Origin of the sequence: Klebsiella sp. I138 (genome assembly GCF_051131765.1) — a bacterium.
Classification (GTDB): Bacteria; Pseudomonadota; Gammaproteobacteria; order Enterobacterales; family Enterobacteriaceae; genus Klebsiella.
The window spans coordinates 972643-1203328 of sequence record NZ_CP180447.1; the positions used below are offsets into that span (position 1 = coordinate 972643).

Sequence of the window (230686 nt, forward strand, 5' to 3'; positions counted from 1 at the left end):
GCTGGGGATTGTTCTGGATAGCTTTCATATTCTGGCGCGCGGCGACAACCTGCACCGTTTACACGAAGTTCCGGTAGATAAAATCACCTTCCTGCAACTGGCTGATGCCCCGCTGATGAAGATGGACGTCCTCGAATGGAGCCGCCATTTCCGCTGTTTTCCCGGCCAGGGGCAGCTGCCGCTGGTGGACTTTGCCTGCGAGCTGACCCGCAGCGGTTATCGCGGCCCGTGGTCGTTGGAAATTTTCAATGACAGCTTCCGCGCCTCGCCGAATGGCGCAACGGCTAAAGATGGTTACCGTTCGTTGCAGTGGCTGGAAGAGCAGACTCGCCAGCGGTTGGCTGACAGCGACGCGACGCTTTTTGAGGCAGCGGCACTGCCAGCGTTTCTCGGACTGGAGTTTATCGAATTTGCCGCCAGCGCATCGGAAGCGCAGGTCCTTGGCCAGCGCCTGTCGCAGCTGGGTTTTAGTCAGGAAGGCCGCCACCGTTCGAAACAGGTTGCGCTGTGGCGCAACGGCGGTGCGCGAGCAATTGTTAACTACCAGCCGCATAGCTGGGCCGATCATTTCCACCAGCGCCACGGTGTTTCTCTGTGCGCCATGGCGCTGCGCGTGACGTGCAGTGCAGCGATTGTTGACCGCGCTCGCGCCTATGGCTATGCCACCTGGCAGGGGGATGCCGGGCCGAATGAAAGCCCTATTCCGGCGATTTGCGCCCCCGATGGCAGCCTGATCTACCTTATTGAGGCCGGCGACGATATCTACGCCCGCGATTTCCATCTGCGTGACACACCGACGCTGCGCGATGACTACAGCGGCATCGATCATCTGGCGCTAGGTATGGAGGCGGATAGCCGCGATAACTGGATTATTTTTTTCCGCACCGTCTTCGGTTTTACCCTCGAACATGAACAGACGCTACCGGACCCGTACGGGCTGGTACGCAGCCTGGCGGTTCACAGCCCGCAGGGCAATATTCGCCTGGCGTTGAATATTTCCCAGAGCCGCGCCACGCAGATTGCCCGCTCGGTTGCCTGCTATCAGGGGGCGGGTTTGCAGCACGCGGCTTTCGCCAGCCGCAATCTACCCCGGACGCTTGACGACCTGCCGCAGGTCTCCCTGCACGCGCTGCCGATTCCGGCCAACTACTATGAGGATCTGCTGGCGCGCTTTGGTGATGAGGTGAGCGTAGCAATGCTCCAGCGCCTGCACCTTCTCTATGACCGCGACCCCGGCGGCGGCGAATTCCTTCACCTGTATACCCGGCCGTTCGCGGCAGGGCGCTTTTTCTTCGAATTGACCGAGAGACGCAATGGTTATGCCCTGTACGGCGCGGCGAATGCCGCGGTTCGTCTGTCGGCGATGCAATACCGCTAATGATGTATCAAATGGTTCATTAAACACAACGATGTCAACACAATAACAATATTCATCTGCACCCTATGACAGGAAACGACTATGAACGCGTACAGCCAGAATCACACGGCGGCGGCAGAGGCCGCGGCCGTTGTGCCGCGCTCCCGGCGGCGGATTGGGATCCTCTCGCTGCTGGCCATCGGCACGATGATTAACTACCTCGACCGGACGGTATTGGGCATTGCAGCCCCCAGCTTAACGTCTGAACTGGGGATTGACGCGGCGGTGATGGGGATCGTGTTTTCCGCCTTTGCCTGGACCTATGCGCTGGCGCAAATTCCCGGAGGCCTGTTTCTCGACCGCTTTGGTAACAAGGTGACCTATTTCCTGTCGCTCACGCTGTGGTCGCTGTTCACTTTGTTTCACGGTATGGCGATAGGGCTGAAAACGCTGCTGCTGTGCCGCTTTGGGCTGGGAGTCAGCGAGGCACCCTGTTTTCCGGTGAACAGCCGGGTAGTCAGCGCGTGGTTCCCGCAGCAGGAAAGGGCAAAGGCAACGGCGGTCTATACCGTCGGGGAGTACCTTGGGCTGGCCTGCTTTTCCCCGCTGCTGTTCTGGATTATGGGCAGCTTCGGCTGGCGGGCGCTGTTTATCAGCGTCGGCATCGCGGGCGTGTTGTTTGCGCTGGTGTGGTGGCGCTGCTACCGCGAGCCGCACGAAGACACACGCCTCAGCCAGCAGGAGCGGGAGCATATTGTCAGCGGTGGCGGCCTGGTGACGGCGAGCGACCGGCAGACGGCTTTCAGCTGGCCGCTGGTGCGGCAGCTGCTGGGAAAACGACAGATTCTTGGTGCCAGCATCGGGCAGTTTGCCGGGAATACGGTACTGGTGTTCTTCCTCACCTGGTTTCCAACCTATCTGGCCACCGCACGGCATATGCCGTGGTTGAAGGTGGGGTTCTTCGCCATTCTGCCGTTCCTGGCCGCCGCCGGTGGCGTGATGTTCGGCGGCTGGATCTCCGACAAACTGATCAAGGCCACCGGGTCGGCTAACCTTGCGCGTAAGCTGCCTATCGTCGCCGGTCTGCTGATGGCCAGCAGTATTATTTCCGCCAACTGGTTGACCAGCGATCTGGCGGTGATCCTGGTGATGTCGTTCGCCTTCTTTGGTCAGGGGATGGTGGGACTGGGCTGGACGCTGATTTCTGATATTGCGCCGACAGGACTGGGGGGATTAACCGGCGGACTGTTTAACTTCTGCGCGAACCTTGCAGGGATCCTCACGCCGCTGGTGATTGGCTTTATCGTGGCGGCCTTCGGCGATTTCTTCTATGCGCTTATCTATATCGGCGGCGCGGCGCTACTCGGCGTCGTGGCGTATCTGTTTATTCTTGGCGATGTCAAACGCATCGAGCTATCGCAGTAAAGGAGCAGGGGATGATAATTAGTGGTAATACGCGGCTGATCGCGCATCTGGGCTATCCAACCGGCAGCTTTAAGGCGCCGATGATCTACAACCCGTGGTTCGACAAACAGCAGGTGGATGTCAAAGTCGTCCCCACGGGCGTGAGGCCAGAGGAGTTGGCGGCGCTGGTTCCGGCGCTGTTTACGCTGACCAATATTATCGGCGCGCTGGTGACGATGCCGCACAAGATTGCGACCTGCGGACTGGTGCAGCGCCTCAGCCCCACGGCGACCATTGCCGGTGCCTGCAACGCCATCCGCCGCGAAGCCGACGGCAGCCTGAGTGGCGATATGTTTGACGGCGACGGTTTCGTACTTGGCATCCGGCGTAAAGGGTTTCAGCCGGAGGGGGCACGCGCGCTGGTGGTTGGCTGCGGCGGCGTTGGGTCAGCCATTGCCGCCTCGCTGGCGGCGGCGGGTGTTCGCGCCCTCACGCTGCACGACAGCCGCGCAGAGGCCGCACATGCATTGGCCGCGCGTCTGCTGCAACACTATCCGGTGCTGGATATCAGCCTGATGCAGCGCGATCCGCAAGGTCACGATCTGGTGGTCAATGCCACGCCGCTGGGGATGAAGCCGGGCGACCCGCTCCCGCTGGATCCTCAGCGGCTGGCGCCCGGAACCTGGGTGGGCGAAGTGGTGATGACCCAGGCCTTCACGCCGCTGTTGCAAGCCGCTCAGGCTCGCGGTTGTCCGGTTCAGCGTGGCACCGATATGCTGTTTGAAATGATCCCGGCCTATCTGCGTTTCTTCAACCTGCCGGTGGCGACCCCGGAACAGCTGCGCGAGCTGGCGGAAATTCGCTACTGAATCGTTCGCGACCCGGTTACTATATTTCCTTGTTTCCGGGTATATAGCGAATCATCACGATGACCACTGCAATCGTTCTTCTGGCTGCGGGAAGCCTGAAAGGGGCATTTATCCCGCTGCTGGCACGTTTCCATCAGCAAACCGGTATTCTGGTCGAGGCTCATTTTGGTCCCGCGGGTCTGCTGCGCGAGCGCATTGAAGCCGGTGCGCCGTGTTCCGTTTTCGCATCAGCCAACCGCCAGCATCCTCAGGCGCTCTGCCTGGCCGGCCGGGCGGGGGAATGTCATTCGTTTGCGCGGAATCAGCTGATGCTGACCGCCCGTCGGGCCGCCTCTGGCGATGAGGCCGACTGGCTTACGCTCCTGACTAACCCTCAGCTGCGTCTGGCGACGTCGACGCCGGGCTGCGACCCCTCCGGAGACTATACCTGGCAGCTGTTTTCCCGGATTGAAGCCAGCTTTCCCGGCGCCGGCAGCGCCATGATGGCCCGCGCTCAGCAGTGGGTCGGAGGAAGGCAGTCGCTCAGCGTTCCGCCGGGAGAAACGGCGGGGGCGTGGCTGATACGCGCAGGGTTAACCGATCTGTTCATTGGCTATGCTCACTACGCCCGCCAAATGGTCATGAATGAGGATCTGCGAACGGTAGCCATCCCGTCGCCGTGGAATATCGAGGCGGATTATCAACTGACGACCCTCGACGAAAGCGCCGGGGCACAGCGACTGTGCCGCTTTATCCTCGGCCCTGAAGGCCAGCAGTTTTTGCAGACCGCCGGCTTTTTACCGGCTAGCGCAGAATCGTAAACTGCGGCGCCAGCAGCGGCACGTCCGAACCGGGGTGATGAATTTTGCGGACCGGCAGGCCGTAGGCGCGTTGCAGGTGAGGCTCGGTGAGCACCTCCGCGGAACGTCCTGCCAGCCATTCACCGGCCGGCAACAGCAGCAGCGTATGGCTGGCCACCTGCAGAGCGTGGGTAGGGTCGTGGGTGGTGAACAACACCGTACGCGACTGGCGGTGGGCCAGGTCGCTGATCAGCTGCAACACCACCTGCTGGTTGGAAAGGTCCAGCGCCGAGCAGGGTTCATCGAGGAGAATGTTCTGACTGGCACCGACCAGCGCGCGGGCAATCAGCACCAGCTGCTGCTGGCCGCCGGAGAGTGAACGAAATGCACAGCCTCCGAGATCGGCGATACCCAGCTGGCGCAGAGCCTCGTCGACCCGACGTTCATCCTCGGTGGCCGGCTGGGCAAACAGATCGACATGCCGGGCGCGGCCCATCAGCACCACGTCCCGCACCTGCCAGTTAAAGGCCGGGCGAAACGATTGCGGCACAATCGCCACGCCACCCTGCTGGTGAAAGCGCCCGCCAAGCGGCGGCAGCACGCCGGTCAGGGTGTCGAGCAATGTGCTTTTTCCTCGGCCGTTGGCGCCGAGCACCGCCCAGATTTCGCCGGGCAGGCAGTGCAGGCTGAGCGGTGTAAACAGCGGCTGGCGGTGGCCGTAGAGCAGTTCCTCCAGGCTAAGTGAGATGTTCATCAGACGACTCCCCGACGACGTGAGTGAATCAGCAGCCAGGTAAACAGCGGGGCGCCGAGCAATGCGGTAATAATACCGACAGGGATTTCCGCCTGGGTCAGCGACCGGGCCAGATCGTCTACCACTATCATAAACCCGCCGCCGAGCCAGAAGGCCGTCGGCAGCAAACGGCGATGATCGGCACCGACCAGCAGCCGTGCGAGGTGGGGGATAACCAGCCCCACCCAGGCGATGCTGCCGCTGACCGCCACCTGCGCTGCGACCAGAACCGCGCAGCATAGCAGTACGCCGCGGCGCAGTGCGGTGACCGAAACGCCGAGGCCGCGCGCGTCTTTCTCCTCCAGCGCCAGCAGGTTAATACGCCAGCGCAGCGCGAACAGGATAGCGGCGGTAATCAGAATCGGCAGCGCCATGATCGCCACTTTGTGCCAGTTGGCGGTGGCGAAGCTGCCCAGCAGCCAGAAGACAATATTTGGTAGCGTCTCTTCGGTGTCGGCCAGATACTGCATCAGGCTGACGAGGGCGGCGAAAAAGCCGCTGAGAATGATCCCCGACAAAATCAGCACCAGCGTATTTTCCCGCCCCTGCAGCGCCGCAATCAGATACACCAGCATCAGGGCCAGCAGGCCAAATCCGAAGGTGGAGGTCATCATCAGTAGCGTGTCGAGCCCCAGCAGGATGGCCAGCGTGCCGCCAAAGGCGGAGCCGGAGGTTACGCCGATGATATGAGGATCGACCAGCGGATTCTGGAACACCCCTTGCAGCGTGGCTCCGCAAAGACCCAGCGCGCCGCCGGCCAGCAGCGCCATCACCACGCGCGGCAGGCGAACCGACCAGACTATCTGTCCGGCTACGCCGTCGCCGGGCGACAGGTGACCCAACTGGCTGAACACCTCGCTCAGGCTCAGGTGATACTGGCCCGCACAGAGCGAGGCGAGCGCAATCAGCAGGGTTGCCAGCGCCAGCCCGCCTTGCAACAGCGCCGGATGACGATTACTGAGCATCCGCTGTCCACTTCACGCGATAAAATCGCTGGTAGTAATCCTGCGCTTTGGCATCCACGTCCACGCCTTTATAGCGGGCGGGATAGAGCTTTTTCGCCATCCACAGTTCACCAAGCGCCAGCGCTTCCGGCATCGGGTAGCCCCAGGCTTTGGCATATTCCGGCATCAGCCAGACGCGGTGATTTTTAACTGCATCAATACCTTGCCACTGCGGATCGGATTCAATCTGTTTAACGACCTGCGGATAACGGTCCTGGACAAAAATAACCTGCGGATCCCACTGTAAAACCTGCTCCAGTGAAACCTGGCGCGCGCCCTTGACCGACGCGGCCGCGACGTTCAGCGCGCCGGCATGTTTCATCATCAGACCGGTGTATTTACCGGAGCCGTAGGTATTGAGGTCCGGGTTTGCCATATAGACGCGTACCCGCTGGTCTTCGGGGATGTCGGCAACCGGCGCGTTAGCCGCTTTACGCGCCTCAAACGTCGCGTGAATCAGCTCTTCCGCCTGGCTTTTGCGATCGACCACTTCGCCGATCAGGCGAATACCTTCCTTCAACCCTTCGTTATAGGCCTGTTCTTCATCGGCCATCGACGGGTTCATCTTGTTTTTCTCACCGGCGGCATCCTGGCGGAGCGAGATGGCTACCACCGGGATCCCGGCATTCTGAATCTGCTGAATCATCGCCTGCGGGGCATAGTTGGCGACGAACACCACCTGTGGATGCAGCGCCAGCAGGCTTTCGATATTGACCTGGGTTAAATCTCCCGGCGTTGGCAGCTGTTCGATCCCCGGCATAAAACGGGCGAAAGCAGGGCCGAGCTGTTTTTTCCAACTGCTCATCACGCCGACAATCTCGTCGGAGGCATTGAGCTGCACCAGCAGATTTAGCGTCTGATGCTGGAGAACGACGGCGCGGGTAACGTGGTCAGGGAGCGTTACGTTGCGGCCGAGCTGGTCGGTGACGGTACGATCGGCAAAGGCATGACCGGCAAACAGGCAGGCGCTGACCAGCACCAGTCCCGGTAACAAACGGGGTAGTTTTGACATGAGAGGACTCGGTTGCGTGAGAAGAATCGCTGTGTATTAAAATATATAGCGTTAGCGGAAGCAATTTATACCGGCCCGTTTACCCATTCAGGACAAGTTTATTCGTAAAAAACCGCTTCTTCCGCCATTCGCGACTCAATCTGCGCGGCGACCTTTTGCAGCGGCGCCAGATATTTTTGCGTCGCTTGCTCGATAGTCATCGCTTTCGCCATATACACCAGGTTCAGGCAGCCAATGACCCGCTGCTGGCTGCGAACCGGCACGGCGATGGAGGCGATTTTTTCCTCCTGCTGCCAGCCGCGAAAATTTTCGCCGTAGCCCTGGCGTCGCGTGCGCTCAAGGATCGCCGCCAGCTTTTCCGGCTCCCGCGCCAGCTGATATTCTGCTTGCGGGCGTGCTGCCAGGATCTCGAGCACTGCCTGGCGCTCATGGTCCGGGGCGAAGGCCAGCCAGGTGAGACCTGACGCGGTCAGCAGAAGCGGGAGCCGGCGGCCGACCATCGCGCGGTGAAACGACAGGCGGCTGAAGCGGTGTGTGGTTTCACGTACTACCATGGCGTCAACATCCAGCGTGGAGATATCCGTCGGCCACAAGACTTCGCGCAACAGCTCCCCCAGCAGCGGGGTAGCGAGGGCAGAAATCCAATGTTCGTCACGAAATCCTTCACTCAGCTGACGGATCTTGAGGGTTAAACGAAAACTGTCATCCGAGAGACTGCGACGAACATAACCCTCCTCCTGCAGCGTTTCCAGCAGGCGTCTGACGGTGGTGCGATGCAGGCCGCTAAACTCTGCCAGCGTGCCGATCGTGGCGCCGCCGTCGAATTTATTTAACAAATTAAGTAACAATAATCCACGGGTTAATCCGCGGACTGTTTTGTAATCTGCCTGCCTGTTTTCGCTCATGTTACCTCAATAAATATCCATTCAAACAACGATGTGCACCTGGTGCACATCCGGTGATGTTTTGATTGTAGCCGATCTCGCCGACTCTATACTGACCTCACTATAAAAATATATTCACATTTAATTAACAAATTGTCCGGCGCCAGTTTGCGGCCCGAGCGCATTTTGTTTGAGTCGTGAGGTTCTGAAATGACAACATTAAATCCGGATATCCAACCCGCGATACAGCACACCGCCCAGGTGGTTATCGCTGGTGCCGGTCCGGTCGGTCTGATGATGGCCAACTACCTCGGCCAGATGGGCGTGAGCGTGCTGGTTGTCGAAAAACTCGATACGCTGATTGATTACCCGCGCGCCATTGGCATTGACGATGAATCGCTGCGCGCGATGCAGGGTATCGGGCTGGTGGACAACGTGCTTCCACATACCACGCCATGGCATGCGATGCGTTTTCTGACGCCTAAGGGACGCTGCTTTGCCGATATCCAGCCGATGACCGATGAGTTCGGCTGGCCGCGGCGCAATGCGTTTATTCAGCCGCAGGTCGACGCCGTCATGCACGAAGGGTTGCAGCGCTTCCCCCACGTGCGGTGCCTGTTTTCTCGCGAAGTCGAAGCCATGAGCCAGTCTGCTGACGCGGTGACCCTGAATCTGAAGGGACCGGGTGGCGAGCGCGAAACGGTACAGGCCGCCTGGCTGGTGGCGTGCGACGGCGGTGGAAGCTTTATTCGCCGCAGCCTGGGCATCCCTTTTGAAGGAAAAACCGCGCCAAATCAGTGGATAGTCATTGATATCGCCAATGACCCGCTGGCGACGCCGCATGTCTATCTGTGCTGCGACCCGGTGCGCCCGTATGTCTCCGCCGCGCTGCCGCACGGGGTCCGCCGCTTCGAATTTATGGTTATGCCGGGAGAGACCGAAAGCCAGCTCAGTGAACCGGACAACATGCGCCGTTTGTTGAGTAAAGTGCTGCCTGACCCGGAAAACGTCGAACTGATCCGTCAGCGCGTCTATACCCATAACGCCCGCATCGCCGAACGCTTTCGCGCGGATCGTATCCTGCTGGCGGGTGATGCCGCCCACATTATGCCGGTCTGGCAGGGGCAGGGGTACAACAGCGGCATGCGCGATGCCTTTAACCTCGCCTGGAAACTGGCGCTGGTGGTAAACGGTAAGGCGGGCGACACCTTACTCGATAGCTATCAGCAGGAACGTCGCGACCATGCCAAAGCGATGATCGATCTCTCGGTCACCGCCGGTAACGTGCTGGCACCGGCGAAACGCTGGCATGGCACGGTACGCGACGGGATCTCCTGGCTACTGAACTATCTCCCACCGGTGAAACGCTACTTCCTCGAAATGCGTTTCAAGCCGATGCCGCAGTACCGGGCGGGTGCCCTGTTAATGGAGGGGGAAAGCCAAACCTCCCCGGTGGGAAAAATGTTTATCCAACCCAAAGTCACCCTGGAGAGCGGGGCGGTCATGTTGCTGGATGAGGTTATTGGGGCCAATTTCGCCATCATCGCCTGGGGCTGTAACCCGCAATGGGGGCTGAACCCCGGGCAGGTAGCCCAGTGGAATGCCGTCGGCGTGCGATTTATTCAGGTTGTGCCAGAGGTACAGATCCACCGCCAGCAGGACAATTTCCCCGGGGTCATTCGCGTTGGCGATACGCAAAACCGACTAAAAAGCTGGTTTGCCGACCATCAAACCGCCATCGCCGTCGTGCGTCCGGATCGTTTTGTGGCAACGGTGGCTATCCCGCAAAGCCTGGGCGCTAAGCTCGACCGCCTGGCGAACACCCTGCATCTGACCCCGGTCGGCTCCTCGATAATTGAAAAGGTGGCCTGATATGAATGCCTATCTTCACTGTCTCTCCCATACCCCGCTGGTGGGTTATGTTGACCCAGAACCGTCGGTGCTGGATGAAGTCAACGGGGTCATCGCCGAAGCCCGGGCGCGGATCGCCGCGTTTGCTCCGGAGCTGGTGGTGCTGTTTGCCCCTGATCACTATAACGGCTTTTTCTATGACGTCATGCCGCCGTTTTGCTTAGGTATCGGCGCCACCTCAATTGGCGATTTCTCCAGTGCGAGCGGGGAACTACCGGTACCGAAAGCCCTGGCGGAAGCCTGTGCGCAGGCGGTCATGAAAAACGGGATCGACCTCGCGGTTTCCTGGTGTATGCAGGTCGACCACGGTTTTGCCCAACCGCTGGAGTTCTTGCTCGGCGGGCTGGATAAGGTGCCGGTATTGCCTGTCTTCATCAACGGCGTTGCCACGCCGCTGCCGGGGTTCCAGCGCACTCGTATGCTCGGGGAAGCCATCGGTCGCTTTCTCACCACCCTCAACAAACGCGTGCTGATCCTCGGTTCCGGTGGGCTGTCGCATCAGCCGCCGGTGCCGGAGCTGGCCAGGGCCGATGCCCATATGCGCGACCGCCTGCTGGGAAGTGGCAAGCACCTGCCGCCGGAGGAGCGTGAACGACGACAGCAGCGGGTGATCCGCGCCGCGCAGCAGTTTGTGGATGACCCGAACACGCTGTATCCACTGAACCCCATCTGGGACAACCGCTTTATGAGTCTGCTGGAGCAGGGGCGGCTGGCGGAGCTGGATGCCGTCGACAATGACGAGCTGTCGGCGATGGCGGGGAAATCCACACACGAAATTAAAACCTGGGTGGCGGCCTTTGCCGCGCTATCCGCTTTTGGCAACTGGCGTTGCGAAGGGCGCTACTACCGGCCAATACCGGAATGGATTGCCGGATTCGGCTCGCTGAGCGCCGCCACACAGAACTGACTAATCAGGAGATAAACATGAGCTATCAACCGCAGACCGAGGCTGAAACCAGCCGTTTTCTGGATGTTGAAGAAGCCGGCGAAACGCTGCGCATTCACGTTAATGATTGTGGTCACGGAGATGAAACCGTGGTTTTGCTGCACGGTTCCGGACCGGGCGCTACCGGCTGGGCCAACTTCAGCCGCAATATCGATCCGCTGGTGGCGGCGGGATATCGCGTCCTGCTGCTGGACTGCCCGGGGTGGGGGAAAAGTGACACCTTCGTGAATACCGGTTCACGTTCCGATCTCAACGCGCGGATCCTCAAGAACGTGATCGATCGGCTGGATATCAGCAACGTCCACCTGCTGGGGAATTCGATGGGGGGACACAGCGCGGTCGCGTTTACCCTGAGCTGGCCGGAGCGGGTGGGCAAGCTGGTGTTGATGGGGGGAGGGACCGGCGGTATGAGCCTGTTTACACCGATGCCAGGCGAAGGGATTAAGCTGCTGAATGCGCTGTACCGCGAGCCGACCATCGATAACCTGAAGAAGATGATGAATATCTTTGTCTTCGACACAAGCGATCTGACCGAGTCACTGTTCGAGGCACGACTGAACAATATGCTGTCGCGACGCGACCACCTCGACAGCTTTGTCAAAAGCCTGGAAGCCAATCCACGGCAGTTCCCGGATTTTGGTCCGCGCCTCGGGGAAATTCATGCCCAGACGCTGATCGTCTGGGGACGCAATGACCGCTTTGTGCCGATGGACGCCGGTCTGCGTCTGCTCGCCGGAATCACCGGCTCTGAACTGCATATCTATCGCGACTGCGGCCACTGGGCGCAGTGGGAACATGCCGACAGTTTCAACCAACTGGTGCTAGATTTTCTGGCGCGGAAATAAGGAGCCATGATGACAACGCTATCTCTCGAACAGCTGGCACAGCGGCTGCGGGACGCCGAAACTCAGGGGCGAGCCATCGAACCGCTGCGCGCTATCCTCGGTGCCGATAACGCGGAGGCGGCCTATGCCATTCAGCGTATTAACGTCCAGTACCACGTCGCCTGCGGGCGGCGGATTGTCGGACGAAAAGTCGGGCTGACGCACCCCAAAGTACAGCAGCAGCTGGGCGTCAGCCAGCCGGACTTTGGCACGTTGTTCGCCGACATGTGCTATGGCGATAATGCCGAAATACCGTATTCCCGCGTGCTACAGCCCAAAATAGAAGCAGAAATTGCGCTGGTGCTGAAACAGGATTTGCCGCACGCCGATACCACCTTCGACGAGCTGTATGCCGCAATTGAGTGGGTGCTTCCGGCGCTGGAAGTGGTCGGCAGTCGCATTCGTGACTGGTCGATAGGCTTTGTCGACACCGTGGCCGATAACGCCTCCTGTGGTCTGTATGTGCTCGGCGGCCCGGCGCAGTATCCTGCGGGGTTGGATCTGAAAAACTGCACCATGAGTATGACGCGTAATCAGGAAGCAGTATCCAGCGGGCGGGGCAGCGAATGCCTGGGCCATCCGCTCAATGCGGCGGTCTGGCTGGCGCGCAAAATGGCCAGCCTCGGAGAACCGCTGCGTGCGGGCGATATTGTGCTGACCGGCGCGCTGGGGCCAATGGTCGCTATCAACGAGGGCGATCGTTTCGACGCGCGGATCGACGGCATCGGTTCTGTTGCCGCCAGTTTTGTCACTGTAGAAAAAGGGCCGTTGCCATGAGTAAACGTAAAGTCGCCATTGTCGGCTCCGGAAATATTGGTACCGACCTGATGATCAAAATCCTGCGCCACGGGCAAAACCTGGAAATGGCGGTCATGGTGGGTATCGACCCACAATCTGACGGCCTGGCCCGCGCGCGTCGTCTGGGCGTCGCGACGACTCATCACGGGGTGGGCGGGTTGATGCAGATGGCGGAATTTGCTGATATCGATTTTGTTTTTGATGCCACCAGCGCCGCCGCGCACGTGAAAAATGATGCCGCGCTGCGTGAGGCCAGGCCCGGTATCCGCTGTATCGATTTGACGCCGGCGGCGATCGGCCCTTACTGCGTACCGGTCGTTAACCTGGCCGCAAACCTCGACCAGTACAACGTCAATATGGTGACCTGCGGCGGGCAGGCTACTATCCCAATGGTGGCCGCCGTTTCTCGGGTCGCCAACGTGCACTACGCCGAAATTGTGGCCTCGATTGCCAGTCAATCAGCGGGACCGGGCACCCGGGCAAACATTGATGAGTTCACCGAAACCACCTCGCGGGCTATCGAGCAAGTGGGCGGCGCGGCCAAAGGGAAGGCGATTATCGTGCTTAACCCGGCGGAACCCCCGTTGATGATGCGTGACACGGTGTATGTGTTGAGCGAAGCCGCCTCGCAGACGGAGATCGAAGCCTCGATCGCGGAGATGGCGGCCGCGGTGCAGGCGTATGTTCCAGGATATCGCCTGAAACAACGGGTGCAGTTTGAGGTGATTACCGAGGATAAACCGGTCAATCTGCCGGGTATTGGCCGCTTTTCCGGGCTGAAAACGGCAGTTTATCTGGAGGTCGAAGGGGCCGCCCACTACCTGCCGTCGTATGCCGGAAACCTCGATATTATGACCTCAGCGGCGCTGGCGACGGCGGAGAAAATGGCGCAGTCAATGAACGACTCTGCGGGAGACATCGTATGAACGGTAAGAAACTCTATATCTCGGATGTGACCCTGCGCGACGGAATGCACGCCATCCGGCATCAATATTCACTGGATAACGTGCGTCAGATCGCGCGAGCGCTGGATGCCGCCGGCGTCGATGCGATAGAGGTGGCCCACGGTGACGGTCTGCAAGGTTCGAGTTTTAACTACGGGTTTGGCGCCCATAGCGATATCGAATGGATTGAAGCGGCAGCGGAGTCCGTTACGCGGGCGAAGATAGCCACGCTGCTGCTGCCCGGAATCGGGACGCTGCACGATTTAAAACAGGCCTATCAGGCGGGGGCGCGGGTTGTCCGGGTGGCAACCCATTGCACGGAAGCGGACGTTGCCGCTCAGCACATCGCTTTTGCCCGCGAGCTGGGAATGGATACCGTGGGTTTTTTAATGATGAGCCACATGACGACCGCGGAACAACTGGCGCTGCAGGCGCAGAAAATGGAGTCCTTCGGTGCCACCTGCATATACGTGGTTGATTCGGGCGGCGCGATGAACATGGGGGATATTCGCGAACGCTTCCGGGCGCTGAAGTCGGTTCTGAAGCCGGAAACCGCCACCGGCATCCACGCGCACCATAACCTGAGTCTCGGGGTCGCCAATTCGCTGGCTGCGGTCGAAGAAGGCTGCGACCGGATCGATGCCAGTCTCGCCGGAATGGGTGCCGGGGCAGGGAATGCGCCGCTGGAGGTCTTTATTGCGGCAGCGGACAAGCTGGGCTGGAACCATGGCACGGATCTGTATGCTCTGATGAATGCGGCGGACGAACTGGTGCGCCCGCTGCAGGATCGCCCGGTCCGGGTCGATCGTGAAACGCTGGCGCTGGGCTACGCCGGCGTTTACTCCAGCTTCCTGCGTCATAGCGAAGTGGCGGCAGCGCGGTACGGTCTTAGCGCGGTCGATATCCTCGTCGAGCTGGGCAAACGGCGGATGGTGGGGGGGCAGGAAGATATGATTGTCGATGTGGCGTTGGACCTGCTCAGCCGCGCGAAATAGAAAAACGGGCAGCTGGCAACGTATCGGCCGCCCATCACCTGCTTTGCCTTCGCTATCGCACAGGTACCCTATGACCACGACAACCTCTGGATCGGCTTCACGCCTGATGGTAACCATCGGGCTCTGTTTTATGGTTGCCCTGATGGAAGGGCTGGATCTACAGGCCGCGGGGATTGCCGCCGCCGGAATGGCACGCGCCTTCGCACTCGATAATATGCAAATGGGCTGGATCTTCAGCGCGGGCATTCTTGGACTGTTGCCCGGCGCGCTGGTGGGGGGAATGCTGGCGGACCGCCACGGCCGCAAGCGGGTGCTGATAGCATCGGTGGTGCTTTTCGGCCTGTTTTCCCTTGCAACCGCGCTGGCGTGGAGTTTCCCGACTCTGCTGCTGGCGCGCCTGATGACCGGCGTAGGCCTGGGCGCGGCGTTGCCGAATCTTATTGCATTAACGTCCGAAGCCGCCGGACCGCGCTGTCGCGGTATCGCCGTCAGCCTGATGTACTGCGGCGTGCCGGTGGGTGCCGCGCTCGCGGCGGCGCTGGGGTTCTTTGGCGAAACGTCCGCCTGGCAGACGGTGTTTTGGGTCGGCGGTATTGTGCCCCTGCTGCTGGTACCGATGTTGTTGCGCTGGCTGCCGGAATCCGCCGTTTTTTGTGTCGGAACGCCGGGCACGCCCCTGCGCACGCTGCTGGCACCTGAAAACGCCGTCGCCACGCTGTTGCTCTGGCTGTGCTATTTCTTCACCTTGTTGGTGGTCTATATGCTGATCAACTGGCTGCCCATGCTGCTGATTGGCCAGGGTTTTCACGCCAGCCAGGCGGCAGGGGTGATGTTTGTTTTACAGCTGGGGGCCGCCTGCGGCACGCTGTTGCTGGGGGCGCTGCTGGATAAGCTCAGCCCGCTGCTGATGTCGTTGCTTATCTATACCGGCATGCTGGCATCGCTGCTGGCGCTGGGAAGCGCATCCACATTCCCGGCGATGCTGTTCTCTGGTTTTGTTGCCGGACTGTTTGCTACCGGCGGACAAAGCGTGCTGTACGCCCTGGCACCGCTGTTCTATCGTACGGAAATTCGCGCGACCGGCGTCGGCACTGCGGTGGCCGTCGGGCGGCTTGGGGCGATGAGCGGCCCGCTGCTGGCGGGGAAAATGCTGGCGCTGGGCGCCGGCACCGTCGGCGTGATGGCCGCCTCGGCGCCCGGAATTCTGTTGGCTGGCGTAGCGGTATTCTGGCTGATGAACCGCCAACGGCGGCAGGCTGTGGCCTGACGGCCTCTGGGGACCACACTCGCAGACTCGCCGTTGCCTGACCTTGCGCAACGGCGGACTTTGGCATACGGTAAATCATCATCAATTGATTCTCGCTGCCACTATGTCCTTTCCATCCCGTTTACTTAGCGATATTCCCGGCATCCGCTATGCCTTTCTCGACGTACATGAAACGGCCGCCTTCCCCTACAGTGAAATGGCGCCGGTGAAGCTGGTCCACGGCAATGTGGTTCATCATTATCAGACGCCGCAGGCAGAACGACCGCATGCCGATGCGGTGTTTACCGCACTGCGCGGGCAAAAAGTGGGCGTGGTGACCGCCGACTGTCTGCCAATGCTGATGGCCTCCCGTGACGGGCGCTTTGTCTGTAGCGTACATGCGGGCTGGCGCGGCGCGGCCAGCGGGATTATCGGCAATAGTCTGGAACATTTTACCCGGCATGGCGTGTCGCCGGACGAGGTGATAGTGGCGATCGGGCCGCATATTCAGGCCTGTTGCTACGAAGTCTCGGCGGCGTTTTATCAGGCGCTGCTGGCAATGCCGACCGGCGAGCTGGCAACACAGCATCGCGACCGGCTGTTGCTGCAACGTTTTGAGCCGGCAGCCGATACGCTAAAAGCCCGGGCGACGGGGGATGATAATATGTGGTTCGATCTACGGGCGTTCGGTCAACTGCTGTTACACCGCGCGGGAGTGGCGGAAAACAACATCGAATGGCTGGGCAGCTGTACCTACTGTACACCGCACGCGCTGGGATCGTTCCGGCGGCGGACCCACTTCCCGGCGGAGAAAACGTTTCAGTATTCGTGGATTATGCGCGACGCCTGATTGATCGCCCGGACAGGCCGCGACGGCGCTGTCCGGGGCACGTTGATACACTCAGAAGTCCATTTTCACCGTAAACTGCACTTCCCGCGGGTCGCCAATCTGGTTGCCCAGGTTATTCGTGGCGATGGAAGAGGTGTAGTAGGTCTTATCAAACAAGTTCTTCACGTTAACCTGCAGCGTCACCGGATATTGCAGCTTCATCTTATAGGCGGCGAAGACGTCGGCGACTGCGTAGCCCTGCAGATAATAGTCCGCGCCGTTGGTGCCGGAGCGCTTGCTTACCGCGCGACCGCCGCCGCCGACGGTCAGCGTATTGCTGTCGTAGACGTTATGGATATCGTAGCTCAGGAACAGCGAGCCGGTATGTTTCGGCACGTTGGGCAGCGGTTTCCCGGCATAGTCAGGATCGTCGATCACTTTGGCATCGGTGTAGCCGTAGCTGGCAATGACGCTCAGGTTATCGGTTATCGAACCAGCCAGATCCACCTCTACGCCGCGTGAACGCACTTTGCCCGCGGTTTTAGCGACCGTCTCGTCGCCGACGAGTTCGCTGTACATCACGTTGCGCTTATGAATATCAAACAGCGCAATGTTGGCGGTAATCCCGCTTAGCAGGTCAAACTTGGCGCCCACTTCATAGGAGGTGGATTCTTCTGGCGGCAGGTTGCCGATATAGCTGGCGATCGATGACTGCGGCATAAACGACTGCGCTACGTTACCGAACAGCGACACGGTCGGCGTCAGCTTATACACCAGGCCAAACTTCGGCGTCCATTTCTGGTCGCTGCTGTCGGTATTGACGTTAAACGGACGGCCTTTGCCTGCGTACTGGGTGTAGTACTGGTAGCGCATCCCGGCGACGGCAATCCACTTGTCGGTCAGATAAAGCGCATCCTGCACGTAGGCGGCGTAGCTCTCCTGCTGAATACGCTGATCGCTGTCGGAGGCTGAGACGGTGCTGCATGTGCCAACTGTGCCGTAGACCGGGTGATAAATATTAAACCCTTTCACGTTCTTACAGCGGATCATATCGGTGCGCAGCAGATCGTAATTCTCATAGGCGATGCCGGTGAGCACTTCGTTATAAAAGCCGCCGACCACCACGTTGCCCTGCAAATCAGCGCGGGTTGTATGCATCTTCTGCGTTGAGCCGTGGGTGGCGTCAACGCGGCGGGTCAGATCGCCGGTGGCTGAATCATAGGCCATCACGCGGGCCTGATTATCGTTGTAGTGATCCTGGCTGTAGCTGTAGTCAAAGCGGGCGGTCCAGGCATCGTTCAGGCGGTATTCGGCATTCAGCTGAGCCAGATCGGAATAGCCGTCGGTAATGTTAAACGACTCGTCAAAACGCGTTTTCCGATCGACGTTGACCGCGTGGCCGGTATTCAAATCGAAGATGGTGCCGCGATCGAACGGGGTATTATAGTCGCGATGAGAGTACGACACGTTCACCGTGGCTTTGTCGCCAAACCAGGTCAGGGAAGGGGCGATAAAGCTGCTCTTCTCTTTGCCAAAGTTGCGCCAGTAGTCTTCATTTTGATACTCACCGATGATGCGGTACGCCAGGCGCGTCCCTTCGATTGGGCCGGTGACGTCAAACTGACCGGTACCGCCGCCAAAGCTGGTGGAGGTGGCCGAAATCGAGCCGCCGAAGGTTTTCTCCGGGCGCTTCGTGACGACGTTTATCAATCCACCGGGATCAAGAATACCGTACAGCGTTGAGGCCGGGCCTTTCAGCACCTCCACGCGTTCGGTCGCGGCGTTAAAGCTGCGTGGCAATACGGTACGCAACCCGTTGGTCATAATCGAACCGTCGCGGTTGGCGCCAAAACCCCGGCGTGTAAAGGCGTCCTGGGTGCCGCCGAGGGTGTTGGTCTGGACGACGTTCGCAACGTTATACAGTGCTTCGTCAAGGGTGGTGGCATGCTGATCTTCCAGCACCTTGTCGCTGACGGTGTTTACCACCTGCGGGATGTCCAGCAGCGGCATCGACGTTAACGTCGCCGTTGAGCTGGCAAGCGGCTGGTAGCCGTTGGTGTCGTGTTGCGAAGCGTTATCCGCCACCACCGTCATGGTTTCGTCACCGCCACTTTTCTCTTTAGAGGCGCTGTTTTCTGCTGCAATTAATCCCGGTGAGGTAATGGAACCCAAAAATATCAGTGAAAAAAGAGCTCGCCCTTTCAGCGTAGTGAAAGGGATCGTTGATCGCGTCATTTATCTGTTTCTCGTGAACGAATCTGTCCTTTGCAGACAGAAAAACCCAATTAAATCATTGCCCTTAAAAATATCATCTGCCTGTTCATCGCGATGATTTGCGTTCAGGCTTGTAATTGAGAATCATTCAATCATGAGAGGATGTAGTAGTAAATGTTATGTAAGATAAAAAATCAACAACCGATAAATCAGCGATTTTTGCATGTTTTGCCATAAATTATTTCTTTCTAACCTATTGTTTATAAAATCTAAATTTCTATTTTACTCATGCGAATATCTTCGTAGTGCAGCCATTTTATGAGCGCTGAAACAGAGTATTGACTACTACATTCATCCGCCGCATGATCAAAAGAGAATGAGATGTATTTTTGTTTGAGTGCAGAACGTGCTGGCTGATGCCACGCCGTTGCGGCGCAGGAGCGAGTTATGCCACAGCGGGTGATGCCTGCAGAGCAGGGGATCGTGCTGGATTCCCTGTCGGCCGGATACGGCCAGACCCTGATTGTCGATGATATCAATCTGACGATCCCCCACGGTAAAATGACGGTGCTGGCCGGGGCCAACGGCTCCGGTAAATCCACGCTACTGTCGACAATTGCCCGGATGCTTAAACCGCTTGGCGGCAGCGTGCGTCTGGATGGTCAGACGATTCACACCATGCCGACCCGGGCGGTTTCGCGCCAGCTAGGGATCTTGCCCCAGTCGCCGATCACTCCCGAAGGATTAACGGTGTTTGAACTGGTATCCCGCGGGCGCTATCCCTGGCAGGGACTGATGCGCCAATGGTCAGACGCCGATGAAAAAGCGGTGGAAGAGGCAATGGCGTTAACCGGCACTACTGAATTCGCCCATCTGCCGGTGGACAGCCTCTCTGGCGGCCAACGTCAGCGCTGCTGGATTGCCATGGCGCTGGCGCAGCAAACGGCGACGATCCTCCTGGACGAACCGACCACCTGGCTCGATTTACGCTACCAGGTCGATATTCTCGAACTGCTGCAAACGCTGACCCGAGAACACGGGCGCACGGTGATAACCGTGCTGCACGACCTGAACTTCGCGGTGAACTATGCCGATATGCTGGTTTTCCTTAAGAAAGGACGTATTGCCGGCGTCGTGGACGAAAATGCCAGCTGTACGCCGGAGCTGATTAAAACCGTGTTTGACGTTGAGGTGCAGATGTCACTCAACCCGCAGACCGGGAAACCCTTCTTTATGCCCTTTCGCGCGCGGCAGGGGGAAGGCCAATGAGCGCCTCCGCGCTGATGATGCACCGCCGCCTACAGACTCGGCCAAAACGGGCGCTGGCGCTGCTGGTGGTGCTGCTGATTGTCGGTTCAATCGTGCATCTGGGACTGGGCGCGCGCTGGATTGCGCCTGAGACGGTACTCCAGGCGCTGTTCCACTATGACCCGCGTAATTTTGACCATCGGATTATTGTCGACCTGCGGCTGGTTCGCCTTGCGGCGGCGCTGTTGACCGGCGCGGCGCTGGGCGTTGCCGGGCTGCTGCTGCAAACGGTCATTCGTAATCCGCTGGGCGAACCGCATATCCTGGGGCTGAACGCCGGAGCCTCTCTGGCCGTGGTGGGGACATCGGCGCTGGGTCTGAGCAACATGGCATCGGGACGCCCGCTGATTGCCGCCGGGGGAGCCGCGCTGCTGTTTGGGGGAGTGATGCTGCTGGCGACTTCCGGGCGCGGCGGAGCGACGCCCCTGCGCATCACGCTCTGCGGCGTGGCGCTCTCAGCCTTTGCCTCGGCGGTAACTGCCGCGATCCTTATTCTGGATGAACAAACGCTGCTGGCGATGCGCACGTGGCTGGCGGGCGATCTTGCCGGATTAAACTGGCAAACGCTACGCGGGGCGGCGCTTCCGGCGCTGGCCGGTGGGCTGCTTGCGCTGCTTATTGCGCCTCGCCTGAATGTCCTGGCGCTGGGCGACAAGGTCGCGTTGGGGCTGGGGGTGAATATTGTCCAGACCCGTTTGCTGGGCCTGGCAGCGATCGCGCTGCTGTGCGGTGCGGCGGTGGCGGTGGCCGGGCCGATCGGCTTTGTCGGGCTGGTGGTGCCGCATGTGATCCGTCGTCTGGTCAGCGAAGATATTCGTCTGGCGCTACCGCTGGCGGCACCGGTCGGGGCGCTGGTGCTGCTGTTGGCAGATATCGCTGCCCGCACCCTGGTCGCGCCGCAGGAGCTGGCGACCGGGGCGATGACAGCGCTGGTTGGCGCGCCGGTATTTATCTTTATCGCGGCGAGGTTTTTTAAATGAAAAACGCGGCGCAACGTGCCGGTTTCCGGCCTTTTCGGGCGGGAACCTGCCATCTGCTATTGCGTCCGTCGGCGCTGAACATCGCCGCGGGGCTGATTATCGCTATTGTACTGCTGGCGAGCTTTGGCCTGGCGCGCGGCAGCTTTCCGCTGCCTTCCGGCACGCTGGCTCGCGCGCTGTTCTTTGCGGAAAGCATCGGCGAGCAGCAGCGCTTTATCCTGTTTGATATCCGTCTGCCCAGGCTGCTGATGGCGCTGCTGTGCGGTGCCATGCTCGGGCTGGCGGGGGCGGCAATGCAGAGCATCACCCGCAACGGACTGGCGGACCCGGGGCTGATTGGCGTCAAGGAAGGAGCCAGCGTCGTGGTACTGACGTTGATCCTGTTCTTTCCTGCCGTCGGGCTGGTCTGGCGGCCGCTGGCAGGGATTCTGGGCGGCGCGCTGGTGGCGCTACTGGTGCTGGTGCTGGCCCGCGATTGCTCGCGCCCGCGCTTTATTCTGATCGGTATCGGCGTCTCCTGGACACTGGCGGCCGCCGTCGGCATTTTTATGACTACCGCCGATGTACGCGATGTACAAACGGCGATGATCTGGCTGGCCGGGAGCCTGCATGCGGCAACCTGGCCGCTGCTGGCGGTAGCCTTTTTCTGGGCGTTGCCGGGGACGTTCATTCTGTTCCTGACCGCCCGTGCGGCGGACGTAGCGCAGCTTGGCGACCGGACCGCCGTCGGGCTTGGCGTACGGCTTCAGCAACTCACCCTGCTGCGATTTTTCGCGCCGGTGCTGCTGACCTCCGCCAGCGTCTCCTGCGTCGGGAGCCTTGGCTTTGTGGGGCTGATGGCGCCGCATATGGCGCGCTTTCTGCTGCGCGGCGGCCAGGTATCATTACTCTGCGGTAGCGCGTTGATTGGCGCGCTGCTGGTGCTGTTCACCGATACTCTCGGCCGTCTGGCCTTTGCTCCGCTGCAAATTCCCGCCGGGATTGTCATTGCGCTAGTGGGTTGTCCGTTTTTTATCTTGCTGCTGTGGCGTCGTCGTGACGCCCTGTAATGTTGAAGGGTTGCTATGCGTTGGTTTATTTCATTGCTGTTGTTAGTGGCGGGTGCCGCCGGCGCCGCCGATCGTCAAACACAAACCTTTACCGATGATTTAGGGCGGGTGGTGACGGTGCCGCTGCACCCGCAGCGTATCGTCTCGATGCACGACCTGGATATCACTATTCCACTGATTGAACTCGGCGTGCCGCCGGTGGCCAGCCACGGGCGTACGCGTCCCGACGGTAGCCACTTTCTGCGCTCCAGCGCTCAGTTGACCGGGGTCGATTTTGATAACAGCGCGATTCAGTTTATCGGCACCGCGGATATCGATCTCGAAGCGGTCGCTGCGGCGAAGCCGGATCTGATCATTACTGAACCGAGCCGTCACGTCTCCGTAGAACAATTGCAGAAGATTGCGCCGACGGTCAGCATTGACCATTTGCAGGGCAGTGCTCCGCGGATTTACAGCAAGCTGGCACAGCTCACCGGCACCGAGGCGCGGCTGGCGATCCTTGAACGGCGCTATCAGGCGCAGATCGCGCAGCTCAAAGCGATGGTGGATACCCGGAATATCACCGTATCGGTTATTCAGGCCAACAATGGCAAAGTAACCGTTCACCACTCCTACCATGCCCTGGGGCGGGTGCTGCGCGATGCCGGGTTCCGTTTCCCGCCGCTGATTGACAAGATCCCTGACGGCCAGCGTATTGACGTCAGCGCCGAGCAGCTGCCGGAGCTGGATGCTGACTTTGTTTTTGCTACCTGGCGATCCGATACCGGCGGTAAGCCGCAGGAGGAGCTGCAGGCGATGGAGAGCGTTATGCCGGGCTGGTGCGACTTTATGCGCGCCTGCCGCACCGGGCGCTACATCCTGCTGCCGCGTGAAGAGGTTATCTCTAACTCATTCGCCGCCCTGAGCCTGATGGTGGCGCAGGTGCAATCGCATATTGCCGGTCGTCCACTGCCAGCGGGGCTGAAATGAAAACGCCGGTGAAAAGAGAGAAGGGGCGGGTTGATTTGTTCGGCGACCGCTTTCGTGCCCGGGCGCATCAGCTCTCACCGCGCCTGCTGGCGGTGGTCAGCTATATCAATGAAAACCGCGAAGTGGTGCTGGAGCGCACGGCGATGGAGATTGCCGCCGCGACTCAAACGTCAGATGCCACGGTGGTGCGGGCGATTCAGGCGCTCGGGTTTGCCGGACTGCGTGAGCTGAAGCAGACCATGGAACGCTGGTTTGGCCCGTCGATTACCTCTTCGGAGAAAATGCTGTCAACGGTAAACGCGCTCTCCAGCGATGTGAATTCGAGCATTGATTTTGTGCTGGAGGGCCATCAGCGCGCCTGCGAAGTGCTGTCTCGTCCGGCTAACCGCGCCGCCGTCGCCCAGGCGGTAGCGCTGCTCAGCGACGCGCGGCAGGTGGCGATTTTCGGCATTGGCGCATCGGGGATTCTGGCGGAGTACACCGGCAGGCTGTTTAGCCGAATCGGCCTACCGTCCTATGTGCTGAACCGTACCGGATTCAGCCTCGCCGAGCAGCTGATTAGCCTGCAGCGCGGCGATGTACTGATTATGATGGGGCAAAAATCGCCGCATCGGGAAGGCATGACCGCGCTGCGCGAAGCCCGACGGCTGGGTATTCCGACCATTTTGCTGACCCAGGCGACTGATTCCCGTTTCAGCCAGGAAGCGCAGGTGGTGATCGACGTCCCGCGCGGCGGCGATAACGGTCGGGTTCCGCTCCACGGCACGGTACTGGTCTGCCTCGAAATGCTGGTGCTGTCGGTGGCGACCACCACGCCGCAGCGCACCATGAAATCGATGAAGCGCATTAACGAACTGCATAAAGCGATTGGTAAATCCGGCGGCAAACGTAGCTAAGGACAGGATAATTCACCCGCTGAAAGGTTTCCGGTTGCAAGTCATCGTGATGGTGTGTATTTTTATGCAAAATAAATGCATAAAAAAGAGGTTGTCATGGTTGGAAACTGGATGAAAGCGTGTTGTCTGATGATGGCCCTGGCGGGGAGCGCACAGGCAGCACAGGAAACCTACGTTGTCGGTTCGGGCGGCACCTACCGTCCGTTTGAGTATGAAAACAGCCAGAAGCAGCTGGAAGGTTTTGACATCGATATCATCAAGGCGATTGCCAAAGCGGAAGACTTCAATATCAAGCTGGTGAATACCCCGTGGGAAGGGATCTTCGCCACCCTCGGCACCGGCGATCGCGATATCATTATCTCCGGAATAACCATCACCGATAAGCGCAAGCAGATGGTCGACTTTTCCGCCCCTTATTTCCCGGCTGAACAGTCCATCGTGGTACCCGCCGATTCCAAAGTGACCTCTCTGGCCGCGCTGAAAACGGAGAAGGTTGGGGTGGTGAACTCCAGTACCGGCGACATCGTGGTCTCTGATGTCCTGGGCAAAAACAGCACCTCCATTAAGCGTTTTGATAATACCCCGCTGATGCTCCAGGAGCTGTTTGAAGACGGCGTCAGTGCTGCGGTGGGCGATGTGGGCGTGGTGAAGTACTACATCAAACAGCACCCGGATAAACAGTTTAAGCTGGTGCCGGATGCGAAATTTGAACGTCAGTACTTCGGGATTGCGGTGGCGAAAGGCAACGGTGAACTGCAGGCGAAAATCAACGCCGGCCTGAAGAAAATCGTTGATGACGGCACCTACGCCAAAATCTATAAAACCTGGTTTGACGACAACGTCCCGACCCTGCCTGCGCAATAAATTATCTTTTGGTTTTCATGACGGCTATCGACGCGTGCGATAGCCGTATTTTTTAGGGAAGCACTATGACGGGATTCCGTTGGGAGATCATCGAGGAGTACGGTCCGCTGTTTATGGACGGCGCCTTGATGACAATTAAATGTACCATTATCTGCGTGATCCTCGGCACCCTGTGGGGGCTGACGTTAGGCCTTGGGCGCATGGCGAAAGCTGAGCACGGACCGTGGAAATATGTGCTGCGCTATTTGGTGCAGTTCCCGGTTCGCGTCTACGTCAGCGCGTTTCGCGGCACGCCGCTGTTTGTGCAGATTATGGTGGTGCACTTCGCGCTGGTGCCGCTGTTTATCAACCCGCGTGACGGTCTGCTAGTCACCGGCGGGCTGATGAGCGCTGATTTTGCTCGCGAACTGCGTTCGAACTATGGGGCATTTCTCTCCTGTATCGTGGCCATTACCCTCAATGCCGGCGCCTATGTTTCGGAAATTTTCCGTGCCGGTATTCAGTCGATTGATAAAGGGCAGATGGAAGCCTCCCGCGCGCTGGGCATGCCGTGGTGGAAAACCATGCGCCAGGTGATTTTGCCGCAGGCTTTTCGCCGTATTTTGCCGCCGTTGGGTAATAACGCCATTGCCATCGTCAAAGACTCTTCGCTGGCATCGGCGATTGGTCTTGCCGATCTGGCCTATGCTGCACGCACCGTTTCTGGCGCCTACGCCACTTACTGGGAACCCTACCTGACAATCTCGCTGGTCTACTGGGTTATCACCTTCCTGCTGGCGCAGCTGGTTAACCGTCTGGAAAAGAGGTTTGGCAAAAGTGATTCACATTAAAAATCTGCACAAACGCTTCGGCGACAGCCACGTGCTGCGGGGCATCAGCTGCGATATTCAACCGCAGGAAGTGGTGTGCATCATCGGGCCGTCAGGCTCCGGGAAAAGTACGTTTCTACGCTGTATGAATGCCCTGGAAACCGTCAGTGAAGGCATCGTGGAAGTGAATGGTTTTGCGGCCCATGACCATACTACCGATCTGAACAAGATGCGCGAAAGCGTTGGCATGGTGTTCCAGCGCTTTAATCTGTTTTCGCATATGACGGTGCTGGACAACCTGATAATGGCGCCGATGAACCTGCGCGGTATGCGCCGCTCGCAGGCAGTACCGCTGGCGGAAGAGCTGCTGGCGAAAGTGGGGCTCAGCGACAAGCGCGATGCCTGGCCCTCCAGCCTTTCCGGCGGCCAGCAGCAGCGGGTTGCGATAGCCCGGGCGCTGGCGATGAAACCGTCCATTATGCTGTTTGATGAACCTACCTCCGCGCTGGATCCGGAGCTGGTGGGCGATGTGCTGGCAGTGATGAAAAATCTCGCCAGCGAAGGCATGACGATGGTTATCGTCACCCACGAAATGGGGTTTGCTCGTGAAGTCGCCGACCGGGTTATCTTTATCGATCAGGGGGTTATTCAGGAAGAGGGCAAGCCGGAGCAGATCTTTAGCGCACCGGTAAATCCGCGTACCGCGGCGTTTCTCAGCAAGGTTCTGTAACGCTGTCGGGGGAGACGCCATCAGGGGTAAACCCGCGATGGCGTGATTCTCCCGCACGATTACATCGAACGCTGCGCCGTTTCAGGCTCTTCATCATCGTCGTGCACCCGTCTGGCGTTCGCCAGCAGCGCTTTCTCGGTTTTCCCCAGGCATTGAATCAGCAGGAAAAGCACGCCGCAGGCCAGCAGGGCGACCAGTAAGCCATCATAGCCAGAAACGCTGATCAGCAGGCTGCTGACCACTGGCCCGGCAACGCTGCCCGCCGACCAGAAAAACCCCAGCAGCGCATTGATCATAATAAGCTTCTGCCCGCTGAAGGTTTTACCGGCGCGCACCAGTGAGAGTGTATACAGCGCACCCGCCGCCGCGCCGAGGACAAGGCAGCCGATGATCAGCTGAACGTGAGAGGCCAGCAGGAACGGCAGGGCCAGCAGGGAAAGGCAAAATACCACCGCGCAGCTCAGGTGCACGCGGCGGATGCCAAACTTATCGGCTACCCAGCCCAGCGGCGCCTGGAACAGGGCATCGCCGGTTAAAACGATAGTCACCAGCAGGACTGCCATCGCTTCGTTCAGCCCTTTATCCATTCCGTAGAGCGGCATCAGCGCCAGAATACTGGCGTCAAAGAAGGCGAAGCAGAAGACCCCGGAGGCCAGCACCGGTAAAAATGCCCCGAGGCTGCGCCAGCTGGCGCGTTCGGAGAGGCTCTCGCGGCTCCCGGTGGGCAGATGGCGCAGCATCAGCAGGCACGCCGCGGTCAGGCCGACGACGGCCAGCAGCACCCAGAATTGATAATCGGCGCCGGCGGAAATCAGCAGTGGCCCGGCCAGCTGACAGCCGGTAAACGCCGAGGCATAAATACCGGTCAGCGTCGCGCGATTTTTACCCGCCGCGCCACCGGTTATCCAGCTTTCGCCAAGTACGACGATCACCCCGGAAGCAATACCGGTCAGAAAGCGCGGCAGCAGCAGCTGCATCAGATCGACGGTCAGGCAGGAGGCGATGGTGGCGAGCGCCAACAGGATCAGGTTAACCGTGAGCAAGGTGCCCATTTCAAAACGACGGCACAGCGCAGGTGAGAGAAACGATGAGAGCATCATGCCTGCCGGCGGCAGTGCGGCCAGCAGGCCGACGTAGACGGTGTCTATCTGCTGCTGAGCAAGCTCAAGACTGATTAAAGGCACCGTATAACCGGTGATAAAGCCCACTAATGACGCGGCCATAATCATCGCCAGCGTGGGGGCAAGGCGATTCTGGTCTGGGTTAAACATTTTATTCCCGATAACGGAAGTCAACAGGTGGATAATCCGGCAAAGTGCCGACGACCCTGCATATTAATTAATCGGATGCGTGCTGTCACCGTTGAAATGACTACCAATATTGATACGCGTTAGCGAACGTCCGGTAAAACGCGCCGTTCGGCGTCCGGGGAGTGTTGTCAGCACGCTGATGAAAGGATATAACGAATAGGGCATTCCGCCGGCGGCGGTCGGATGTCTATCGGATGCATAAATGTCTATCGATTCAATACTCGTTCAGCGTTGATGCTGTGCAGGAAAGGAGTAACACATGGCAGTATCGCCTTCCTCGATCGCCGAGGCCATCCGCTGGCGACGTGATTTTCATGCCAGCCCTGAACTGGGCTATCAGGAGCAGAAAACCTCGCGCCGCGTCGCTGAATTATTGACATCCTTTGGCCTGCAGGTGCATACCGGGCTGGCAGGAACCGGGGTGGTCGCGACCCTTGAAAACGGCCCCGGGCCGGTGATTGGCCTGCGTGCCGATATGGACGCGCTGCCGATTACCGAGCTGGGTGACGTCAGCTATCGGTCCCGCAACCCGGGCGTGATGCACGCCTGCGGACATGATGGCCACACCGCCATGCTGCTGGCCGCGGCCTCGCATCTGGCGCAGACCCGCCGCTTTCGTGGGACGGTGCATTTTGTCTTTCAACCGGCCGAGGAGAATCTCGGCGGCGCGCGTAAAATGGTGGAAGAGGGGCTGTTTCAACGCTTTCCGATGGACGCTATCTACGCGCTGCATAACTGGCCGGGACTGCCGCTGGGCCACGTGGCCATTAACGAAGGGCCGATGATGGCCTCGCTGGACGCCTTTGAAATCACCCTGACCGGCAAAAGCTGCCATGCGGCAATGCCGGAAAGCGGCGCCGATCCGATCGTCGCCGCCGCGCAGCTGATTATGGCCCTGCAGACCATCCCTTCGCGCCGTCTGTCGCCGCAGGAGTCTGCGGTGGTCAGTATTACCCAGATTAACGGCGGCGAAGCGATTAACGTTTTACCGGACAGCGTGGTGCTCCGCGGCACTTTCCGCTGCCTGAGCAACCGGGTACGTGAACGGGTGAAAGGGCTGATTGAACACTATGTCAGTACCCAGCCGCAGGTTTCCGATGTACAGGGGAGCATTTCCTGGTATCCCGGCTATCCGGTGACAAAAAACCATCGTGCACAAGCGGCAAACGTTCGCGATGTGGCGGTGGCGGTGTTGGGCGAGGCGGCGGTACACGGGCAGATCAATCCGTCGATGGCGTCGGAAGATTTTGCCTGCATGCTGGAGGCCTGTCCTGGCGCCTATTTCTGGGTCGGGACCGATGGCGAAACGCCGTCAAAACCGCTGCATAATGCCGGCTATGATTTTAACGACGATCTCATTGAGCCCGGCGTCTCGCTGTGGACGGCGCTGGTGGAAAAACTGCTGCCGGTAAGCTGACGGCGCTGGCGGGTTCGGCGCTTATTGACGTGAAAGGGAGAGGCGATGCCTCTCCCTTTGCATTCAGGCGCTCACTGCCGCCTTCAGCCGCGCTTTCATATCACTGTAGGCGCGCCAGGCGTACTCCTCTGCCCAGCGCTGGTCGATGATGGGATCTATCTTCACCGCGCAATATTTGGTTTCCGGCGTTTTCGAGATGGGATCGAGGTTATCCTGGGTGAGTTCATTGCAGGCTCCGACCCACCATTGATAGGTCATATAGACGGCACCGTGATTGATACGGTCGCTGATATCCGCGCGGGTAATCACCTTGCCGCGACGTGAGCTAACCCACACCAGCTGCCGGTCGGCGATCCCCAGACGGTCGGCATCGGCGCGGCTTATCTGTACGCGACCGGGTTCATCGGCAAGGGATTGCAGCGCCGCGCAGTTACCGGTCATTGAGCGGCATGAATAGTGGCCCACCTCGCGTACGGTACAAAGCACCAGCGGATAGTCGGCATCCGGCGTTTCCGCGGGTGCACGCCACGGGGCAGCAAACAGCTGGCCTTTTCCCGACGGGGTGTCAAAGCGGTTTCCTTTATACAGCCAGGGAGTGCCGGGATGATCGTGCGTCGGGCATGGCCACTGAACGTGATTCATATCGCCCATTTTTTCATAGGTCACGCCGTAGAACAGCGGGCAGAGTTCGCGCATTTCGTCCCAGATTTGCTGGTTATCGGCGTAATGCATTGGATAGCCCATTTCGCTGGCCAGCAGGCTGATAATCTCCCAGTCGCGTTTGACGTTACCCGGTGCCGGGATCGCTTTTTCGAAGCGCTGAAAACCGCGATCGGCACAGGTAAAAACGCCGCCGTGTTCGCCCCAGGAAGTGGCCGGCAGCAGCACATCGGCCATTTCGGCGGTTTTGGTCATGAAGATATCCTGCACCACGACAAAATCCAGCGCCTCGATACCCTTACGTACCAGCCCCAGATCGGCTTCCGTTTGCAGCGGATCTTCCCCCATGATGTAGTAGGCTTTGATATCCCCGGTCAGCGCTTTATGCGGAACTTCGGTAATGCGGGTGCCGACCTTGTCATCCATGATGGCCGGGTCGATCCCCCAGGCCTCGGCGAATTTGGCCCGTACGCCGGGATCGGTCACCTCCTGATAGCCAGGGAACAGATTCGGGAGCACGCCCATGTCGCAGGCTCCCTGAACGTTGTTCTGCCCGCGCACCGGGCCAACGCCAACATGTTCGCGCCCGAGGTTGCCGGTCAGCAGAGCCAGGCTGGCCAGGCCTTTCACCACGTCGACCGCCTGGCCGAACTGGGTCACGCCCATGCCCCACATGATGGTGGCTGAAGGCGCGGCGGCAAACATTCTCACCGCCTGACGTACCTCCTGCGCCGGGACGCCGGTGAGGGCCTCGACCGCTTCAGGCGAATAGGCTTTTACCGCGTCGCGATAAGCGTCCAGCCCTTCGGTAAAGCGTTCGATATAATCATGGTTATAGAGATCTTCTTCCAGCAGGACATGACCGAAGGCATTCACCAGCGCCATATTGCTGCCGTTGTTGAGCTGCAGGTGGCGATCGGCAATGCGAGCGGTTTCGATGCGACGCGGGTCGCAGACGATAATTTTCGCGCCGTTTTCGCGTGCTTTGATCACCCGACGGGCGACGATAGGGTGCGAATCCGCGCAGTTGTAGCCAAATACCAGCAGACATTTTGAATGCTCGATATCGCTGATGGAATTGCTCATCGCGCCGTTGCCCAGCGCCTCCTGTAGACCCGCCACCGACGGACCGTGACACACGCGGGCACAGCAGTCGACGTTGTTGGTGTTTAACACCGCCCGGGCGAATTTTTGCATCACATAGTTGGTTTCATTCCCGGTACCGCGGGATGAGCCGGTCGTCATCATTGCGCGCGGGCCGTACTGTTCTTTAATCTCCCTGAGTTTTTTTGCCGTATAGCGAATCGCCTCTTCCCAGCTGACGGGGGTGAATTTCCCCCCTTTTTGGTAGCGAATCATTGGCTGCTTCAGCCGCGGGGTGAGCAGCTGAGTATCATTAAGAAAATCCCAGCCGTAATACCCTTTGAGGCATAGCTGGTTTTGATTGGTTACCCCATCGGCAGCTTCCGCGCGGATAATTTTATTGTTATCGACAACCAGCTTGAGTTTGCAACCCGCCCCGCAATAAGGGCAAACGCTTGTGACTTTTTTCATCAGTAACAGACCTGTTAACAGTGAATGAAGATCAATGGTCAGGCCGGGCCCGGCCCGCCATCGTCATGGGAGCCCTTCGCCGCGATGCAAGCAGAAGGCAGGAGCGGTATGCAGAAATTGTGCCAATAATAATTTATTGATTTATATGAAAATTAATTTGATTGGCGGCGCGGTCGTCGTGATGTCGTCACTAATGACGATGACGTAACAGAACGCCCGGGAAGGGCGTTCCAGGAGGCTTTAGCGCATTGTTTGCTGAAACTGTGCCAGCGTCTGCGGTGATAATCCAGCTTCCTGTGCCGCTTCGCAGATTGCTTGCCAGCTGCCGGCATCCAGAGGAATACCCCGCGCCAGGCGTTCCTGACGGTTGGCCTCTTCCCACTCCCCCGGTACCAGAATCGGGGTGTGCTCATCGTGAGGCGACTGTTTACACCAGTCGATAAAGGCTTCCGTTTCGCGCTGCATGTCCGGCGCATCGAAGGCTTCCGGGTCAAGAATAATGGTGGTCATACAGTTGAAGATGGCGTCAACGCAGGTTTGCAGGCTCTGCTGATGCGTGGTCTGGCCGCCGGAGACGGCGCCGCCGAGGATTTCACACAGCGTGGCGAGGGCGTAGCCTTTATGTTGTGCAAAGGTGAGCAGGGCGCCAAGCGGTGAGGTCTGCATCACCGCCGGATCGGTGGTCGGTTCGCCGCGAGCGTCAATCAGCGATCCAACCGGAACGGCTTCGCCTTTATGCCAGGCAACGCGCGTTTTGCCAAAGGCAATCGCGCTGGTTGCATAGTCGAGCAGCAGCGGCGGCTGGCCTTTACGCGGGAAAATCACGCACAGCGGGTTGGTACCGAAGCGACTGTCTTTACCCCGAAACGGGGCGACCATCGGGTCGCCCACGACGCTGACGAAGTGTATCGAGATGAAGCCTGCCGCCGCGCACTGCTCGGCCCAGTAACCGATGCGCCCGATGTGATGCGCGTTGCGCAGGGCGATAGCTGCCATGCCGTGTTGCCGGGCTTTCTCAATACCGATCTGTATCGCTTCATGGGCAACCACCTGGCCAAAACCTGCGTTGCCATCGAGCGTCACTACCGCGCCGGCGTCCTTCATCACGCTGGCATGGCGATTAAGCTGCAAATGGCCCTCGGCATGGGAGCGCACATAGCTCGGGATCATTCCCACGCCGTGTGAGTCGTGACCCGCGAGATTAGCAGCCACCAGATGGTCGGCGATAAGGGTGGCTTCGGTGGGGGAACTGCCAAGCTGAATGAAGAGAGTGTTGACGAACTGATGCAGATCCGTCGCCTGAAAACGATATCCGGTTTGCACTGATACGCTCCTGTTGTTTTTTTGATTGTGTTGTTGTTTTGTTAAGTTTGCGATTCCATGCTGCTCTCCTGGGCGGAGAAGATCAACATTTTGCGCACAGGAGAGAATTGAGGGGCAGAGAACAGGATTGAGGCCGCAGGTGCTGTTCGCGGTGGCGATAATCATTATGATAAAAAATGAGAATCAATACGAAAGAGAAAAACAGAATGAATATCAGCACGCTATTATTAATTATCGTCGCCATCGCCCTGCTGGGAATATCCGTCTATTGTTTACTGAGTTATATTAAAGAGCGCAAGGCGACGCATTTTAAATCATTCCGCCACCGTTAACGTCAATGCGCGGTTTTAACAGGGATGGTTGTCACGCCAGACTTTCGGCGAAAGATGATATTTTTCACGAAAGTTTTTGCTGAATAACGGGTGGCTGATAAAGCCGCACAGCCAGGAGACTCGCTCGACGGGCAGGTGGGGATTGCTTTCCAGCAGCTGACGGGCGGCCTCCAGCCGAATCTCTTTAATTACCGCCATCACCGACGTTCCCTGTTCGTTGAAGGCCCGGTCGAGACTGGCTCGCGAACAGCGCAGCGTCCGGCAAAGCAGGTCGGGAGAGAGCTGGTGTTGATGATAGTTGAGCGTAATAAACGCTCTTGCGCTATTGACAATATGGCTTAATTTCCCGGATGAACGCAGCCCTTTTTCCTCGGCCACATCGGCTAGCACCAGCAGCGAAATTTGATGCAAACTATCGACGATAGCGGCGGTCTCTTGCGGTGATAAATGGTCTGACCGTTCATCCAGAAGCTGCATATGCGATTTTAAAAATAGCGCTAAAGGATGATTTTCCAGTGAAATAATGGGGCTGGTGAGTTTTCCGCTGAATAATGTTTTTATTTTCTCATTATGCGGAATGATATAGAGCTGTTTAACATCGTCACATTGGTAATGGTAATAATCATTGCGCTGGTGAACAATCAGCATTCCCGGATTGACCTGCGCGGCGGCAGATTTTTTTCTGCCGTTAATTAACTGGTGGCCGTGGACTAATAAGGAGATATAAACAGAGGACTCTGCAACCTGATGAGGATCGAAGAACGTTTCATTCCTTGAACCCATCGCACTACAATAGTCGCCGGAAAGCCCAGAGATAGTTTTGTGATGAGCAATAATGTCTGCCGGGCGGCGGTTGTTCACCACCTTGATCCCGTAACAGCTGAGGTTTTGCGCTAATTGCTGATAGCGATCTTCCGGCGCAATATCCGCCGCGCTTAAAACATGTGGAACGTACAGCGTCGAAGGTCTGGACATGGGTGTCTCTTATCCCGGGTTGACGTTGGCAGGTGGTTCTGTTTTATCCCTCTGATTATAAGATTAATCTTCATTAAAGCCAGCAGTCAGCCTGATTTTTACATTGGCCAGGGGGGAATGGTTCAGCATGGCCTGGCAAAGCGAGCAATACGTAGCACATGGCTGTGCCAGGCCCGCCCGCCAATCAGCGGAAATCTATTTTCATTTAATCCCTGCGTGGCACTTGAAATATAAAAGCATTTAGAGCCTATCCCATTAGACTATTTTATTTGCCATTTTGGCCCTGGGTAGTGCACAAAATCCTCACGTACTGCGTGTACGCGCCAGTATTTCTGCGCTGTCCGGGTCCAAACTGGCTGCAACAATGTACGCCTACTGGAATAGGCTCTTAATGTGAATTATGGACCTTATTTAAAGTGGCTGGCATGAAGCGCTGTTTTTTAATTGAATAAAATAAACTGCTCTTATTTGTGTTGATTTTTTTTCTGCCGAAGACTCGTGAAATAGCAAAAAAGAGAGTGGACAGAGGGGTGAAATTCATCGCAATCTAAAAAGAGGTATTCATTTCGCAACGGGGAAATACGCGAATGCGCAAGAGTAAAATAATTGTTTTGTGTTTGATGGTTATTTGTGTTTTATGTTTTGCAATTGTTGCTGTTTATTTTTTATTGCTCAAGGATAACGCTGCACAGCCCGTCAATGAAGAGACTGAAGCAGCGGTCTTGAATGTCGCCGGATTAGCTAAAAACGGGCATCCCGACGAGCAAACGTTAAGCGCGCTGTTCCAGACCCGTATCGTGACTCGCCAGCTGAATCTCGATCGCGGCGTGCTGGTCCCTATTGGGCAAACTGGCGGAGAACAACAGCGCTGTGCAGACCTGCCGCCGACGCGCGACCCGGCGCAGGTCAGGCGTCGCTGTGTGCTGGTGGATATTTACCTGGTCCGCGATACCGACCAGCATATTCAGCAAATTATTTTGCCGGTCTACGGTAAAGGGGCCAAATCAATGATGTATGCGCTGGTTGCTCTCAGCACAGATGGCCGCACGGTAAATGACCTGATTTATTACCAGCAGAATGAGACACCGCTGCTCGGGGCGAGGGTGGAAGACCCGCAGTGGCGCAGTCAGTGGGCAGGGAAAAAAATCCGCGATGAACGTGGACGGCCCGCGTTGAAGGTCGTTCAGGACAGTGCTGGCCAGCATGACGCCTATACCGTTGACGGCATCAGCGGGGCGACCCTGACCTCAACCGGCGTAGAGAAAAGCATGAATTTCTGGATGGGAGAGCAAGGGTACGGCAATTTTCTCCGCCATCTGCAGAATGATTCCGCGATATTAACCCAGTAATCTCCAGCCGTTTGCATCCCCGCCACGACGCCGCTTCCGGCGTCGTTTTTTTATCTTACCGGCAGGTAGGGCGTCAGCACCGGACGCACGCGCAGCCCGACACAAAACGTGTTGTTCTTTGCAACTTTTTACATAAATTGTCACCATTTGACATTTTTATGATCTGGGTCATGTGCACTGTAAGGAAAAATGACAATGATAACTATTATCATTACCGTTAATGGAACCCGTCATGTCTGCTCCTCGCTCTTTGCTGCTGCTCACGTTGCTCAGCGTCCTGTTCAGCGCATGCGCGATGGCGCAAACCCGCTACGCGCCGCTGATCGAGGATATTGAGCACCGGCTGGATAAAACGACCGAGCTCTACCAGCAGCAAAAAAACAACGAGGCGCGTCGGGAAGTGCAGGCCGCCTATTTCGACGTGTTCGAAAACCTCGAAGGCCCGATCCGCATCAATTTTTCGGCGCGCAAAAGCTACGAAATGGAGAGCACTTTCGGTGACATCCGGCGCATGATTGCCGACGGCAAGCCGCTGCAAGAGGTTCAGGCTCGGGTGGACGGGCTAAAGAAAGCGCTGCGTGACGTTGAGCCTGTGCTGGATGGCGGCCACCGGCTGGTGGCCGAAGAGCAGCATACCGCGTTGACCCGTGGCGACATTGCATTGCACTGGCAGAACAGCTTCCGCACCATCGATGATTTGTTAGCGCAGGCGGTGAGCGCCTATCAGGCGGGAAATGACACTCTCGCCAGTCAGCAGGTGCAGCAGGCGCACTATCAGGGGTTTAAAAACTCAGAGATGGAAATGTCGGTGCGGCAAAACCGCTCGGCAAAAGATGCGGCGGCCATCAACCAGCAGTTTACCGCCCTGATTGCGCTGACGTCCCAGCCGGATCGGCTGAACGATGTGGCTTATCAGGTGACGACGCTGTTGCAGGAACTCGAAGACATACTGCCGGGACTGCCGACGACCCGCGATGACCAGCCGGTGAATGCCCCGACAGCAGACGAGGGGAGCGAGCCGCTCACCGCTGACGCACCGGGAGCTGACTGGGCCAGCGTTGCCACCGGGATCAACCAGAGTATCGATGCGGCGCTGGCGCGCTACCAGCGCGGCGAGGCGTCCGCTGCCATCCTGGACATTCAGGACACCTACTTCGACCGTTTTGAAGCCACCGGGATGGAGAACAAAATCGGCTCCCGCGATGCCGCGTTTAAAACCCGCCTTGAGGCCCACTTCACCCGCCTGGTCAGCCAGATGAAGGCCGGACAGCCGCTGGACAAACTGGTGGCTGAAGCCGCCGCGCTACGAGCGGATCTGCATCAGGCGGTGGCAATGCTGGGCGAGGGCGAAGAGACGCAGTGGAGCCTGCTGCTATACAGCCTGATGATTATTGTCCGTGAAGGGCTGGAGGCGCTGCTGATTGTGGCGGCTATCGTCGCCTGGCTGGTGAAAAATAACCATCACGACAAACTGCCGTTGATTCGTCAGTCGGTGGTCGTCGCGCTGGTTGCCAGCGTGGCGACGGCGGTCGTTTTCCAACGGGTGTTTACCCGCTCCGGCGCCAGTCGGGAGCTGCTGGAAGGGATGACCATGCTGATTGCCGTGGTGATGCTGTTCTTTATGAGCTACTGGCTGCTGTCGAAAGTCGAATCCCGCCGCTGGAAAGCCTGGCTGGAGGGCAAGCTGACGCATTCGCTCTCTCGCGGCTCGCTGGTGGGGCTATGGCTGACCAGCTTCCTTGCCGTCTATCGAGAAGGTGCCGAAACGGTCCTGTTTTACTTCGCCCTGGTTGGCGATGCGCAGGGTGTTTCCGGGCTTCTTGCCATCGGCGCCGGGTTTGTTATTGGCTGCGTGCTGCTGCTGGCCGCGTGGCTCATCATGCGCTACTCGGTGGTCCGTCTGCCGCTTAAACCCTTCTTCATTTTCACCGGCGGCTTTATGTACCTGATGGCATTTGTTTTTGCCGGTAAAGGCGTCCTTGAGCTGGTGGAAGGCAAGCTGTTTCAGCCTACGCTGGTCGGCGGCGTGCCTGAAATCAGCTGGCTGGGCATTTACCCCTATCTGGAAACCCTGGCGCCGCAGGTGATTTTACTGATTGCGGCCCTGGTCGCCCTGTGGATGATGCACCGGCGCAATCACCTACCCACAGCACAAATAAAAAATAATATTTCAACATTTTAAGACGAGAGGATTTGTCAAATGACCATCAAAAAAAGCCTGATTATCGGGGCCACCGTGGCCGCTATTTTTACCGTGCCGGCGGCGCTGGCCTTTAAAGAGTATCCGGCCGGTGAACCGGTCACCATGAATGAGATGGAGATTGCCGCCGTCTATCTTCAGCCGATTGATATGGAGCCGCGCGGAATGGGGCTGCCGGCAGCGAAATCAGATATCCATCTGGAGGCCGATATTCATGCGGTGGAAGGGGGAAAGAATGGTTTTGGCGCCGGTGAATGGATTCCCTATCTGACGATTGCCTATACCCTGGTCAATAGCGATACCGGTGAAAAGCAGGAAGGGACTTTCATGCCGATGGTCGCGAGCGACGGTCCGCACTATGGCGCCAATATTAAAATGATGGGCGTCGGCAATTATAAAGTGACGTACCACATTGAACCGCCATCAAAAGCCGGGATGCACCGTCATACCGACAGCGAAACCGGGGTTGGCCGCTGGTGGAAACCGTTCGATGTCAGCTATGAATTCAAATACGTCGGCCTGAACTAAACGTTCGTCGCGCAGGATGGCCAGCAGGCCGTCCTGCGGTGTATTACCGCCTGCGGATTACATATCCTCCGCCGAACCGGGTCGAAGTTATGAGTTATTTTTTCGTCACCACGCTCCAGGTCTTTTTCTGCATTACGCTGCTGTCCTCGGTTCTCTGGGGCCGCGCCGCGCCTCCTTCACTGCGCCCCCTCACGTGGACGCTGCTCACGGCGCTGGCCGGTGGGCTGCTGGCCGGACTGTTTATTCGCGGGAGCCAGACGCTACAGCTGATGCTGGTGAGCGGAGAAATCCTCCTTTCTCTGCTGTTTTTACTGAGCTTCTGGTGGGCCTCGCCGCGTCTGCGCTACGTGTGGCAGTGGATCCTCGTATTTGGCGCCGCCCGTCACTGGGCGCTGGACCCCAATCTTGGCGGGTTAACCTCCACCCACGTACTGAACACCGACCTGCTGCTGAACCTGACCGCGCTAACGCTGGCCTTTGCGCTGTTGTGTTTGACCGCTGCGCTGTGCGCTCTGCTGCTGCGCCGGATGCGCTGGCCGTACTGGCCGCTGACGATTGTGCTGATGATCCTGCTTTGGCTACCGCTGTTCGGCAATCTGCTGCTGCTGTTGATGAAGCTGCAAATCATCCCCTTACTGAAGCCGCTGCTGAGTTTTGTGGCCAAAGTGACCAACAATGCAGCCAGCTACAGCTGGTTTGCAGCCGCTGTGCTCCTGCTGCTGTGCCTGGGCTGGACCCCGGTTATTCGCCGCTATGCCCGGGCGGTGAAGGCGGCGGCGGAGCCGGTTGCCCGTCGACTGGCGTTGGCCGAGCGCCGCAGCGCTGTTCGCCTCGGGTTAACGACGGTCTGCTGTGCGCTGGTGATTTCAGGTGGCCAGCTGTGGTGGGATCTGGTGGCCTCCCGGCCGCCGAGGCTTTCTGAAGCTCAGCCGGTCACTCTCGCGGCTGATGGGCTGGTCCATATCCCGCTTACCCAGGTGCGCGACGGGAAACTGCACCGTTTCGTCTGGGTGGCAGACGACGGTAAGGCGGTGCGCTTCTTTATTATCAACCGCTATCCCGACAAATTACGCTTTGGCGTGGTATTTGACGCCTGCCTGCTGTGCGGCGATCAGGGATATGTCATGGAAGGTAACCAGGTGATCTGTGTTGCCTGTGGGGTACACATCTTTATTCCTTCGATTGGTAAACCCGGCGGCTGTAATCCGGTACCGATCGATGGCTGGCATAACGATGAACGTGAGCTGACGATACCCGGTGCGGCGCTGGCCGTCGGAGGCAATTATTTCTCTACCGTGCTGACTATTAAGGTGACTGACCCGGTGGACGGAACGGCCCTGACCAACACGGCGGCAGAGTATAAATACAGCTATGCGGGCAGAACCTGGTTTTTTGCCTCTGAAGCAAACTACGACCGTTTCCGTAACGCGCCAGAGGCGTTTGTTCCCGGCACGGCGCAGGAGGAGTAGCCATGCTGTGGCGAATGATCTATCAGTCATGGGGGCGTAATCTGCGCCGCAAAGCGCTGGCGGTGTTAACCGTTTTCCTGGCCACGAGTCTGATCTCGGCGCTGCTGGCTGTTTCTATCGACATCGGTGACAAAATGTCCCGGGAGCTGAAATCCTACGGCGCCAATATCTTAATTGAACCGGCAGGGCAGGCAGCGCTGCCTGCGTTATTCAGCGAGCAAAGCAACCCGCTGGCCAGCGATGACTTCCTTGATGAGTCCGAGCTGGCCAATATTAAAGATATCTTCTGGCGAAATAACATTGTCGGTTTTGCCCCAATGCTCAGCGGCGAGGCGACCGTTGACGGGCACGATATCCGCATACTCGGGACCTTCTTCAGTCAGCCGGTCGCGATACCGGATGAAGAGGGCTATGAGACCGGGCAGCGCACGGTCAGCCCGTTCTGGCAGGTCACCGGCAACTGGCCGCAGGAGCCGGTGGGCGAGACGCCGCAAACATTAGTCGGCCATGCGCTGGCGCGTAATTACGGCTGGCAACCCGGCGACCCTCTCAGGCTACAGGTGGCGAACGTGACCGTGGACGTGGTGGTCAGCGGCGTTCTCTCCAGCGGTGGTGATGAAGACAACCAGCTGGTGATGCCGCTTAGCGTCGTACAGCAGCTGCTGGGCCTGGCAGGAAAAGTACAGGCGATTCGCGTGTCGGCCCTGACGGTTCCCGAAAATGAGCTGTCGCGCCGGGCGCGTGAGAATCTCGAGGCCCTGAACGCCGAAGAGTATGACCTGTGGTACTGCACGGCATACGTCTCTTCTATTGCTCACCAGCTGGAGGAGGCCATTTCCGGTGCTGAAGTGCGCCCTGTCTGGCAGGTTGCAGCCTCGGAGGGGGTGGTTATCGATAAAATTCAGCTGCTGATGGCGGTCGTCACCCTGGCGGCACTGGCTGCTGCGGCAATGGGTATTGCCTCGCTGATGACCAGCACCATTATGGAGCGAGCCCGGGAGATCGGTCTGATGAAAGCGCTGGGTGCCCGACAGTGGCAAATTTTGCTGCTGTTTTATCTTGAAGCGGCGCTGGGCGGGCTGGCCGGTGGGATCCTGGGGTGTATCGCTGGCTGGGGGCTGGCGAAGATGATTGGCCTGATGCTCTTTGCCACGCCGCTTGATTTTGCCTGGGTGGTGGTGCCCTGCGTGCTGGTGATTGCAGTGCTGATTGCGCTTATCGGCACCTGGTTCCCGGCGCGTCGTATTGCCCGACTTTATCCTGTGGAGGTGCTGTATGGCCGCTAAGCGCGACATGCTGTGGCTATTGGTCTGGCGGGCGCTGCGTCTGCGCCTGCAGCGCGTCAGCGTCGTGTTCACCGCGCTGGCGGTGGGAGCGACCATCGTGACGGCGCTTTCCGCCGTGTGGTTTGATATCAACAGTAAAATGAGCGAGGAACTGCGAACCTTCGGCGCAAATTTTTATATCGGACCAGGGCACGGTACCCGGATGCCGCAGCCGGCACTGCAGGCGATTCTTGACGATGCGCCGAAGGGACTGATTCATGGCGCCAGCCCCTGGCTATACGGCACGGCGCGTACCGAGCTGGAAAAAGTGGTGATAGTCGGCGTGTGGTTTGAGTCGCTGCAAAAGCTGGTGCCGTACTGGCAGGTCAGCGGCAGTTGGATCGGCGTCAGCTTTGATGATCGCAACGCGATGGTGGGCGTTAAGCTGGCCCAGCGGCTGGCGTTAAACGTTGGCGATAGCGTTACGCTGGTGGATCATCAGCGGCGTAAAAAACTGCTGATTAAGGGGATCGTCGAAGCCGGTGACGCGACCGATAACATGCTGATTGTCAGCCTGGACGTAGCGCAGGCATGGCTACAAAAGCCCGGTATTATCAGCCACGGCCTGCTGAGCGTCAGTAACGATCTCGGCCAGGTGGAAAGCTATGCCGGGCAGTTGCAGCAGCGCTATCCCACTCTTGAGATCCGCCCGGTTCGCAAGGTCTCGGCATCCGAAGGCCAGGTGCTGGACAAAATAAAAGGGTTGATGGGGCTGGTCTCTCTGGTGATTCTGGCGCTGTCGTCTTTGTGCGTCAATACCACCCTGATGGCGATTGTGGGCGAACGTGCCCGCGAGTTTGCGCTGCAAAAAGCGCTGGGTGCCAGCAACGGCGATATTATTCGCCAGATGCTGCTCGAAACCAGCATTATCACTCTGGCTGCGGTGGTCTGCGGCTGGCTGCTCGGCTATCTGCTCGCCCAACTGCTGGGGCTGACCGTGTTTAATGCCACCATTTCGCTGCGCCTGCCGGTGCTGCCGATTACCCTGGCGCTGTCTTTACTGGTCGCCTTGCTGGCGGCCATTGTTCCGGTACGCCGCGCGGTGAGCGTTGAACCGGCGAAAGTGTTGAAAGGAGAATAACGCCATGACCGTTACGCCTTTACGTCAGATGGCGATTGAAACCCGCCATTTATCTAAGCGGTTCGGAGATGTTACCGCGCTGGACGACATTAATTTGTGCATCGCCCGCGGTGAGTTCGTCGCCATTATGGGGGCTTCCGGCTCAGGGAAAACGACGCTGATGAATATCCTGACCTGTCTGGACACCGCCAGCGAGGGGCAGGTTATCCTCGACGGAACCGATGCGGCGGCACTGGATGAAGAGGGACGGCGACGCGTTCGCGCGCAGAAGATAGGCCTGGTGTTTCAGCAGTTCCATCTGATTCCTTTTCTGACGGCGCTGGAAAACATCATGCTGGCGCAGCACTACCACAGCGTCGTCGATGAGGCGGCGGCCAGGGCGGTACTGGCACAGGTGGGCCTTGAACATCGCATGACCCATTTACCCAGCCAGCTCTCCGGCGGGGAGCAGCAGCGTGTCTGTATTGCCCGGGCGCTGGTCAATGAACCCCCGGTGATTTTTGCCGATGAGCCCACCGGTAACCTGGATGAAGAGAATGAACAGCGGGTGCTGGACCTGCTAACCGACCTGCATCGCCAGGGGCGCACTATCGTGATGGTGACCCACAACCCGGCGCTGGGAAAATTCGCCGACCGAATCGTACGGCTCCAGCACGGCAAATATCTCGGTGAGGAGGTTAATACCCATGCGCATGCCTGAAGTCATGATGGCGCTACTGATGATTCTGCTCCTGTCCGGCTGTAAAGAAGAGAATCTGGCGCGCGGTGAGACGGCACCTGCGCTGGCGGCCTTTGATTTGCAAGGTAAACCTGCCAGCCTGGAACGCTGGCAGGGGAAGGCGGTGTATCTCAACTTCTGGTCGGCCAGCTGCGGAGGTTGTCTCGCGGAGATGGATACGCTGCAGGCGCTCAGCCAGCGCTGGCCGGATAAACTGGTGGTGGTGGGGGTGAATACCGATCCGGAGCAGGTGGATATCGCGCCGCTGCTGGCGAAGCATGGCATCAGCTACCCGGTGCTGCGCGACCAGCTCCATATTACTCAGGATCGTTATCAGGTTATCGGGACGCCGACATCGATAGTGATTGACGCCAGCGGGCGGGTCCGCGACCTGCATCAGGGATGGCGAAAACCCGAAGAGCTACAGGCGGTGTTTACCCGCCTGGCACAGCCCGAATAGGATCATCCCGTCCGTAGGCCCGGGATGATCCGGTGGGTCGTTTAGTCCAGTACCGAGGGGTCGGCCTCAATCATCATCTGCTTCATCTCGGCAAAGTGCTGGCGGGAGAAATCAGCGATCTTTTCCCAGTCCTGGGCGGTTTTCTCCGCTACCTCAGCGGACAAGACTTTTAACGGCTGGCCGGTTGACCATGCGGTAACCAGAATCTGGCAGGCCCGCTCCAGGGTCCAGATATCGTCAAAAGCCTCACCGATGGAAGAGGCGGTGACCAGAACGCCGTGATTGCCCATCAGCAGACGACGTTTATCCGCCAGCAGCCCGGCCAGCCGCGCACCCTCGGCAACGGTATCCGCCATTCCGCCGTACAGCGTATCTACCGCCACGCGATGAAAATAGCGCGCGGTGTTCTGGTCTACCGGTAGGATCTGCGGATTTTCCAGGCAGGCGACGCTGGTGGTATAGATCGGGTGCAGATGCAGCACCACCCGAACCTCCGGCAGCCGCTGATGGATTTGACCGTGGATCGCCCACGCGGTGGCGTCTACGTCCGGCCGGTGCGCGGCGGATTCATCATCGGCATCCAGCAGCAGCAGATCGCTGGCGCGAATCCGCGAAAAATGTTTCCACTTCGGATTCAGCAGAAACTTTTTGCCGTCTGCCGACAGCGCTGCGCTGAAGTGATTGGCGACGGCTTCATGCATACCGAGATGCGCGATGATACGAAACGTCGCCGCCAGATCGATCCGCGTTTGTTCTTCGTATGAGTAGGCCATCGCGTTATTCCACGGTCGGCATCAGGGTTTTCAGGTCGGCTTCGGTTGGCGGCTGGAAGTTGTATTTCTTCAGCAGCGCCGCGTATTCCGGGGTGGCGCTGAATTTCTTCAGCCCTTCCTCAAGCGCGCTCTTCACTTCGTCGTTGCCTTTTTTGACGCCAAAGCCGTTCAGCACCGGGTAAATGAGCGTATCGGAAGAGATAACGATCCGGTCGCCCAGCTTTTCGACCACGCCGCGCGCCACGGCCGCGTCGGTTATTTGCGCTTCCACCGCCCGCGACAGCAGCGCCTGAGTGGTTTGCGGGTCGGTGCTGTACTCACTCAATACGATAGGCTTCAGGCCTTTCTTCACGCAATAGTCCGCCGAGAGCTTTTGCAGCTGCGCCAGCCAGGAGGTCGCTCCCATCGAACCGATTTTATGGCCGCAGAACTCTTCCGGGGTTTTGGGCTGATAGCTGGCGCCTTTAAGGGCCAGAATCGATTCGCCGCTTTTCAGGTACGGCACCATGTCGATCACCTTCAGGCGTTCGGCGGTGATATACATCGATGAGTTGGTGATATCAAAACGTCCGCCCTGTAGACCGGGGATCAGATTAGGAAAACGGGTATCCGTATTGATCGCCTCGCGGCCAATGGTGTTGGCCAGACCGGCGAGAAACTCGATATCAAAACCGGCCGGCGTATTATTTTGCATATATTCATAAGGATAAAAGGTCATATCCGAACCGGCGGTTATCTTCCCCGGCTGCAGGAAAGCTGCAAATGAGCTGAACGAGGTCAGGGCGCCAGCGGTACAAAGAAGCAGTGCGTTACAGTGTTTCATAAAACCTCCAGGGGATAACATGACATGCTGGCAAGATCGTGGCCGGCCTGCTGAACGAAGAAAGAGGCGCCGCGCGGCTTCTGCGGCAAACGTAGCTGATTGGCGGCGCTGCGAACGAGGCCGCTTTCCTCGCCGGCGACCAGCTGCCCGGCATGAAGGCTAGGCAACGGGTTTTCGCCAAACGGCAGGGCGTCTTCGGCGGCATAAACGCTGATAAACAGCGTTCGCGGTAGCTCGGTTTCATTGGGACTCGATGCGTGAAGCAGGCGGGTATGCATAAAGCAGACGGAGCCTGACGGGCCAAAGCAGGCTTCGGGCTGCTGGCACTGCGCCGACACCACCTCATCTTCGACGGACCCGGTAAAACGTCCGTCCTGCCAGTGGGACCACAGCGGCCCCTTATGGCTCCCCGGTACCACGTTCAAGGGGCCGTTTTCCGGCGTCACTTCGCTCACCATCAGCAGGGCGGTGATAATGTCGTCATTGCTGTGCGGCGTGAACAGAAAGTCCTGATGCCATTTCACCTGGGTGGCGGTAAACGGCAGCTTGGAGTTAATTTTGCTGTGATGAAAACGGGTGCCGCTGCCGCCGATAAGCTGGGCGGCAATCGTCGCCATGCGCGATTGCAGGGCGGCGTGCTCAAAGGCGGCGGAAATTTCCGTTGGCGAACTGACCCGACGCAGAGAAGGGTGGTCGGCGCGGTGGTCACTTTCCAGGTCGAAGCGCGGACGGCCGTCCAGTGTTTCTCCCCAGACCGCGGTATGGCGGCGGCTTTCTTCGACCCAACCGTCAAAATCCTGCTGTAAAGCGGCGACTTCGGCAGGAGAAAGCACCCCTTCGACCACCAGAAAACCTTGTTGATGAAACTGTTCAATGTGCCACTGCGCAATCATAATTTTTCCTTTCATAAACGAAGCGTTAAGCCAGGGAAACATCTTTCAGGAAGGCGTCCACGCGCGGATGGTTGCCGTCGCGCATGGCCTGCGGCGTGTCGTCGCACACCACGCGCCCTTTTTCCATAAAGACAATCCGGTCGGAGACTTTGAAGGCAAAATTCATTTCATGGGTCACGATGATCATGGTGATGCCTTCATGGGCCAGCGATTCGATAACCTGAAGCACCTCATTGACCTTTTCCGGGTCAAGCGCCGAGGTGGGTTCATCGAATAACATAATTTGCGGGCGCATCATAAGGGCACGGGCAATCGCCACGCGCTGCTGTTGGCCACCGGAGAGCTGGTGTGGATATTTCCACGCATGGTCCAGCATGCCGACCTTATGCAATAGTTCGCAGGCCTGCTGCTTCAGCTCGGGTTTCGGTGCCAGCCGATGGTAGCGCGGTGCCAGCAGCAGGTTGCCGAGAACCGTCAGGTGGGGGAACAGGTTAAAACTCTGAAACACCATGCCGATGTTCAGGCGGTACTGTGCGTTCTCTATAAAGCGGGGTTTCTGCACGCCCTGACGGTCGAGGTGAATAAATGGCTGACCGTTAATACGAATCTCGCCGTTGTCTATCTGCTCAAGCCCGTTGAGCAGACGGATCAGGGTGGTTTTCCCGGAGCCGGAAGGGCCAATCACCGATACCACTTCTCCCGGCTGAATTTGCAGGCTGACGGCGCCGAGCACTTCCACATTGTTATAGGCCTTGTGAAGTTTTGACGCCTGCAACGCCGGATGGGGATGGTCGACCACGTTACGTACCGTCGCCGGACGTGTTTGCGTCGCCAGTCGCTGCATCTCGCTGTCGATAGGGCGCGTGACTTTACGCCGGGTAACGTCGAGATAGCTTTCCAGGCGTTTGAGCAAGAAATCGAAGACGGTAACGATCAGGACGTAGTAGAACGCCACCGCCGCCATGGTTTCCATCACCAGGAAGTTCTGCGAATAGAGGCGCTGACCGACCATCAAAATTTCGGTCAGGGAGATGACGGATACCAGCGAGCTGAGCTTCACAACGGCAATATATTCGTTGGCCAGCGCGGGCAGGGCGACGCGCAGCGCCTGGGGAATAATCACCCGCCATTGGGTGCCGGCATAGCGCAGTCCCAGCGCCCGGGCGGCTTCACTCTGACCTTTAGGTATTGAGAGCAGGCCGCCGCGGTGAATTTCGGCCACGTAGGCGGCTTCGCTCAGCACCATCGCCAGCAGGCCGGCCCAGAACGGGTCGTTGAGCACCGCCGCAGAAGCCGGTACCGCCTGCGGCAGGTTATAGACGAAGATCAGCAGCACCAGCAGCGGCAGGCTGCGGAACAGCCAGATATAGAGCCGCGCCGGGAGATTAAAAAGCTTGCGCGGCGACTGCTTGGCCAGGGCGAGAACAAAGCCCAGCACAATACTGCAACCCCAGGTCAGCAGACTTAATTTAATGACGGTCCAGGTGGCCTGCCAAAAATCTGCATCGCTGAGCAGACTTAACATGTAGTTCCAGTTAAACGTCATGGGCTATTTTACTCGCCATAATTAACGGAGATGAATGCGATACCGATGATCAAAAATAGGGCATCGCCAGGGCTTATCTTGCAATTACACTATGCTGGCAGTTTTCGCCGGGAGGCAATTAGTAAATTTTTGGCCTTTAAGTTTAAAAAAACTATACAGGTCGATTAACTTCAATAAATTTAAAGCAATGAGTGCGAAACAAGAACTAAACATTAAAAAAACAATTGCGGAGACTGGTCAACGAAATACGCGGGGAAAAGCATTTTTGTGCAATGGTGGGGCGTTCAATGAATTAATCTGGTGCAGCGTGATTCAGGTTGGTGCAATTAACCCGATGAGACGATATAGCGATTATTTTTACCCGGCCAGGAAAGTAAATAACGCATTTGTCCGGTAAGAAAATAATGACCCATAGATGAAATGGCATGATGCTTGCAGAGAATGCATATATTGCATATCAGGAAACTATACCGTTTCCGTTCGGGACAATATTTCATATAGGGTGAGACTATGACGCGATTCACGCTCAAACAACTTAAATACTTTGTTACCGTTGTAGAGACCGAGAGCATCGCGGAAGCGTCCCGGCAGCTGCATATTGCCCAGCCGTCGATCTCGATTGCCATTAAAAACCTTGAAAGCACCTTTGAGCAGCAGCTGTTTATTCGCCATCATGCGCAGGGCGTTTCACTGACCTCTTGCGGGCGGCGTTTTTATGAGAAAGCAAAGGAGCTGTTGCGCCTTTCATACGAGTTTGAACAAAACTCCCGCGCCGATAAGGAACTGGTTTCCGGGACGATTTCCGTGGGCTGTTTTGAATCCGTCGCACCGCTGTATATGCCAAAGCTGGTGGCCGGGTTTAAAAAAATGTATCCCGAAATTACCCTTCAGCTGTATGACGGTGAACAGCATGAATTAATGCACGGCCTGCATCGCGGGCGCTTCGATCTGGCGCTGGTTTACGATCTGGAATTAGGTCATTCGGTCAATAAAGAGATGCTGAATGCACCGCATAAACCGTATGCGCTACTGCCCGCCAGCCATCCGCTGGCACAGAAAAGTAGCGTGACTTTGCAGGAGCTAAGCCATGAGCCGATGATTTTGCTCGATGCGGTGCCGAGCAAAAATTACTTCATCACTATATTTAAAGAGAAGGGTTATCACCCGGAGGTGGCTTACAGCTCGCCCTCTATCGAAATGGTGCGCTGTATGGTCGGGCAAGGGCTGGGGTTTTCGGTATTAGTTACCCGACCGCTTTGCGATATGACCTATGACGGAGAAAGGCTCGTGCAGCTGGATATTGAAGATGACATGCCAGCCTCGACATTAATTATGGCGCATCTTGCCAATAATGAACCCACCCGGCCTACACAACTGTTTATGGACTATTGTCGGAGCATTGAATTAACCCCCGCACATCTTTGAATACATAGCCGGTCGTCGCTACGGGCCTGTTTATTCCCGTCACACCATTGAGGCTCGTAATTTTCTATTTAGCGACTCGTTTTAAAATAATTTACCATCGGCGGGCGATTAAATAACCTGAGTGCGTTCTATTTACCGTGGCGAAACACCCGGCTGGCCAGGGAATTATTCCGCCACATGATTGTTCGGCACAGGAGGGTTAACTATGCAAAATCAGCGTGTTCCAGGCATCGATGCGCAGACGATCGACCGCTATCAGACGGACGGTGTGGTGTTGCTGAAAGGCGTATTTGCGCCGTGGATTGAGAGCCTGGCTACCGGCGTGGCACAACTGATGGCTAACCCCAGCGAATACGGTCACGCCCGTACGGTGGTGCCGAAAGATGGTTCCGCCCCTTTTTTTCAGGATTATTGCAACTGGTCGCGGATCCCTGATTTTGAACGTTTTGTCCGCCAGTCGCCAGCGGCAGAAATCGCCGCCGCGCTGATGCAGTCGAAAACGGCAAAATTCTTCCATGAACATACTCTGGTGAAACCGCCCGGCGGCAGCACGGTGACGCCGTGGCACCACGACCAGCCCTATTACTGCGTAGAAGGGCAGCAAAACGTTAGCCTGTGGATCCCGCTGGACCCGGTGGCGGAAGAGATTTCACTGCGCTGCATCCGCGGTTCGCACCGCTGGGGAGATGAGTACAGTCCAACTCGTTTTAACGGTTCAAAACTCTACGCCCACAGCCGCTTCAAAGAGCTGCCGGATATTGACGCCCATCAGGACGATTACGATATCGTCAGCTGGGCGCTGGAGCCGGGGGATGCCGTTGCCTTTCATTACCGGACCCTGCACGGTGCGAGGGGCAATACCTCCGCGCGTGCGCGGCGGGTATTCTCCGCGCGCTGGGTCGGAGATGATGCCACCTTCGCCGATCGCGGCGGCGTGACTTCGCCGCCGTTTCCGGAGTTGACGCTGAAAGATGGCGAGGCGCTGGTCTCTTCGCTATTTCCCCAAATCTGGCCGCGGGAGTAACGGCAGCAGGCAGCGGTAATTGCTTCAAATAAAGCGGCTGAGTAATACCTCAAGATTGTTCTGGTCCACGGCAAATAACCGGATGCCTTCGGCAAGCTTTTCCACCGCCATCGCATCCTGATTATGCGCCCAGTAGAATTCCGCTTCGCCCATCGGTTCCGGTTTAACCTGCACCACGCCATCCCAGCTCAGCGGGGCAGGGACTGGAGCGGTGCTGTCGTGTAGCTGCGCCAGCAGCGAAGGCGCGACGGTTAGCCGATCGCAGCCGTTCAGCGCCAGCACCTGTTCCGGCGTGCGGAAACTGGCGCCCATCACTACCGTCCGATAACCGTGAGTTTTATAGAAGTGGTATATCTTCTGTACGGATTCCACGCCCGGGTCGTTGTCGACCGTAAATACGGTTTCCGGCTGATTCTTTTTATACCAGTCGTAAATTCGGCCCACAAAAGGGGAAATCAAAAACACGCCAGCATCGGCGCAGGCACGAGCCTGAGCGAAGGAAAAAAGCAGCGTCAGGTTACACTGGATACCCTCTTTTTCCAGCGTCTCGGCGGCGCGGATCCCCTGCCAGGTTGCGGCGAGTTTAATTAAGACCCGCGATTTATCGATGCCTTTATCCTGGTACAAGGCGATGATGTCTCGCGCTTTACGGATACTGGCTTCGGTATCGAAAGAAAGGCGGGCATCGACTTCCGTGGAGATGCGTCCGGGAATGCTTTTCAGGATCAGGGCGCCAATGCTGACTGCCAGAGAATCCGCCACCGCTGAGGGCTGCACCTTTTTTCCCGGCTGTCGGGACTGCACCGCCGCGACGGTATCTTTTACCCGTTTCTGATATTGCGGAAGCTGCGCCGCTTTAAAAATCAGCGAGGGATTGGTGGTTGCATCTTCTGGCTGATAGGCGATGATACTGTCAATATCCCCGCTGTCGGCAACAATCGTTGTCCGCTGCTTTAATTGTTCAAGTTGATTCATAACCATTACCTGTTCTTTCATCACGTTCCTGAAATAATAAGGAGCAGCCCGCTCCTTATTATTGCGTTAGGATATTGAAACCGGAGGCGGGGTTACTTTGCCCGTGCGACGCGGGTGGTCAAACCGGGCATATTGAAACACTCGGCCTCGTTTTGAATCATGTCCTTGATTTTATTCACCACATAACGTTCAGGCTCAATGCCAAAGGATTTCAGATTGGCAAACAGGGTCTGCATCTCTTTCACTACCGCCGGTTTTTCGTAGTTATAGTGACCGCTAAGTTCGAGGATCTCTTTCAGCAACGCAGGGTCATTGAAAATTTGCTCTTCAGATTTGTTTTTGTGCTCATCGGTCATCCATTTTTCCCATTTATGGCTGAGCACGCACTCGCGGGTCAGTACGGTTTTCAACGCCGAGGCTGATTTGATAAAGCCTTTTGCCGCCAGATCTTTTTCGACTTCCGCCAGTTTCAGATAGGCGCGGGTTTCGATGGTACCGTAGGCCGGAGCGACGTTCATCGCGGTGATCCCAAGGCCAGGATGCTTGAGCAGAATTTCATCGGGCAGGTAGTCGCCGTTGTGCTCTTTCAGGCCCACGCCGTGGCGGGTACTGATGGCGGAAAGCTCGGCGGACTGCCGGTCATTGAAGTGGCCGACGTTTTTGGTCAGGCGAGTCAGCGTACCGGTCTGGCCAACAATAAACAGCGGTCGCGGCAGGGATTCGGCTGCGAGGCGTTTATTGAGCTCAATAATAAACCCTTCATAGGCGCTGACGTCAGTCAGGCCACCGTTGGTTTCTTCGGTACCGACCTCATAGAAGAACTCTTTCAGGTTGTTGGCCTGACGATAGCTTTCGCAAAAGCGGATCAGCTCAACGGTGCGGCTGAGAACCAGTTCGATATCAATCACTTTGCCGACGACGTACGGGTCTTTCGTCGGATCGATATGCAGAAGATCGAAACCTGCATCCATATCAATCTGATAGGAACGACGAGCCAGCTCCATCGCTTGAGCCTCAGGAATATGGTCTTTACGTTCTTTATCACGCTGCCACGGGCCGCCGTGGTCGCGGCAGAGGAAATAGTCGCCGTCAAAACCGACTTTTTCCGCCATGGCTTTCAGGTCGGCGGCAAAGCGGAACTGATCCCAGTTATTGACGTAGCCGGCGCCAAATTCATCAGCATCGACCTGATTGCGACTGGCAATAAACATCAGCGGCAGATCTTTTTCTTTACCGAGTTCAAAACAGGCCTGGATCAGCGCCGGAGACATTGGGCCAATACCCAGCATCGTGGATTTGCCACCGTTTACGATATAATCAACGTACTGTTTCATTGTATTTTTCATGATAACTCCTCAGGCTTTATTCATATCAGTAGTCATGGTTTTTTTAGCCGACTCTTTTTTTACCGGGTCGCTAATGTTGGGGCGCAGAATATGCAGGCAAACTGCGGTGACAATAACGCCGATAGCCATATCAATGACGTACCACATTGGGGCTTTATTGACGCCGGCAATCGCAATTAAACCGCCATGCGGCACCATCGATTCGACGCCATGAATCATTGCCAGACCAGCGCCGACAGCGCTGCCGATAATAATTGACGGTAAGACGGTCTTAAGATTTTTAACGGCAAAGGGAATTGCTCCTTCGGTAATGCCAATTAATCCCATAAAGGCTGCGGAAGTACCCATCCTTCTTTCATCTTCCGCCCATTTACGCTGAGAAATAAACGTTGAGAGAGCAATGCCCAGCGGCGGAATAGCGCAGGCAATACGATAAGCCCCGTTCGGTCCGTAAATACCTTCGGCCATCAGCGCAAGAGTAAATGCCGTGGCGGTTTTATTGACCGGCCCTCCCATATCAAATGCTGCCATCGCGCCAAGAATCAGACCTAATACCACGCCACTGCTCCCCTGCATATTCGAGAGCATGGCGACCAGCCATTTCATGGCGATACCGATAGGACCGATCAGGACATAGAGATAAAGCATGCCGACCAGACAAGTCGAGACGATGGGAATAATCAGGATGGGCATCACCGGCATCAGGACTTTGCCGACTTTCCAGCTTTTGACCCATTTAGCGACATATCCGCTGAGAATACCGAGCAGCATCGCGCCGAGAAAACCAGTGACAACATGGTCTGCCCCCAGCGGCGTAGTGGCCATAAAGCCGGTAATGACCCCTGGTGTCAGTCCCGGCTTCCCGGCAATTGAATAGGCGATATAGGCGGCCAACACCGGGATCATCATCCCCAGACCGGCGCTCCCGATGGCGCCAAGGTTTAATAAGAAGGGGTTGGTCACGACCATGCCTTTGCCCGCAACCGGTTCACCGCCAACCAGCGACAGCGCCAGACAGATCCCGCCAACGACGACCACCGGCATCATATATGACACACCGGTACTGAACGCTTTGACTAAATCATCCTTAATCGCTTTCATTTTATCCGACATTTTTAATCCTCCAGAACCCTCTAATTTTTTGAGGTGCGATCGTGAGATTGCGGCGATATCAGCCGCAGGCGCTCAGACCTGTCCGCAGAAATACAGAGTTCGCAGAAATATAATTAATATTTTTAATCATCACCCCGGATGTCGAAATAAATCCGGGGAAGATGGTGTTATTTAACTTACAAGCCGCTCGGCTTTATCAATAATGGCAGCCGGATCGCGCACAACTTCCGCTGGATTGAGTGAGATAATTCTTCCTGCGTCTTCTTTTTCTTCAAAACGTTCGACGCCTTCGATACCAATAGCGATCGCCAGGATAACGACATCGGCTTCGGCAATTTCCTCTTCACTTAATTCATTTTCAATGCCCATGCCGCCCTGGGTTTCTACCTTGACGGTATAACCTCTTTTTTTGCATTCTTGCTCGATAGCTTCCTGAGCCATATAGGTGTGGGCGACTCCGGTAATACACGCTGCAACGCCGACAATTTTCATGAGTGACTCCTGAGTATTTTATTTGGCTGTTAATTAAAAGGTGATTCAATTAATCCTGATTTCATACGGCTAATGTTTTTGCCATCAGGTTGTAGAGTACGGTGACGTCTTCGGCATTTTTTATTTCATGGCGAAAATCCTCTTTCATTAGTTTTCTGGCCAGGGTGGAGAAATATTTCATGTGCGCGTTGGCGTCGGCGGATTGACTTACCGTCAGCATAAAGACGGTTTCGACCTGCTGATCGCCCCACATAATGGGCGTTTCCAACGTCGCCATACTGATGGTGGAGGTGTGGATATGTTCCGATTTGGTATGGGGAATGGCGAAGCCATAGCCCACAGCGGTGGAAAAGGCGTCTTCGCGCGCCCAGATATCATCGCTCAACCGTTCCCGGCTATCGGTGCGATGGTGTAGCCAGAGGTTATCAGTCATCTTTTGTATGACTTCATTTTTATCGTTGGCCTGTAGACCATAGAAAATAAACTCTGGTGTGATGATGGGCCTGTGGTCGACCGCTTTCACATCCGGGGAACGTAGGGCGGTCTTAATTTCAGCCGAACGTTTTAAGGCCACGATGTCCTGCGCCAGGCGTTGGCATTTGGCATAACTCAACTCGCGCAGGGCGTGTTTGACGCCGGGGATTGCGGCGCCGCTCATGCTGAGTTCATCGAAGCCCATACCGACGAAAAGGGGCAGAAAGTCTTTGTTGGCGCCCAGTTCCCCGCAGAGGCCAATCCATTTACCCGCACGATGGACCTCATCGGCAGCAAATTGCAGGGCGCGAAGAAATGCCGGAGCATGATTGTCGTAGACGCTCTCGACCTGGGTATTTCCCCGGTCGGCGGCGAAGAAATACTGGGTCAGATCGTTACTGCCGACGCTGAAGAAATCCGCGTGTTCGGCAATGTCGCTAATGGCGAAGATGACCGAGGGAATTTCCAGCATCACGCCGAGTGCAATCTCATCGTTAAACGCCAGTCCTTCCTCTCGCATCTCGCTTTTGACCTCATCGAGCACGGTGCGACACCAGATAACCTCATCGACGCTGGCAATCATTGGGATCATGATTTTTGCGTTGCCGTAAGCTGAAGCACTGAGGATCGCTTTCAGCTGCATGGCAAACAGGTCGCGGTAGCGCGGATAGGTGCGGACCGCCCGAAAACCAAGAAACGGATTTTCTTCTTCACCGATACTGAGATAATCGACCGGTTTATCACCGCCGATATCGAATGTGCGAAAGATGACTGGCCTGCCGTCGGCCAGGCGTATGACCTGGCCGTAGAGCGCCGCCAGCTCGGGATAATCCGGCGGCGTTTCACGATCCATAAATGACATTTCGGTGCGAAACAGGCCGATACCTTCAGCGCCCTGACGAAAGGCGGATTCCGCTTCTGCCAGACTGGCAATATTGGCGGCGATCTCAACGGGATGGTCGTCGAGAGTGAGGGCCGGTTCGTGGACTTCGGTCAGCATCTGCCGCTGCATGGTTTGCTGCACGGAGATTTCATTGCGGTAATAGCGCAGCACTTTTTCGTCCGGGTCGGTAATCAAAATCCCCGGATTGCCGTCGATGATGACGTTATTTTCCTCATCCAGCGCCAGCGTAGAAAAATCAATATCGGTGAGGGTTGGGATCCCCAGCGAACGCGCAAGAATGGCCGTATGGGACGTTTTTCCGGTCGCCGATAAGATCATGCCAGCCAGATACTCTTTATTCATACTGAGAAACTGACCGGGCGTCAGGCTGTCGGCCAGAATAATCGATGGTCGCGTTAATTCGAAACGATTTTGCGGCAGCACGCCTGCTCCGTAAATGGCCGTAAGCAGTTGTCCGGTAATATCGAGAACATCAAGGGTTCGCTCTTTTATATATTTACTTGATGAGCGGTTAAGTATATCGCAAAACTCCATTGCCGCTTTGATAACCGCTCCCCAGGCATTTTCACCATCGACAATTGCGTCGGAAATATGGCTTTGAAAGGTGACGTCGCTAATAATTGATAAATGTGCCTGGAGAATGTCATGTTCAACGCCTTTATTCATATCCAGCGCCGCCTGTTTATCATTTTTAAGCGTTTCTAAGCCGGCGAGGAAAATATGCTGTTGATGTTCAGCCTGGTCGTTCCCCCCGGGATTGCGTGCCAGCATTTCGCTCAATGACAGGCTCTGGATCCGCAGCGGTTTCGCAATGGCGACGCCACCGCTGATACGTGAACCCTGGATGAAGTTGAGTTGGGTTTCGCGCAGAGAACGCGGGAGATAGCCCGCAGGCGCGGCGTTATCGACGGGTTGGCTGACTTCATAAGAGGGCAGTTTTTTGAGCAGCGCACTGAGTTTACGCGCGGCATCAGGCGCATCCTTTCCGCTGAGCGTAATATCACAGACGTCATCGAACAGGGTATCGGTAGCGACAATGGCGAGGGCGCTTTTGCCATTACCCTGAATGCCGCTGCGTATATTTTTCCAGCACACCGCAGATTGAAAAGTATTACACAGCCGCTCGATATGTCCCGCAGGTCTGGCGTGAATACCCTCCTTCAGTTCACATTGATAGGTTATTGTCTCTGACATTATCGCTCCCGGTCATCTTATCGCAAAGGCTGATTAATTTTCAGAGCAGGTGTCGAACCTGCTGTTCATGTTTTATATCCTTCATCGTTCGCCTCTTCCTTTGAATAGAAAAAAAGTGACCTTTGCTCGAATAAAATAGCCGGATGGGTAATTTGTGATGGCTGTCATGAAATTAAGCGATAAATGGGGTTTGTTTCTGCGCTGAAAATATAGCAACGCCGTGTGACAAGGCTCACGCGTTTGATTAATCGTGAACGATGGTCACGTAATTACTATTAAAACAACTTTCTTCCTATTTAAGCGCCACCAATGAATGCAGTACAAAATAAAGCACACTCATTTTATTTCCGTGGTAGAAGCGATGCATTTTCGTGGAATATTGTTGGATTTAGACGGGACGCTGGTTAACTCGCTGGATTTCGTCGAGGCATCCTGGCGGGCATGGGCCGCTAAAAAGCAGCTGGATGCTAACGCGGTGTGTCATTTCCTGCATGGCAAACCGGCGATGGCGACGCTGCGCCATTTTCTGCCTGCGGCCAGTGAACAGACGATCGTTGAAGAATTACGCGCGCTGGAAGATTTCGAGGCGGCCCATCCCGAGGGCATTACCGCCGTTGCGGGCGCCGGAGAGTTTCTCCACCGGCTGGCGAGCCTGCAGGTACCCTGGGCCATTGTGACATCGGGGTCGCACAAGGTTGCAACCGCGCGAATCAACCATGTCGGCTTCCCCGAGCCGCCCGTGCTGGTAACCTGCGACGATATTTTTGAGGGTAAGCCCCATCCGGAACCCTTCCTCACCGGCGCCACCAGACTCGGCCTTTCTCCCGCCAGCTGTCTCGCATTTGAAGACTCAACTGCCGGCCTGCTGTCTGCCGTTCATGCCGGCTGCGTGACGATTGAAGTGCTGACCCGGCAGTCGGTGGTTCATGACATCGAGACCTGGCAAACCATCGAACACTACCTTGGCCTGAGCGTGATGCGAGAGGGCGAGGCTGATTTTTTTCTTAAGCTGTAGAGGGAGTTTGACATGCCATCACGAAAAAACCTGGCAAATGCCATCCGTATGCTGAGCGTTGATGCCGTACAGCAGGCAAATTCCGGCCACCCTGGCGCACCGATGGGGATGGCGGATATTGCCGAAGTTCTGTGGCGGGATTTTCTTAACCACAATCCCGCCAACCCGCGGTGGGTCAACCGCGACCGCTTTGTGCTTTCCAACGGCCACGGCTCGATGCTTATTTACAGCCTGCTGCATCTCACCGGCTATGACCTGCCTGTCGAAGAGCTGAAAAACTTTCGCCAGCTGCATGCGAAGACGCCGGGCCACCCGGAAGTGGGCTATACCCCTGGAGTGGAAACGACCACCGGGCCGCTGGGGCAGGGGATCGCTAATGCGGTCGGCATGGCGATTGCTGAGAAAACCCTTGCCGCGCAGTTTAACCGTCCAGGTCATGAGATTGTCGATCACTTCACCTATGTCTTTATGGGCGACGGCTGCATGATGGAGGGGATTTCACACGAAGTCTGTTCCCTGGCCGGGACGCTTAAGCTCGGCAAACTGATCGCGTTTTATGACGATAATGGCATTTCTATCGATGGTCATGTAGAAGGCTGGTTCACCGACGACACCGCCGCACGCTTTGAGGCCTATGGTTGGCACGTGGTGCGCAGCGTGGATGGCCACGATCCCGCGGCAGTTCACGCCGCTATTGAACAGGCAAAGTCAGTAGCGGCGAAGCCAACATTGATTATCTGCAAGACGGTGATTGGTATGGGCGCACCACATAAAGCCGGGACGCACGATGTACACGGTGCGCCGCTGGGCGAGGCCGAAGTGGCGGCGACGCGTGAGGCGCTTGGCTGGCCGTATCCGCCGTTTGTTATCCCTTCTGAAATCGCCGCGCAGTGGGATGCCCGGCAAGTCGGTCAGGCGAAAGAGGCCGCGTGGAACGACACATTTGCCGCCTACGCGAAAGCGTTCCCCGAACTGGCTCAAGAATATACCCGGCGGGTGAACGGGCAACTGCCCGCAGAGTTTACCAGTAAGGCGCAGGCATTTATCGATAGACTGCAGGCCAAACCGGCAAAAATCGCCAGCCGCAAAGCATCGCAGAATACGATTGAGGCCTTTGGACCGTGGCTGCCTGAGTTTCTCGGCGGTTCTGCCGACCTCGCGCCGTCAAATCTGACGCTGTGGTCAGGTTCCTGCTCAATTGTTGACGATCCCGCGGGGAACTATATCCACTACGGAGTGCGTGAATTTGGCATGACCGCCATCGCCAACGGGATAGCCCTGCACGGCGGGTTCCTGCCGTATACCTCGACCTTCCTGATGTTCGTGGAGTACGCCCGCAACGCGGTCAGAATGGCGGCGCTGATGAAGCAACGACAGGTGATGGTCTATACCCATGACTCGATAGGCCTGGGTGAAGATGGCCCGACCCACCAGCCGGTGGAACAGATAGCCTCTTTACGCCTGACGCCAAATCTCAGCACCTGGCGGCCGTGTGATCAGGTGGAGTCTGCGGTAGCGTGGAAGTTTGGCGTTGAACGTCAGGAGGGGCCGACCGCCCTGATTCTCTCCCGACAAAACCTCACCCAGCAGGAGCGAACCTGGCAACAGGTGCAGGACATTGCCCGCGGTGGCTATGTTCTGAAGGCGTGCAGCGGGCAGCCGCAGTTGATTCTTATTGCCACAGGCTCGGAGGTTGAACTGGCCGTTGCGGCGTGGGCGACGCTCACCGCGCAAGGCGTCCGCGTAAGGGTTGTCTCGATGCCATCCACGGATACCTTTGACAAACAGGAGGCGGCGTATCGTGACGCCGTGCTGCCGAAGGTTGTCACCGCGCGTGTAGCGATTGAGGCCGGTATTACCGACTACTGGTACAAATACGTTGGCCTCAACGGCGCAATTATCGGCATGCGGAGCTACGGCGAATCCGCCCCGGCGGAGGAGCTTTATCAGGCGTTTGGCATCACCGTTGAGGCGGTCTTGCAGCAGGCAACAGCGCTACTGGCATAACATTCACGGCCCCTTGATCTGTTGAGGGGCCGCATTTCATTCAGGGGAGATAACATGTATCCCGTTGACCTTCATATGCATACCCTGGCCAGCACTCACGCCTACAGCACGGTCCATGATTATATTGCCGCCGCGGTGCGAAACCATATCCGGCTTATTGCTATCACCGATCATGGCCCGGAGATGGTTGATGCGCCGCATCCGTTTCATTTTAGTCATTTACGTATTTTGCCGCGTATCGTCGAAGGCGTGGGGATCTTGCGCGGGATTGAAGCCAATATTAAACCCGGCGGTGAGACCGATTGCAGCGACAAAATGCGCGCCTCGTTGGATCTGGTTATCGCCGGATTCCATAAGCAGGTGTTTGCACCGGCGGATATCACGACCCATACCGATGCGCTGATTGCGGTCATAGAGAGTGGGAAGGTGCATATCATCAGTCACCCGGGCAACCCGGAATACCCGATTGATATCCCGGCGGTAGTCGCCGCCGCCAAAGCCTGTCATGTGGCGCTGGAGGTGAATAACGCCTCTTTTGTGCATTCACGCAAAGGCAGTGAAGCAAACTGCCGCAAAATCGTCGCCGCCGTCGCCGAAAGCGGTGGGCTACTCGCCTTAGGCAGCGATGCGCATAGCGCTTTTTCGTTGGGTGATTTTAGCGCCTGTCAGGTTCTGCTTGATGAAGTCGGTTTTCCTGCCTCAAGGATTCTGAACCACTCGCCAGGACAGGTTCTGGCGTTTCTTGAGGATCATGGCGGGGGAAGAATCCCCGGCCTTGAGGCGCTGTGGACGTGAAAAAAGTGGCTCCCGGTAGCACTACACCTGCCGGGGACTAGCTGACACAACCTACAGGTCGATAATATTGCCTCTCGGCAGATTCAGCGACTTGCGGATCGCGGCGATAACCTCCGTCGGCTTTAACAGCAGCGAATTGATGCACACATTCAGGATCCGGCAGCCCTCGAAGCGCGAGGGATTATCGATAGTAATATCAGACGCGATGATGGCGAGTTCTGATGTAAAAATGTCTTTGTCGGTTATCTGATTCTTCAGCCCAAGTACGCCCTGGGTCTCTATTTTTATGGCGAAATGGTACTGCCGGGCCAGTTTTTCCAGCTGCTCAGCGGCCATGTAGGTGTGGGCTACGCCGGTTGCGCAGGCGGTTACCGCCACGATATGGAGATTCCGTTCGCTGGAGAAGGGCTGAATATCATCTTTTCCTGCACGGGTTGTCATAAACTTGCTCCCTTATTTTTGCGCCGGTACTCAAGCGGCGTACAGTCATTGATATCTCGAAATACCTTGCAGAAATAGTTGGTATCAGTAAAACCGCACTTCTCTGAAACCTCATTTATTTTCAGATTGGTATTTGTTAGCAACGCTTTGGAATGTGAGATGCGGGCTAACTTCAGATACTCGTTAAATTTCACGTCTGACTCCTTCGAAAACAGACGTGACAGATAGCCTGGCGAGATATTAAAGGTCGCGGCAACGCTTTCCCGACTAATATCCGTGTGGTAGCGGCTATCAATATGGCTTTTTATTTCATCGAGCAGAGAAACGGGTCCTCGGCGGTTATTCAGACCATCGGTTATCTGATGCAGCAGGTCGTTGATGAGCACATAGACGATATGGGCAAAGGTTTCGCCGGTGTTATCCTGTGCCCACGCCAGCGACTCGGCCAGCTCAAGGAGACGATCGCGAACGGTGCTGCTGGAGTTTTGCAGATTATACTTTTCCACCTCTTTAAACTGGGCGCCGTCCCAGTTGCTGATGCTAAACCCCACGTCCTGCTTCCAGAACACGACCGACATGCAGATAACCGGGCTTTCCCACTGCGGGGAGTTCCAGCTATTGGCCGGAATATAGGTAATCGTGCCGACCGGGCGTTCATATTTGACGATTCGGTCTGCGCCTTTTGGCAACAGCATACTCAGCGAGCCTTTCACCGTCAGCTCAATACGCGGAACGTGCAGATGGTAGGCCATCGCCGGAGCCTGGGCGCTGCCGTTGGCCACCAGCACGCTCTCATTCGCCGTCCCCTGGGTACTGAATTCGCTGAGAATAGATTGAATAAAGGTGCCCATATTATGCCTGCGGTTTGATAACGGTCTTTAAGACCTTGACCGCCACGGCGGTGGTAACGGTCCCGGCTAACACAGAAACGATATAGCCAAAATGATTACTGACTACCGGTAAAACAATGAGCCCGCCCCAGGGGGCGGCATTGGTTGCGCCAAACCACAGCGACAGAATGGCCGCCACGGCACTGCCGAGCATAATTGCCGGGATCACCCGCACCGGGTCGGCTGCGGCAAAAGGGATGGCGCCTTCAGTAATCCCCATAAAGCCCATAATCACGGCAGGCTTTCCCGCTTCCCGTTCAACATCATTAAAGATGCCTTTAAATAAGAACGTTGCCAGCGCCAGCCCGAGCGGCGGCGTGCAGTCTGCAGCGGCGACTGCCGCCATCAGCTGCGGGTTGGTGGATATCAGGGCCACGGCAAAGAAAAAGGCGGTTTTGTTCATCGGCCCGCCCATATCGACGGCGATCATGCAGCCCAACACGCCGCCGAGAAGAATAAACGAGGCGCCCTGCATATTGCCCAGCCAGACGCTAAGCCACTTCATTACGCCGGCGATGGGGTCGCCAATAATGTAGTACACCGCCATACCGGTGAGGAATGTCCCCACGAGCGGGATAATAAATATCGGCAATACCATCCGCAAAAAGTGGGGAATGTTGAGTCGGGCGATCGCATTGAGCAGAATAGTAACCACCAGTCCGGCAATAATGCCCGACAGCATGCCGCCTAAAAAGCCGGCGCCCATCTGGTACGCCATCAACCCGCCGATTGCACCCGGTGCGATGCCCGGCTTATCGACCATCGAATAGGCGATAAATCCCGACAGGATCGGGATAAACAGCGTGAGCCCGGCCACACCAATTTGTGACATGGCCTTGAGAAAACCGTGGTCCGGTACGGCGGCTTCGCCATTAAACATCACCGCCAGCGCCAGCAAAACGCCGCCTGCGACGACAAACGGGATCATGTACGAGACGCCGGTCATAAAATGCCGTTTAGTATTTTTTAAGAGTTTTAACATGCCAGCCTCATAACGGGTTTGATGCTTAAAAATCCAGCGTTCCGGATATCAGGTTGTAGAGCGCTTTCGGACTTTTGGCCTCTTTGATTCGGATGACAAATTCATCATTCATCAGCATCCGCGCGAGGGTCGAGAAGTACTTCATATGCGCGTTATCCTTCGCGGATTTGCCGATAGTTAGCATAAACAGGGTATCCACCATGACGCCGCCCCAGGCGATAGGCTGGCGCAGCGTCGCAATGCTGACGGTGGAATCCTGGACGGCGTCCGTTTGGGCATGAGGGATGGCAAAGCCGGAGCCTACCACGGTGGGAAACGGCACTTCCCGGGCCCAGATATCGTTGCACAACTTGTCCCGCGCCTCGGTACGCTGATGAAGCCACAGGTTGTCGACCAGCATTTTGATCGCTTCATTTTTGTCAGCAGCATCGATGTCCCACAAAATCATTTCCGGCGACAGGAGGGGTTTTGGGGCGGCCACGCCGCCGGACATTTGCAGCGCCGTATAAACCTCTGCCGCGCGCTGGCTGCGGCAAAGCGACTGTGCAAGCGTCTGGCAATCGGTGTAATTTGCCTTTTGCAGAGCCTGCTTTACCGCCGGAATCGCCGGGCCGTTCATGCTCAGTTCATCGAACCCGAGGCCGATGAGCAGGGGAAGCCGCAGCGCGTCGGCGGCCAGCTCACCGCACAGGCCGATTGGTTTACCGGCCCGATGCGCCTCGTCTACCGCCAGGCGCAGAGCGCGCAAAAAAGAGGGTGCCAGGCCGTCATCGGGTACTTTTACCGCAGCGTTCCCGCGATCGGTGGCAAAGAAATACTGGGTCAGATCGTTGCTGCCCAGACTAAAGAAGTCGGCATATTCGGCCATGTCCGCGATGGCAAACAGCACCGAGGGAACTTCGAGCATTATCCCGAGCTCGATATGCTCATCGAACGCCAGTTGTTCGCGGCGCATCTCCTGTTTAACGGACTCAAGCACTTCCCGGCACCAGATAAGTTCTTCGGTTCGCGCGATCATCGGTAGCATAATTTTGGCGTTTCCTGCTGCCGACGCGTGCAGAATTGCTTTAAGCTGCCGGGCAAAAAGCGGGCGGTGCAGCGGGTAGTTCCGCACACCGCGCAGGCCGAGAAACGGATTCGCTTCCCTGCTACCACTGAGGTATTCCACCGGTTTATCGCCGCCGATATCGAAGGTGCGAAAAATAACCGCTTTGCCGGCTGCCAGAGTAACCACCTGAGTATAGAGATCGGCCAGTTCCTCGTAGGCGGGCGGTGCTTCGCGCCCCATCAAAGTTATCTCGGTACGGAATAAACCAATCCCTTGTGCACCGTTGTCAAAAGCGGCCTGCGCTTCCGCCAGGCTGGCAATATTCGCGGCAATGTGCACCCGGTGGCCATCGTTGGTTTCCGCCGCTGCCAACATGCTTTCCTGCAACCGCTGCTGCATGGCACGCTGCACGGCAATTTCGTGCCGGTAATAGCGCAGGATCCTTTCGTCCGGGGCAACGATCAGAATGCCCGGCTCGCCGTCGATAACCACCTGCTGGTCAGGAGCCAGGGTCAGCGCCGAAATATCGATATCGGCCAGGGTCGGCACACCCAGAGAGCGAGCCAGGATTGCGGTGTGCGATGTTTTCCCCGTCGCTGAGAGCACCAGGCCCGCCAGATGGCTTCTGTCGAGCGCCAGAAACTGGCTGGGCGTCAACGTGCTGGCAAAGACAATGGTCGGTTCACTCAGCGTGAGCGGCGAATGTGCCAGCGCCTGTTCGCCATAGAGCGTGCGCAGGAACTGGGTGGCGATATCGAGGATATCCAGCGTTCGCTCCTGAAGATAGTGGCTGGACGTACGCTCGAGTTCACGGCAAAAATCAACTGCCGAATGGATGACGGCGGACCAGGCATTCATCGAGTTGCTCAGATATTCGATAGCCTTATCCTGAAATGCCATGTCGGTCATTAATGTGAGATGGGCTTCTATCAGATCGTGTTCAATGCCCTGGGTGTGCCGAAGGGCGCGATTTTTTTCCTTACGCAGCGCCTCAAAGCCGGCGAGAAGCCGGGCTTTTTCGTTGGCAAAACCCGCGAAATGACCGGGATTACACGCGATAAGGTCGGCAAAAGTGAGGCCCGGCATCACCCGCGGCACCGCGATGGCGGCACCTTTATTGATGCGGGTTCCCTGAATGACCTGCGGATGAAGTTCCATCAGGCAGCGGGGAAGGTCGCCCTGTGTGGTTTCGGTTTCCGGCGTCAGGCGAAAGGCCGGTAGTTCAGCAAGCAGCCCGCGCAACTGCGCGGCGGCATGTTGTTCATCATCTCCGCTGAGGGTGATGCGGCATTCGTCATGAAGTAACGTATCGGTGGCTACCAGAGAGAGGGCGCTTTTGGCATTTGCGTGTAGATGCGTGCGGGTATTTTCCCAGTCAATGGCGGCCTGGAACAGGTTACATAAGCGCGCAATATACCCCGCTGGCCTGGCGTGGATCCCTTCATTAAGCTCGCATACATAGGTAATGATCGCCGCCATGTCGACTCCTGGATACTGTCGTGCACGAAAATGTCGTGCATTAGCCCGCTATCTTTCCCTGTTCACGTAAGCGATGACATAGTAAAAAAGTTACCTTTACTTAAAAATAGTGACCTGATTGTGATTTTGTGACTATTGTCATATTTATGAGCCCGGAGATAACGACTTAGCTGTTTGATTTAACGTCGTTTTATCTTTCTCACGTTTACCCATAAGTTTGCGATGTAGGTCACAAAATTTAAGCTACAGGCGAGGTCGCAGGAGAGGGCGTTTTCAGAAGGGTGCCCGGCTACCGCCGCTCAATACGGCCCAAATGGCCATCAAAAGAGATTGCGCCATTTTATTACCCTTTCATCAACGTTATTAATGTCGGGAATTACCCGGTGAACTTCATCTTTTCTTAATATTCCTCGCCGCCGGTGCTTATCTCGATACGGCTGTTTCTCACTCTTCATTTATTTAAATTAACCCAGCGTCACAAAAGCCGGAAAAAAACAAACCCCGTCGTTGCAACGCCCTGATGTCTCACTATATGTTAAATTTGTGTTTAATAAATGATAATTAAGGGTTGGTTTTATGTATAGGAAAATTGGTGGTTTAGTGGTTTCACTGACGACAGTCTTCTCCTGTTCTGTGCTGGCAGAATTACCTCAGGGTTACCCGGCTGATTATCAAAAAGTGGTTGATGCCGGGGTGAAAGAGGGCAGCGTTGTCATCTATTCAACGACGGATACTAAAGCCGCCGGCCCGTTAATTAAAGGGTTTGAGGCGCAGTACCCCGGGATAAAAGTTGAATATAACGATATGAACAGTACTGAACTCTATAACCGCTATATCAGCGAGCAGGCCGCGGGTGGCGGCAGCGGTGATGTGGTCTGGAGTTCGTCGATGGACACGGCGCTAAAACTCGCGACGGATTATGCCGAGAAATACGCCTCACCTGAACTGAGCAAGCTGCCAAAATGGGCCGTCTGGCAGCAAAAAGCCTACGGCACAACCTACGAGCCGGTGGTCTTTATCTATAATAAACGTCTGATTCCGCAGGGCGATGTTCCGGACTCTCATACCGCGCTGGCAAAACTGGTCGCCGCCCAGGCGGAGAAATTCAAAGGCAAAGTCACCACCTACGATATCGAGAAATCCGGGCTGGGCTTTATGCTGGCGGTGCAGGACAGTAAAGCTGACGCCAACTATTTCGCCGATCTGGCGGGGATGGCGAAAGGCGGCCTGACCGTGCAGTCCTCGACCGGCACGATGATGGAGAGAGTCTCCTCGGGTGAAAACCTGCTGGGCTATAACATTCTCGGCTCCTACGCAGAAGCGCGGGCGAAAACCGACTCATCATTAGGGATTTCATACCCGAAAGATTATGTGCTGGTATTGTCGCGGGTCTCATTTATTACTCAGGAGTCCGCACATCCGAACGCCGCCAAACTGTGGTTCGATTATGTTCTGTCGGAAAAAGGCCAGGGTATTCTGGCTAATCAGGCCGATATTCCGTCTATTCGCAACGATATTGAAGGTAAAAATGATATCGACGGAATGACTAAAATGCTGGGGAGCGCGCTGAAGCCGATTCCGGTCGACGAAACGTTACTGGAATATCTGGAGCCGCAAAAACGTCTGCAATTTATTAAACAATGGCGTACCGCCGCCGCAAAATAATGTCTGTCAGGCTGTGCATCATCGATTGCACAGCCTTTTTCGTGCCGGGGCAGCCCGGTTTTCAACACCCGTCTGGTTTGTACTCCGCGCCTGACCAAAGGGATGACCTATGAATGTATTACGCAGAAAGTGGCAGGGGCTGCCGCGCGGCATCGTGGTACTGATAACGGCATTAGTGATTTATATTCCGCTGTTATTTATCGTGGTGCAGAGCTTTCTCTCCGCCCCTTTTTTCGCCCGCAGCAAAGAATTAAGCCTGGGGGCCTTCGAATTTATTTTTACCGACCCCGACTTTTATCTTGCGCTAAAGTCCGGTTTTATTCTGGCATTTGGTCTGGTGCTGATTGCAATACCACTCGGTGGGATCCTCGCATTCCTGATGGTGCGTACCGATTTACCCGGCCGCCGGTTTATTGAACCGCTGATCCTGGTCCCCATTTTTGTCTCGCCGATGGTGCTGGCCTTTGGCTATGTGGTGGCGGCAGGACCGGTTGGCTTTTTCTCGCAATGGGCCGAGCAGCTGCTGGGATTTGTGCCGTGGAATATCTACTCCATGTTCAGCATCGTGGTGATTGCCGGGCTGACGCACGTCCCGCATGCCTATCTCTATATCTCGTCCGCGCTGCGCAGCGTCGGTTCGGACGTGGAAGAGGCAGCGCGAACGGTAGGGGCTTCTCCGCTGCAGGTGATGACGTCGGTCAGCCTGCCGATGGTCCGCCCGTCGATTCTCTACGCCTGCGTACTGCTGTTCTTCCTCGGTCTGGAAGTGTTTGGTTTGATGCTGGTGCTCGGAGACCCGGAGGGCAACATGGTGCTGGCCACCTATTTGTATAAGCTCACCAACAAGCTCGGCACGCCGTCTTATCATCTGATGGCGGCGGTGGCGGTGGTGCTTATCTGTATCACCATTCCGCTGGTCATGTTACAGCGGCGTCTGATGCGCACGGCGAACCGGTTTGTCACCATGAAGGGTAAAGCATCGCAGGCGCGAGCGCTGCCGCTTGGCAAGTGGCGCTGGGTCGCAGGTGCGGTGGTCGTCTTCTGGCTAACCGTGACCATTGGCGTCCCGTTAATTGGCGTGGCAATTCGGGCGTTTATCTCTAACTGGGGCGTGGGGGTTTCTCTTTGGGATGAGCTGTCGCTGGCCACCTTCCGCAATATCTGGCAGCAGCCGAATTTGCTACGTGCCATCGTCAACTCTATGGCCATCGGCATTTTTGGCGGTGCGCTGGCGGTGATCTGCTATCTGTTTGTCGGCATAGCAATGCACCGCAAACCGGATAATGTGACGCGCTTTCTTGATTACAGCGTGCTGGTTCCACGTGCGGTGCCGGGCCTGCTGGCCGGGCTGGCGTTCTTGTGGGTGTTTTTGTTCCTGCCGATGTGGCTGGATCAGTCGCTGAAAAACGGCTGGCTTTCGGCCCTGCCGGTGGCAGACTGGCTGCGCGAACATCTGATTGTCCAGCTGCGGGCGCTACGGAATACCATTTTCAGCGTCTGGCTGGCTTACACCGTGGTGTGGATGGCTTACGGGCTGCGGCTGATCTCCTCAACACTGCTCCAGGTGGCACCGGAGCTTGAAGAAGCCGCTCGCAGCAACGGTGCATCGCGTGGTCAGGTGACCCGCCACGTCACGGTGCCGCTGTCACGCTATGGCCTGATTGGCTCCTGGCTGCTGATGTTTCTTATCTTTGAGCGTGAGTATTCCACCGGCGTCTATCTGCTGTCGCCGGGGACGGAGACGATTGGTTCGATGCTGGTCTCGCTGTGGGCTGCGGGAGCCATTGATATTGTCGCCGCGCTCTCGTTTATCAATATCCTGCTGGTGGTGGTCGGGCTGGGTATCGCCCTGCGCTTTGGAGTGAAATTACATGATTGAATTATCGGTAGAAAACCTGCATCTGACCTATGGCGACAACCCGGTGTTGAAAGGGGTGTCGATGGAGCTAAAGCGCGGGGAAGTGGTGTCATTGCTGGGGCCGTCGGGAAGTGGCAAAACCACCTTGCTGCGTGCCGTTGCCGGGCTGGAGAAACCCACCGGCGGGCGGATTACTATTGGTAAACATCAGGTCTATGATGGCAATCCGCGCAGCGAAATTCCGGCGGAGGAGCGCAATCTGGGGCTGGTGTTTCAGTCCTACGCTCTGTGGCCGCACAAAACGGTATTCGAGAACGTGGCTTACCCGCTCCGGCTGCGAAAGGTCGCTGCTGGCGAGATGAAACAGCGGGTGCAGGCGGTGCTCGATCAGCTGGGACTGGGGCACCTGGGCAACCGGCATCCGCATCAGCTATCGGGCGGGCAGCAGCAGCGCGTGGCGATTGGCCGGGCGCTGGTCTACAACCCGCCGGTTATCCTGCTTGATGAACCGCTGTCGAACCTTGATGCCAAGCTACGAGAAGAGGCGCGGGTGTTTCTGCGCGAGCTGATTATCAAGCTGGGGCTGTCGGCGCTGATGGTCACTCACGATCAGAACGAAGCGATGGCGATATCCGATCGCATCCTGCTGTTGAACAATGGTGTGATTGAACAGCAGGGGACGCCACAGGAGATGTACGGTAATCCGGCGACGCTGTTTGCCGCCGAATTTATGGGTAGCAATAATCGCCTGCACGGCAAGATTACCGACGTTGTCGATGGCCGGGCGCGGATTGAGGGGGCGAGCTGGGCGCTGTGGGGGATGGCCGATGGCCGGGTCAGCGTTGGCCAGCAGGCGACGGCCGTGATCCGCGTTGAGCGCCTGCGGCTGGGCTCTACGCCGCAGGATAATATGCTGGAGCTTCCGCTATTGACCAGCATGTATCTCGGCGACCGCTGGGAATATCTGTTTCGTACTCAGGGCGATGATTTCGCCATTCGCGCGTACGGTACATCCCTGCGTGATGCGCAGCATTGTCATCTTTCGTTCCCGGCCAACGACCTGTGGATTTTCCCACACGCCTGAGGCCTGGCGGGCTGGCCGGGCGGTGGGGCAGATGATGCCGCCCGGTTAATTAAACGATCACTGCTGGCCTTTTGAAAATATCACGTCGAGAAATAATCTCGTCACGTTAATAATGTATTGCGTCTATTTTCAGCGTACCGATGAATTATTCTTCACCTGTTTCATTCGCCGCCGCCGCGCACGGAATAATACCCGCGTGGAATATAGTTAATATCCGTTATTGACTAATTTAACCGCTCGAATTGTTTAATTTTTACGGAATCTTACGTTTGCACCCGGCCTGGCAGGCATGTACCATAAACAAAAAATAACATTTGTGATACATGTCACTCTTTTTGCGGCAATGGTCAGACCCATACCGGCACTGATTCCAGCCATACCGCTGCCTTGTGGATATTTAATAAACGTTCTCATTATCAAATGAACGGGGGTATTTTCCCTTTTTTCATTCCGGTTGATGAGAATCGACTAATATCCAAACGATAACTCTATAAACACCATCGCCAGTGGCGATTTATTTTTTTGTACGACTTTATGGCACTGAGCCAGCAGGTCCGCTAAAACGGTACCTTTTTGGAACCGGTTCCAAAGCAGCGTTTGCTGGGCTTGTTACAACAAAATCAGTAATTTAATTGACAGGAATGTGAAAATGTCGAGCGAAAAAACCAATAATTCGAGGCGTGATTTTTTAGTAAAATCAATGGCTTTGATACCAACGGTCGTGATCGGAAGCGGCAGCGTCGGTGTGGTTGCCGCCGCCAGCGTCGCGCAGGCCGCGGATGGCTCCAGCATCGCCGGAGCGACCTCCGTAGCTGCCAGCGACTGGAAACCGCAGTTTTTTAATGACCGCGAGTGGTCGTTTGTTAACGCCGCGGTGGCGCGCCTTATTCCGGCGGACGAGCTGGGGCCCGGCGCGCGTGAAGCCGGCGTGCCGGAGTTTATTGACCGCCAGATGAACACCCCGTACGCCACCGGCGCTATCTGGTATATGCAGGGGCCGTTTAACCCCGATGTCCCAAAAGAGATGGGCTATCAGCTGCCGCTGGTGCCCAAACAAATTTATAACCTCGGGATTGCTGATGCCGACGAATGGTGTCAGGGCGAGTATCACAAGCCGTTCGCTGAGTTGACGCCAGAGCAGCAGGACGCCGCCTTAGGCCAGTTTGAAGCCGGCAGCGCCGACTTTAAACAGCTGCCGTCTACACTGTTCTTTTCTTACCTGCTGCAAAACACCCGCGAAGGCTTCTTCAGCGATCCGATCCATGGCGGTAACAAAGGCATGGTTGGCTGGACGCTGATCAATTTTCCCGGCGCACGCGCCGACTTTATGGACTGGGTTGAACGGGGTGAACGCTATCCCCTCCCGCCGGTATCAATTAATGGGGAGAGGGCATAACGATGGCCACCGTACTGAAAAAAACCGATGTCGCGATTGTAGGCTTTGGCTGGGTTGGCGCAATCATGGCGAAAGAGCTGACCGAAGCGGGGCTAAATGTTGTCGCGCTGGAGCGTGGTCCGATGCGCGATACCTGGCCTGACGGTGCTTATCCGCAGGTGGTTGACGAGCTGACTTACAACATTCGTCGTAAGCTGTTCCAGGATCTGTCGAAAAGCACCGTCACCATTCGGCATAACACCAGCCAGGACGCGGTACCGTATCGCCAGCTGGCGGCGTTTTTGCCGGGTACCGGGGTCGGCGGCGCCGGTCTTCACTGGTCCGGGGTTCATTTCCGCGTGGATCCGATAGAGTTGCGGATGCGCAGCCATTATGAAGAGCGCTACGGCAAAAGCTTTATTCCGCAGGATATGATTATCCAGGATTTCGGCGTCACCTACGACGAGCTGGAGCCATTCTTCGACAAAGCCGAAAAGGTTTTTGGCACCTCCGGTACCGCCTGGTCGGTGAAGGGGCAGGTGGTCGGGAAAGATCGCGGCGGCAACGTTTTTGCGCCGGACCGTTCGGACGACTTCCCACTGCCGGCGCAGAAAAATACCTGGTCGGCGCAGCTGTTTGAGAAAGCGGCGCGGGAGGTGGGCTACCATCCCTACAATCTGCCGTCTGCGAACACCTCAGACTCCTATACCAACACCTACGGCGCACAGATGGGGCCGTGCAACTTCTGCGGCTACTGTAGCGGTTATGCCTGCTACATGTATTCCAAAGCGTCGCCGAACGTCAATATCCTGCCCGCGCTGCGTCAGGAAAAGCGTTTTGAGCTGCGGACCAACGCCAACGTACTGAAGGTCAACCTGACCGCCGATAAACAGCGTGCCACCGGTGTAACCTACGTCGACGGCCAGGGGCGCGAAATGGAGCAGCCGGCAGACCTGGTGATTATCGGCGCCTTCCAGTTCCATAACGTCCACCTGATGCTGCTGTCCGGCATTGGCAAACCTTACGATCCGCAAACCGGTGAAGGGGTCGTCGGGCGTAACTTCGCTTATCAGAACATGACCACCATCAAGGCCATTTTCGACAAAGACACCATCACCAACCCGTTTATCGGCGCCGGCGGTAACGGCGTCGGGATTGATGATTTTAATGCCGATAACTTCGACCACGGGTCGGCAGGCTTTGTCGGCGGTTCACCGTTCTGGGTGAACCAGGCCGGAACCAAACCTATCTCCGGGCTGCCGGTTCCGCCGGGTACGCCGGCGTGGGGTAGCAAGTGGAAATCGGCGGTGGCCGACACTTACACCCATCATCTGTCGATGGATGCGCACGGCGCGCACCAGTCCTACCGCCAGAACTATCTCGATCTCGATCCGAACTACAAAAACGTCTTCGGCCAGCCGCTGCTGCGCATGACCTTTGACTGGCAGGAAAACGATATCAAGATGGCGCAGTTCATGTTCGACAAAATGGCCCCTATCGCCAAAGCGATGAAGCCAAAATATATGCTCGGCAGCCCGAAAAATGCCAACAGCCACTTTGACACTACCAGCTACCAGACGACGCATATGAACGGCGGTGCGGTGATGGGGGAAGACCCGAAAACCAGCGCGGTGAACCGCTATCTGCAAAGCTGGGATGTGCACAATGTCTTCGTTATCGGCGCCTCTGCCTTCCCGCAGGGCCTGGGATACAACCCGACGGGGACGGTAGCCGCGCTGGCCTACTGGTCAGCAAAAGCGATCCGCGAACAGTATCTGAGAAACCCGGGTCCACTGGTGCAGGCATAAAGGAAGGCAAATGATGAAAATACAATGGTTATCGGCACTGGTGCTCGGGGCATTAAGCTGTGCAGCGTTTGCCGACGAGGCGCCGGCAAGCAGTAGTTTGATTCAGCAGGGGGAGTACCTGGCGCGTGCCGGGGACTGTGTCGCCTGTCACACCAACGGTAAAGAAGGGAAACCTTTTGCCGGCGGTTTACCGATGGAGACGCCAATTGGCACCATTTACTCCACCAACATTACCCCGGACACTGCCCACGGTATCGGCGGCTATACCTTCGAGGAGTTTGACGACGCGGTGCGCAAAGGGGTCCGTAAGGATGGCTCGACGCTCTATCCGGCGATGCCGTACCCGTCCTTCGCCAGGGTGAGTGAAGCGGATATGCGCGCGATGTACGCCTACTTTATGCACGGCGTAGCACCGGTGGCCGAAGCGAACCGCGATACTGATATTCCGTGGCCGCTGTCAATGCGCTGGCCGCTGGCGTTCTGGCGCGGGATCTTCGCCCCGGCACCGAGCGATTTTGTCGTCAACCCACAGGTAGACCCGGTGCTGGAACGCGGGCGTTATCTGGTCGAAGGTCTTGGCCACTGCGGCGCCTGCCATACTCCGCGAAGCCTGACGATGCAGGAAAAAGCGCTCAGCGAAAACGAGGGTGACGACTACCTGGCGGGCAGCAATGCGCCGATTGACGGCTGGGTCGCCTCCAGCCTGCGAGGTGAAAACCGCGACGGCCTGGGCACCTGGAGCGAAGCCGAACTGGCGGAATTCCTGAAAACCGGGCGCAACGACAAGTCCGTCGTTTTCGGAGGGATGAGCGATGTGGTGGAACACAGCCTGCAATATCTCTCTGACGACGATATCACCGCGATTGCCCGCTATCTGAAATCGCTGCCGCCGCGCGGCGGTAAACAGACCCCTGCGCCGGTTGAAGACAGCGTGGCGAAGGATCTGTGGAAGGGCGATGACAGTAAACCCGGCGCGGCGCTGTACGTCGATAACTGTGCGGCCTGCCACCGGACCGATGGCGTGGGCTATAAACGCGCCTTCCCGTCACTGAAGGGCAACCCGGTGGTGCAGACTGAAGATGCAACGTCGCTCATCCACATCATCCTGACCGGAAGCACCACTCCGGCGGTGAAAAATGCGGTGTCTAATCTGACCATGCCGTCGTTTGGCTGGCGTCTGGACGACCAGCAGGTGGCGGATGTGGTCAACTTCATCCGCCCCAGCTGGGGAAATAAGGCGCCACCGGTGACCGCCAGCGATGTCGCTAAAGCGCGCAAGGACACCGCCATCGTTCGCGATGCGAAGGCAACAGGTAACGCGGATATCTCGAAACTGCCGGTTTCCGGGCAGTAGCCGTTGAGGATACGCCGCGTAGGCGGTGCATCCCGAACGGGTTTTCGCGGCTAAAGACGGTTTGACGGTGAGGAGAGTGTATTCATGCTGCATGCAGAAGGACTTAGCGGCGTCTTTGATGACCGGGTGCTGTTCCAGGCGCTGACCGTGACGCTCGGACCCGGCGAGCTGCTGCAGGTGGCCGGTGACAATGGGGCCGGGAAAACCACGCTCCTGCGGATGCTTTGCGGTCTGGTGCGCCCGGAAAGCGGCATGGTCAGCTGGCGGGGTGAACCCCTGGCGAACGCGCGCGACGCGTATCACCGGCAGCTGCTGTGGCTGGGACATAAACCCGGAGTCAAAACGGCGCTGACCGCGGATGAAAACGTGCATTTTTTCTTTCCGCAAAGTCATCAGCAGACGCGCGAGGCGGCGCTGGCCGAAATGGGGCTGGCGGGTTATGAAGACGTCCCGTTGAGCCAGCTCTCGGCCGGGCAGCAGCGGCGGGTTGCGTTAACGCGCCTGTGGTTGACGTCGGCGACGCTGTGGGTCCTCGATGAGCCGTTTACCGCGCTCGACCCGTCGGCCATTGAGACGCTAAGCCGTCGGCTGGAGCAGCACGTTCTGGCAGGCGGCAGCGCGATCCTCACTAGCCATCAACCGCTGCGTCCGCTGGCCTGTGCTCTACGCACGTTAAGGCTCGGTACCGGAGCAGAGGAGAACGCATGATAGGGACGCTGTTTGTCCGCGAAATGCGCCTGGCATGGCGCAGCGGGGCGGAGATCCTCAATCCGCTGTGGTTTTTCCTGGTGGTGATAACCCTGTTTCCGTTTGGCGTCGGGGCCGACCCGCAGCTGCTGGCGCAGATAGCCCCCGGTATCGTCTGGGTTGCCGCTCTGCTGGCGGCGCTGCTGGTGATGGACAAGCTGTTTCGTGACGACTGGCAGGATGGTTCACTTGAGCAACTGCTGCTGCTGCCGACACCGCTGGTGGCGGTGGTGCTGGTAAAAGTGGTTGCACATTGGGTGATGACCGGTCTGCCGCTGCTGGTGGTTTCCCCGCTGGCGGCGCTGCTGCTGGGGATGGCGCCCCACGATGCCGGGGTGCTGGCGCTGACGCTGCTGCTGGGCACCCCGACGCTAAGTTTTTTAGGGGCGGTTGGGGTCGGCCTGACGGTCGGGCTACGGCGCGGGGGAGTGTTGCTAAGCCTGCTGGTTTTGCCGCTATCGGTACCGCTGCTTATTTTTGCCACCGCCGCCATCCAGGCCACCGCCGCAGGGCTGCCGGTGGATGGCTATCTGGCGATTCTGGCGGCGTTCTTAGCCGGCAGCGCCACGCTGTGCCCGTTCGCCACCGCTGCCGCGTTGCGGCTGACGGTGCAATAATACGCTGCGGTGACGCTGCCGCAGCCATAAAACAGTAGTGTGAGCAAACGTTATGTGGAAAGCATTACATCAACTGGCGATACCCGAACGGCTGTACGGCCTGTGCGGCCGCTTTATTCCATGGCTGGCCGCGTTAAGCGTGCTGCTGCTGGCGGTAGGGTTTGTCTGGGGTTTTGTCTACGCACCGGCGGATTATCAGCAGGGGCAGAGCTACCGAATTATGTATCTGCACGTCCCGACGGCTATGTGGTCGATGGGCGTCTACCTGGCCATGGCCGTGGCCGCTTTTGTGGGGCTGGTCTGGCAGGTGAAAATGGCCGATCTGACGGTGGCGGCGCTGGCGCCGGTGGGCGCCGCCTGTACGGCCGTCGCGCTGATCAGCGGGGCGGCATGGGGAAAACCGATGTGGGGGACGTGGTGGATCTGGGACGCTCGTCTGACGTCGGAGCTGGTCCTGCTGTTTCTCTATGCTGGCATTATTGCGCTCTGGCACGCCTTTGACGATCGCCGCCTGGCGGGCAGGGCGGTGGGTATTCTGGTGTTAGTGGGGGTGGTGAATCTGCCCGTTATTCACTATTCGGTCATCTGGTGGAATACCCTGCACCAGGGATCGACCAATATGCAGCAGAGCATCGATCCCAGCATGCGTCTGCCTCTGCGAATCTGCATTCTGGCCTTTTTGAGCCTGGTGGCCACGCTGACCCTGATGCGCCTGCGTAACCTGATTCTGTTACAGGAGCGGCGCCGACCGTGGGTCCAGGCGATGGTCCAGATGACGAAAGGAGCGGAAAAATGAGCCCCGCGTTTTCATCCGCCGCGGCCTTTCTGGCGATGGGCGGCTACGCTTTTTACGTCTGGCTGGCGGTGGCGGCGACGCTGCTGATTTTCGGGGGACTGACTTTGCATACCCGGTGGCAGCGGCGGGCAGTGTTCCGCGAGCTGAGTCGTCAGCAGGCCCGGGAACGGCGCATTGCTGCCCACCGCCGGGCACAAGCGGAGGCTGCCGATGCAAACGCGTCGTAAAACCCGGCTCGGTATCGCGCTGGCGGTGCTGGTTGGCCTGGGACTGACCATTGGCCTGACGCTGTATGCCCTGAGCGCCAATATCGATCTTTTCTATACCCCGGGTGAAATCCTCTACGGTAAAACGGAAACCCATGAGCGGCCGCATCGCGGCCAGCGCCTGCGCATCGGTGGGTACGTCCAGCCCGGCAGCGTCAGGCGCGACCCGCAGACGCTGGACGTCAGCTTTCAGCTGTATGACGCCCGCGGCGTGGTGAACGTCAGCTACCGGGGGATTCTGCCGGATCTGTTTCGCGAGGGGCAGGGCGTGGTCGCTCAGGGCGTGCTCGACGGCGACCGGCATATTACCGCCCGGCAGGTACTGGCGAAGCACGATGAGAACTACACCCCGCCGGAAGTGAAAGCGGCCATGGGGCCGGACAACAAGGGAGAACGACCATGATGCCGGAACTGGGGCATTATCTGCTGTGCCTGGCGGCGGGCCTGGCTCTGCTGCTGGCCATTTATCCGCAATGGGGGGCCTCGCGGCAGGACCCCCGACTGATGGCGCTGGCGCGCCCCCTGGCCTGCGCGCTGTTTTTCTGCATCGTGGGTGCCTTTCTGGTGCTGGTGCATGCCTTTGTGGTCAATGATTTCACCGTGCGCTATGTGGCGGATAACTCGAACAGTGCGCTGCCGGTGTGGTACCGGGTGGCGGCGACCTGGGGCGCCCACGAAGGCTCTTTGCTGCTGTGGGTGCTGCTGCTAAGCGTCTGGACCTTCGCCGTGGCGCTGTTCAGCCGGGGGATGCCGCAGGACGCCGTCGCGCGGGTGCTGGCAGTGATGGGAACCATCGCCTTCGGTTTTCTGCTGTTCATTCTGTTCACCTCGAACCCGTTTGCCCGCACGCTGCCGCTGTATCCCGTCGATGGCCGTGACCTCAACCCGCTGTTGCAGGATATCGGCATGATTTTCCATCCGCCGATCCTGTATATGGGCTACGTAGGCTTTTCGGTCGCTTTTGCCTTCGCCATTGCTTCCCTGCTCGCCGGGCGGCTGGATACGGCCTGGGCACGCTGGTCGCGGCCGTGGACCCAGGCGGCGTGGGTGTTTCTTACCCTTGGTATCGTGCTGGGGTCGGCCTGGGCCTACTACGAGTTGGGCTGGGGCGGCTGGTGGTTCTGGGACCCGGTTGAGAATGCTTCGTTTATGCCGTGGCTGGTGGGCACGGCGCTGCTGCATTCCCTGGCGGTCACCGAAAAACGCGGCAGCTTCCGTGCCTGGACCGTGCTGCTGGCGATTGCCGCCTTTTCGCTGTGCCTGCTGGGGACCTTTCTGGTGCGTTCCGGGGTGCTGGTGTCGGTCCATTCGTTCGCCTCTGACCCGACGCGGGGGCTGTTTATCCTCGCGCTGCTGGTACTGGCTATCGGCGGTTCGCTGTTGCTGTTTGCTATCAAAGGGGGGCAGGTGCGGGCGCGGGTGGCACACGGGCTGTGGTCGCGGGAGTCGTTCCTGCTGGGGAATAACATTCTGTTGATCGCCGCCATGCTGGTGGTCCTGCTGGGTACGCTGCTGCCGCTGGTCCACAAAGAGCTGGGACTTGGCAGTATTTCGATTGGCGAACCGTTCTTCAACACCCTGTTTACCGCCCTGATGGCACCGTTTGCGCTGCTGCTGGGGCTGGGGCCGCTGATCCGCTGGCGACGTGACGATCCGGGCAGGCAGTTCAGGCGGCTGAGTCTTGCCCTTTTGGTGACGTTGTCACTTTCTCTGCTGCTACCGTGGCTGCTACAGGACCGGATTGCCGCCATGGCGGTACTTGGCCTGATGATGGCGATGTGGGTATTGCTCTGCGCCCTGATTGAAATTCATGAACACGCGACTCACCGGCACGGTTTCTGGCGCGGGCTGCGGGTCATTTCGCGCAGCCAGTGGGGAATGGTGTTGGGCCACGTCGGTGTAGCGGTCACGGTGATCGGTATCGCCTTCAGTCAAAGCTATAGCATCGAGCGTGACGTTCGCATGAAAACCGGCGACAGCATCGATATTCATCATTACCACTTTGTGTTCGCGGGAGTACGCAATATCGTCGGGCCGAACTGGACCGGCGGTGAAGGGGTAATTACGGTGACGCGCAACGGCCGCCCGGAAGCGACGCTGCTTGCGGAAAAACGCTTCTACAGCGCCAGCCGGATGATGATGACCGAAGCCGCTATCAGCGGCGGCTTGACCCGCGATCTGTATGCCGCGCTGGGTGAAGAGCTGAACGATGGCAGCTGGGCGGTGCGCTTGTATTACAAACCGTTCGTGCGCTGGATCTGGTACGGCGGCGGGCTGATGGCGCTTGGTGGCCTGTGCTGTATGCTCGACCCGCGCTACCGGATGCGCAAAAAAAGGCAGGAGGCATAATGAATCGCCGGCTATTTTATATCCCTCTGGCGCTGTTTCTGCTCCTGGCCTGCGCCCTGTTCTGGCAGCTGATGCGCAACGCAGACGGTGACGATCCGACGATGCTCGAATCTGCGTTGATCGGCAAGCCGGTGCCTGAGTTTCGCCTGGAAGCCCTGACGGCGCCGGGGAAAACCTACAGCCGTTCGGTACTGGTTGACGGTAAACCGCTGCTGCTTAACGTCTGGGCCACCTGGTGCCCGACCTGCCGCGCCGAGCATCAGTTTCTTAATGATCTGGCGAAGCAGGGGGTGCGCGTCGTGGGCCTCAACTACAAAGACGATCGCCAGAAGGCGGTGAACTGGCTCGACAGTCTGGGTAATCCCTATGCCCTGAGTCTGTTTGACGGTAGCGGCATGCTGGGTCTGGACCTGGGCGTATACGGCGCGCCGGAAACCTTCCTGATTGACGGCAAAGGGATTATTCGCTGGCGCCATGCCGGGGATCTTAACGCGCGTGTATGGCGCGAGCAGCTCCAGCCGCTGTGGCAAAAATATGCCCAGGAGCCGGCAGCATGAGGCGCTGGATGTTGGCGATGCTGGCACTGTTGCTGACCGGCCAGGCGCTGGCGGCGATCGATACCTGGCAGTTTAAATCTGAAGCGCAGGAGCAAGCGTTTCGCGAGATAACCTCCCAGCTGCGCTGCCCGAAGTGCCAGAACAATAGCATTGCGGACTCGAATGCGATGATTGCCGCCGATATGCGGCTGAAGGTGTATGAGCTGATGCAGCAGGGGCAAAGCAAAGATCAAATCATCGCCTATATGGTGGCGCGCTACGGCCATTTCGTCAGCTATGAACCGCCGTTGACCGCCGGAACCATGCTGCTGTGGCTGCTCCCGGGGCTGTTTGTGGCTGCGGGCGTCACGCTGTTAGTCGTGCGAACGCGACGCCGCGGTGTCGAAGACGCGTCGCTGAGCGAGCAAGAACGTCAGCGGCTGGCGGCGCTACTCAATAAAGGAGAGGATCGATGACCCTGTTTTTACTGCCGGCGCTGCTGGTGCTGACCGGGGCGCTGGTGCTGCTGTATTTCCCCTGGCAGGGCAAGGGGGCGCAGGACCGTGATAGCCTGAACCGGGCGCTGTATCAGGTACGACTCGAGGAGCTGGCGCAGGATTCCTCTGCCGAGCGGGAAGCGCTGGTGATTGAGCTACAGCGCACGCTGCTGACCGATATTCCCGATGCCACGGCGGTTAAGATTCGCCCGCTCAGCCGTTGGGTACTGCTGCCCGGCGCGCTGGCGCTGGTGCTGCTAAGTGTCGGACTGTTTCTTAAAACCAGCGATATTGGCCAGGTACTGCTCTGGCAACAGGCACAGCGCCAGTATCCGGGCCTGATAGCGCAGGTGAAAGATCCCACGGCAGCGCCGCTGCGAATGGATCAACTCGCGCAGCTCAGGCTGGGTCTGCGCAGTCAGCTTGAGGACCAACCCGACGATGTCGCCGGCTGGCAGCTGCTGGGGCGTATTGGCCTGTTGCTGAACGACGGCGAGACGGCGATAGGGGCTTTTGCCCGTACCCATGGTCTGGCGGCGGACGATCCGGCGGTGACATTTGATTATGCCAGCGCGTTGGTTCGGGCCGGCGATAGCGGCCAGCTACGGATGGGAGAACTGCTGCTGCGCGAACTGCATCAACAGCAGCCGCAAAATCTGCCGGTGCTGGAACTGTTGGCGCTGAGCGCAGTACGCAGTGAAGATTACCCGCAGGCGGTTGCGGCATTGCAAAACCTGCTGGGAGCATTGCCGCCCAACGATGCGCGACGCCAGGCCATCGAACGCCAGCTGGCACAGGCGCAGCAACGTGCGCGCTAAGCTGCCGCTCTGCGCCGGGGATTATCTGCATAAATCAGGCTAAATATCACCAGGGTGCTGCCGCGCAGCCCCTGGCGATGTAGCCCGCGCATTCGGGGGCCGGCTGGCGATATTCACAACTGCGGAATACGAGTCCGGCGGCCGGGAAAATATCCCTTATGCATCGGGGAGCATTTCGCCAGTTGAAGGAGATTCAGGAAAGATAGACGTTGGCTGCCGTGGGGCCGCGCAGACCGTTAACCCGACGAAATTCAACGCGAATACCTGGAGTTATTATTTCTGATTCGCCTGGGGATAATGCTGAAATATGGACCTGAACGTCTTTACGACCATCGGAGGGAATTATAAGGCCTTTGCCGGTTTTATTATCAAACGCTTTGACAATGCCTGTCATTTTTTGGAACAAATAAAATCCTTGTAAAAATAAGTACCGGCGCACTATACATTAATTAAACGATAAAGCTATCTATTTCATTTTTGCAAATCGGGCTTCCGGACGGCTAAAATAAACCTTGCGAATAAATATTGCCTGTGCCCTAATGACGGGGTCGGTTTGTAAGACAGAAAGCAGTTCACTAAAACTAAAGCAGTCCTCATTTCCAGGCGTTATCGCTGATACCTCCTTCCTTGAGTCCCTCCATTAAGTGTTAAGTTGATTCTGTAGCGCAAGCCAGTTTGCCGAAAAGGGTTCATCCAAAGGAATATCACATGTCGAATAAAATGACTGGTTTAGTAAAATGGTTTAACGCAGATAAAGGCTTCGGCTTTATTACGCCTGCCGACGGCAGCAAGGACATCTTTGTCCATTTTTCTGCAATTCAAAGCGAAGACTTCCGCACCTTATTTGAAGGGCAGAAGGTCGAGTTTGATATCGGCAGCGGGGCGAAAGGCCCGGCGGCGACCAACGTCGCGATTATCGGCTAAATTTGCTGAATTTTAGGTGTCTGCGACAACGAAGACGGCCGCGGCCCGAGTAGACAGATGCATAATTTAAAAAATCAGATTTAAATTTATTTAAAACCCGCCAGCGTGCGGGTTTTCTATTTGCCTGAAAAGTAACAACCGATTGTGCCATTCATTCAAGGTGATAAGAATAATCTAATCAATGATGGATTTCGTGGAACAATCAGCGTCTGGCATCTAGAGATTAAGCAGCAGTTTTTGCTGTAGTCTGGAAGAGTTTGTGGCAGTAAGGGCAGATAAGCTGGGCGCCTTTTTGTACTCGGCTGAAGCTGTGTTCGGAATCCTGGGAGCAATTAGGGCAGGTACATTTTACAAGGTAATTACGGCGGGTTTTAGCATCTTTTCGATCTGACATATGATTTCCTTCCTGATTTAATGGTCTGAAACCATACATCATTATCAAATAAATAGCTCGAACTCATTGTGCGCCAGCGAAAATAAGCGGGCGGGAGTCATACACCTCGGCAGGGAAAATTGCACGTATGGGGCAGTATAGCTCAGGAGGGGCGAACCCCTCCCGAATGCCCTGGCGGCTATTGTGCGACCCAACCTCCGTCCATGTTCCACGCCGCGCCGCGCACCTGGGCGGCGCCTTCGCTGCACAGAAACAGCGCCAGCTCTCCAAGCTGTTCCGGAGTCACAAACTCGCCGGAGGGCTGTTTTTCCGCCAGCAGCTGTTCGCGGGCTTTCTCCGGGTCCACGCCGTCGCTGATGCGTTTATCGATCTGCTGCTGTACCAGCGGGGTTAATACCCAGCCTGGGCAAATAGCATTACAGGTCACGCCGGTTCTGGCAGTCTCCAGCGCCAGCGTTTTGGTCAGGCCCACTACGCCGTGTTTGGCAGCGACGTAGGCCGATTTATCCTTCGATGCCACCAGCCCGTGAACCGATGCAATATTAATAATGCGCCCCCAGTTTCGTGCCCGCATTCCGGGCAGCGCCAGGCGGCTGGTGTGAAACACGCTGGAGAGATTAATGGCAATAATATCGTTCCACTTCTCCACGGCGAAACTCTCTACCGGCGCCACATGCTGGATCCCGGCATTATTGATAACGATATCCACACCGCCAAATTCTGCCTCGGCGTAGGCCATCATGGCCTCAATTTGCCGGACATCGCGCAGGTCGGCGTCGTGATAGCCCGGCGTTTTCCCGACCTGCGCGATTTGTGCTCGCGCAGTTGTGCTATCGCCAAAGCCGTTGAGGATAAGCTGTGCGCCAGCTTTTGCCAGCACGTTGGCGATCCCTAAACCGATGCCGCTCGTTGAGCCGGTGACCAGTGCCACCTTGCCGTTCAGATTCATTGTATTTTCCTTTGTCATACCGGTTAAATCCTGTCGGATAAACGCTGCCGCTTAGACAATGCCGGTTAAATAGAAGACGGCAATGACAAACAGCACCGCCAGACTTTTAATCAGGGTAATGGCAAAAATCCCGCCGTAGGCCTGACGGTGGCTGAGGCCGGTGATGGCCAGCAGGGTAATCACCGCGCCGTTATGTGGCAACGTATCCATGCCGCCGCTGGCCATCGAGGCCACGCGATGCAGCACCTCCAGCGGAATGTTAGCGGCGTGGGCGGCAGCGATAAAGGTTTCCGACATCGCCGCCAGCGCGATACTCATCCCACCGGAGGCTGAGCCGGTAATCCCCGCCAGCGCCGTCACGCTGATGGCTTCATTCAGCAGCGGGTTGGGGATAGCGGTCAGCGCCTTTGATAAGACCAGGAAACCGGGAAGCGCGGCAATTACCGCGCCAAACCCATACTCCGATGCGGTGTTCATCGCCGCGAGGATTGCCCCGCTGACGGCGGTGCGGCTGCCTTCTGCCAGACGCCCGCGAATATTGCGAAAGCCGAACAGCAGCACCACGACAATGCCGGAAAGTAGCGCCGCTTCCACGGCCCAGATAGCGGTAATCTTACCCACCTCGGTCACGATAGGCTTCGCCAGTCCGGGCAGAACCAGTTCGTGACTGGCGCCGTACCACTGCGGGATCCAGCGGGTAAACAGCAGGTTAAGTATCCCTACCAGCAGCAGCGGGGCAATCGCAATCAGCGGGTGGGGAAGGTCGATGTTATCCGGCGTGTCTGGCTCATTTTGCAAATCCGTGCCGTAGCCTTCACCTTTGAGCTGGGCTTTACGGCGCTGACGCTCCAGCCATAACAAACCGAAGGTGATAATAAACAGCGAACCGATCAGCCCGAGCCAGGGCGCTGCCCAGGCGTTGGTACCAAAAAAGCTGGTTGGAATAATGTTCTGGATCTGCGGCGTACCGGGCAGAGCGTCCATGGTGAAGGAAAAGGCGCCCAGCGCAACGGTTGCCGGGATCAGCCGCTTGGGGATACCGCTTTGGCGAAACAGCTCGGCGGCGAAAGGATAAACCGCAAACGCCACCACAAACAGCGATACGCCGCCGTAGGTCAGCAGGGCGCAAACCAGTACGATCACCGGGATAGCGTGGCGCCGGCCAAGGATCTGAATGGCGGCGGCGACGATAGCGCGCGAAAACCCCGACAGTTCGATCAGCTTGCCGAACACCGCACCCAGCAAAAACACCGGGAAGTAGAGCTTCACAAAACCGACCATTTTTTCCATAAACAGGCCGGTAAAGGTCGGGCCTACCGCACCGGGGTCGGTGAGCAGCACCGCCCCGAGGGCGGCGATAGGGGCAAAGAGGATAACGCTATATCCACGATAGGCGGCCAGCATCAGTAACGCCAGCGCGGCCAGGGCAATCAAAACACTCATCACGACGCCTCACTCTCATTGTTATTGTTGGGTACAGTTCGAGAAGTTACGGTTTCAGGGCATAGCGCAGCAGGTGTTCCCGGCGCGACTGGATACGTTGTGTCCGGGCATTATCCCAGCGATAAAAGCCTTGCCCGCTGCGGGCGCCGGTCTCGCCCCTGGCCACCTTTTCCGCCACCAGTTCCATCATTTCTGTGCCGCTGGCCAGCTCCGGCAGCAGGTGCTGACAAATATCCTGTACCGTCGCCAGCCCGGTCATATCGGCCGCCTCCAGCGGACCGACCATGGCGTAGCGACGGCCTAGTGAAGCCCGCATCACCCGGTCAACCACCTCCGCCGAAGCGATACCGCTTTGTACGATGTGCAGAGCTTCACGCAGCAAAGCGAACTGCAGTCGGTTGCCGACAAAACCCGGTGCTGCGCGATTCAGGACTACGGCTTCCAGCCCGCAGGCGGTGAAAAAGTCGCTGACAAGGGGAGAGAGCTCCGGGCGGGTGGTGCTTCCCGGCACGACTTCGACCAGCGGAATAAAGTGCGGCGGGTGCCAGAAATGGGCGATCAGCAGCCGCTGCGGGTGGCGCATGCCCTTGGCGAGACTATCCGGCGGCAGGCCGCTGGTATTGCTGGCGATAATGGCATCATCGGCAATGAAGGTTTCCAGCTGCGCGTAAAGCGCATGTTTGAGCGGCAAACGTTCGGGAATAGCCTCAATCAGCAGGGTACATTCGGCCAGCTCGCCGAGGTGGGGGGGCCCGGCCAGCCGGGCGAGGACGGCCTGTTCGAGGGGGGCGTCAAATTGCCCGCTCTCGTGCAGCTCATGCAAAATAGCGGCGGCGACGGCAGGGACTTCCGCAAGACGAGCCGGGTCGGTGTCGTACAGTCGAACCCGGTGGCCGTGACGAGCAAAGTGGCAGGCGATGCCGATACCCATCAGTCCGGCACCCAGTACCGCCAGCGTTGGTTTATACATAATGCCTCCTGTTAGCGTGCGATAGTCATGGCGATACCCTGTCCGCCGCCTACGCAGAGGGTTGCAAGCCCTTTACTGACGTTCCGGCGCTGCATTTCATGCAGCAGGGTGACGAGGATCCGGCAGCCGGAGGCGCCGATAGGATGGCCTAACGCGATGGCGCCGCCGTTGACGTTAACTTTGCTGCTTTCCCAGCCCAGCGACTGACCTACGGCCAGCGCCTGAACGGCAAAGGCCTCATTGGCCTCAATTAAGTCCACTTCATCCAGCTGCCATCCGGCCCGTGCCAGCGCCATCTCGCAGGCGCTAACGGGGCCAATGCCCATCACCGCAGGATCGACACCCGCCACCGCAGCGCTGACAACGCGGCCCAATACCGGCAGCCCCAGTTCATGAGCTTTGTCGGCACTCATCAGGAGCACCGCCGCCGCGCCGTCGTTAAGCGAAGAGGCGTTCCCGGCGGTGACGGTGCCGTTTTGTGGACGAAACGCAGGGCGCAGCTGCGCCAGCTGAGTCTGCGTGGTGGCAGGTCGGGGCTGCTCATCACAGGTAATGACCTGCGGCGGTTGCTTCCCCTGTCTGACAGCGATCGGCACAATCTCGTCGTCAAAGCGCCCAGCCTCCGTTGCCGCCGCCGCTTTCTGCTGTGAGCGTGCGGCAAAGGCATCCTGCTCCTGACGATCGATGGCGTACTGGTCGGCCAGGTTCTCCGCTGTAACGCCCATGTGATAGTCGTTGAAGGCGTCCCACAGGCCGTCCTGAATCATGCTGTCTTGCATGCTGCTATGGCCAATGCGCAGCCCGGCGCGGGCACCATCAATCAGATAGGGCGCGTTGCTCATGCTTTCCTGGCCGCCGGCGATAACGATCTGCGCATCGCCGCAGCGAATCGACTGTACCGCCTGCTGCACGGCTTTCAGGCCGGAGCCACAAACCAGATTGACGGTGACCGCCGGGCAACTGACCGGCAGACCGGCGCGCAGGGCCGTCTGGCGCGCCGGGTTTTGCCCGCAGCCGGCGGTCAGGACCTGGCCGAAAATCACCTCATCGACTTCCTCAGCCGGCAGGGAACAGCGGGCCAGCAAGCTGCGCACAACCTCCGCGCCGAGATCAACGGCAGAAAGCGCGGAGAAAACGCCGCGAAAGCTGCCGATGGGCGTTCTGAGCGCACTAACAATCACCACCTCTTTCATTGTGTATCCTCAGTTGAAGCGCATTTCGCAGACGTCGTCCGGCACGATCAGCTGTCCGGCAGTTTTACGGATAATTTCGTCGAGGGTGACGCCGGGGGCGTATTCGCGCAGCACGAAAGCACCGTCGCGAATCTCCAGCAGGGCGAGGTCGGTCAGCACCCGCTGGATGCAGCCGACGCCGGTCAGCGGCAGGGTGCACTGCGACAGGAGCTTGGATTCGCCGCTTTTCGAGGCATGGGTCATCACGACGATGATGTTTTGCGCACCGGCCACCAGGTCCATCGCGCCGCCCATGCCTTTCACCATTTTTCCGGGGATCATCCACGAGGCGATATTGCCCTCGACGTCGACTTCAAAGGCTCCGAGAACGGTCAGGTCGACATGGCCGCCGCGGATCATGGCGAAGGACTGTGCGGAATCGAAAATCGCCGCGCCGGTCCGGGCGGTGACCGTCTGCTTTCCGGCGTTAATCATGTCGGCGTCGAGCTCCGTTTCATCCGGAAAGCCGCCCATGCCGAGCAGACCGTTTTCGGATTGCAGCATGACGTCAATGCCCGCCGGGATGTAGTTGGCGACCAGCGTCGGGATGCCGATGCCGAGGTTGACGTAGTCGCCATCGCGCAGCTCTCTGGCGACGCGCATGGCCATTTGTTCGCGAGTCAGCATGATCATAGGCTCCCTGCGCGCAGCGTGCGCTGCTCAATACGTTTTTCAAACTGGCCAACGATCAGCCGGTCGACATAGATTCCGGGGGTATGAACAGAAGAAGGTGGCAGTTCGCCAGGCGGGACTATCTCTTCAACCTCAACCACCGTAATACGGCCTGCGGCGGCCATTAGCGGGTTAAAGTTTTGCGCCGTATGACGATAGATAACGTTGCCGTACCAGTCCGCTTTCCAGCCTTTGATAAGAGCGAAATCGCCGGTGATGGCCTCTTCAAGGATGTAGTGTTTGCCGGAGAACTGGCGTACCTCCTTGCCTGTCGCGACCGGCGTACCGTAGCCGGTGGCCGTATAAAAGCCGGGGATACCTGCGCCACCGGCGCGGATTTTCTCCGCCAGCGTTCCCTGTGGCGTCAGTTCTACCTGTAGCTCTCCGCTCAGCGCCTGCTGTTCAAATAAGGCGTTTTCACCCACGTAAGAGGCGACAACTTTGCGTACCTGGCGGCTCTCCAGCAGGATGCCGAGGCCAAAGCCGTCGACGCCGCAGTTATTTGAGACGACCGTCAGCCCCTGCACGTTTCGGCGTTGGACTTCGGCAATCAAATTTTCAGGGATACCGCACAAGCCAAAACCCCCGGCCAGCAGCGTCATCCCATCCGTTAACCCTTCCAGCGCCGCTTCGTAGCTGGCGACGCGCTTATCCAGTCCTGCCATGTTTCACCTCTGCTGGCTTGCGATGGGGCTATCATTGGGGGCGAAGACTGATTTGTTAATTTTGAATTTGTGACCCACTCATTTGGTTTTCTTATTAATTTATTGTTAACTAAATTTATTCAATTAGTTAACAGGAGGAAAAATGAGAATGAGTGTCAAACAGTTACGCGCGTTTTTAGCGGTAGCTCACACTCTGAATTTTGCCCATGCCAGTGAACGGCTGAATCTTTCGCAGCCGGCCCTCAGTTTGACGATTAAGGGGCTGGAGGAGGTGCTCGGTGGCGCGTTGCTCCAGCGCAGCACCCGCAAAGTGACGCTGACTCAGGAGGGGGAGATATTCTTACCGATGGCCCGCCAGCTGCTGGCAGACTGGGATAACGCCGAAGAGGCGATGCGCCAGCGCTTTACCCTACAGCGAGGCAAAATATCGGTGGCTGCCATGCCGTCGTTTGCGGCAAACGTGCTGCCTGAGGTGCTGAAAGCCTTTCGCGATCGCTATGCCGGCATTAACGTAACCGTGCACGATGTCATTAACGAGCAGGTGATTGAGATGGTCCGCGAAGGCCGGGTGGAGATGGGGATCGCCTTCGAACCGGCGCCGACCAATAATTTACTGTTTACGCCGCTTGGGGTTGACCGCTTTATCGCTATTGTCCCGAAAACATCGCCTCTCGCCAGCAAGCAGCGCCTTTCATGGCGTGAACTACTCAGCCTGGATTTTATTACGCTTCAGCGGCCTTCGGCGGTCCGCCTGATGCTCGAAGAGGAGCTGGCGCGCAGCGGGTGTAAGCTGGACGTAGCCCTGGAAAGTCACCAGCTGGTGACGGTGGGAAGAATGGTTGCCAGCGGGCTTGGCGGCAGCGCCGTTCCGGCATTATGCCAGTCGCAGATGCAGGCGCTGGGCGCGGTGTGCCTACCGCTGGATAATCCGCCGATTGAGAAATGTGTTGGGGTGATACATGCCGGGCATATGCAGCTGTCGAAGGCGGCTCAGGCCATGCTGGAAACGCTAAAGGGCGCATTCTCTGCCTGAACGGCGGGGAGGGGCAAAAAAACCGGCAGAGGTTGCCGGTTTAGTCATCAGATTTTGCAGGCATCGCCACAATCGTCATCGGCGACGATCGCCTGGGCTTTTTTGTCAGCGTCTTCAAGGCGTTCGGCATTGCGCTCTTGCGCTTCTTCCAGACCGCTGAATACCAGGTTTTCGAGATCAATTTCCATGAGTTACCCATTTTAGTTCAGTTTTGACCGTGGTCAGATTATAGAGCAAAACGCCCGCAGGATGAACCCTGCGTATCCATGACCGCACAGAGCGGTAATAACCCGGTCCAGCGTTTTATTTTTAACCGGCGACCATAAATGACTGCCAATAATAAGAGTTGACATGTTTCTGGATTTAATTATAGAGCATGGGAATGATTATCTGACTATTTACTAAATGAAAGGACAACGGGCGGGTAATCAGGCGTTGACTTGAACTATTTATGATATTATGGCCGCGATTATGGTTGATTCTATGGATCTTGATCAATGGCTCAAACAGCAACAGTCGCCATCAAAGAATGGCGAAAAAATAATAAATTCATTTGTCAAATTAAACTCAAATATAAAAAGGTCTTACGAAAATGCAGAGAAATACCTCTGGCAGGGGGAAAGTATAAGGAATATCAAGAGCTTTGTGATAAATACGTTTGCGCCAGATTAACCGGCGCAACGCAGGGGCTGGTCAGTTTTCAGGATAAGCCATTCAAAGCCTATTTAAATCGCAAGATGTCCAAAAGAACCAAGCTGGATATTGCTCATGGTTCTTTGATTTTTATGGAGAAAACCTTCTGTCCTGCTGCATTGTCTCAGCTATTTAATGTGACAGATTTCGGGCTGACATTGGCGGAGATTCCGTTGAAAAACGGCAGCCACATTGCGGTAAAACTGCTGGCTTCGCCTTTTCAGGAGGAGGGCGAGCTGATGCTATTAATGCTTGAGGGTGAAAAACGCATCTACAGTATCTGTTTTTCCTGTACCGAAGATGGCCGGGCTTATATTGGCGGCATTCAGGGAGGAAAAGATATTGCCAATGACGATATTAAAGTGTTGACCAAAGAGCTGCATGGTACCCGGCCAAAAAATTTAATTATTTCTCTGCTGTATGGTTTTTTACAGCACAGCGATATTAAAGAGATCTATGCCATCGACTCCGATTTTCATGTCAAAAGCGAGAAAGTACAAACCAGTTATTCTGCGCTGTGGCTGGAAGTGGGAGGCGAAAAACATCGTCGCGGATGGTATAAATTACCCCCCCAGGAGATAAAGAAAAGCCTGGAAGAGGTCAAAAGCAAGCATCGCAGCCAGTTTATCAAACGAGAAGGTTTGAAGGAGCTGGCGCAGCAGGACATGATGGCCGCCCTGCGGCAAATCAGCGGGTCTTTGCCCGCACACTAACCTGCAATAACCCATGCGCTGGTCAACAGGGGGCTGTTGACCAGCCATTTCTCGCCACACAATCATCGGCTTTCCATGCAACTTCATTTTATAAATTAAAAAATTTTAAACATTTAATGCTGGTTAGTTTTACATAACTTTTACAAATCCATATACTTTATTACGTTCTTCGCTCGGCTCATGAGCGTCCAACCAGGATGTTATGCGGTCTGTATCCGGTGCGAGTGGATCGGATGCTGTTAAAAATAAATATATTGGTTATAGCGACTTATGTCGTATGGGATGAGATATGGACGAACAACGAGGTAGCGGAAGAGGGATTTTCTTCACCGTCTACCGGGTCATATTTGTATTACTCAGTTTCTGCATCGGACTCTTTTTTACTTTCTGGGGCGGTAAGCTCCTGACACTGGGCGGTAGCGCCTGGTATCTGTTGGCCGGCGTGGCCTATCTGCTCATCGCTATCGGATATCTTATCCGCAGTCGATACGCGCTTCCTCTCGCTATTGCGACCTTCTTACTGACCCTGGTCTGGGCGCTCTATGAAGTGCAGCTCAGCTACTGGGGACTGATTCCGCGCCTGGTGGTGCCCGCGCTGCTGCTGATGCTTGGCCTGTGGCTGGCAACAACGCTGCCGGTGAAACGGGCCCGCGTGCGCTATGCCAACTGGAGCGCCGCAGCGATTTTTGTCGTCCTGCTGGCGACGCTGGTCTCCGCGTTTTATCCCCATGGCGGTATTCATCACGGCGTGGTGAAAGCCGCCTCCGATAGCAAGCCGACCCTGGCCGCACAAAATGACAACTGGGAATTTTTCGCTCGCGATGCGTCCGGTACCCGCTTTGCGCCATACGATGACATTACCCCGGAAAACGTTAAAAACCTGAAGGTGGCGTGGACCTACCACACCGGCCGTCGGGTGAGCGGCCCGGGAATCGGCGTGGATGAAAATACCCCGCTGCAAATTGGCGATACTTTGTACTCCTGTACGCCGCTGAACGTGGTCACTGCCCTGGATGCGGATACCGGCAAAGCGCGCTGGCGTTTTGATCCGCATGCGCAAACCGCCGAGCACGTCACCTGCCGCGGCGTGGGCTACTATGATGTGCAAAGCGATACGTCGCTGACGGCACAAGAGAAAGCCAGCCCGGACCTGCAGCAGTGTCCACAGCGGATTCTGGTCTCCACCGTCGATGCGCGCCTGCTGGCGCTGAATGCCAAAACCGGTGAGCTGTGCGATAACTTCGGTACCCACGGCAGCGTCGATCTCAAGCAGGGGATGGATAACACCGAAAACAGCAAGCGCTACCACCCGACGTCTACGCCGGTGATTATGGGGCACATTGCGGTACTGGGCGGCTGGGTTCGCGATATCGTTCACGGCGAGCCTTCCGGCGTAGTACGTGCCTTTGATGTGCGTACCGGGAAAGTGGTCTGGGCCTGGGACGTAGGCCAGCCGGAAAATATTACCGACCCGGAAAAAGGGCGCGTCTATACCCTCGAAACGCCGAACGTCTGGACGGTCCCGGGCTTTGATAAAGAGCTGAACCTGATTTATCTGCCGACCGGTAACGGTCCGCCGGATTACTGGGGCGGCGACCGTAACGAGGCAAAAGAGAAGTACGGCTCTTCCGTGGTCGCGGTGGATGCCAGCACCGGTGAAACGAAGTGGGTCTTCCAGACCGTTCACCACGATATCTGGGACTACGATTTACCGTCGCAGCCCGTGCTGTTCCACATGAAAAACGACCAGGGTGAAGAGGTCCCGGTTCTGATCCAGACCACTAAAACGGGTCAGATCTATGTTCTCGACCGCCGTACAGGCAAGCCGGTCACGCGAGTTGAAGAACTGCCTGTGGCGCACGAGGGTGCAGAAGGCGAACACCTTTCTGCCACCCAGCCATTCTCGACCGGGATGCCGCAGTTAGGCGTTGAGCCGCTGACGGAAAAATCGATGTGGGGCGTCACGCCGTTTGACCAGTTGATGTGCCGAATTGATTTTAAAGAGTCGACCTGGCTTGGGATGTATACCCCGCCTTCCGAAAAGCCGTACATCGAGTGGCCGAGCCTGTTGGGGGGGATGAACTGGGGCGGTATCTCCATTGATGAACGCACCGGGACGCTGTTTGTTAACGATATGCGGATGCCGCTAAGAATGTCGTTGGTGCGCCAGGAAGATATGGCGAAATACAAAGTCTCTACCGATGAAGTGCCGGGGTTCATGGGTACCGTGCGTCCGCAAATCGCCGGGCCATACGGCGGCGTGCGGATCGATATTCTGCAATCTGCGCTGGGGATACCGTGTAATACCCCGCCGTTCGGCACCATGAGCGCTATCGACCTCAATACCCGCCAGCTGATGTGGCAGGTGCCGATGGGCTCCGTTGAGGATACGGGTCCGCTGGGCCTGAAAACCCACATGCATATCCCGCTGGGGATGCCAACGCTGGGTGGCCCGACGTCAACGGCTTCCGGGCTGATCTTCTTTGCCGGGACTCAGGATAACTACCTGCGGGCGCTGGATTCAGCAACCGGGAAAGAGCTGTGGCGCGCACGGTTGCCGGTTGGGGCCGTGGCGGCACCGCTTATCTATAAATCACCGAAGACCGGAAAAGAGTACGTCGTGATTTCCGCCGGCGGCGCGAGCCATTCTCCGGATGTGGGGGATGATATTATTGCCTACGCGCTGGAAGAATAGCGCTCTGATAACGCTCCTTTAAGTTTGCCGCTCCGGCGGATTAAAACCAGCCAGCATTCGTGCTGACTGGTTTTTTTTGCTTGTCCCGCTGGCTCCGTCGGCCTGACTTCTCGGTTTAGCGAGGGGCGGCCACCGCATGGCAGGCCACATGGTGGCCGGCGGCTATCTCGCGCAGCGCGGGGATTTCGCGACGACAGCGCTCGTTGGCCTGCGGGCAGCGCGAGGAGAAACGACAGCCGGGCGGCGGATTGGATGGATCGGCAATTTCGCCTTGTACCACCGCGACGGGTTCAGCAAGCGGATCGAGCGTGGGTACCGCAGCCAGCAGCGCCTGGGTGTACGGGTGCCGCGGTTGGGCAAACAGCGCATCGCGGCTGGCGGTCTCCACCAGCTGCCCGAGATACATTACCGCCACGTCATCACACAGATGCTCCACCACCCCGAGGTCATGGGAAATGAACAGGAAGGTGACGCCGAGTTCGTCGCGCAGGTCGGAAAACAGATTGATGATCTGTGCCTGGATAGAGACATCCAGCGCCGAGATCGGCTCGTCGGCAATGATAAAGTCCGGGTTGAGGATCAGCGCGCGGGCAATACCGATACGCTGGCGCTGGCCGCCCGAAAACTCATGCGGAAAGCGAGTGTAGTGCTGCGGGGCCAGACCGCAGATTTGCATCACCGCAATCACCTTGTCATACAGCTCCGCCCGGCTGCACAGCTTATGTTGCAGCATCGCTTCGCCGATCGCCTCCCCGATGCGAATTCTCGGGTTAAGCGAACTGTAGGGGTCCTGAAAGACCAGCTGGATTTTGGGCCGTAGCGCCTGCATCTCCTGCGAAGAGAGCGCGGAAAGCTCCCGACCCCGGTATTTAACGCTGCCGGCGGTCTTCTCATACAGCCCCAGCAGAGTACGGCCCACGGTGGTTTTCCCGCTCCCGGATTCGCCCACCAGGCCGAAAATAGTCCCCTGGCGAATGCGAAAGCTCACGCCGTCCACCGCCCGCAGCTGCCCGGTTTGTTGGCCAAACAGCCCGTCGTGCAGCGGAAAGTATTTTTTTAAGCCGTCGACTTCAATGACGTATTCATTGTTCATGCTATTGGCTCCGCTGGGATCGTATGAAAGCAGGCGACCTGCTGCGGGGTTCCCAGCAGCGGGGGAATACCCTGGCGACAGCGTGTGCTGGCTCGCGCGCAGCGCTCGGCAAAGGCACAGCCGGGCGGCAGCGCCGCCAAATCCGGAACCTGCCCGGGAATCGAATAGAGGCGCTGTCGTCGTTCGCCGGCAACCGGACGCGATGCGATCAGCCCCTGGGTATAGGGGTGCTGCGGGTTGCGTAAAATATCGCCGGTAGCGCCGTATTCGACCACCCGTCCGGCGTACATCACCACCACCTGTTGCGCCATCTGTGCAATCACGCCGAGATCGTGGGTAATCAACATCATGGCCATCCGGTCGGCCTGTGCCCGATCGCGCAGCAGGCGCAGGATTTGCGCCTGGACGGTCACGTCCAGCGCGGTGGTGGGCTCATCGGCGATCAGTAGCTTCGGCTGGCAGCTCAGCGCCATGGCAATCATCACGCGCTGTAGCATGCCGCCGGAAAGCTGGTGCGGGTAGCTGCTCATCAGGCTGTCGGCGCGAGCTAGCCCCACTTCGCTGATTAAGCGTGTGGCATGATGCCAGGCGGCCTTCGGTGATTCACCCCGGTGGCGAATGAGCGGCTCGCAGAGCTGCTCACCGAGAGTCAACACCGGGTTCAGCGCGGTCATGGGTTCCTGAAAGATCATCGCCAGCTGGTTGCCGCGCAGGTCGGCCATTTTATGGGCTTTGAGACGGAGCAGGTCCTGTCCCTCAAAGAGGATTTCTCCGCTATCAATGCGTGCGGCCTGGGGCGGAAGCAGTCCCATTAGGGTCATTGCGGTGACGCTTTTACCGCAGCCGGATTCGCCGACCACTCCGACGGTTTGCCCGGCATGAATGGCAAATGACACCTCCTGTACCGCCCGCACGCGCTGCTTTTCGGCGGCAAAGGAGACGGAGAGTTGTCGGAAGGTGATTAACGGGGCGCTCATTTCAGCCTCTGTTTCATTTTTGGATCCATTGCATCGCGCAGGCCGTCGCCCAGCACGTTAATGGCGACCACGGTGATAAAAATGGCGATGCCCGGCGGCATCCACAGCCACGGGCGACGCTGGAAGTCGATCAGGCTGTTGGCGGCGTCCATCATATTGCCCCATGATGGCGTGGGCGGGACCACGCCCAGCCCAAGATAGCTGAGGGCCGATTCGCTAAGAATGGCATTTGCCACCGCCATCGTAGCCATGACCACCAGTACCGGGAGGGTATTGGGGAGCAGGTGGCCAAACAGACGACGGCGGGCGGAGAGCCCCAGCACCTGGGTTGCCAGCATAAAATCACGCTCGCGCAACGACAGACACTGACCGCGCACCAGGCGCGCCAGCTTCGGCCACTCCAGCAGGCTAAGCATCACCACGACCATGTAGATTCTGGCGTCCGGAGAAAAATCGAGCTCGGACAACATCGCTCCGGCGACAATCAGCAGCGGCAGGCCGGGAATGGTCATCACCAGGTCTGCCAGACGCATGATCAGTTTATCGGTCAGACCTCCGGCATAACCGGAGACGGCGCCGAGCAGGTAGCCCAGCGCCACCGATAACAGCATGGTCAGCAGGCCGATCGTCAAAGAGATGCGGCCGGCCAACAGCAGACGGGTATAAACATCGCGGCCGAGAAAATCGGTTCCCAGCCAGTGCTCAGCGCCAGGTGGTTTGTTAATCATCAGCACATCAGTAGCATCATCTTTCCACGGCGACCAGACCGGCCCCAGCACGCACCAGGCGGCCATCAGCGCCAGCACCAGCAGGCAAAACATGGCCAGCCGGTTGCCTTTGAGCGAGCGCCATGCCTGGTGCCACGGCGACGGGGTAATCCGGGCGAGTGCCGGGATCTCCGCCTTGCGCAGGCGGCGTTGCGTTGAAAACAGAGAGCTAAACATTATGATCTCACCCGAATTCGCGGGTCGGCCCACGCGTAAAGGACGTCGGCAACGAGGTTGCCCAGAATGGTGAGTACCGCCAGAAACAGGGTAAAACCCATCAGCACCGGATAATCACGGGCCGCCAGCGAGTCGATATGAATATGCCCGGCTCCGGGCCAGTTAAAGACCTTTTCCGTGATGATGGCGCCGGAGAACAGCCCCGGCAGCTCAAAGCCAAGCAAAGTGATAATGGGCAGGAGGGCATTGCGTAGCGCGTGTTTGAAAATGACCGTCCGTTCACGCAGCCCTTTGGCGCGGGCGGTGCGGATAAAATCCATTTTGACCACGTCGAGCATACTGGCGCGAAAGTAGCGCGTCAGGCTGCCTGCCTGAAGCATTACCAGCGCCAGAACCGGCAGCACCAGATGTGCAGCCACCTGCAGGATATAGTCCCAGCCGCTGTCATCGCTGCCGGTGTTGGTCATCCCACCCACCGGCAGCCAGTGCAGATCGACGGCAAACCACTTAATCAGCAGCAGGCAGAGGAAAAAGGTCGGAAAGGACATGGCGGCAAAGACGGCCACGCTCACCAGGTGGTCAAACAGCGAATTTGGCTTCATAGCGGAGACGATACCCACCGTCAGCCCGATACCCCAGTAGAAAACCAGCGCAATGCTGGCCAGCAGGAAGGAGTTCCAGATGTACTGGTTTAGCAACTGGCTAACCGGGATCTGGTATTGCAGCGAGAACCCCAGGTCGCCTTGCAGCAACTGGCCGAGCCAGTGCAGATAGCGGGTCAACAGCGGCTGATCGAGGCCATAGATGGCTTTGAGTTCAGCGGCGCGAGCGGCGGTGAGAGTAATGTTACCATCGATAAAGTCACCGGGGGTTTTGGCAAACAGCATAAAAATGATAAATGAGGCCAGCAGCAGCATCGGCAGAGTTTGCAGCAGCCGTCTCAGGATGAAGTTTCTCATGACATTCTCACATCAGCCGCCGGGATGCCCTGGCGGCCGGGATGGTTACCTGGTGATTTTTACATCCGGCAGGCTGCCGGTCAGACCGTTATAAATATCCGGTTTAAAACCGCTCACCCGGGCACTGCTGGCCGAGAGAATTTGGCGGTAACCAAGGAGGATAACCGGCGGGTCTTCAGCCAGAACCTGATACAGCTGGTGGTAAATCGGCTTACGTTTCTCAACGTCAAGTACCGAGTTGCCTTCGTTAATCAGCTTATCGACCTGCGGATTGTTATAGCCCGACTCTTTGGCTTCGGTGCTGTAGAAATCCCATACGCCATCATGCGGATCGTTGAGCGTACTGGTGCTGAAGGAAGCCAGGTCATAATTACCCGCTTTACGCTGGGCCATCAGGGCGTTGAAGTCGACCACCTGTGGTTTGAGCACAACGCCAATCTGCTGCCAGTTCTCTTTGGCTATCGGGATTAGGGCATCGTTGAGCACCTTCTTGCTGACCAGCAGGGTGAGTTCCAGACGCTGACCGTCTTTCACGCGGATGCCGTCCGGTCCCGGTTTCCAGCCCGCCTCATCGAGCAGTTTTTTGGCCTGCACCGGATCGTAGTGATAAGGGTTGACCCCCTGCGGGTTGTAGGCCCAGGAGATCGGCGCGATAGGTTCAACCGCCACTTTGCCATAACCCTGATACACCACATCGATCAGCTTCTGGCGGTCGAGGCCGTAAATCAGCGCCTGGCGAACTTTGACATCCTTCAGCGCCGGACGACGGACGTTAAATTCCACCTGGCTGTAATCGCTGGAGCCGTAGAGGTTGATATTGGCGAAACCGAGCATTTTAAGCTGTTCAATATCGTCCGGGCGCGACGTAAATGCGTCATAGTCGGTTTCGCCGGTCTGGAATAGCTGGAAGTTGGTCGACGGGTTGGTGACGCGATAAATAAAGCGCGGGGTTGGCGGTGTGCCACGGTAGAAGTGGCTGTTGGCGTGGAAACGAATCTCCTGACCCGGAATATATTTGTCATAGACGTAAGGACCGTTGCCCAGCGGTTTCCCGTGCAGGGTACGGAGATAGTCGAGGTTGCCACGCTGATACTCTTTGCCGTACCAGGCTTTCGACAGCACCGGGCCACCGATCCTTGAGAGGGTGGTGGCGCCAGGCTGGGTCGTGGTGACCTGCAGGGTAAGCGGGTCGATGACCTTCAGGCCGCTGACGCTGTCGGCTTTTCCGGCTTTATATTCGGCGCCACCGGCAATGTTGGCGAGGGTAATATCGGTGTCGCCATCGTACTTCGGATCCAGCAGCACGGTCAGCGTAAAGGCCACATCCTGCGCGGTGAGCGGCGAGCCGTCGCTGAAGGTCAGGTTCGGACGTAGCTTGATGGTATACACGTTGTTATCCGCGCTGATGTGCCAGCTCTCTGCCAGACCGGGGACCAGGTTGCCGTGGCTGTCCCAGTCGATCAGGCGAGAAAAGATGACGTTAGTGACGTTTTCATCCCAGCCGTTAACGAAGAAGTAGGGGTTAAAGATCCCCTGCGGCTCGGAAATACCGGCGACAACGGTGTCCTTGCGCAGTTTGGCGGCGGCCGGGATCTGGCCGGCGTCGGTGGCCGGGGTGACGCCTTCTGGCAAAATTTCATCCGCGTGGGCAACAGTGGAAAATGCCAGCGTGCCGCCGATTAACGCGATTCCAAGAGCAAGTGAAAACCCGGTCTGTTTAGTTTTTAATCCGTGCAGTAATCTGGACAAAAGTGCTCCCTCATCAAATGATTGCGCTGAAATTTACAATTCATGACGAAAGATAAGAGGCGCACCGCAGCCTGTCTAACAACGAAAAAATATGCTTTATAGCGAATCGGCATTAGCAATAATCTGGCAATAAAATGCCAGATTTTGATTAAGGAGGAGTATTTTCTACCGCTGAGTCTGTGCCCAGCGTCAGGCGGTCTGCGACCCAGCCATGCTGGCGCAGCGCGTCGTCATTCAGCGGCTGGGGCAGGCGGATGCGCAACTGACCGATAACGCGTCCCTGGATCTGCTCACAGTTGCCGTACAGCAGACTGGCTCCGGCGCCCAGCAAAGCGGCAATCTGGTGCAGATCTGGTTCGCCACCGCTGCTGCCGTCAAAGTGCAGAGTGACCAGCTGCGAACCGGCGGCGTGGGGCGCACTTTCGCCGGGCCTCGCTTGATGCAGCGTACGGGTCATGCTGCGGGTGACTTCATGCTGCGGGTTACCAAACACCCGCCACACCTCGCCCTGCTCGATAATTCTCCCGCGTTCGAGCACCGCTACCCGGTCACATAGCGTGCGAATCACCTCCATTTCATGGGTAATGAGGATAATCGTCAGGCCCAGACGCTGGTTAATCTCTTTCAGCAGTTTGAGAACGGAGAAGGTATTTTCCGGGTCGAGTGCGGAGGTTGCTTCGTCGCAAAGCAGGATTTCCGGTTGAGTCACCAGCGCTCGGGCGATCCCGGTGCGCTGCTTTTGCCCACCGGAGAGCTTTGCCGGCCAGCTATCGCGCAGCGCGCTCAGGCCCACCAGTTCCAGCATCTCATCAACCCGACGCAGCCGCTCCGCCCGCGGGATGCCGGCCATTTTGAGCGGAAGCTCGACGTTTTGCGACACTGTTTTAGTCGACATCAGGTTGAAGTGCTGAAAGATCATTGCCACCCGGCGGCGCAGGTCGCGCAGCTGGCTACGTGAATAGTCCAGAGTCTGTTCGCCGTGAATAATGATATCGCCGCTGTCGGCGCTCTCCAGGCGATTAAACAGCCGCAGCAGCGTTGATTTCCCGGCCCCGCTGCGTCCGATAATGCCGAAGATTTCGCCCTGATAGAGCGTCAGGTTGATATCCTGTAGTGCCTGAACGCCGTTGGGATAGGCTTTACCTATCCCGGTTAACTGAATATGCGGTACGGTAGGGGAGTTGTGCGTCACGACAATGTGCTCCGTCAGCCTGGTAGACCGGCAGCATCAGCGCTGCCGGGTACGATCCGGGTATCAAAAGCCCGGGACGATTTTGCCCTTGTAGCGGGTCAGGATAAAGTTGCGCACCGCGTCGGAGTGCAGCGCTTTCGCCAGTTTCTGGATCCCCGGGTCATTGAGATTATCGGGACGGGCCACCAGATATTCGACGTACAGATCGCTGCCTTTTTCCACCAGCAGCGCCTTATCGGTATCAATCCCGGCTTCCAGCGCATAGTTGGCGAAAATAAACGCCAGATCGACCTGATTCACCGCCCGCGCCAGCATGGCGCCTTCCAGCTCGCGGATCTTAAAATGGTGCGGGTTGGCGATGATATCCCGGGTCGCCGACTGCGGGTCTTTCGGGTTTTTCAGGGTCAGCAGGCCGGCATCGCTTAACATAACCAGCGCCCGACCGGTGTTAACCGGGTCATTCGGTACCGCAATGGTGGCGCCATCCGGGATCGCTTTGATGTCATGGTATTTGCTGGAATAGGCGCCGAAAGGTTCTATATGAACGCCCACCACCGGGACCAGATGGGTATGTCGGGTCTGGTTGTAGTTGTCGAGGAACGGGCGGTACTGATAGTAATTGGCGTCGAGATTTTTCTCCGCCAGCTGTTGATTGGGCTGAATAAAGTCATTAAAGACTTTGATTTTCAAATCCACGCCCTGTTTAGCCAGCGCCGGCTTCACGAACTCAAGAATTTCCGCGTGCGGCACCGGCGTGGCACCCACGGTGAGCGTTTCGTTGGCAGCGACAGAGGCGGAGAAGAGGGCCAGCAGCCCGGCAGCGATAAGGTTAATTTGCAGTGTCTTTTTCATGGTCTGTTCCTGGAATATCAGCGGTGTCGTCATTATTTACGGCTCATGTACCGCACCAGGCGGTCGCCGCTCATCTGTAAAACCTGTACCAGGGCAATCAGCAGCAGGACGGTGACGACCATCACGTCTGTCTGAAAGCGCTGGTAGCCAAAACGAATCGCCAGATCCCCGAGCCCGCCACCGCCGATTACGCCTGCCATAGAGGTGTAGTCCACCAGCAAAATGGCGGTCACGGTGACGGCAGCAACCAGCCCGGCGCGCGATTCGGGTAGCAGCGTGTGCCAGATCAGCTGTGCGGTATTCCCGCCCATTGACCAGCTGGCCTCGACCAGGCCGTGATCCACCTCGCGCAGGGCGGTTTCCACCAGCCGGGCGAAGAAGGGCGCGCAGCCCGCCACCAGCGGTGGAATGGTGCCCTGCACGCCGAGTGAGGTGCCGGTGATGAAGGTAGTGACCGGGATCATAACGATCAGCAAAATAATGAACGGCAGCGATCGCAGGACGTTGACGCAAAACGACAGCAGACGGTACAGCCGCGGGGCGTGCAGCAGTCGAGGCTGGCCGGTGAGGCAGAGGACTATCCCCAGCGGCAGGCCCGCCAGGACGGTAAAGCCCAGCGACCAGCCCAGCATCGTGACGGTATCGATGCCCGCCAGCGCGACGTCGTTCCAGTCGATATCGGCAAAAAATTCCAGCACGGGAGCCACCTTAGTTCCAGTCGTGACGCTGGGGGCGAATGCCGTTTAAGACCCAGTTGCCGAGCAGCTGGTATTTCCAGCGTACCGGGTCGTGCAGAGTGTGAACCCGCGCATTACGCCAGTGGCGATCGAAGTTGTGGCGGTTGCTTGTCGCGCGGGTGCCCCCGAGTTCAAACAGGCGGCTGGCAGCATCAAGCGCGACTTCGGTGGTGAACACCTTGGCCCGGGCGACGGCGATGGAGGCCTGCGCGACATGCTCTTCACTGAGATCATGTTTGAACCGGTCCAGTACCTTCCCCGCTCGCTCCAGCAGCGCCTCGGCGGCGGCCAGGCGGCTATCAATCTGCCCGATATGGTAGATGGTGAGCGGATCTTCACCGGCCTGCTCGACGCCGGCATCAATCCACGGGCGGGCGAACTGAGTGACGAACGCGACCGTATCGTTGAGGGCCGCCCGGGCAATTCCGGCATCAATGGCGGCGGTGGTGAGCTGGGCGAAGGGGCCGGCCAGCGTCGGCGTGGCATAGGATTTCCACGTCGGGAAGAGATGGAACGGCTCCACCGCCAGGTTCTCCGCCAGTACCGTGCCGCTGGCGGTATTTCGCTGACCCAGGCAGTCCCAGTCGTCGGCCACCGTCAGGCCAGCGCTGTTACGTGGCACAAAGGCCAGCTGCGCGTTATCGTCAGCATCCAGCGCGAGAATGCCTATCCAGTGGGCGTACAGCGAGCCGGTGCAATAGCCTTTTCGCCCGTTAATGAACAAACCATCACCACGGGCTTCCAGGCGGGTACGAATATCGAGCACCGTTTTTCCTCCGGTTTCGGAGAGGGCATTGGCGAAGCGATATCCTTGCAGTACCAGACTAAAAAAGAAGGCCTGTTGCTCTGCGCTGCCCTGCAGGCGAACATCCTCAAGCAGGCAGTAATGGTTTTGCGGAATTTGCCCAAGCGACGGGTCGGCGGCGGAGATGATGGCAATGACCTGGGCCAGAGTCGCGGCTGAGACCTCGGCACCTCCCCACTGGCGTGGTACCGTGATGCCCCACAGGCCGCTATTGGAAAATGTATCGACGATGTCCGGCGGTACCGTGCCGCGGCGGTCGCGCTCTGCGGCACCCGGCTGCAACAGCAGGGCAATCTCATGGGCAATGGTGAGGGCCTCTTCATCGCTGCGGATGAGGTGTGCATCCGGCGCATTGCGGGTGTAGCTGATGGGTGGTTTGCTCTCTGACATACGGATTTCTCGTGGTTAACTAAACGGCTATATGCAAAAAATAGATAACTAAATAATCTATAATTCCAATGTGTTATATATGGGGAGCAAAGGATGTGCCAAATCGTTATGGATTTTTAAGTCTTTTAAATCAATGTATTACGTTTTGGTTTGCGGGCCGTACTGCTGCGAACGCAACTGAGGTGAAAACGGGCTGTTGCATTTCCAACAGCCTTCGATGGGCAGGCTTGCTGAATATAACGTTATGTAGTCTGATATATAGCGAAAATGACAACCAGAGGATCGGAAATGCATCTGTTCATGTTTTATGTCGGCGGCAATGCGGGGAAATCGAATATTGAAGTCCATGACATTCAGTTTGTGGTGGCGCAAACCCCGGAACAGGCCTGGCCTGCGCTGCGCGAGGCCTGGTTTGGCGATGCGGATAAAATCCATATTGACGGCTATAGCAGGATTAGCTGGGCCGATGGTTACGATGTGACCTTAGCCAAAACACCTGCCCGCGGCAGGGAAAAGCTGTTCTTTGTCAACGCCGGTGGCTATCGCCCGGATACGCTGGCGGAACTGCATGAGTTCGATCTGTTCGTGGCGCATGACGCGCGGGAAGCGAAGGAGAAGGCGCTGAAGACGCTACTTTGCGGCGCCTGGCAGCAGCATAAAGACAATTTGCAGGCCGTGGATGATTGTCTGCTGCTGGAAAAAGTGGGCGACTGGTATTTACATCTGACGCCCAACGCCGGAGGCTCGGCGGCGAAACCCGAGTGGCAAGGCTATCAACCGATAGGGCTGTAATCAGCCCTATCGATGAGTGTTAGCATCAACGGGTTTTCGCTTACCGCAGGGTTCAGGCAAGCGGCTGCCATAGCGCCTCCGGCCTGGCGAACCCTGCCTCCACCTGCGCGAAAAAGCGGCTGGCATGCAGGCCATCAACAAAGGTGTGGTTGAATTTTCCCGCGACCGGAATGACGCCGTTTTTCAACTGGCCCCATGTGAGGGCGGGTACCGCCGCACCCGCATAATACTCGGCATGGGTGATGGCGCTAAAGTGGACCCACGGCAGACAGCTGGCGCAGAAAAAGTGCTCGCCATCGACAATCAGCGGCGCCGGGTCGGTGGTTTTTGCCGCTTCAATTTTGGGCGTCGCCGCCCGGCTAAAGGCGGTAAAGTCGGCGGCGTTGTCGCACCATACCTGGCGAAATCCCTCCTGGACGGTCATGACGGGAGTCATTACCGCAATATCATCGTACTCAATAATATCGTCGCCGCGAACGCGCTGTTTTAGCTGCGGCACCGCATTGGCTGCCCGCAGCAGCGCGTAGAGCGCCAGCTGGAAAAAGGAGACCTGGTTATCCTTTGCACATTCGTACAGGCGCTGTGCTTCCACCGGTACACAGAGATTAAAGCTGGGGCTGGCAAAGGTACGGTAAAAATCAAAATGATCTCGACGATGCCAGGTGTCTTTATCGATAACGTGGTAGGTGGGCACTGCGCGCTCCTGATCGGTATGGGTTGCAGAGATGACTATGCAACGATTTCAATCAGGTTTCCATCCGGGTCTTTGATGACCGCTTCATAATAGCCGTCGCCGGTTGTGCGCGGTGGGGAAACCAGAATCCCCTGCGCCTGCGCCCGCTTCGCCAGCGTATCTACCTGCTGCGCGCCGCCAACCGAGATAGCCAGATGAACCCAGCCGGTCTGGTTATTATCCGGCGTACTTGCCTGCAACCCTGGTTTGCTCATGAGCTCGATAGCAATATCCTCGCCGATTTTCACAAAGTAGGACTCAAAACCGGGATTGGTCTGGCTGCAATATTTTTCGTTAATCTGGCCCTCGAAGAAAGCGGTCCAGAAGCGGGCCTGCTGCTCAAGCTGGCGGGTCCATAACGCGATATGGGCAATTTTCATTTTAAACCTCTTTACAGGGTAGGTTGACAGCGCCTGGCGGATGCATGATCATGCTCCTTGTCGCTCGATTAAGATAATTACAGGAGTTAATGTGCTCGATTATGCAGCTTTCCCTCAGCAACGACAAGCGCTTATTTGTCAGCTCCTTCAGGAGAATGGCCGGGTCGTCTGTACTGAACTGGCCGCCCGCTTAAACGTCTCTGAGCATACGATTCGCCGCGATCTGCATGAGCTCAGCAAAGACGGATTCTGTAAAAAGGTGTACGGCGGTGCGGTAATGAACCTGCCTGAGGCGGGAGATTACAGCGAGAGGAAAGACAAAAATACGGCAACAAAACTCAGGATCGCGCAGAAATGCGCAAGGCTGGTAAAACCCGGCGGCTGTATTTTTATTGATACCGGCACTACGAACCTGGCAATGGCCGAGGCGTTACCCGCCGAGCTGGCGCTGACGGTGGTGACCAACTCGCCGGAAATCGCCGCGGTGCTGCTCAAAAAACCGCTTTTTGATGTCGTGATGCTCGGCGGGCAGGTCCAGCGAGCATCGGGCGGCTGCGTGGGAAGCTCGGCGGTGGCCCAGCTGCAGGGCGTGCTGTTTGACCAGGGGTTTATCGGCGGTTGTGCGATGGCGCCGGAATCCGGCCTGACGGGGTTTGACTATGCCGATTGCGAATTCAAAAAAGCGGTGATTAAGCAGTGCAGTGAAATTATCGTTGGTCTGACCTCGGATAAAATTCCGGCGGTGGCCCGTTTTGTGGTGGCGCAAAGCGGAGATATCGATGTGCTGGTGGTGGAAGAGAATATCAGCCGGGAGTACAGCGCCACTTTCCGCGAACATGATATCCGGATTTATACCGTCTGATGTCCACTGGGAGACGGATTACCCCGCCGGAATAGCGGGGCTATCCGATGCCTGTTTCTTTTTGCCATTGCTCCGGTGAACGATCCAGGTTGTTACATAGAGATTCCATTTGAATAACGATTCCTATTCTCCGCGTCGGTGATACACTGACAAACTGTGATCTTTGTCATACCGTAATTTATACCGAGAAAAGAGACACTGCTATGCAACATATCATTGAGGGGTTCCTCAACTTCCAGAAAGAGATCTTCCCGCAGCGTAAAGAACTCTTCCGCAGCCTGGCTTCCAGCCAGAATCCCAAAGCGCTTTTCATCTCCTGTTCAGACAGCCGTCTGGTACCGGAGCTGGTCACCCAGCAGGAACCTGGACAGCTCTTTGTCATTCGTAACGCCGGGAATATCGTCCCCTCGTTCGGGCCTGAGCCTGGCGGGGTGTCAGCCACGATTGAGTACGCCGTTGTTGCCCTGGGCGTTACCGATATTGTTATCTGCGGCCACTCCAACTGTGGCGCAATGACCGCCGTTGCAACCTGTCAGTGTCTGGATCCTATGCCGGCGGTGGCGCACTGGCTGCACTATGCAGACGCGGCAAAAGCGGTGGTTGAAAAGGGGACCTGGAACAGTGAGATTGATAAAGTGAATGCGATGGTGCGGGAAAACGTCATCGCCCAGCTGAACAATATTAAAACTCACCCGTCGGTGGCCGTCGGTCTGCGTGATAAGGCGCTGCGCCTGCATGGCTGGGTTTATGATATCGAAAGCGGAGAGATTGGCGCGCTGGATAAAAACACGAAAACCTTCGTGTCGCTGTCCGACAACCCGGCCGTCTACTTCGAATAAAGCCTCGTCTCAGGGCACGGACGCCCTGTGAGTCATCCGTTTCTCTTCGCTTTCGCAAAAATCATTTATCCCATCTTACTTTAGCGTACTGCGCCCGGCTGGCGATCCTGGCGCTACCGTAACCTCGGTAAGTGCGTCGATACGCCGTATCGATGAACTACAGGCCTGGATGCAGCAAACGGCGTCGGCGTGATGGTTGAACAATCGCCCGGGCTATGGCTTCCCCCATTTCGGCGCTGGCGGTAATTCCCTGGACGAAGGGTCGGTCATGCAGTAGCCACGGCAGGGCTGCAAAGGCGACGCGACCCCGTGCCGCTGCCGGCTCCTGCAAGGTGTAGTCATCGCCCACCTCAGGGATATCCTCTCCGGTCGCCTGGAGCTGCTCGCGTAAGGTCGGGAAGGGCAGGTCTTTCGTTTTTAACGCTTTTTGCCCCCTGGCATCGATAAACAGATCGAAGGTATGCGATGCTTCCGGGGTGGTTATCACCGTTTTATCCTCTTTGATAACCTTCTGATAATCCTCGCCAAGTGCGAGGATATCGATGAGGCCAGCCTCGCGCAGCGCCAGCAGGCGGCGAATAGATTCAGAAGGGATTGCGGCGTAATTATCGATAAAAACGCGGGCGAGGCCAGTTTTAAACCGCTGACTATCCTGTTCATCCAGATGTGGGACAACGTCCTGGACCGCCTCATGTAGCCGAAGAATGGCATACCGCCACGGGACCGTGTATTTCCGGCGTTTGTTGCGCTCGACTTCCTCAAGATTGGCCTGAGCCCAGTGGAACGGATCGTGTTCACGGCGTACGCGGAACCACGCGTCGCTGAAGCTATCGGCATTCAGCGTTGGCAGAGCGATGCTGGCGCTCCAGCGCGGATCGGCATTGTCGATTTCCGCGATAATCAGCCTGAATATACGGTCGAGTAAGCCAGTCTGACCGGCGGCAATAGCCGTTTCCAGCGCCTGTTGGGTGAAGACAGAGAGCGGCTCATAAGGGATCGGGCAGTAGAAATCTGCCTCCGGTAAGATACCGGAGCGCGACATCAGCACCACCTTAAGCGCTGCGCTATCCGCATTGAGCCGGAATCGCAGCGGTTGATCGGCGGATTCGACAAAATGACCATGCTGAGCCACTACGGCCATCGAGGCATCAAGCCCGCTTAGCGAGGTGCCCATGACGCCAACCGTGCACGCCGGGATACAGGCGTCCATCAGGCCGGACCAGGGGCTGGGGAAGTAGCTACGCGTTGACTTCTCTTCTGCGGGCCAGACGTGGCCGGTGGCGATGACTGCCAGGTCAACGCGTTCTGCTACCGCTTCGCCTTGAGCCCAAAGTCTGACACCGTCGGCGCAGGCCTGCAGGTCGGTGACTTCACATGACTCGCGAAGGGTGACCTGTACGCCCTGGGTTTGCGCCAGCGTCAGCAACCCAAGAAACTGATCGCGGAAATATTCGCCGAGCAGCAGACGCGGAAGAAACTGGCGAACATGAAGTGAATCGCGGCGGACACCGTAGCGGGCGAGATGCGCTTCGCTCTGCTCGTTGAGCCAGTCGATGTAGGTTGAAAGCAGCGGCGGGATTTCAATACTGGCGATGTTTGCCAGCATCATGCGCGAGTTTTCTTCGTGACTGTACGGCATGCCGACACCGGCCCGATCGGCCTGTTCATAAAGGGTGGCGGCAAAAGGGGCCTTTAACTTTAACAGCCAGTACAGGGTATAAATCCCGGTGGGACCTGCGCCGACGATAGCAATTTTTCTCATGCAATATCACCTGTGGTCATGGCGCTTTTAGCAACCTTGTCCGTCGGTCGGGAGGCAAACGGACCGTATCCGGGACGATCCGTTTTCTCGCGCGACCCGCAGCGGAAACAACGGTTATTTTTGCAGTACTTCGGCAAATTTGGCCAGCCATTGCGGATGGGCGGGCCAGGCCGGGGCGGTAACCAGATTGCCGTCGACGTGTGCCTGATCGATGGCGATATCAGCATAGTGTCCGCCGCTAAGCCGTACTTCCGGCGCACAGGCCGGATAGGCGCTACAGGTACGGCCCTTTAGCACCCCGGCGGCGGCCAGAAGCTGTGGGCCGTGGCAGACGGCGGCAATTGGTTTGCGCGCAGCGTCGAACGCCTGGACCAGCTTAATGACATCGTCATTCAGGCGCAGGTACTCAGGGGCTCGCCCGCCGGGGATCAGCAGGGCGTCGTAATCGGCCTCTTTTACCGCCGCAAAATCGGCGTTGAGGGTAAAGCGGTGACCGGGCTTCTCGCTGTAGGTCTGGGCACCGTCAAAGTCATGGATCGCCGTCATGATGTAGTCGCCTTTAGACTTATCGGGACAGACCGCGTCAACCTGATGACCAATCATCTGCAATGCCTGAAACGGCACCATGGTTTCGTAATCTTCGGCGTAGTCTCCGACCAACATCAGAATTTTTTTGCTCATCCGCATCGCTCCTCCAGGAATAAAGATGCCTAAGGTATAGCCCAGTGGAGGGGGGAATGCGAACCGGCAAACGGGGGGATGGCTTTGTTTTGCGGTGTATCACGCGGGGGCGATAGCGCGAAGCTGAAAGTATACGTAGGGGGGAGTACAGGAGACTGAAATGAATAATGCGCCAGAGCGGGGCGTGCAGAGAAAATATCAGACAGCGGGAAAAAAGAGAGTGTGCGAAAACACACCTTTCAGTAGACAACAGACGATGTCTGCGAATAAAGAATGGTGCGTCCGAGTGGACTCGAACCACCGACCCCCACCATGTCAAGGTGGTGCTCTAACCAACTGAGCTACGGACGCATTATGGTGCGTTTAATTGGACTCGAACCAACGACCCCCACCATGTCAAGGTGGTGCTCTAACCAACTGAGCTATAAACGCATTATGGTGCGTTCAATTGGACTCGAACCAACGACCCCCACCATGTCAAGGTGGTGCTCTAACCAACTGAGCTATGAACGCAATGTTGTGGTGACAACGGGGACGCATATTAGCGACAGGATGGGGTTGTGGCAAGAGGCAAACGTCACTTTTCTTTCAGATCTCACGCGATTGCGGAAGTTTTATGCATATTGCTTATATTTTACTGATGATAAAGGATATTTGTTATCCAGTTGTGGTTGTCGCTCGGCGATGCGGGTGTTGACGCGGCGCGAAGAAAGGTTCGGTAAAGCCGCTGGATAAAAGGATGACCAGATGAGTTATGTCTCAAAAACCTGAGTCAACGATGTCGTCGGGGTTAGACGGGAAGCCGCGGCTATTTAAAAATAAGGCGAAGGGTATAAAGCGCGCAGAGGACTAACAGGATCAGAATGAGCTCAAAACGATAACGCTGCAGCATAGTGGCCTCCTGAAAGAAAATCGGCGCTGAAGCAGCGCCGATTCATGATTAACCAGAACTACCGGAAGAATTAAGCAGCCGGCTGTGCAGCAGGTTTAGCAGCCTGATGTTTAGTGGTTTTGTGATGTTTTTTAGCAGCCTGAGCTTTCTGCGCTACTGGTTTAGCGGCAGCTTTGTGGTGTTTTTTAGCGGCCTGGGCTTTCTGCGCTACTGGTTTAGTGGCAGCTTTGTGGTGTTTTTTCGCAGCCTGGGCTTTCTGAGCTACCGGTTTGGTTGCGGTTTTGTGGTGTTTTTTAGCGGCCTGGGCTTTCTGCGCAGCGGCTGGTTTGGCAGCGGCTTTGTGGTGCTTTTTAGCGGCCTGGGCTTTCTGTTCAGCGGCTGGTTTGGCAGCGGCTTTGTGGTGTTTTTTAGCGGCCTGAGCTTTCTGCTCTGCAGCTGGTTTTGCGGCAGCTTTATGGTGTTTTTTGTGATGAGTGGTCTTGGCAGTGGTGCTGTGAGTTGCAGCAGCCGGAGCCTGAGTGGTGCTTACTGCATCAGCAGCGAAAGCAGCGGAAGACAGACCCATAGCAGCGGCAACGACCAGAGCTAATACTTTTTTCATTCTGATATCCTCGAAATTGTTTCTTCAGTGAACCCCACTGCGGGGCTGTTGAAATCACTATAAGTTTTTCTTTTCCCCGCTTCAGTGAGTGTTTGGTATCGGCGAGTAACGGAATGTACAAAGAGTGCGATGTGAGGACGTCAGGGAGGCTCCGCTAACGGGAAAACGTTAGCGGAGGGGGGGGGCACTTCAGGTGCGCAGCGTGCTGGCCAACGTTGTGAGCAACGTCTGGCGTGGCATACGTACGCAATAGGCGGGCTGGCCGCGCTCAAAACGCCATCCTTCGGACAATGGCCCGGCGTCAACAACGTCAAAGCCAAACGCCTCGTACAACGCAGCGGCTATCGCTTTTCCCTCATCGCTGTCGCCTGCCAGCGGCAGCGCGCGACGATTTTCCGTGCCTGCCGGCAGGCCATCACTTTCCAGTTGGGTCATTGGAATGGCGTTAAACGCTTTGGTCACTCTGGTGGCCGGCAGAATTTGGGCCAGTAATTCGCTGGTCGTCGTTTCTCCGGACTCAAGGGCCGCAATTATTCCGTCGCGCTCGGGATAGTAATTCACCGCATCAATAACATGCTTATCTTTTATCCCGGCGACCGGCAGCGCATGAACGGCGCTGAGCGGCACGGCAATCACCACCACTTCGCCAAATTCGGCCGCGTCATTTGCGCTGCCGATACGACAGCCAATCATTGGACCCAGGCTGAAAAGCGTCTGTGGTCCCCGGGAGTTACTCAGCATGACATCATGGCCGGCCTGAAGCGCAAGCTTCGCGATTGACCTGCCTACGAATCCGGCACCAATAATTCCAATCTTCATTTTCCACTCCTGAGGTGAGAACGTTGAGATAGTCAATTTAATTCCCTCCTGGCAGAAGATAAATCGTAGGATAGTTGAATGATAAACAACTCAAATGAATGAATCATGGATCAGCTAACCTGCATCAAAGTTTTCGTTAAGGCTGCGGAAACGGGCTCGTTTGCCGCGGCAGCCGGGCAGTTACGACTCTCGCCGCAGATGGTTGCCCGACACGTAGCCGCGCTTGAGGCCCACCTGGGCACCTCACTAATCGCCCGAACGACGCGCAGACAGACGCTCACCGATATTGGCCGTAGCTACTATGAACGCTGCCGCGTGGTTTTGGCTGACGTTGCCGAGGCGGATGCGGTGGCACAGGAGATGAAAGCGACCCCTTCAGGCATCATCAGGGTGAATGCGCCGGTCACTTTTGGATCACACGCGCTCTCCACGTTTATCACCGACTATCTTGCCCGTTTTCCTGACGTCCAGGTTGAGCTGACGCTGAGTGACCGCATTGTCGACCCGATCGAGGAGGAGTTTGAGGTCATTATTCGCATCGGCGAGTTGGCCGATAGCTCGATGGTCGCGTGGCCGCTGCTTCCTTACCGCCTGATTGCCTGTGCGTCACCCGCTTATCTGTTGCAACACGGCGAACCGCATATGCCGACCGACCTTCAGCATCATGCATGCCTGGTCTATGGTCACTGGTCGGCGGGCAGCGCTTGCCGCTGGCAATTTGAGAAAGAGGGTGTGGTCATCGAGATCAAACCGAGCGGGCGGTTTCGTGCGAATGACTGGAAGGCGCTGATGAACGCCGCCATCGCGGGGCACGGTATTACTCTGGGGCCGGAAGATGTGCTGAGAACGGAAGTTGAACGCGGGAGCCTGGTACAGGTTTTGGCGGATTTTTCCGGGCCTTCGCGGCCCATGCATATTCTCGTGCCGGCCGGACGTCGGCGGACGACAAAAATAAAATGTTTTGTTGATGCCTTAAGAACCGCACTGGGCCCGCGCTGAGCCCCTGCGAGCATGAGGAGCGGCACCCCGTAAACAGGGTGCCGCTACGCGTTAGCGCGCCGCGCGTTGCAAAATCACGTTAGACGGCTGGCGCTGCAGGAAACGCATTCGCAGCATCATCAGTACCGCCGCCGAGGTGAGCCCGATAATAAACCCGCACCAGAAACCCGCGGGTCCCATGCGTGGGACGATCGTATCCGTTAAGGCCAGCAGGTAGCCGCTTGGCAGCCCTAGCACCCAGTATGCGGTGAAGGTAATAAAGAAGATCGACCGGGTATCTTTATAACCACGCAGAATCCCGCTGCCAATGACCTGTACGGAGTCGGAAATCTGATACACCGCGGCCAGCAGCATCAGCTGGGAGGCCAACAGCACCACTTCCGGGTTGTCGTTATAGAGAAGTGCAATCTGCTTGCGCATCAGGATGGTGAAAATCGCCGTTATTACGGCCATGCAGACGCCCACGCCGACACCGGTTCTGGCAGAGACCTGGGCATCCAGCGTGGAACCTTGCCCAAGACGGAAGCCGACGCGGATAGTCACCGCCGCCGCCAGCGATAATGGCAAAACGAACATCAGCGAGCTGAAGTTCAGGGCTATCTGATGGCCGGCGACGTCCACAATCCCCAGTGGGGACACCAGCAGCGCAACGACCGCAAACAGGGTCACTTCGAAAAAGAGCGCCAGCGCTATCGGCAGGCCCAGCTGAACCAGACGTTTAAGCACGCTGAAGTCCGGTTTGCCAAAGCCTTCATCGCTGCGGATATCGCGCATAGAGCGGGCGCGACGCACCCAGGAGATCATGCACACAAACATCACCCAATACACGGATGCCGTCGCCACGCCGCAGCCGATACCACCCAGTTCCGGCGCACCAAAATGGCCGTAGATAAAGATGTAGTTAACGGGAATGTTGACCAGCAGGCCGATAAATCCCATCACCATGCCTGGTTTGGTTTTGGCCAGCCCCTCGCACTGGTTACGCGCGACCTGGAAAAAGAGGTAGCCTGGGGTGCCCCACAGGAGCGCACGCAGGTAGCCGACGGCGATCTCGGCAAGAGCCGGGTCGATATTGTGCATCGAGCTGATAATGTAGCCTGCGTTCCACAGCACGATCATTACCAGCAGCGAGACGAACCCTGCCAGCCAGAATCCCTGACGGACTTGATGAGCAATGCGGTCGCGACGACCGGATCCGTTCAGCTGCGCGACAACCGGCGTCAGCGCCAGCAGCAGGCCGTGGCCGAAGAGAATGGCGGGCAGCCAGATGGAGGTCCCAATCGCGACGGCCGCCATATCGGTGGCGCTGTAGCCACCCGCCATCACGGTATCGACAAAGCCCATAGAAGTCTGGGCGACCTGTGCGAGGATCACAGGAATGGCCAGTGCTAATAACTGACGCGCTTCAATAAAATACTTCTGCACGTGAACACCTTTATATTGTTGTTATTTTGAGACTAAAAAAGCCGCCGTAAATGGCAGCAAGAAGAAAGAGCAGAGGGGGTTTCCAGTCTATTGTAGCGAGGATGCGCCATTAAGCCAGTGAAAAAATGGTAGGGCACGATGCGCGCTGGCAACCTGTTTTCCCAGCTGGTATTGTTCCTGGCAGGTATAACGGTAATGATACCGTCACGAAAGTCTACAGGAGCAAAGCATGTTTACTGGCATTGTGCAGGGGACCGCTAAAGTGGTGTCCATCGATGAAAAACCCAATTTTCGCACCCACGTGGTGGAGCTGCCAGAGCATATGCTCGCCGGCCTCGAGACCGGGGCATCGGTGGCACATAATGGCTGTTGCCTGACAGTCACCGAAATTGACGGCCCGCGCATCAGTTTTGATCTGATGAAGGAGACGCTGCGCATTACCAATCTCGGCGCCGTGCAGGTGGGAGATGTGGTGAACGTAGAACGTGCGGCGAAATTCAGCGATGAGATCGGCGGCCATCTGATGTCCGGTCATATTATGACCACGGCAGACATCGTCAAAATACTGACCTCGGAAAATAACCGCCAGATCTGGTTTAAGGTTCAGGACCCGACGCTGATGAAATATATCCTCTATAAAGGGTTTATCGGTATTGACGGGATCAGCCTGACGGTCGGCGAGGTGACGCCAACCCGTTTTTGCGTGCATTTGATTCCTGAAACGCTGCAGCGCACCACGCTGGGGGTAAAAAAACTGGGCGATCGGGTCAATATCGAAATCGATCCGCAAACGCAGGCGGTGGTGGATACCGTAGAACGCGTGCTGGCGGCGAAAGCAGCGGCACAGCAATCGGCCGATGAGTGATTCGGCGCTGATGCCAAATCACTTATCCTGGAGCCTGAAATAAGCATCCCCCGTTAAACGGGGGATTTTTTTAACGCGCGACGCGAAGACCGTTCTCAACACCGCGAGAAAAGACAACCTGCCAGAGCTGAATATCGCGCGCGCGAAAAGCCCCCGCGCAGGCATTCAGATAATAACTAAACATGCGTTTAAAACGTTCCGAATAGTTGTCGGCAATGTCGGGCCAGCTGGCCTGAAAACGCTCGTACCAGGCCATCAGCGTGGTATCGTAATCGGCGCCGATATTGTGCCAGTCTTCCATCACAAAATGGGATTCGCTGGCTTGCGCAATCTGAAGTACCGAAGGCAGGCAACCGTTGGGGAAAATATATTTATTGATCCACGGGTCAACGCTGTGGTCTGAAACTTTGGAACCAATGGTGTGTAATAAGAAACGGCCGTCGGCTTTCAGATTGCGATCAACCACCTTAAAATAAGTGGCGTAATTTTTAGGCCCCACGTGTTCGAACATCCCGACGGAAACAATGCGGTCAAAACTGTCCTGTAAGTCGCGGTAGTCCTGCAGCAAGATAGTGACATCTAATCCTTCACAGCGCTGTTGGGCCATTTTTTGCTGTTCAGCAGAAATGGTGACGCCAACCACGCTGACGTGATAATTTTTGGCCATGTAATAAGCCAGACCACCCCAGCCGCAGCCAATATCCAGCACCCGCATCCCTGGCTCCAGCTGCAGTTTGCGGCAAATAAGATCTAATTTTGCCTGCTGTGCCTGTTCCAGAGATTGCGCATCTTTCCAGTACGCGCAGGAATATTGCATATAGGGATCGAGCATGCGGTTGAAAAGGTCGTTGCCGAGGTCGTAGTGTTCTTTGCCGACAATCCAGGCGCGTTTTTTACTTTGTAGATTGAACAGGCGAGCGCCCGCGATACGTAATGTATCTTTGAGATGATGCGGGAGCTGACTTTCCAGACCGGCACGTAACACTTTGTGGAAGAATATATCCAGCCGTTCGCAATCCCACCAGCCGTCCATATAACTTTCGCCTAACCCTAGCGACCCTTCCTGGAGAACGCGCTTAAAAAAGAGCGGGTTTTTAATCCGGATATCGGAGGGGGCAGGACCATTGATTTCAATGCCCGCACGGCCGAGTAACTCGGCAGTAATTCGGTACCAGTCGTCGTTTGGTACACTGACTTCTTCTATACACGATGAACTCATAGCTTCTCCATCACGCCCAAGTGATCAGAACCTTAAAACAGCGTAGACGCTTTTTTGGCTTTGTGAGAAATCTCACGGAATATCCGTGAAGCAGCTATCCGACGTAGAACAGAGGAAGGGTGATAACCCTTGCCGAAAGGCCTTCCATGGTGAAACGGGATGCATCCTGCCCCCGTTAAAATCAAAAAAATTTCTATTTATGTGAAGCAGGATCCAGTATAGGCCGCTGATAACGGCCTTTCAATAAAAATATATTAGCAGGCTAATTACTGGGCCGTAACATCACTGAAACGCATTTATGCGTGCGACGATTCGGCCGTCAGGCAAGTAGCCTGCCGCTGCATCAAATAGCCTATCCCGGCCAGTACGATGGAGACCAGCATGACGCTGGTGGTCGTCAGCAGCGGCGTGGCAATTAACGCAGAGACCAGTAGGCTGGTCAGGAAGCACAGTCCCAGCTGCAGGGTATTTTGCAGCGCTGCGGCGCGACCTGTTGCCTGTGGGAACGGCTTCAACGCCTGGGCGACAACGATAGGATAAATCCCGCCGTTGACGATAGCCATTACGCAGAAGGGAACCATCACCGCAATAATTGACACATTCTCAACCAGCCCCACCATCCAGGTCGCGGCAACGCTGACGGCGAAAATAACCAGCAGCCACGGCAGCAGCTGTTGACCCTGCCATTTTTGCAGCGCTGCCCGGCACCCGTAGCCGCCGACTAAAAAGGCGATCGTCTGCGGAACATAGCTTAAACCAATAGCGGTCGGGCTATAGCCCATGTCATGCAGAATAAACGGTGACCCGGTCAGCCAGGCAAAAAAGCTGGCGGAGCAGGCGGCGTAAATCAGTACGTTTCCGCTGTATTCGCGCGAGCGCAGCAGCGTCATAAACGTCAGTTTTTTCTCGCTGCCTCCCGTCGGCTTGATGACCGGCTTCAGACGCAGGGCGGGCACCATCAGTAGCAGGGTGATGGCGAAAAGAGTGGCAAAGATGGCCTGCCATTCCAGATGCGCGAGCAGCCAGCTGCCGAGCAAGGGTGCGAGGGCCGGCGATAAGCCAACCAGCGGCATGATGGTGGCGAAAATGCGGTTAGTGCGCTGGGCGGGATAATAGTCCGTAACCATCGCCTGCCAGGTGACCGCCGCCGCGCAGACGCCGATTGCCTGAATAAAGCGAAGTACCAGCATCAGCGTAGCATCGCGAACCCACAGCATGCCCAGGCAGCTGATAGCGAAAATTGTCAGTCCGATCAGCAGAACCGGTTTGCGGCCGTAGCGGTCTGAAAGCGGGCCCCAGAACAGCTGCCCGATGGCGAAGCCGGCGAGGAACAGGCTCAGGCTGGCGCTGACCGATGCCGCAGAGGTATTGAGATCTTGCTGAATGGCCGAAAAGGCCGGCAGATACATGTCGGTAGCCAGGAAACCCAGCACGCTGAGTCCCGCCAGCCAAACTAAAAATCCTTTCCCGGGTTGTTGCATAACGTTCTCTTTCTTCTGATGCAGGTATGATGCCGCAGAGTGTAGGGAGTGCATTCTGGCTTGTGAAACGCTAATATTTGCTACATGCATTCAAAATTTTTGCAGGCAGAATATGTGGTCCGAATACTCACTGGAAGTTGTTGATGCTGTGGCCCGCAACGGGAGCTTTAGCGCGGCGGCACAGGAACTACACCGCGTACCCTCAGCGGTCAGTTATACCGTACGTCAACTGGAGGAGTGGCTGGCGGTGCCGCTGTTTGAACGTCGCCATCGCGACGTCGAATTAACGCCGGCCGGGGTCTGGTTTTTACAGGAAGGGCGCTCTGTTATCAAAAAAATGCAGATCACCCGTCAGCAGTGTCAGCAGATAGCCAACGGCTGGCGCGGCCAGCTGTCGATAGCCGTCGATGACATTGTTAAGTCAGCACGGATGCGGCAAATGATTGTCGATTTCTATCGCCATTTTCCGGATGTCGAACTGATTGTGTTTCAGGAAGTGTTCAACGGCGTCTGGGATGCGCTGGCCGACGGTCGCGTGGAGCTGGCCATCGGCGCAACCCGTTCGATTCCAGTGGGTGGGCGCTACGCCTTCCGCGATATGGGCATGCTGAGCTGGCATTGCGTGGTAGCGAGCCATCATCCGCTGGCGCAGATGACGGGGCCGCTCAGCGATGACGTGTTGCGCAACTGGCCGTCGCTGGTGCGAGAAGACACCTCCCGATCGTTACCAAAACGCACGACCTGGCTACTGGACAACCAGAAAAGGGTGGTGGTACCGGACTGGGAATCATCGGCGACCTGTCTGTCGGCGGGACTGTGCGTGGGAATGGTGCCGACCCATTTTGCTCGCCCATGGATCGATTGCGGCGAATGGACGGCGCTTGAGCTGGAGAACCCGTTCCCGGATGCCGCGTGCTGTCTGACCTGGCAGCAGAGCGACACGTCTCCGGCGCTGTCATGGCTGCTGGATTATCTGGGCGACAGTGAAACGTTAAACCGGGAGTGGCTGCGGGCGCCGGAGTGACCGGCGCCGTAGGGACATTTAGCGGCGGTAGTCGACGAACGGGCCGTCGACGACGGAGCGACGCTCGACCAGACGAGGGTGGACTTCGATAGACTGCGACTCTTCGCGCTTGTTAACGATACGATCCAACAACATGTTGAAGGCTGCTTCGCCGAGAGAATCTTTCGGCTGGTGAATGGTGGTCAACGCCGGGCTGAAATAGCGGGCGTTGCGCACGTTATCATAGCCGATCAGGGAAATGTCCTGCGGAACGCGCAGGCCCATCTCGTCTGCGGCGCAGATTGCACCCATCGCCATAATATCGCCGCCGCAGAAGACCGCCGTCGGGCGATGCTGCTGACTGAGGATCTGCTGCATTGCGCGATAGCCAGATTCTGGTTCGAAGTCCCCCTGAACAATCCAGTTTTCCGGCACGACGATCTGCGCTTCTTCCATGGCCTGCATAAAGCCCGCCAGGCGCCCGGCGCCGGTATTGCGTTCCAGCGGGCCTGGGATCACGCCGATCTCGCGGTGGCCGCGTTCGACCAGGTAACGGCCGGCCATATAGCCGCCTTCAAAGGCGTTATCGATGACTGAATCGGTAAAGTCAGCTTTTGCTTCACCCCAGTCCATCACCACCATGGGAATATGGCGATACTCTTCCAGCATGCTGAGAACCGATTCCGGGTATTCGGAACACATGACCAGCAGACCATCAACGCGCTTTTGCGCCATCATCGACAGGTAGGCCTGCTGCTTTTCGAGATCGTTCCACGCATTGCCCAGAATCAGGGTATAGCCTTTCTGGAAACAGCTCTTTTCTACGGCTTCAATAATCTCAGCGAAATAGGCCGCTTCGCTGCTGGTGGCCAGCAGGCCAATCGATTTGGTGTGATTAACCTTCAGGCTTCGCGCCACGGCACTTGGGGAATAGTGCAGTTCTTTGATAGCCGCCCAAACCGCGTTGCGGGTTTCTTCAGCAACGAAGCGGGTTTTGTTAATTACATGTGAAACTGTTGTAGTGGAAACGTTTGCGCGCTTCGCTACATCTTTAATTGTTGCCATTACTTCTCACTCCAGACCTTGACCTGATCGTCTGATTATCGATACGTAAACGTTTGCCTATACACACCCTGAATACAATGTTCAACATTGCATCACGTCGGGAAAACGACACAGAACGACAGGAAGGGGTCAATGGCCGATACGCTTTCAAATTAGCGTGGGATTTTGTCCGATCTTGCGGCAAAGGGGAAGAGCAAAAATGTGCATCACCCTAAATCTCAGAAGATTTTTACGCTATATTGTGTAAAAATGAGCAAGCTCACTTTTCGTGTGGGGATAACTGGGGGGAAAATTGATGGATACAGATTTAAAGTTTTCGCTGACAACAACGATTATTGTCCTGGGTCTTATTGTTGCCGCCGGGCTGACAGCGGTACTGCACTGATTTTGTCGGGGGAGAGGCCTCTTTCCCCCAATATTCCCCATTATTATCAATTTCGCAAAAATCTTTTGTCATTTCGTTTACTTCTGTTTTTTTGTGATTGATGTCATGCTTTTGACTTCTGATGAGATACCGTCGCTGATGACGGTCTGCTGGAGTCATTGAATGAAAATCAACTTTCCCTTGTTAGCGCTGGCGATAGGCGCGTTTGGTATTGGCACAACGGAGTTTTCCCCGATGGGACTGCTGCCGGTGATTGCCAGGGGCGTCGACGTCTCTATTCCTGCGGCGGGGATGCTGATCAGCGCTTATGCGATTGGCGTGATGGTCGGAGCGCCGTTAATGACGTTGCTGCTCTCTCATCGCGCGCGCAGAAATGCGCTGATATTTCTGATGGCGATATTCACCCTGGGTAACGTCCTCTCTTCAATGGCGCCGGATTACACCACGCTGCTGCTCTCACGTATTATCACCAGCCTGAATCACGGCGCTTTCTTTGGCCTTGGTTCGGTGGTGGCGGCGAGCGTGGTGCCGAAACATAAGCAGGCCAGTGCGGTGGCGACCATGTTTATGGGATTGACCATCGCCAACATTGGCGGCGTTCCGGCGGCAACCTGGCTGGGCGAAACAATCGGCTGGCGAATGTCATTCCTGGCGACTGCGGGGCTGGGGCTGGTGGCGATGGTCAGCCTGTGGTTCTCGTTGCCTGAAGGTAGCGCCGGCGATCGGCCGAATGTTAAGCAGGAGCTCTCCGTGCTGCTCCGCCCGCAGGTGCTATCTGCGCTGCTGACCACCGTGCTCGGCGCGGGGGCCATGTTTACGCTCTATACCTATATTTCACCGGTGCTGCACACCATTACGCATGCTTCACCGCTGTTCGTCACCGCGATGCTGGTGTTGATCGGCGTCGGCTTCTCCCTGGGGAACTACCTGGGCGGTAAATTTGCCGACCGCTCCGTCTCCGGGACGCTAAAGGGTTTTCTATTGCTGCTGATGGTAATTATGCTGGCCATTCCGCTGCTCGCTCAGACGCCGTTGGGGGCCGCTATCAGTATGGTGGTCTGGGGTGCGGCAACCTTCGCCGTGGTTCCGCCGCTGCAAATGCGGGTAATGAGAGTGGCTCATGAAGCGCCGGGACTGTCATCTTCGGTGAACATCGGGGCGTTTAACCTGGGGAATGCGCTGGGTGCGGCAGCCGGTGGCGCGGTAATTTCCGGCGGGCTGGGCTATGCCTTCGTACCGGTGATGGGGGCGATTATTGCTGGTCTGGCTCTGCTGCTGGTGCTGTTTGGCGGCCGTTCGCAACCGGAAGAGGCGTTTGCCGGGCAGTAGATTTATTCGCAGAAGGGTTGCCCCTTCTGCGTAAACGTTTTATGCCGCCAGATTGGCTGCGACAAACGTCCAGTTTACCAGCGCCCAGAAGTGCGCCAGATACTCAGGGCGAGCGTTACGGTAGTCAATGTAATAGGCATGTTCCCAGACATCCACGGTCAGCAGCGGTTTGGCGTCGCCGGTCAACGGCGTGCCAGCGTTGCTGGTGGAGACAATGCTCAGGCTGCCATCGGCATTTTTAACCAGCCATGTCCAGCCTGCGCCAAAGTTCTTCGCTGCCGCATCGGTAAACTTCGCTTTAAAATCTGCAAAGCTGCCGAAAGACTGGTTGATGGCAGCTGCCAGCTCGCCTTCCGGCTCGCCGCCCGCATTGGGTGCGAGGCAGTTCCAGTAAAACGTGTGGTTCCAGACCTGAGCTGCGTTGTTAAAGATGCCACCTTCGGAAGAGCGGACGATCGCTTCTAAAGACTGACCTTCAAACGGAGTGCCTTTGATCAGGTTGTTGAGGTTGGTGACGTAGGCCTGATGATGCTTGCCGTAGTGGTATTCCAGGGTTTCTGCGGAAATGTGCGGCGCCAGGGCGTCTTTTGCATACGGTAATGCAGGTAATTCAAACGACATTGTTACTCTCCTTATAACTTCTTGTTTTTTAGCTCACATTCAAAGGATGTTTCACCATCCAGAACTGCCTGTACTGTCTATCGCCGGGACGAGTGCGACAGGCTTTTATTGTGATCAGAATGCTAACACTTGCCGAACGGAGTTAAAAGCCTTGCAATGATAAAGGGTATATTTAACAACCGTGATCGGCGCAGCCTACACCCGGAAGGGGGAAAAAATGTCAGGTAAGAGGAGGGGAGTCTGTTCTGCGTGACCGGCGTGCGAATTCCGTGCCACAGATAACCTACCGCAGGTGCGGCAGGTGAGAGTTAGCGGATAGTTTTCGGGGTCATCACGCGGCGGGCGCCAACATAGTGGCGAATCCAGTAATCTTCGCTTAATGAGGTTATCTGGATATCACGGCCGGTACGCGGCGACTGAATAAATTTACCGTTGCCAACATAGACGCCAACGTGGTCGGCGGTGCCGCGCCCACGGGTACGGAAGAACACAAGATCGCCGCTTTGCAGCTCCCCGCGATCGACCGGACGGGCGTCGCGCAGGTGGTACATCTCATTCGCGGTACGCGGAATGCGGATTTTGACCAGATCCTTATAGGCGTAATAAACCAGTCCACTACAGTCGAAACCGGTACGCGGTGAGGTCCCGCCCCAGCGATACGGTTTGCCAATCTGATCCATCAGCTTAGACATGGCGGTGCTTTGCGCTCTCTGTACGCGGGCTTTGTGCGCATCTGCCAGCGTTAGCGGCTGTTCTTCCACGACCTGCTTACAGCGCTTTTTATAGCCTTTGCGCACGACACATTTGCTCTGCACGCTGGCCATAACCGGTGCCGGCTCGGCGCTCGGCGTGAGCGGTTTTGCACACTGTTTTTTATACCCTTTACGCAGGACACATTTTTTAGTGCCGGCGGCCTGACGGTTCAGCGCCGTTTGGCTGGATGCGGTGGTGCGGGTTGGGTGTCTGGTGCGGGTAGCCGTCGAGGCTTTCTTGCTGGAGGTTTTGGTCGTGGACTTTGTTTTCTGGTTGGTGGCTTTTTTCTTACGTTCTGTAGTGCCCTTCGCCGAATGCGCTTTTGGCGTGGCGGAGGTGTGCGTATGCCCTGAAGCATGCGCCAGTGGAGTAAATGAGATAGATGTAAACAGTAATGCACAGAGCGAAATCGCGATTTTGTTTAGCCGCGCCACTGAGCAATCCCCTGATTAATGACAGATATGTACCCATACCTGACGGTGAATGACAAAACCCAACGATTCTAAAGCATAAAAACCCGGAAAGTTAATACTCTTTTGTATCTAAAGTGTCGTTTGATTAACAATTGCAAAAAATTATCTCAGACATTAACCACCTTGTGCGGAAAATGTACAGCGATAAGACATGTCCGAGAGCAAAATGATATTTTTAAGGCAACTTCTGGCCGCAGAAGATAAAATATAATGAGTGAAAAAAATGTTATTATCTGTCCTGCGTTCAGGACGCTACAATGACAAATTACTGCCGTATAGAAGTTAAGGAAGCATGACAATGAGCACGACTGTAGAAAAAATCCAACGTCAAATCGCTGAAAACCCGATCCTGCTGTACATGAAAGGGTCTCCGAAACTGCCAAGCTGCGGTTTTTCCGCTCAGACCGTGCAGGCGCTGTCTGCATGCGGCGAACGTTTTGCCTACGTTGACATCCTGCAGAATCCGGATATCCGCGCGGAACTGCCGAAATTTGCTAACTGGCCGACCTTCCCGCAGCTGTGGGTTGATGGTGAGCTGGTTGGCGGTTGCGATATCGTGATTGAAATGTATCAGCGCGGCGAACTGCAACAGCTGATCAAAGAAACGGCGGCGAAGTACAAGACCGACGAACCGAAAGCGGAATAAGTCTGCTGCCAGTAAAAAAGCGACTTCAGATGAAGTCGCTTTTTTTTGTCTCTTATTCGCTTTCTGCGAGCGGCAAAGGCCAGCCGCCAAGACGTTTCCAGCGATTGACTATCTCGCAAAACAGCTGCGCCGTCTGCTCGGTATCGTACAGTGCAGAGTGTGCCTTGGTACCATCAAATGCCATACCGGCAGCCAGGCAGGCTTTAGACAGCACAGTCTGGCCGAGTGCCAGTCCGCTGAGTGCTGCGGTATCGAAGGTCACGAAAGGGTGGAACGGATTGCGCTTGAGTCCGGCGCGTTCAGCGGCGGCCATCGTAAAGGTGAGATCGAACGTGGCGTTGTGCGCCACCATAATGGCACGATTACAATCGTTGTCCTTAATCCCCTTACGGACCATTTTAAAAATGGCGTGCAGGGCGTCGTATTCACTTACCGCACCGCGTTCAGGATCGTTCGGATTGATGCCGTTAAAGGCCAGCGCCTCAGGTTGCAGATTGGCACCTTCGAAAGGTTCAACATGAAAATGCAATGTCTCGTCCGGCATCAACCAGCCTTGCTCATCCATTTTCAACGTAATGGCGGCGATCTCAAGCAGGGCGTCGGTTTTAGCATTAAACCCGGCGGTTTCTACATCAATCACCACGGGGTAGAAACCACGAAAACGGTCGCACAGACCATTAAGTTGAACGTTCTCGGACATCTGATTCTCTTAACTGGAAAAAAGTAGCGCGCATTATGGCAAATTTTGCCACGCCTTGCAGCAGGAAGGGGAAAAACAGCGGGCGCCGCTAAGCGCCCGAAGTCGGTTAGTTGCCAAGACCTTTGCCGGCGTCTTTCTCTTCAATCAGTTCGATTTTGTAACCGTCCGGATCTTCAACGAAAGCGATAACCGTGGTGCCGCCCTTAACCGGGCCGGCTTCGCGGGTGACGTTGCCGCCGTTCTGGCGAATACGCTCGCAGGCTTCGGCCGCGTTATCCACGCTCAGCGCGATGTGACCGTAAGCGCTGCCGAGGTCGTATTTGTCAACGCCCCAGTTGTAGGTCAGCTCGATAACAGCGGTCTCGCTTTCTTCGCCGTAACCTACGAAGGCCAGCGAGTATTTATACTCGGTGTTTTCGCTGGTACGCAGCAGCTTCATGCCCAGCACGTTGGTGTAAAACTCGATAGAACGTTGCAGATCGCCAACGCGCAGCATCGTGTGAAGTAAGCGCATAGTTTTTATACTCCTTGTTTACAACCCTTTAGTCGGGCCATAGGTGCAATTGTCAGAATAGCGTAACAAAACGGACAAGGCGTTTCATACACCCGAGCACTATAACGTAAAAAGGCCGCCATTTCAGGCGGCCCTTACGCTGACATCTCTCAGTGTACCAGAGGCCGCCGCCAGTTTAGCGCTCGCGACGTGCCCGACTTTGCTGGATTACGACTTCTTTAAATCAATGCGCACAATGCGCTCTTTCGCCCCTTCGACGAACAGATCCGGATCCCAGTCGCGATTGAAACCTTCTTTAATGCCAACGTAGAGCGTATCCATATCGTCTGATAACGCCATTTGATTCGGATAGACCGGCACGCGGAATTCACGGCTGATGGCGTAGGTGGTGGCGTCAACTACGCTAAGAGTACCGCTGGTAAAGTTGGTGACGTACAGCTCGTTGTATTTCGGATTGTACTTTACCGCGTTGGCACCGGCGCCGGTACGGACATAACCAAGCTGTTTGCCATCGCGGAGGCTAAAAATATACAGTCCGTCGAGCGGCCCGCTTCGGTCGTCATGATCGAACGTCACCACAAAGATTCGACCGGATGCAGAATCCACGGTTAAATTCTGTGCGCTGGTAAGCTGCGGTCCGGACGTCTCCAGGGGAAGAGTCCGCAGCAGGCGCTGCGTTTTGGCATCGATCTCGTTAACGTAGTCTTTGCCACCGACATAGATTTTCTGCGTTTTTTCATCCAGCGTCAGGCCATAGGCCGTACCTTTGTACGCATCTGGTACCTCTCCTTTAACGGCCAGCGTCGCGCCATCCAGCATGAGCAGCTTATGTAGCGGCTTCATCCCTTCCGGGGTATTCAACATATTGCTGTAGTTGATGAACAAGGTATCGGCATCCTGGCTGTAGACCATATGGCGCAGATGCTCGAAGCGGGAGTCCGCGGCATCTGCGGCATTAAAACTGAGCTTCTCGCTGGTTTTGAGCAGTTTGCCGGTGGTGGTGTCGAGCAGACTGATTCGCAGCGAGGCCGACTGGGTGTGCCCGATATAGAGCCGATGCTGAGCCGGGTTTATCGCCAGGGAAAAGGCCCGATACGGCATATCGTAGCGCTGCTCAATGTGCAATGACGACGGATTAAAGGCATATAAATAGCCTTTATTCGCTTTTCGGTTAACGCGATCGGTCACGGCCGCATAAACGTGCTGATGCGCATTATCAAAAGCCAGCTCATAGATCCCTTCGTCGGCCTCCTGAAGATAGTTTGTTTTCAGGGCAAAGCGCGACGCTTCGCGCGGCGGAGGGTCAATGGCGAAGGCAAGGGTCGGGAACAGGGCGGCCATTAGCCACGTTGCCAGCGGTTTTTTCAGATCTAAGCGGGTCATCTTGGGTTCCTGATGTTCATCACAGGTTAAACGGAATAAGGGCGCTCCCACGCAGCGGGGAGCGCGCGGTATCAGAACTGGACTTCGCCACCGAAGATCCAGGTCCGGCCCCGGGCGGTGGTATTGACAGATGCGCCTTCTTTGGCGTAGTCGAGACTCTGATTCATCCGGTTAAGGGCTTCGGCATAATCGCGGTTGGTGACGTTCTGCACGCTCAAACGCAGCAGTACGCTCTCCGTCATCTGCCAGGTGCTGTAGAGATCGATGACGGTCGGGATATCCGGCATGCTCTCTTTAGGGACGGTGCCGGTGTCGACGTTGATCCCCTCGCTGCTCAGCCGTTTTGATTTACCGGTAAATTTCACCAGGCTGCCGACGGTGAGCCGCCGGTCGAAAAGACGTCCACCGATATCAAGGGTGGCGTAGCTGGCGGGCAGATCGCTCAGATCGTTGTAGGCGAAGCTATAGATCGTGCTGGCAACCGAGGTGGGCTGGTCGGTGTGCTGTTTGCTCCAGGAGAGATTGGCATAGGCGAAGCCCGCGTCGTACCCGGCCTCAATTTCATAGCCTTTAGTGGTCACCGGAGAAGGGGTGTTGACATAGATATTGGCATTAAAGTCGCCGGACGAATTTGCGCTGTCTTTGCACAACTGGCCGGTATAGCAGAGCGTAAAGGATTCGCTGGTAATGTAATCTTTGATACGAGAGCGGTAGGCCAGCGCTTTTAAGTGGAAGCTGTCCTGTTCGAACAGAACACCTTGTTGATTCACGTTAAACCCCACTTCCCAGGTGTCGGCTTTTTCAGGCTTCAGGAACGGGTTCATCGAGGCGCCGCCTTCGTTAGCAAAAAAGACCTCCTGAACGTTCGGTGCGCGGGATGAACGGCTCCAGCTGACAAAAGGCTGGAGCCAGGGGGTAACCTGTGCTGAGAAGGTCGCGGATGGGTTAACCGCGTGGTCATCAAGGTGTAGGTTGCTTTCTCCCTGTGGAAAACACTTTTCATCGTTGGCACAGGCCGGTTTGTAGCCTTCGACCTGGCTGCGGGTGTAATTCAGATTTAGATCTAACGTATAAATATCCCGGCTCAGCGTCAGACTGGAATATAATGCCGAGATGCGTTGTTTCCCCGCTGGTGCAAAGGCGTTGCGGTCAGTTTCAGTATCCTGAATAAAACGGCGGGTATAGCGCGTGTCCATTAATTTACTACCGAGCTGGAAGACGCTGTAAATATTATTTGTTAATTTAAAACGACTGGTATTGCTAAGGTCGATGGCGTTGGATTTATTGGTGGTTGATGAACTATTGAAATTATACAGCGATTCCGGCTTATAGTCCTGGTTTCCACGGCTGGTACTGGCCAACATGTTTATTTCCACCAGCTCATTGAGCGGAGCGTAGTGATAACGCAGGTAATAGTCGTCGCTGGTAATGTTGCGGCGGGTAAACACGTTACTGTAATTTCTGCCGGAGAATTCGATTTTGTTGAACTGGTCCGGGTTAACATTCACCTTATAGAGCTGGGATCGAGGCTCCTGGCGCAGATATTGATTATCATCGCCAATGAAATCTTCGCTGCTGCGTCCGCCGCCGTTTTTATAGGTTGCATAGGTTCGACTGCCGCTGATGCCCACCAACGCGCCAAGTGCGCCGCCGTTGGCAAATGTGTCTGTTTTACCCGCCACCGCCACCATGCCCGTACGCCCGAGTCCATTATCACCGACTGAGAAACGTGAAAGCAGGCCTGTTTGCCGCCCCTCCTTGAGAACGTCATCAATCCCAATGGTGCGCATATTGGCGCTCCCTGCCAGGGCATTTACCCCTTGTGAACCGGCGCTGCTGCCGCGGGTTATGTCAACTTCAGCGAGGAAATTGGGGTCGAGCGGAACGCCAGCCGCGGTGTTAGCTCCGCCGTGGTAGTTGGCCGGTGCCATCCCATAGTAAGTCTGAGTTACCCCATCCACCATTGTATTGACCCGGCCCAGACCGCTCATTCCGCGGATGTTGACACCGATAGTCCCCTGCAGTGGATCGATTTGCGTATAGGTGCCCGCCATGCTGCGTAATGAGGCATCCAGACTCTGCAAATTCTTATTCAGCGTCCGTGAACTGTAGGCCCCGGGGCGGGTATAGCTCTCTTCTGACGACCCTACGGGACTTTTATCCGCGAGCGGATTATCCGTAATGGTGAGCGGGGAGAATACCGACTCGCCTTTATTTTCCTCAGCGAAGGCAGAGCCGTTTAGTATAAGCAGTCCGGCCACAAGACCCGTAACTATTTGTGGTTTTTCCATAATCAATTCCTTTTAAGGTATTATTTTACTGCGCAAAATGAACCCCTCTGCGCCGCTTTTATCTCTAAGGGCTACAGTGAGTTGTTCATAATAAAAATTAATATCTGGCCGCTCTGCCTTGATAATGCGAGCGGCTTCTGTTGATTGAAATTAAAAACAGCACAGCTGTGGATGCTGGAATGTTATTATTTTGTCAGGGTAATATTCATGGCGCCTTACCCGGGGTTATATTTTTAACAGACCGAATTCGACCGGAAGCGTAACCTTATGCACGCCGTTATTTAAAATTTCCTGCGGCGGTGGCGGAAGCGGCCGCGCATTGTCCACGGCACTGATTGCCGCTTTGTCCAGTGAAAGCGTCCCCGATGAGGCGACCAGTTGCGTACTGAGTATTTCGCCGTGGGCATTCACGCTAAACGCAATCATTGCGGTTCCACTACGTTTGCGCCGCCGCGCATCTTCAGGATAGTTGCGCATTTTATTGATTTTCCCTTTAACCAGCGCCTCCCAGCTTATCTTGCTGGCGCTGATGTGGACGGCATCCGTATCCAGCGGGGCCGCATTGCGCCGGGTGAGAGCGGGCTGGACCGGCGGTGCAGCCAGACTGGTCATTGCGGCATTCCCGGCTTCAGCCCGCTGCTCATGCCGGGACTGTTTCCTGGCCTCAGCCGTTTTTTTGACCCGCTGCGGCAGTTTTGCCACCGCCTGCCTGAATTCCGCATCGGGGTGCTCAAGGCGCTTCGGTGCCTCTTTGTCAGGGGTTATCTCCACGCGGGTCATTTGCTCGACTTTACGCTGCTGGCTGACGCCAGGTGCCAGCTCCGGCCTGACGAATAAAACTTCAAACTCCGGAGCATATTCCATCATCACCGCTGCCGGGGGGGTCTCACGCGGTTTTAGCGAAAAATGAATAATAAACGGTAGCACCAGAGCCGCGTGGAACAATATGCTGGCCGTCGAACCGCCGACCCAGGAAACTCGAGGTGAGGTGAATGGTGTATTGATCTTGCCGCTCATTTTGTTTCCTGAACTGACCAGATGTAGTCGGCCTGTTTTGCCGTCAGCGTCGTCCCTTCGCGGGTGAGCATCACCACCACCGGTTTTTCCACCGCCAGGTCGGCCAGATGCAGCGGTACGCCAACGTCTTTTGCCGCATGGTAACCCCCGGCGATCAACAGCGTCGGGCGCGGCGCCCGTGAAAGTTGTCCGGCCATAAAGCGGTCGCGGTGCTGCTGAATAGCAACCATGGCGTTGACCTGTTGTTCACCGATCTGCCCGTCATGCATGAGATAGATAATGGCCGACAGGGACTGTCTGACCTGTGGGGTTGATGTGCGCGCGCCGGGAGGGAAAGTGGGGTGGCGATAAATTTCTGTCACCTGCTGCCGGCTGATATTGGCGGCGAGCAGCGGGTAGGGGGCTTCCAGTGCCGTCATAACCACATCACGATACAGATCCCACGGCCAGCCGCTGTTCCAGCGCAGTGCTTCGGCGGCGCGGGTCGGGCTGACCGAAGAGCCGGACGCGCTAGCCTGCTTAACCCGATTGACCGCCTCCTGCTGGCTGATATCGATCATCTCCATCAGGACGCTACCCTGGGGACGGGATTGCGCCAGGTTTGTTAGCAACCATTGCTCAATTTGGTGATGATGAACGTTAGTATGCTCTTCGCCGATGATGACTATCGGGGCGCTGTCGAGGCGAGTCAGGAGCTGCGCGGGTGTGAGCATCCTGCCGGTGCTGGCTTCCTGAATACAGGTACACTCCACGCTTGTGGCGGGCGTAGAGAGGGCCGGGAGCGGTGACGCATTCTGGCAGGCTGACAGAGCTAATATGCTGCCGATAACCAGAGATTTGAAGAAATATTCCGTGTTAAACATACATATCCGTTTGGGTTTCTTTAGCTGTGGTTTTTTATGCTAATTCGTGCCGCGGGATTATATGTAGTAATGATAATGATTATCAAGATCATTCTCATTTACAATTTTGTGTGGCGTCAGGGGGGAGAAACCTGAGTACGGGAAGCGGGCATGAGAGGGGGATGAACGCCGGGAAGTATAGCAGTAGCGGCGGCTGGCCGCCGCTACTGGAAAGGGATTACAGTGTCGGGTAATCGGTGTAGCCTTCAGCACCGCCGCCGTAGAAGCTCTCCGGACGCTGTGGATTCAGCGCGGCTTTATGCTGCAAACGCGCCACCAGATCGGGGTTGGCGATATAGTCACGGCCGAAGGCCACCGCATCGATTAAGCCTTTGCCGATCAGATCGTTAGCTTTTTCTACCGTGTACGCACCGGCACCGATAATTGCACCCGGGAAGCGGTCGCGGACTTTTTGACGGAACGCTTCGCTGTACGGCTGGCCACCGGCCCAGTCCGGCTCGGACATGTGCAGGTAGGCAATACCGCGTTTTGCAAGCTCTTCAATCAGATACAGTGCATCGGCTTCTTCATTCGGACCGTTATCGACATTCTGGAAACTGCCGATTGGCGATACGCGGATCCCGATACGCTCAGCGCTCCACTCTTTGCTGACCGCATCAACCACTTCCAGCACCAGGCGCGCACGGTTTTCGACGCTGCCGCCGTACTGATCGGTACGGTGGTTAGACGAAGGGGACAGGAACTGGTGCAGGAGATAGCCGTGCGCCGAGTGCAGCTCAACGAGGTCGAATCCAGCATCACGGGCGTTGCCTACCGCCTGGCGGAAATCATCGACGATTCCCGGGATTTCATCGAGCTCCAGCGCGCGCGGCATGGAGGTGTCGACACGAATAGCGTGGCCATTTTCATCGCGCAGCGAGGTGCGGGTACCCGCGCTGATCGCTGACGGCGCAACCGGCGCTTCGCCACCAGGCTGCAGGGAGTTGTGGGAAATACGTCCGGTATGCCACAGCTGTACGGCGATGCGGCCATTTTCGGCGTGAACGCCGGCGGTGATTTTCTGCCATGCGGCGATCTGTTCCGGGCTGTGCAGACCCGGGGCACCGGCGTAGCCTTTAGCCTGTGCGGAAATCTGCGTTGCTTCGGTGATAATCAGACCGGAGCTGGCACGTTGACGATAGTACTCGCCCATAAGCGGGGTCGGAATGTCGCCCGGTTCGATGCTGCGCAGGCGCGTCAGCGGAGCCATAAACACGCGGTTAGGTACGGTTATCGCACCGACTTTCAGTGGGGAAAACAGTTTTGATTCGGACATAATAACTCCTGAGTAGACCGGTCGACTTGTAATTCGTTAAATAAAAACGCCTGTTAAACGTCAGGCGCCGCAATAATCTGTTTAGCATGGGCAAGGGCGCTTTCCAGCGGCATTGCGCTGCGGGTGATCTTGGCCTGTAAATTGGCTCCCAGCCACAGGGAATAAAGCACCTGAGAGAGGGTAAACGCATCACCGTTAAATGTCAGGCTACCTTCCTGACGGCCTTTTTCCAGCGCTTCACCCAGCAGCGTAATAATCTGGCTGGCGCCTTTGTTCATTTCCGAGCGCATGGATTCAGATAAATCACACACTTCAGCGGAGAGCTTCACCGTCAGGCAGCCGCTGATAATACCCTGCTGACAAAACTGAGTCAGCGTGTGCTGGTAGTAGGCCAGCAGGCGGTCGCGGTAGCTTCCTTCACCGTGGGTAAAGTGTTCAACCAGGCGACGGATATAGCCGGCGTAGTGATATTCCAGCAGCGCAACGCCGTAAGCTTCTTTAGAGCGAAAATAGTGGTAGAAAGAACCTTTCGGCACTTCCGCTGTTTTCAGCAGTTCGCTCAGGCCCATCCCGGTAAAACCGCGGTGCATGCACAGCTGTTCGCCGGTGGCCAGAATATGTTCGCGGGTATCGCATTCGCTATGTTTGTTCATGGCGCTCACTGTAATAGACCGATTGGTCTAATGCAAGAAAAATAAAAATGCCTCATCAGGCAGAGGCTGAGCAACAAAAGTTGCGCTGTCGGGTTGAAACGTCTTCAATGAAAGATACAACGAAGTCACCGGAGGCGTGGAGTGGCAGAGCAGCTGGAGTTTTTCCCGGTACAGAGTCCGTGTCGGGGAATTTGTCAGTCAGATGAGCGTGGTTTTTGTCGCGGTTGCTTTCGCAGCCGTGAAGAGCGTTTTAGCTGGCAAACAATGAGTGATGTCCAAAAGCAGGATGTACTGCGCCTGTGCCGCCAGCGTTTATTGCGCAAATTACGCGCGAACAAGCCTCAGGCCGAGGAAGAACCGCAGCAGCCTTCACTGTTTTAATGGCAAAATTGCGTATACTCAACACACTTTTTTGTTGAGGACGTTGTTATGGTTCAGCGTATTGCTATGGCCCCGCAGGGGCCGGAATTCTCGCGTTTTGTTATGGGCTACTGGCGTTTGATGGACTGGAATATGTCCGTGAACGAGCGGGTCAGCTTTATTGAGCAGCACCTGGATCTGGGTATTACCACCATTGATCACGCCGATATCTACGGCGATTATCAGTGCGAAGCGGCGTTTGGCGAAGCGCTTAAGCTGGCTCCACATCTGCGTAGCCGAATGGAAATTGTCAGCAAGTGTGGGATTGCTACCAAAGCCCGCGCCGAAAATACCATCGGCCACTATATTACCGACCGCGATCATATCGTCTTAAGCGCCGAGCAATCGTTGCGCAATCTGGCGACAGACCATCTGGATTTGCTGCTGATTCACCGCCCTGATCCGCTGATGAATGCGGATGAAGTGGCAGAAGCTTTCCTCGCACTGCATCACAGCGGTAAGGTTCGCCACTTTGGCGTGTCCAACTTTACGCCAGCCCAGTTTACCCTGCTGCAATCGCGCCTGCCGTTTACCCTGGCCACCAACCAGGTTGAGATTTCGCCGGTACATCAGCCGCTGCTGCTGGACGGTACGTTGGATCAGCTACAGCAACTGCGGATCCGGCCAATGGCATGGTCCTGCCTCGGCGGCGGACGTCTGTTTAATGATGACAGCTTCCAGCCGCTGCGCGATGAGCTGGCTCAGGTTGCTCAAGAGCTGAATGCCGAGAGCATCGAGCAGGTGGTGTACGCGTGGATCCTGCGTCTGCCGTCGCAGCCGCTGCCGATTATCGGCTCCGGTAAAATTGAGCGCGTTCGCGCTGCCGTGGTGGCTGAGAAGCTGAACATGACTCGTCAGCAGTGGTTCCGCATCCGTAAAGCCGCGCTGGGTTACGACGTACCGTAATCGAGCTTTTCGCCTGCACAATGGCCGTTCCAGGTGCAAGTTGCCTGAAATAGCGCCATTGTGCGGGCGCTGTCCAGAACACCATCTTCGCGTAGCGTGCTTCGGCGAAAGCCAGATAATCGACTGCGGTCACGCCCCGCTTACTCTTTCCGCTATTGTCCCGACGGCAGGTGCCTGCTCTAACTGCGACAAGGCGCAATACAGCCGCCAGATCACGGCCGCCAGCTCTTTTGCCGCCGGCTGGTGGTGATGGCTCAGGGTATCGCAAATACGCTGTAGTTCCTGCAACGTCGAAGCCAGGGGACGCTGCTGGACGCCGCGCTCGCTCATGACATCCCGCAGCAGACTGATGCACAAATCCCGCACCTGCGAGAGCGGATCGGAACGCGTTTCCCACTCGCGAAGCTGCCAGACAACGTGCGAACAGTTAAGCAGCACCACGCCCCAGCGCAGCAGCCAGCGGCGGGCCAGAGCATCCTGGCTGTTACTTAACTGACTGATGTGATGGTAAACCAGCGATTCAAACTCGTGCTCGCTATGCTGAGGACGACGGCTCAGCTGATCGACAAAGTGACGGCGTAACGCTTTAATATGCCGGCGGCTTTTTCGCGCATCCGAACCGGGGCTTATCACGGCAAACGCGAGCCAGGCAAATCCCACGCCAATGATTTTCCCCAGGTTATCGTTCAGGAAAGAGGCGAAGTCGTAGACCGGCGGGTTGGTCACCGAAATAAACGATCCCATAAACACAATAAGCTGGCCCCACAGGCCGGCCAGCTTTGGCATCTGTAGCTTGAGCAGCTGCATGGTGGTCAGCAGAGGAAAAAGGAACAGCAGGAACTGCCACAGGTCGGTTATCTGCACCATCAGGCCAAACTTCACCCCAAAGCTAAACACCGACAGCAAAATCAGCGTGCGCATCAGCAGGGTTAACGATTTGAACGGTGAGGGTGAGACTGAGTAAAGCACGCAGCAAATCGCCGCCAGGGTGAGCGCGGCAGCGCAGGCCTGCCATTGGGTACTGATACCCCAGGCGCCCACCGCGACCAGCGCGCAGAACGTCCTGATGCCGTTCCATAGTGCCTCCGCCTGATCGGTATGACGCGCTAACGCCGGGGCGGAAGGAACGTTGAATTCAGCGATGGCCGACGCATTTTCCACGCGGCGGATCCAGCGGCTGCTGTCCAGATATAAGCGGCAAAAGTAGCGTAGCCGTTTCCAGAAGGCGAGATGGCGATAGTCGGCATCGGCTAAGGGCGCCAGCGGAGCGATTATCCGCGCGACGGCGTAAAAATCGGCCCGCGGATTGGCCAGCGCGATAAGCAGGGCTTCCAGCACTTCACGGGTATTCGCCGGCGCAGCCGGCCAGTTGATCAGCATCCGGCGCAGGCTGGAGATAACGCTGGTCAGGCGCAGCTGCTGGTGGAGTAAGTAGTTGAGCAGCGGGTTTTGACGACGAAAGCGGTAATGGCTCCAGAAGGCCTGAATTCGCAGCAGGTTCATGGTCAGGATTTGGCCGATCACGCTTTCGTGGGCGCTGCGAATCGCATCGGTAGTTTCCGGAACCCACAGCAGGCTGGCGTGCTCAAGCAGGCGCGCGTGCATATTTTTCAGCGCCGTCAACAGCGTGGTTCCGTCTGAGGTGCTGGGCATGATCATCATCATCAGCCCGCCGCACAAGATCCCAACGATGACCTCGCAAACCCGCGACTGCGCGATAGTCCACAGCTCGTTGGCGTCGGTGATATTAATGACCGGAAAGGCGATAATAGCGCAGGTATAGCCAGCGAGCTGGAAGGCATAGGCGACGTTATTGGTGTACATCGCGCAGGCCCAGGTACAGAACGCAATCCACGCTGAAATGCTGAATAAAAACAGCCATGGGTCGTTCAACGTATGCCCGGCGAGCAGCAGCGCAGCGCAGGCGCCGAGCAGGCTCCCGGCAATACGGCCAAAACTCTTACTGATCACACCGCCAACCGTCGGGAAGCTGACGACAGCGGCGGAGGTCATCGCCCAGTAAGGCTCGTCAAGATCCAGCCAGTAGGCAAGGCTCAGCGCAAGACACATAGCAATGCCGTTACGCAGGGCGTAGCGCCACTGCGGACGGCTGGCTTTAACCCACGGAAGAGCCCGCCACGACAGGGCCTGCAGTTTCATCAGGGCTCGCCAATTGAAACGGTGCAGGTAGTGCCGGAAACCAACGTTGTATCCGCGGGCAGAGCGTCAAATTCGATGCGTACCGGGACGCGCTGGGCCAGGCGTACCCACGGGATATTGGGTTTAATATTGGCAACGAGGCTATTCCCGCTTTCAATGCTTTGATCCACAATGGCACGGCCGATGCTGGATACGTGACCCTGTAACGTCTGTTTGCTGCTGTACAACACAATCTGCGCGGTGTCGCCGGGGCGAATGTGGCGTAGTTTGGTTTCTTCAAAGTAGCCAATGACATAAAAAGAATGGCTGTCGACAAGGGCGAAAACCGGGTGGCCTACCGAGGCATAGTCGCCTGTGCGGGTCGTCAGGTTGGTTACCCAGCCGTCAACCGGCGACTTCACTTCCGTCTGGCCAAGCTGCCACTGCGCGTGTTCCAGGCTAGCCTGCGCCACCCCGACTACCGCTTTGGTGGCCTCAAGATTGGTCGTGGCTGTGTTCAGCGCGGTATTCACACTTTCCAGATCTTCGGCAGAGATTGCGTTCTGCGAAAGGTTACGCCGGCGATGGGCGTCGCTGGCTGCTTTAGCCTGCTCGGCTTTCGCTTTGGCCATTTCGGCTTTGGCTTTAGCGAGCTGGGCCTCGGCGTTGAGGGTAGCAATGCGATAGGGTGTGTCATCAATCATGAACAGCACGTCACCCGCTTTGACCAACTGGTTATCACGGACGTTAAGCTGAAGAATGCTGCCGGAAACCTGCGGCGTAATGCCGACTTGTTCGGCGCGGACTTTGCCATCCCGAGTCCAGGGCGATTGCGTGTAATAGTTCCAGACCAGCCACGCGGCAATGATGGCGAGTGCGGCGACCAATAGCGTCGAGAGATATTTTAGTTTTTTCATGTCGTGAACATTACCAGGCAGTCAGTAAAACCAGAGCCAGACAAACGGAAAGTGCAAACAGGGACAGATCCATCAGCAAGGGATGCCAGATATCGCCGGCGTACATCCAGTCGCGCAGCTGGCGATGAATCACCAGCCAGATAAAAAATCCCAGCAAAACGGCTTTAAACAGGGGAGGAAAGTAGACAGACGCGCCAAATACCAGGTCCTGGAGCGACAATCCTGAAGTGTTAAGACTCAGTTTCACAAGCAAAAATCCTTTGCCATTGCAGGGAGAATGTTCAGGGCATGCTATTATTACACATTGTAAATCATTGTTTTGAATTTGGTGAATCAGGTAATTCATTTGTTTTGATTATTTAAATGCTGCACACTATTCTAAAATCAGTATAATAACTTAGCAAGCTAATTATAAGGAGATGCAATTGGAATCGCCACTGGGTTCTGATCTGGCACGTTTAGTGCGCGTCTGGCGCGCGCTGATCGACCATCGCCTGAAACCTCTGGAGTTAACGCAGACGCACTGGGTCACGCTGCATAATATCCATCAGCTGCCTCCCGAGCAGTCGCAGATTCAACTGGCGAAAGCTATTGGTATCGAGCAACCTTCTCTGGTGCGCACCCTGGATCAGCTGGAAGAGAAAGGCCTTATTTCTCGCCAGACTTGTGCAAACGACCGGCGCGCGAAACGAATCAGGTTAACGGAAAAAGCGGAGCCGCTGATCAACGAAATGGAAGAGGTGATCGGCAAGACGCGCGATGAAATTCTGTCTGGTGTTTCAGCAGAAGAAGTCGAAACGCTGCTCAATTTAGTCCGTAAACTGGAACAGAACATCCTCGATCTTCAGGCAAAAGATTAACTTCTTCAGGGCCTTGATAACTCAAGGCCCTTTTTTCATACTCTCTTGATCACCCGCGCCAGACAACCACCTGATTACGCCCGCTATTCTTGGCCTCATACATCGCGGCATCAGCTCGTTTTACGCACTCTTCGGCGCTGAGAGTACTGTCCGTGGTCGTGAACACCCCGGCGCTGATGGTCATTTTTTCCGGGAGATCCTCTTGCTGCTCGTTTATGGCAAGACGGATGCGCTCTGCCACCTCCAGCGCCTCTTCTGAGGGGGTGTTAACCAGCAGCAGGGCAAACTCTTCCCCGCCGATGCGGGCAGCTGAATCTTGCGTGCGGACATTCTTCTGTAAAACGTTGGCGGCAAACTGGATGACTTTATCACCCTGCACATGACCGTAGTTATCGTTAATGCGTTTAAAAAAGTCGAGGTCGCTGACGATAACGGAAAGCGGCTGTTTGGCCGATACCGCCGGCAGCAGGGCGGTGAGAGTATCGTAAAAATAGCTGCGATTGTATAAACGGGTCAGTGAATCGCGGATCGAATTCTGATAGGAATTCATATATTTATTTTCTGATTCACGATAGAGGCTAAACACGTCGCATAGTAAAATAAAAAACATAAATAACGTACCGATCACTTCGAAGAAACGCGCGTGATACCAGGCGTTTTCAGTGCTGCCTTCAGAGAGTAACAGGAAACCAAGAATCAATATATATGCACTGCAAAAGAAAGCCCCGCTATACCAGAAAATATTTCGTAACCGGGTGATGGAAATAAGCAGTACCAGCGTAATTAACCATCCAGCAGCTAACAAACAGCCAATAATATCACGCCAGAGCACAGAGTGAATCAGGGTAGCATTATCAATTAAGACGGCCACCAGCAGCGGAGTATGGCTTGAATATAGCCATGAAAGAGTAATGACCGCCACTGTAAAACTAATACATAGTGCCAGAATCAGTACATGAGCTTTGCGGGTGAGCTTATCACTATGACGAAAAGCGTATAAAACGATAGCGGTGATGAATAGTATCATCATCATCAGGTTACGAAACGTGTAAAAGATCAGCGCATCGTTGGCGTTGACTAAAAGCCCTGAGTCACAGATGAACCAGTTCGGGTAGCTACTTAAGGTCCCCAGCATCAGCAAGGATGAGCCAGCAAAGGCGCAAGCAATGGCGATGAGATACAGGCGCTTTCTATTACACCAGTATTTCATCACCATAAAACAAGAAACCGTGATGTGCAGTATTAATAAAAATAATGTGAGTACAGGAAAAAGCAGTGGATTAGTTGTAGATATACGACTAATTAATGAGGCGGAGAATAAATGTATTATTCCCATGAAAATAGCGCATATAACGAGGTAGATAAAAACTCGTTTCACTAAGCGTTGGCGTTCAATATGCATACGTTGCATCCTTGTGAAAATAACATTTCCATTCTGTTGGACGTGCTGTGACTATCGTGATATGACGACAATACAATATGGTCAATAATAAATATTGAGCAAAAACAAATATGCTTCGATTATTAGAAAGGGGAGTCAGGTAATTCTGTAAAATAATGTATGGGACATTTATTCAGGCGAGAATGGACAACGCTTTGATATTAACGGTATTTGATATTAACAGAACAGAAAAACAGGGCGGCCAGAAAGGCCGCTCTGATAGGATAAAACTTAACGCGGGGAAACTGTCACCTGGCTGCCGCTGCCGGCAAGCGCGACTCGCTGACCGACGGAGAACGGGGTGCTCCCCTGTTTCTGTACGACCAGGATGGTGTTGCCGTCATCTTTGCGAATTTCCAGTTCAACGCCCTGGGTTTTGTTCATCGCGCTCTGCACGCCCTGGCCGGCTACGCCGCCGGCAACTGCGCCTGCTGCGGTTGCCAGAGAACGGCCCGTGCCGCCGCCAACGGTGTTACCCAAGAAACCACCGAGCACCGCACCACCGATAGCACCGATCGCATTGCTGTCATCACCGCTCTGAATTTGGACTGCGCGGGTATGAACAATGGTCCCGTAGGTGACGCTTTGCACCTGTTTGGCTTCTGATGCGGAGTAAACGTCCCCGGAGAGGCCGCTGCTGCTGACGCAGCCTGCAAGCGATAAGCCAATCATCGAGACAGCCAAAACACGTAAAATCATTTATGAATCTCCTTCACCAAATAGTGTTCTGTTGAACGTCCATACATTCGATTATATGGCATTTCATTGCCGGCTGGCATACTTCCAGCATGGACTATACAAAAAATAATAATTATCCCCCCTTCAACCTAACATAAACGTAAGTTCTTTACGTATTACGCACGCTTTAGCGCTTTAGTGTTAAGAAACGTTAGTGCACCGTAGCATTACCCCCATCTTTATGATGGAGTGTGGGTATACGAAGTCATGGAATGAGAAGGGAGGCGTATGAAATCAGGTCACTTTATCGGCGTAATGTCCGGCACCAGTCTTGATGGCATTGATGTTGTTCTGGCGGCAATAAACGAGAGCGTGGTGGCTCAGAAGGCCAGCCTGTCGTATCCCATTCCTGTAGCAATAAAAGAGGACATCCTGGCTATCTGCCAGGGGCAGCCGCTGACATTATCCCAGCTCGGTCAGCTGGATACGCGTCTGGGCCGCTTATTTGCCGATGCGGTGCTGGCTCTTATGCGTCAGGAAAATTTACAGGCGACGGATATTATCGCCGTTGGCTGCCATGGCCAAACGGTGTGGCACGAGCCGGTTGGCGAGGCACCAAATACGCAGCAAATTGGCGATAACAACCAGATAGCAGCCCATACCGGAGTGACGGTCGTCGGGGATTTTCGTCGTCGCGATATGGCGCTTGGCGGGCAAGGTGCGCCGCTGGTGCCCGCTTTCCACCATGCGCTGCTGTCCCATCCGGTAGAACGACGGATGGTGCTCAATATCGGCGGGATAGCCAACTTGTCGCTGCTGGCACCGGGCGTGCCCGTTCGCGGGTATGACACCGGGCCCGGGAACATGCTGATGGATGCCTGGATCTGGCGCCAGTGCGGTAAACCGTACGATAAAGACGCGCAATGGGCCAGCGAGGGCAAAGTACTGCTGCCGTTGCTACAGAATATGCTCAGCGACCCGTGGTTTGCGCTGCCGGCGCCGAAAAGCACCGGGCGCGAATACTTCAACTATGGTTGGCTGGAACGCCAGCTGGCACGTTACCCAGGGCTGCGCCCGCAGGACGTACAGGCGACGCTGGCGGAGCTGACCGCCGTGACGATTGCGGAACAGGTACTGCTGAGCGGAGGATGTGAACGTCTGCTGGTTTGCGGCGGCGGTGCGCGAAATCCATTGCTGATGGCGCGACTGGCGGCGTTGCTGCCGGGAACCGAGGTCTCCACGACCGATGCGGCAGGAATCAGCGGCGATGATATGGAAGCCCTGGCGTTTGCCTGGCTGGCGTGGCGAACGATGTCCGGGCTGCCGGGCAATCTACCGTCGGTAACCGGTGCGTCAGAAGCCTCCGTGATTGGCGCTATTTTCCCCGCGAATCGAACGCAGAATCAGAGTTAACTGAAATCCCTGTTTTTTAATAACCGGTAAACTGGAAGACGTTAACGGGGGGCAACAGCCCTCCTGGACCGGGAAAGTCGAAGGCAAATGAATGAAAAAAATCCTTATTGCAGTTGTACCCTTTATGCTTGCAGGCTGTAGCTACTATAACCAGTTTGCGGAACGGATGCAGACGGATACCCTGGAGTATCAGTGCGATCAAAAACCGCTGACCGTGCACATCAATAATGTCCGCCAGGTGGCCAGCTTTATCTATGATAACCAGCAGTTGAGCCTGCCTCAGGGGCTGTCTGCATCCGGGGCTCGCTATACCGACGGTGTTTATGTTTTCTGGTCGAAAGGCGACAGCGCCACCGTCTATAAACGTGATCACGTTGTGCTGGAAAACTGCCAGCTGCAAACGGCCAAACGTTGAGATTTCTGTCCCGGGGGCGCACAATGACGCCACCCGATGACTATTTCCTCAATTGCCATGTCTGATAACGACGAATTGCAGCAAATCGCGCATCTGCGCCGAGAGTACACCCGTGGTGGCCTGCGTCGCCACGATCTTCCCGCTGAACCGCTGACCTTGTTTGAGCGCTGGCTCAGGCAGGCTTGCGATGCCCGGCTGGCCGACCCGACGGCCATGGTCGTCGCAACCGTTGACGAAAATGGTCAACCCTACCAGCGCATTGTCCTGCTCAAGCACTATGACGAAAAAGGGCTGGTGTTTTATACCAACCTCGGCAGTCGCAAAGCCCATCAGATCGAAAACAATCCTCGCGTGAGCCTGCTTTTCCCGTGGCACATGCTGGAGCGCCAGGTCATGGTGACGGGCAAAGCCGAACGCCTGTCAACGCTGGAAGTCGTGAAGTATTTCCATAGTCGTCCGCGTGACAGTCAGATTGGTGCCTGGGTTTCGCAACAGTCAACCCGCATTTCAGCCCGCGGCATCCTCGAAAGCAAGTTCCTCGAACTGAAGCAGAAGTTCCAGCAGGGCGAAGTGCCGTTGCCGAGCTTCTGGGGTGGGTTCCGCGTCAATATTGAGCAGATGGAATTCTGGCAGGGCGGTGAACACCGTCTGCACGATCGTTTTTTATACCAGCGCGACAACGCGGCGTGGAAAATCGACCGCCTGGCCCCGTAATCCCGCAAATTTGTTGTGTTAAGCGCTGGTACTGGATGGGCTGGCGCTTTATTCTATAGGCTTCATTTTTCAAGCTGCGTCTTTGTTGGCTGCGTCGGCTTATTGTGGCCGTTTGCTTGCGTAAGTCTCCGTGCTTGCCGCCTCGAGGCAACTTGAATGATTTTGCATAGATGTTTTTTTTCGCGTCTGGCGAAAAGTCGTGTACCGGCAAAGGTGCAGTCGTTTATACATGGAGAATTTGATGGCAAGCAGTAACTTGATTAAACAATTGCAAGAGCGGGGGCTGGTAGCCCAGGTGACGGACGAGGAAGCGTTAGCAGAGCGACTGGCGCAAGGCCCGATCGCGCTCTATTGCGGCTTCGATCCAACCGCTGACAGCTTGCATTTGGGGCATCTTGTTCCATTGTTATGCCTGAAACGCTTCCAGCAGGCAGGCCACAAGCCTGTCGCGCTGGTGGGTGGTGCGACCGGTCTGATTGGTGACCCGAGCTTTAAAGCCGCCGAGCGTAAACTGAACACCGAAGATACCGTGCAGGAGTGGGTTGATAAAATTCGCAAACAGGTCGCGCCGTTCCTCGACTTTGATTGCGGAGACAACTCGGCCATTGCCGCGAATAACTACGACTGGTTTGGCGGCATGAACGTGCTGACCTTCCTGCGTGATATCGGCAAGCACTTCTCCGTTAACCAGATGATCAACAAAGAAGCGGTGAAGCAGCGTCTGAATCGTGACGATCAGGGCATCTCGTTTACCGAGTTCTCTTATAACCTGCTGCAGGGTTACGATTTCGCGTGTCTGAATAAGCTACATGGCGTGGCGCTACAGATTGGCGGTTCCGATCAGTGGGGGAATATCACCTCCGGGATCGATTTGACCCGTCGTCTGCATCAGAACCAGGTATTTGGCCTGACCGTTCCGCTGATCACGAAAGCCGATGGCACCAAGTTCGGTAAGACCGAAGGCGGCGCCGTATGGCTGGATCCGAAGAAAACCAGTCCGTACAAATTCTACCAGTTCTGGATCAACACCGCAGATGCCGACGTTTACCGCTTCCTGAAGTTCTTCACCTTTATGGACATTGAAGAGATCAATGCGCTGGAAGAGGAAGACAAAAACAGCGGTAAGGCCCCGCGCGCCCAGTACGTGCTGGCTGAGCAGGTTACTCGTCTGGTCCATGGTGAAGAAGGTCTGGTTGCGGCGAAACGTATTACCGAAAGCCTGTTCAACGGCAACCTGAGCGACCTGAGCGAAGCGGACTTCGAGCAGCTGGCGCAGGATGGCGTGCCGATGATTGAACTGGATAAAGACGCTGACCTGATGCAGGCGCTGGTCGACTCCGAGCTGCAGCCGTCGCGTGGCCAGGCACGTAAGACCATCGCCTCCAATGCGGTCACCATCAACGGTGAAAAACAGTCTGACCCGGAATATGTGTTTAATGACGGCGATCGTCTGTTTGGTCGCTACACATTGCTGCGTCGCGGTAAGAAAAATTACTGTCTGGTCTGCTGGAAGTAATTGCGTAAAGGCAGGGGCGTGGGAAACCACGCCCCTTATTTTTTGCTGTCAGGTACTCAAATGAAGAATATCCTCGCCATCCAGTCCCACGTTGTATTTGGTCACGCCGGCAATAGCGCCGCAGAGTTTCCGATGCGCCGCCTTGGCGCGAACGTCTGGCCCCTTAATACCGTGCAGTTCTCTAATCACACGCAGTACGGGAAATGGACCGGCTGCGTGATGCCGCCTGCGCATCTGACCGAAATCGTTCAGGGGATTGCTGATATAAATCAGCTTCAGCGCTGTGATGCAGTATTGAGTGGTTATCTGGGCTCTGCCGAACAGGGCGAGCATATTCTCGGTATCGTTCGTCAGGTAAAAGCGGCTAATCCGGCGGCGAAGTATTTCTGCGACCCGGTTATGGGTCACCCTGAAAAAGGCTGCATTGTGGCGCCTGGTGTGGCGGAATTCCACGTCCGCTATGCGCTACCGGCGAGCGACATTATTGCCCCTAACCTGATTGAACTGGAAATCCTCTGCGGCCATTCGGTGGCCAACGTCGCGGAAGCGGTCTACGCCGCGCGTGAGCTGATTGCTCAAGGCCCGCAGGTTGTGCTGGTCAAGCATCTTGCCCGCGCCGGGTCGAGCATGGACCAGTTCGAAATGCTGCTGGTGACGGCTGATGAAGCCTGGCATATTGGCCGTCCGCTCGTGGATTTTGGCCTGCGTCAGCCGGTTGGCGTCGGCGATGTGACCAGCGGATTATTGCTGGTTAAGCTGTTGCAGGGAGCGACGTTGCGCGATGCGCTGGAACATGTGACTGCGGCGGTGTATGAAGTGATGCTGGCGACCAAAAACATGCAAGAGTATGAGCTGCAGGTGGTTGCTGCACAGGATCGTATAGCGCAACCGGAGCACTATTTTAGCGCCACGCAGCTTTAAATGTGGCATCTGCCCGGCGTGGCTGCCGGGCAGATTCGCCTAGCTGACTACAACCCTTCCGCAGCCAGCGCCGCCGCCACCGATGGGCGGGCGGCCATGTGTTTCATCCACGCTTCAATATTGCTGTAACCGGTCATATCTATCTTCAGGGCATAGGCCCAGCGCAGCACGGTAAACAGGTAGCCATCGGCGATGGTGAAACGATGCCCGTTCAGCCACTGCTTCTCCTTCAGCGACTCATCAATATAGTGCAGTTTCTTTTCCAGCTGCGCGCGCGCGGCCGTTTTGTAATCTTCCGGGGTGTCCGGGCGAAAGAGCGGAGTGAAGCCTTTATGCAGTTCCGTTGCGACGTAGTTGAGCCACTCCAGGGTCTGGTAACGCGCAATGGAGCCCACCGGTGCCAGCAGATGGCGATCCGGTACCTGGTCGGCAATATATTGCATAATCGCGACGCCTTCCGTAAGCAGGATATCGTCGTCAAGCAGCAAAGCCGGAACCTGACCTTTGGGGTTGATCTGCAGATAATCATCACCGTTTTCCAGGCGCTTCTTCTGCAGATCGACACCTTGTAACGTGAAGTCCAGTCCGCTTTCGCGTAGGGCGATATGGGATGCAAGAGAACAGGCGCCGGGTTTGTAGAACAGTTTCATCAGTAACTCCTCGTGGCTGCAGTTTTCTGTATGTTAGCCCAGGGGCAAAAAAAAAGCCGCTAACAAAACGTTAGCGGCCTAAATTTATTGGTTTTCCCGAAGCGCTTAAGCGGTTGCCGTATCGCGAGCTTTGCTTACGGAGTCATCGTCCAGGGTCATGCGGTTCAGTTTCGGCGCGATAGCAAACATCAGCACGGAGATAACTGCGGTAGCAATACCAATCTGCAGGAAGACATGACCATATACGGCCAGAGACAGCAGCGGGTCGGTGACGTTATCCGGAACCGCCATCAGGTTCGCGACTTTACCGGCGATAATTGCGGCGCCCGCGGTGGTCAGGAACCAGCTACCCATGATAAAGCCCATCAGGCGCTGCGGTACCAGCTGTGCCACCATAGCCAGGCCCAGACCAGAAATCATCAGCTCACCGATACTCTGCAGCGCGTAGCTCAGAATCAGCCAGTTAACGGAGACGATACCGGCGTCGGTTGCAAACTTCGCACCCAGCGGCAGAACGAGGAAGGCCAGTGAGCAAAGCACCATACCGATCGCAAATTTGTGCGGCATCGGCAGACGGTCACCCATCTTGTTATAAATAGCAGCCAGAATCGGGCTACCGATCATAATCCAGAACGGGTTCAGTGCCTGGAACTGCTCAGGCTGGAAGGTGATACCCAGAATGGCATGCTCGACGTTACGAATCGCAAAGAAGTTCAGTGAAGTCGGCATCTGGCTGTAGAGGACGAAGAAGACGATCGCCTGAACCATCAGGATGAAGGCGACAATCATCTTACGACGCGCAGCGCCTTGCATCGCAATGGCTTCTTTCGCAAAAATAATCACGATGCCCAGAGCCACGACACCCAGCACCATACGGGCAATACCCTGGTTGTGCAGCAGCCAGGTTGCAATCACCACCAGGATGACTACGCCGACGATAGTGGCCAGCAGTTTGCCGTAATGAACCGGGGCGAAGTCAGGTTTAGAACCGTAGTTTTTCACCCACTTTTTGCAGAACATGAAGTTCACCAGGGTGATCAGCATCCCGACAAAGCTCAGAGAGAAGGCGATGCTCCAGCCAAACTTCGCTGCCAGCCAGGGTGTAGCCAGCATGGAGAAGAAGGAACCGATGTTGATGGACATGTAGTACATCGTAAATGCGCCATCAAGACGCGGGTCATCTTTCTCATAGCAGGTCGAGAGCAGGGAAGACGGGTTAGCCTTAAACAAACCGTTACCGACGGCGATGGTCGCCATACCCATATAAACGATAGCTGCATCATGCCCGGAGTAAGCCACCAGCGCGTAGCCAATAGCCAGGACGATAGTCCCCAGCATAATAACGCGTTTGGTGCCGAGCACTTTATCGCCCAGCCAGCCGCCGATAGCCACGAGGCCATAAACCAGTGCGCTGAAGGAGGAGAAGAGTGTAATAGAATCCGCTTCTGACATACCCAGCTGTTTTACCAGGTAAACGGCCATGATCCCTTGCAGGCCGTAATAACCAAAACGCTCCCATAATTCGATCGAGAAGATCAGGTAGAACGATTTCGGTTGTTTGAAAGCGTTAAGACTCACGCTTTCTGCTGGTTTATTGTTTGCAGTTGACACATATACCTCTTTTTTTACATCCCATATTAACGGGGGGTGTTCGGGGCGCAATCTTAGAAGACCGCCGCCTTTATAGTTATTCTGGAGGGAAAACGGGAAGTAATGTTCACTATCCTGGCCATTCAGGCAAGAGTTTTGTAATACTCTGTTACATATATCTTAGGCGTTATAATACGCCAGTCTTTCAAATGTTATACAGAGTTAAATTTCACCTTTTACACATTGGTGATATTTTTATCTGTCGGTACAGGAAAAAGATCGGATAATGGCGATATATTCTGCTGATTAGCCTTGAACATAGTGATATAGCCCATAATCCTAAAAAATGATGGGGTATTGTCCTGGTAAGTGGTGTGCGGGTATTGGAAATGCTGGCTTTCTTTATCATCGTGACAACAATAATTTAACATTAAGTTGCGTGGATGATCTGGATCACAAATGTATAGAAATTTTTTCTCCACAAAAAATGATTAACCTGGATGCGTGTTATATAGGCGGTTTATTGTCCTGCGTAGCGCAGAAATAGTGGCGTGAAAGACAGGGAATTAGCGGAGGAAGCAGAACCATTACCAGATGTAGGGTAATGGCTTTGTTTAAATGTTATGCGTAGACTTTCTCTTTAAACTCGCAGAGATCTTCAATCAGGCAGGAGCCGCAGCGCGGTTTTCGCGCAATGCAGGTATAGCGACCATGAAGAATGAGCCAATGATGGCAGTCGACTTTGAACTCGGCGGGGACCACCTTTAGCAGTTTTTCTTCCACTTGTTCAACGTTCTTCCCAGGGGCAAATTGTGTCCGATTGCAAACGCGGAAAATATGCGTATCGACGGCAATCGTTGGCCAGCCGAAGGCGGTATTGAGTACCACGTTGGCAGTTTTACGGCCCACGCCGGGAAGCGCTTCCAATGCCGCTCTGTCCTCCGGAACCTCGCCATTATGCTGCTCAAGCAGGATCCGACAGGTTTTAATCACATTTTCTGCTTTGCTGTTAAACAACCCGATGGTCTTGATATACGATTTGACGCCATCTACGCCCAGCGCCAGCATGGCGGCCGGCGTATTGGCCACGGGATAAAGCTTCGCCGTGGCTTTGTTCACGCTGACGTCCGTCGCCTGCGCGGAGAGTAAGACCGCTATCAATAATTCAAACGGTGAACTGAAATTCAGCTCTGTCGTAGGATGCGGGTCGTTATTGCGCAGCCGGGTCAGTATTTCCAGTCGTTTGCTTTTATTCATCCCAGACTTTCCCTGTGAGCATCAGCCGGTGCGGCGTGGCTCGCTGCGGCTGCTTTTGCTTTACGCTGTTTGGTACGTTCATCAATCAGGTATTTCACCGCCAGCATCATACCTAAACCGATAAAAGCGCCCGGCGGCAGCATCGCCAGCAGGAACGGCGTATCGGTATGGAATACTTCGATCCGCAGAACTTTCGCCCAGCTGCCCAGCAGACTATCGGCCCCATCAAACAGGGTTCCGTTACCGATGATTTCTCGCAGCGAACCGAGGACGAACATTGCGCAGGTTGCCCCCATGCCGATGGAGAAACCATCCAGCGCCGATAGCGCCGGCCCTTTTTTGGCGGCGAACGCTTCGGCACGACCGACCACGATACAGTTGGTCACGATCAGCGGTATAAAAATCCCCAGCGACTGGTACAGACCAAATGCGTAGGCGTTAATCAGCATCTGCACGACGCTCACGACCGAGGCGATGATCATGACATAAATCGGAATACGGATCTCGGCCGGCGTCCATCGGCGCAGGCTGGAGATGGTCAGGTTGGTCAGCGTGAGCACCAGCGTTGTTGCCAGCCCAAGCCCCAACGCATTGGTTGCGGTTGAGGTTACGGCGAGCAGGGGGCACATGCCCAACAGCTGAACCAATGCGGAGTTGTTTTTCCACAACCCCTGAACAATGACGTCTTTAACTTCGCTCATGGATTACTCTCCGCAGGCCGTGAGTTCGGGGATCTGTGCCGGCAGCGTTTGGGCATACAGGCCGGCGCGCTTAACCGCATTGACCACCGCTCGTGGGGTGATAGTGGCGCCGGTGAACTGATCAAAATCGCCGCCGTCTTTTTTCACGGCAAAGTGGCTGTCGCCAGGCCCATGAATCACTTTACCGGCAAAGTAGGTTATCCAGTCCGACAGGCGTAATTCAATTTTATCCCCAAGACCCGGCGTTTCATGATGTTCCGTCACGCGGGTTCCGAGTACGGTACCTTTAAAGTCGGCGGCGACCAGCAGCTGAATCGCACCGGAATACCCGTCGGGTGCTGTGGCTTCCATAACCACGCCGACCGGCGCGTCATTATTTGTAGCAATCCAGATCTTATGCTGACCTTTGCCGAGCGGCGGGGCGGTAACCAGATAGCAGCTCTTCAGCAGATCGTTATTATAGCGGTCTGCGGGCAATACCTGGTTGAATAACGCTTTTTGCTGCGTTGCCGCCTGCTCAGCAATCGTCGATTTCGTCAGCTCATTGATGGCCGCGGTTAACCCGGTAGAGCCGGCGGCAAAGAGCGCCAGCGTGATGCCGTGTTTGCGCATGCTTTTTAACATCATCGGTCCTCAGCGGTGGCCATACACGCGCGGGCGCGTGTAGTAATCAATCAACGGAACGGTGATGTTCGCCAGCAGTACGGCAAAAGCGACACCGTCAGGATAGCCGCCGAAGCAGCGGATGAGCCAGACCAGCAGACCGGCGAGAGCGCCGAAGATCAGGCGGCCGCGGTTAGTCGTCGAGGCGGTGACCGGATCCGTCAAAATAAAGAATGCGCCGAGCATTGTGGCGCCGGACAGCAGATGTATCTGCGGTGAGGCGAAGCTCTGCGGTGAAAACAGCCAGCTCAGCGTCGCGCAGAGAGCGAGACTTAACAGGAAACTCACCGGAATATGCCAGCGAATGGTCTTCTGCCAGAGTAAAAACAGGCCGCCAACCAGGTAGGCGATATTGACCCACTGCCAGCCGAGACCCGCCAGCGTGCCGCCGTAGATTGGGAAATGAAGGATTTCCTTCACCTCATGCCCGGCATGCAGAGATGTTTTAAACGTATCCAGCGGCGTGGCCTGGCTGATGCCATCGATACCCAGGCGCAGCGCGTTCATGTCACTGCCGCTGGCGGTATGACCGGTGAAAATAACCTGCAGGGCATCAATGAAACCCGGAGCGGTCGCCGCGATCTCATGCGGCGGCAGCCAGGAGGTCATCTGCACCGGGAATGAAATCAACAGCACAACGTAGCCAATCATTGCCGGGTTAAACGGGTTGTGGCCCAGACCACCGTACAGCTGTTTGGCAATAATTACGGCAAAGGCAGTGCCCAGAACCACCATCCACCAGGGAGCCAGCGGCGGAATACTGATGGCCAGCAGCAAGCCGGTCAGCAGCGCGGAGTTATCGGCAAGCGTGGCGGCAATATTCTGTTTACGCAATTTGAGGATCGCGGCTTCCGTAGTCCAGGCCGTGAGGGCGGCCAGGACGAGCTGGGTAACGGTCCCCCAACCAAAGAACCAGGTCTGAACCACGATGCCGGGTACGGTAGCGAGCAGAACCAGCAGCATAATCCGTGAGGTCTGACGCTGGTTGTGGGTATAAGGGGAGCTTGCGATTCTGAAAACCATTTATTCCTCGTTAACTGCCTGCCGGGATGCTTTCCTGGCCTGAACGCGGGCGATTGCTTCGGCGACAGCGGCTTTGCGCGGATCGTCGTTGGCGGCCGACTGGGTCATCTCTTGTTGCTGCTCGGCTTTACGGGCCTTGGCACGGGCGATAGCGGCTTCTACCGCGGCTTTACGCGGGTCTACGGCTTCAGCCGCAGGTTGTATGTCAACCGGGGCAGGCGATTGCTGCTCAGCCTTGCGGGCCTTAGCGCGGGCGATAGCGGCTTCTACCGCGGCTTTACGCGGGTCAACGGCTTCAGCCGCAGGCTGTGTGTCAGCCGGGGCAGCCGATTGCTGTTCGGCCTTGCGGGCCTTGGCGCGGGCGATAGCGGCTTCTACCGCGGCTTTACGCGGGTCTACGGCTTCATCCGCAGGCTGTGTGTCAGCCGGTGCAGCCGATTGCTGTTCGGCCTTGCGGGCCTTGGCGCGGGCGATAGCGGCTTCTACCGCGGCTTTACGCGGGTCTACGGCTTCAGCCGCAGGCTGTGTGTCAGCCGGTGCAGCCGATTGCTGCTCGATCTTACGGGCCTTAGCGCGGGCGATAGCGGCTTCTACCGCGGCTTTACGCGGGTCTACGGCTTCAGTGGCGGGCTGCGCCGTTTCCTGATTTTGCTGTGCCAGCTTGCGGGCGCGGGCCTCGGCCTTACGGGCCTCACGTGCGGCTATGGCTTCGCTGTTGTCCGGTTTTGCACCGGCCTGGATGATAATCGGCTGGGTAACATCGCGCTGTTTTTCGCGCACGCGGGCCAGGGCGGCGTTAATCGCCGCGTGATCTTTCGCTGCGGGCTGAACGGCAGATTGTTTATGGCGTTCCAGACGAGCGGCTTTTTCCCGCTCCAGGCGAGCCTGGCGGGCCTCAAAACGCGCTTTGGCTTCTGCTGCGCGTTTTTCTTCCTGACGGATAGCGTCAATCTCCGCCTTTTCCTGGCGGAAATATTGCACCAGCGGAATATTACTTGGGCAAACCCAGGCACAGGCACCGCATTCGATACAATCGGCCAGGTTATGCGCAGTCGCTTTATCGTGCTGCTGGCCTTTGCTGAACCAGTACAGCTGCTGCGGGAGCAGGTCAGCAGGACAGGCATCGGCACAGGCGCTACAGCGAATACAGCCTTTTTCTTCTTCGGCTTCACCCATTTCGCTTGCTGACGGGGCCAGCAGGCAGTTGGTGATTTTTACCACCGGCACGTCGAGCCACGGCAGGGTGAATCCCATTAACGGGCCACCCATGATGACCATCTGCTCGGCGCTCGGGCAAAATCCAGCGTCTTCCAGCAGATGGCGGACCGGGGTTCCCAGTCGCGCCCACACGTTGCCCGGGCGGGAAACCGCCTCGCCCGTGAGCGTGACCACGCGCTCAGTCAGCGGTTCACCGTCGATCACCGCGCGTTTAACTGCGTAAGCGGTCCCGACGTTTTGCATCAGGATCCCGATGTCCGATGAGCGTCCGCCGTGGGGCACTTGTTTACCGGTGAGGATCTGCGTCAATTGCTTAGCGCCACCGGAAGGGTATTTGGTGGGAATGACCCGCAGCTCAATGCCGTGAGCATCGGAAAGAACCGCCCGCAGCATAGAGATAGCCTGTGGTTTATTATCCTCAATACCGATCAGCACCTGACGCGGCTGTAAAATATGGGCCAGGATTCGGATACCAGCGATAATTTGCGCTGCGCAATCCTGCATCAGACGATCGTCGGCGGTAATATAGGGTTCGCATTCGGCGGCGTTAATGATCAGGGTTTCAATCTTGTCGCCGCCGCCGCGCAATTTGGCGCCCGTCGGGAATCCCGCGCCGCCCAGGCCGGCTACGCCGAACTGATGAATGCGCTCGATAAGCTCTTCGCGGGTTTTGTTCTGGTAATCACTCCAGCCGTCACGCTCAATCCAGCGGTCTTCGCCGTCGGCATCGATGATAACGCTCATTTCCGCCAGCGCGGAAGGGTGGGCGGTGGAGTGCGGCGCGATAGCGCTGACGACACCGGAGGTGGGAGCATGTACCGGTAACATTCGTCCCCAACCGCGGGTCAGAGGCTGACCGCGTAGAACGCGATCGCCTGGCTGTACGCAGAGTTCACCCTCCGCGCCGATATGCTGCTTTAGCGGGATAACCAACTGCTGCGGCAGGGAAACCTGGCGCAGTGGCGTGCCGTTAGACTGGCTTTTCATTTCCGGCGGGTGGATACCGCCGTTGAAGTCCCAGACTTTGTCTTTTCTGAACGCGGAAAATAGCTTAAACATGTTGTTCCACAGGAATATTGCGAACCGGAATAGTGTGCAGATCCCACTTCCAGTTTTCAGTGGTCGTCGCGACAGGCACCATTTCTATACACTGCGTCGGGCAGGGGGCGACGCAGAGATTACAGCCTGTGCAAAGGTCGCTCATCACTGTGTGCATCGCACGGGTCGCGCCGACAATTGCATCAACCGGGCAGGCCTGGATGCATTTCGTGCATCCGATGCAGTTTTTTTCGTCAATCACCGCGAGCATGCGTGGGGGCTCGAGCTCTTGTTCATCGCCATCGATGGGCTGCGGGTCGACGTTCAGCAGGGTAGCAATCTTCAGCATCACCGCTTCGCCACCAGGGGCGCAGCGGTTAATTTTCTCACCCTGCGTGCCGACGGCTTCAGCATAAGGACGGCAGCCGGGGTAGCCGCACTGCCCGCATTGACTTTGCGGAAGTAGCTCATCGACTTTTTCAACGACCGGATCATCTTCTACTTCAAACCGACGGGAGGCATATCCCAGAATTACGCCAAAAATCAGCCCCAGCAGGCTTATGGCGATAACGGCTATCCAGACTGCACTCATATTACAACTTCACCAAACCACTAAAGCCCATAAATGCCAGCGACATTAAACCCGCAGTGACCAGGGCAATGGCGTTACCGCGAAACGGCGCTGGCACATCCGCAACGACCAGGCGTTCACGAATTGCCGCAAACAGAACCATCACCAGCGAGAAACCAACCGCGGCGGCAAATCCGTACAACGCGGACTGCAAGAAGTTATGCCCGAGGTTAATATTCAGCAGCGCAACGCCCAGCACCGCACAGTTGGTGGTGATAAGCGGTAAGAAAATGCCGAGCAGGCGATACAGCGCGGGGCTGGTTTTACGCACGACCATCTCGGTAAACTGAACCACCACCGCGATGACCAGAATAAAGGCCAGCGTACGAAGATAGACCAGATTCAGCGGAATGAGAATCCAGGTATCAATTAACCAGGCGCAGATAGAGGCCAGCGTCATCACAAAGGTGGTGGCCAGTCCCATCCCCATAGCGGTTTCCAGTTTTTTGGAAACCCCCATAAACGGGCACAGTCCAAGAAACTTCACCAGTACGAAGTTGTTTACAAGGACAGTACCCACAAAGAGCAGTAAATAATCAGCCATCAACTCGACCTGAAAACGGAAAAAGCCGCCTATTATCGAATAAATCGAAACCGGCGACAACAGGTTAACTGTGTGGTTATTACGAATTCACGAAGGTTCGTTTAACCCGTTTTGAACGTTTGAAATAGGGGACTAACAGCGCCGCAGCGAGAAGCGGAAACAAAAGCTGGCGCAGGGCCATAACATCTGGAATGGGTGAAAAAGCAAAGGCCTTTATCGCCAACAGCAAAGAGATGAGCAGCCAGATAATATAGTGCTTCGGTACCACGCTGCGCCGTTTGAAAAACGCTATGGTCAGCCACAGGGTATAGTACCACATGCCGATAGCAAACAGCAGCGACCCCACCCAAAGCAGGAGATGTCCTGCGCTCATATCAGCCAGCAGGGCGTAAGTCTGGGAAGCCATCAATGCATTAGCAAATATCAGCAGCGACAGCGACGTGCTAAGCAGTGCAACCAGTAGCCATGCCAGAGGCGCCAGCAGCCACCCGCCGATACGTTCTGCAGAGTGAGAAGACATGATTTCTCCCGGATTTAATGAAAATAAAGAGCGGGAGTATAAGCAACTGGCATGGTTGAGAACAGTCTTTATTGCACGTAACGCCAGACGGACTTCGGAACCTGCCCGATATCGAACAGTTTACCGCCAGAAACCAGTTCCGCCCGACGGTGGTCGGCGGCACGATACATGTTGACGATTTCCGCCGTGTCGGTCAGAGAATAGTTAAGGTGGTCAAAAAGTTTTTCCAGACTTTCAAGCGAACTGATTTTACGGAATTTTAATAAGTAGTCCTGGACGGTCATTTGCGTTTCCATTTTATAATCGGAATAAACAAGTCGAATATTACCAACTGCGAGTAAACCTGCTTTCAACGAACAGAGCCTTCTTAACGGGCCTGGCGGAATTATTTAGGTTGTAAATACTAAAGACAAGAACTGATTTCGTTCCTGGAGTAGTCAAAAGAAATTTAAGAATATTCTATGGCTTAAGCAGGCGCCGGGCGGCGCCTGGGAGAGAAGATTAACGCTGTTTGCCTCGGCTGGCAATAACGTTTTGATACCAAAAAAAGCTCTTCTTACGTTTACGGGCGAGCGCTTGCTGATGATCAACATACACAAAGCCGTATTGTTTTTGGTAACCGTTCAGCCAGCTCAATAGATCAATAAAGGACCAGGGATAATAACCGCGGACGTCGGCACCGGCGTCGAGGGCTTTTTCCAGGGCTGTAATATGGCTGCTAAGATAGTCGATACGTGGATCATCAACGATTTCACCGTCAATAATGGGATCTTTTGCGCCCAGACCATTTTCGGTGATGTAAACAGGAATATCACCGTAGCGTTCTTTGATCATCATTATGCCGTCGGTTAACCCCTGCGGCCAAATCTCCCAACCCCATTCGGTATAGGTGCTTTGCGGGTTGCGTACGAAATAAAACAGTCCCTCGACGCCCGGTTCACCACCGCTTAGCCCTTCCTGAGGCTGCGCAGAGACGGTTTCACGGCGATAATAGTTAAGCCCGATAAAATCACAGCGGTTTTCGCGCAGCAGCGCGTCATCGCCGGGGGCAAACTGCGGGACGCCCCACAGAGTTTGCGTCTGTTGCAGCAAGGACTCGGGGTAATGACCTTTTAAAACGGGGTCGTATAGCCAGTGCGTGTGAATCGCATCTGCCATGTTGGTCGCCTGGCGGTCTTCTTCGCTGTCGGTGAGCGGCGTATGCGGTTGCAGTACGTTGACGAATCCAATCTCGCCGTTGATTCCGCTTTCGCGGAACTGCTTCACCGCCAGCGCGTGGGCAATAAAAACGTGGTGACAGGCCTGAATCGCGCGCGCCGGATCGCGAACCGCGGGAGGGTGGCAGCCATTAATATAGCCATGTCCGATGAACACAATCGTTTCGTTAAAGGTTGCCCACAGCTTCACGCGGGAACCGTAACGCTCGTAGCACAAGCGGGCGTAGTCGGCGAATGCTTCGGCGGTGCTCCGGACTTCCCAGCCGCCCTCATCCTGCAGCGCCTGCGGCAGGTCCCAGTGATAGAGCGTAATCATTGGTTCGATATTGTGTGCCAGCAGCTCATCGATCAAGTCGCTGTAAAACTGAACGCCAGCTTCATTAACTTCACCGCGCCCCAGAGGCAGTAAGCGGGGCCAGGAGATAGAAAAGCGATAGCTTTGCAGGCCCATCTCAGCCATCAGGGCGACGTCTTCACGAAAGCGGTGGTAGTGATCGACCGCGACGTCGCCATTGGTATTCTCAAACGTTGCGCCGGGCTGATGGGCATAGATATCCCAGATTGACGGGCCTTTACCGTCGGCGTCGTGGCCGCCTTCAACCTGATAGGCTGCGGTGGCGGCGCCCCAAAGAAAATGTTGCGGAAATGCGGCCATGAAAAGCTCCTTATCGAATGATAAAGAGAGTGTAATGAATGCGTTCACAGGTGTGCAACCGGTTTCTGAAACCGGTTGCACACTTGCGAAGTGGGTCACTGTTTAACGTCAGCAGAGGCTGGCGGGCTAATGGGACTGGCTGGTCGTTTGTACAACATTAGCAGGAGGCGGGGATTGGTAATTATCAATGTGGTGAGCGATAACCAAAAGCAGGGCTGAAACGCCGAATACTACCCAACCAATAAGTTCTACAATTCTGTTAAAAACGTTGGCCATAATTCTGAAATTGAAAGTTAAAACAGAGGTAAATGTTACTAAATGACGAGAGTAACGCAAGGGCTAGCGGTACAGATTGTCACAATCGCTGCAAAGATGAACGATAGGGAAGCATAAGAAAAGCTAATAAATAAATTGGGGCTTATAGTTATCAGAGGGCGAAAATCCTTGAGCGAGAGGGCTGCAAGATGAGTGACACTATTCGGGTGGGGATCACAGGCTACGGGTACGCGAGTAAAACTTTCCATGCGCCGTTAATTAGCGGTACGCCGGGAATGACCCTGGCCGCGGTATCCAGCAGCGATGAAGGGAAAGTTCACGCCGACTGGCCCACGGTGAACGTTGTGGCCGATGCCGGGAAATTACTCAGCAACCCCGAGATTGATCTGATTGTCATACCTACGCCAAACGATACCCATTTCCCGCTGGCGAAGGCCGCGCTGGAAGCGGGTAAGCACGTTATCGTTGATAAACCCTTTACCGTGACACTGTCACAAGCGAGAGAGCTGGATGTTATTGCCCGACGCTGTGGCCGGCTGCTTTCCGTTTTTCACAATCGGCGCTGGGATAGCGATTTTCTGACGCTGAAATCACTCATTAGCGAAGGGCTGTTGGGAGAGGTGTGCTATCTCGAATCGCACGTCGATCGCTACCGTCCGCAGGTGCGTAACCGCTGGCGCGAACAGGGCGGACCAGGAAGTGGGATCTGGTACGATTTGGGTCCACATCTTCTCGATCAGATCGTCAACTTATTTGGTTTGCCGGTCAGTATCACCGTTGATTTAGCCCAGCTGCGTCCGGGTGCCCAGGCTACCGACTATTTCCACGCCGTGCTGGCCTATCCCCAGCGGCGGGTGGTGCTGCACGGTACGCTGCTGGCGGCGGCTGAAACCGCGCGTTATATCGTCCACGGTTCGCGGGCAAGCTATGTAAAATATGGCCTCGATCCCCAGGAGGAGCGACTGAAAAATGGCGAACGGCTGCCGCAGGAAGATTGGGGATACGATATGCGCGATGGTGTTTTAACCCGCGTTGAAGGTGAAGAGCGCACGGTCGATAGCTGGATGACTCTTCCGGGCAACTATCCGGCTTATTATGCCGCCATTCGCGATGCGCTCAACGGGAGCGGTGAAAACCCGGTCCCCGCCGGCCAGGCCATACAGATTATGGAGCTGATTGAGCTCGGCCTGGAGTCGGCAAAACACCGCGCGACCCTGTGTCTGATATAGCAGCAGTTGCCCGGCAGGCAGGCTGCCGGGCTGCGTATCAGGCTTGCTGAACGCGCTGAATCAGCGCTGCTTTTTCTTGAGGACTTAGAAACGCCTGTTCCAGACCGTTGATCTGTGCCTGGCGAATTTGTTCGCGGCTCAGGCCTGCTGCCGGTGCGGCTACGGTGTATTCGTGAATAATATCGATACCTTGCACCGCCGGATCATCGGTATTGATAGATGCCAGAACGCCGTGTTCAAGGAACGTTTTTAGCGGGTGCTGAGCCAGTGATGCCACGGTGCTGGTCTGAATATTGGAAGTCAGGCAGGACTCAATGCCGATACGCTGCTGTGCAAGATAATCCATCAATGCCGGATCCTCGACGGCTTTAACGCCGTGCCCGATACGTTCCGCCCCCAGCTCACGAATGGCCTGCCAGATGCTTTCCGGACCGGCTGCTTCGCCGGCGTGCACGGTGATACGCCAGCCGGCGTCGCGGGCGAGCGTAAAGTGCTCCATAAACAGACTCCCCGGGAAACCGAGTTCATCACCCGCCAGATCCAGCGCGGTAATCGCATCGCGGTGAGCAAGCAGCGCATCCAGTTCCTGCTGGCAGGCCGCTTCGCCGAAGGTCCGGCTCAGAATACCAATCAGGCGGGTTTCGACGTTAAAATCGCGGCTGCCTTCACGTACGCCGGCAATCACGGCCTCAACCACGCCGTCGACCGGCAACTGGTGGGTCATTGCCATATAACGCGGCGAAAAGCGCAGTTCGACGTAGTGTAGACCGTTACGCGCCGCATCTTCGACGTTTTCATAAGCCACGCGGCGACAGGCTTCCAGCGAGGCCAGAACCTTCACGCCCCAGTCCAGTTTCGCAAGGAAACTGACCAGGTCAGGTTCATTGCTGGTGACCTGAACATGCGGGATCAGAGCGTCGAGCGTGCTGGCAGGAAGAGTGATATTGAACTGGCGGCCAAGATCGAGAATGGTTTGGGCACGAATATTGCCGTCAAGGTGGCGGTGAATGTCGGTTAATGGCAAAGATAAATCAATCATGGTCGCACTCATTTTTTAGTTAAAGTGCACGTCATTATACAGCAACTTTTTAACGCTTTAAAAGTATTGTGAATATCCAGGAGATACACTCATCCGGCAGCCTGGCAATCGTCCATGAGTGACCAGGCTCCCTGTCAACGCGGCATATCGCCAGATGACTGCGTTTGGCTGATATTGTGGATGAGATCAGGAGTTGACGAGAATTTTTGCTATTGTGAGGATTCTCAATGAACTATGTTGCAATAGCGGTCATTATTGTTCTAAGAATCATCTTACATGGAGGTAAGAATGCATATTCCACTCGTCACTATTTTATTTTTGTTGCTGGTGTTCGGCGCATTGCTTGAAATCGGTATTCTCTGATGGTCTTAAACGGCCATACGCCAGGTATTCGGGAGCGAAGAGGGCACCCGGCCCGAACCCGCCACGGTGAGTTTGAACGCTCCTGAATACGATATACTCCAACGACTCATCCCATGCCAGACAACCTTTAAATGATGAAAGCGACTTGCTTAGACCGCATATATCAATCCACTAACGACCAAACTCTGGCGGACTGGCGGGAAAATGAGGGGATCGGTGAGGTTCGTGATACGCCAGCCTATGACCCGACAAAGCTGGCGCTTGCCACGGGAATACAACCCGCAATGTCTGCGCAAATACGCCTGCTTTTCAATGAACTCGGCGAACTTGTGCACAATGATACGCTGGCGGACAGGCTGCCTGTGGCGAGTTTTCATTTCACGTTCTTACCTTTGACACTTCCGCTATACGCAGAAAATGAGGCTCTCCCGGGTAAACTTGAGCAGCTAGTCGATATGTGGGCGGCGTATCAGGCTCAACGTATTACCGTCAGGGATCTGCGACTCGTTGCCCTTCCCGGTCAGCTGCTGTTGGCCGGGATCCCGGACGACGCGGCTCTGGCGATGCGACATGCGTTTTGCCAGAAAGTCCTTGGCTCGCAGTGGAAAGAAGAGCTGCTCGCCAGGCACGCCACCACGCCGCTTCCGGCTCCCTTCTGGCACAGCACGCTCCTTCGCTACGGTGCCGGCTATCTTCCCGAACGGCTGCGCCAGTACTTCCGCCAGAATCAGGCGCTTCGGTTCGGTACGGTTTGCGGAGAACTGAAGTTTGCCAGGGTGAGCTACAACTGGGCCCGCTGTGATGCCGTTGATTTCCAGAGATGAGGCTATCGGCTAGCCGCTTTCCCGCAGGCACGTTGGTCCTGGCTATTTTGCAGTGTCGCTGTATTTATTTCTTTTGTTAACATACAACAGCTTATCGGATTTTTTGATCGCGCTTTCAAGTGAGTCATCAGGCTCTAACTGATGGTTGCCATGTGAGAAAGAGACCCGTTTTTCCTTATCCGTATAGCGTAAGTTTTCTTTGATTCGGGATACCACCTCTAAGCTTTTCGCGTAGTCGGTATCGATGAGGATTAATATAAATTCATCGCCTCCGAGGCGGATGCCATAGTCACTTTTACGAATGGAAAGCTCAATGGATTGTCCCAGAGATTGAATGACCCGGTCGCCCATATCGTGCCCGAGTGTGTCATTGATTCTTTTCAAACCATCACTGTCAATAGACACCAGCGTGACGGGGATATTCTTTTTCAGGGCTGCGTCTATTTTATTGCTCAGCGCATCGTTTAACACTTTTCTGTTATAAAGGCCAGTCATGGCATCAGTAATATTATCTTTAGACAGCTCGGCATGGCGTGCCATTTGTTTTTTAGTATAGCGGCACAGCAACCAGGTGCTGATAAAGTACAGAAATACCAGCCATAAATTGTTGATAATGAAATAGATAAGATCCAGTTTAACATTTAAAACATAGAGCGGGGTTAGATTCTCTTTGTACTTAATGATATTAAAAGATTTAATCATCGAACGGTGAAAATAAATATCATCGGCGCTAGATTCATCCGTCACGTACAGCGACAGGAAGCGCCAGAGCAACGGCCGATCCGCGGTGTAAAAGGCGGTGGCTAAATCATCGATATTGACATCGGTGACGATAATCCCTTTGATCACGCCGTTTTGAAAAACCGGGGTTAACATACTGATAATATTTTTTTTCGTATAGCCGTCCCGGTAAACATGGGAGGTGATATTTTCTCCATGGAGCAAGTCATTGAGTGCCCGGCGATCGATGCTGATGGTATGGGCGCTGCGGGTAATATCGATCACGTTATCATCGCGAACCAGCCAGTTATCGAATTTGTATTTGTTGGCGTCAATGATTTTATTAATATAGATATAGTCATTAATCAGGTCGATATAATATCTGACGTTATTGAAAATATAGCCACGATAGCTGGAAAAGGTATATTTTGACACCGACATCCGATGATCGTTTTGAATAACCGAAAGCGCCGGCACGTCCTGAGCCCAGGCCCGGCAGTCTGAATTACGGGTTTGCAACGTCCCGTTTAAACCATGATAGGTCTGGCTGGTCAGGTTTAAACCCAGCACGCCATTGACCGATTCAAGGTGCTGACAAATACCGTCACGCTCGTTCTTTTGCTCATCCGACGGCGAAGGGATAACAGAAAAAGCTCTGGAAAGCTGAAACGCCATATTCTGATTGATATATTCCGCGTGGGAGAGCGCTGATCTTCCGTTTTCTGCCACGTAGTCCATGTATTTTTCCAGTTCCCGGTATTCCCGCGTGACCAACCCAATGAAAATCGCGGTGGTCATAATAACGATCAACGTATTGATATACCTGAAACGCAAGGAAAGGGTGTTGCTGTCCATCCTAAATTACCTGTGTACATGAAGCGGTGATGGCCCGGGTCCCACTGCGCGGGAAACCTCGTAATGTCGCGCCCGGGTACATCAACGTACCCATCCACAATGGCGAGCAGAAATCAGAAAGACAATATTTGCGCCTGGCATATTTGATGTTCATGCTTTCGCCCCGGCGTAAAAACACCCTCACGTGGTGAGCATGCGCCGGCCTATTGGGCGCAATTGCGTTCAACTCGCGTAGGTGGGTATTGTTATTCATGAAAAATCCCTTTCATCAGCAACCAGATTGAAATTTTAATCTTCATTAGGCCGTATTGCCAGTGACTTAAACCGGAATCTTGCTTTATCCGCAGTGTGGTCATCTTCGTCACGTGTGTGCCAGGGGCTGCGCTCATAGCCAATCGCTATAAATCATAGTGAATCAGTCTTTAATATTGCCAAAGATATTTCTTATAGTGTCAGGCTCTAATTTTACTGCCATGAATGGCAGGCTATTTTAAAAAGGACCCTGGGATTATGGTATTTACGCTAAAAAAATTTGCTGTTTCGTTGGTGGTTGCCAGCACTGCGCTGCTCGCCGCCTGTGGCCCTGACGGACAGGACCCTAATCATATAAAAGTTGGTATCAGTGCGGGGATCGATCAGCAGGTATGGGCGGTTGCGCAAAAAGTGGCGAAAGAGAAATATAACCTTGATGTCGAAGTCATCACCTTTAACGATTTCGTCCTGCCGAATGAAGCGCTGAATAATGGCGATCTGGACATCAACGCTTTCCAGCATAAGCCGTACCTGGATAAACAGATCCAGGAGCGGGGTTATAAGCTGGTTGAAGTGGGAACGACCTTTGTCTATCCGATAGCCGCCTATTCGAAGAAAATACATTCAATTGACGAACTGCCTGAAGGTGCTCAGGTTGCGGTGCCGAACGATCCGACTAACCTTGGCCGTTCGCTGCTGCTGTTGCAAAAACAGGGGCTGATTACTCTTAAGGATGGGGTGGGTCTGCTGCCGACATCGTTAGATATTGTGAATAACCCGAAGAAGCTGAAAATCGTTGAAATTGAGGCACCGCAGCTGACTCGTGCGCTTGACGATCGGCAAATCGCGCTCGCCGTGATTAACACAACGTTCTCCAGTCAGGTGGGACTCTCGCCGAGCCGCAACGGGCTGTTTGTTGAAGATAAGGACTCGCCCTACGTGAATATCTTCGCCAGCCGCATTGACAATAAAGACAGTGCAAAGGTGAAAAACCTGGTGAAAGCGTACCAAAGTGATGAAGTCGCCGCTGCCGCGGAAGAGCTGTACAAAGGTGACGCGGTCAAAGGCTGGTAGTTCATGCTGAATCAGGCCGGGGAGAAGGTTGTCCCCGGCCTGTGCAGTGTTACTTCTGGATCAAATAGCGGATGGTTGGCCCGTCCTGCTGAATATCCAGTACCGTATAGCCGTAGTTGCGCGCATCCTGCGGAATATTATTAATCGACTGCGGGCAATCGCTGATCACTTCCAGAATCTCGCCTTTTTTGAGCGAGGGCATCGCCTCAAGGGTCGCTACGGCCGGATAGGGGCAGGGTTCACCTACCATATCGAGACGATAATCGGGAACGATAGTTTTCATGCGGACTCCTTAACGTTGGCCATCGCGATAGCCTTCTGACGGAAAAAACGTTTCTCCCAGACAATAACCAGCATCAGTGCGATAAATAACAACAGATAGGTCACCAGCAGGCCGCCAAAAGGCCCGAAGGTGGCGAGCAGGTTGACTTTATCCCAGCTGGTGGCCAGCATCGGCGACAAATCATCCCAGAAGTAGGCCAGAATCGTCGAACCAATAACGTTGCCAAGGCCTACCCACCAGTAGTGAACCTGGCCTTCGACGGCACGATACATCCAGCCGGTTTCACAGCCGCCGGCCAGCACGATACCAAAACCGAACAGCAGGCCGCCGATAACTGCATTCGGGCCGGCCCACATGATTTTGGGTTCCATACCCAGTTGGACGTAGCTGAAAATACCAATCGCGCTCGCCGCCATCCCGAAGATAATCGCTTTGGCCATATAGGTACGTCCGGTAATCCACATATCGCGGAACGCGGAGGTAAAGCAGATTTGCGCCCGTTCAATCAGCAGGCCGAACCCAACGCCAAATAGCATAGCCAGCCCGAGTTTTGGCTGATTGACCGCGGTCAGTAATCCCCAGGCGATCATGGCAAAGAACACCAGCATACCTAAACGAAAGCGGCGCCGCGCCTGTGCCGGTTTTTGCGTTAATGGCGACGCCGCAGATACTTTCTGCATCTTCACCGGGATACGGAACAGGGGCAGCAGAGTAAAACGTGCGCTAAACCAGGTTCCGATTGCTGTCGCGATGGCAAAAAACCAGGCATGGAGGGAGAACTGAGGAATACCGGTAAAGAAGGCCGCCAGGTTACAGCCCATCGCCAGGCGTGCGCCGAAACCGGCAATAATCCCACCGGCTACGGCCTGAATAATACGGATCCGGCTGCGTGGCAGGCGTAATTTAACGTTGTTCGCCCACAGCGCGGCCGCGAAACAGCCACCAAACATGCCGATAATCATCATGCCATCAATACGGGTTAACGGCGTTCCATCGAGATGAATGAGTTTAAAATATCCCCACTGTTCGGTATGTACACCGGCAAGCTGTAATAATTGCCCGCCCCAGCGGGTAAATTCACCGGTCACGGCCCAGAATGTGCCGGTAATACCAAAATAATAGGTTGAAAGAATACCTGCCGCGATAACCGCAGGGGCTGGCGCCCAAAATTTAATCAGGTAGGCCTGCTTGAATTGTTGCCATGTCATGAAAGATGCCTCTGAACTCAGAAGGTAAATCACCCCGGGCGGGGTTAAAGAGGGGGGATAATACGCCGCTCATTAAGAGAAAACGCTCGACAGGATCAAAATGGCTCCGTTCCGCCAACAAAAATAAAGGCCACCGCGGTGGCCTTTATTCTCTTTTAGTAAGGCGATAATGGCTTGCCGGAGAGGCAATTAATGAAATCCCAGCCGAACAAGGCTCAACGGGCAATATAACCCTTCGCAGCCTTCTATTTCCACGCAGTCAGAACGGCGCAGTTGTTCTGCCGTTTTACCTTCGCCGTGGATGGCTTTAATGACGCCCGTCACGCCATTGCCTGCCACCATAACCATGCTTCCTGTTGAGATGGCGTTACGGTTACGATCGTAAGTTTTCATGGTTTCCTCCTCTTATCAAAAATCTGAACGGGATGGTTAGCGGCTTTTTAATACACCTTTTGAAAACGTTTTTTTTTGAGCTTTATCAAAATCATGCGCATTTTTTTTCTTTCTCGCCCGCGATCGCGACGGGCGAGAAAACCTGAATCATGTGCTGAGGGCTATGACATTTTAGAGAACATCCAGTACAGCACGGCAGAGAGCAGTACCGAAGCGGGTAGCGTCAGCACCCAGGCCATCAGCAGATTGCGAACGGTGGAAAACTGCAATCCTGAATGATTGGCTGCCATGGTCCCGGCGATACCGGAAGAGAGTACGTGGGTGGTGGATACGGGGAGGCCAAAAGCATCGGCGGCGCCGATGGTGCTCATCGCCACCAGTTCTGCGCTGGCGCCCTGGGCATAGGTCAGGTGCGTTTTGCCTATCTTCTCACCGATGGTGACGACAATACGCCGCCAGCCGACCATGGTACCCAGCCCAAGTGCAAAAGCGACGGCGACCTTAACCCAGAACGGGATAAAACGCGTTGCGCTGTCCAGCTCTTTTTTTAGCGCATCGAGGTTCTGCGAGGTCTCCTGCGGCAGCTGCACATCGGGGTTGCTCTTCAGATGCTTGATGGTTTCCGAGGCCAGATACATATCGTTGCGAGTGTTAGACACCGCCTGGGCCGGGATCTTATCCACCGAACCGTACTGGCGAATCTGATCGCCAATAATGCCGGACAGACGCGCCAGCGCAGGGATAACGTCCGGCGTCAGCTGGCTGTCCCGAACATATTGGGTTAGCACTTCGCGGGGGTCGGTGGGGAGGTTCCCGGGGAATTGTTTGAGCAGCCGGTTTTCGGTGACTTCTGCCAGCGCTGCCACTCGCGGTGCCTGCTCCGGAGGCAGCGTACGGTTGAGCGCGTAGGCAATCGGCATCGTCCCCACCAGGATCAGCATGATTAACCCCATCCCCTTTTGCCCGTCGTTGGACCCGTGGGCAAAAGAGACACCGGTGCAGGTGAGGATCAGCAGGCTGCGGATCCACATTGGTGGCGGGGCATCATTTTTCGGCGCGGCATAGAGCTGTTTGTTTTTGACGAATCGTTTTAACAGCAGTAGCAGGGCTGCGGCGCAGACAAAACCCACCACCGGGGAGAGCAGTAATGAATAGCCAACATTGACCGCCTGGCCCCAGTCGACCCCGCTGGTGCCGTTGCGCCCGTGGAGCAGTGCATTTGAGACGCCGACGCCAATGATTGAGCCGATGAGCGTATGCGACGAAGATGACGGCAGGCCAAACCACCAGGTGCCCAGATTCCAGATAATGGCCGAAAACAGCAGAGCATAGACCATGGCGAAGCCGTTGCCGGTCCCGGCCTGCAAAATCAGTTCGACCGGGAGCAGGGAAATGATACCGAAGGCCACCACGCCACTGGAGAGCAGAACGCCGAGGAAGTTAAAAAAACCAGACCAAATGACCGCAACGGTGGGCGGCAGAGAATGAGTGTAGATGACGGTTGCCACGGCATTGGCGGTGTCATGGAAACCGTTAACAAACTCAAAGCCGAGCGCAATGAGTAACGCCAGCCCTAATAAAAGAAAAGGCACGTAGCTGGTATATACCGTTCCGGAACGGGTCACATCGTTAAATAAACTCACGGCGGAGAACGCGATGCCAATGGCTAATAAAAACACAAAAAAAAGAACAGTTTTTTTACTGTTCTTTTGGTAAATCTTTGACTGGACGACTTGCGGGCTAATGCCGGGCACGACGCGCTGCGAGCTGCTGTTATCGCTCATCAGGAACCTTCCTCTAAACGTCAGACAGGATAAATTGTTACGGGTGACAGCGCTGAACTTATAAAACGCAGATGTCAGTCAGGTTTCTGTTTTATGAACAAATCATTAACCTTGCCAGGCCTTGAAAAATAGCGAAAGATGACCTTATTCGGGTCCGAACAGCATGAAATAAAATCCTGAGGGATATATGAGTCAAGATGTCGCAGGAAAGATGTTAAAGCCCGATTTTGATATGGAAGTATCCGGATTGGCGCATGGATTTCTCTTTCGGGAAGGGCACCAGCCGCTGCAAATTACCTCCCAGCAAGTTTGTACCTGTTATCATGAGCTGGATGGCGAAAATGATTTTGTCTGGCTGCACCTCAACCTCAACCACGCGACAGCCGAGAAGTGGCTGATGAACCATTTTCCCGTTGCCGACTTTTTCTTTGAAGAGATCCGTGACGGCTCGCATACCACCCGGATTGAACGTCAGGGTGACAATCTGTTTGCGGTACTCAACGACGTTATTTTTCACCCCAAAGAGACGACGGCGGAAACGTCGACGCTATGGCTGTACTGCAGTCAGAAGCTGGTGGTGACGGCGCGCTATAAACCGCTGCGCTTTATTGAATGGATGTTGCCGCGGCTGGTGACGTTAAACGTCAATACCTCAACTGCGCTGCTGGCCTTTTTGCTCGAAGAGCAGGAAGAAGTCCTGGAGCAGGTGGTGCGCCAGGCAAGCCGTCACGTCGATGCGATCGAAGAGCGGCTGCTCAGCAATCACGTGCAGCGCAACCGTGCCGACCTTGCGCGATTGCGGCGCATGCTGCTGCGTTTTCAGCGCCTGCTGGCCCCCGAACCTGCAGCCATGTTCCGGCTACTCAACCGTCCTCCGGCGTGGATAGACCGCTCGGTAGTGCAGGAGTTTCGTCAGTTCACCGAGGAGTTTACCGTGGTGCTCAACGACCTTTCCGGTCTGACCGAGCGCATCAGCCTGCTGCAAGAAGAGATCAGCGCCCGGCAAATGGAGCAAAGCAACCGTACGCTGTACACCCTGACGGTGATTACGGTACTGGCATTACCTATCAACATTGTGGCCGGGTTCTTCGGGATGAACGTCGGGGGGATCCCGCTCTCGACCAATCATCACGGGTTTATTCTGCTGGTGCTACTGGTCGGCGGATTCACCCTTGGCGCCGGATATCTTGCCTTTCGGCGGCGGGACGATTTGTAATTCGGTGCACCTCGTTCAGGCCTGCTTCGGGCGTTTAACACGGCTGACACCATGTTAAACGCCGCAGCGTGGCTACGTTAAATCGCGCAGAGCGGCAATCAATCCGTTGACACCTTTTTCCAGTTTCTCCCGGGGACAGCCGGCATTCAGGCGCACAAAACCGACGCCTTCTTCACCGTAGGTATATCCCGGCATAATGGCGACCTTCTGCTCTTCAATGAGCGCCTTTTGCAACGCCCGGTCGTCTACCCCGAGCGGGCGCAGGTCAATCCAGGCGAGATAGGTGGCCTGTGGCGGCTGGCAGTTTAGCTGCGGGAACGCCTGGTTCAGCGCCTGAGCGATATAGCGCATATTGTCCTGCAAATAGGCCCGCAGCGCATCCAGCCACGGGGCGCCTTCGCGATAGGCGGCAATGTGGGCGACCAGCGCCGGAACGGAAGGCGACGAAAGCCCGTCGCGGCTCTTCAGCGCCGTGAGATAAGCCTCACGAGACGAGGCATCGTCAATCAGGCCGTAGGCACCGGTAAAGGCGGGGATATTGAAGCTTTTTGAGCCGGAAGTGAACAGCGCCCACGGACCGCGTGCGACGTCGCACCACGGCGTATGGCGCCGCTCTCCCCACACCATATCCATATGAATTTCATCGCTGATAACCTTCACTCCGTGCTTTTCACACAGCAGGGCGATCGTCTCAAGCTCTTCTCGGCGCCACACTTTCCCGGTCGGATTATGCGGGCTGCAAAGCAGCAGCAGGGTGTTGCGTGGCTCAGCCAACGTGCGTTCAAGCTGGGCCATATCACAATCCCAGTCATTCTCGCGTCGCGTCAGCGGGACCGGCGCAACGCGACGCCGATTACCCTCAATGGTTTTATAAAAGGCGTCATAGGCCGGCGTATGCACCACAATGCCGTCACCTTCGTTCGACCACTGGCGAATCATCTCCGCCACCATATAAATCACCGACGGGCCATAGACGATCGTCTCGCGGTCAACGGGGGTGTGGAAGCGGCTGGCGTACCAGTGGGCAATCGCGCCAAGAAATTCATCGTTTTTCCAGCGGCTGTAGCCGAACACGCCGTGCGCCAGGCGTTGGCTGACGGCGTCAAGAATGCAGGGGGCGGTGGCGAAATCCATATCGGAGATAGTAAAGGGGAGCAGGTCGGCGGCGCCGAAGCGGTCGGCGACGTAATCCCATTGCGTACACCAGGTGCCGTGGCGATCGACCGGCGTGGCAAAATCAAACATTGAAACTTCCTTCATCAAAGCCCCCTCCGGGTCAGGAGGGGGCGAGTATTTATGCCTGGACGGTATTCATCAGTACGGCCATTTCATCTTTTACCGACTGAACCTGAGGGCCGATAACAACCTGCAGGTTGTGCTGATTGAGCTGTACCACGCCGATGGCGCGATTGGCTTTCAGCGCTGCGCTATCCACTTTGCTCATGTCGTGCACCGACAGACGCAGGCGGGTAATACAGTTATCCAGGGAGACGATGTTGTCCGCTCCGCCCAGTGCGGCCAGAATCGCCGGAACGTTGTAACCGGACTTACCGGTAACGCCGGTTACGGCTTTCTCAAATGCGGCATTCGTCTCAATATCGCGGCCCGGTGTTTTCAGATTAAAGCGGGTGATGGCAAAACGGAAGATGCCGTAATACACCGCAAACCAGATGGCGGCAACCACCGGCACCAGGTACCACTTGGTCGACAGGCCGTGCAGGATACCGAAGACCACGAAGTCGATGACGTTACCATCAGTGTTGCCGATAGTGACGCCCAACACCGCCATGATGGTGAAGCCGAGACCGGTCAGCAGAGCGTGAATGACGTAGAGGACCGGGGCGACAAACAGGAACAGGAACTCCAGCGGTTCAGTCGTGCCACCGACGACGCAGGCGATCACGCCGGAAATCAGCAGCCCTTTAATTTTATGACGGTTTTCCGGACGCGCGCAGTGGTACATTGCCAGCGCCGCGCCAGGCAGGCCGCCGAGGAATGCCGGCATTTTACCCTGCGACAGGAAACGGGTGGCGCTTTCAGAGAACCCGTGAGTTTCCGGGCAGCTCAGCTGAGCCTGGAAGATAGTCAGCGCGCCGCTGACGCTGTGACCGCATACATCCATGGTTCCGCCGGCTTCGGTAAAGCGGATCAGCGCCACCAGGATGTGGTGAAGGCCGAACGGTAGCAGCAAGCGCTCACCGGTACCAAAGATCATTGGTCCGAAGTCACCCGCGCTGTTAATCACATGGCCCAGGGCGTTGATGCCCATCGCAAATACCGGCCAGACCAGCGGAATAACCAGACCAACCAGCCCCAGCACGACGGTGGTGATAATCGGCACGAAACGCGTACCGCCGAAGAAGGCCAGCGCGTCCGGCAGACGGATATTGTGAAAGCGCTCGTGCAGCATCCAGACAATAATCCCGGCGATCACCGCCCCGAGGATCCCGGTATCGATCGACTGGATACCGATGATGTTCTGAATATTGTTGGCTTTCAGCACTGCGGCATCAGTCGTGGGCAGAATGCCTTTCGCGGTGAGCCAGAAGTTAACGGCCAGGTTCATGACCGCGTAGCCGACAAAGCCGGCAAAGGCCGCGACGCCTTTATTTTCGCGCGCCAGACCGAGCGGAATTGCAATACAGAACATGACTGGCAGGAAGCTAAAGGCGAAGGAGCCGACTTTGCTCATCCACACAAACACGGCCTGCAGCAGAGGGATATCGAGCCACGGCAGCAGGGTGAGGACGTCATGGCTGCTTAAGGAGCTGCCAATCCCCAACATGATCCCGCAAAAAGAAAGCAGAGCCACGGGCAACATAAACGTTTTTCCTAGCTGCTGGAAAAACTCCCACAGGGTAATTTTTGGTGTCGTTTTTGCCGTCATTAACACGAATCCTGATTTTTTAAGTTATGGGTAGGGTGTAACGTTACGGCAAGATAAAACGTTTTATCACTTTTTAGTGCGATAAAAATCACATAATCAGGCGATGATAACGTTTATAAAGGTAACTCATTGATAAAACGTTTTATCGACCGCCACAGGGAGACGGTTGCAGTTATGGCTATCGCAAAAAAGATCACCATTAACGACGTTGCGCTGATGGCCGGGGTATCGGTGAGCACAGTATCACTGGTACTGAGCGGTAAAGGGCGTATCTCGTCGGCCACCGGTGAACGCGTCAATCAGGCAATTGAGCAACTGGGTTTCGTGCGTAACCGTCAGGCGGCCTCGCTGCGCGGCGGCCAGAGCGGCGTGATTGGTCTTATCGTCAGCGATCTGTCCAAACCGTTTTACGCGGAGCTCACCGCCGGGCTGACCGATGCCCTGGAGTCCGAGGGCAAAATGGTTTTTCTGACCCAGGGGGGGCACGGCGGCGAAAAAATGTGCCAGCGCTTCGAAACCCTGATTTCCCAGGGCGTGGATGGGGTGATTATTGCCGGGGCTATCGATAAAGGCGGGGAACTGCGCGATCGCGCAGCCGAAGTGGGCCTGCCCCTGGTCTTTGCTTCCCGGGCCAGCTACCTCGATGATGTCGACCTTATCCGACCGGATAACATGCAGGCGGCGCAGATGGTCACGGAACACCTTATCCGTCGCGGGCATCAGCGTATCGCCTGGCTGGGTGGACAAAGCGCTTCGTTGACGCGGGCGGAGCGGGTGGGCGGCTACTGCGCCACGCTGTTAAAGTACGGTCTGCCGTTCCACAGCGAATGGGTCGTGGAGTGTGAATCCAGCCAGAAACTGGCGGCCGAAGCGATGACTTCGCTGTTGCGTCAGAACCCAACGATTACCGCCGTGCTGTGTTACAACAGCGTGATTGCTACCGGCGCCTGGTTTGGCCTGATGCGAGCGGGGCGCCAGAGCGGTGAAGACAGCGTGGAGAGCTATTTTGAACAGCGCGTGGCGCTGGCGGCCTTTGCTGAGGTCCCGGAAAGTGCGCTGGACGATGTCCCCTTGACCTGGGTCACCACGCCGGCGCGTGAGATGGGACAAAGCCTGGCAGAGTGCATTCTCCGGCGTCTGGAAAAGGGGCCGATGAGCACGAGAAACCAAATCATGCCCCCGAGGCTGGTGACCCGCAAATAGCCCCTCGAAAGGGGCGCCGATATTAACTTTGGTTCCGCATTCTTGCCCGGTGGCGGCTGTGCCTTACCGGGCCTACGTGATTTTAGCGGTTGCCACGTTTTCAGTAGACCCGTGCAAGCGAAGTGCCGCCGGGCACTGGCAGGCAAACTGAGCCCCTCGAAAGGGGCTCTGAACGTGATTACTGCTGCGGGGTCACCGGCGGAGCAACCTCTTCAGGCAGGGTTTCCTGCGGTGCACCGGGTGCTGCCGGAAGGGTAAAGCCAAACATTCCTGCGAATTCGTCCAGCGGCATTTTCTGCCCGTTCAGGGTGACCTGACCATCGGCATATTGCAGGCTGGAGGTGATCGCGTTGTCATCCATCGTGGTGATCCGGAACATCTGTCCCATCGCCGCCAGGCCTTTCACCTGCTGGTCCGCCAGTTTAGCGGCGTCTTCCGGCTGGTAGCCTTCGAGACCGGCAATCTGAGTCATAAATGCGGTAGCCATATCGACCGGGATGACCAGCTTGCTGTCGAGCGACTTGACGCTGCGATCCACTTCATCAGCCAGCGTTTGCGGCTCAGCGGTGGTCAGAGCAGGATCTTTCAGCAGGATAGACATATTAAAGGTGCTTTCACCTTTCGCATTGCGCCAGCTCAGCGGGGCGATAGTCAGCGAAGGGTTACCTTTCAGCAGAATCGGCAGCGCCTTGAAGAAGGTTTCCGTCAGCGCCTGCTGATACAGCTCAGGGTTCTGCATCAGCTCGGGTTTCGCCATCAGCGCCTGTGCTTCCGCGTTGTACTGCTGGCTGAACTGATGCCAGGCCTGGCCATCAAGATTGGCCAGCTTCACGGTCAGTTTACCGCTGCCGATATCCTGGTTCTGTAGCTTCAGGCTGTTGACGGTGTAATCCAACTGGCTGTTAATCCCTTTGCCATCTTCGGTCAGTGAGGACTGGCCATCAATATTCATGCCTTCCAGCAGGGCCAGCTCTTTACCTTCAACGCCAATCGACAGCTTCTCCAGAGCGATTTTTTGCTTACCGATGCGCTCGTTGAAGCTGGTCATCGTGGTTTCGCCGTCGGTTTTCAGGTTATTAAAGTTCAGCTGTACTTTCTGGTTGTATTCGTTGAGTGCGTTGATTTGCCCGCTGTTCGCTTCGCCGCTCAGACTGACGGATTTGCCTTCGGCATCCGCGTCCAGCTGGAACAGCCCACCGCTGAAGGTGACTTTTTCATCGCCTTTGGCGTAGTCCAGGGGCTTAAGATCGATGGCCGAACGGCTGTCGCCGCTGTAGGTAATGCGGGTATTGATGGTAAACGGCGATTCGCCTTTAGCGATATCAAACAGCGCCTTGCTGGCGTCGTTATTGACCAGCGTCGTTCTGACGGACGCCATGGCCGGAGCAAGCTGACCGGATTTCAGCGCCGCAGCCGGGAAAGGACCGTGATCGACGACTTCATCGAATACCAGCGTCTGCCCGGCAGCGAGCCAGCTGTTTTCTTTACCGGCAATCGGCTTCACAACCAGTTGAAGATGGCTGCTGAAAACGCCGCGCTGGTAGTTCTGCCAGGCCAGCTCGACGCCGGCTTCCGGCGCGCTGCTTTGCAGCTGCGCATTAGCCTGTTGTACTACATCGGCGAGGCGGCTTTCCAGCTGCTTCCCTGTGTACCAGGCACCGCCTGTCCAGATAACACCCAGAGCCACGATAATTCCTGCTGCGACCAGCGATTTCTTCATAGCATTTGTCCATAAATAAAACCAGGCGGATCGGGCCGCCTGGTCATGTTGTCATGATGGTGGAAAGTCTAGCAAGCGCGGCTAAAAAGTTCAGTAACTTACTTGAGCTTATTAAAGACGCGCGCCAGACGACCGGAGCCGCTGACGGCGACCGGCGACTCATTGCTGGCAATAAATGCTGACTCGCCGGGTTTCAGGGTCAGGCGCTGTTCGCCCTTATGCAGCACCGCTTCGCCTTCCACGCAGAAAACGATAGCCGCGCTTTCCTGGGCGAGGGAGGATTTTTGCGCCGACAGATCGTGCAGGGAGAAGGCGAAATCATCGACCGGAATCGGGAAGTCCAGTTCGCCGGCGTGTTGTACCGGCTGGGTCAGCAGTTCACCCGCCGGTTTGGCAACGAACTTCACGTTAGCAACCAGCTCCGGGATATCGATGTATTTCGGCGTCAGACCCGCGCGTAGCACGTTATCCGAGTTGGCCATTACCTCCAGCGCCACACCCTGCAGATAGGCATGTGGCGTTTCGGCGAACAGGAACATGGCCTCGCCTGGGTTCAGCTTCACCACGTTGAGCAGCAGCGGCGAGAACAGGCCGCTGTCGTCAGGGTAGAATTCAGCGATCAGGCGGATGGTCTGCCACGGTTCGCCCTGTTGGCTATCCAGCGCCGTTTGCAGGACGCGCAGGGCATGGGCCTTCTCTTCGCCCTGCATGTTCAGCAGGCCGGCGAACAGCTGGCTTAAATGTTCTGCATCCGGGTGGCTGAGGAATTCACCGATCGCCGGGTGCGCGCTGGCAACCGGCTGCAACAGGGTGGCGATGTCGGAGAACTCGCGGAACGCGTTCATTGCCAGGAACGGCGTCAGCGCAAAGACCAGCTCCGGCTTATGGTTGGGATCTTTATAGTTACGCTCAGCGGCATCAAGTGGAATACCGGCGGCATTCTCTTTAGCAAAGCCAATTTCAGAAGCCTGCTTATTCGGGTGAACCTGAATGGACAGCGGCTGGGCGGCGCAGAGCACTTTAAACAGGAACGGCAGTTCACCGAAACGCTGTGCGACCTTGTCGCCGAGCAGGGCGGACTTGTCGCCATCAATGACCTGACGCAGCGCACGCGGGTGACCGTCTGCGCCCAGAATCCGTGAGCTGCTCTTAGGATGCGCACCCATCCACAGCTCCGCCATCGGCAGATTGTTCGGGTTGGCGATACCATAAAGTTCCGTTAAGGCGGTGTGACTTCCCCAGGCATAGTTCTGCACTGAGTTGATGAGCTTTTGCATTCTCAATCCCTGTTTCCACATGATAATAATCGTTCTATTAAACCAGCAAACCGCCGAGAAGCAACTGCTGAAAGAAAAAGTCGTCCCTGTCTCAGTTTTTGTTAAAATTTTGTGTAAAATTGATCGACTCGCTTTTCTACAGGCAAATGGAGTGTCTGCCTGAAATATAATCAGCCAAGCAGTAAGTGAGAGCACAATGTCGAATAAACCGTTTGTTTATCAGGATCCTTTTCCCCTTAAAAAGGATGACACCGAGTATTATCTCCTCAGTCGTGATTACGTCTCCGTCGCCGAATTCGCCGGTCAGGAAGTTCTGAAGGTTGAGCCTCAGGCGCTGACCCTTCTGGCACAACACGCTTTCCACGACGCTTCCTTTATGCTTCGCCCGGCGCATCAGCAGCAGGTCGCCGATATCCTTAACGACCCGGAAGCCAGCGAAAACGACAAATATGTCGCCCTGCAGTTCCTGCGTAACTCCGATATCGCGGCGAAAGGCATTTTGCCGACCTGCCAGGATACCGGTACCGCGATCATCACCGGTAAAAAAGGCCAGCGCGTGTGGACCGGCGGCGGCGATGAAGCGGCGCTGGCGCAGGGGGTATATAACACCTATATCCAGGACAACCTGCGCTACTCGCAGAATGCTGCGCTGGACATGTACAAAGAGGTCAACACCGGTACCAACCTGCCGGCGCAGATCGATCTCTATGCCACCGACGGCGACGAATACAAATTCCTCTGTATCGCCAAGGGCGGCGGTTCGGCTAACAAGACCTACCTGTACCAGGAAACCAAAGCGCTGATCACCCCGGCGAAGCTGAAAAGCTACCTGGTTGAGAAAATGCGCACCCTCGGTACCGCGGCCTGCCCGCCGTACCATATCGCCTTTGTCATTGGCGGGACCTCGGCGGAATCCACGCTGAAAACCGTGAAGCTGGCCTCGACCAAGTATTACGACGGTCTGCCGACCGAAGGTAATGAACATGGCCAGGCGTTCCGCGATATCCAGCTGGAGCAAGAGCTGCTGCTGGAAGCGCAAAACCTCGGTCTCGGCGCGCAGTTCGGCGGCAAGTATTTTGCCCATGACATTCGCGTTGTGCGTCTGCCACGCCACGGCGCTTCCTGCCCGGTGGGGATGGGCGTCTCCTGTTCCGCCGATCGCAATATCAAAGCGAAGATCAACCGGGAAGGGATCTGGATTGAAAAACTGGAAAGTAACCCAGGTAAATACATTCCGGAATCACTGCGTCAGGCCGGTGAAGGCGAGGCGGTGAAGGTCAACCTCAATCAGCCGATGAGCGAGATTCTGGCGCTGCTCTCGCAGTACCCGGTATCGACCCGACTGTCGCTCAGCGGCACCATCATCGTGGCCCGCGATATTGCCCACGCGAAGCTGAAAGAGCTGCTGGATAACGGCGATACGCTGCCGCAGTATGTAAAAGATCACCCGATCTACTACGCCGGTCCGGCAAAAACACCCGATGGCTATGCCTCCGGCTCGCTTGGCCCGACCACCGCGGGGCGCATGGACTCCTATGTCGACCTGCTGCAGTCTCACGGCGCCAGCATGGTGATGCTGGCGAAAGGCAACCGCAGCCAGCAGGTGACCGACGCCTGTCATAAACACGGCGGGTTCTATCTCGGCAGCATCGGCGGCCCGGCGGCGGTTCTGGCGCAGCAGAGCATCCGTAGCCTGGAGTGCGTGGCCTATCCGGAACTGGGTATGGAGGCTATCTGGAAAATCGAAGTGGAAGATTTCCCGGCGTTCATTCTGGTGGATGACAAAGGTAACGACTTCTTCCAGCAGATTCAGACCTCGCAGTGCACACGTTGTGTGAAATAATTGCAGCCGCCCTCCGGGGCGGTTTTTTTATGTCGCTTAGCGGCACGAACGACCAAAATACAATTAAAAATTTGACCAATACTTAACCCTTTATAGCAGGTGAGCTTTGTCGCAATTACGTACTTTGTATTCAAGGAGAAAGTAATGACAACGCATCGCAGTGAAAAAGACTCTATGGGCGCGATTGACGTGCCTGCCGATAAGCTATGGGGCGCACAAACCCAGCGTTCGCTGGAGCATTTCCGTATCTCGACGGAAAAAATGCCGACCGAACTGATTTATGCGCTGGCGCTGACCAAGCGAGCCGCAGCGAAGGTGAATCAGGAACTGGGGCTGCTGGCCGCAGAGAAGGCCGGGGCGATAATTCAAGCCGCTGATGAAGTTCTGGCCGGCAGACATCCCGATGAATTCCCGCTGGCCATCTGGCAGACCGGTTCCGGCACCCAAAGCAACATGAATATGAATGAGGTGCTGGCCAACCGTGCGAGCGAGCTGCTGGGCGGCGTGCGAGGCATGGAACGGAAAGTACATCCTAACGATGACGTTAATAAGAGCCAGAGCTCCAACGACGTCTTTCCGACGGCGATGCACGTTGCGGCGATTATCGCATTACGTGAAACGCTCATTCCCCGGCTTAACGAACTGAAACAGACGCTGAGCGACAAATCTGCGGCGTTCAATGACATCGTGAAAATTGGCCGTACGCATCTGCAGGACGCGACACCGCTGACCCTGGGGCAGGAATTTTCCGGCTGGGTGGCCATGCTGGAACACAATCTTCGCCACCTTGAACTGAGCCTGCCGCACCTGAGCGAACTGGCGCTGGGCGGTACGGCGGTGGGTACCGGCCTGAACACGCATCCGGAATATGCCGTACGCGTAGCGGCGGAGCTGGCGACCCTCAGCGGCCAGCCGTTCGTTACGGCACCGAACAAATTTGAATCCCTTGCCACCTGCGATGCGCTGGTGCATGCCCACGGAGCGCTGAAAGGGCTCGCCGCGTCGTTGATGAAAATCGCCAACGATGTGCGCTGGCTGGCTTCCGGCCCGCGTTGCGGCATTGGTGAAATTGCCATCCCGGAAAATGAACCCGGATCATCAATTATGCCTGGCAAGGTCAACCCGACGCAGTGCGAAGCGCTGACCATGCTGTGCTGTCAGGTCATTGGGAATGATGTGGCGGTGAATATCGGCGGAGCTTCTGGTAACTTCGAACTGAACGTCTATCGCCCAATGGTGATTCATAATTTCCTGCAATCGGTGCGCCTGCTGGCCGATGGCATGGCGAGTTTTAATGAGCACTGTGCGACTGGTATTGAACCGAATCGGGAACGCATCAACCAGCTGCTCAATGAATCCCTGATGCTGGTCACGGCGCTGAATACGCATATTGGCTATGACAAAGCGGCCGACATTGCCAAAAAAGCGCATAAAGAGGGGCTGACGCTCAAAGCATCCGCGCTGGCGCTCGGCTATTTGACGGAAGCTGAGTTCGACAACTGGGTGCGCCCGGAACAGATGGTCGGCAGTATGGCTAGTCGCTAGCCAGCCACAGGTGCAGCCGCGGAATAAGCAACCTCAGCGACTGCGCCTGCGGCTTATAGCGGTATTGCACATTATCCGCATCGTAGTTCAGTAACTCTCCGATATCCGGCACGCTCACCCCCTGAGTGCCGGATATCAGCGTAATGAGCGGGCCAGGGCAGGCGTACTGCACCTGCTTTTGCGCATTGGCATACCACACCCTGGCGATAGGCTGGACCTTCACCGGCCGTTTAATCTTGAGCCTGGCCCGCTGCGGCAGAGCCGCAATATCCTGATATTCTCGCTCCAGCTTGCTCTGCCACTGCTCGCGCGTCCAGGGCGGCACCGCGCGCGGTGATTGCAGGCTTTTTTCCAACTGCATCAGCACTTCATCACGCGTGAGATTTTTAATCACGTGCTTATTGGCCCAGCCGAAACGAACGGTAGTCGGGTCGCGCAACACCGTTAAGGTGCGATAGGCGCTGAGGGTGATAAGCCCCGGCAGATGGCGGTGGACCCATTCAAAACGCGCCGCGGCGGGCAGGCCGGAATCGACGGTGATTATTTTTTCGAAAGCCGCTTTCAGCGCATTGATACGAACAATACTCTGCAATAAAACCGCCTGTTCCTCGCCATCGGATTGCAGGCAGATGGCGCCGGGGAGGCGGACGGCAGCTTTGCTGCTACGGCTTTCCGACTGCTGCTGGATGAACAAGTGGCCGTAGTGTCTGAGCGCCATTTCCAGCGCCGCCTGACCAATATGCTGAACCACCGGAATCGTCTCCAGCGGATCGTGTTCAGCCTCCTTACTGACGGCCGGCAGCTCAAACACCCGGGCGGCCAGCAGGCGACAGGCGCGTAAGTGCATCTGGAGCGTCTGCAGCTCACGTTCTAGCTGGCGAAAGGTATCATTCAGTCGTTCAACGAGGTCGTAGCTGGCCATGCCAATCACCTTAGTTACAACATACTATTTAATTTTTCACTATACGCAGGCCGAAGCACCTGCGCAAGAGGGGTCAGGCAGCGCTTAAATCGGGCAACTGATGGTAGACTGGCCAGCTAAAGCAAAAGCGGGCGCCGCCCAGGGAACTGGCTTCGCATCTCACTTCCCCGGACATGGCCTGGGCGATGCTGTGGACTATCGCCAGCCCAAGTCCACAGCCGCCGGTAGCCCGGTCACGGCTGGGATCAAGACGGACAAAGGGCTCAAATACGCGCTCGCGTTCTTCCGGGTCGATGCCCGGCCCGTCATCTTCAACCTGTAGCGTTGCTCGCGACCCCTGGAGCATCAGGCTGACATGAATACGCTGGTTGCTGTAGCGCAGAGCGTTGTTGACCAGGTTATCCAGCACGCGCTCCATCAACCGCATATCGAGGGCGCCATAGTCGCCGGCGACCACCTCGTGCAGTAGCACATCGCGTTGCGGATTGACCATCTGAATCTCTTCAACGTGTGCGTCTATCCAGGCCGGAAAGTCTGGCGTCGTCAGGCTAAGCTCATTCTGCGGCCGGTCCAGGCGGGCGTAGGTCAACAGCTCCTCGATTAAGGCTTCCAACTGGCCAATATCGCGGTTCAGTGCCTGGGATTCCGCTTCGGTTAGATTTTCGCTCATCTCCAGACGATAGCGCAAACGCACCAGCGGGGTACGCAGTTCGTGGGCGATCCCGTCAATCAACAGCTTCTTGCTGGCGATCAGCGCGTTTATGTTGTCGGCCATTTGGTTAAAGGCCACGCCCAGGCGTTCGAAGCTGGACATACTGTCAAAATGAATTCGCTCGGTAAAATGCCCTTCGCCAAAGCGTTGCGCGGCGGTCTCAAGGCGCAGCATATCCTGCCAGTGGGGGCGCATCCAGATAAACACCGGAAAGGCCAGCGAGATGGCGATAAAAGCCATCAGGGCGACATCCAGCAAACGCATCTCATGCAGGAAGTAGAGGTAGGGAACGGGGCCGACCGACAAAACATAGTGGCTTCGCGGGATACGTTGAATAAAGGTGTATTCGTCATCGAGGGCGACAATATCCCCGGCGCGCAGATGCTGCATTGAGTTTTCCGAGAGCTTAAATTTGCTCAACGGCTCAATGTGCAGATCGAACGACAGATTAAGATCCAGCTCCTTCAGCGTTTTACTCCAGTCGCGAGGCGGGATTTCCCGCAGTTCGCTGCGCATCAGGTACAACGAACTTTTCATCAGATCGTCCAGCGACTGCCGGCCCGCACGTTCGGCGGTGAATTTATACACCAGCCCCACCAGCATCGTCATGACCAGGAAGCAGACGAACAGCAGAAGGTAAAACTGCACAAACAGCTTTTTCATAAAATCCCACCGAAATATAGACGGTTAACTATATCGCTTTTACGTTCAGCAGCGCTATGGGGGAGCCGATATTCCCCCTGGCCTGACCCTACAGCCATTGAACCGTCGAATGAGGCGCAGAGAGATCAACAAAAAACCACCCGCAGGTGGCTTTCTTGTTCAGCCTGCGCCCAGGCGACAAATTAATTGTCCCAGGCGTGGGGGGCGAACAGATACCCTTTGTTGCGTACCGTCTTAATACGATAGGGTTCGGTCGCGCTGTCGAGCAGCTTTTTCCGCAGGCGCGAAATGGCAACGTCGACGCTGCGATCCATGCCGTCGTAGCTGACGCCGCGGAGATTTTTCAACAACGCATCGCGGTCCATAATCTGCCCGGCATGGGTGGCCAGTTCCCATAACAGTTCAAAATCCGCCGTAGACAGCGCCACGCTCTCGCCGCCGAGCAGCACCTGACGGTTGACGGGGTCAATGAGCAGTGAACCGAAGGCGATGGATTTATGCGGCGTAAGAGACGCCGGAGCGCTGGTCACGGGAACGGCGATGTGCTGGCGTAAATGCAGGCGCAGACGTGCCAGCAATACGGCAGGCGGCGTGGTCTTCAGGATATAATCGCTGGCGCCCATTTCCAGCGACAAAATATGATTCATATCGCTGTCCAGCGAGGTGAGCAGCACAATCGGACCTTGCCACTGTCCGCGCAGATCGCGGCATAGCGTCATACCATCTTTACCCGGCAGCATAATATCCAGCAGCACCAGATCGGGTTTTTCTCGCGCGATAACCTCTTCAGCCCGGTCACCTCGCGGTTCCACCACCACGTCCATATCGTGCTTTCCAAGATAGGCGGCGATCAGCGCGCCGACTTCCGGATCATCCTCAACAAAAACGATCTTATTCATATCTTACTTGTACGGGAAAAAGAATTAACATACACCGCCACCAAACTGCCTGCCATTAATCTTTTATAAAAATATACTTCATCCTTCAGACAGCCCCGGCCACAGAGCTTTCTGTGCTCAAAGGGCATCACCCGTTTGCTGCCTTGAGGCCACGTAAATGATATTGTGTGCAAACGGACTTCCGCGATGCGGCATCAACTTGTTGTTTAGATGTTAAGGCTTAATGAATGGGATTGTTGTTAAAAGGCTTGATCGGGGCGCTGGTTGTGGTGCTAATTGGCGTGCTTTCAAAAACTAAAAATTATTATATTGCCGGGTTGATTCCGTTATTCCCGACGTTTGCGCTTATCGCCCATTATATTGTGGCCAGTGAACGCGGGATTGAAGCGCTGCGAACGACCATCGTATTTGGCATGTGGTCAATCATTCCCTATTTTATCTATCTGCTGTCGCTATGGTACTTCACCGGAATTATGCGCCTGCCGCTGGCGCTGACGGGCGCAGTAGGGTGTTGGGGACTGTGTGCCTGGCTGTTGATCCTCGGCTGGAGTCGGTTCCACTAGCGCAGGTGTCTGCCACCGTCGACGGCAAAAGAACGGCCCGTCACGAACCTGCTGGTGAACAAATAATTGAGCAGATCGATAATTTCTTGTTCGCCCGCCACGCTTTTCATGAGCGATTTATCCAGCGCCTGCTGGCGATATTCGGCATCATCGCCCTCATTAAACATGATCAGCGACGGGGCAACGGCATTGACTTTAATTTCTGGCGCCAGCTTACGGGCAAATGAGCGGGTCATATTATCCAGCGCCGCTTTGCTGGCAGCGTAGGCGATATGTTTATCGCTGCCGCGTTCGACGACATAGTCGGTAATATGAATGATGTCACTGGCTGCGTGGCCGTGCCCGCGCAGAAGATTTTCCAGCGCATGGTTGAGCAGATAGGGGGCATGAACGTGGATTTGCATCATGCTGGTCATCACCGTGCTCAGCGGAATACCCGGCTTTTCAGCCATCCAGTCGCTGGCGTTATGGATAATAGCGCGCAGGCCGCCGCCGGCGTGGAGTTTAACCGCTTCGGCAAAGGTCATTATCTGGTCATCGGTACTAAAATCGGCGGCGAGACAGACGGCGCCGGCCTCGCGTAGAGCGTCAATGGCCGGGTAGTGGGTGCGATAGCTGACGATAACGGGCTGCTGCTGATTCAAAAAATGGTGCGCCAGCGCGAGGCCGATGCGGCGGCCTCCGCCGGTGATGAGTATCGGGCGAGGCTGTCGGATAGTCATAGGTGTCTCCTTTGAGTTCAGCAGCAGGGCGACCGCTTACCCCACCAGCATCCACGTTGCCGGTACAGCGGCAACCAGCAAAAAACCAATTAAGGCTAATTCACGGCGTTTGAGCATGCGATCGTGCTGGTGGGTACGGCGAGCGTACAGGAAAACCAGAAGACCCGGAGCGTAAAGTATCACTGACAACAATAAATGCACAGGGCCGGACGCATATAATAACCATAAGCCATAAAGACATGCACCGATACCTACCGCCTTATGCAGCGGGCGTACAGCAATCTTCAGCAGGAAGGCACCCACGAGGAAATAGGGCACCAGAATCATCTCGGATGCGATGGTCAGTAACGTATTGTAGTCCGACTTTGTCAGCCAGATCAGCACCAGTGAAACCTGTACGCTGATATTGGTTAACCACAAGGAGGCCGACGGGGCGTTATTTTTATTCTGTCGGGCAAAGAGGCGCGGGAATGCTTTATGCGTCGCGGCCAGCCAGGGAACTTCCGCCGCCATAATGGTCCAGCTCAGGTATGCGCCACACACGGAAATAATCAGCCCGGCGGCGATCACTACCTCACCCCACGAGCCCATCATTTTTACCATCAGACCGGCCATCGACGGGTTCCGCATTTCCGCCAGTTCCGGACGGGCGACCACGCCTAAAGAGAGCAGGGTCACCAGCAGATAAACCACCAGTGCGGAAAGTACCGCCAGCAGCGTAGCGCGACCAACGTCCTGTTTATTACGTGCACGGGCGGAAACCACCACCGCACCTTCCACGCCGATAAACACCCACAGAGTGATAAGCATGGTGTTCTTGACCTGCTCCCAGACGGGAACCCCGAGCGCCACACCGCTGAAATCAAGAGTGAACGTCTCCAGACGAAAGGCCATGACGGCGAGAACAATAAATGCGCCAAGCGGAATCAACTTGGCCAGAGTGGCGATCAGGTTAATCCCCGCGGCAGTCTGGACGCCGCGAAGCACCAGAAAGTGAACGACCCACAGCAGTACCGAGGCACCGACGATCGCCTGCCAGGTATTACCATTGCCAAAAATAATGGCGTCCGGGGTATCGGTGAAGAAACTGAGTGCGGCAAAGACAATCACCAGATAGGAGACGTTGGCGATCACTGCGCACAGCCAATAACCCCAGGCGGAGCAGAAACCGACAAGTTCACCAAAGCCTTCTCGCGCATAGGTGAAGATCCCGCCGTCGAGGTCGGCGCGAATGCGCGTCAGCAGCAGCATGGCGAAGGCGAGGAACAAAATCCCCACGCCGGTTATCGCCCAGCCAATCAGCAGGGCCGATGGGCTGGCGACGGCCGCCATATTTTGCGGCAAGCTGAATACGCCTGCGCCTAACATAGAGCTCAGTACCAGGGCGGTCAAGGCGCTGAGGCCCAGTTTCTTTTCCATTGTATTCCCGAGGTGACAGCAGTGAATCAAGAATATTTATTTGGCGAAATCGCATAAAAATGGAGGATTACGCTAAGGCGCGGGATTTTACGGAGTGTCTTGTGCGCATGCAATGGCGGCGGGTGAAAAAAAACAAAAAGGCGGCACATTGCCGCCTTTTTGCACAGTTCAGATGCGATTATTTATACAGATCTGCGCTGATGGTGATGTTACCGCCACGTTCCTGCCACTGGCGGGTAATGTGGTAGTACTTCGCCCCTTTCTTAGCAGCGCGCTTGGCGGTCTGGTAAGAAATCTCGGTCATGTTGCCGTAGTTACCGGTGAACTTGATACTGTCGAACGGCGCCATCTGAGCCGCGGTTATCTTGTTCACTTCTTCAACTTTGGTGCCATCCGGTAGCGTGACGGTGTAACGCCCACCTTTTGATGACTGCGTTTCGAAGAAGCGACCTACGCCGGTACCGGAACCGACGGCTGCCGTTGTTGCAACGCCCGGAATCTCAACGTTTTTCGCAGCAACGCCGCCTTCAGCCAGCGCAGCGCGCCCGGCTTCCGAGTCTGCCGGAATAGCATCCGGGCTCTGCAGAACGCGTTTCCTGGCATCGGCTTTATAGACATAAGCGGTGATGCGCTGGTTGCCGCCCTGGTTGGCATCAACCTGACGAACAATAAAGAAGGAGGCCGCACCTTTGGCTTTCGCCGCTTTAGTGATCGCGTCATTCACTTCTGGCTGGCTGCGATAGAAGCCCTGGACTGTCACGGTGTCAAACGGTTCGAGCTCGACGGCCTGATCCTTTGGCAGTTCCATCACGCCGTTGATAATGCGATTTTTCGGGGCATCCGCCTGCGGGGCGTTGTCTTTATACAGGTCTGCCGTTACGCGCCAGTTGCCGCTGTTGCCATAATCAGAAGTGTCGACAACATAAAATGAGGCTGCGCCATCTTTGTCCGCTTTGCGGGACATTGCTTTTACCGCGTCGCCGATGGCGTTAAAACGGCCCGTGATCACCACACGATCGTAGGGTTTTAGCGCCGTCGCCTGCTCCGGAGTCAGCTCGGTCGCTGCATGGGCTGACAACGCTGTCGTAGCCAGGAGAGCAGACGCCAGGAGTGAGTTCTTAAGCTTCATAAAAATAATCCTTTGCCTTGCGCAAACCATGTACTGGTATTGTTGTTGACTGATAACGCTCGATTATTGCATTTAAAAGGAGTGACTGTCTGCGTCATTTTTTGCTTACCGCCCGAATCGTGCATCACAATAATATAACAATTTCTGATATGTTGAAAAAACAGCCTCTTGACCAGCAAAATTGATAATCAATACCACTTTTATAAGTTAACGTAATGTTAATGTTATGTTCTGACTGGCGATTAATGGCGTATTAGCGCACCAGCTAAGCGATTTATCAGGCCTGGCTACAAATTTAAGGTAAATATTGCTGCCTGACACGGTTCGCGTTGCGTTTTACCAATAAAATCAAAATTTCTGTTTTATCGCAGTAGATCACAATCGGTATTTTCAGTAGGTTATAAAAAGTTTGTTACTGTTTCATTTTTTCAGGCGCTGGAAAAGAAACGGCATGTTTTGCCGCTTAACCGTCGTCTGTGAGAAAAGAAAACCATCATCAAAAACCGATGGAAGGGAAAACTATGCGTATCGGGGTACCAAAAGAACGGTTTGCCAATGAAACCCGCGTCGCTGCCACACCAAAAACGGTGGAGCAGCTGCTAAAACTCGGGTTTACCGTTGCCGTTGAAAGCGGCGCGGGCCACCTGGCGAGTTTCGATGACCAGGCATTTGCCCAGGCAGGTGCAGAGGTTGTCGACACCGCTGAAGTCTGGCAATCGCCCATTATTCTGAAGGTGAATGCGCCTGAAGAACATGAAATTGCGTTACTTAATCCAGGCACCACGCTGGTGAGCTTTATCTGGCCGGCACAAAATCCTGAGCTCATGCAGAAGTTAGCGGCTCGCAACATCAACGTGATGGCGATGGATTCCGTGCCGCGTATTTCGCGCGCTCAGTCGCTGGATGCATTAAGTTCGATGGCCAACATTGCCGGCTACCGTGCGATTGTTGAAGCCGCCCACGAGTTTGGTCGCTTCTTTACCGGCCAGATCACTGCGGCAGGGAAAGTCCCGCCGGCGAAGGTGATGGTTATTGGCGCCGGTGTTGCCGGACTGGCGGCCATCGGTGCGGCGAACAGCCTTGGTGCCATTGTTCGTGCGTTCGATACCCGTCCTGAAGTAAAAGAACAGGTGCAGAGTATGGGCGCCGAGTTCCTTGAGCTGGACTTTAAAGAGGAAGCGGGCAGCGGCGATGGTTATGCCAAAGTGATGTCCGAAGCCTTTATTAAAGCGGAAATGGCGCTGTTTGCCGCCCAGGCCAAAGAAGTTGACATCATCGTCACCACGGCCCTGATCCCGGGTAAACCGGCACCGAAGCTGATCACCCGCGAAATGGTGGATACCATGACGCCGGGCAGCGTGGTGGTCGACCTGGCGTCGCAGAACGGCGGCAACTGTGAGTACACTGTCCCAGGCGAAGTGGTGACCACTGCCAACGGCGTGAGGATCATCGGCTATACCGACCTGCCGGGTCGCCTGCCGACGCAGTCCTCTCAGCTGTACGGGACGAACCTGGTTAACCTGCTGAAACTGCTTTGCAAAGAGAAAGACGGCAATATTACTATCGATTTTGACGACGTTGTGGTGCGCGGCGTGACCGTGGTTCGCGAAGGCGAAGTAACCTGGCCGGCGCCGCCGATTCAGGTTTCCGCTCAGCCACAGGCTGCCGCGAAGACCGTAGAGGCGCCGAAAGAGCCAGAAAAACCGGCTTCACCATGGCGCAAATACGCGCTGATGGCGCTGGCCATTATTCTGTTTGGCTGGCTGGCCAACGTAGCGCCGAAAGAGTTCCTCGGCCACTTTACCGTGTTTGCGCTCTCCTGCGTGGTCGGTTATTACGTGGTGTGGAACGTTTCCCACGCGCTGCATACGCCGCTGATGTCGGTTACCAACGCCATTTCAGGGATTATTGTTGTCGGGGCATTATTGCAGATCGGCCACGGTGGCTGGGTCAGCTTCCTGAGTTTTATCGCGGTGCTGATCGCCAGCATTAATATTTTTGGTGGTTTCACCGTTACTCAGCGCATGCTGAAAATGTTCCGCAAAGGATAAGGGGTAACACATGTCTGGTGGATTAGTTACAGCTGCATACATTGTTGCCGCGATCCTCTTTATTTTTAGCCTGGCAGGGCTTTCCAAACACGAGTCATCTCAGCAGGGCAACTACTTCGGTGTTGCCGGGATGGCTATTGCGCTGATCGCCACCATTCTGGGGCCGGACAGCAGCAACGTAGCGTGGATTCTGCTGGCGATGGTTATCGGTGGTGCGATCGGTATCCGTCTGGCGAAGAAAGTCGAAATGACCGAAATGCCTGAGCTGGTGGCGGTTCTCCACAGCTTCGTCGGCCTTGCGGCGGTGCTGGTGGGCTTTAACAGCTACCTGCAGCATGAAACCGGTATGGATCCAATTCTGGTCAATATTCATCTGACCGAAGTGTTCCTCGGCATCTTCATCGGTGCGGTGACCTTTACCGGTTCGATCGTGGCGTTTGGCAAACTGTGCGGCAAAATGTCGTCTAAACCGCTGATGCTGCCGAATCGGCATAAGCTGAATCTTGCGGCGCTGGTGGTCTCCTTCCTGCTGCTGGTGGCCTTTGTCCGCACCGACAGCACCGGGACCCAGGTTCTGGCGCTGCTGGTAATGACCGTTATCGCTCTGGCCTTTGGCTGGCACCTGGTGGCTTCTATCGGCGGGGCAGATATGCCGGTGGTGGTGTCAATGCTGAACTCCTACTCCGGCTGGGCCGCAGCGGCAGCGGGCTTTATGCTTAGCAACGACCTGCTGATCGTGACCGGTGCGCTGGTCGGTTCGTCGGGTGCGATTCTGTCTTACATCATGTGTAAGGCGATGAACCGCTCATTCTTCAGCGTCATAGCCGGAGGGTTCGGGACCGATGGTTCTTCCACGGGTGGCGATGAAGAAGTAGGCGAACACCGCGAAATCAGCGCAGAAGATACCGCTGAGATGCTGAAAAACTCGCATACCGTCATCATTACCCCGGGCTACGGCATGGCGGTGGCGCAGGCGCAGTATCCGGTTGCGGAAATCACCGAAAGATTGCGTGCCCGTGGCATCAAAGTACGTTTTGGTATTCACCCGGTTGCCGGTCGTTTGCCAGGGCATATGAACGTGCTGCTGGCGGAAGCAAAAGTGCCATACGACGTGGTGCTGGAGATGGATGAAATCAACGATGATTTCACCGATACCGATACCGTGCTGGTTATCGGCGCTAACGATACCGTTAACCCGGCGGCGCAGGACGATCCGAAGAGTCCTATTGCCGGGATGCCGGTGCTGGAAGTGTGGAAAGCGCAGAATGTGGTGGTCTTTAAGCGTTCAATGAACACTGGCTATGCCGGTGTACAAAACCCGCTGTTCTTCAAAGAGAACACCCATATGCTGTTTGGTGATGCAAAAGCCAGCGTCGATGCGATTCTGAAAGCGCTGTGATGATGTGCACGTCTAAATAATGTTTGATTCTGAAGCCGTCTCTGCTGAGACGGCTTTTTTATATATCCAGCAAGGCCATTAATTGCTCATAAAGTCGTCAGCCCAGGGTGCTATACTAAGTCTGTTTTTTCACCACACTGAGGATATTATGGATACCGAATTAACCCCCGCGCAAATGGCAATTGAGTTTCTGCGTCGTGACCCTACAGCATTAACCCCCGCGCAGTACCTGAAAAAATTCAAACTTCTCGAACTGGAATTTGCGGATTTGATGTCGCTCTCCTCCAACGAGCTGAAAGAAGAGATCGATCACGCCTGGCGCTTAGGTATCCATTAAAAGCATTATTGCTGTCTATGTGTTGACGATGACGGGGCCGAAAGGCCCTTTGTTTTTTTCCGTAGGCGGTGGGAACCCCGTCAGGAGAACGGATAAAAAATCCCCTGACAAGCAGGGGATTTTTTATCGAGGATGATACGGCGATGGGTTAATCGTCGTCTTCGTCATCCATTTCAACCGGGGTTTTATACTGCTCCGGCTTGAGGACCAGCAGGTCGCAGCGCAGATGGTCGATGACCTGTTCGGCAGTATTGCCCAGAAAGGCCGCTGACAGTCCGGTGCGCCCGACGGTGCCCAGAACAACAATCCCCGCCTGCAGATGTTCAGACAGGTCAGGAATCACTTCTTCAGGCAGCCCTTTTTCAACGTGGGTACGGTTTTCATCAATGCCGAATTTTTGCCGCAGAGCCTTCATAGCCAGCAAATGCTGACCGCGAATGGCATCGTTGTAGATGCTGGGGTCAAAATCGGGCAGTTCAATGGCGATATTAATCGGTGTCACCGGGTAGGCACCGACCAGGTGGACTTCGGTATGGTTGACCTGGTCTGCCAGTTCGAGGGTTTCTTTGACCAGTTTTTCGTTTAACGCGTCGTGGTAGTTTTCTTCACTTGCCAGATTGACGGCCACCAGCGCTTTACCGCCTTCCGGCCACGGCTGATCTTTAACCATCCACACCGGGCATGGACATTTGCGCAGCAGGTGCCAGTCGGTAGGCGTAAAAATAACGGCCTCCAGCTTGTCATGCTGGTGCGCCATTTTCAGCAGCAAGTCATGCTTGTCACTGAGGATTTCCTGAATAATGGCTTCGAAGGGACGATTATGCCATACCACTTTAATATCAATGGGAATGCCGGATTCAATATAAAACCGGGCCTGTTCTTTGATCCAGGCGCTACGTTGGCTGATAACGCCCTGGCGCATCGCGGTTCGCTCATCGGGCGACAGCAGGGTGGTCATCTCATAGGAAAAATCGTAGATCGGCAAAAAGGCTTTGATGCGTCCACCAATCCGTTGGTGTAGATACACCGCACGCCGCAATGCAGGCTGGTCATCCTGATTGGGGTCGATTACTACCAGCATGTTCTGATACTTCGCCATACAGGGTCTCCTTACAACTGTAACTACAGTCTGTAATTAAAAAGATAACCTATATGGATGAAATGAAACAGGGGATCTCCCTGGCCAGATCAACAAATTAGAAAAAAAATGAGCGATCTGGCGGAGGGACACTGAGGATCAGGCGACGTTACGGGCCTGACCGGCGAGCTGAGCAAGCAGGTCGCTATTCTCGATGGTGATGTATTTGCCTTTTACCGCCAGCATGCCGCTTTTCTGGAAACGCCCCAGCAGACGGCTGATGGTTTCGACGGTCAGGCCGAGGTAGTTGCCGATATCACCGCGGGTCATCGTCAGACGGAATTCGCGAGGTGAGAAGCCGCGCTGGGCGAAACGACGGGATAAATTATAGATAAAGGCCGCCAGACGTTCTTCCGCATTCTTTTTGGAAAGCAGCAGGATCATATCCTGGTCGCCTTTGATCTCGCCGCTCATCAGGCGCATCATCTGCTGACGCAGATTGGGCATTTTACCAGAGAGGTCATCAAGCGTTTCGAAAGGAATTTCGCAAACCATTGATGTTTCCAGGGCCTGCGCGAAACTCGGATGCAGAGCGGTACCGATGGCATCAAAACCGACCAAATCACCCGCCAGGTGGAAGCCGGTAATCTGCTCGTCACCTTGTTCGGTAATGGTATAGCTTTTAATGGTGCCAGAACGAATCGCGTACAGGGATTTCAGCTCATCACCGGCTTTGAATAAGGTCTGCCCTTTCTGGATAGGCTTTTTACGCTCGATGATATTATCCAGCTGATCAAGCTCGTGCTCGTTCAGAGTAAAAGGGATGCAAAGCTGACTGATGCTGCAATCCTGACAATGGATTGCGCAACCGCCAGACTGAATGCGTCGTATAATTCTCTTTTCCGGGATCATAAGTCTGCTCAAGCCTTAATTGATATTAGTCAATTTTAACATCTTTTTGTTGAGCAGGTAAGTCTCGAACCGGTGAAACACGTAATATTAAAAGGGTAAAGGAATTATCACTTTTATCTCATTGATAATGCATCAAATGTTAGTCCAGATCATATTGTAAAGTTACCTGATGCTTCCGATAAAAGGCACGTAGCGTTAAAGAAGCAAATATCCCTCATGGCGCAATAACCACTCTTTACGCTGCACGCCACCGGCATAGCCTGTCATGGTGCCGTTGCGGCCGATAACTCGGTGGCAGGGCACGACAACGCTGACCGGATTCGAGCCGTTGGCCGCTCCGACCGCGCGGGCGGCGCCTGGTCGACCTAAGGCTTCCGCCAGCTGGCCGTAATGCATCACGTGGCCGCAGGGAATGGTACGCAGGGCCTGCCAGACTTCACGCTGAAAAGGGGTGCCTGCCGTTGCCGTAGGCAGCGTCTCAATGATGCCGAGATCGCCGGCGAAGTAGGCGTCAAGTTTATGACTCAGCCCGCCAGGATCGCGGGTATCGACGCGCTGATAGCCTTCATGGCGATAGTGCAGATCAAGCAGCTGCGCCATCCGGTCGCTATGCTCTTCCCACTCAACGGCGCGCAGGTGGAACTGCTCGTCGCAAAGTACCCATAGCGGCCCGAGTGGGGTATCGATTTTGTCCTGAAGCAGTACCAGCATCGGTTCTCCTTGTTCCCTGATTCGCAAGATAATTGTTGCCGTCTGTCGACAAGATATCACGCAGTCCGGTGTGGCAACTATACTCCTGAAAGATAATCCACTGCGCTGCGGGTAAAGACCGGAAACAGGAGGAAACATGACGCTCGTTTTCAATCTGCGCGGGGCTCCTGTAGCAGCCAGAATTGCTCACAAACCGTCCCTGAAGATGTTTATTTTTGTATTAATTACGCCGCGCGTGAACGATGGGTTTTTGCTACTTTTGGCTGGCGGCGAATTCCCCTGTGCGGAGGAGCGTTCAGTTCATATTTCTCAGCAGTTTGTCATACGCACGCGGATTAGTGAGAACTGGCTAATTCATCGGGAGGCACCCGGCGCCGCGCATAAATATACAGGCATTCCTTGAGTCAATTATTTTGCCAGCACCCCGGTGTTGGCATTTTTTTTATAATCATTAGAGGTATCGAAATGCAATATATGCTGACGGGAATTTTAATCTTGATTATCAGTGCGTTATTGTTGAACGCTGTCTCTCTTATGATCGAATCTGTTTATAAAATGCTGAAAGAAACGCATTTAAAAAAACGGCATCCGGTGGCTGGCGGTAAGCGGTTTTAAACGGGGTACATCGATACGGTTTTTTATGACCGTAGCAGCGCGTTCCTGGTGAAAAGTGTTGCATCGCGCCGCGCGGATTTTGGATGGTGGCCAGCTTCTGGCCACCCGGTATTATGAGTGCAGGCGTGGGTAAATACCCGGCCCGATAGGTAAACCCAGTACATACCATACCACCAGCATCAGTAGCCAGACGGCGAGGAATATCAGCGGGTAGGGCAGAACGAGTGAATAATAGGTACCGAGTTTTGCATCCGTACGGTAGCGTTGCAGGAAGCCGAGAAACAGCGGAACAAACGGCGATACTGGTGCTAACGGCAGGACGGACGAATCCGCGATGCGAAACAAAATCTGCGCAAAGGCCGGGTGAAACCCAAGCAGCATAAACATCGGCACAAAGATGGGCGCCAGAATGGACCAGATAGCCGAACCGCTGGCGATAAACATACACAGAAATGCCGACAGTAACGCCAGGCCAACAAAGGCCGGAACCCCGTTTAACCCCGCTTGTTCCAGCACATCAGTGAGTCCCACCGCCATAAATTTACCCATATTGCTCCAGTTAAAAATGGCAACAAACTGGGCCAGTGGGAACACCATGACAATAAACCCGGCCATCTCTTTCATCGGCTCAATCATTAACGGCGGCAAGTCCGCCTGACGACGAATTTTTCCGGTAGCGATCCCGTAGGCCAGGGAGACGAAGAAAAAGAAAAAAATAATCAGCGGCACAATACCTTTAATGAAAGGCGAAGGCATCACCGTGTGCTGGACGGGATCGCGTAAAATACCGTTCTCCGGCACCACCATAACGGCAATCAGGGCGATAAAAACCAACGATGCGATGCCGGCAACCCGTAGGCCGAAACGCTGTTCAGCCGTCAGCGCCTGCAGCCCGTCTTCGCTACGGCCTTCCCATTTTCCCAGCCGGGGTTCAACCAACCTGTCGGTGATAAGCCCGCCAACCAGCGTCAGAACGATGACGGAGCTGGCCATAAAGTACCAGTTGTCGATCACGCTCACATGCAGTGACCCATCCAATGTCTTTGCCGCCTCGGTGCTGATGCCGGAGAGCAGAACATCGGTCGTGACGATCAGCAAATTAGCGGTAAACCCGCAGCCGACGCCGGCAATTGCCGCTAGCAGCCCGGCGACCGGATGGCGACCGACGGCAAGAAACATCAGCGCGCCCAACGGTGGCATAATGACCAGCGCGGCATCGGATGAAATATGGCTAAAGAAGGCGATAAACAGCACCATATAGCTGGCATATCGCGCGCTGACGTGCGAGGCCATTTTGACCATTAATGCCGGCAACAGGCCCACCCGTTCGGCAAGTCCGGCACCGAGCACCAGCGCCAGAATGGCCCCCAACGGCGCAAAGCCGCTGAAGTTCTTAATCACGTTAGGCAGAAACCAGTGCAGTCCCTCGATGCTGAGAAGGTTTTTGACCGCCACGCTGGAGCCGTCCGTCGGGTTGATGACCTTTACGCCGAAGGCGGACAGCACGGCGGTCGCAACTGCCAGCGCGATTATCAGATAAATAAACAGCAAAAAAGGGTGCGGAACCTTATTCCCGATCTTTTCAACCCAGCTATAGAGCTTCCCGTTGGGGGAAGGCGACGGTATGGATGACATACTCATGGGCATTCCTCAGTCGTCGTTGTGTTAGTTGTTGTGTTTATTGCGTAAGTTATTTTTTTTATTTTAAAGGTGACGGTGTCACGTTTTTTGGGATCGGGCAATGATAGGCCTGTTCCTCGAGCTGCTGCGTCAGTTCTTGTTGACTGGCTTGCAGCAGCGTGGCATCGGTAAGCAGGCGGATTGCGGTGGCGCCGAGCACTTTCCCCGCCAGCAGCATGCCCTTGTGGGCGATGGCGGTGCGTCCCTGGCTCACCAGCTGCCAGGTATGCAGCGGTGTCCCGACCGCGAAGCAAGGGCTGAAACATTGGGCGACCGGGGTTTTCCAGCTGACGTCGCCGACATCGGTTGATCCCGCCAGGATATTATCGGTAGCGGCCCAGGGGGCGACTTCATCAATCAGGACCGTCTCACGGTGACGACGGGCGAAGCGTTTTCCCTCTTCGCCGCCGGTGCCGGCGATATTCTTCAGACTGTTGTTGAGATCGTTCTCGCTCAGCGTGGCGCGAATTTGGTCGGCAAACTCGCGATCCTGTGGACTCCAGGCCGGTGTGCCATAGTGGCAAACGGCTTGATACATTGCCGCTTCCAGCGTGCGGTTGGGTAAATAGCTGGAGCAGGCTTTTTCGAAACGACAGCCGACCGTCGTTTCCGTCATCAGCGCCGCGCCCTGGGCGATTCTTTCGATGCGGGCATAGATTTGCTGCGCATCCGCCATCTCCGGTGCGCGGATCAAATAGAGCACTTCCGCCTGGGCCTGTACGACGTTGGGCGAAATACCGCCGCTGTCGGTAATGGCATAGTGGACCCGCGCTTTCTCAATAATGTGCTCATTGAGGAAATTGGTACCGGTGGTCATCAGCGTGACGGCATCAAGGGCGCTGCGGCCCAGGTGCGGCGAATTGGCCGCGTGGGCAGCGGTGCCGCTGAAACGCCAGGCGGCCTGAATATTGGCCAGGGTGCTGGTGCTGAACATGCCGGCGTAGGCTTCCGGGTGCCAGGTTAGCGCCGCGTCCACATCATCGAACAATCCCTCACGCACCATAAACGTTTTCCCGGAACCGCCTTCTTCACCCGGGCAACCGTAGAAGCGAATTGTCCCGCTACCGCCGTGCTGCTGTAGCCAGCTTTTGCAGGCCACGGCGGCGGCGAAGGCCGCGGTGCCCAGAAGATTGTGACCGCAGCCATGGCCGTTTGCTCCGGGTGTCGCGGTAGCAGGATGCGCACAGTGCGCCTGTTGGCTTAGTCCGGCCAGCGCGTCGTATTCTCCGAGCAGGGCAATCACTGGTTTTCCGCTGCCGAAGCTGGCGATAAAGGCATTCGGGATCCCACCGGCCTCCAGGCGAATCTGAAACCCTTCTGCTTCAAGGGCGGCTGCCAGTCGCCCGGCGGACCAGAACTCTTCAAAGCGCGTTTCCGGATGATCCCAGATTTCATCGGCGATAGCGGTAAATTCTGCGGCACGGGCGGCGATTGCCTCATCAACATAACGGTAGATAGTCTCCATTACACACCTCGCTGCCAGGGAAAGTTGAGCGCGGTGAGGGCCAGAGTTTCTACGGCAATGGCCATTACGCTCTCATCAAAATCGAATTTTTCGTTGTGGTGGCCCGCGCTGAGTTCGGTGCCAAAAATCATATACGAGGCCAGGCCGTTATGTTGTTGAACCCGGGCCATCATCAGCGTGGCATCTTCAGACCCTGCCGGGGCGGCAATCCGGTCAATAGCCTGTTCGACGCCGGGAACCCGGGACGCCTGCTCGCGCAGATAGTTCACCCACGCCGGAGACGGTGCGCTGGAGGTCGCAGCGCCCATCAAGCGAACGTCGACGCTGGCGCCGTACATCGCCCCGGCGCCCTGAATAACTTCCTGCGCGCGCTCGAATACGTAACGGTTGATGGCTTCGGTTTCACCTCGGGTTTCCACCTTCAGTAGCGCACTGGACGGCACCACGTTTCGCCCGGTGCCTGCCTGCATAACGCCGACGTTGACGCGTGACGCGCCAGCGCTATGTGGCGCAATAGCGTGCAGGCCAATAGCCGCTTGCGCTGCGGCAAGCAGGGCATTCCGGCCATCCTCCGGTTTCCCGCCCGCGTGGGCTGCGACGCCGGTGAACGTCACGTCAAATTTGGTCGTCGCCATAAAATTATCACCGCCGCACACCACCGTACCTGCCGGCACGCCGGTACCGATATGGATGGCGGTAAAGTAATCAACATTGTCCAGTACCCCGGCGGCAACCATCGCCCGCGCGCCGCGGGTGCCTTCTTCTGCGGGCTGGAAAATCAGCTTGATGACGCCGCACAGGCTGTCGGCATAGTGCTGTAAAACCTGGGCCAGCCCAAGTCCGATGGCCGTATGGCCGTCATGCCCGCAGGCGTGCATCATCCCGGGATGACAGGAGGCAAAATCCTCGCGAAACGGGCGGTGGTGATCGTCAGTCTGTTCATTCAGATCGAGGGCATCCATATCGACACGAAAGGCCAGCGTCGGCCCGGGGCGTCCGGTGTCCAGCGTAGCGACGATACCGGTGAAACCACCTTCAAATGCGCTCAGCCACGGTTCCGGAGCCCCTTGCTCGCGGGCGCGTTGAAAGGCTTTTGCCAGCGTCGCCTCATCCGGCAGCCCCATTCGGCTGTCGGCATCGATAACATCGCGGCCCAGCGCCAGGTCATATCCCAGCTGATGCAAGTGGGCGGCAACCTTGCTGGCGGTGCGGAATTCGACCCAGCCGGATTCGGCGTAATGGTGTAAATCCCGACGCCATTGCGTCATCTCCGGCAGCAATTGGCGGATATATTCATTGAGTAACGGCATAACCTGTCCTGTCATATTTAAAAGTGTGATGCGCTTCACGGTGTGATAGCTTTTGCTTATCGCTGATGGGGTTTTTGTCATCGCATTCTTACGTTGCCACAACGCTTTGCATTACAGTAGATGCCATTTTCTTCTGTCTGATAAACAATGGTTATCACTACGGCGATGTCTTTTCAGATTAAATTTCATCAAATTCGCGCCTTCGTTGAAGTGGCGCGCCAGGGCAGTATTCGCGGCGCCAGCAGGACGCTGGCGTTGTCTCAGCCAGCCTTGACCAAGGCCATTAAAGAGCTGGAAGAGGGGCTTTCCGCCCAGCTGTTTGTACGCCGCAGCCAGGGGGTGTCACTCACGGAGAATGGCGAAAGCTTTTATCAGCATGCCAGTTTGATTCTTGAGGAGCTGCGGGCGGCGCAGGAGGATCTGTTGCAACGCCAGGGGGCACTCACCGGGCAGATCAATATTGGCCTCGGCGCCAGCGTCGCACGCTCGCTGATGCCTTCGGTGATTTGTCGCTTTCATCAGCAGCATCCGCTGGTGAAGGTACGCATCATGGAAGGCCAGCTGCTGTCGATGATCAATGAGCTGCGGCAGGGTGAACTCGATTTCACCATCAATACCTATTATCCCGGTCCTTACGACCATGAATTTAGTTTTGAGAAGCTGTTTGAAAAGCCGTTTGCGGTATTTGCTCGCACCGGGCATCCCGCTACCCAGGCAACCTCCATTGATGAACTGCTGAACTACAGCTGGACCATGCCGACGCCGCGCGGCAGCTACTTTAAACAGCTGCAGGATCTGTTTAGCCACCGGGCGCAGATTCCTCACGTCGGCATCGTGTGCGAAACCTTCTCTTCCTGCATCAGCCTGGTGGTGCAGAGCGATTTCCTGAGTATCTTACCGGTTGAACTGGGTAGCGATCCGATGATTGCCGACAAGCTGGTCATGATCAGGGTGAGCGAAACATTGCCGAAAGCAACCTATTACCTGATCCAGCGGCGAGACTCGCGCCAGACACCGCTAACGGCTTCACTGATCACCCAGTTTCGCCGGCAAAGTCGCCATCAGTTTCCCGCCTGAATTCGGCGGGGAAAATGTCGCCGGTTGTCGACAAACGCATTGAGGCTGCGGGGCGCGGCGGCTATAGTAGCCTCCGGTAGCAGCCAGAGGAGTGCTCATGAATCTTGACGACAAATCGCTATTTCTTGGCGCCATGGAGGATGTCCAGCCTCTGAAACGCGGCAATGACGTTCATTGGCATCCTGAACGTAACGTCCGCCCGACGCAGCGTCTCGATGTCCTGCAGCTCGATAACTTTCTCACCACCGGTTATCTCGATGTTCTGCCGCTGGCTACGCCGCTGGAATTTAAGCGTGAAGGGTTGCAAAACGGCGTGCTGGAAAAGCTGCGTCTGGGGAAATATGACCAGCAGGCCAGCCTGAACCTGCTACGCCGGCCGGTCGAACAGTGTCGGCAAATGCTGTTCGCGTTTGTCGTGCAGGCCCGCAAAGAGGGGTTGCGCAATCTGCTGATCGTTCACGGTAAAGGCCGGGAAGATAACGCGCACGCTAATATTATTCGCAGCTATCTGGCGCGCTGGCTGGTCGAACTGCCCGAGGTGCAGGCGTTCTGCATGGCCTCGGCGCACCATGGCGGTAGCGGGGCGTGCTACGTTGCGCTGCGCAAATCCGCCGAGGCGAAACAGGAAAACTGGGAACGTCACGCTAAACGCAGCCGCTAGCGCAGCAGCAGCGTCAACTCTCGAGCCGCTTTTTGCAGCTCGGGCAGCACCCGGTCCAGCATCTCTCGAGTGGACATCTGGCCTGCGTGCACGCCGACGTTCAACGCAGCCTGAACCTGGCCCTGCGGGTTGAACAGCGGCACCGCCAGCGAGCGTAACCCCATTTCCAGCTCCTGATCGTTGAGCGCGTAGCCCTGCTGCTGGACGCGCTTGAGTTCTGCACGCAGCTTATTCACCGAATCTACCGTTTGCGGGGTGTAGCGAATCATCGTCACCCTCGCCAGCATATCGTTTAGTTTCTCTTCCGGCTGGTGACTCAACAGCACGCGGCCCATGGAGGTCGCCCAGGCCGGCAGACGGCTGCCGATATCCAGATCGATAGTCATAATCCGCGAACTGGAGGCCCGGGCAATGTAGAGAATATCGTCGCCGTCGAGGGTGGCTATCGAGCATGACTCGTTCAGCATTTCACTCAGGTGTTTCAGTACCGGCTGCGCCGAACGCGCCAGCGGCGTAGAAGCTAACCACGCGTGACCGAGGGCCAGAATGCGCGGACGGAGTTGAAAATTCTTGCCATCTTCAGCATAAACAAACCCCAGTTTTCCCAGGGTGTACAGGCAGCGGCGCACCGCCGCACGTGGAATACCGGTCTTCTGACTGATTTGCGAGATAGACAGCACCGGGCGCTGCGGCGTGAAGGCCTGAATCACTTCCAGCCCACGAGCCAGCGAGGCCATAAAGTTGGGATCGCCTTTAAACGGATCGCTGTCGCCCGTCAGTAAATCGTCTGGATGCTTCTCCATTCTCTTCTCCATATTTGCCATCGATCACATTCTTTCGCTAAAGATATACGATGTTCGATTATCGCACCATATTTCGATTATCGCCCTTGACCAACATCGTTAAGCGGGTCACATTTTGTGCGAACAACGCATAAAAGTGCGATTACCGCACGTAAAGGAGCAGCCTGATGATTGATAAAAGCGTGTCGACGCTAAGTGATGCCATCGCCGGGATTCACGACGGGGCGACCATCATGATCGGCGGTTTTGGCCCCGCCGGTCAGCCAACGTACCTGATTGATGCTCTGATTGAACAGGGCGCCCGCGAACTCACCATTATTAACAACAATGCGGGCAACGGTGAAGTTGGCCTGGCGGCACTGCTGAAGGCCGGACGCGTGAGCAAGATGGTGTGCTCTTTCCCGCGCCAGGTTGACTCACAGATTTTTGACGATCTTTATCGTCGCGGCAAAGTGGCGCTGGAGCTGGTCCCGCAGGGCAACCTCGCGGCACGGATCCAGGCCGCCGGCGCTGGACTGGGTGCCATATTTACGCCGACCGGCTTCGGCACGCCGCTGGCGGAGGGTAAGGAGACTCGCGAAATCGACGGTCGTCATTACGTCCTCGAATACCCGATCAAGGCTGATTTCGCGCTGATTAAAGCGCATCAGGCTGACCGCTGGGGCAATCTGGTGTATCGCAAAGCAGCCCGCAACTTCGGTCCAATTATGGCGACCGCCGCGAAAACCACCATTGTTGAAGTCTCACGCCTGGTGAGTCTTGGCGACCTCGACCCGGAAAACGTGATTACCCCGGGAATTTTCGTCCAGCGCGTCTATTCGCTGGAAAACCTGACCACCGCGCAACGCGCCTGAGGAGCCCGCCATGCAAAAACTAACCCGTGATGAAATGGCCCAGCGAGTAGCACGCGATATTCCGGAAGGGGCCTATGTCAACCTGGGCATCGGTTTACCAACCCGCATTGCCAACTATCTGCCGAGTGATAAAGAAGTCTTTCTGCACAGTGAAAACGGTCTGTTGGGGATGGGCGGCAAACCGCTGCCGGGTGAAGAAGACCCGGAGCTGATTAATGCCGGTAAAGAGTACGTGACGTTGCTCAAAGGCGGTTGCTTTTTCCATCACGGCGACTCTTTCGCCATGATGCGCGGCGGCCATCTTGATATCTGTGTCCTGGGGGCTTATCAGGTTTCTGCCAATGGCGATCTTGCCAACTGGAGTACCGGTGCACCGGATGCGATTCCGGCAGTGGGGGGAGCGATGGATCTGGCCATCGGCGCTCGTCAGGTTTTTGTGATGATGGATCATCTGACCCGCGACGGCGAGTGCAAACTGGTTGAACAATGCAGCTATCCGCTTACCGGAGTGGGCTGCGTTAGCCGGATCTACACTGACCTGGCAGTTATCGACATCACGGCGGCCGGTCCGGTGGTACGGGAAATTTTCAACGGCCTCTCTTTTGAGGAACTGCAACGCATCACTCCGGTGGCGTTGACCTTCGAACATCTGGCGGAAAGCGCATAAGGAACCTATGATGAATCAGGCATTTATCTGTGATGCGGTGCGTACACCGTTCGGTCGATTTGGTGGTACGCTGGCCACGGTGCGCGCCGATGATTTGGCCGCTCTGCCGCTGAAAGCGCTGCTGGCGCGTAACCCTGGGCTGGATCCTGCGCGTATTGATGACGTGATTTACGGCTGTGCAAACCAGGCCGGGGAAGATAACCGTAACGTTGCGCGCATGGCGTTGCTGTTGGCCGGGCTACCGCAAACGGTACCGGGCAGCACCATTAACCGGCTGTGCGGCTCCAGCCTTGATGCGATCGGCGTCGCAGCGCGCGCCATCAAAAGCGGCGAAACTCAGCTGATGATCGCCGGTGGTGTAGAGAGCATGTCACGCGCGCCGTTTGTCATGGGCAAGGCGGAAAATGCCTTCAGTCGTAACATGCAAATGGAAGATACCACGATCGGCTGGCGTTTTATCAACACCCGGATGAAAGCATTGTACGGCGTCGATTCCATGCCGGAGACCGCGGAAAACGTGGCCGCTGACTTTGCCGTCTCGCGTGCCGATCAGGACGCTTTCGCGCTGCGCAGCCAGATGCGGACGGCGCAGGCGCAGGAAGCCGGGCGGTTTGACGATGAGCTGATTGCGGTATCTGTCGCACAACGTAAAGGCGAGCCGCTGCTGTTTACCCGGGATGAGCATCCGCGTAACACCACCGCTGAGGCGCTGGCGAAGCTGAAAGGCGTAGTACGTGCGGACGGTTCGGTGACCGCCGGGAATGCCTCCGGGGTGAACGACGGCGCCTGTGCCTTGCTGCTGGCAAGTGAAGCGGCGCTGATGGCCAACGATTTGCAGCCGCTGGCGCGGGTTGTGGGAGTAGCGACCGCCGGCGTCGCCCCGCGCATTATGGGCTTTGGGCCGGCTCCGGCGGTGCGCAAGGTGCTGGCGCAAACCGGACTGACGCTGGATCAAATGGATGTCATTGAATTGAATGAAGCGTTCGCCGCGCAGGCGCTGGCAGTCACCCGTGATTTGGGGCTGCCGGAGGATGCGGCGCACGTCAATCCCAACGGCGGCGCCATTGCGCTGGGCCATCCTTTAGGGGCATCGGGAGGACGCCTGGCAATGACCGCGGCTTATCAGCTGCGTCGCACCGGTGGACGCTATGCGCTGTGCACCATGTGTATTGGCGTCGGCCAGGGGATTGCGCTGATTATTGAACGTGTTTAAGGAGCCGACATGAGTTTGTTGACCCCCATGCTGCGCACCAGTCCGCTAACCGCCTGGTTTAGCGATGAGCGGCGGGTGCAGGGAATGCTGGATTTTGAAGCTGCGCTGGTCCGCGCCCAGGCCGCCTGCGGCATGGTGCCGCAGGATGCGGTCGCGCCGATCGTCAGCGCCTGTCAGCATTCGGCGCTCGATTTTCCCGCCCTGGGGCAGGCAGCCGCCAGCGCGGGTAATCTGGCGATTCCGCTGGTCAAACAGCTCACCGCCCATGTTAAGGCGCTGGACGCCGGGGCTGCGCGCTATGTCCACTGGGGGGCGACCAGCCAGGATGCCATCGACAGTGGGCTGGTGTTACAGCTTCGCGGCGCGCTGGGCGAAACGGAAAGGCTGTTACAGCAGCTGATCGACGGCTTCGCCATGCAGGCTGAACGCTACCAAAGCACGGTGATGCCCGGGCGGACCTGGATGCAGCACGCGCTCCCGGTCACCTTTGGCCTGAAGCTGGCGGGTACTCTTGATGCGCTGCTCCGCTGGCAGCAGCGTCTGCGAGAGATGCGCCCACGAGTGCTGGTGTTACAGTTTGGCGGCGCGGCAGGCACTCTGGATTCGCTCAAGGAAGATGGCCCGCCGGTTGCGAAACGGCTGGCCCGCGAGCTCGATCTGGCTCTGCCGGATACGCCGTGGCACAGCCAGCGTGACCGGGTGCTGGAGGTCGGAGCCTGGTTTGCCGGCCTGTGCGGTACGCTGGGCAAATTTGCCAACGATTTTTCCCTGCTGATGCAAACCGAAGTGGCGGAAGTCAGCGAGCCGGTTGCGGAAGGGCGCGGCGGTTCGTCAACTATGCCCCACAAACGTAACCCGGTGGCCTGTAGCGCCATTTTAACTGCGGCTCAGCGTACGCCTGGGCTGGTGGCGACGCTATATGCCAGCCAGATCCAGCAGCATGAACGCGCTCTTGGCGGCTGGCAGGCCGAATGGGAAACGCTGCCGGAGCTGATTATGCTGGTCGGCGGCGCGCTGGTGCACAGCGACGCGCTGGTTCGCGATATGCAGGTCTTCCCGCAAAAAATGCGCGCCGATCTGGATATGACCCACGGGCTGATTATGGCAGAGGCGGTGACGCTGGCGCTGGCGGCGTTTATCGGCAAAGCCGATGCCCATCATCGCATTGAGGCGCTGTGTCGCCAGGCGATTGACGAATCCCGTCCGCTACAGGGCTTGCTGGAGAGCGACCCGCTGGTCAGCCAGCATCTTTCCGCCACCCGTTTAACGCAGCTGCTGGACCCGGCCTCGGCCACCGGCAGCGCCGAACGTTTTGTGCGCCAGGTCGTGGCGCGTTACAAGGAGCAACGTGATGAACCTTGATTATCAGCTGGACGGGCCAGAAGGCGCGCCGGTCATTGTGCTTTCCAACTCGCTGGGAACCACCCGAGCAATGTGGCAGCCGCAGATGGCTGCCTTAACCCAACAGTTTCGCGTGCTGCGCTACGATACCCACGGGCATGGTCAAACGACGAAGTCGGGTAAGGTGACGCTGGCGCAGCTCGGCGAAGACGTGATTGCGCTGCTCGATCATCTGAATATCGCGAAAGCCTGGTTTTGTGGCATCTCGATGGGCGGTCTGACCGGCCTGTGGCTGGGCCGCTTTGCCGCGGACCGTTTTTACGGTATCGCGGTAGCCAACACGGCGGCGCGAATTGGCGATCAGGCCAGCTGGCTTTCCCGCGCGCGGGCCGTACGTCAGGAAGGGATGGACGTGGTGGCTGCCGGGGCGGCGGACCGCTGGTTCACGCAAAATTTTCGCCAGAAGGCGCCGGAGGTGGTCGAAGCGCTTTGCCATCAGCTGACCCACAGCAACGCACAAGGCTATGCGGAGTGCTGTGAAGCGCTGGCGGCCGCTGATTTACGCAGTGAAGTCGGGCAAATTAGCGTACCCACGCTGATTATTGCCGGAGAAAGTGACCCTGTCACTACCGTTGCCGATGCCCGTTTCCTGCATCAGCAAATCCCGGACTCAGAGGTGGTGGTGGTCAGTGCGTCGCATTTGTCCAGCATCGAAGCGCCGGGCGCCTTTAGCGCTGCGCTATTGGGATTTGTGCGGGGGGACGAGCGTGGACGATAAAACGCGTTATCAGCAGGGCATGAGCGTCCGCCGTAAAGTCCTGGGCGATGCCCACGTGGATCGTACGCTGCATAATCTGACGCCGCTTAATGACGAGTTTCAGGATTTTATCACCCGCTATGCCTGGGGAGAAACCTGGACCCGACCCGGTCTGGATCATCATACCCGCAGTATGATAACCATCGCGATGTTGATTGCGCTTAACCGCGAAGCAGAGCTGAAAATGCACCTGCGGGCGGCGTTTAATAATGGTGTGACCCGCGATGAGCTGAAAGAGTTGATTATGCACTCCGCGCTTTACTGCGGTCTGCCTGCCGCCAATGCCACAATGCACCTTGCCCAGCAGGTGTTTGATGAGCAGGATGCTCAGCCGTCCTGAGGTGATTTTGCTGGCCGTTCTCCGGCCAGCATTATGATTTATAGTTCTTTTATTTGCGAATCTTGCGCCGCAGGCGCGGCGTACCAGTCCTCTTTTGCTACCATAACGGTACCCTTCGGCTGCATGACAAAATTCGGCGACATAATCTGCACGCCAAATTCATTGAACACGTCCTGAATATTGCTGTGTAGCGCAGTGCGTCCGTCGGCCAGCGAGGTCGCCGGCAGCAGCTGGACCTGCAGCTCATACGAGACATACCAGTCCATCAGGCCAAGCTGGCGCACCAGCGGCGGCTGGCGGTGGTCAATCCCCGGCGAGCGGTGAGCCGCCAGTTCCAGCATCGCCTGAACCTGCCGCCACGGCGTGTCGTAACCGATGGTGACGCCGGTGGTCAGATTAACCCCGGCCTCACTGTTTTGCGCGCTGAGGTTGGTGATTTTCCCGCTTACTACCACGGCATTTGGCACCGTCACGATATAGTTTTCGCGGGTGACAATTTTGGTGGCCAGCATCCCAATTTCGCTGACTTTACCTTCATTATCGGCAATCCGAATCACATCGCCTTTGTGCAGCGCGCGCGAGTAAATCAGCACCAGACCACTCATGGCGTGGTTCATCACGCCTGCCGACCCCAGGGTTAACATCAGGCCGAAAAAGACGCTTATCCCCTTAAAGGCCAGAGAGTTCGCGCCGGGCAAGAACGGATAGGCTGCGGAGAGAGCGAACAGCCAGATCACCACCGAAATAAGCTTGCGGGTGGCGCCTACCGTTTCCGGATGCAGGCCGGGAATTTGTAAGCGACCGGCTTCCACCTGGCTGAGCAGCAGCTTGACCAGACGGATGATAAACCAGGTAATCAGTAAGATAATCAGAACGATCAGCAGACCGGGCAGGGACGAAACGATGGATAAGGAAATCTCCTGCAATACGCTTATCGACCAGTCGCCCAGCGATTCGCTCCACACCCGCGTCCAGGGGAACAGGCTGAAGGCCCAGCTTAGCCAGGCATAGAGCGCCATCATCCCCAGCAGAATCATCAACAGGGCGTACAGTTTGGTTTCGATATTCCCGAGAAAGCGTCGCCAGCCCTGGGGGATCCAGCTGCGCTTTTCCAGAATTCGCAGCAGAAAAAAACGGCGGACCCGCCGCCAGGAGCGCCAGGCGCCATAATAAAAGGCCGCCAGGAGCAGTGCGCCGGCAGCCACCTTAACGACAGCCAGCGCCAGATAGGGTTTATTGTACTGTTCGCGAAGTGCGGTTCGCTGGGCCTCCATGCGGGCAAGGACCCGCTGGGTGGCCTGGTCGAGCGTCAGGTCATCACCTTCGTCAAGGTCGGCCTGGCTCAGTAGCATAATCGGTTTGCCATTCATGATGAACAGGCGACCCGGCAGGTTGTAGCGCGTGATCGGAACGACCTGTAGCGGCTGACTGATATCCGCTTCGGTAAAGGCCCGCAGCGTATTGCGAATCCGCAGCACGCGTTCTTCGGGCGTTGTCTGACCGAAGGTTGCCTGGAGCATCACGATCGGCTGGTGAAAAATCTTTACCGTACGGGCCTGCTCACGTTCCGTCGGCTGTTGGCGAGGTTCCGCCGCCGAGAGCGGGAGTGCCAGACATAGTGCAAACCCTGCCAAAAATAACGCCTGTATCCTGTTCATATTTAGCACCCAAAAATAGAAAATTATTGTTATTTTTCAGGTGGTCAACGGCACTATCTGACCAGACCCTTTTTTGAGCATAGACCAGCGATCAGCGAATTCAAGAACGGGCTGGGAGCTGAAATCTGGCACCGACGGCAGACACCGCAAACGGGACGACGGCCCGATGAGGTGAACCCAGGCCTTCGCGCTGACAAATCGTGCGATCTTCTTGACGTTACGTTGACAAATAAATGCCTGGTCAGTAGTTTCATTTGTAATTACTGACCAGGCAAATATCATGAGTAATCATCCGGGTATTATTAACAATAAATTTCACTTAGGTTTGCTTATCCACCTGGCTAACCAGTTCAAGGACCAGCTGATTAGCCAGCACTTCTCTGGCATGGACATTACCGCCGCGCAGTTCAAGGTGCTGATCAGTATTTATAAAGGCTTTAACAGCCCGGTAGAGATCAGTAAAAACCTGGTGATGGACGCCGGCGCCATGAGCCGAATGGTGGATCGAATGGTCAAGCGCGAGCTGATCAGCCGCTCCCCAAATCCACAGGACAAACGCCAGGTCATTCTGGCATTAACCGATAAAGGGCTGCTGATTTGTGAGCGCTTTGTCAACGAGGCGCTGGTGTCGATCATCAGCGAACTCACCGCCCGACTTACACCCGATGAATCCCGACAGCTGGTAGAGCTCATGACAAAAATGCTGCCAGACGAGATCGTCGCTCCTCATCGCTAACGAATGAAAAAAGGTCCTCACCAGATGGAAACCACTGCGGCACAACAGGCTGAGCGCGGTAGCAAGCGCAAACGCAACTTTATTATTTTACTCATTATTCTTCTTCTTGCCGCCGGAGGGGGGCTGGCGTGGTATCTGCTGTATGCCCGCTATTATGAGTCCACCGACGATGCCTATGTGAATGGCAATCAGGTCACGCTGACCCCGCAGATTGGCGGTACGGTCACCCAGGTGACGGTGGATGAAGGCGATTTTGTCCAGAAGGGACAGCCGCTGGTGCTGCTTGACCCAAGCGATACCGAAATTGCGCTGCAGCAGGCGCAGGCCAGCCTGGCGAATACAGTCCGACAGGTTCGCGGTCTCTACAGCACCGCGGATAACTACCGTGCGCAGGTAGCGGCGAAAAAAGTGGCGTTGCAGACGGCGCAAAACGACTATGCGCGGCGGCAGAAGATCTTCCAGAGCGGGGCAATTGCGGCAGAAGACCTCGCCCATTATCGCGATGCGGTGACCAGCGCACAAAGCGATCTCCTGGCCGCTCAGGAGGCGTTGCGGACCAATATCGCGATGGTCGATGACACCGTTATCGACAGCCACCCGGAAATTAAAAGTGCCGTCGCCACGCTCCGCCAGCGCTTCCTCGACCACGCCCGCAGCACGATTGTTGCCCCGGTCAGCGGCTATGTCGCAAAGCGCGCGGTTCAGCTCGGCATGCGCGTTGATTCAGGGACCACGTTGATGGCTATCGTGCCGCTGAACGAAGTCTGGGTGGATGCTAACTTCAAAGAGAGCCAGATGAAGGCGATGCGTCTTGGGCAAAAAGTGACGCTCAGCGCGGATCTTTACGGTGATGATGTCGAGTATCACGGCACTATTGAAAGCCTGGGGATTGGTACCGGTAGCGCGTTCTCGCTGCTGCCCGCGCAGAACGCCAGCGGTAACTGGATCAAAATTGTTCAGCGCCTGCCGGTTCGTATCGTGCTGGATGCCCATGATATGCAAAAAAACCCGCTGCGCGTTGGCCTGTCGATGAACGTGAGCGTCGATATTCGCGACGCCGGCGGTCATCTTTTACCGCAGCAAACCGTTAGCAGCCCGCGTTTCACCACGGATGTGTATCAAAACCCGCTGGAAGATGCGGATAAACTGGTGGCTAAAATCCTTCATGACAACAGTAAAGCGGTAGCCGCAGGCGCCCGTTAAGAGAGACGTTATGCAAGATAAGGCTGCCTTTACACCGCCCAATATGTGGCTGGCGGTGCTCGCGCTGTCGCTGGCTACCTTTATGCAGGTGCTGGACTCCACTATCGCCAACGTGGCGTTGCCGACGATTGCCGGCAACCTCGGCGTCAGTGCGGATCAGGGAACATGGGTTATCACCTCATTTGCGGTGTGTAACGCCATTGCGCTGCCGCTGACCGGCTGGTTTACGCGCCGTTTCGGGCAGTTGAAGCTCTTTATCGGCTCGGTGATGATGTTTACGCTCACCTCATTCCTGTGCGGTTTCGCCCACAGTATGACGGAGCTGATTATCTTCCGCGCGCTGCAGGGGTTTTTCGCCGGGCCGATGTTCCCGATGTGTCAGACGCTGCTGCTGGTCATTTACCCTTCCAGTAAACGCAGTATGGCGCTGGCGCTGCTGTCGATGGTGACGGTGGTTGCGCCGATTGTCGGGCCGATTACCGGCGGCTGGATAACGGACAACTACTCGTGGCCGTGGATTTTTTATATCAACGTGCCGATCGGGATCTTCGCCACCATCGTGGTCTGGACCCAGATGCGCGAACGAGAAGAGACGATCGCACACGCTCCCATTGATTACATCGGCATTGCGCTGCTGGTGCTTGGGGTCGGACTGCTGCAGGTGGTGCTCGATAAAGGCAACGATCTTGACTGGTTTGCCTCCACGCACATTATTGTGATGTCGACGATTTCGGCCATTTCGCTGGTTTCCTTTGTTATCTGGGAGCTGGGCGAGCGTCATCCGATCGTTAACCTGCGCTTATTCAAGGATCGCAACTTTGCCATCGGCACGCTTTCGCTGACCCTGGGCTATGCGGCATTCTTTGCTATCAATATTATTTTGCCGCAGTGGCTACAAACGCAGATGGGCTACACGGCGATTTGGGCCGGGCTGGCCGCCGCCCCGATGGGGATCCTGCCGCTGATGATGACGCCGATTATTGGCCGCTACGCCAATAACTTCGACCTGCGGATTCTGGCCTCGCTCTCATTTTTGACCATGGGGGCATCCTGCCTTATCCGTGCCCAGTTCAACACCGATGTTGATTTCCGCACTATCGCGGAGGTGCAGCTGTTTATGGGGATCGGCGTGGCGTTTTTCTTTATGCCTGTCACCACCATCGTGTTGTCAAACCTGAACGGTGCGCAAGTGGCGGAAGGCTCCGGGCTGGCAACCTTTTTCCGCGTGCTGGGCGGCTCTTTTGCCTCGTCGCTCACCACCTGGATCTGGTCCCGGCGGGAAGTTTTCCATCATGCCAACCTGACGGAGAGTGTGTCCGCCTACAATCCTGCCGCGGTGGACTATATCGATAAGATGGGCGGAGCCACACAGCAGCATATGGCGCTGATTGATAAAAGCATCGAGCAACAGGCCTACATGATGTCAACCATCGACTATTTCTGGGTTCTGGGCTGGGGCTTTATGGCGCTGATTGTGGTTATCTGGTTTGCCCGTCCGCCGTTCAGTCGTGCCGGTGCGCCAGGGGCGCCGTCTGCCGGTCATTAGTGGTTCGGCTGCGGGTTGTAAAAAAAAGCCGTAACGCAAAACGTTACGGCTTTTGATTGGGTTAATCAGCCACAATTAGCGCTGAGCACACCCTGCACACTGTTTGTTCTGAATCTGCTGGAAGAAATCGTTGCCTTTGTCATCCACCAGAATGAACGCCGGGAAGTTTTCCACCTCAATTTTCCAGATAGCTTCCATACCCAGCTCCGGGTAAGCCACGCACTCCAGACTCTTAATACTCTGCTGGGCCAGAACCGCCGCCGGGCCACCGATGCTGCCGAGATAGAACCCGCCGTGTTTATGGCAGGCGTCGGTTACCTGCTGGCTGCGGTTGCCTTTCGCCAGCATCACCATGCTGGCACCGTGGGATTGCAGCAGGTCGACATAGGAGTCCATGCGTCCTGCGGTGGTCGGGCCGAGTGATCCGGAGGCGTAACCTTCTGGCGTTTTCGCCGGACCGGCGTAGTAGATCGGGTGGTCTTTCACATACTGCGGCAGCGCTTCACCGTTATCCAGCCGCTCTTTCAGCTTCGCGTGGGCGATGTCGCGGGCTACGATAATCGTCCCGTTCAGCGTCAAACGGGTCGAGACCGGGTGGGCTGACAGCTGTGCCAGGATCTCGTTCATCGGCTGGTTCAGATTAATGCTGACGACCTTTCCTTCACCTTGCTCGCGCAGCGCTTCTGGAATGTACTGGCCTGGGTTGCTCTCCAGTTTCTCAATCCAGATACCGTGGCGGTTGATTTTTGCTTTGATGTTACGGTCTGCGGAGCAGGATACGCCCATCCCGATCGGGCAGGAGGCGCCGTGGCGCGGCAGGCGAATCACGCGGATGTCGTGGGCAAAGTATTTGCCACCAAACTGTGCGCCGAGGCCGAGGTTTTGCGCTTCCAGCAGCAGCTCTTGCTCCAGTTGGATATCGCGGAACGCCTGACCATGTTCATTACCTTCGGTCGGCAGACCGTCGTAGTAGCGGGTAGAGGCCAGCTTTACGGTTTTCAGCGTAGATTCTGCCGAAGTTCCGCCGATCACAAAAGCGATATGGTACGGCGGGCAGGCCGCAGTACCGAGGGTGCGCATTTTCTCAACCAGGTAGTTTTTCAGCTTCGCCGGGGTGATCAGCGCTTTGGTTTCCTGATACAGGTAGGTTTTGTTTGCCGAACCGCCACCTTTCGCCATGCACAGGAATTTATACTCGTCGCCGTCAACGCTATAGAGATCGATCTGCGCCGGCAGGTTGGTACCGGTGTTGACCTCTTTGTACATGTCCAGCGCCGCATTTTGCGAATAGCGCAGGTTATCTTCGGTGTAGGTGTTGTAAACGCCGCGGGCCAGGGCCGCTTCGTCACCGCCGCCGGTCCAGACGCGCTGGCCTTTTTTGCCCATGATGATGGCTGTACCGGTATCCTGGCAGGTGGGTAACACGCCTTTGGCGGCGATTTCCGAGTTGCGCAGGAACTGCAGGGCAACATATTTATCGTTTTCGCTGGCCTGCGGGTCGAGGAGGATTGCCGCGACCTGTTTTTGATGGGAAACGCGCAGCATAAATGCCGCATCATGGAACGCCTGCTGGGCCAGCAGGGTCAGGGCTTCAGGTGCAACCTTCAGGATCTCCTGGCCTTCGAATTCGGCCACGGAAACATGTTCTTTGCTCAGCAGATAGTATTCAGTCTCATCTTTTGCCAGCGGAAAGGCTTCCTGGTAAACAAACGGTTTAGTCGACATAGCTTAGCTCCCTAAGAGTAAAACCGCCGGAGGTGAAACTCCGGCGGTTATGAATCAGAACATCATGGACATCCACGGATAACCAATCAGCAGCAGGGCGGCCAGGAAGATGGCGCCGAAGATGGTGCCGAGGCGCCAGTAGTCTTTCGTCGGCAGATAGCCGCTGCCGTAGTAAATCGGACTTGGGCCGGTACCGTACGGGGTGATGATGCCCATCACGCCGAGCGAGGTCACCATCAGCAGGACGAAGACCTGCATATTCATGCCCGGAATAGTGGAGGCGATTGTCAGCATGGCTGGCAGCAGTGCCGTGGTGTGTGCGGTGGTGCTGGCAAACAGGTAGTGCAGCAGATAGAACGCCAGCAGCAGAACGATAGTCGCAACGCCCGGAGAGATGCCGCTCATCAGCGCGCCGCCCTCTTTACCCAACCAGGCGATAAAACCGGTAGAGGAGAGACCGTCGGCCAGCGCCACCAGGGTTGCGAACCAGACAAAGGTGTTCCAGGCCGCTTTATTGTTGGTGATATCACTCCACGACAGTACGCCGGTCCACAACATCAGGACAATCACCAGCAGGGCAGCCAGCGCCGGTTCAATCCACTCGGCGGCGAAAATCCACATGGCCAGCGCGAAGCAGACGAACACCAGCAGCAGGATCTCATTGCGCGACAGCTTGCCCAGTTTTTCCAGTTCACGAGCGGCCCACAGCGGCACTTCGTTGTTGATTTTGACTTCCGGCGGATAGAACCAGTAGGCCAGCAGCGGCATAGCCAGAATCAGCAGGATACCCAGCGGCAGGAAGGCGATAAACCAGGTGCCCCATGAGATGTTGATGCCGACAATGCTTTTAACCAGCGCAAGGGCCAACAGGTTAGGCGCCAGCGCAGACAGGAACATTGAACTGGTGATACAGGCGGCGGTAATGGCCACCCACATCAGATAGGAGCCGATACGACGGGCGCTGGGGTCGTTTGGTTTAGAACCATACAGCGGCGGCAGGTTGGCGATAATCGGGTAGATAGTCCCGCCGCTACGTGCGGTATTCGACGGAGTGAACGGTGCCAGCAGCAGGTCAGCAAAGGTAATGGCATAACCCAGCGTCAGGCTGCGACGACCCAGATATTTCACCAGAATCAGCGCCAGACGGCGACCGAACTGCGTTTTATCGTAGCCCGCGGCGAACATAAAGGCGCCGAAAATCAGCCACACGGTAGAGTTACCAAAACCGCTGACCGCCCATTTAAAGGAGGCTCCGGCCAGTTTGAATTTCGGATCGGCCAACTGCGCCGGATTGAAGAGCAGCCACTGGCTGCACAGGGCGATAACCACCACCCCGGTGATACCGATCACGGCACCCGGCAGGGGTTCGAAAATCAGTCCGACGATGACGCCAACGAAGATAGCAAAGTAGTGCCATGCATAAGGCGGTAGCCCGTCAGGCACCGGCACGAAGAGTAAAAGAACTGCAACAATAATGGGCAGTGCCATCATCAGCAGGCGGTTTTTATTTGCAGCCTTGGGACTGGCGGCACCGGCAGGCGGTATGGTTGTCTGTTTCTCTTTCATAATGAGTATCTGCGAGTAGTTGAAAATACGGTTGCGTCACGCCATAACCGGTGATTTTTTTAATTTCAAAACTTTCTTTACTTATTAATCGTTGGTTTTAGCTATTGTCGTGACGGTTATTTAACGCATGTTTCCGGGCGTTAAATTTAATTTGTTGGTTATTTATATATTGCGCTTTGATGTCGTATTGCAATTGATCGAGATCAATAAATACCGTCTGTTAGCGCCTTTTTTTATTTTCAAAATAACCCTGTTGGGTGAGGTGTTTATTTGCTTAAAATATCACTAAATGTTAATGGGTGTTCTGGGTAATGGCGATTAACTATCGCTAATTATTTTTTATTTTGTTGATTTTTAAGGTTTTTAATGTGTTTTGTCATTGTTGTTTTTCTTAACAAAAGTGACGGCAATGTTATCGACACTTTGCTTTGTGTGAATGCTATATTTTAAATTAATAATACAATGGAGGTATTGATGTTATTGGAGGTATTAAATAGTTTTTTAACTAACGTAATTACTTTGGTAACTAAAAATAGCGCTATATTATTGGCATGACAACAGGAATTAAAAAACACAACCAAAAACAATTTCGTCACCCAATTCTGAATTTTCAATATTTAAGATCTGGAGTGTTAATATGACCAGTAACCAACGTATATTACGACCTTTTACCTTACCGAATGGTACCGAGCTAAAAAACCGTTTGTTAATGGCGCCGATGACTACCTGCACCGGTTATTTTGACGGCAGCGTCACCAGCGAGCTGGTGGAGTACTATCGTGCGCGTGCCGGCAGCATTGGCACTATTATTGTTGAGTGCTGCTTTATTGATGACTACGGCCTGGCTTTTCCGGGCGCCATCGGCATCGATAACGATGAGAAAATTGCCGGTCTGGCCAAAATTGCTGAGGCGATTAAAGCCGAAGGGTCAAAGGCCATTCTGCAAATCTATCACGGCGGGCGGATGGTCGACCCGCAGCTGATCGGCGGCCGTCAGCCGGTGGCGCCAAGCGCGCTGGCTGCGCCGCGTGAAGGTGCAGCGCTGCCGAGAGCGCTGAGCGCTGAAGAAGTCGAAGGGATGATCGCCAAATTCGGCGACGGCGTGCGGCGCGCGATCCTGGCCGGTTTTGATGGCGTTGAAATCCATGGCGCCAACACCTACCTCATCCAGCAGTTCTATTCCCCGAACTCCAACCAGCGTGATGACGCGTGGGGCGGTAGCCGCGATAATCGTGCTCGTTTCCCTCTGGCAGTGCTGGACATTACCCATAAAATGGTGAGCCAGTACGCTGACGATGCCTTTATTATCGGCTACCGCTTCTCCCCGGAAGAGCTGGAAGAGCCGGGCATCCGCTTTGACGACACGATGTACCTGCTGGAAAAACTGGCGGCGCGCGGGCTTGATTATCTGCACTTTTCCGTCGGCGCATCTCTGCGGCCATCGATTGTTGATACCTGCGATCCGACTCCGCTGATTGAAAAATATTGCGCGCTGCGTTCTGACACCCTGGCCCAGGTCCCGGTAATGGGCGTAGGCGGTGTGGTCAACGCGGCAGATGCGGAGCAGGGGCTGGATCATGGTTACGATCTGATTGCCGTGGGCCGGGCGTGTATCGCCTATCCGGACTGGGCGGCACGCATTGCCGCGGGAGAAAACCTGGAGCTGTTTATCGACAGCACCCAGCGTGAAGCATTGCATATTCCGGAGCCGCTGTGGCGCTTCTCGCTGGTCGAAGCGATGATCCGCGATATGAGCATGGGCGATGCGAAGTTTAAACCCGGTCTTTTTGTGGAAACTGTGCAGGACGACACCAACGAACTGGTTATCAACGTCAGCCTGGAAAATGACCGTATCGCCGATATCGAGCTGGCCGCTGGACCGGTCCAGAACGTGGAATTCACCACCAGCTTCGAAGAGATCCGCGAACGCATTTTAACCGCCAACACGCCGCACGTGGATGCCATTTCCGGCGCGACCAGCCAGAGCGAAGCGGTGAAAAAAGCGGTGTCGAAAGCGATGCTGAAATCAAGCAAAGCGCTGGCGCTGGAAGAAGGTGGTGAAGACCTGACACCGAAAAGCTATGACGTTGTGGTTGTCGGGAGCGGCGGTGCCGGTCTGGCCGCCGCTATTCAGGCACACGACGAAGGCGCGAGCGTGCTGATCGTCGAGAAAATGCCGACTATCGGCGGTAATACCATTAAAGCCTCTGCCGGGATGAACGCCGCTGAGACGCGTTTCCAGCGGGTGAAAGGGATTGAGGACAGTAAAGAGCTGTTCTACCAGGAAACCTTAAAAGGCGGGCAGAACAAAAATAATCCGCAGCTGCTGCGTCGATTTGTGGAAAATGCGCCGGAGGCTATCGAATGGCTGGCACGTCGCGGGATCATGCTTAACGACATCACCACCACGGGTGGGATGAGCATCGACCGTACCCACCGTCCGCGTGACGGATCTGCGGTTGGTGGCTATTTGATCAGCGGTCTGGTTCGCAATATCACCCGACGCGGCATCGACGTCATGCTGGATACATCGGTGGAAGATATCCTGATGTCTGATGGCGAAGTGAGCGGCGTACGCCTGCTGAATGATGAGCAGGAAAGCATCGTGGTACAAACGAAAAGTATTGTGATGGCAACCGGCGGCTTCAGCGCCAACAGCGCGATGGTCGTGAAATATCGCCCGGACCTGGCAGGGTTTGTCACCACCAACCATAAAGGGGCCACCGGCGGCGGTATTGCGCTGCTGGAGCGCATTGGTGCCGGTACCGTCGATATGGGCGAAATTCAGATTCACCCAACCGTTGAGCAAAACACCTCTTACCTGATTTCCGAATCTATTCGCGGCGGTGGCGCCATTCTGGTGAATCAGCAGGGTAAGCGCTTCTTTAACGAGATGGAGACCCGCGATAAAGTGTCCGCGGCAATCATTGCGCTGCCGGAGCATTACGCTTACATCGTCTTTGATGAACATGTCCGGGCTAAAAACAAAGCGGCCGACGAATACATTGCCAAAGGTCTGGTGACCAGCGCCAGTTCGCCGCGCGAACTGGCAGAGAAGCTGGGGATGGATTACCATGCCTTCCTCGCCACGCTGGAACGGTATAATGGGTTTGTTGAAAATCAGCGTGATGAAGAGTTCGGTCGTACGACCGCGCTGCGCGCACCGGTGAATGAAGGGCCGTTCCATGCGATCCGCATCGCGCCGGGGGTTCACCACACCATGGGCGGTGTAACAATTAACACCGACACCGCGGTACTGGATACCCGGCATCAACCGATTGCGGGCGCCTATGCTGCCGGTGAAGTGGTTGGTGGTATTCACGGCGGCAACCGTATCGGCGGGAATGCCGTGGCGGATATTATTATCTTTGGCACCCTGGCGGGCCACCAGGCGGCAAAACGCGCCAGAGGCTAACGCTCAGTGATAACAGGCCGGGTTCGCCCGGCCCATTCCCGAAGGCCAGTGGGCTATCCGGGTGACACAGAGGAGCTTTAACCATGTCTGGCGACAATCGTATCTATAGCTACTCCGCTGTTTTGATGGGTTCCCCCATCTTGCTCAAACTCTTCTCCCACGATGAAGCCCTGGCTTCCCGCACCTTTCAACTGATTAAACATTACGAAGATCTGTTCACCGTCAACCGCGCGCACTCGCAGGTGATGGCGATTAATCATGCCGCCGGTCAGCGTCCGGTGAGCGTCAGCCGCCCGGTTTACCAGCTCATCAAATGCGCGAAAGCGGCCAGCATGGTACAGGAAAGCGCCTTTAATCTGGCCATCGGCCCGCTGGTGAAGCTATGGCGCATTGGATTTCACGGACACAGCGTTCCGGCGGCGGCGGATATTGCCGCGCGCTTGCCGCTGACCCGTCCGCAGGATGTGATCCTTGATGATGCCGCTGGCAGCGTTTTTCTCGCCCGGCCGGGAATGGAGATTGACCTCGGGGCGATTGCCAAAGGCTATATTGCCGACCGGGTTCGCGATGATTTGCAGCGCCAGGGAGTGGATGCCGCGCTGATTAACCTCGGCGGTAACGTACACACCCTCGGGGAGTGGTCAATTGGGCTGAAAAAACCGTTTGCGACCGATAATGCGCTGGTGGGAAGCCTTGACGTCGCAGGCCAGTCGGTGGTGACGTCCGGCATTTACGAGCGCTATTTTGAACAGGATGGCCGCCGCTGGCACCATATTCTCGACCCGCGCACCGGCTATCCGCTGGATAACGAACTGGAGAGCGTGACCATCATCTCTGACGACTCGCTCGACGGGGATATCTGGACGACGTTGATCTTTGGTCTTGGGGTCGAAAAAGGGTGCGCGGCGCTGCATCATCGTGACGACATAGAGGCGATTTTCGTCACCAAAAATCGCGACATTATCCTCTCATCACAGCGCCGGTACCATTTTCACCTGCTGGACGACAGCTACCGGCTTACTGACTGTACTGCTTAAGCAGGCTGTACTGCTCGGCGACCAGCCGGTAGCGATAGACCGGTCGGCCGGTGGCGCCATAGTGAATGCTGGTATAGAGAATATTAATCTGCGCCAGCCAGATCAGATACTTACGGCATGAAACGCGTGAAATATTCACCGCTACCGCCAGCTCATCGGTGGAAAACTCGATCCCCGGATGCCCGTCAATCCACTGGCACAGCGTGCGCAGCGTCTGGGCGGTTAAGCCTTTTGGCAGCTTGCGCGCATCGCTGGCTTCCGGTGCGCTGCCGTGGAGCAGACGGTCAACATCGGCCTGCTCATAATAGGGCTGCCCGGTCATCAGCTTGCGCTTTTCGCGCCAGGCGGTCAGCGCCTCTTCAAACCGCGGGAACTGGAACGGTTTGATCAGGTAGTCGACAACGCCGTAATGCATTGAGGTTTGCACGGTCGCCGCATCGGCAGCGGAGGTAATCATAATCACGTCGATAGGGCGGCCAGATGCGCGGATGGTCGGCAGCAAATCCAGCCCGCTGTCGTGCTGCATGTAGACATCCAGCAACACCAGGTCTATCTCCTGTCCGCTATCGTTAACCATCTCCTGGGCTTTGCTCAGCGTAGACGCCGTGCCACTACAGCGGAAGCCGGGGATCCTCGCCACGTACAGGCGATTCAGTTCGGCTACCATGGCATCATCGTCAACAATTAATACATTTATCACGCATGTTTCCTTTTACTATCCCAGGGAAGATGAACAAAAAATTGGGTAAACACGCCAGGTTCGGACTCGACGGCCAGCGTGCCGCCCAGCTCACGTAGCTGCTGGCTGGCGAGAAACAGGCCAACGCCCCGGTTCTCGCCCTTGGTGGAGAAGCCTTTGTTAAAAATGGCATCAATATTAGCCGCCGGAATGCCCGGACCGTCATCGCTGACTTCGCCGCTTAACCAGCCATTCTGATAGTGCAGCAGCAGGCCGACTTCCCCCTCGCTCTGGCCGCTCATCGCATCCAGCGCATTCTCAATCAAATTACCCAGCACGGTCACCAGTACGGTCACCTGTTTTTCATTTGGGCAGTCGGGGACCAGACTCTCTTCGGCTAAGTTAAGCGTGAATCCTCGCTCCTTGGCCCGCTGGATTTTACCAATCAGGAAGCCCGCGACCACCGGCGATTTGATGCGGTGCTGAATTTCACCGATGTCCGCCTGATAAGTATGGGCGGTTTGCAGCACGTATTCCTCCAGCTTGTCATAGCTTTTCATGTTTAACAGACCGAGGATCACATGCAGCTTGTTCATAAATTCATGTGAAGTGGTGCGTAACGCATCGACATAATTAACCATCCCGTCCAGCCGCTGTAGCAGCTGGCTGACCTCTGTTTTATCGCGGAAGGTACTGATGGCGCCGACGATGGCGTTCTGGCTGCGTACCGGCACGGTATTGCTGATGAGCAGGAATCCGTTGCAGCCGAGCTCGCGGTCATAGATTGGCTCGCCGGTTTGCAGCACCTCTTGCAGATCCGCCAGCAGGGGCGTTTGAGCAATCTCTCTTTCGGGACCGCTGAGCAGGATCTCGCTGGCGGCGGGGTTGATTAGCGTGACGCGTCCTTCGACGTCCACGGCGACCACGCCTTCTTTCAACGAGTGGAGCATTGCCTGGCGCTGCTGGAACTGCGTTGAGATCTCCTGAGGCTCCAGCCCCAGCAGTACGCGTTTGAGGCCGCGTACCAGGCTCCAGGTGCCGAGGCCGCAGACCAGGGTGCTGAACAGTACGGTTAACAGCACGTCCCAGCGGCCTTTGGCTATCTGTTCATCGACTTTACTGAGCGAAATCCCGACCACAACCACGCCGATTTGCTGCTGTCTGTCGTTGAATACCGGGGTAAACACCCGCAGCGCCGGAGCCAGCACCCCGTGATTGACCGCGACATTTTCTTTGCCGGCAAAGGCGGGATAAATATCCTCACCGATAAAGCGTTTGCCAATGAGCTGGTCATTAGGATGCGAATAGCGCACGCCGTGCATATCGGTCACGACGGCATACAGCAGGTCGTTTCGCCGGGTAATTGCCTGCGCCAGAGGCTGGATGAGGCCACGTTCCGGCGGCTGAGTCAGGGCCTGCTTCACTTCCGGCATGTCAGAGAATGTGCGAGCTACCGCCAGCGCGGTGTCTTTCACGCCGTCGCGGGTAGTGTCGCTGATTTGTATAAACCACAGGGCGTAGACCAGCAGCAGCACGGAACCAATCACGCTGCTAATCATGAGCGTCACGGCGGTGCTCAGTTTCATACTCATCAGACGTTTACGCGCGGGCGGAATCGACTCCGCTAGATCCTTCATAACATCCCCTGACATATTCGGTGAGCGGCTATTATCGCTGAAGGTAACCATTTCTTAAAGCTATGTAAAAAAGCAAAAACGGCGGAGTAAGAACCGGGAAGCGTGACCTCACTCGCAGGACCTCGTTATAAATATCCTTATAGTGAATATGGAGTTATTTAAAAGGAGGTTTTTATGAGCAGTAAGCCAACCGCATCAATGATGGAACGACGCCACCCTGAAACCCGTCACATCGACAGTCTCGCCACACTCGATATGCTGACCCTGCTGCATAAAGACGATCGGCAAATTGCCGACGCCGTCGGGGCCTGTTTACCGGACATTGCTCGCCTGGTCGATAATGCTGCCGCAGCCCTGAGTCGAGGAGGCCGGCTGGTGATTGTCGGTGCCGGGGCATCCGGTCGCGCGGCGCTGCAGACGGTCAGTGAGTTTGCGCCGGAGGAAAAACATTCGCTGGTTGGGCTCATTGCCGGCGGCCCGGCAGCCGCGCTGCAGGAGATGGAAACGGCCGCTAACGATTACGATTTGGGCGCGCTTGAGCTGCAGGCCATCAGCTTTAACAGCAACGATATGCTGCTGGCACTGACGGTCAGTGGACAAACGCCGTGGGTATGGGGCGCGATGCGTCACGCCTGGTCTCTTGGCGCGCCGATTGCCGTACTGACCCAGCAGGCAGGGAGTGAAGCCGCCCAGCTGGCGGATATTATTATTGCTCCACAAACCGGGCCGGAAGCCGTCGCGGGGTTCGGCAACCCGAAAGCGCAGCTGGCGCAGCGGCAGATCCTCACCATGTTGACCACCGGTCTGGCGATTCGCGGCGGCAGAGTTTACGGTAACCTGCGGGTCGATTTGCAGGCCACCAGCCCACGCTGGGTTGAAAGGCAAATTGCTATCGTCATGACGGCAACCGACTGCTCGCGTAGCGAGGCAAAAACTGCCCTGGCCAGCTGTAACCAGCATGGTCGGACGGCAATTCTGATGCTGATGACCGGGCTTGACGCCTGGCAGGCACGGGATTTGCTGGCGAAAAATAACGATCATTTGCGACTTGCCCTACGCGAGGCAAAATCTGCCGTACCGAGTGCGGTAAATTGAAACATGCGGCGCGTGAGGGATCGCGCGCCGCGATAGCTGAGCGGTGATAAATAACTAAATTAACCGGCGAGAAAGGATTTAACCCCTTTAATTCTCGCCGTTATTGCTCTGAATTATATTTTCTTGCGCGAGATTTTACTTTTTTAAGTTAAAAAAGTGTTTATCAAAAATTGATTAACTGTGCGGAAAATGTAAATGATATTTTAAAATATAATAGAAATGCGTTAACATGTTTGCACTTATTTCATTGTGCTATGCGATAATTCTATTATGCCTGCAATAAAAAAATCTTTCTTATCTGTGACCGCCCTGGCGATGCTGGTCAGCACCGCGTCTTATGCAAATACTGATGCCGCTAAAAAAACCGATTTCCTGCTGATTGGCGGCGGGATTATGAGCGCCTCCCTTGGCACCTGGCTGCAGGAATTACAGCCGGACTGGAAACAGGTCATGGTCGAGAAGCTGGACGGCGTGGCGTTAGAATCGTCTAACGGCTGGAACAACGCCGGGACCGGCCACTCTGCGAATATGGAGCTGAACTATACTCCGCAGCGCCCGGACGGCTCTATTGATGTTAGCAAAGCGCTGGATATCAACGAACAGTTTATGATCTCCCGTCAGTTCTGGACGGCGCAGGTTAAACGCGGCATTTTGCACGATCCGCACGCTTTTATTAATTCGACTCCGCATATGAGCTTTGTCTGGGGTGATAATGTGGATTATCTGCAAAAGCGTTATACGGCATTGCAGCAAACCACATTATTCCAGGGAATGAAATTCTCCACCGATCATGCCCAAATTAAACAGTGGGCGCCGCTGGTGATGGAAGGGCGCGATCCGCAGCAGAAAGTTGCGGCGACCTGGACGCCGGTAGGTACCGATGTTAACTACGGCGAAATTACCCGTCAGCTGATCGGTAGCCTGAAGAAGAATAATAATTTCACCCTGGAAACTTCTTCCGAAGTCACCGAATTTAAACGCAATGCCGATAATTCATGGCACGTGACGATTAAAAACGTCAATAGCGGTGAAGAGCAGGCGATAGACGCGAAATATGTGTTTATCGGTGCCGGCGGCGGTGCCCTGAAATTACTGCAAAAAACCGGTATTCCGGAAGCCGATAATTATGCGGGCTTCCCGGTTGGCGGCTCCTTCCTGATGACTGAAAACCCGGCGGTGACCAAGCAGCATCTGGAAAAAGTGTACGGCCAGGCCTCCGTTGGCGCTCCGCCGATGTCGGTTCCGCACCTGGATGCCCGTTTCATTGACGGTAAACGCGTGGTGCTGTTTGGGCCATTTGCAACGTTCTCGACGAAATTCCTCAAAAACGGCTCCTTTATGGACCTGCTGAGCACCACCACCACCGATAACGTGCTGCCGATGACCCACGTCGGTCTCGACAACTTCGATCTGGTGAAATATCTGATTAGCCAGGTGATGCTGAACGATGATGATCGTTTCGCCGCGCTGAAAGAGTACTACCCGGACGCGCGCAAAGAGGACTGGAAACTGATCCAGGCCGGCCAGCGCGTACAGATTATCAAGAAAGATGCTGATAAGGGCGGTGTGCTGAAGCTGGGTACCGAAGTGGTGGTCGATCAGCAGAAAACCATCTCCGCACTGCTGGGCGCATCGCCTGGCGCGTCTACCGCGGCACCGATCACCCTTAACGTGATCAAGCAGATGTTCCCGGAACAGTTTGCGTCCCCGGAATGGCAAAGCCGTATTCATGCGATCGTGCCGAGCTACGGCCAGAAGCTGAATGATAATCCTGCGCTGACGCAGCAGGTGTGGGATGACACCGCCGCGACCCTGCAGCTGGAAAAACCACCGGTCATCGACATGAGTAAGACGCAACCCGCCGTGAGCACCGCGAAACCGGCTGAGCCAAAACGTACTGAGTCGCCGCAGCACGATATGGCGCTGTAATCTGACCTCTCGTTCGCCTGAACGAATAAATGCCGGCCGGTGAACAACCGACCGGCATTTTTTTGTCTGGTCGTCGTCGATCACCGCGTCGGTAGCGATGTTGACCTGCACCGTATTGATGAATGCCGTTCATAACCTTGATACGGCTGCGGGGGATTATCCGTTGGCCTTTTCCCGCTAATATAGCCCGCTCTTTACTGCTCTCTCTCCTCGACGGATATCTCACATGACTTTGCCGCACAAACGCGCCGCCAGCGGGCCGCTGTTTATTTTAATTTTAAGCGGGCTGATGGCGTTCACTTCGCTGTCCACCGATATCTATCTGCCTGCCATGCCGGTTATGGCGGCGGAACTGCACGGTGACGCCGAGCTGACCATTACCGGCTTTCTCATTGGGTTTGCCGTGGCGCAGCTTGTCTGGGGGCCAGTCAGCGACCGTCTTGGTCGTCGTACGCCGCTGCTTATCGGGATGGTGCTGTTTATTATCGGATCCGTCGGTTGCGCGCTTTCCACCAGTATTGAGCAGATTATCTTCTGGCGCGTTTTTCAGGCCCTGGGAGCCTGTACCGGACCGATGCTGGCCCGGGCGATGGTGCGCGATCTGTTTGCCCGGACACGCGCCGCACAGATGCTCTCCACGCTGACCATTGTGATGGCCATTGCACCGATTGTCGGGCCGCTGATGGGGGGACAGATGATTAAAATCACCAGCTGGCATGCCATTTTCTGGCTGCTGGTCGCCATCGGTCTGCTGATGCTGGTGGCGCTACGCTGGCTCCCGGAAACGCTGCCGCCGGAACAGCGTCAAAAGGGATCGCCATTGAAGGCTTTCCATCACTATGGACAGCTGCTGCGAAATCACATTTTTATGCGCTATACCCTGAGTCTGACCAGCTATTACATCGCGGCGTATGCTTTTATTACCGGCTCACCGGATGTCTATATTCGCTATTTCGGCGTTGAGCCACAGCATTATGGCTGGTTGTTTGCGGTCAATATCCTCGGTGTGATGGCCATGAGCGTGGTTAACCGCCGCCTGGTGCAGCGCCACGCGCTAGGTGACTTGCTTAAAGCGGCGCTGGTTGTTGCCACGCTGGCGATGGTGACGCTGGCGTTGACGACCAGACTGCATTACGGCGGCATCGTCGGGATCGTCATCTGCGTGTTTCTCTTTTTCTCTATGAACGGCGTGATTGCTGCGACGTCAACGGCGGCAGCCCTGGATGAAGCGGGGGAGTTTGCCGGTTCGGCCTCGGCCTTGATTGGTTCGCTGCAATACGGTAGCGGGATTGTCTCTTCGCTGCTGCTGGCAGGGCTCCATGATGGTACGCCCTGGACGATGGCGTGGATTATGGCCGTCTTTACGCTGCTCAGCCTGCTGCTGGCCTGGACCCCGTCGGCGCCGCTGATGATGAATACACCTCATAGGCTCAAGCCGGTTCAGGTCCCGTCGGGAAACATCACACCTTGCTTGCGCCTCGTTAAAACTTTCGTTGCAGATTACGGTTATACTGGCTTGAATTAACAAGAAAAAAGCGGAAATACCGGGGCAAGCCATGAAAGACGACATTAATCAGGAGATAACCTTCCGCAAACTGGCGGTATTTATGATGTTTATGGCAAAGGGGAATATCGCCAGAACGGCCGAAGCCATGCAGCTTAGCGGGGTGAGCGTCCATCGGGCGCTGCATACGCTCGAAGAAGGCGTAGGCTGCCCGCTGTTTGTGCATAAGGGGCGAAATCTACTGCCGCTGCCGGCGGCATGGACGCTGCTGGAGTACTGTCAGGACGTGACCAGCTTAATGGCGCGCGGGCTGGAGGCGACGCGTAAAGTGGCAGGCGTTGGCCAGGGGCGTCTGCGGATTGGCACGCTCTACTCTCTGACCCTCGAAACGGTTCCGCGCATTATTATGGGCATGAAGCTGCGGCGACCTGAGCTGGAACTGGATCTCACCATGGGCTCCAACCAGATGTTGCTGGATATGCTGGAAGACGACGCCCTCGACGCGATTTTGATTGCCACTAACGAAGGGGAGTTCAGCCAATCGGCCTTTGATGTGGTGCCGCTGTTTGAAGACGATATTTTCCTCGCGGCACCGGCGACGGAAAAGCTCGATACCGCCATGCCTGCCGACCTGCGCGATTATGCCGATCGCAAATTCGTCTCGTTAGCGGAGGGTTTTGCCACCTATGCCGGGTTTCAGGAGGCTTTTCAGGTGGCAGCATTTGAACCCGAAATTGTCACCCGCGTGAATGATATCTTCTCGATGATTAGCCTGGTGCAGGCCGGGGTTGGTTTTGCACTGCTGCCCGGACGTATGAAGAAAGTGTATGAAAACGATGTGCAGCTGTTAAAGCTGGCGGAACCCTATCAGATGCGCCAGCTGATCTCGATTGTCTATTCGCACCATCGGGAGCGTGACGCAGACCTGCTGGCGCTGGCGGCAGAAGGGCGTATGTACGCCCGCAGTCTTAACCGTTAAGCCGACGCACGAGGTGCTGCGCCACTTCAACGCTGTTTCGCTCCATGCAGATAGCCTCGCCCTGCCAGCCCGCGAGGTGCGTCAACCCGGTCAACACGCTGCCGGGCGGCATCTCAATTGCCAGCCGGGCATCGCGCTGATTGGCAGAAACCATCGCGTCCTGCCACTGCACGGTGCGCGCCATATTAAAGGCTAAGTCTTCGGCAATTTTTTGCGGGTCCCACAGCACCCGGCCCGTCGTACCGCTCAGATAAGCATGCAAAGGACGTGACAGTGTCACTGATTTGAAAGCGTTGGCCAGTTCAGCGGCGGGCTTATCCAGCAGTGCGCAGTGCGATGGCACGCTCACCGCCAGCCGGGTGGCCTTGCTGGCCCCGACCTTCAGCGCTTGATGCGCTACCGCAGCCATATCTTCATCCCGCCCGGCAATGACAATCTGCGTTTCGGCATTGAGATTGGCAATAAAGGTACCGCTGCCCGCCAACAGCTTTTCAACCTGATTAAGCTGAAGGCCGACAATGGCCGTCAGGCCGTAGCCGTGAGGATAGGCCTGCTCCATTAAATCACCGCGCAGCGCTACTAACCGCAAGGCATCGTGGAAATCGAGCACCCCGGCAATCACCGCCGCCGGATAAGCACCAATCGACAGGCCGCTGACGATATCGGGGGTGACATCGTGACGCATCAGCTCCCGCGCCCAGGCCACGCCGGCAATCAGCAGACACAGCTGCACCGCGCGGGTGTGGCGTAACGCCTCTGGAGCGTCGAGCTTATCGGTTTCAGCACCGAGCACGGCGCGGACATCGGCGAGAAGTGCAGCGCCGTCGGGCAGGTTTTGCAGCATCCCTGGACGTTGCGTGCCCTGACCGGGAAAGGTAAAGAGGATTTTCATGATGGCTCCCTGTGCCACGGCGTCGCGGTAAGCGCAGGACCGGTGGCGGTTTTCAGCAGAACGCGTCCTTCGCGCAGCCATTCGTTCAGCGCAAATGCGCCGAAGGGCGTTTCAATCTGGGTATCGGCCCGGCACGGTAGCTTCTCAACCTGCGCCTGCCACTGGCGTAGCTCATCGTCGGTCAGCGGCATCGGGGCGCGAATCACTAAATCGAGATCGCTGTCGGCGTGCAAAACCGGAATTTCGGTGGCGAGCGCATAGCCGGTGCTGCCGGTGATGCCCCACAGCCACGGCCATACAAACGTCGTCAGTAAAATAGCCGCCTGAACCGGCGGCTGGGAAACAAACGGGGAGTGCAGCAGCCGTTCGCGTGTCGCGAGCGCTTCGGGCGTCACGATGCGGGAAATCGACTCTGCTTTCACCCATCCGGCGGCGCGCTGCTCGCGTTTCATGCCGCGCACGCCCACCGGAATGTCATTGCTATCATTCGCATCGCGGCGCACCACCACCGGTAGACCGGGGTGCCACTGACGGGCAACCCACGCCTCCTGAACGGTCAGTAAGGCGTCGGCGTTGTTCAGCCACAGTAGGTCGTGCGGGCGCGGGGCGAATGTCATATCAAATACCTGAAGTCAGCGTAATAAACAGCGGTAACGACAGGATACACAGAACGGAGCTTAACAGCAGTACGGCTTCTGCATCCGGCGACTGCACGCCAAAGCGGTTGCCGAACACCACGCCGAAGAAACCGGCAGACAGGGCAATCATCAGAATAGCGGTGATCGCCACCGAGCCGTGCAGGCCGAAGGCCAGAACGATACCCCAGGCGATAAACGGCTGGATCAGCAGCTTGGTGATGGTAGCAATGCCGACCATCGCATTCAGTTTCAGCTTACGGGCGGAGAGGATCACCCCGGTCAGGAACAGCGCGGCGGCGGTAGCAGACAGACCCAGCGGTTTAATTGACGCCAGCAGCAGGTCCGGCATTTTGATACCAATTGCTGACAGGATAACCCCCAGCAGCGGGCCCATGACGATAGGTTTTTTCAGCGAGCGCCACATCAGCACTGGCAGCATCGCGAGGGTGGAACCGCTGTTTTCACCGGCGGCACGGGCTTTTTCGCGCTCAAGGATCAGCAGGCAGAACGGCGTCATCAGCACGGAACCGCAGGCAATGGATACGGCAACGGACAGGGAAGTGGCAGAGCCTTCGCCCAGTACGCTGCCCAGAATCGGCAGGCCGAGTGCGGCATAGTTCGGCAGCGCGACGGTCAGGGTCAGCACCGCGGCATCCTGCGGGGATTTTTTAAACACGCTGGTGGCGAGGAAGTAGATCGCCGCATAGGTTATCCACATTGCCCCGGTCAGCACCACGATCAGCGGTGACTGCGCAACAATGCCCGCCCACGGGGTCTGCACGGTGGCGCTGAACAGCGCGGCGGGCAGAGCAAAGTCCATTACAAAGATATTGAGCAGCGACACATTTTTATTGTCGACCATTCCGGCTTTGCCGGCCCAGAAGCCCAGCAGCATGATGATAAAAATCGGAGCAAGGGCATGAACAATTACGTAAGTCATAGATCACCTGTAGAAGATAAAAAAATTACACTGGCGCGATGGTTATAGTTTTCTAAAAGCGGCGCTCCGTGGGCGCTATGCTGCGCCCGACGGTTGCCGCTTTCGGCAGGTCTTTTTTTACATACTTCTGATGTTGCTCGTTACCAGGCGGCGCGCATCCGTTCGCGAACCAGGACAGAGCTACGGCGATTTTCCGCGCCGAGACGGTTTTTCAACGTAGGATCTTTACGCGCATCCGAAATGGCTTTCTGCACGGTGATTTCCACCCGCGCCAGATCAGCATCTGACGGCGCATCCGGGTTGCTGAGGTTCAGCAGGTCGGAGAGCAGGCCGAGGGTGGCGTAGTTGCTGACGTCATAGGCCATCGGTGGAATGGTTGCCGCCAGTTTTTCCAGCGCTTCAACGGTGCGCAGAGTGATACGCGCGGCGGACGCTTTGCCCATCGCATGCACCAGTACACCTTTATCGTTGATAGCAATCAGGCGGTTTGCCTGGTAGCCGTGCGCCAGAAATGCCCCGGACATTGCTTTGCCGACAATCAGACCGATCACCGGATGGCCCGCCAGGCGTGCCCTGGCATAGGCGCCCGCGGCACCGGCTAGTGCCTGGTGTATGCCGAACGCTTCTTCGCGACGCCCATAGGCCTGGCTTGGGACATCGATCACCGCCACAATCGGGCGCTTCACGTCGTTTTTCGCGTCGGCATCGATGGTTTCATTGACCACTTTTGCCAGCGTCCAGCCTTCCAGCAGACCCACTTCGCCTTTGGCGGCGCGCGGGTAGTGGTTGTTGGCATCCGGTACTACGGCGATAAAACGGACGCTTTCGCCATTCAACTCACCGTCGGCGACCTGTACGGAGGGGCACAGACCGCTCAGGCGCGGCGCATTTGGCGCCAGTTTTTCCAGCCATACGGCCCCACGGCTATTGGACTGAGTCATCATTTCACCTCCCGGGAAAAAAGCTGTTTGATCTGGGCGGTATCCGCCTGCAGGCGGGTATCGAAGTGGGTCAGGCGGGTCAGGTAATCCGCATATTTATCGCTGCGGTGTTGTGCCGGAACGCCTTTGGCAATGGCCTCATTCATCGCAGTTTTCACCGCGTTGATGCCGTCACCGACCAGCGCATCAACCAGCCCGCTGTCGTAACGGATTTCGCCGCCGGTCATGCTCCAGATAAACGGGCGGTCGCGGGAGTCATACTCTTCGATCCCGGCTTCTTGTTCGATGACCTGCGGACCGTTGAGGCCCAGACGCGCTTCGCGGGTGACGATCAGGTAGCTGCACAGGGCGGCGGCGATGGACATCCCACCGAAGCAGCCGACGGTGCCGGCGATAATACCGACCACCGGGGTGTAGCGACGCAGGTCAACGATCGCGGCATGAATGTCCGCGATAGCCGCGAGGCCGAGGTTGGCTTCCTGTAAACGCACGCCGCCGGTTTCGAGGCACAGCACCGCCTGCGTCGGGATGCCGTTGCGGTTGTCTTCTGCCGCCAGTTCGAGCGCGGCCGCCATTTTGGCGCCGGAGACTTCACCCATGCTGCCGCCCTGGAAGGTGCCTTCGATGGCGATGACTACCGCCGACTGACTGTCGATGGTGCCGCGAGCGACCACCATGCCGTCGTCAGACTGCGGTACCACGCCCTGCGGCGCGAGCCACGGGGACATAATGCCTTCGAACGGGTCGAGCAGTTCGCGGTAGCTGCCTTCATCAAGCAGCGCATGGGCGCGTTCACGGGCCCGTAATTCGATAAAGCTGCGGTCGTTACGCATGAGCCACCTCTTCAAAAACCTGTTCGATACGAATGCGCGCCACGCCTGGCGTCGCGCCGAAATCGTGAATAATCAGCGTGCCGGCAGGCAGGCCGTTGATCAGGTTCAGGCGGTCAAACAGCGCGTTCCAGCGGCGAGTGCTGTTGTCCACTGACGTGGTGATATCAATGCTGAGCGTGTCCCCGGCTGCTGCGGTGAACAGCACTTCCATATCACCGGAGCCAACGACGCCTGCCAGGGCTTTACCGTTAAAGGTACGGCTGGCAGGGAATGACAATGTAATGTGTTCCATAACATCCTCTTTAAATTGAGCAAGACGCGGGCGGGCATACCCTGTCGAGAAACAGCGTGGCGGCGAGCAAATCGGCGGCGCCGCCGGGCGAAGCGTTGAGCGCGAGCATCTGCGCGTCGAGTCTGGCGAGCGCTTTGCGGCCCTGAGCCGTGGCGCTGCCGCCCGCAGTCAGCACCGCACGGGCGCCGTGCTGCATGGCTTCGAGGCCGGGCATCCCGGCGCGGGAAAGCACGCAGGTATCGCTGAGCGAGGTCATGACAGCCATCAGCGCGTCGATACGGGCTTCGCTTTCGCAGGCTCCGTTCGCGCGGCTGCGCAGCAGCTGCGGTAGCGCCAGCTTGATCACGTGTGGAAACGCCTGCTGCGCTTCTTCACGCGCGCCGGGCACCCGGTACTGATGCGTGGCTTTCAGCCCTTTGCTGAAGACCTTCGGCGCAGCGGTATCCGGCAGGCAGGCGAGCCGGGCGGCGGCGTCGGCAATCTGCACTGCGCTGGCGTTAGCGCTTAACATCGCGCTCGCGCTGACCAGTAACCCCAGCGCCCAAATTGCCCCGCGATGGGTGTTCACTCCCCCGGTAGCTGCCATCATTTGTTGCTCGCCTTCGCGCCCTAAGCGGCCAACGGCTTCGCGCAGGGCGATGTCGGCCGGGCGCAGCCAGCTCTGCTGAGCCAGTTGCAGAAACGTCGGGGTCAGGCTGTGCGCAGAGCGCTCCATCAGGGCCAGTGACAAATCGTGATGGGCTCCGTTTCCCCGGCTGTCCACCAGACCCGGCTTCGGGCTTAATCGCGCTTCGTCGATCAGGCAGTCGCGGGCGATGAACGCCAGCTTTTCCGCCTGTACCTCGGCATAAGTCTGTGACAGGAGTTTCATTACCAGCTCCGGAATTTCGCTGGTGGGTTGTAAAGACCGTCAGACCATTCCACCAGGTCGGCAACGCTGCCGGCGGCGAGCAGGGAGCGGGTGGCGTCGCTGCGGCGAATACCGATATCTTCCGGATAGACCACTTTGCCGCTGCT

At 56.2% G+C, this 230686-nt stretch carries 215 protein-coding genes and 3 tRNA genes (2 of these 218 running past the window's edge); 101 read left to right on the top strand and 117 right to left on the bottom strand.

Annotated elements, in window-relative coordinates; all coding sequences use genetic code 11:
• The 4 genes from ACMYSK_RS04475 to ACMYSK_RS04490 all read left to right on the top strand — a co-directional run.
• Positions 1 to 1378, top strand: partial view of a bifunctional sugar phosphate isomerase/epimerase/4-hydroxyphenylpyruvate dioxygenase family protein gene (locus ACMYSK_RS04475; RefSeq protein ID WP_434640542.1) — the 3' portion only. It extends 476 nt beyond the left edge of the window; 1378 of the gene's 1854 nt are visible here — the last part of the coding sequence; its start codon lies beyond the left edge, outside the window; the stop codon is at positions 1376 to 1378.
• Positions 1379 to 1459: 81 nt separating this feature from the next.
• Positions 1460 to 2782 (top strand): MFS transporter, encoded by a 1323-nt coding sequence (locus ACMYSK_RS04480; protein WP_434640544.1) that lies wholly within the window; start codon positions 1460 to 1462, stop codon positions 2780 to 2782.
• A gap of 11 nt (positions 2783 to 2793) precedes the next feature.
• Complete coding sequence (locus ACMYSK_RS04485) at positions 2794 to 3630, top strand: shikimate dehydrogenase family protein (RefSeq protein WP_434640545.1); 837 nt, start codon at positions 2794 to 2796, stop codon at positions 3628 to 3630.
• 59 nt (positions 3631 to 3689) lie between these two features.
• Entirely contained in the window at positions 3690 to 4430 is a 741-nt protein-coding gene (locus ACMYSK_RS04490; RefSeq protein WP_434640546.1) for a substrate-binding domain-containing protein, read from the top strand.
• Here ACMYSK_RS04490 and ACMYSK_RS04495 read toward each other — a convergent pair.
• The 4 genes from ACMYSK_RS04495 to ACMYSK_RS04510 form a co-directional block, all read right to left on the bottom strand.
• On the bottom strand, positions 4414 to 5163 hold the full coding sequence (locus ACMYSK_RS04495; RefSeq protein ID WP_434640548.1) for an ABC transporter ATP-binding protein: 750 nt from the start codon (positions 5161 to 5163) through the stop codon (positions 4414 to 4416). The genes ACMYSK_RS04490 and ACMYSK_RS04495 overlap by 17 nt on opposite strands.
• Entirely contained in the window at positions 5163 to 6167 is a 1005-nt protein-coding gene (locus tag ACMYSK_RS04500) for a FecCD family ABC transporter permease (RefSeq protein WP_434640549.1), read from the bottom strand. The genes ACMYSK_RS04495 and ACMYSK_RS04500 overlap by 1 nt, the downstream gene beginning before the upstream one ends.
• Positions 6157 to 7218, bottom strand: a complete 1062-nt coding sequence (locus ACMYSK_RS04505; RefSeq protein WP_434640550.1) for an ABC transporter substrate-binding protein — start codon at positions 7216 to 7218, stop codon at positions 6157 to 6159. The genes ACMYSK_RS04500 and ACMYSK_RS04505 overlap by 11 nt, the downstream gene beginning before the upstream one ends.
• A 98-nt stretch (positions 7219 to 7316) precedes the next feature.
• Positions 7317 to 8123 (bottom strand): DNA-binding transcriptional regulator, encoded by an 807-nt coding sequence (locus ACMYSK_RS04510; RefSeq protein ID WP_434640552.1) that lies wholly within the window; start codon positions 8121 to 8123, stop codon positions 7317 to 7319.
• 189 nt (positions 8124 to 8312) lie between these two features.
• Between ACMYSK_RS04510 and ACMYSK_RS04515 the strand changes: the two genes are divergently transcribed.
• The 8 genes from ACMYSK_RS04515 (at position 8313) to ACMYSK_RS04550 (ending at position 16676) form a co-directional block, all read left to right on the top strand.
• Positions 8313 to 9974, top strand: coding sequence for a bifunctional 3-(3-hydroxy-phenyl)propionate/3-hydroxycinnamic acid hydroxylase (locus ACMYSK_RS04515; RefSeq protein WP_434640553.1), 1662 nt, complete (start codon positions 8313 to 8315; stop codon positions 9972 to 9974).
• Position 9975: 1 nt separating this feature from the next.
• Complete coding sequence (mhpB, locus tag ACMYSK_RS04520; RefSeq protein ID WP_434640555.1) at positions 9976 to 10920, top strand: 2,3-dihydroxyphenylpropionate/2,3-dihydroxicinnamic acid 1,2-dioxygenase; 945 nt, start codon at positions 9976 to 9978, stop codon at positions 10918 to 10920.
• 17 nt (positions 10921 to 10937) lie between these two features.
• Positions 10938 to 11804, top strand: a complete 867-nt coding sequence (gene mhpC / locus ACMYSK_RS04525) for a 2-hydroxy-6-oxonona-2,4-dienedioate hydrolase (RefSeq protein WP_434640557.1) — start codon at positions 10938 to 10940, stop codon at positions 11802 to 11804.
• A 9-nt stretch (positions 11805 to 11813) separates the two neighbouring features.
• The gene (mhpD, locus tag ACMYSK_RS04530; protein WP_434643848.1) at positions 11814 to 12620 is read left to right on the top strand and encodes a 2-keto-4-pentenoate hydratase; all 807 of its coding nucleotides are present in this window, start codon (positions 11814 to 11816) and stop codon (positions 12618 to 12620) included.
• A complete protein-coding gene (mhpF, locus tag ACMYSK_RS04535; protein WP_434640559.1) occupies positions 12617 to 13567 on the top strand; it encodes an acetaldehyde dehydrogenase in 951 nt (316 codons plus the stop codon). The genes mhpD and mhpF overlap by 4 nt, the downstream gene beginning before the upstream one ends.
• On the top strand, positions 13564 to 14580 hold the full coding sequence (mhpE, locus tag ACMYSK_RS04540; protein WP_434640560.1) for a 4-hydroxy-2-oxovalerate aldolase: 1017 nt from the start codon (positions 13564 to 13566) through the stop codon (positions 14578 to 14580). Before mhpF ends, mhpE begins: the two co-directional genes overlap by 4 nt.
• 70 nt (positions 14581 to 14650) lie before the next feature.
• On the top strand, positions 14651 to 15847 hold the full coding sequence (gene mhpT / locus ACMYSK_RS04545; protein ID WP_434640562.1) for a 3-(3-hydroxy-phenyl)propionate transporter MhpT: 1197 nt from the start codon (positions 14651 to 14653) through the stop codon (positions 15845 to 15847).
• 103 nt (positions 15848 to 15950) lie between these two features.
• Entirely contained in the window at positions 15951 to 16676 is a 726-nt protein-coding gene (locus tag ACMYSK_RS04550; protein ID WP_434640564.1) for a polyphenol oxidase family protein, read from the top strand.
• Between the two features lie 51 nt (positions 16677 to 16727).
• Here ACMYSK_RS04550 and ACMYSK_RS04555 read toward each other — a convergent pair whose 3' ends face one another.
• Positions 16728 to 18800, bottom strand: coding sequence for a TonB-dependent siderophore receptor (locus ACMYSK_RS04555; protein WP_434643850.1), 2073 nt, complete (start codon positions 18798 to 18800; stop codon positions 16728 to 16730).
• A gap of 516 nt (positions 18801 to 19316) precedes the next feature.
• On the opposite strand from ACMYSK_RS04555, the gene ACMYSK_RS04560 reads away from it, so the two are divergent.
• The 8 genes from ACMYSK_RS04560 to ACMYSK_RS04595 all read left to right on the top strand — a co-directional run bounded on the left by ACMYSK_RS04560 (position 19317) and on the right by ACMYSK_RS04595 (position 26474).
• Positions 19317 to 20138, top strand: a complete 822-nt coding sequence (locus ACMYSK_RS04560) for an ABC transporter ATP-binding protein (protein ID WP_434640566.1) — start codon at positions 19317 to 19319, stop codon at positions 20136 to 20138.
• A gap of 14 nt (positions 20139 to 20152) precedes the next feature.
• Positions 20153 to 21157, top strand: coding sequence for a FecCD family ABC transporter permease (locus ACMYSK_RS04565; protein ID WP_434643852.1), 1005 nt, complete (start codon positions 20153 to 20155; stop codon positions 21155 to 21157).
• On the top strand, positions 21154 to 22206 hold the full coding sequence (locus ACMYSK_RS04570; protein ID WP_434640568.1) for a FecCD family ABC transporter permease: 1053 nt from the start codon (positions 21154 to 21156) through the stop codon (positions 22204 to 22206). The genes ACMYSK_RS04565 and ACMYSK_RS04570 overlap by 4 nt, the downstream gene beginning before the upstream one ends.
• Before the next feature lie 15 nt (positions 22207 to 22221).
• Positions 22222 to 23175, top strand: a complete 954-nt coding sequence (locus ACMYSK_RS04575) for an iron-siderophore ABC transporter substrate-binding protein (protein WP_434640569.1) — start codon at positions 22222 to 22224, stop codon at positions 23173 to 23175.
• Complete coding sequence (locus ACMYSK_RS04580; RefSeq protein ID WP_434640570.1) at positions 23172 to 24071, top strand: MurR/RpiR family transcriptional regulator; 900 nt, start codon at positions 23172 to 23174, stop codon at positions 24069 to 24071. Before ACMYSK_RS04575 ends, ACMYSK_RS04580 begins: the two co-directional genes overlap by 4 nt.
• Before the next feature lie 96 nt (positions 24072 to 24167).
• Complete coding sequence (locus tag ACMYSK_RS04585; protein ID WP_434640571.1) at positions 24168 to 24935, top strand: basic amino acid ABC transporter substrate-binding protein; 768 nt, start codon at positions 24168 to 24170, stop codon at positions 24933 to 24935.
• A gap of 65 nt (positions 24936 to 25000) precedes the next feature.
• Positions 25001 to 25765: an amino acid ABC transporter permease gene (locus tag ACMYSK_RS04590; RefSeq protein ID WP_434640572.1), complete on the top strand. Its 765-nt coding sequence runs from the start codon at positions 25001 to 25003 to the stop codon at positions 25763 to 25765.
• Positions 25752 to 26474: an amino acid ABC transporter ATP-binding protein gene (locus tag ACMYSK_RS04595; RefSeq protein WP_434643854.1), complete on the top strand. Its 723-nt coding sequence runs from the start codon at positions 25752 to 25754 to the stop codon at positions 26472 to 26474. Before ACMYSK_RS04590 ends, ACMYSK_RS04595 begins: the two co-directional genes overlap by 14 nt.
• Before the next feature lie 59 nt (positions 26475 to 26533).
• Here ACMYSK_RS04595 and ACMYSK_RS04600 read toward each other — a convergent pair whose 3' ends face one another.
• Positions 26534 to 27745, bottom strand: coding sequence for an MFS transporter (locus ACMYSK_RS04600; RefSeq protein WP_434640574.1), 1212 nt, complete (start codon positions 27743 to 27745; stop codon positions 26534 to 26536).
• A 298-nt stretch (positions 27746 to 28043) separates the two neighbouring features.
• Here ACMYSK_RS04600 and ACMYSK_RS04605 point away from each other — a divergent pair, with 298 nt between their 5' ends.
• Positions 28044 to 29201, top strand: coding sequence for a M20 aminoacylase family protein (locus tag ACMYSK_RS04605; protein ID WP_434640575.1), 1158 nt, complete (start codon positions 28044 to 28046; stop codon positions 29199 to 29201).
• 63 nt (positions 29202 to 29264) lie between these two features.
• On the opposite strand, the gene fdhF is transcribed toward ACMYSK_RS04605, so the two are convergent.
• Together fdhF and ACMYSK_RS04615 are read right to left on the bottom strand one after the other, a co-directional pair.
• A complete protein-coding gene (fdhF, locus tag ACMYSK_RS04610; protein WP_434640577.1) occupies positions 29265 to 31415 on the bottom strand; it encodes a formate dehydrogenase subunit alpha in 2151 nt (716 codons plus the stop codon).
• 240 nt (positions 31416 to 31655) lie between these two features.
• Positions 31656 to 32738: a malate/lactate/ureidoglycolate dehydrogenase gene (locus ACMYSK_RS04615; RefSeq protein ID WP_434640579.1), complete on the bottom strand. Its 1083-nt coding sequence runs from the start codon at positions 32736 to 32738 to the stop codon at positions 31656 to 31658.
• A 212-nt stretch (positions 32739 to 32950) separates the two neighbouring features.
• Between ACMYSK_RS04615 and ACMYSK_RS04620 the strand changes: the two genes are divergently transcribed.
• Positions 32951 to 33070 (top strand): small membrane protein, encoded by a 120-nt coding sequence (locus tag ACMYSK_RS04620; protein ID WP_434643857.1) that lies wholly within the window; start codon positions 32951 to 32953, stop codon positions 33068 to 33070.
• A gap of 15 nt (positions 33071 to 33085) precedes the next feature.
• Here ACMYSK_RS04620 and ACMYSK_RS04625 read toward each other — a convergent pair whose 3' ends face one another.
• Entirely contained in the window at positions 33086 to 34045 is a 960-nt protein-coding gene (locus tag ACMYSK_RS04625; protein WP_434640581.1) for a helix-turn-helix domain-containing protein, read from the bottom strand.
• 587 nt (positions 34046 to 34632) lie between these two features.
• Here ACMYSK_RS04625 and nqrC point away from each other — a divergent pair.
• The 8 genes from nqrC (at position 34633) to ACMYSK_RS04665 (ending at position 43175) form a co-directional block, all read left to right on the top strand.
• A complete protein-coding gene (gene nqrC, locus ACMYSK_RS04630) occupies positions 34633 to 35394 on the top strand; it encodes an NADH:ubiquinone reductase (Na(+)-transporting) subunit C (RefSeq protein WP_434640583.1) in 762 nt (253 codons plus the stop codon).
• A gap of 232 nt (positions 35395 to 35626) precedes the next feature.
• The gene (locus ACMYSK_RS04635; protein ID WP_434640585.1) at positions 35627 to 37576 is read left to right on the top strand and encodes an FTR1 family iron permease; all 1950 of its coding nucleotides are present in this window, start codon (positions 35627 to 35629) and stop codon (positions 37574 to 37576) included.
• Positions 37577 to 37594: 18 nt separating this feature from the next.
• Positions 37595 to 38122, top strand: a complete 528-nt coding sequence (locus ACMYSK_RS04640) for an iron transporter (protein ID WP_434640587.1) — start codon at positions 37595 to 37597, stop codon at positions 38120 to 38122.
• A gap of 89 nt (positions 38123 to 38211) precedes the next feature.
• On the top strand, positions 38212 to 39591 hold the full coding sequence (locus ACMYSK_RS04645) for a Fe-S-containing protein (protein ID WP_434640589.1): 1380 nt from the start codon (positions 38212 to 38214) through the stop codon (positions 39589 to 39591).
• Between the two features lie 2 nt (positions 39592 to 39593).
• Complete coding sequence (locus ACMYSK_RS04650; protein ID WP_434640591.1) at positions 39594 to 40877, top strand: ABC transporter permease; 1284 nt, start codon at positions 39594 to 39596, stop codon at positions 40875 to 40877.
• Entirely contained in the window at positions 40867 to 41997 is a 1131-nt protein-coding gene (locus ACMYSK_RS04655) for an ABC transporter permease (protein ID WP_434640593.1), read from the top strand. Before ACMYSK_RS04650 ends, ACMYSK_RS04655 begins: the two co-directional genes overlap by 11 nt.
• A gap of 4 nt (positions 41998 to 42001) precedes the next feature.
• On the top strand, positions 42002 to 42697 hold the full coding sequence (locus tag ACMYSK_RS04660) for an ABC transporter ATP-binding protein (protein ID WP_434640595.1): 696 nt from the start codon (positions 42002 to 42004) through the stop codon (positions 42695 to 42697).
• On the top strand, positions 42684 to 43175 hold the full coding sequence (locus tag ACMYSK_RS04665) for a TlpA family protein disulfide reductase (RefSeq protein WP_434640597.1): 492 nt from the start codon (positions 42684 to 42686) through the stop codon (positions 43173 to 43175). The genes ACMYSK_RS04660 and ACMYSK_RS04665 overlap by 14 nt, the downstream gene beginning before the upstream one ends.
• A 41-nt stretch (positions 43176 to 43216) precedes the next feature.
• On the opposite strand, the gene ACMYSK_RS04670 is transcribed toward ACMYSK_RS04665, so the two are convergent.
• The 4 genes from ACMYSK_RS04670 to ACMYSK_RS04685 are packed head-to-tail and all read right to left on the bottom strand — an operon-like array spanning position 43217 to position 47210.
• On the bottom strand, positions 43217 to 43948 hold the full coding sequence (locus ACMYSK_RS04670) for a class II aldolase and adducin N-terminal domain-containing protein (protein ID WP_434640599.1): 732 nt from the start codon (positions 43946 to 43948) through the stop codon (positions 43217 to 43219).
• Positions 43949 to 43952: 4 nt separating this feature from the next.
• Positions 43953 to 44771: a transporter substrate-binding domain-containing protein gene (locus ACMYSK_RS04675; protein WP_434640600.1), complete on the bottom strand. Its 819-nt coding sequence runs from the start codon at positions 44769 to 44771 to the stop codon at positions 43953 to 43955.
• Complete coding sequence (locus ACMYSK_RS04680; protein ID WP_434640601.1) at positions 44768 to 45664, bottom strand: phytanoyl-CoA dioxygenase family protein; 897 nt, start codon at positions 45662 to 45664, stop codon at positions 44768 to 44770. The genes ACMYSK_RS04675 and ACMYSK_RS04680 overlap by 4 nt, the downstream gene beginning before the upstream one ends.
• Positions 45665 to 45689: 25 nt before the next feature.
• Positions 45690 to 47210 (bottom strand): amino acid ABC transporter permease/ATP-binding protein, encoded by a 1521-nt coding sequence (locus tag ACMYSK_RS04685; protein ID WP_434640603.1) that lies wholly within the window; start codon positions 47208 to 47210, stop codon positions 45690 to 45692.
• 510 nt (positions 47211 to 47720) lie between these two features.
• Between ACMYSK_RS04685 and ACMYSK_RS04690 the strand changes: the two genes are divergently transcribed.
• Together ACMYSK_RS04690 and ACMYSK_RS04695 are read left to right on the top strand one after the other, a co-directional pair.
• A complete protein-coding gene (locus ACMYSK_RS04690) occupies positions 47721 to 48635 on the top strand; it encodes a LysR substrate-binding domain-containing protein (protein WP_434640605.1) in 915 nt (304 codons plus the stop codon).
• 205 nt (positions 48636 to 48840) lie between these two features.
• Positions 48841 to 49659, top strand: coding sequence for a phytanoyl-CoA dioxygenase family protein (locus ACMYSK_RS04695; protein WP_434640607.1), 819 nt, complete (start codon positions 48841 to 48843; stop codon positions 49657 to 49659).
• Between the two features lie 24 nt (positions 49660 to 49683).
• Here the strand turns inward: ACMYSK_RS04695 and tal are convergent, their stop codons facing one another.
• The 5 genes from tal to ptsP (ACMYSK_RS04720) all read right to left on the bottom strand — a co-directional run bounded on the left by tal (position 49684) and on the right by ptsP (ACMYSK_RS04720) (position 56157).
• A complete protein-coding gene (tal, locus tag ACMYSK_RS04700) occupies positions 49684 to 50634 on the bottom strand; it encodes a transaldolase (RefSeq protein ID WP_434640608.1) in 951 nt (316 codons plus the stop codon).
• Between the two features lie 92 nt (positions 50635 to 50726).
• Positions 50727 to 51980 (bottom strand): class II D-tagatose-bisphosphate aldolase non-catalytic subunit, encoded by a 1254-nt coding sequence (locus ACMYSK_RS04705; RefSeq protein WP_434640609.1) that lies wholly within the window; start codon positions 51978 to 51980, stop codon positions 50727 to 50729.
• A gap of 9 nt (positions 51981 to 51989) precedes the next feature.
• A complete protein-coding gene (locus ACMYSK_RS04710) occupies positions 51990 to 53093 on the bottom strand; it encodes a PTS fructose transporter subunit IIC (protein WP_434640610.1) in 1104 nt (367 codons plus the stop codon).
• 171 nt (positions 53094 to 53264) lie between these two features.
• Positions 53265 to 53585 (bottom strand): PTS fructose transporter subunit IIB, encoded by a 321-nt coding sequence (locus ACMYSK_RS04715; protein WP_434640612.1) that lies wholly within the window; start codon positions 53583 to 53585, stop codon positions 53265 to 53267.
• 61 nt (positions 53586 to 53646) lie between these two features.
• Complete coding sequence (ptsP, locus tag ACMYSK_RS04720; protein WP_434640613.1) at positions 53647 to 56157, bottom strand: phosphoenolpyruvate--protein phosphotransferase; 2511 nt, start codon at positions 56155 to 56157, stop codon at positions 53647 to 53649.
• Between the two features lie 382 nt (positions 56158 to 56539).
• Here ptsP (ACMYSK_RS04720) and ACMYSK_RS04725 point away from each other — a divergent pair, with 382 nt between their 5' ends.
• The 3 genes from ACMYSK_RS04725 to ACMYSK_RS04735 are packed head-to-tail and all read left to right on the top strand — an operon-like array spanning position 56540 to position 59974.
• The gene (locus ACMYSK_RS04725; RefSeq protein ID WP_434640614.1) at positions 56540 to 57172 is read left to right on the top strand and encodes an HAD-IA family hydrolase; all 633 of its coding nucleotides are present in this window, start codon (positions 56540 to 56542) and stop codon (positions 57170 to 57172) included.
• 12 nt (positions 57173 to 57184) lie between these two features.
• Positions 57185 to 59179, top strand: coding sequence for a transketolase (gene tkt, locus ACMYSK_RS04730; protein ID WP_434640616.1), 1995 nt, complete (start codon positions 57185 to 57187; stop codon positions 59177 to 59179).
• Between the two features lie 54 nt (positions 59180 to 59233).
• A complete protein-coding gene (locus ACMYSK_RS04735) occupies positions 59234 to 59974 on the top strand; it encodes a phosphatase (RefSeq protein ID WP_434640618.1) in 741 nt (246 codons plus the stop codon).
• A 51-nt stretch (positions 59975 to 60025) separates the two neighbouring features.
• Here the strand turns inward: ACMYSK_RS04735 and ACMYSK_RS04740 are convergent, their stop codons facing one another.
• Genes ACMYSK_RS04740 through ptsP (ACMYSK_RS04755) form a run of 4 tightly spaced genes read right to left on the bottom strand, consistent with a single transcriptional unit; the run spans position 60026 to position 64814 of the window.
• Positions 60026 to 60415, bottom strand: coding sequence for a fructose PTS transporter subunit IIB (locus ACMYSK_RS04740; protein ID WP_434640620.1), 390 nt, complete (start codon positions 60413 to 60415; stop codon positions 60026 to 60028).
• Positions 60412 to 61266 (bottom strand): helix-turn-helix transcriptional regulator, encoded by an 855-nt coding sequence (locus ACMYSK_RS04745; RefSeq protein WP_434640621.1) that lies wholly within the window; start codon positions 61264 to 61266, stop codon positions 60412 to 60414. Before ACMYSK_RS04745 ends, ACMYSK_RS04740 begins: the two co-directional genes overlap by 4 nt.
• 1 nt (position 61267) lies before the next feature.
• The gene (locus ACMYSK_RS04750; protein WP_434640623.1) at positions 61268 to 62287 is read right to left on the bottom strand and encodes a PTS fructose transporter subunit IIC; all 1020 of its coding nucleotides are present in this window, start codon (positions 62285 to 62287) and stop codon (positions 61268 to 61270) included.
• 25 nt (positions 62288 to 62312) lie between these two features.
• Positions 62313 to 64814: a phosphoenolpyruvate--protein phosphotransferase gene (gene ptsP / locus ACMYSK_RS04755; protein ID WP_434640624.1), complete on the bottom strand. Its 2502-nt coding sequence runs from the start codon at positions 64812 to 64814 to the stop codon at positions 62313 to 62315.
• A 576-nt stretch (positions 64815 to 65390) separates the two neighbouring features.
• On the opposite strand from ptsP (ACMYSK_RS04755), the gene ACMYSK_RS04760 reads away from it, so the two are divergent.
• The 15 genes from ACMYSK_RS04760 to ccmI all read left to right on the top strand — a co-directional run bounded on the left by ACMYSK_RS04760 (position 65391) and on the right by ccmI (position 80584).
• Positions 65391 to 66479, top strand: a complete 1089-nt coding sequence (locus tag ACMYSK_RS04760) for an ABC transporter substrate-binding protein (RefSeq protein WP_434640626.1) — start codon at positions 65391 to 65393, stop codon at positions 66477 to 66479.
• A 109-nt stretch (positions 66480 to 66588) separates the two neighbouring features.
• The gene (locus ACMYSK_RS04765; RefSeq protein WP_434640628.1) at positions 66589 to 68358 is read left to right on the top strand and encodes an ABC transporter permease; all 1770 of its coding nucleotides are present in this window, start codon (positions 66589 to 66591) and stop codon (positions 68356 to 68358) included.
• A complete protein-coding gene (locus tag ACMYSK_RS04770) occupies positions 68351 to 69421 on the top strand; it encodes an ABC transporter ATP-binding protein (protein WP_434640630.1) in 1071 nt (356 codons plus the stop codon). The genes ACMYSK_RS04765 and ACMYSK_RS04770 overlap by 8 nt, the downstream gene beginning before the upstream one ends.
• A gap of 649 nt (positions 69422 to 70070) precedes the next feature.
• Entirely contained in the window at positions 70071 to 70817 is a 747-nt protein-coding gene (locus ACMYSK_RS04775) for a gluconate 2-dehydrogenase subunit 3 family protein (protein ID WP_434640632.1), read from the top strand.
• Positions 70818 to 70819: 2 nt separating this feature from the next.
• On the top strand, positions 70820 to 72604 hold the full coding sequence (locus ACMYSK_RS04780; protein WP_434640634.1) for a GMC family oxidoreductase: 1785 nt from the start codon (positions 70820 to 70822) through the stop codon (positions 72602 to 72604).
• 10 nt (positions 72605 to 72614) lie between these two features.
• Positions 72615 to 73958 (top strand): c-type cytochrome, encoded by a 1344-nt coding sequence (locus ACMYSK_RS04785; RefSeq protein ID WP_434640636.1) that lies wholly within the window; start codon positions 72615 to 72617, stop codon positions 73956 to 73958.
• Positions 73959 to 74042: 84 nt separating this feature from the next.
• On the top strand, positions 74043 to 74666 hold the full coding sequence (gene ccmA, locus ACMYSK_RS04790) for a cytochrome c biogenesis heme-transporting ATPase CcmA (RefSeq protein ID WP_434640637.1): 624 nt from the start codon (positions 74043 to 74045) through the stop codon (positions 74664 to 74666).
• Positions 74663 to 75322: a heme exporter protein CcmB gene (ccmB, locus tag ACMYSK_RS04795; RefSeq protein ID WP_434640639.1), complete on the top strand. Its 660-nt coding sequence runs from the start codon at positions 74663 to 74665 to the stop codon at positions 75320 to 75322. The genes ccmA and ccmB overlap by 4 nt, the downstream gene beginning before the upstream one ends.
• 52 nt (positions 75323 to 75374) lie before the next feature.
• Complete coding sequence (locus tag ACMYSK_RS04800) at positions 75375 to 76118, top strand: heme ABC transporter permease (protein ID WP_434640641.1); 744 nt, start codon at positions 75375 to 75377, stop codon at positions 76116 to 76118.
• Entirely contained in the window at positions 76115 to 76345 is a 231-nt protein-coding gene (gene ccmD / locus ACMYSK_RS04805) for a heme exporter protein CcmD (protein ID WP_434640643.1), read from the top strand. The genes ACMYSK_RS04800 and ccmD overlap by 4 nt, the downstream gene beginning before the upstream one ends.
• Positions 76329 to 76787 carry a cytochrome c maturation protein CcmE gene (ccmE, locus tag ACMYSK_RS04810; RefSeq protein WP_434640645.1) on the top strand — a complete coding sequence of 153 codons (459 nt, stop codon included), beginning with the start codon at positions 76329 to 76331 and terminating at the stop codon, positions 76785 to 76787. The genes ccmD and ccmE overlap by 17 nt, the downstream gene beginning before the upstream one ends.
• Positions 76784 to 78733 carry a heme lyase CcmF/NrfE family subunit gene (locus ACMYSK_RS04815; RefSeq protein WP_434640647.1) on the top strand — a complete coding sequence of 650 codons (1950 nt, stop codon included), beginning with the start codon at positions 76784 to 76786 and terminating at the stop codon, positions 78731 to 78733. The genes ccmE and ACMYSK_RS04815 overlap by 4 nt, the downstream gene beginning before the upstream one ends.
• Entirely contained in the window at positions 78733 to 79290 is a 558-nt protein-coding gene (locus ACMYSK_RS04820; RefSeq protein WP_434640648.1) for a DsbE family thiol:disulfide interchange protein, read from the top strand. The genes ACMYSK_RS04815 and ACMYSK_RS04820 overlap by 1 nt, the downstream gene beginning before the upstream one ends.
• 8 nt (positions 79291 to 79298) lie before the next feature.
• Entirely contained in the window at positions 79299 to 79745 is a 447-nt protein-coding gene (locus tag ACMYSK_RS04825) for a cytochrome c-type biogenesis protein (protein ID WP_434643860.1), read from the top strand.
• On the top strand, positions 79742 to 80584 hold the full coding sequence (gene ccmI, locus ACMYSK_RS04830) for a c-type cytochrome biogenesis protein CcmI (protein WP_434640650.1): 843 nt from the start codon (positions 79742 to 79744) through the stop codon (positions 80582 to 80584). Before ACMYSK_RS04825 ends, ccmI begins: the two co-directional genes overlap by 4 nt.
• Before the next feature lie 193 nt (positions 80585 to 80777).
• On the opposite strand, the gene cspF is transcribed toward ccmI, so the two are convergent.
• Complete coding sequence (gene cspF / locus ACMYSK_RS04835) at positions 80778 to 80990, bottom strand: cold shock-like protein CspF (RefSeq protein ID WP_123754639.1); 213 nt, start codon at positions 80988 to 80990, stop codon at positions 80778 to 80780.
• Between the two features lie 302 nt (positions 80991 to 81292).
• Between cspF and cspE the strand changes: the two genes are divergently transcribed.
• Positions 81293 to 81508: a transcription antiterminator/RNA stability regulator CspE gene (gene cspE / locus ACMYSK_RS04840; protein WP_434640652.1), complete on the top strand. Its 216-nt coding sequence runs from the start codon at positions 81293 to 81295 to the stop codon at positions 81506 to 81508.
• Positions 81509 to 81731: 223 nt separating this feature from the next.
• Here cspE and ACMYSK_RS04845 read toward each other — a convergent pair whose 3' ends face one another.
• From ACMYSK_RS04845 to ACMYSK_RS04875, 7 genes are all read right to left on the bottom strand, one after another.
• Positions 81732 to 81944: a YnfU family zinc-binding protein gene (locus tag ACMYSK_RS04845; protein WP_434640654.1), complete on the bottom strand. Its 213-nt coding sequence runs from the start codon at positions 81942 to 81944 to the stop codon at positions 81732 to 81734.
• Positions 81945 to 82080: 136 nt separating this feature from the next.
• Positions 82081 to 82851 carry a 3-hydroxybutyrate dehydrogenase gene (locus tag ACMYSK_RS04850; RefSeq protein WP_434643863.1) on the bottom strand — a complete coding sequence of 257 codons (771 nt, stop codon included), beginning with the start codon at positions 82849 to 82851 and terminating at the stop codon, positions 82081 to 82083.
• Positions 82852 to 82902: 51 nt separating this feature from the next.
• Positions 82903 to 84297, bottom strand: a complete 1395-nt coding sequence (locus ACMYSK_RS04855; RefSeq protein WP_434640656.1) for a GntP family permease — start codon at positions 84295 to 84297, stop codon at positions 82903 to 82905.
• Between the two features lie 43 nt (positions 84298 to 84340).
• On the bottom strand, positions 84341 to 85264 hold the full coding sequence (locus ACMYSK_RS04860) for a 3-hydroxyacyl-CoA dehydrogenase family protein (protein WP_434640658.1): 924 nt from the start codon (positions 85262 to 85264) through the stop codon (positions 84341 to 84343).
• 11 nt (positions 85265 to 85275) lie between these two features.
• Entirely contained in the window at positions 85276 to 86457 is a 1182-nt protein-coding gene (locus ACMYSK_RS04865; protein WP_434640660.1) for an acetyl-CoA C-acetyltransferase, read from the bottom strand.
• Between the two features lie 9 nt (positions 86458 to 86466).
• Positions 86467 to 87123: a CoA transferase subunit B gene (locus tag ACMYSK_RS04870; protein ID WP_434643865.1), complete on the bottom strand. Its 657-nt coding sequence runs from the start codon at positions 87121 to 87123 to the stop codon at positions 86467 to 86469.
• A gap of 2 nt (positions 87124 to 87125) precedes the next feature.
• On the bottom strand, positions 87126 to 87833 hold the full coding sequence (locus tag ACMYSK_RS04875) for a CoA transferase subunit A (RefSeq protein ID WP_434640662.1): 708 nt from the start codon (positions 87831 to 87833) through the stop codon (positions 87126 to 87128).
• 142 nt (positions 87834 to 87975) lie between these two features.
• On the opposite strand from ACMYSK_RS04875, the gene ACMYSK_RS04880 reads away from it, so the two are divergent.
• Entirely contained in the window at positions 87976 to 88866 is an 891-nt protein-coding gene (locus ACMYSK_RS04880) for a LysR family transcriptional regulator (protein ID WP_434640664.1), read from the top strand.
• Positions 88867 to 88913: 47 nt separating this feature from the next.
• Here ACMYSK_RS04880 and ACMYSK_RS04885 read toward each other — a convergent pair whose 3' ends face one another.
• Positions 88914 to 89054, bottom strand: a complete 141-nt coding sequence (locus ACMYSK_RS04885; protein WP_434640666.1) for a hypothetical protein — start codon at positions 89052 to 89054, stop codon at positions 88914 to 88916.
• 309 nt (positions 89055 to 89363) lie between these two features.
• On the opposite strand from ACMYSK_RS04885, the gene ACMYSK_RS04890 reads away from it, so the two are divergent.
• Positions 89364 to 90272 carry a DUF535 family protein gene (locus tag ACMYSK_RS04890; RefSeq protein ID WP_434640668.1) on the top strand — a complete coding sequence of 303 codons (909 nt, stop codon included), beginning with the start codon at positions 89364 to 89366 and terminating at the stop codon, positions 90270 to 90272.
• Between the two features lie 289 nt (positions 90273 to 90561).
• Entirely contained in the window at positions 90562 to 92967 is a 2406-nt protein-coding gene (locus tag ACMYSK_RS04895; RefSeq protein WP_434640670.1) for a membrane-bound PQQ-dependent dehydrogenase, glucose/quinate/shikimate family, read from the top strand.
• A 115-nt stretch (positions 92968 to 93082) separates the two neighbouring features.
• Here ACMYSK_RS04895 and ACMYSK_RS04900 read toward each other — a convergent pair whose 3' ends face one another.
• From ACMYSK_RS04900 to ACMYSK_RS04940, 9 genes are all read right to left on the bottom strand, one after another.
• Positions 93083 to 94060 (bottom strand): ABC transporter ATP-binding protein, encoded by a 978-nt coding sequence (locus ACMYSK_RS04900; protein WP_434640671.1) that lies wholly within the window; start codon positions 94058 to 94060, stop codon positions 93083 to 93085.
• Positions 94057 to 95037 (bottom strand): ABC transporter ATP-binding protein, encoded by a 981-nt coding sequence (locus tag ACMYSK_RS04905; protein ID WP_434640673.1) that lies wholly within the window; start codon positions 95035 to 95037, stop codon positions 94057 to 94059. The genes ACMYSK_RS04900 and ACMYSK_RS04905 overlap by 4 nt, the downstream gene beginning before the upstream one ends.
• Positions 95034 to 95981 carry an oligopeptide ABC transporter permease gene (gene opp4C / locus ACMYSK_RS04910; protein WP_434640675.1) on the bottom strand — a complete coding sequence of 316 codons (948 nt, stop codon included), beginning with the start codon at positions 95979 to 95981 and terminating at the stop codon, positions 95034 to 95036. The genes ACMYSK_RS04905 and opp4C overlap by 4 nt, the downstream gene beginning before the upstream one ends.
• Positions 95981 to 96940, bottom strand: a complete 960-nt coding sequence (locus ACMYSK_RS04915; protein ID WP_434640677.1) for an ABC transporter permease — start codon at positions 96938 to 96940, stop codon at positions 95981 to 95983. Before ACMYSK_RS04915 ends, opp4C begins: the two co-directional genes overlap by 1 nt.
• Before the next feature lie 45 nt (positions 96941 to 96985).
• Positions 96986 to 98689 (bottom strand): ABC transporter substrate-binding protein, encoded by a 1704-nt coding sequence (locus tag ACMYSK_RS04920; protein ID WP_434640679.1) that lies wholly within the window; start codon positions 98687 to 98689, stop codon positions 96986 to 96988.
• Between the two features lie 148 nt (positions 98690 to 98837).
• On the bottom strand, positions 98838 to 99881 hold the full coding sequence (locus ACMYSK_RS04925; RefSeq protein ID WP_434640681.1) for a methionine ABC transporter ATP-binding protein: 1044 nt from the start codon (positions 99879 to 99881) through the stop codon (positions 98838 to 98840).
• Positions 99882 to 99944: 63 nt separating this feature from the next.
• Entirely contained in the window at positions 99945 to 100733 is a 789-nt protein-coding gene (locus ACMYSK_RS04930; protein WP_434640683.1) for a MetQ/NlpA family ABC transporter substrate-binding protein, read from the bottom strand.
• 32 nt (positions 100734 to 100765) lie between these two features.
• Positions 100766 to 101431: a methionine ABC transporter permease gene (locus ACMYSK_RS04935; RefSeq protein WP_434640685.1), complete on the bottom strand. Its 666-nt coding sequence runs from the start codon at positions 101429 to 101431 to the stop codon at positions 100766 to 100768.
• Positions 101432 to 101441: 10 nt separating this feature from the next.
• Positions 101442 to 102665, bottom strand: coding sequence for an SfnB family sulfur acquisition oxidoreductase (locus tag ACMYSK_RS04940; RefSeq protein ID WP_434640687.1), 1224 nt, complete (start codon positions 102663 to 102665; stop codon positions 101442 to 101444).
• 288 nt (positions 102666 to 102953) lie between these two features.
• Here ACMYSK_RS04940 and ACMYSK_RS04945 point away from each other — a divergent pair, with 288 nt between their 5' ends.
• Entirely contained in the window at positions 102954 to 103457 is a 504-nt protein-coding gene (locus ACMYSK_RS04945) for a DUF1543 domain-containing protein (protein ID WP_434640689.1), read from the top strand.
• Between the two features lie 52 nt (positions 103458 to 103509).
• On the opposite strand, the gene ACMYSK_RS04950 is transcribed toward ACMYSK_RS04945, so the two are convergent.
• Both ACMYSK_RS04950 and ACMYSK_RS04955 read right to left on the bottom strand, forming a co-directional pair.
• Positions 103510 to 104151 carry a CatA-like O-acetyltransferase, family 1 gene (locus ACMYSK_RS04950; protein ID WP_434640691.1) on the bottom strand — a complete coding sequence of 214 codons (642 nt, stop codon included), beginning with the start codon at positions 104149 to 104151 and terminating at the stop codon, positions 103510 to 103512.
• 35 nt (positions 104152 to 104186) lie between these two features.
• Positions 104187 to 104570: a VOC family protein gene (locus tag ACMYSK_RS04955; RefSeq protein ID WP_434640693.1), complete on the bottom strand. Its 384-nt coding sequence runs from the start codon at positions 104568 to 104570 to the stop codon at positions 104187 to 104189.
• A 91-nt stretch (positions 104571 to 104661) separates the two neighbouring features.
• Between ACMYSK_RS04955 and ACMYSK_RS04960 the strand changes: the two genes are divergently transcribed.
• Together ACMYSK_RS04960 and ACMYSK_RS04965 are read left to right on the top strand one after the other, a co-directional pair.
• Entirely contained in the window at positions 104662 to 105432 is a 771-nt protein-coding gene (locus ACMYSK_RS04960) for a DeoR/GlpR family DNA-binding transcription regulator (RefSeq protein ID WP_434640695.1), read from the top strand.
• 203 nt (positions 105433 to 105635) lie between these two features.
• Complete coding sequence (locus ACMYSK_RS04965; RefSeq protein ID WP_434640696.1) at positions 105636 to 106271, top strand: carbonic anhydrase; 636 nt, start codon at positions 105636 to 105638, stop codon at positions 106269 to 106271.
• Between the two features lie 157 nt (positions 106272 to 106428).
• On the opposite strand, the gene ACMYSK_RS04970 is transcribed toward ACMYSK_RS04965, so the two are convergent.
• The 7 genes from ACMYSK_RS04970 to ACMYSK_RS05000 form a co-directional block, all read right to left on the bottom strand.
• On the bottom strand, positions 106429 to 108033 hold the full coding sequence (locus ACMYSK_RS04970) for an FAD-NAD(P)-binding protein (RefSeq protein WP_434640698.1): 1605 nt from the start codon (positions 108031 to 108033) through the stop codon (positions 106429 to 106431).
• A 114-nt stretch (positions 108034 to 108147) separates the two neighbouring features.
• Entirely contained in the window at positions 108148 to 108714 is a 567-nt protein-coding gene (locus tag ACMYSK_RS04975; protein WP_434640700.1) for a DJ-1/PfpI family protein, read from the bottom strand.
• Positions 108715 to 108988: 274 nt separating this feature from the next.
• Positions 108989 to 109065 (bottom strand) — tRNA-Val (locus ACMYSK_RS04980).
• 4 nt (positions 109066 to 109069) lie between these two features.
• Positions 109070 to 109146 (bottom strand) — tRNA-Val (locus ACMYSK_RS04985).
• A 4-nt stretch (positions 109147 to 109150) separates the two neighbouring features.
• A tRNA-Val gene (locus ACMYSK_RS04990) sits at positions 109151 to 109227 on the bottom strand.
• A 449-nt stretch (positions 109228 to 109676) separates the two neighbouring features.
• Positions 109677 to 110207 carry an acid resistance repetitive basic protein Asr gene (gene asr / locus ACMYSK_RS04995; RefSeq protein ID WP_434640702.1) on the bottom strand — a complete coding sequence of 177 codons (531 nt, stop codon included), beginning with the start codon at positions 110205 to 110207 and terminating at the stop codon, positions 109677 to 109679.
• Between the two features lie 189 nt (positions 110208 to 110396).
• A complete protein-coding gene (locus tag ACMYSK_RS05000) occupies positions 110397 to 111026 on the bottom strand; it encodes an NADPH-dependent F420 reductase (RefSeq protein ID WP_434640704.1) in 630 nt (209 codons plus the stop codon).
• A gap of 105 nt (positions 111027 to 111131) precedes the next feature.
• Here ACMYSK_RS05000 and ACMYSK_RS05005 point away from each other — a divergent pair, with 105 nt between their 5' ends.
• Positions 111132 to 112025, top strand: a complete 894-nt coding sequence (locus tag ACMYSK_RS05005; protein WP_434640705.1) for a LysR family transcriptional regulator — start codon at positions 111132 to 111134, stop codon at positions 112023 to 112025.
• Positions 112026 to 112076: 51 nt separating this feature from the next.
• Here ACMYSK_RS05005 and mdtK read toward each other — a convergent pair whose 3' ends face one another.
• On the bottom strand, positions 112077 to 113450 hold the full coding sequence (mdtK, locus tag ACMYSK_RS05010) for an MdtK family multidrug efflux MATE transporter (RefSeq protein WP_434640707.1): 1374 nt from the start codon (positions 113448 to 113450) through the stop codon (positions 112077 to 112079).
• A 229-nt stretch (positions 113451 to 113679) separates the two neighbouring features.
• Between mdtK and ACMYSK_RS05015 the strand changes: the two genes are divergently transcribed.
• Complete coding sequence (locus ACMYSK_RS05015; RefSeq protein ID WP_434640709.1) at positions 113680 to 114315, top strand: riboflavin synthase subunit alpha; 636 nt, start codon at positions 113680 to 113682, stop codon at positions 114313 to 114315.
• 70 nt (positions 114316 to 114385) lie between these two features.
• Here the strand turns inward: ACMYSK_RS05015 and cfa are convergent, their stop codons facing one another.
• Together cfa and punC are read right to left on the bottom strand one after the other, a co-directional pair.
• Positions 114386 to 115534 (bottom strand): cyclopropane fatty acyl phospholipid synthase, encoded by a 1149-nt coding sequence (gene cfa, locus ACMYSK_RS05020; protein ID WP_434640711.1) that lies wholly within the window; start codon positions 115532 to 115534, stop codon positions 114386 to 114388.
• Positions 115535 to 115830: 296 nt separating this feature from the next.
• Positions 115831 to 117015: a purine nucleoside transporter PunC gene (gene punC, locus ACMYSK_RS05025; protein WP_434640713.1), complete on the bottom strand. Its 1185-nt coding sequence runs from the start codon at positions 117013 to 117015 to the stop codon at positions 115831 to 115833.
• Between the two features lie 112 nt (positions 117016 to 117127).
• Between punC and punR the strand changes: the two genes are divergently transcribed.
• Entirely contained in the window at positions 117128 to 118039 is a 912-nt protein-coding gene (gene punR, locus ACMYSK_RS05030) for a DNA-binding transcriptional activator PunR (protein WP_434640715.1), read from the top strand.
• An 18-nt stretch (positions 118040 to 118057) separates the two neighbouring features.
• Here the strand turns inward: punR and purR are convergent, their stop codons facing one another.
• Positions 118058 to 119083: an HTH-type transcriptional repressor PurR gene (purR, locus tag ACMYSK_RS05035; protein WP_434640716.1), complete on the bottom strand. Its 1026-nt coding sequence runs from the start codon at positions 119081 to 119083 to the stop codon at positions 118058 to 118060.
• Positions 119084 to 119378: 295 nt separating this feature from the next.
• Between purR and ACMYSK_RS05040 the strand changes: the two genes are divergently transcribed.
• On the top strand, positions 119379 to 119468 hold the full coding sequence (locus tag ACMYSK_RS05040; protein ID WP_004862736.1) for a YnhF family membrane protein: 90 nt from the start codon (positions 119379 to 119381) through the stop codon (positions 119466 to 119468).
• A 162-nt stretch (positions 119469 to 119630) separates the two neighbouring features.
• Positions 119631 to 120797: an MFS transporter gene (locus tag ACMYSK_RS05045; protein ID WP_434640717.1), complete on the top strand. Its 1167-nt coding sequence runs from the start codon at positions 119631 to 119633 to the stop codon at positions 120795 to 120797.
• A gap of 39 nt (positions 120798 to 120836) precedes the next feature.
• Here the strand turns inward: ACMYSK_RS05045 and sodB are convergent, their stop codons facing one another.
• A complete protein-coding gene (sodB, locus tag ACMYSK_RS05050; RefSeq protein ID WP_434640719.1) occupies positions 120837 to 121418 on the bottom strand; it encodes a superoxide dismutase [Fe] in 582 nt (193 codons plus the stop codon).
• Between the two features lie 308 nt (positions 121419 to 121726).
• Entirely contained in the window at positions 121727 to 122605 is an 879-nt protein-coding gene (locus ACMYSK_RS05055; RefSeq protein ID WP_434640721.1) for a C40 family peptidase, read from the bottom strand.
• A gap of 337 nt (positions 122606 to 122942) precedes the next feature.
• On the opposite strand from ACMYSK_RS05055, the gene ACMYSK_RS05060 reads away from it, so the two are divergent.
• Positions 122943 to 123290, top strand: a complete 348-nt coding sequence (locus tag ACMYSK_RS05060; protein ID WP_434640723.1) for a Grx4 family monothiol glutaredoxin — start codon at positions 122943 to 122945, stop codon at positions 123288 to 123290.
• 52 nt (positions 123291 to 123342) lie between these two features.
• Here the strand turns inward: ACMYSK_RS05060 and rnt are convergent, their stop codons facing one another.
• The 8 genes from rnt to ACMYSK_RS05100 form a co-directional block, all read right to left on the bottom strand.
• Entirely contained in the window at positions 123343 to 123990 is a 648-nt protein-coding gene (rnt, locus tag ACMYSK_RS05065) for a ribonuclease T (RefSeq protein ID WP_434640725.1), read from the bottom strand.
• Positions 123991 to 124096: 106 nt separating this feature from the next.
• On the bottom strand, positions 124097 to 124504 hold the full coding sequence (gene gloA / locus ACMYSK_RS05070; protein WP_434640727.1) for a lactoylglutathione lyase: 408 nt from the start codon (positions 124502 to 124504) through the stop codon (positions 124097 to 124099).
• A gap of 207 nt (positions 124505 to 124711) precedes the next feature.
• Positions 124712 to 125887: a YncE family protein gene (locus tag ACMYSK_RS05075; protein ID WP_434640729.1), complete on the bottom strand. Its 1176-nt coding sequence runs from the start codon at positions 125885 to 125887 to the stop codon at positions 124712 to 124714.
• Between the two features lie 71 nt (positions 125888 to 125958).
• Complete coding sequence (locus tag ACMYSK_RS05080; RefSeq protein ID WP_434640731.1) at positions 125959 to 128178, bottom strand: TonB-dependent receptor domain-containing protein; 2220 nt, start codon at positions 128176 to 128178, stop codon at positions 125959 to 125961.
• 225 nt (positions 128179 to 128403) lie between these two features.
• Complete coding sequence (locus ACMYSK_RS05085) at positions 128404 to 129195, bottom strand: TonB family protein (RefSeq protein ID WP_434640733.1); 792 nt, start codon at positions 129193 to 129195, stop codon at positions 128404 to 128406.
• The gene (locus ACMYSK_RS05090; RefSeq protein ID WP_434640735.1) at positions 129192 to 130058 is read right to left on the bottom strand and encodes a ChaN family lipoprotein; all 867 of its coding nucleotides are present in this window, start codon (positions 130056 to 130058) and stop codon (positions 129192 to 129194) included. The genes ACMYSK_RS05085 and ACMYSK_RS05090 overlap by 4 nt, the downstream gene beginning before the upstream one ends.
• A 217-nt stretch (positions 130059 to 130275) precedes the next feature.
• Positions 130276 to 131373, bottom strand: a complete 1098-nt coding sequence (locus tag ACMYSK_RS05095) for an alkene reductase (protein WP_434640736.1) — start codon at positions 131371 to 131373, stop codon at positions 130276 to 130278.
• Between the two features lie 53 nt (positions 131374 to 131426).
• Positions 131427 to 132026 carry a TetR/AcrR family transcriptional regulator gene (locus tag ACMYSK_RS05100; RefSeq protein WP_434640738.1) on the bottom strand — a complete coding sequence of 200 codons (600 nt, stop codon included), beginning with the start codon at positions 132024 to 132026 and terminating at the stop codon, positions 131427 to 131429.
• A gap of 141 nt (positions 132027 to 132167) precedes the next feature.
• Here ACMYSK_RS05100 and ACMYSK_RS05105 point away from each other — a divergent pair, with 141 nt between their 5' ends.
• Positions 132168 to 132407 carry a DUF1289 domain-containing protein gene (locus ACMYSK_RS05105; RefSeq protein WP_434640739.1) on the top strand — a complete coding sequence of 80 codons (240 nt, stop codon included), beginning with the start codon at positions 132168 to 132170 and terminating at the stop codon, positions 132405 to 132407.
• A 48-nt stretch (positions 132408 to 132455) separates the two neighbouring features.
• Positions 132456 to 133352, top strand: coding sequence for an aldo/keto reductase (locus tag ACMYSK_RS05110; RefSeq protein ID WP_434640741.1), 897 nt, complete (start codon positions 132456 to 132458; stop codon positions 133350 to 133352).
• A 129-nt stretch (positions 133353 to 133481) separates the two neighbouring features.
• Here the strand turns inward: ACMYSK_RS05110 and ACMYSK_RS05115 are convergent, their stop codons facing one another.
• Genes ACMYSK_RS05115 through ACMYSK_RS05125 form a run of 3 tightly spaced genes read right to left on the bottom strand, consistent with a single transcriptional unit; the run spans position 133482 to position 136655 of the window.
• Positions 133482 to 135512, bottom strand: coding sequence for an FUSC family protein (locus ACMYSK_RS05115; RefSeq protein WP_434640742.1), 2031 nt, complete (start codon positions 135510 to 135512; stop codon positions 133482 to 133484).
• Positions 135512 to 136408: an efflux RND transporter periplasmic adaptor subunit gene (locus ACMYSK_RS05120; RefSeq protein WP_434640744.1), complete on the bottom strand. Its 897-nt coding sequence runs from the start codon at positions 136406 to 136408 to the stop codon at positions 135512 to 135514. Before ACMYSK_RS05120 ends, ACMYSK_RS05115 begins: the two co-directional genes overlap by 1 nt.
• Before the next feature lie 10 nt (positions 136409 to 136418).
• A complete protein-coding gene (locus tag ACMYSK_RS05125) occupies positions 136419 to 136655 on the bottom strand; it encodes a DUF1656 domain-containing protein (protein WP_434640746.1) in 237 nt (78 codons plus the stop codon).
• A gap of 172 nt (positions 136656 to 136827) precedes the next feature.
• On the opposite strand from ACMYSK_RS05125, the gene slyA reads away from it, so the two are divergent.
• Positions 136828 to 137268 carry a transcriptional regulator SlyA gene (slyA, locus tag ACMYSK_RS05130; RefSeq protein ID WP_434640749.1) on the top strand — a complete coding sequence of 147 codons (441 nt, stop codon included), beginning with the start codon at positions 136828 to 136830 and terminating at the stop codon, positions 137266 to 137268.
• 49 nt (positions 137269 to 137317) lie between these two features.
• Here slyA and ACMYSK_RS05135 read toward each other — a convergent pair whose 3' ends face one another.
• Complete coding sequence (locus ACMYSK_RS05135; RefSeq protein WP_434640751.1) at positions 137318 to 138670, bottom strand: MASE4 domain-containing protein; 1353 nt, start codon at positions 138668 to 138670, stop codon at positions 137318 to 137320.
• Positions 138671 to 138940: 270 nt separating this feature from the next.
• Positions 138941 to 139408 carry an outer membrane lipoprotein SlyB gene (gene slyB, locus ACMYSK_RS05140; RefSeq protein WP_434640752.1) on the bottom strand — a complete coding sequence of 156 codons (468 nt, stop codon included), beginning with the start codon at positions 139406 to 139408 and terminating at the stop codon, positions 138941 to 138943.
• A gap of 267 nt (positions 139409 to 139675) precedes the next feature.
• On the opposite strand from slyB, the gene anmK reads away from it, so the two are divergent.
• The 5 genes from anmK to pdxY all read left to right on the top strand — a co-directional run bounded on the left by anmK (position 139676) and on the right by pdxY (position 144366).
• The gene (gene anmK, locus ACMYSK_RS05145; RefSeq protein ID WP_434640753.1) at positions 139676 to 140800 is read left to right on the top strand and encodes an anhydro-N-acetylmuramic acid kinase; all 1125 of its coding nucleotides are present in this window, start codon (positions 139676 to 139678) and stop codon (positions 140798 to 140800) included.
• A 91-nt stretch (positions 140801 to 140891) separates the two neighbouring features.
• Positions 140892 to 141215 (top strand): C-type lysozyme inhibitor, encoded by a 324-nt coding sequence (gene mliC / locus ACMYSK_RS05150; RefSeq protein ID WP_434640755.1) that lies wholly within the window; start codon positions 140892 to 140894, stop codon positions 141213 to 141215.
• Between the two features lie 57 nt (positions 141216 to 141272).
• The gene (pdxH, locus tag ACMYSK_RS05155) at positions 141273 to 141929 is read left to right on the top strand and encodes a pyridoxamine 5'-phosphate oxidase (protein ID WP_434643868.1); all 657 of its coding nucleotides are present in this window, start codon (positions 141273 to 141275) and stop codon (positions 141927 to 141929) included.
• 241 nt (positions 141930 to 142170) lie between these two features.
• A complete protein-coding gene (tyrS, locus tag ACMYSK_RS05160) occupies positions 142171 to 143445 on the top strand; it encodes a tyrosine--tRNA ligase (RefSeq protein WP_434640756.1) in 1275 nt (424 codons plus the stop codon).
• A gap of 60 nt (positions 143446 to 143505) precedes the next feature.
• The gene (gene pdxY, locus ACMYSK_RS05165; protein WP_434640758.1) at positions 143506 to 144366 is read left to right on the top strand and encodes a pyridoxal kinase PdxY; all 861 of its coding nucleotides are present in this window, start codon (positions 143506 to 143508) and stop codon (positions 144364 to 144366) included.
• Between the two features lie 47 nt (positions 144367 to 144413).
• On the opposite strand, the gene gstA is transcribed toward pdxY, so the two are convergent.
• From gstA to blr, 13 genes are all read right to left on the bottom strand, one after another.
• On the bottom strand, positions 144414 to 145016 hold the full coding sequence (gene gstA, locus ACMYSK_RS05170; RefSeq protein WP_434640759.1) for a glutathione transferase GstA: 603 nt from the start codon (positions 145014 to 145016) through the stop codon (positions 144414 to 144416).
• Between the two features lie 105 nt (positions 145017 to 145121).
• Positions 145122 to 146627, bottom strand: a complete 1506-nt coding sequence (gene dtpA, locus ACMYSK_RS05175) for a dipeptide/tripeptide permease DtpA (protein WP_434640761.1) — start codon at positions 146625 to 146627, stop codon at positions 145122 to 145124.
• A gap of 600 nt (positions 146628 to 147227) precedes the next feature.
• Complete coding sequence (gene nth, locus ACMYSK_RS05180) at positions 147228 to 147863, bottom strand: endonuclease III (RefSeq protein ID WP_434640763.1); 636 nt, start codon at positions 147861 to 147863, stop codon at positions 147228 to 147230.
• On the bottom strand, positions 147860 to 148564 hold the full coding sequence (locus tag ACMYSK_RS05185; RefSeq protein ID WP_434640765.1) for an electron transport complex subunit E: 705 nt from the start codon (positions 148562 to 148564) through the stop codon (positions 147860 to 147862). Before ACMYSK_RS05185 ends, nth begins: the two co-directional genes overlap by 4 nt.
• 3 nt (positions 148565 to 148567) lie before the next feature.
• Positions 148568 to 149188 (bottom strand): electron transport complex subunit RsxG, encoded by a 621-nt coding sequence (gene rsxG / locus ACMYSK_RS05190; protein ID WP_434643871.1) that lies wholly within the window; start codon positions 149186 to 149188, stop codon positions 148568 to 148570.
• Positions 149189 to 149197: 9 nt separating this feature from the next.
• Positions 149198 to 150250 carry an electron transport complex subunit RsxD gene (gene rsxD / locus ACMYSK_RS05195; RefSeq protein ID WP_434640770.1) on the bottom strand — a complete coding sequence of 351 codons (1053 nt, stop codon included), beginning with the start codon at positions 150248 to 150250 and terminating at the stop codon, positions 149198 to 149200.
• On the bottom strand, positions 150251 to 152527 hold the full coding sequence (gene rsxC, locus ACMYSK_RS05200) for an electron transport complex subunit RsxC (protein WP_434640772.1): 2277 nt from the start codon (positions 152525 to 152527) through the stop codon (positions 150251 to 150253).
• A complete protein-coding gene (gene rsxB, locus ACMYSK_RS05205) occupies positions 152520 to 153098 on the bottom strand; it encodes an electron transport complex subunit RsxB (protein WP_434640774.1) in 579 nt (192 codons plus the stop codon). Before rsxB ends, rsxC begins: the two co-directional genes overlap by 8 nt.
• Before the next feature lies 1 nt (position 153099).
• The gene (gene rsxA / locus ACMYSK_RS05210) at positions 153100 to 153681 is read right to left on the bottom strand and encodes an electron transport complex subunit RsxA (protein ID WP_015366851.1); all 582 of its coding nucleotides are present in this window, start codon (positions 153679 to 153681) and stop codon (positions 153100 to 153102) included.
• A gap of 79 nt (positions 153682 to 153760) precedes the next feature.
• Positions 153761 to 154201 carry a DUF2569 domain-containing protein gene (locus ACMYSK_RS05215; protein ID WP_434640776.1) on the bottom strand — a complete coding sequence of 147 codons (441 nt, stop codon included), beginning with the start codon at positions 154199 to 154201 and terminating at the stop codon, positions 153761 to 153763.
• 68 nt (positions 154202 to 154269) lie between these two features.
• On the bottom strand, positions 154270 to 154485 hold the full coding sequence (gene ydgT / locus ACMYSK_RS05220) for a transcription modulator YdgT (RefSeq protein WP_100683685.1): 216 nt from the start codon (positions 154483 to 154485) through the stop codon (positions 154270 to 154272).
• 217 nt (positions 154486 to 154702) lie between these two features.
• A complete protein-coding gene (locus tag ACMYSK_RS05225; RefSeq protein WP_434640778.1) occupies positions 154703 to 156073 on the bottom strand; it encodes a GH1 family beta-glucosidase in 1371 nt (456 codons plus the stop codon).
• A gap of 126 nt (positions 156074 to 156199) precedes the next feature.
• Positions 156200 to 156349 carry a division septum protein Blr gene (blr, locus tag ACMYSK_RS05230; protein ID WP_434640779.1) on the bottom strand — a complete coding sequence of 50 codons (150 nt, stop codon included), beginning with the start codon at positions 156347 to 156349 and terminating at the stop codon, positions 156200 to 156202.
• A gap of 188 nt (positions 156350 to 156537) precedes the next feature.
• Here blr and ACMYSK_RS05235 point away from each other — a divergent pair, with 188 nt between their 5' ends.
• Complete coding sequence (locus tag ACMYSK_RS05235; RefSeq protein WP_434640781.1) at positions 156538 to 157578, top strand: oxidoreductase; 1041 nt, start codon at positions 156538 to 156540, stop codon at positions 157576 to 157578.
• A 37-nt stretch (positions 157579 to 157615) separates the two neighbouring features.
• On the opposite strand, the gene add is transcribed toward ACMYSK_RS05235, so the two are convergent.
• Positions 157616 to 158617: an adenosine deaminase gene (gene add, locus ACMYSK_RS05240; protein ID WP_434640782.1), complete on the bottom strand. Its 1002-nt coding sequence runs from the start codon at positions 158615 to 158617 to the stop codon at positions 157616 to 157618.
• A 497-nt stretch (positions 158618 to 159114) separates the two neighbouring features.
• On the opposite strand from add, the gene ACMYSK_RS05245 reads away from it, so the two are divergent.
• A complete protein-coding gene (locus ACMYSK_RS05245) occupies positions 159115 to 159804 on the top strand; it encodes a hypothetical protein (RefSeq protein ID WP_434643874.1) in 690 nt (229 codons plus the stop codon).
• Positions 159805 to 159846: 42 nt separating this feature from the next.
• Here ACMYSK_RS05245 and dgcJ read toward each other — a convergent pair whose 3' ends face one another.
• Positions 159847 to 161379 carry a diguanylate cyclase DgcJ gene (dgcJ, locus tag ACMYSK_RS05250; protein ID WP_434640783.1) on the bottom strand — a complete coding sequence of 511 codons (1533 nt, stop codon included), beginning with the start codon at positions 161377 to 161379 and terminating at the stop codon, positions 159847 to 159849.
• A gap of 510 nt (positions 161380 to 161889) precedes the next feature.
• Here dgcJ and ACMYSK_RS05255 point away from each other — a divergent pair.
• Positions 161890 to 162705, top strand: coding sequence for a MetQ/NlpA family lipoprotein (locus ACMYSK_RS05255; RefSeq protein ID WP_434640784.1), 816 nt, complete (start codon positions 161890 to 161892; stop codon positions 162703 to 162705).
• Between the two features lie 49 nt (positions 162706 to 162754).
• Here the strand turns inward: ACMYSK_RS05255 and yedF are convergent, their stop codons facing one another.
• The 4 genes from yedF to ACMYSK_RS05275 all read right to left on the bottom strand — a co-directional run bounded on the left by yedF (position 162755) and on the right by ACMYSK_RS05275 (position 166373).
• Complete coding sequence (yedF, locus tag ACMYSK_RS05260) at positions 162755 to 162988, bottom strand: sulfurtransferase-like selenium metabolism protein YedF (RefSeq protein WP_434640785.1); 234 nt, start codon at positions 162986 to 162988, stop codon at positions 162755 to 162757.
• Positions 162985 to 164196: a selenium metabolism membrane protein YedE/FdhT gene (yedE, locus tag ACMYSK_RS05265; protein ID WP_434640787.1), complete on the bottom strand. Its 1212-nt coding sequence runs from the start codon at positions 164194 to 164196 to the stop codon at positions 162985 to 162987. The genes yedF and yedE overlap by 4 nt, the downstream gene beginning before the upstream one ends.
• A 189-nt stretch (positions 164197 to 164385) precedes the next feature.
• Complete coding sequence (ydfZ, locus tag ACMYSK_RS05270; protein ID WP_434640788.1) at positions 164386 to 164589, bottom strand: putative selenium delivery protein YdfZ; 204 nt, start codon at positions 164587 to 164589, stop codon at positions 164386 to 164388.
• 161 nt (positions 164590 to 164750) lie between these two features.
• On the bottom strand, positions 164751 to 166373 hold the full coding sequence (locus ACMYSK_RS05275; RefSeq protein WP_434640792.1) for an inorganic phosphate transporter: 1623 nt from the start codon (positions 166371 to 166373) through the stop codon (positions 164751 to 164753).
• A 187-nt stretch (positions 166374 to 166560) separates the two neighbouring features.
• Here ACMYSK_RS05275 and ACMYSK_RS05280 point away from each other — a divergent pair, with 187 nt between their 5' ends.
• A complete protein-coding gene (locus tag ACMYSK_RS05280) occupies positions 166561 to 167589 on the top strand; it encodes a CorA family divalent cation transporter (protein WP_434640794.1) in 1029 nt (342 codons plus the stop codon).
• Positions 167590 to 167661: 72 nt separating this feature from the next.
• Here the strand turns inward: ACMYSK_RS05280 and ACMYSK_RS05285 are convergent, their stop codons facing one another.
• Positions 167662 to 168834, bottom strand: a complete 1173-nt coding sequence (locus tag ACMYSK_RS05285; RefSeq protein WP_434643877.1) for a MalY/PatB family protein — start codon at positions 168832 to 168834, stop codon at positions 167662 to 167664.
• A 49-nt stretch (positions 168835 to 168883) separates the two neighbouring features.
• Positions 168884 to 170476, bottom strand: coding sequence for a maltose/glucose-specific PTS transporter subunit IIBC (gene malX / locus ACMYSK_RS05290; protein WP_434640796.1), 1593 nt, complete (start codon positions 170474 to 170476; stop codon positions 168884 to 168886).
• Between the two features lie 174 nt (positions 170477 to 170650).
• Here malX and ACMYSK_RS05295 point away from each other — a divergent pair, with 174 nt between their 5' ends.
• A complete protein-coding gene (locus tag ACMYSK_RS05295; protein ID WP_434640797.1) occupies positions 170651 to 171679 on the top strand; it encodes a Mal regulon transcriptional regulator MalI in 1029 nt (342 codons plus the stop codon).
• Positions 171680 to 171857: 178 nt separating this feature from the next.
• Here ACMYSK_RS05295 and ACMYSK_RS05300 read toward each other — a convergent pair whose 3' ends face one another.
• Both ACMYSK_RS05300 and manA read right to left on the bottom strand, forming a co-directional pair.
• Positions 171858 to 173399: a YdgA family protein gene (locus ACMYSK_RS05300; protein ID WP_434640799.1), complete on the bottom strand. Its 1542-nt coding sequence runs from the start codon at positions 173397 to 173399 to the stop codon at positions 171858 to 171860.
• Between the two features lie 98 nt (positions 173400 to 173497).
• The gene (manA, locus tag ACMYSK_RS05305; RefSeq protein ID WP_434640800.1) at positions 173498 to 174676 is read right to left on the bottom strand and encodes a mannose-6-phosphate isomerase; all 1179 of its coding nucleotides are present in this window, start codon (positions 174674 to 174676) and stop codon (positions 173498 to 173500) included.
• Positions 174677 to 174872: 196 nt separating this feature from the next.
• Here manA and fumA (ACMYSK_RS05310) point away from each other — a divergent pair, with 196 nt between their 5' ends.
• Both fumA (ACMYSK_RS05310) and fumC read left to right on the top strand, forming a co-directional pair.
• Positions 174873 to 176519 carry a class I fumarate hydratase FumA gene (gene fumA, locus ACMYSK_RS05310; RefSeq protein ID WP_434640802.1) on the top strand — a complete coding sequence of 549 codons (1647 nt, stop codon included), beginning with the start codon at positions 174873 to 174875 and terminating at the stop codon, positions 176517 to 176519.
• A 144-nt stretch (positions 176520 to 176663) separates the two neighbouring features.
• The gene (gene fumC / locus ACMYSK_RS05315) at positions 176664 to 178064 is read left to right on the top strand and encodes a class II fumarate hydratase (RefSeq protein ID WP_434640804.1); all 1401 of its coding nucleotides are present in this window, start codon (positions 176664 to 176666) and stop codon (positions 178062 to 178064) included.
• Here fumC and tus read toward each other — a convergent pair.
• The 3 genes from tus to rstA form a co-directional block, all read right to left on the bottom strand.
• The gene (tus, locus tag ACMYSK_RS05320) at positions 178054 to 178986 is read right to left on the bottom strand and encodes a DNA replication terminus site-binding protein (protein WP_434640806.1); all 933 of its coding nucleotides are present in this window, start codon (positions 178984 to 178986) and stop codon (positions 178054 to 178056) included. The genes fumC and tus overlap by 11 nt on opposite strands.
• 73 nt (positions 178987 to 179059) lie before the next feature.
• Positions 179060 to 180361, bottom strand: a complete 1302-nt coding sequence (gene rstB / locus ACMYSK_RS05325; protein ID WP_434640808.1) for a two-component system sensor histidine kinase RstB — start codon at positions 180359 to 180361, stop codon at positions 179060 to 179062.
• A 182-nt stretch (positions 180362 to 180543) separates the two neighbouring features.
• Positions 180544 to 181260: a two-component system response regulator RstA gene (gene rstA, locus ACMYSK_RS05330; protein WP_434640810.1), complete on the bottom strand. Its 717-nt coding sequence runs from the start codon at positions 181258 to 181260 to the stop codon at positions 180544 to 180546.
• Positions 181261 to 181487: 227 nt separating this feature from the next.
• Here rstA and ACMYSK_RS05335 point away from each other — a divergent pair, with 227 nt between their 5' ends.
• Entirely contained in the window at positions 181488 to 181823 is a 336-nt protein-coding gene (locus tag ACMYSK_RS05335) for a GlpM family protein (protein ID WP_434640812.1), read from the top strand.
• Here ACMYSK_RS05335 and folM read toward each other — a convergent pair.
• From folM to ydgH, 3 genes are all read right to left on the bottom strand, one after another.
• A complete protein-coding gene (gene folM, locus ACMYSK_RS05340; RefSeq protein WP_434640814.1) occupies positions 181820 to 182545 on the bottom strand; it encodes a dihydromonapterin reductase in 726 nt (241 codons plus the stop codon). The genes ACMYSK_RS05335 and folM overlap by 4 nt on opposite strands.
• A 36-nt stretch (positions 182546 to 182581) precedes the next feature.
• Positions 182582 to 183964, bottom strand: coding sequence for an amino acid permease (locus ACMYSK_RS05345; RefSeq protein ID WP_434640816.1), 1383 nt, complete (start codon positions 183962 to 183964; stop codon positions 182582 to 182584).
• 178 nt (positions 183965 to 184142) lie between these two features.
• Positions 184143 to 185093: a DUF1471 family protein YdgH gene (ydgH, locus tag ACMYSK_RS05350; protein ID WP_434640818.1), complete on the bottom strand. Its 951-nt coding sequence runs from the start codon at positions 185091 to 185093 to the stop codon at positions 184143 to 184145.
• Between the two features lie 521 nt (positions 185094 to 185614).
• Between ydgH and pntA the strand changes: the two genes are divergently transcribed.
• The 3 genes from pntA to ACMYSK_RS05365 all read left to right on the top strand — a co-directional run bounded on the left by pntA (position 185615) and on the right by ACMYSK_RS05365 (position 188880).
• A complete protein-coding gene (gene pntA, locus ACMYSK_RS05355) occupies positions 185615 to 187144 on the top strand; it encodes a Re/Si-specific NAD(P)(+) transhydrogenase subunit alpha (protein WP_434640820.1) in 1530 nt (509 codons plus the stop codon).
• A 10-nt stretch (positions 187145 to 187154) separates the two neighbouring features.
• Complete coding sequence (pntB, locus tag ACMYSK_RS05360) at positions 187155 to 188543, top strand: Re/Si-specific NAD(P)(+) transhydrogenase subunit beta (protein WP_434640822.1); 1389 nt, start codon at positions 187155 to 187157, stop codon at positions 188541 to 188543.
• Positions 188544 to 188691: 148 nt separating this feature from the next.
• Positions 188692 to 188880 carry a YdiH family protein gene (locus tag ACMYSK_RS05365; RefSeq protein ID WP_069475905.1) on the top strand — a complete coding sequence of 63 codons (189 nt, stop codon included), beginning with the start codon at positions 188692 to 188694 and terminating at the stop codon, positions 188878 to 188880.
• A 148-nt stretch (positions 188881 to 189028) separates the two neighbouring features.
• Here the strand turns inward: ACMYSK_RS05365 and uspE are convergent, their stop codons facing one another.
• From uspE to ogt, 3 genes are all read right to left on the bottom strand, one after another.
• Positions 189029 to 189979, bottom strand: coding sequence for a universal stress protein UspE (gene uspE, locus ACMYSK_RS05370; protein ID WP_100685073.1), 951 nt, complete (start codon positions 189977 to 189979; stop codon positions 189029 to 189031).
• 138 nt (positions 189980 to 190117) lie between these two features.
• A complete protein-coding gene (gene fnr / locus ACMYSK_RS05375) occupies positions 190118 to 190870 on the bottom strand; it encodes a fumarate/nitrate reduction transcriptional regulator Fnr (protein WP_004862555.1) in 753 nt (250 codons plus the stop codon).
• Between the two features lie 195 nt (positions 190871 to 191065).
• Entirely contained in the window at positions 191066 to 191581 is a 516-nt protein-coding gene (gene ogt, locus ACMYSK_RS05380; RefSeq protein WP_434640825.1) for a methylated-DNA--[protein]-cysteine S-methyltransferase, read from the bottom strand.
• Positions 191582 to 191717: 136 nt separating this feature from the next.
• Between ogt and ACMYSK_RS05385 the strand changes: the two genes are divergently transcribed.
• Positions 191718 to 191984: a hypothetical protein gene (locus tag ACMYSK_RS05385; protein ID WP_434640827.1), complete on the top strand. Its 267-nt coding sequence runs from the start codon at positions 191718 to 191720 to the stop codon at positions 191982 to 191984.
• Positions 191985 to 192046: 62 nt separating this feature from the next.
• Positions 192047 to 192196 carry a hypothetical protein gene (locus tag ACMYSK_RS05390; RefSeq protein WP_434640829.1) on the top strand — a complete coding sequence of 50 codons (150 nt, stop codon included), beginning with the start codon at positions 192047 to 192049 and terminating at the stop codon, positions 192194 to 192196.
• A gap of 111 nt (positions 192197 to 192307) precedes the next feature.
• On the opposite strand, the gene abgT is transcribed toward ACMYSK_RS05390, so the two are convergent.
• Genes abgT through ACMYSK_RS05405 form a run of 3 tightly spaced genes read right to left on the bottom strand, consistent with a single transcriptional unit; the run spans position 192308 to position 196651 of the window.
• Complete coding sequence (abgT, locus tag ACMYSK_RS05395) at positions 192308 to 193837, bottom strand: p-aminobenzoyl-glutamate transporter (RefSeq protein WP_434640831.1); 1530 nt, start codon at positions 193835 to 193837, stop codon at positions 192308 to 192310.
• 58 nt (positions 193838 to 193895) lie between these two features.
• Positions 193896 to 195341, bottom strand: coding sequence for a M20 family metallopeptidase (locus ACMYSK_RS05400; RefSeq protein WP_434640833.1), 1446 nt, complete (start codon positions 195339 to 195341; stop codon positions 193896 to 193898).
• Positions 195341 to 196651, bottom strand: a complete 1311-nt coding sequence (locus ACMYSK_RS05405) for a M20 family metallo-hydrolase (protein ID WP_434640835.1) — start codon at positions 196649 to 196651, stop codon at positions 195341 to 195343. The genes ACMYSK_RS05400 and ACMYSK_RS05405 overlap by 1 nt, the downstream gene beginning before the upstream one ends.
• A gap of 165 nt (positions 196652 to 196816) precedes the next feature.
• Here ACMYSK_RS05405 and ACMYSK_RS05410 point away from each other — a divergent pair, with 165 nt between their 5' ends.
• On the top strand, positions 196817 to 197728 hold the full coding sequence (locus ACMYSK_RS05410) for a LysR family transcriptional regulator (RefSeq protein ID WP_434640837.1): 912 nt from the start codon (positions 196817 to 196819) through the stop codon (positions 197726 to 197728).
• Between the two features lie 97 nt (positions 197729 to 197825).
• The gene (gene smrA / locus ACMYSK_RS05415; protein WP_434640839.1) at positions 197826 to 198389 is read left to right on the top strand and encodes a DNA endonuclease SmrA; all 564 of its coding nucleotides are present in this window, start codon (positions 197826 to 197828) and stop codon (positions 198387 to 198389) included.
• On the opposite strand, the gene ACMYSK_RS05420 is transcribed toward smrA, so the two are convergent.
• Positions 198386 to 199192, bottom strand: coding sequence for an IclR family transcriptional regulator domain-containing protein (locus ACMYSK_RS05420; RefSeq protein ID WP_434640841.1), 807 nt, complete (start codon positions 199190 to 199192; stop codon positions 198386 to 198388). The two genes, smrA and ACMYSK_RS05420, sit on opposite strands and share 4 nt — an antisense overlap.
• A gap of 167 nt (positions 199193 to 199359) precedes the next feature.
• Here ACMYSK_RS05420 and ACMYSK_RS05425 point away from each other — a divergent pair, with 167 nt between their 5' ends.
• From ACMYSK_RS05425 to pcaC, 6 genes are read left to right on the top strand one after another with little or no spacing between them, the layout of a single operon-like run.
• Positions 199360 to 200046, top strand: coding sequence for a 3-oxoacid CoA-transferase subunit A (locus tag ACMYSK_RS05425; RefSeq protein WP_434640843.1), 687 nt, complete (start codon positions 199360 to 199362; stop codon positions 200044 to 200046).
• A gap of 10 nt (positions 200047 to 200056) precedes the next feature.
• Entirely contained in the window at positions 200057 to 200713 is a 657-nt protein-coding gene (locus tag ACMYSK_RS05430) for a 3-oxoacid CoA-transferase subunit B (protein WP_434640845.1), read from the top strand.
• 10 nt (positions 200714 to 200723) lie between these two features.
• A complete protein-coding gene (pcaF, locus tag ACMYSK_RS05435) occupies positions 200724 to 201926 on the top strand; it encodes a 3-oxoadipyl-CoA thiolase (RefSeq protein WP_434643880.1) in 1203 nt (400 codons plus the stop codon).
• A 9-nt stretch (positions 201927 to 201935) separates the two neighbouring features.
• Positions 201936 to 203288, top strand: a complete 1353-nt coding sequence (locus ACMYSK_RS05440; protein ID WP_434640847.1) for a 3-carboxy-cis,cis-muconate cycloisomerase — start codon at positions 201936 to 201938, stop codon at positions 203286 to 203288.
• Entirely contained in the window at positions 203278 to 204045 is a 768-nt protein-coding gene (gene pcaD, locus ACMYSK_RS05445; RefSeq protein WP_434640849.1) for a 3-oxoadipate enol-lactonase, read from the top strand. The genes ACMYSK_RS05440 and pcaD overlap by 11 nt, the downstream gene beginning before the upstream one ends.
• A complete protein-coding gene (gene pcaC / locus ACMYSK_RS05450; RefSeq protein WP_434640851.1) occupies positions 204035 to 204424 on the top strand; it encodes a 4-carboxymuconolactone decarboxylase in 390 nt (129 codons plus the stop codon). Before pcaD ends, pcaC begins: the two co-directional genes overlap by 11 nt.
• A gap of 38 nt (positions 204425 to 204462) precedes the next feature.
• Here pcaC and ACMYSK_RS05455 read toward each other — a convergent pair whose 3' ends face one another.
• Positions 204463 to 206082, bottom strand: coding sequence for a mechanosensitive ion channel family protein (locus ACMYSK_RS05455; RefSeq protein ID WP_434640853.1), 1620 nt, complete (start codon positions 206080 to 206082; stop codon positions 204463 to 204465).
• A gap of 280 nt (positions 206083 to 206362) precedes the next feature.
• Between ACMYSK_RS05455 and ACMYSK_RS05460 the strand changes: the two genes are divergently transcribed.
• The 3 genes from ACMYSK_RS05460 to ACMYSK_RS05470 are packed head-to-tail and all read left to right on the top strand — an operon-like array spanning position 206363 to position 209567.
• Positions 206363 to 206818, top strand: coding sequence for a MarR family transcriptional regulator (locus ACMYSK_RS05460; RefSeq protein ID WP_434640855.1), 456 nt, complete (start codon positions 206363 to 206365; stop codon positions 206816 to 206818).
• 24 nt (positions 206819 to 206842) lie between these two features.
• Complete coding sequence (locus ACMYSK_RS05465) at positions 206843 to 208021, top strand: efflux RND transporter periplasmic adaptor subunit (RefSeq protein WP_434640856.1); 1179 nt, start codon at positions 206843 to 206845, stop codon at positions 208019 to 208021.
• A 10-nt stretch (positions 208022 to 208031) separates the two neighbouring features.
• The gene (locus ACMYSK_RS05470; RefSeq protein WP_434640858.1) at positions 208032 to 209567 is read left to right on the top strand and encodes a DHA2 family efflux MFS transporter permease subunit; all 1536 of its coding nucleotides are present in this window, start codon (positions 208032 to 208034) and stop codon (positions 209565 to 209567) included.
• Positions 209568 to 209642: 75 nt separating this feature from the next.
• Here the strand turns inward: ACMYSK_RS05470 and fumA (ACMYSK_RS05475) are convergent, their stop codons facing one another.
• Together fumA (ACMYSK_RS05475) and ACMYSK_RS05480 are read right to left on the bottom strand one after the other, a co-directional pair.
• Positions 209643 to 211292, bottom strand: coding sequence for a class I fumarate hydratase FumA (fumA, locus tag ACMYSK_RS05475; protein WP_434640859.1), 1650 nt, complete (start codon positions 211290 to 211292; stop codon positions 209643 to 209645).
• Positions 211293 to 211346: 54 nt separating this feature from the next.
• Entirely contained in the window at positions 211347 to 212858 is a 1512-nt protein-coding gene (locus ACMYSK_RS05480; RefSeq protein ID WP_434640861.1) for an anion permease, read from the bottom strand.
• Between the two features lie 637 nt (positions 212859 to 213495).
• On the opposite strand from ACMYSK_RS05480, the gene ACMYSK_RS05485 reads away from it, so the two are divergent.
• Together ACMYSK_RS05485 and ACMYSK_RS05490 are read left to right on the top strand one after the other, a co-directional pair.
• Positions 213496 to 216273 carry a flavocytochrome c gene (locus ACMYSK_RS05485; protein ID WP_434640862.1) on the top strand — a complete coding sequence of 926 codons (2778 nt, stop codon included), beginning with the start codon at positions 213496 to 213498 and terminating at the stop codon, positions 216271 to 216273.
• An 83-nt stretch (positions 216274 to 216356) separates the two neighbouring features.
• Positions 216357 to 217310, top strand: a complete 954-nt coding sequence (locus tag ACMYSK_RS05490; RefSeq protein WP_434640864.1) for an FAD:protein FMN transferase — start codon at positions 216357 to 216359, stop codon at positions 217308 to 217310.
• On the opposite strand, the gene dcuR is transcribed toward ACMYSK_RS05490, so the two are convergent.
• The gene (gene dcuR, locus ACMYSK_RS05495) at positions 217291 to 218010 is read right to left on the bottom strand and encodes a two-component system response regulator DcuR (protein WP_434640865.1); all 720 of its coding nucleotides are present in this window, start codon (positions 218008 to 218010) and stop codon (positions 217291 to 217293) included. The two genes, ACMYSK_RS05490 and dcuR, sit on opposite strands and share 20 nt — an antisense overlap.
• Complete coding sequence (locus ACMYSK_RS05500) at positions 218007 to 219626, bottom strand: sensor histidine kinase (protein ID WP_434640867.1); 1620 nt, start codon at positions 219624 to 219626, stop codon at positions 218007 to 218009. Before ACMYSK_RS05500 ends, dcuR begins: the two co-directional genes overlap by 4 nt.
• A gap of 174 nt (positions 219627 to 219800) precedes the next feature.
• Between ACMYSK_RS05500 and ACMYSK_RS05505 the strand changes: the two genes are divergently transcribed.
• The 4 genes from ACMYSK_RS05505 (at position 219801) to ACMYSK_RS05520 (ending at position 225133) form a co-directional block, all read left to right on the top strand.
• On the top strand, positions 219801 to 220721 hold the full coding sequence (locus ACMYSK_RS05505) for an N-acetylmuramic acid 6-phosphate etherase (protein ID WP_434640869.1): 921 nt from the start codon (positions 219801 to 219803) through the stop codon (positions 220719 to 220721).
• A gap of 315 nt (positions 220722 to 221036) precedes the next feature.
• Entirely contained in the window at positions 221037 to 222650 is a 1614-nt protein-coding gene (gene mqo / locus ACMYSK_RS05510; protein WP_434643882.1) for a malate dehydrogenase (quinone), read from the top strand.
• A gap of 226 nt (positions 222651 to 222876) precedes the next feature.
• Positions 222877 to 224175, top strand: coding sequence for a multidrug effflux MFS transporter (locus ACMYSK_RS05515; RefSeq protein WP_434640871.1), 1299 nt, complete (start codon positions 222877 to 222879; stop codon positions 224173 to 224175).
• 31 nt (positions 224176 to 224206) lie between these two features.
• Positions 224207 to 225133 (top strand): LysR family transcriptional regulator, encoded by a 927-nt coding sequence (locus ACMYSK_RS05520; protein WP_434640873.1) that lies wholly within the window; start codon positions 224207 to 224209, stop codon positions 225131 to 225133.
• Here ACMYSK_RS05520 and mdcH read toward each other — a convergent pair.
• The 8 genes from mdcH to mdcA all read right to left on the bottom strand — a co-directional run.
• Positions 225123 to 226025 (bottom strand): malonate decarboxylase subunit epsilon, encoded by a 903-nt coding sequence (gene mdcH / locus ACMYSK_RS05525; protein WP_434640875.1) that lies wholly within the window; start codon positions 226023 to 226025, stop codon positions 225123 to 225125. The genes ACMYSK_RS05520 and mdcH overlap by 11 nt on opposite strands.
• Positions 226022 to 226642 (bottom strand): malonate decarboxylase holo-ACP synthase, encoded by a 621-nt coding sequence (locus ACMYSK_RS05530; RefSeq protein ID WP_434640877.1) that lies wholly within the window; start codon positions 226640 to 226642, stop codon positions 226022 to 226024. Before ACMYSK_RS05530 ends, mdcH begins: the two co-directional genes overlap by 4 nt.
• Position 226643: 1 nt before the next feature.
• Positions 226644 to 227603 (bottom strand): AEC family transporter, encoded by a 960-nt coding sequence (locus tag ACMYSK_RS05535; protein WP_434640879.1) that lies wholly within the window; start codon positions 227601 to 227603, stop codon positions 226644 to 226646.
• A 140-nt stretch (positions 227604 to 227743) separates the two neighbouring features.
• Positions 227744 to 228544, bottom strand: a complete 801-nt coding sequence (mdcE, locus tag ACMYSK_RS05540) for a biotin-independent malonate decarboxylase subunit gamma (protein WP_434643885.1) — start codon at positions 228542 to 228544, stop codon at positions 227744 to 227746.
• Positions 228544 to 229377, bottom strand: a complete 834-nt coding sequence (locus ACMYSK_RS05545) for a biotin-independent malonate decarboxylase subunit beta (protein ID WP_434640881.1) — start codon at positions 229375 to 229377, stop codon at positions 228544 to 228546. Before ACMYSK_RS05545 ends, mdcE begins: the two co-directional genes overlap by 1 nt.
• A complete protein-coding gene (gene mdcC, locus ACMYSK_RS05550; protein WP_434640883.1) occupies positions 229370 to 229669 on the bottom strand; it encodes a malonate decarboxylase acyl carrier protein in 300 nt (99 codons plus the stop codon). Before mdcC ends, ACMYSK_RS05545 begins: the two co-directional genes overlap by 8 nt.
• 10 nt (positions 229670 to 229679) lie before the next feature.
• On the bottom strand, positions 229680 to 230540 hold the full coding sequence (locus ACMYSK_RS05555) for a triphosphoribosyl-dephospho-CoA synthase (protein ID WP_434640885.1): 861 nt from the start codon (positions 230538 to 230540) through the stop codon (positions 229680 to 229682).
• Positions 230540 to 230686 carry the 3' portion of a malonate decarboxylase subunit alpha gene (gene mdcA / locus ACMYSK_RS05560; protein WP_434640887.1) on the bottom strand. The gene runs 1509 nt beyond the window's last position, so 147 of the gene's 1656 nt are visible here — the last part of the coding sequence; its start codon lies off the right edge, out of view; it ends in the stop codon at positions 230540 to 230542. Before mdcA ends, ACMYSK_RS05555 begins: the two co-directional genes overlap by 1 nt.

Coding starts and splice junctions, on each gene's coding strand:
- ACMYSK_RS04480 (WP_434640544.1), top strand. CDS start 1,460: ATGAACGCGTACAGCCAGAATCACACGGCGGCGGCAGAGGCCGCGGCC.
- ACMYSK_RS04485 (WP_434640545.1), top strand. CDS start 2,794: ATGATAATTAGTGGTAATACGCGGCTGATCGCGCATCTGGGCTATCCA.
- ACMYSK_RS04490 (WP_434640546.1), top strand. CDS start 3,690: ATGACCACTGCAATCGTTCTTCTGGCTGCGGGAAGCCTGAAAGGGGCA.
- ACMYSK_RS04495 (WP_434640548.1), bottom strand. CDS start 5,163: ATGAACATCTCACTTAGCCTGGAGGAACTGCTCTACGGCCACCGCCAG.
- ACMYSK_RS04500 (WP_434640549.1), bottom strand. CDS start 6,167: ATGCTCAGTAATCGTCATCCGGCGCTGTTGCAAGGCGGGCTGGCGCTG.
- ACMYSK_RS04505 (WP_434640550.1), bottom strand. CDS start 7,218: ATGTCAAAACTACCCCGTTTGTTACCGGGACTGGTGCTGGTCAGCGCC.
- ACMYSK_RS04510 (WP_434640552.1), bottom strand. CDS start 8,123: ATGAGCGAAAACAGGCAGGCAGATTACAAAACAGTCCGCGGATTAACC.
- ACMYSK_RS04515 (WP_434640553.1), top strand. CDS start 8,313: ATGACAACATTAAATCCGGATATCCAACCCGCGATACAGCACACCGCC.
- mhpB (WP_434640555.1), top strand. CDS start 9,976: ATGAATGCCTATCTTCACTGTCTCTCCCATACCCCGCTGGTGGGTTAT.
- mhpC (WP_434640557.1), top strand. CDS start 10,938: ATGAGCTATCAACCGCAGACCGAGGCTGAAACCAGCCGTTTTCTGGAT.
- mhpD (WP_434643848.1), top strand. CDS start 11,814: ATGACAACGCTATCTCTCGAACAGCTGGCACAGCGGCTGCGGGACGCC.
- mhpF (WP_434640559.1), top strand. CDS start 12,617: ATGAGTAAACGTAAAGTCGCCATTGTCGGCTCCGGAAATATTGGTACC.
- mhpE (WP_434640560.1), top strand. CDS start 13,564: ATGAACGGTAAGAAACTCTATATCTCGGATGTGACCCTGCGCGACGGA.
- mhpT (WP_434640562.1), top strand. CDS start 14,651: ATGACCACGACAACCTCTGGATCGGCTTCACGCCTGATGGTAACCATC.
- ACMYSK_RS04550 (WP_434640564.1), top strand. CDS start 15,951: ATGTCCTTTCCATCCCGTTTACTTAGCGATATTCCCGGCATCCGCTAT.
- ACMYSK_RS04560 (WP_434640566.1), top strand. CDS start 19,317: ATGCCACAGCGGGTGATGCCTGCAGAGCAGGGGATCGTGCTGGATTCC.
- ACMYSK_RS04565 (WP_434643852.1), top strand. CDS start 20,153: ATGATGCACCGCCGCCTACAGACTCGGCCAAAACGGGCGCTGGCGCTG.
- ACMYSK_RS04570 (WP_434640568.1), top strand. CDS start 21,154: ATGAAAAACGCGGCGCAACGTGCCGGTTTCCGGCCTTTTCGGGCGGGA.
- ACMYSK_RS04575 (WP_434640569.1), top strand. CDS start 22,222: ATGCGTTGGTTTATTTCATTGCTGTTGTTAGTGGCGGGTGCCGCCGGC.
- ACMYSK_RS04580 (WP_434640570.1), top strand. CDS start 23,172: ATGAAAACGCCGGTGAAAAGAGAGAAGGGGCGGGTTGATTTGTTCGGC.
- ACMYSK_RS04585 (WP_434640571.1), top strand. CDS start 24,168: ATGGTTGGAAACTGGATGAAAGCGTGTTGTCTGATGATGGCCCTGGCG.
- ACMYSK_RS04590 (WP_434640572.1), top strand. CDS start 25,001: ATGACGGGATTCCGTTGGGAGATCATCGAGGAGTACGGTCCGCTGTTT.
- ACMYSK_RS04600 (WP_434640574.1), bottom strand. CDS start 27,745: ATGTTTAACCCAGACCAGAATCGCCTTGCCCCCACGCTGGCGATGATT.
- ACMYSK_RS04605 (WP_434640575.1), top strand. CDS start 28,044: ATGGCAGTATCGCCTTCCTCGATCGCCGAGGCCATCCGCTGGCGACGT.
- fdhF (WP_434640577.1), bottom strand. CDS start 31,415: ATGAAAAAAGTCACAAGCGTTTGCCCTTATTGCGGGGCGGGTTGCAAA.
- ACMYSK_RS04625 (WP_434640581.1), bottom strand. CDS start 34,045: ATGTCCAGACCTTCGACGCTGTACGTTCCACATGTTTTAAGCGCGGCG.
- nqrC (WP_434640583.1), top strand. CDS start 34,633: ATGCGCAAGAGTAAAATAATTGTTTTGTGTTTGATGGTTATTTGTGTT.
- ACMYSK_RS04635 (WP_434640585.1), top strand. CDS start 35,627: ATGTCTGCTCCTCGCTCTTTGCTGCTGCTCACGTTGCTCAGCGTCCTG.
- ACMYSK_RS04640 (WP_434640587.1), top strand. CDS start 37,595: ATGACCATCAAAAAAAGCCTGATTATCGGGGCCACCGTGGCCGCTATT.
- ACMYSK_RS04645 (WP_434640589.1), top strand. CDS start 38,212: ATGAGTTATTTTTTCGTCACCACGCTCCAGGTCTTTTTCTGCATTACG.
- ACMYSK_RS04650 (WP_434640591.1), top strand. CDS start 39,594: ATGCTGTGGCGAATGATCTATCAGTCATGGGGGCGTAATCTGCGCCGC.
- ACMYSK_RS04655 (WP_434640593.1), top strand. CDS start 40,867: ATGGCCGCTAAGCGCGACATGCTGTGGCTATTGGTCTGGCGGGCGCTG.
- ACMYSK_RS04660 (WP_434640595.1), top strand. CDS start 42,002: ATGACCGTTACGCCTTTACGTCAGATGGCGATTGAAACCCGCCATTTA.
- ACMYSK_RS04665 (WP_434640597.1), top strand. CDS start 42,684: ATGCGCATGCCTGAAGTCATGATGGCGCTACTGATGATTCTGCTCCTG.
- ACMYSK_RS04670 (WP_434640599.1), bottom strand. CDS start 43,948: ATGGCCTACTCATACGAAGAACAAACGCGGATCGATCTGGCGGCGACG.
- ACMYSK_RS04675 (WP_434640600.1), bottom strand. CDS start 44,771: ATGAAACACTGTAACGCACTGCTTCTTTGTACCGCTGGCGCCCTGACC.
- ACMYSK_RS04680 (WP_434640601.1), bottom strand. CDS start 45,664: ATGATTGCGCAGTGGCACATTGAACAGTTTCATCAACAAGGTTTTCTG.
- ACMYSK_RS04685 (WP_434640603.1), bottom strand. CDS start 47,210: ATGACGTTTAACTGGAACTACATGTTAAGTCTGCTCAGCGATGCAGAT.
- ACMYSK_RS04690 (WP_434640605.1), top strand. CDS start 47,721: ATGACGCGATTCACGCTCAAACAACTTAAATACTTTGTTACCGTTGTA.
- ACMYSK_RS04695 (WP_434640607.1), top strand. CDS start 48,841: ATGCAAAATCAGCGTGTTCCAGGCATCGATGCGCAGACGATCGACCGC.
- tal (WP_434640608.1), bottom strand. CDS start 50,634: ATGAATCAACTTGAACAATTAAAGCAGCGGACAACGATTGTTGCCGAC.
- ACMYSK_RS04705 (WP_434640609.1), bottom strand. CDS start 51,980: ATGAAAAATACAATGAAACAGTACGTTGATTATATCGTAAACGGTGGC.
- ACMYSK_RS04710 (WP_434640610.1), bottom strand. CDS start 53,093: ATGTCGGATAAAATGAAAGCGATTAAGGATGATTTAGTCAAAGCGTTC.
- ACMYSK_RS04715 (WP_434640612.1), bottom strand. CDS start 53,585: ATGAAAATTGTCGGCGTTGCAGCGTGTATTACCGGAGTCGCCCACACC.
- ptsP (WP_434640613.1), bottom strand. CDS start 56,157: ATGTCAGAGACAATAACCTATCAATGTGAACTGAAGGAGGGTATTCAC.
- tkt (WP_434640616.1), top strand. CDS start 57,185: ATGCCATCACGAAAAAACCTGGCAAATGCCATCCGTATGCTGAGCGTT.
- ACMYSK_RS04735 (WP_434640618.1), top strand. CDS start 59,234: ATGTATCCCGTTGACCTTCATATGCATACCCTGGCCAGCACTCACGCC.
- ACMYSK_RS04740 (WP_434640620.1), bottom strand. CDS start 60,415: ATGACAACCCGTGCAGGAAAAGATGATATTCAGCCCTTCTCCAGCGAA.
- ACMYSK_RS04745 (WP_434640621.1), bottom strand. CDS start 61,266: ATGGGCACCTTTATTCAATCTATTCTCAGCGAATTCAGTACCCAGGGG.
- ACMYSK_RS04750 (WP_434640623.1), bottom strand. CDS start 62,287: ATGTTAAAACTCTTAAAAAATACTAAACGGCATTTTATGACCGGCGTC.
- ptsP (WP_434640624.1), bottom strand. CDS start 64,814: ATGGCGGCGATCATTACCTATGTATGCGAGCTTAATGAAGGGATCCAC.
- ACMYSK_RS04760 (WP_434640626.1), top strand. CDS start 65,391: ATGTATAGGAAAATTGGTGGTTTAGTGGTTTCACTGACGACAGTCTTC.
- ACMYSK_RS04765 (WP_434640628.1), top strand. CDS start 66,589: ATGAATGTATTACGCAGAAAGTGGCAGGGGCTGCCGCGCGGCATCGTG.
- ACMYSK_RS04770 (WP_434640630.1), top strand. CDS start 68,351: ATGATTGAATTATCGGTAGAAAACCTGCATCTGACCTATGGCGACAAC.
- ACMYSK_RS04775 (WP_434640632.1), top strand. CDS start 70,071: ATGTCGAGCGAAAAAACCAATAATTCGAGGCGTGATTTTTTAGTAAAA.
- ACMYSK_RS04780 (WP_434640634.1), top strand. CDS start 70,820: ATGGCCACCGTACTGAAAAAAACCGATGTCGCGATTGTAGGCTTTGGC.
- ACMYSK_RS04785 (WP_434640636.1), top strand. CDS start 72,615: ATGATGAAAATACAATGGTTATCGGCACTGGTGCTCGGGGCATTAAGC.
- ccmA (WP_434640637.1), top strand. CDS start 74,043: ATGCTGCATGCAGAAGGACTTAGCGGCGTCTTTGATGACCGGGTGCTG.
- ccmB (WP_434640639.1), top strand. CDS start 74,663: ATGATAGGGACGCTGTTTGTCCGCGAAATGCGCCTGGCATGGCGCAGC.
- ACMYSK_RS04800 (WP_434640641.1), top strand. CDS start 75,375: ATGTGGAAAGCATTACATCAACTGGCGATACCCGAACGGCTGTACGGC.
- ccmD (WP_434640643.1), top strand. CDS start 76,115: ATGAGCCCCGCGTTTTCATCCGCCGCGGCCTTTCTGGCGATGGGCGGC.
- ccmE (WP_434640645.1), top strand. CDS start 76,329: ATGCAAACGCGTCGTAAAACCCGGCTCGGTATCGCGCTGGCGGTGCTG.
- ACMYSK_RS04815 (WP_434640647.1), top strand. CDS start 76,784: ATGATGCCGGAACTGGGGCATTATCTGCTGTGCCTGGCGGCGGGCCTG.
- ACMYSK_RS04820 (WP_434640648.1), top strand. CDS start 78,733: ATGAATCGCCGGCTATTTTATATCCCTCTGGCGCTGTTTCTGCTCCTG.
- ACMYSK_RS04825 (WP_434643860.1), top strand. CDS start 79,299: ATGTTGGCGATGCTGGCACTGTTGCTGACCGGCCAGGCGCTGGCGGCG.
- ccmI (WP_434640650.1), top strand. CDS start 79,742: ATGACCCTGTTTTTACTGCCGGCGCTGCTGGTGCTGACCGGGGCGCTG.
- cspE (WP_434640652.1), top strand. CDS start 81,293: ATGTCGAATAAAATGACTGGTTTAGTAAAATGGTTTAACGCAGATAAA.
- ACMYSK_RS04845 (WP_434640654.1), bottom strand. CDS start 81,944: ATGATGTATGGTTTCAGACCATTAAATCAGGAAGGAAATCATATGTCA.
- ACMYSK_RS04850 (WP_434643863.1), bottom strand. CDS start 82,851: ATGAATCTGAACGGCAAGGTGGCACTGGTCACCGGCTCAACGAGCGGC.
- ACMYSK_RS04860 (WP_434640658.1), bottom strand. CDS start 85,264: ATGTATAAACCAACGCTGGCGGTACTGGGTGCCGGACTGATGGGTATC.
- ACMYSK_RS04865 (WP_434640660.1), bottom strand. CDS start 86,457: ATGAAAGAGGTGGTGATTGTTAGTGCGCTCAGAACGCCCATCGGCAGC.
- ACMYSK_RS04870 (WP_434643865.1), bottom strand. CDS start 87,123: ATGCTGACTCGCGAACAAATGGCCATGCGCGTCGCCAGAGAGCTGCGC.
- ACMYSK_RS04875 (WP_434640662.1), bottom strand. CDS start 87,833: ATGGCAGGACTGGATAAGCGCGTCGCCAGCTACGAAGCGGCGCTGGAA.
- ACMYSK_RS04880 (WP_434640664.1), top strand. CDS start 87,976: ATGAGAATGAGTGTCAAACAGTTACGCGCGTTTTTAGCGGTAGCTCAC.
- ACMYSK_RS04885 (WP_434640666.1), bottom strand. CDS start 89,054: ATGGAAATTGATCTCGAAAACCTGGTATTCAGCGGTCTGGAAGAAGCG.
- ACMYSK_RS04890 (WP_434640668.1), top strand. CDS start 89,364: ATGGCTCAAACAGCAACAGTCGCCATCAAAGAATGGCGAAAAAATAAT.
- ACMYSK_RS04895 (WP_434640670.1), top strand. CDS start 90,562: ATGGACGAACAACGAGGTAGCGGAAGAGGGATTTTCTTCACCGTCTAC.
- ACMYSK_RS04900 (WP_434640671.1), bottom strand. CDS start 94,060: ATGAACAATGAATACGTCATTGAAGTCGACGGCTTAAAAAAATACTTT.
- ACMYSK_RS04905 (WP_434640673.1), bottom strand. CDS start 95,037: ATGAGCGCCCCGTTAATCACCTTCCGACAACTCTCCGTCTCCTTTGCC.
- opp4C (WP_434640675.1), bottom strand. CDS start 95,981: ATGTTTAGCTCTCTGTTTTCAACGCAACGCCGCCTGCGCAAGGCGGAG.
- ACMYSK_RS04915 (WP_434640677.1), bottom strand. CDS start 96,940: ATGAGAAACTTCATCCTGAGACGGCTGCTGCAAACTCTGCCGATGCTG.
- ACMYSK_RS04930 (WP_434640683.1), bottom strand. CDS start 100,733: ATGAAAAAGACACTGCAAATTAACCTTATCGCTGCCGGGCTGCTGGCC.
- ACMYSK_RS04940 (WP_434640687.1), bottom strand. CDS start 102,665: ATGTCAGAGAGCAAACCACCCATCAGCTACACCCGCAATGCGCCGGAT.
- ACMYSK_RS04945 (WP_434640689.1), top strand. CDS start 102,954: ATGCATCTGTTCATGTTTTATGTCGGCGGCAATGCGGGGAAATCGAAT.
- ACMYSK_RS04955 (WP_434640693.1), bottom strand. CDS start 104,570: ATGAAAATTGCCCATATCGCGTTATGGACCCGCCAGCTTGAGCAGCAG.
- ACMYSK_RS04965 (WP_434640696.1), top strand. CDS start 105,636: ATGCAACATATCATTGAGGGGTTCCTCAACTTCCAGAAAGAGATCTTC.
- ACMYSK_RS04970 (WP_434640698.1), bottom strand. CDS start 108,033: ATGAGAAAAATTGCTATCGTCGGCGCAGGTCCCACCGGGATTTATACC.
- ACMYSK_RS04975 (WP_434640700.1), bottom strand. CDS start 108,714: ATGAGCAAAAAAATTCTGATGTTGGTCGGAGACTACGCCGAAGATTAC.
- asr (WP_434640702.1), bottom strand. CDS start 110,207: ATGAAAAAAGTATTAGCTCTGGTCGTTGCCGCTGCTATGGGTCTGTCT.
- ACMYSK_RS05000 (WP_434640704.1), bottom strand. CDS start 111,026: ATGAAGATTGGAATTATTGGTGCCGGATTCGTAGGCAGGTCAATCGCG.
- ACMYSK_RS05005 (WP_434640705.1), top strand. CDS start 111,132: ATGGATCAGCTAACCTGCATCAAAGTTTTCGTTAAGGCTGCGGAAACG.
- ACMYSK_RS05015 (WP_434640709.1), top strand. CDS start 113,680: ATGTTTACTGGCATTGTGCAGGGGACCGCTAAAGTGGTGTCCATCGAT.
- cfa (WP_434640711.1), bottom strand. CDS start 115,534: ATGAGTTCATCGTGTATAGAAGAAGTCAGTGTACCAAACGACGACTGG.
- punC (WP_434640713.1), bottom strand. CDS start 117,015: ATGCAACAACCCGGGAAAGGATTTTTAGTTTGGCTGGCGGGACTCAGC.
- punR (WP_434640715.1), top strand. CDS start 117,128: ATGTGGTCCGAATACTCACTGGAAGTTGTTGATGCTGTGGCCCGCAAC.
- purR (WP_434640716.1), bottom strand. CDS start 119,083: ATGGCAACAATTAAAGATGTAGCGAAGCGCGCAAACGTTTCCACTACA.
- ACMYSK_RS05040 (WP_004862736.1), top strand. CDS start 119,379: ATGGATACAGATTTAAAGTTTTCGCTGACAACAACGATTATTGTCCTG.
- ACMYSK_RS05045 (WP_434640717.1), top strand. CDS start 119,631: ATGAAAATCAACTTTCCCTTGTTAGCGCTGGCGATAGGCGCGTTTGGT.
- sodB (WP_434640719.1), bottom strand. CDS start 121,418: ATGTCGTTTGAATTACCTGCATTACCGTATGCAAAAGACGCCCTGGCG.
- ACMYSK_RS05060 (WP_434640723.1), top strand. CDS start 122,943: ATGAGCACGACTGTAGAAAAAATCCAACGTCAAATCGCTGAAAACCCG.
- rnt (WP_434640725.1), bottom strand. CDS start 123,990: ATGTCCGAGAACGTTCAACTTAATGGTCTGTGCGACCGTTTTCGTGGT.
- gloA (WP_434640727.1), bottom strand. CDS start 124,504: ATGCGCTTACTTCACACGATGCTGCGCGTTGGCGATCTGCAACGTTCT.
- ACMYSK_RS05075 (WP_434640729.1), bottom strand. CDS start 125,887: ATGACCCGCTTAGATCTGAAAAAACCGCTGGCAACGTGGCTAATGGCC.
- ACMYSK_RS05080 (WP_434640731.1), bottom strand. CDS start 128,178: ATGGAAAAACCACAAATAGTTACGGGTCTTGTGGCCGGACTGCTTATA.
- ACMYSK_RS05085 (WP_434640733.1), bottom strand. CDS start 129,195: ATGAGCGGCAAGATCAATACACCATTCACCTCACCTCGAGTTTCCTGG.
- ACMYSK_RS05090 (WP_434640735.1), bottom strand. CDS start 130,058: ATGTTTAACACGGAATATTTCTTCAAATCTCTGGTTATCGGCAGCATA.
- ACMYSK_RS05095 (WP_434640736.1), bottom strand. CDS start 131,373: ATGTCCGAATCAAAACTGTTTTCCCCACTGAAAGTCGGTGCGATAACC.
- ACMYSK_RS05100 (WP_434640738.1), bottom strand. CDS start 132,026: ATGAACAAACATAGCGAATGCGATACCCGCGAACATATTCTGGCCACC.
- ACMYSK_RS05110 (WP_434640741.1), top strand. CDS start 132,456: ATGGTTCAGCGTATTGCTATGGCCCCGCAGGGGCCGGAATTCTCGCGT.
- ACMYSK_RS05115 (WP_434640742.1), bottom strand. CDS start 135,512: ATGAAACTGCAGGCCCTGTCGTGGCGGGCTCTTCCGTGGGTTAAAGCC.
- ACMYSK_RS05120 (WP_434640744.1), bottom strand. CDS start 136,408: ATGAAAAAACTAAAATATCTCTCGACGCTATTGGTCGCCGCACTCGCC.
- slyA (WP_434640749.1), top strand. CDS start 136,828: ATGCAATTGGAATCGCCACTGGGTTCTGATCTGGCACGTTTAGTGCGC.
- ACMYSK_RS05135 (WP_434640751.1), bottom strand. CDS start 138,670: ATGCATATTGAACGCCAACGCTTAGTGAAACGAGTTTTTATCTACCTC.
- slyB (WP_434640752.1), bottom strand. CDS start 139,408: ATGATTTTACGTGTTTTGGCTGTCTCGATGATTGGCTTATCGCTTGCA.
- anmK (WP_434640753.1), top strand. CDS start 139,676: ATGAAATCAGGTCACTTTATCGGCGTAATGTCCGGCACCAGTCTTGAT.
- mliC (WP_434640755.1), top strand. CDS start 140,892: ATGAAAAAAATCCTTATTGCAGTTGTACCCTTTATGCTTGCAGGCTGT.
- pdxH (WP_434643868.1), top strand. CDS start 141,273: ATGTCTGATAACGACGAATTGCAGCAAATCGCGCATCTGCGCCGAGAG.
- tyrS (WP_434640756.1), top strand. CDS start 142,171: ATGGCAAGCAGTAACTTGATTAAACAATTGCAAGAGCGGGGGCTGGTA.
- pdxY (WP_434640758.1), top strand. CDS start 143,506: ATGAAGAATATCCTCGCCATCCAGTCCCACGTTGTATTTGGTCACGCC.
- gstA (WP_434640759.1), bottom strand. CDS start 145,016: ATGAAACTGTTCTACAAACCCGGCGCCTGTTCTCTTGCATCCCATATC.
- nth (WP_434640763.1), bottom strand. CDS start 147,863: ATGAATAAAAGCAAACGACTGGAAATACTGACCCGGCTGCGCAATAAC.
- ACMYSK_RS05185 (WP_434640765.1), bottom strand. CDS start 148,564: ATGAGCGAAGTTAAAGACGTCATTGTTCAGGGGTTGTGGAAAAACAAC.
- rsxG (WP_434643871.1), bottom strand. CDS start 149,188: ATGTTAAAAAGCATGCGCAAACACGGCATCACGCTGGCGCTCTTTGCC.
- rsxD (WP_434640770.1), bottom strand. CDS start 150,250: ATGGTTTTCAGAATCGCAAGCTCCCCTTATACCCACAACCAGCGTCAG.
- rsxC (WP_434640772.1), bottom strand. CDS start 152,527: ATGTTTAAGCTATTTTCCGCGTTCAGAAAAGACAAAGTCTGGGACTTC.
- rsxB (WP_434640774.1), bottom strand. CDS start 153,098: ATGAGTGCAGTCTGGATAGCCGTTATCGCCATAAGCCTGCTGGGGCTG.
- rsxA (WP_015366851.1), bottom strand. CDS start 153,681: ATGGCTGATTATTTACTGCTCTTTGTGGGTACTGTCCTTGTAAACAAC.
- ACMYSK_RS05215 (WP_434640776.1), bottom strand. CDS start 154,201: ATGTCTTCTCACTCTGCAGAACGTATCGGCGGGTGGCTGCTGGCGCCT.
- ydgT (WP_100683685.1), bottom strand. CDS start 154,485: ATGACCGTCCAGGACTACTTATTAAAATTCCGTAAAATCAGTTCGCTT.
- ACMYSK_RS05225 (WP_434640778.1), bottom strand. CDS start 156,073: ATGGCCGCATTTCCGCAACATTTTCTTTGGGGCGCCGCCACCGCAGCC.
- blr (WP_434640779.1), bottom strand. CDS start 156,349: ATGGCCAACGTTTTTAACAGAATTGTAGAACTTATTGGTTGGGTAGTA.
- ACMYSK_RS05235 (WP_434640781.1), top strand. CDS start 156,538: ATGAGTGACACTATTCGGGTGGGGATCACAGGCTACGGGTACGCGAGT.
- add (WP_434640782.1), bottom strand. CDS start 158,617: ATGATTGATTTATCTTTGCCATTAACCGACATTCACCGCCACCTTGAC.
- ACMYSK_RS05245 (WP_434643874.1), top strand. CDS start 159,115: ATGAAAGCGACTTGCTTAGACCGCATATATCAATCCACTAACGACCAA.
- dgcJ (WP_434640783.1), bottom strand. CDS start 161,379: ATGGACAGCAACACCCTTTCCTTGCGTTTCAGGTATATCAATACGTTG.
- ACMYSK_RS05255 (WP_434640784.1), top strand. CDS start 161,890: ATGGTATTTACGCTAAAAAAATTTGCTGTTTCGTTGGTGGTTGCCAGC.
- yedF (WP_434640785.1), bottom strand. CDS start 162,988: ATGAAAACTATCGTTCCCGATTATCGTCTCGATATGGTAGGTGAACCC.
- yedE (WP_434640787.1), bottom strand. CDS start 164,196: ATGACATGGCAACAATTCAAGCAGGCCTACCTGATTAAATTTTGGGCG.
- ydfZ (WP_434640788.1), bottom strand. CDS start 164,589: ATGAAAACTTACGATCGTAACCGTAACGCCATCTCAACAGGAAGCATG.
- ACMYSK_RS05275 (WP_434640792.1), bottom strand. CDS start 166,373: ATGAGCGATAACAGCAGCTCGCAGCGCGTCGTGCCCGGCATTAGCCCG.
- ACMYSK_RS05280 (WP_434640794.1), top strand. CDS start 166,561: ATGAGTCAAGATGTCGCAGGAAAGATGTTAAAGCCCGATTTTGATATG.
- ACMYSK_RS05285 (WP_434643877.1), bottom strand. CDS start 168,834: ATGTTTGATTTTGCCACGCCGGTCGATCGCCACGGCACCTGGTGTACG.
- malX (WP_434640796.1), bottom strand. CDS start 170,476: ATGACGGCAAAAACGACACCAAAAATTACCCTGTGGGAGTTTTTCCAG.
- ACMYSK_RS05295 (WP_434640797.1), top strand. CDS start 170,651: ATGGCTATCGCAAAAAAGATCACCATTAACGACGTTGCGCTGATGGCC.
- ACMYSK_RS05300 (WP_434640799.1), bottom strand. CDS start 173,399: ATGAAGAAATCGCTGGTCGCAGCAGGAATTATCGTGGCTCTGGGTGTT.
- manA (WP_434640800.1), bottom strand. CDS start 174,676: ATGCAAAAGCTCATCAACTCAGTGCAGAACTATGCCTGGGGAAGTCAC.
- fumA (WP_434640802.1), top strand. CDS start 174,873: ATGTCGAATAAACCGTTTGTTTATCAGGATCCTTTTCCCCTTAAAAAG.
- fumC (WP_434640804.1), top strand. CDS start 176,664: ATGACAACGCATCGCAGTGAAAAAGACTCTATGGGCGCGATTGACGTG.
- tus (WP_434640806.1), bottom strand. CDS start 178,986: ATGGCCAGCTACGACCTCGTTGAACGACTGAATGATACCTTTCGCCAG.
- rstB (WP_434640808.1), bottom strand. CDS start 180,361: ATGAAAAAGCTGTTTGTGCAGTTTTACCTTCTGCTGTTCGTCTGCTTC.
- rstA (WP_434640810.1), bottom strand. CDS start 181,260: ATGAATAAGATCGTTTTTGTTGAGGATGATCCGGAAGTCGGCGCGCTG.
- ACMYSK_RS05335 (WP_434640812.1), top strand. CDS start 181,488: ATGGGATTGTTGTTAAAAGGCTTGATCGGGGCGCTGGTTGTGGTGCTA.
- folM (WP_434640814.1), bottom strand. CDS start 182,545: ATGACTATCCGACAGCCTCGCCCGATACTCATCACCGGCGGAGGCCGC.
- ACMYSK_RS05345 (WP_434640816.1), bottom strand. CDS start 183,964: ATGGAAAAGAAACTGGGCCTCAGCGCCTTGACCGCCCTGGTACTGAGC.
- ydgH (WP_434640818.1), bottom strand. CDS start 185,093: ATGAAGCTTAAGAACTCACTCCTGGCGTCTGCTCTCCTGGCTACGACA.
- pntA (WP_434640820.1), top strand. CDS start 185,615: ATGCGTATCGGGGTACCAAAAGAACGGTTTGCCAATGAAACCCGCGTC.
- pntB (WP_434640822.1), top strand. CDS start 187,155: ATGTCTGGTGGATTAGTTACAGCTGCATACATTGTTGCCGCGATCCTC.
- ACMYSK_RS05365 (WP_069475905.1), top strand. CDS start 188,692: ATGGATACCGAATTAACCCCCGCGCAAATGGCAATTGAGTTTCTGCGT.
- uspE (WP_100685073.1), bottom strand. CDS start 189,979: ATGGCGAAGTATCAGAACATGCTGGTAGTAATCGACCCCAATCAGGAT.
- fnr (WP_004862555.1), bottom strand. CDS start 190,870: ATGATCCCGGAAAAGAGAATTATACGACGCATTCAGTCTGGCGGTTGC.
- ogt (WP_434640825.1), bottom strand. CDS start 191,581: ATGCTGGTACTGCTTCAGGACAAAATCGATACCCCACTCGGGCCGCTA.
- ACMYSK_RS05385 (WP_434640827.1), top strand. CDS start 191,718: ATGACGCTCGTTTTCAATCTGCGCGGGGCTCCTGTAGCAGCCAGAATT.
- ACMYSK_RS05390 (WP_434640829.1), top strand. CDS start 192,047: ATGCAATATATGCTGACGGGAATTTTAATCTTGATTATCAGTGCGTTA.
- abgT (WP_434640831.1), bottom strand. CDS start 193,837: ATGAGTATGTCATCCATACCGTCGCCTTCCCCCAACGGGAAGCTCTAT.
- ACMYSK_RS05400 (WP_434640833.1), bottom strand. CDS start 195,341: ATGGAGACTATCTACCGTTATGTTGATGAGGCAATCGCCGCCCGTGCC.
- ACMYSK_RS05405 (WP_434640835.1), bottom strand. CDS start 196,651: ATGCCGTTACTCAATGAATATATCCGCCAATTGCTGCCGGAGATGACG.
- ACMYSK_RS05410 (WP_434640837.1), top strand. CDS start 196,817: ATGTCTTTTCAGATTAAATTTCATCAAATTCGCGCCTTCGTTGAAGTG.
- smrA (WP_434640839.1), top strand. CDS start 197,826: ATGAATCTTGACGACAAATCGCTATTTCTTGGCGCCATGGAGGATGTC.
- ACMYSK_RS05420 (WP_434640841.1), bottom strand. CDS start 199,192: ATGGAGAAGCATCCAGACGATTTACTGACGGGCGACAGCGATCCGTTT.
- ACMYSK_RS05425 (WP_434640843.1), top strand. CDS start 199,360: ATGATTGATAAAAGCGTGTCGACGCTAAGTGATGCCATCGCCGGGATT.
- ACMYSK_RS05430 (WP_434640845.1), top strand. CDS start 200,057: ATGCAAAAACTAACCCGTGATGAAATGGCCCAGCGAGTAGCACGCGAT.
- pcaF (WP_434643880.1), top strand. CDS start 200,724: ATGAATCAGGCATTTATCTGTGATGCGGTGCGTACACCGTTCGGTCGA.
- ACMYSK_RS05440 (WP_434640847.1), top strand. CDS start 201,936: ATGAGTTTGTTGACCCCCATGCTGCGCACCAGTCCGCTAACCGCCTGG.
- pcaD (WP_434640849.1), top strand. CDS start 203,278: ATGAACCTTGATTATCAGCTGGACGGGCCAGAAGGCGCGCCGGTCATT.
- ACMYSK_RS05455 (WP_434640853.1), bottom strand. CDS start 206,082: ATGAACAGGATACAGGCGTTATTTTTGGCAGGGTTTGCACTATGTCTG.
- ACMYSK_RS05460 (WP_434640855.1), top strand. CDS start 206,363: ATGAGTAATCATCCGGGTATTATTAACAATAAATTTCACTTAGGTTTG.
- ACMYSK_RS05465 (WP_434640856.1), top strand. CDS start 206,843: ATGGAAACCACTGCGGCACAACAGGCTGAGCGCGGTAGCAAGCGCAAA.
- ACMYSK_RS05470 (WP_434640858.1), top strand. CDS start 208,032: ATGCAAGATAAGGCTGCCTTTACACCGCCCAATATGTGGCTGGCGGTG.
- fumA (WP_434640859.1), bottom strand. CDS start 211,292: ATGTCGACTAAACCGTTTGTTTACCAGGAAGCCTTTCCGCTGGCAAAA.
- ACMYSK_RS05480 (WP_434640861.1), bottom strand. CDS start 212,858: ATGAAAGAGAAACAGACAACCATACCGCCTGCCGGTGCCGCCAGTCCC.
- ACMYSK_RS05485 (WP_434640862.1), top strand. CDS start 213,496: ATGACCAGTAACCAACGTATATTACGACCTTTTACCTTACCGAATGGT.
- ACMYSK_RS05490 (WP_434640864.1), top strand. CDS start 216,357: ATGTCTGGCGACAATCGTATCTATAGCTACTCCGCTGTTTTGATGGGT.
- ACMYSK_RS05500 (WP_434640867.1), bottom strand. CDS start 219,626: ATGAAGGATCTAGCGGAGTCGATTCCGCCCGCGCGTAAACGTCTGATG.
- ACMYSK_RS05505 (WP_434640869.1), top strand. CDS start 219,801: ATGAGCAGTAAGCCAACCGCATCAATGATGGAACGACGCCACCCTGAA.
- mqo (WP_434643882.1), top strand. CDS start 221,037: ATGCTGGTCAGCACCGCGTCTTATGCAAATACTGATGCCGCTAAAAAA.
- ACMYSK_RS05515 (WP_434640871.1), top strand. CDS start 222,877: ATGACTTTGCCGCACAAACGCGCCGCCAGCGGGCCGCTGTTTATTTTA.
- ACMYSK_RS05520 (WP_434640873.1), top strand. CDS start 224,207: ATGAAAGACGACATTAATCAGGAGATAACCTTCCGCAAACTGGCGGTA.
- mdcH (WP_434640875.1), bottom strand. CDS start 226,025: ATGAAAATCCTCTTTACCTTTCCCGGTCAGGGCACGCAACGTCCAGGG.
- ACMYSK_RS05530 (WP_434640877.1), bottom strand. CDS start 226,642: ATGACATTCGCCCCGCGCCCGCACGACCTACTGTGGCTGAACAACGCC.
- ACMYSK_RS05535 (WP_434640879.1), bottom strand. CDS start 227,603: ATGACTTACGTAATTGTTCATGCCCTTGCTCCGATTTTTATCATCATG.
- mdcE (WP_434643885.1), bottom strand. CDS start 228,544: ATGACTCAGTCCAATAGCCGTGGGGCCGTATGGCTGGAAAAACTGGCG.
- ACMYSK_RS05545 (WP_434640881.1), bottom strand. CDS start 229,377: ATGCGTAACGACCGCAGCTTTATCGAATTACGGGCCCGTGAACGCGCC.
- mdcC (WP_434640883.1), bottom strand. CDS start 229,669: ATGGAACACATTACATTGTCATTCCCTGCCAGCCGTACCTTTAACGGT.
- ACMYSK_RS05555 (WP_434640885.1), bottom strand. CDS start 230,540: ATGAAACTCCTGTCACAGACTTATGCCGAGGTACAGGCGGAAAAGCTG.